This window comes from Spiroplasma endosymbiont of Anurida maritima (assembly GCF_042465095.1).
Taxonomy (GTDB): domain Bacteria; phylum Bacillota_I; class Bacilli_A; order Mycoplasmatales; family Mycoplasmataceae.
In genome coordinates, this window is record NZ_CP102059.1 from 466,371 (window position 1) to 697,056 (window position 230,686).

The 230,686-nt window shown below is 26.3% G+C and carries 197 protein-coding genes, 2 tRNA genes, 1 other RNA gene and 3 pseudogenes (1 of these 203 running past the window's edge); 185 read left to right on the forward strand and 18 right to left on the reverse strand.

What is annotated here, in order from left to right:
* From NPX79_RS02290 to rpiB, 17 genes and pseudogenes are all read left to right on the forward strand, one after another.
* Window positions 1-1,689: the 3' portion of a lipoprotein gene (locus tag NPX79_RS02290; protein WP_381414825.1), read on the forward strand. The gene continues 477 nt to the left of window position 1, outside the view; 1,689 of the gene's 2,166 nt are visible here — the last part of the coding sequence; its start codon lies beyond the left edge, outside the window; the stop codon is at window positions 1,687-1,689.
* 125 nt (window positions 1,690-1,814) lie between these two features.
* Window positions 1,815-4,004, forward strand: coding sequence for a lipoprotein (locus NPX79_RS02295; protein ID WP_381414826.1), 2,190 nt, complete (start codon window positions 1,815-1,817; stop codon window positions 4,002-4,004).
* 93 nt (window positions 4,005-4,097) lie between these two features.
* Window positions 4,098-4,724, forward strand: a complete 627-nt coding sequence (gene upp, locus NPX79_RS02300; RefSeq protein ID WP_381414827.1) for a uracil phosphoribosyltransferase — start codon at window positions 4,098-4,100, stop codon at window positions 4,722-4,724.
* On the forward strand, window positions 4,711-5,121 hold the full coding sequence (locus tag NPX79_RS02305) for an MG406 family protein (protein ID WP_381414828.1): 411 nt from the start codon (window positions 4,711-4,713) through the stop codon (window positions 5,119-5,121). Before upp ends, NPX79_RS02305 begins: the two co-directional genes overlap by 14 nt.
* Window positions 5,122-5,141: 20 nt before the next feature.
* Window positions 5,142-5,966 (forward strand): F0F1 ATP synthase subunit A, encoded by an 825-nt coding sequence (locus tag NPX79_RS02310; RefSeq protein ID WP_381415483.1) that lies wholly within the window; start codon window positions 5,142-5,144, stop codon window positions 5,964-5,966.
* Window position 5,967: 1 nt separating this feature from the next.
* Window positions 5,968-6,492, forward strand: a complete 525-nt coding sequence (gene atpF / locus NPX79_RS02315; protein ID WP_381414829.1) for a F0F1 ATP synthase subunit B — start codon at window positions 5,968-5,970, stop codon at window positions 6,490-6,492.
* Window positions 6,492-7,031 carry an ATP synthase F1 subunit delta gene (gene atpH / locus NPX79_RS02320; protein WP_381414830.1) on the forward strand — a complete coding sequence of 180 codons (540 nt, stop codon included), beginning with the start codon at window positions 6,492-6,494 and terminating at the stop codon, window positions 7,029-7,031. Before atpF ends, atpH begins: the two co-directional genes overlap by 1 nt.
* A gap of 10 nt (window positions 7,032-7,041) precedes the next feature.
* Complete coding sequence (gene atpA, locus NPX79_RS02325; RefSeq protein ID WP_381414831.1) at window positions 7,042-8,625, forward strand: F0F1 ATP synthase subunit alpha; 1,584 nt, start codon at window positions 7,042-7,044, stop codon at window positions 8,623-8,625.
* Between the two features lie 30 nt (window positions 8,626-8,655).
* Window positions 8,656-9,504 carry an ATP synthase F1 subunit gamma gene (gene atpG / locus NPX79_RS02330; RefSeq protein ID WP_381414832.1) on the forward strand — a complete coding sequence of 283 codons (849 nt, stop codon included), beginning with the start codon at window positions 8,656-8,658 and terminating at the stop codon, window positions 9,502-9,504.
* 39 nt (window positions 9,505-9,543) lie between these two features.
* A pseudogene (gene atpD, locus NPX79_RS02335) lies at window positions 9,544-10,920 on the forward strand (F0F1 ATP synthase subunit beta); the annotation flags it as partial.
* Window positions 10,921-10,932: 12 nt separating this feature from the next.
* The gene (locus tag NPX79_RS02340; RefSeq protein WP_381415484.1) at window positions 10,933-11,196 is read left to right on the forward strand and encodes a FoF1 ATP synthase subunit delta/epsilon; all 264 of its coding nucleotides are present in this window, start codon (window positions 10,933-10,935) and stop codon (window positions 11,194-11,196) included.
* A 90-nt stretch (window positions 11,197-11,286) separates the two neighbouring features.
* A complete protein-coding gene (locus NPX79_RS02345) occupies window positions 11,287-12,126 on the forward strand; it encodes a Cof-type HAD-IIB family hydrolase (protein ID WP_381414833.1) in 840 nt (279 codons plus the stop codon).
* Entirely contained in the window at window positions 12,119-12,964 is an 846-nt protein-coding gene (locus NPX79_RS02350) for an HAD family hydrolase (protein ID WP_381414834.1), read from the forward strand. The genes NPX79_RS02345 and NPX79_RS02350 overlap by 8 nt, the downstream gene beginning before the upstream one ends.
* Before the next feature lie 54 nt (window positions 12,965-13,018).
* The gene (secG, locus tag NPX79_RS02355; protein ID WP_381414835.1) at window positions 13,019-13,285 is read left to right on the forward strand and encodes a preprotein translocase subunit SecG; all 267 of its coding nucleotides are present in this window, start codon (window positions 13,019-13,021) and stop codon (window positions 13,283-13,285) included.
* Between the two features lie 71 nt (window positions 13,286-13,356).
* On the forward strand, window positions 13,357-15,564 hold the full coding sequence (gene rnr / locus NPX79_RS02360) for a ribonuclease R (protein WP_381414836.1): 2,208 nt from the start codon (window positions 13,357-13,359) through the stop codon (window positions 15,562-15,564).
* Window positions 15,503-15,961 (forward strand): SsrA-binding protein SmpB, encoded by a 459-nt coding sequence (gene smpB / locus NPX79_RS02365; protein WP_381414837.1) that lies wholly within the window; start codon window positions 15,503-15,505, stop codon window positions 15,959-15,961. Before rnr ends, smpB begins: the two co-directional genes overlap by 62 nt.
* Before the next feature lie 3 nt (window positions 15,962-15,964).
* A complete protein-coding gene (rpiB, locus tag NPX79_RS02370) occupies window positions 15,965-16,396 on the forward strand; it encodes a ribose 5-phosphate isomerase B (protein WP_381414838.1) in 432 nt (143 codons plus the stop codon).
* 25 nt (window positions 16,397-16,421) lie between these two features.
* On the opposite strand, the gene NPX79_RS02375 is transcribed toward rpiB, so the two are convergent.
* A complete protein-coding gene (locus NPX79_RS02375; protein ID WP_381414839.1) occupies window positions 16,422-16,649 on the reverse strand; it encodes a NifU family protein in 228 nt (75 codons plus the stop codon).
* Window positions 16,650-16,791: 142 nt separating this feature from the next.
* Here NPX79_RS02375 and NPX79_RS02380 point away from each other — a divergent pair, with 142 nt between their 5' ends.
* From NPX79_RS02380 to NPX79_RS02390, 3 genes are read left to right on the forward strand one after another with little or no spacing between them, the layout of a single operon-like run.
* Window positions 16,792-17,832, forward strand: a complete 1,041-nt coding sequence (locus NPX79_RS02380; protein ID WP_381414840.1) for a ribose-phosphate diphosphokinase — start codon at window positions 16,792-16,794, stop codon at window positions 17,830-17,832.
* A 50-nt stretch (window positions 17,833-17,882) separates the two neighbouring features.
* Window positions 17,883-18,818, forward strand: coding sequence for a 1-phosphofructokinase (pfkB, locus tag NPX79_RS02385; protein ID WP_381414841.1), 936 nt, complete (start codon window positions 17,883-17,885; stop codon window positions 18,816-18,818).
* Window positions 18,819-18,825: 7 nt separating this feature from the next.
* Window positions 18,826-19,530 (forward strand): glycerophosphodiester phosphodiesterase, encoded by a 705-nt coding sequence (locus tag NPX79_RS02390; protein WP_381414842.1) that lies wholly within the window; start codon window positions 18,826-18,828, stop codon window positions 19,528-19,530.
* A gap of 17 nt (window positions 19,531-19,547) precedes the next feature.
* On the opposite strand, the gene NPX79_RS02395 is transcribed toward NPX79_RS02390, so the two are convergent.
* On the reverse strand, window positions 19,548-20,339 hold the full coding sequence (locus NPX79_RS02395) for a hypothetical protein (RefSeq protein ID WP_381414843.1): 792 nt from the start codon (window positions 20,337-20,339) through the stop codon (window positions 19,548-19,550).
* A 125-nt stretch (window positions 20,340-20,464) separates the two neighbouring features.
* Here NPX79_RS02395 and uvrB point away from each other — a divergent pair, with 125 nt between their 5' ends.
* From uvrB to NPX79_RS02650, 51 genes are all read left to right on the forward strand, one after another.
* On the forward strand, window positions 20,465-22,429 hold the full coding sequence (uvrB, locus tag NPX79_RS02400) for an excinuclease ABC subunit UvrB (RefSeq protein ID WP_381414844.1): 1,965 nt from the start codon (window positions 20,465-20,467) through the stop codon (window positions 22,427-22,429).
* Between the two features lie 8 nt (window positions 22,430-22,437).
* Window positions 22,438-23,364 carry an HPr(Ser) kinase/phosphatase gene (hprK, locus tag NPX79_RS02405; RefSeq protein WP_381414845.1) on the forward strand — a complete coding sequence of 309 codons (927 nt, stop codon included), beginning with the start codon at window positions 22,438-22,440 and terminating at the stop codon, window positions 23,362-23,364.
* Window positions 23,365-23,429: 65 nt separating this feature from the next.
* Complete coding sequence (locus NPX79_RS02410) at window positions 23,430-24,572, forward strand: prolipoprotein diacylglyceryl transferase family protein (protein ID WP_381414846.1); 1,143 nt, start codon at window positions 23,430-23,432, stop codon at window positions 24,570-24,572.
* An 83-nt stretch (window positions 24,573-24,655) separates the two neighbouring features.
* Complete coding sequence (trxB, locus tag NPX79_RS02415) at window positions 24,656-25,588, forward strand: thioredoxin-disulfide reductase (protein ID WP_381414847.1); 933 nt, start codon at window positions 24,656-24,658, stop codon at window positions 25,586-25,588.
* Between the two features lie 50 nt (window positions 25,589-25,638).
* Window positions 25,639-26,874: a phosphoglycerate kinase gene (locus tag NPX79_RS02420; RefSeq protein WP_381414848.1), complete on the forward strand. Its 1,236-nt coding sequence runs from the start codon at window positions 25,639-25,641 to the stop codon at window positions 26,872-26,874.
* A 96-nt stretch (window positions 26,875-26,970) separates the two neighbouring features.
* A complete protein-coding gene (locus NPX79_RS02425) occupies window positions 26,971-27,300 on the forward strand; it encodes a hypothetical protein (RefSeq protein ID WP_381414849.1) in 330 nt (109 codons plus the stop codon).
* Window positions 27,301-27,427: 127 nt separating this feature from the next.
* Window positions 27,428-29,266, forward strand: a complete 1,839-nt coding sequence (locus NPX79_RS02430) for an AIPR family protein (RefSeq protein WP_381414850.1) — start codon at window positions 27,428-27,430, stop codon at window positions 29,264-29,266.
* Between the two features lie 22 nt (window positions 29,267-29,288).
* On the forward strand, window positions 29,289-32,129 hold the full coding sequence (uvrA, locus tag NPX79_RS02435) for an excinuclease ABC subunit UvrA (protein WP_381414851.1): 2,841 nt from the start codon (window positions 29,289-29,291) through the stop codon (window positions 32,127-32,129).
* 4 nt (window positions 32,130-32,133) lie between these two features.
* A complete protein-coding gene (locus NPX79_RS02440; RefSeq protein ID WP_381414852.1) occupies window positions 32,134-33,243 on the forward strand; it encodes a Mur ligase family protein in 1,110 nt (369 codons plus the stop codon).
* On the forward strand, window positions 33,244-33,942 hold the full coding sequence (locus NPX79_RS02445; protein WP_381414853.1) for a folate family ECF transporter S component: 699 nt from the start codon (window positions 33,244-33,246) through the stop codon (window positions 33,940-33,942). It abuts the gene before it with no gap.
* A 247-nt stretch (window positions 33,943-34,189) separates the two neighbouring features.
* Window positions 34,190-34,681, forward strand: a complete 492-nt coding sequence (locus NPX79_RS02450) for a hypothetical protein (protein WP_381414854.1) — start codon at window positions 34,190-34,192, stop codon at window positions 34,679-34,681.
* Window positions 34,662-35,441: a DnaD domain protein gene (locus NPX79_RS02455; RefSeq protein ID WP_381414855.1), complete on the forward strand. Its 780-nt coding sequence runs from the start codon at window positions 34,662-34,664 to the stop codon at window positions 35,439-35,441. Before NPX79_RS02450 ends, NPX79_RS02455 begins: the two co-directional genes overlap by 20 nt.
* Window positions 35,442-35,458: 17 nt before the next feature.
* Window positions 35,459-36,367 carry an ATP-binding protein gene (locus NPX79_RS02460; protein WP_381414856.1) on the forward strand — a complete coding sequence of 303 codons (909 nt, stop codon included), beginning with the start codon at window positions 35,459-35,461 and terminating at the stop codon, window positions 36,365-36,367.
* Window positions 36,368-36,369: 2 nt separating this feature from the next.
* Window positions 36,370-36,552 carry a hypothetical protein gene (locus tag NPX79_RS02465; RefSeq protein WP_381414857.1) on the forward strand — a complete coding sequence of 61 codons (183 nt, stop codon included), beginning with the start codon at window positions 36,370-36,372 and terminating at the stop codon, window positions 36,550-36,552.
* A 350-nt stretch (window positions 36,553-36,902) separates the two neighbouring features.
* Window positions 36,903-37,175: a hypothetical protein gene (locus tag NPX79_RS02470; protein ID WP_381414858.1), complete on the forward strand. Its 273-nt coding sequence runs from the start codon at window positions 36,903-36,905 to the stop codon at window positions 37,173-37,175.
* Window positions 37,150-39,114, forward strand: coding sequence for a hypothetical protein (locus NPX79_RS02475; RefSeq protein WP_381414859.1), 1,965 nt, complete (start codon window positions 37,150-37,152; stop codon window positions 39,112-39,114). The genes NPX79_RS02470 and NPX79_RS02475 overlap by 26 nt, the downstream gene beginning before the upstream one ends.
* Before the next feature lie 41 nt (window positions 39,115-39,155).
* Complete coding sequence (locus NPX79_RS02480; protein ID WP_381414860.1) at window positions 39,156-40,448, forward strand: glycosyl hydrolase family 18 protein; 1,293 nt, start codon at window positions 39,156-39,158, stop codon at window positions 40,446-40,448.
* A gap of 112 nt (window positions 40,449-40,560) precedes the next feature.
* Window positions 40,561-41,637 (forward strand): glycosyl hydrolase family 18 protein, encoded by a 1,077-nt coding sequence (locus NPX79_RS02485; protein WP_381414861.1) that lies wholly within the window; start codon window positions 40,561-40,563, stop codon window positions 41,635-41,637.
* 84 nt (window positions 41,638-41,721) lie between these two features.
* On the forward strand, window positions 41,722-42,486 hold the full coding sequence (locus NPX79_RS02490) for a lipoprotein (RefSeq protein ID WP_381414862.1): 765 nt from the start codon (window positions 41,722-41,724) through the stop codon (window positions 42,484-42,486).
* Window positions 42,487-42,589: 103 nt separating this feature from the next.
* On the forward strand, window positions 42,590-43,909 hold the full coding sequence (locus NPX79_RS02495; protein ID WP_381414863.1) for a hypothetical protein: 1,320 nt from the start codon (window positions 42,590-42,592) through the stop codon (window positions 43,907-43,909).
* A 179-nt stretch (window positions 43,910-44,088) separates the two neighbouring features.
* Complete coding sequence (locus NPX79_RS02500) at window positions 44,089-46,284, forward strand: lipoprotein (protein ID WP_381414864.1); 2,196 nt, start codon at window positions 44,089-44,091, stop codon at window positions 46,282-46,284.
* A 224-nt stretch (window positions 46,285-46,508) separates the two neighbouring features.
* Window positions 46,509-47,000, forward strand: coding sequence for a 50S ribosomal protein L10 (gene rplJ / locus NPX79_RS02505; protein ID WP_381414865.1), 492 nt, complete (start codon window positions 46,509-46,511; stop codon window positions 46,998-47,000).
* A 26-nt stretch (window positions 47,001-47,026) separates the two neighbouring features.
* On the forward strand, window positions 47,027-47,395 hold the full coding sequence (gene rplL / locus NPX79_RS02510; RefSeq protein ID WP_381414866.1) for a 50S ribosomal protein L7/L12: 369 nt from the start codon (window positions 47,027-47,029) through the stop codon (window positions 47,393-47,395).
* A gap of 78 nt (window positions 47,396-47,473) precedes the next feature.
* A complete protein-coding gene (locus tag NPX79_RS02515; RefSeq protein ID WP_381414867.1) occupies window positions 47,474-50,107 on the forward strand; it encodes a glycoside hydrolase domain-containing protein in 2,634 nt (877 codons plus the stop codon).
* A gap of 58 nt (window positions 50,108-50,165) precedes the next feature.
* On the forward strand, window positions 50,166-50,924 hold the full coding sequence (locus NPX79_RS02520) for a MurR/RpiR family transcriptional regulator (protein WP_381414868.1): 759 nt from the start codon (window positions 50,166-50,168) through the stop codon (window positions 50,922-50,924).
* A gap of 136 nt (window positions 50,925-51,060) precedes the next feature.
* Window positions 51,061-53,679: a PTS glucose transporter subunit IIA gene (locus NPX79_RS02525; RefSeq protein WP_381414869.1), complete on the forward strand. Its 2,619-nt coding sequence runs from the start codon at window positions 51,061-51,063 to the stop codon at window positions 53,677-53,679.
* Window positions 53,680-53,696: 17 nt separating this feature from the next.
* Window positions 53,697-55,115: a glycoside hydrolase family 1 protein gene (locus tag NPX79_RS02530; RefSeq protein WP_381415485.1), complete on the forward strand. Its 1,419-nt coding sequence runs from the start codon at window positions 53,697-53,699 to the stop codon at window positions 55,113-55,115.
* Window positions 55,116-55,294: 179 nt separating this feature from the next.
* Window positions 55,295-56,050, forward strand: a complete 756-nt coding sequence (locus NPX79_RS02535; RefSeq protein ID WP_381414870.1) for a MurR/RpiR family transcriptional regulator — start codon at window positions 55,295-55,297, stop codon at window positions 56,048-56,050.
* 120 nt (window positions 56,051-56,170) lie between these two features.
* Window positions 56,171-58,819: a glucose PTS transporter subunit IIA gene (locus NPX79_RS02540; protein WP_381414871.1), complete on the forward strand. Its 2,649-nt coding sequence runs from the start codon at window positions 56,171-56,173 to the stop codon at window positions 58,817-58,819.
* Window positions 58,803-60,212 (forward strand): glycoside hydrolase family 1 protein, encoded by a 1,410-nt coding sequence (locus tag NPX79_RS02545; RefSeq protein WP_381414872.1) that lies wholly within the window; start codon window positions 58,803-58,805, stop codon window positions 60,210-60,212. The genes NPX79_RS02540 and NPX79_RS02545 overlap by 17 nt, the downstream gene beginning before the upstream one ends.
* An 851-nt stretch (window positions 60,213-61,063) precedes the next feature.
* Window positions 61,064-61,741 carry a DUF2130 domain-containing protein gene (locus tag NPX79_RS02550; RefSeq protein ID WP_381414873.1) on the forward strand — a complete coding sequence of 226 codons (678 nt, stop codon included), beginning with the start codon at window positions 61,064-61,066 and terminating at the stop codon, window positions 61,739-61,741.
* 119 nt (window positions 61,742-61,860) lie between these two features.
* Complete coding sequence (locus NPX79_RS02555) at window positions 61,861-62,739, forward strand: formate/nitrite transporter family protein (RefSeq protein WP_381414874.1); 879 nt, start codon at window positions 61,861-61,863, stop codon at window positions 62,737-62,739.
* Window positions 62,740-62,758: 19 nt separating this feature from the next.
* Complete coding sequence (locus NPX79_RS02560) at window positions 62,759-63,364, forward strand: LemA family protein (protein WP_381414875.1); 606 nt, start codon at window positions 62,759-62,761, stop codon at window positions 63,362-63,364.
* A gap of 10 nt (window positions 63,365-63,374) precedes the next feature.
* Window positions 63,375-64,307, forward strand: coding sequence for a hypothetical protein (locus NPX79_RS02565; RefSeq protein WP_381414876.1), 933 nt, complete (start codon window positions 63,375-63,377; stop codon window positions 64,305-64,307).
* A gap of 106 nt (window positions 64,308-64,413) precedes the next feature.
* Window positions 64,414-66,048 (forward strand): ABC transporter ATP-binding protein, encoded by a 1,635-nt coding sequence (locus NPX79_RS02570; protein ID WP_381414877.1) that lies wholly within the window; start codon window positions 64,414-64,416, stop codon window positions 66,046-66,048.
* Window positions 66,035-67,987, forward strand: coding sequence for a hypothetical protein (locus tag NPX79_RS02575; RefSeq protein WP_381414878.1), 1,953 nt, complete (start codon window positions 66,035-66,037; stop codon window positions 67,985-67,987). Before NPX79_RS02570 ends, NPX79_RS02575 begins: the two co-directional genes overlap by 14 nt.
* Window position 67,988: 1 nt before the next feature.
* The gene (locus tag NPX79_RS02580) at window positions 67,989-68,891 is read left to right on the forward strand and encodes an ABC transporter permease (RefSeq protein ID WP_381414879.1); all 903 of its coding nucleotides are present in this window, start codon (window positions 67,989-67,991) and stop codon (window positions 68,889-68,891) included.
* Between the two features lie 258 nt (window positions 68,892-69,149).
* Entirely contained in the window at window positions 69,150-70,445 is a 1,296-nt protein-coding gene (locus NPX79_RS02585) for a BMP family ABC transporter substrate-binding protein (RefSeq protein ID WP_381414880.1), read from the forward strand.
* 158 nt (window positions 70,446-70,603) lie between these two features.
* Window positions 70,604-71,905 carry a BMP family ABC transporter substrate-binding protein gene (locus NPX79_RS02590; protein WP_381414881.1) on the forward strand — a complete coding sequence of 434 codons (1,302 nt, stop codon included), beginning with the start codon at window positions 70,604-70,606 and terminating at the stop codon, window positions 71,903-71,905.
* 151 nt (window positions 71,906-72,056) lie between these two features.
* Window positions 72,057-73,376 (forward strand): lipoprotein, encoded by a 1,320-nt coding sequence (locus tag NPX79_RS02595; RefSeq protein ID WP_381414882.1) that lies wholly within the window; start codon window positions 72,057-72,059, stop codon window positions 73,374-73,376.
* Between the two features lie 114 nt (window positions 73,377-73,490).
* Window positions 73,491-74,792, forward strand: a complete 1,302-nt coding sequence (locus tag NPX79_RS02600; RefSeq protein WP_381414883.1) for a BMP family ABC transporter substrate-binding protein — start codon at window positions 73,491-73,493, stop codon at window positions 74,790-74,792.
* A gap of 283 nt (window positions 74,793-75,075) precedes the next feature.
* Complete coding sequence (locus NPX79_RS02605; protein WP_381414884.1) at window positions 75,076-75,741, forward strand: phospho-sugar glycosidase domain-containing protein; 666 nt, start codon at window positions 75,076-75,078, stop codon at window positions 75,739-75,741.
* 107 nt (window positions 75,742-75,848) lie between these two features.
* Window positions 75,849-77,141, forward strand: coding sequence for a BMP family ABC transporter substrate-binding protein (locus NPX79_RS02610; protein ID WP_381414885.1), 1,293 nt, complete (start codon window positions 75,849-75,851; stop codon window positions 77,139-77,141).
* A 127-nt stretch (window positions 77,142-77,268) separates the two neighbouring features.
* The gene (locus tag NPX79_RS02615) at window positions 77,269-78,222 is read left to right on the forward strand and encodes a hypothetical protein (RefSeq protein WP_381414886.1); all 954 of its coding nucleotides are present in this window, start codon (window positions 77,269-77,271) and stop codon (window positions 78,220-78,222) included.
* Window positions 78,223-78,226: 4 nt separating this feature from the next.
* Window positions 78,227-79,540, forward strand: coding sequence for a hypothetical protein (locus NPX79_RS02620; protein WP_381414887.1), 1,314 nt, complete (start codon window positions 78,227-78,229; stop codon window positions 79,538-79,540).
* A gap of 69 nt (window positions 79,541-79,609) precedes the next feature.
* Complete coding sequence (locus NPX79_RS02625) at window positions 79,610-80,269, forward strand: hypothetical protein (protein ID WP_381414888.1); 660 nt, start codon at window positions 79,610-79,612, stop codon at window positions 80,267-80,269.
* Between the two features lie 73 nt (window positions 80,270-80,342).
* Entirely contained in the window at window positions 80,343-81,254 is a 912-nt protein-coding gene (locus NPX79_RS02630) for a hypothetical protein (RefSeq protein WP_381414889.1), read from the forward strand.
* A gap of 59 nt (window positions 81,255-81,313) precedes the next feature.
* Complete coding sequence (locus NPX79_RS02635; RefSeq protein ID WP_381414890.1) at window positions 81,314-83,407, forward strand: lipoprotein; 2,094 nt, start codon at window positions 81,314-81,316, stop codon at window positions 83,405-83,407.
* A 32-nt stretch (window positions 83,408-83,439) separates the two neighbouring features.
* Complete coding sequence (locus tag NPX79_RS02640) at window positions 83,440-85,551, forward strand: hypothetical protein (RefSeq protein ID WP_381414891.1); 2,112 nt, start codon at window positions 83,440-83,442, stop codon at window positions 85,549-85,551.
* A 182-nt stretch (window positions 85,552-85,733) separates the two neighbouring features.
* Complete coding sequence (locus NPX79_RS02645) at window positions 85,734-87,848, forward strand: lipoprotein (protein WP_381414892.1); 2,115 nt, start codon at window positions 85,734-85,736, stop codon at window positions 87,846-87,848.
* 48 nt (window positions 87,849-87,896) lie between these two features.
* On the forward strand, window positions 87,897-88,076 hold the full coding sequence (locus tag NPX79_RS02650) for a hypothetical protein (RefSeq protein ID WP_381414893.1): 180 nt from the start codon (window positions 87,897-87,899) through the stop codon (window positions 88,074-88,076).
* A gap of 186 nt (window positions 88,077-88,262) precedes the next feature.
* On the opposite strand, the gene NPX79_RS02655 is transcribed toward NPX79_RS02650, so the two are convergent.
* Window positions 88,263-88,661, reverse strand: a complete 399-nt coding sequence (locus NPX79_RS02655) for a hypothetical protein (protein ID WP_381414894.1) — start codon at window positions 88,659-88,661, stop codon at window positions 88,263-88,265.
* 180 nt (window positions 88,662-88,841) lie between these two features.
* Here NPX79_RS02655 and NPX79_RS02660 point away from each other — a divergent pair, with 180 nt between their 5' ends.
* Complete coding sequence (locus tag NPX79_RS02660) at window positions 88,842-90,983, forward strand: lipoprotein (RefSeq protein ID WP_381414895.1); 2,142 nt, start codon at window positions 88,842-88,844, stop codon at window positions 90,981-90,983.
* 151 nt (window positions 90,984-91,134) lie between these two features.
* Window positions 91,135-93,780: a glucose PTS transporter subunit IIA gene (locus NPX79_RS02665; RefSeq protein ID WP_381414896.1), complete on the forward strand. Its 2,646-nt coding sequence runs from the start codon at window positions 91,135-91,137 to the stop codon at window positions 93,778-93,780.
* 8 nt (window positions 93,781-93,788) lie between these two features.
* On the opposite strand, the gene NPX79_RS02670 is transcribed toward NPX79_RS02665, so the two are convergent.
* On the reverse strand, window positions 93,789-94,538 hold the full coding sequence (locus tag NPX79_RS02670) for a hypothetical protein (RefSeq protein WP_381414897.1): 750 nt from the start codon (window positions 94,536-94,538) through the stop codon (window positions 93,789-93,791).
* 154 nt (window positions 94,539-94,692) lie between these two features.
* On the opposite strand from NPX79_RS02670, the gene NPX79_RS02675 reads away from it, so the two are divergent.
* The 19 genes and pseudogenes from NPX79_RS02675 to NPX79_RS02765 all read left to right on the forward strand — a co-directional run bounded on the left by NPX79_RS02675 (window position 94,693) and on the right by NPX79_RS02765 (window position 118,508).
* Window positions 94,693-96,102: a glycoside hydrolase family 1 protein gene (locus NPX79_RS02675; protein WP_381414898.1), complete on the forward strand. Its 1,410-nt coding sequence runs from the start codon at window positions 94,693-94,695 to the stop codon at window positions 96,100-96,102.
* 119 nt (window positions 96,103-96,221) lie between these two features.
* A complete protein-coding gene (locus NPX79_RS02680; protein WP_381414899.1) occupies window positions 96,222-96,911 on the forward strand; it encodes a DNA alkylation repair protein in 690 nt (229 codons plus the stop codon).
* Between the two features lie 39 nt (window positions 96,912-96,950).
* Window positions 96,951-97,356, forward strand: a transfer-messenger RNA (tmRNA) gene (gene ssrA, locus NPX79_RS02685).
* A 226-nt stretch (window positions 97,357-97,582) separates the two neighbouring features.
* Window positions 97,583-100,123 (forward strand): vitamin B12-dependent ribonucleotide reductase, encoded by a 2,541-nt coding sequence (locus NPX79_RS02690; RefSeq protein ID WP_381414900.1) that lies wholly within the window; start codon window positions 97,583-97,585, stop codon window positions 100,121-100,123.
* Between the two features lie 159 nt (window positions 100,124-100,282).
* A complete protein-coding gene (secA, locus tag NPX79_RS02695) occupies window positions 100,283-102,661 on the forward strand; it encodes a preprotein translocase subunit SecA (protein WP_381414901.1) in 2,379 nt (792 codons plus the stop codon).
* Window positions 102,662-102,664: 3 nt separating this feature from the next.
* Window positions 102,665-103,474 carry a DNA-binding protein WhiA gene (gene whiA / locus NPX79_RS02700; RefSeq protein ID WP_381414902.1) on the forward strand — a complete coding sequence of 270 codons (810 nt, stop codon included), beginning with the start codon at window positions 102,665-102,667 and terminating at the stop codon, window positions 103,472-103,474.
* Window position 103,475: 1 nt separating this feature from the next.
* A pseudogene (locus NPX79_RS02705) lies at window positions 103,476-103,532 on the forward strand (hypothetical protein); the annotation flags it as partial.
* A gap of 132 nt (window positions 103,533-103,664) precedes the next feature.
* Window positions 103,665-104,399: a triose-phosphate isomerase gene (gene tpiA / locus NPX79_RS02710; RefSeq protein WP_381415486.1), complete on the forward strand. Its 735-nt coding sequence runs from the start codon at window positions 103,665-103,667 to the stop codon at window positions 104,397-104,399.
* Between the two features lie 13 nt (window positions 104,400-104,412).
* Entirely contained in the window at window positions 104,413-105,072 is a 660-nt protein-coding gene (gene trmB, locus NPX79_RS02715) for a tRNA (guanosine(46)-N7)-methyltransferase TrmB (RefSeq protein WP_381414903.1), read from the forward strand.
* Window positions 105,073-105,077: 5 nt separating this feature from the next.
* Window positions 105,078-105,734 carry a uracil-DNA glycosylase gene (locus tag NPX79_RS02720; protein ID WP_381414904.1) on the forward strand — a complete coding sequence of 219 codons (657 nt, stop codon included), beginning with the start codon at window positions 105,078-105,080 and terminating at the stop codon, window positions 105,732-105,734.
* A 36-nt stretch (window positions 105,735-105,770) separates the two neighbouring features.
* A complete protein-coding gene (locus tag NPX79_RS02725) occupies window positions 105,771-106,730 on the forward strand; it encodes an ECF transporter S component (protein WP_381414905.1) in 960 nt (319 codons plus the stop codon).
* A 76-nt stretch (window positions 106,731-106,806) separates the two neighbouring features.
* Window positions 106,807-107,967, forward strand: coding sequence for a hypothetical protein (locus NPX79_RS02730; protein WP_381414906.1), 1,161 nt, complete (start codon window positions 106,807-106,809; stop codon window positions 107,965-107,967).
* A gap of 85 nt (window positions 107,968-108,052) precedes the next feature.
* The gene (rplM, locus tag NPX79_RS02735) at window positions 108,053-108,508 is read left to right on the forward strand and encodes a 50S ribosomal protein L13 (protein ID WP_381414907.1); all 456 of its coding nucleotides are present in this window, start codon (window positions 108,053-108,055) and stop codon (window positions 108,506-108,508) included.
* Between the two features lie 5 nt (window positions 108,509-108,513).
* A complete protein-coding gene (rpsI, locus tag NPX79_RS02740; protein WP_381414908.1) occupies window positions 108,514-108,912 on the forward strand; it encodes a 30S ribosomal protein S9 in 399 nt (132 codons plus the stop codon).
* Window positions 108,913-108,999: 87 nt separating this feature from the next.
* A complete protein-coding gene (locus NPX79_RS02745) occupies window positions 109,000-111,264 on the forward strand; it encodes an AAA domain-containing protein (RefSeq protein WP_381414909.1) in 2,265 nt (754 codons plus the stop codon).
* Between the two features lie 96 nt (window positions 111,265-111,360).
* Window positions 111,361-112,488 (forward strand): DEAD/DEAH box helicase, encoded by a 1,128-nt coding sequence (locus tag NPX79_RS02750; protein WP_381414910.1) that lies wholly within the window; start codon window positions 111,361-111,363, stop codon window positions 112,486-112,488.
* A gap of 2,668 nt (window positions 112,489-115,156) precedes the next feature.
* Window positions 115,157-116,008 carry a hypothetical protein gene (locus NPX79_RS02755; RefSeq protein ID WP_381414911.1) on the forward strand — a complete coding sequence of 284 codons (852 nt, stop codon included), beginning with the start codon at window positions 115,157-115,159 and terminating at the stop codon, window positions 116,006-116,008.
* Between the two features lie 11 nt (window positions 116,009-116,019).
* On the forward strand, window positions 116,020-117,870 hold the full coding sequence (locus tag NPX79_RS02760) for an AAA family ATPase (RefSeq protein WP_381414912.1): 1,851 nt from the start codon (window positions 116,020-116,022) through the stop codon (window positions 117,868-117,870).
* A gap of 11 nt (window positions 117,871-117,881) precedes the next feature.
* Entirely contained in the window at window positions 117,882-118,508 is a 627-nt protein-coding gene (locus NPX79_RS02765) for a 4Fe-4S single cluster domain-containing protein (RefSeq protein ID WP_381414913.1), read from the forward strand.
* Window positions 118,509-118,532: 24 nt separating this feature from the next.
* On the opposite strand, the gene NPX79_RS02770 is transcribed toward NPX79_RS02765, so the two are convergent.
* The 3 genes from NPX79_RS02770 to NPX79_RS02780 form a co-directional block, all read right to left on the reverse strand.
* Window positions 118,533-118,931 carry an HIT family protein gene (locus NPX79_RS02770; RefSeq protein ID WP_381414914.1) on the reverse strand — a complete coding sequence of 133 codons (399 nt, stop codon included), beginning with the start codon at window positions 118,929-118,931 and terminating at the stop codon, window positions 118,533-118,535.
* A gap of 231 nt (window positions 118,932-119,162) precedes the next feature.
* Window positions 119,163-120,878, reverse strand: coding sequence for a lipoprotein (locus tag NPX79_RS02775; RefSeq protein WP_381414915.1), 1,716 nt, complete (start codon window positions 120,876-120,878; stop codon window positions 119,163-119,165).
* Between the two features lie 11 nt (window positions 120,879-120,889).
* Window positions 120,890-123,091 (reverse strand): lipoprotein, encoded by a 2,202-nt coding sequence (locus tag NPX79_RS02780; RefSeq protein WP_381414916.1) that lies wholly within the window; start codon window positions 123,089-123,091, stop codon window positions 120,890-120,892.
* A gap of 167 nt (window positions 123,092-123,258) precedes the next feature.
* Between NPX79_RS02780 and sufC the strand changes: the two genes are divergently transcribed.
* The 12 genes from sufC (at window position 123,259) to gatB (ending at window position 136,789) form a co-directional block, all read left to right on the forward strand.
* Window positions 123,259-124,020: a Fe-S cluster assembly ATPase SufC gene (gene sufC, locus NPX79_RS02785; protein WP_381414917.1), complete on the forward strand. Its 762-nt coding sequence runs from the start codon at window positions 123,259-123,261 to the stop codon at window positions 124,018-124,020.
* Between the two features lie 2 nt (window positions 124,021-124,022).
* Window positions 124,023-124,805: a SufD family Fe-S cluster assembly protein gene (locus NPX79_RS02790; RefSeq protein WP_381414918.1), complete on the forward strand. Its 783-nt coding sequence runs from the start codon at window positions 124,023-124,025 to the stop codon at window positions 124,803-124,805.
* 2 nt (window positions 124,806-124,807) lie between these two features.
* Complete coding sequence (locus NPX79_RS02795) at window positions 124,808-126,031, forward strand: aminotransferase class V-fold PLP-dependent enzyme (protein ID WP_381414919.1); 1,224 nt, start codon at window positions 124,808-124,810, stop codon at window positions 126,029-126,031.
* The gene (sufU, locus tag NPX79_RS02800; protein ID WP_381414920.1) at window positions 126,031-126,471 is read left to right on the forward strand and encodes a Fe-S cluster assembly sulfur transfer protein SufU; all 441 of its coding nucleotides are present in this window, start codon (window positions 126,031-126,033) and stop codon (window positions 126,469-126,471) included. The genes NPX79_RS02795 and sufU overlap by 1 nt, the downstream gene beginning before the upstream one ends.
* The gene (gene sufB / locus NPX79_RS02805; protein ID WP_381414921.1) at window positions 126,464-127,876 is read left to right on the forward strand and encodes a Fe-S cluster assembly protein SufB; all 1,413 of its coding nucleotides are present in this window, start codon (window positions 126,464-126,466) and stop codon (window positions 127,874-127,876) included. The genes sufU and sufB overlap by 8 nt, the downstream gene beginning before the upstream one ends.
* Window positions 127,877-127,994: 118 nt before the next feature.
* Entirely contained in the window at window positions 127,995-128,417 is a 423-nt protein-coding gene (gene rplK, locus NPX79_RS02810) for a 50S ribosomal protein L11 (RefSeq protein ID WP_381414922.1), read from the forward strand.
* Window positions 128,417-129,103: a 50S ribosomal protein L1 gene (gene rplA, locus NPX79_RS02815; protein WP_381414923.1), complete on the forward strand. Its 687-nt coding sequence runs from the start codon at window positions 128,417-128,419 to the stop codon at window positions 129,101-129,103. Before rplK ends, rplA begins: the two co-directional genes overlap by 1 nt.
* Before the next feature lie 115 nt (window positions 129,104-129,218).
* Window positions 129,219-130,952 carry a phosphoenolpyruvate--protein phosphotransferase gene (gene ptsP / locus NPX79_RS02820; protein WP_381414924.1) on the forward strand — a complete coding sequence of 578 codons (1,734 nt, stop codon included), beginning with the start codon at window positions 129,219-129,221 and terminating at the stop codon, window positions 130,950-130,952.
* Window positions 130,953-130,986: 34 nt separating this feature from the next.
* Window positions 130,987-131,472, forward strand: coding sequence for a PTS glucose transporter subunit IIA (locus NPX79_RS02825; RefSeq protein WP_381414925.1), 486 nt, complete (start codon window positions 130,987-130,989; stop codon window positions 131,470-131,472).
* 90 nt (window positions 131,473-131,562) lie between these two features.
* On the forward strand, window positions 131,563-133,575 hold the full coding sequence (ligA, locus tag NPX79_RS02830; RefSeq protein ID WP_381414926.1) for an NAD-dependent DNA ligase LigA: 2,013 nt from the start codon (window positions 131,563-131,565) through the stop codon (window positions 133,573-133,575).
* Window positions 133,568-135,298, forward strand: a complete 1,731-nt coding sequence (locus NPX79_RS02835) for an amidase family protein (RefSeq protein WP_381414927.1) — start codon at window positions 133,568-133,570, stop codon at window positions 135,296-135,298. Before ligA ends, NPX79_RS02835 begins: the two co-directional genes overlap by 8 nt.
* Window positions 135,299-135,349: 51 nt before the next feature.
* Window positions 135,350-136,789, forward strand: a complete 1,440-nt coding sequence (gene gatB, locus NPX79_RS02840; protein WP_381414928.1) for an Asp-tRNA(Asn)/Glu-tRNA(Gln) amidotransferase subunit GatB — start codon at window positions 135,350-135,352, stop codon at window positions 136,787-136,789.
* Between the two features lie 36 nt (window positions 136,790-136,825).
* Here gatB and NPX79_RS02845 read toward each other — a convergent pair whose 3' ends face one another.
* Both NPX79_RS02845 and NPX79_RS02850 read right to left on the reverse strand, forming a co-directional pair.
* Window positions 136,826-137,116: a hypothetical protein gene (locus NPX79_RS02845; protein ID WP_381414929.1), complete on the reverse strand. Its 291-nt coding sequence runs from the start codon at window positions 137,114-137,116 to the stop codon at window positions 136,826-136,828.
* A gap of 216 nt (window positions 137,117-137,332) precedes the next feature.
* A complete protein-coding gene (locus NPX79_RS02850; protein WP_381414930.1) occupies window positions 137,333-138,010 on the reverse strand; it encodes a potassium channel family protein in 678 nt (225 codons plus the stop codon).
* A gap of 158 nt (window positions 138,011-138,168) precedes the next feature.
* Between NPX79_RS02850 and NPX79_RS02855 the strand changes: the two genes are divergently transcribed.
* The 11 genes from NPX79_RS02855 to NPX79_RS02905 all read left to right on the forward strand — a co-directional run bounded on the left by NPX79_RS02855 (window position 138,169) and on the right by NPX79_RS02905 (window position 146,237).
* Window positions 138,169-139,755: a TrkH family potassium uptake protein gene (locus NPX79_RS02855; RefSeq protein WP_381414931.1), complete on the forward strand. Its 1,587-nt coding sequence runs from the start codon at window positions 138,169-138,171 to the stop codon at window positions 139,753-139,755.
* Between the two features lie 73 nt (window positions 139,756-139,828).
* Window positions 139,829-139,918: transfer RNA gene (locus NPX79_RS02860), tRNA-Ser, on the forward strand.
* A 33-nt stretch (window positions 139,919-139,951) separates the two neighbouring features.
* On the forward strand, window positions 139,952-141,517 hold the full coding sequence (cls, locus tag NPX79_RS02865) for a cardiolipin synthase (RefSeq protein WP_381414932.1): 1,566 nt from the start codon (window positions 139,952-139,954) through the stop codon (window positions 141,515-141,517).
* A gap of 34 nt (window positions 141,518-141,551) precedes the next feature.
* Window positions 141,552-142,232: an acetyltransferase gene (locus NPX79_RS02870; RefSeq protein ID WP_381414933.1), complete on the forward strand. Its 681-nt coding sequence runs from the start codon at window positions 141,552-141,554 to the stop codon at window positions 142,230-142,232.
* A gap of 6 nt (window positions 142,233-142,238) precedes the next feature.
* Window positions 142,239-143,678: a proline--tRNA ligase gene (gene proS / locus NPX79_RS02875; RefSeq protein ID WP_381414934.1), complete on the forward strand. Its 1,440-nt coding sequence runs from the start codon at window positions 142,239-142,241 to the stop codon at window positions 143,676-143,678.
* A 54-nt stretch (window positions 143,679-143,732) separates the two neighbouring features.
* Window positions 143,733-144,164 carry a hypothetical protein gene (locus NPX79_RS02880; protein WP_381414935.1) on the forward strand — a complete coding sequence of 144 codons (432 nt, stop codon included), beginning with the start codon at window positions 143,733-143,735 and terminating at the stop codon, window positions 144,162-144,164.
* Window positions 144,133-144,627 carry a hypothetical protein gene (locus tag NPX79_RS02885; protein ID WP_381414936.1) on the forward strand — a complete coding sequence of 165 codons (495 nt, stop codon included), beginning with the start codon at window positions 144,133-144,135 and terminating at the stop codon, window positions 144,625-144,627. Before NPX79_RS02880 ends, NPX79_RS02885 begins: the two co-directional genes overlap by 32 nt.
* Before the next feature lie 501 nt (window positions 144,628-145,128).
* A complete protein-coding gene (locus NPX79_RS02890) occupies window positions 145,129-145,392 on the forward strand; it encodes a hypothetical protein (protein WP_381414937.1) in 264 nt (87 codons plus the stop codon).
* A 30-nt stretch (window positions 145,393-145,422) separates the two neighbouring features.
* Window positions 145,423-145,659, forward strand: coding sequence for an acyl carrier protein (locus NPX79_RS02895; protein WP_381414938.1), 237 nt, complete (start codon window positions 145,423-145,425; stop codon window positions 145,657-145,659).
* Window positions 145,646-146,104: a Fur family transcriptional regulator gene (locus tag NPX79_RS02900; RefSeq protein ID WP_381414939.1), complete on the forward strand. Its 459-nt coding sequence runs from the start codon at window positions 145,646-145,648 to the stop codon at window positions 146,102-146,104. Before NPX79_RS02895 ends, NPX79_RS02900 begins: the two co-directional genes overlap by 14 nt.
* A gap of 56 nt (window positions 146,105-146,160) precedes the next feature.
* Window positions 146,161-146,237: transfer RNA gene (locus tag NPX79_RS02905), tRNA-Trp, on the forward strand.
* Window positions 146,238-146,298: 61 nt separating this feature from the next.
* On the opposite strand, the gene NPX79_RS02910 is transcribed toward NPX79_RS02905, so the two are convergent.
* Both NPX79_RS02910 and NPX79_RS02915 read right to left on the reverse strand, forming a co-directional pair.
* Complete coding sequence (locus NPX79_RS02910) at window positions 146,299-147,168, reverse strand: DegV family protein (protein ID WP_381414940.1); 870 nt, start codon at window positions 147,166-147,168, stop codon at window positions 146,299-146,301.
* A gap of 5 nt (window positions 147,169-147,173) precedes the next feature.
* Entirely contained in the window at window positions 147,174-148,022 is an 849-nt protein-coding gene (locus NPX79_RS02915) for a DegV family protein (protein ID WP_381414941.1), read from the reverse strand.
* 127 nt (window positions 148,023-148,149) lie between these two features.
* Between NPX79_RS02915 and ytpR the strand changes: the two genes are divergently transcribed.
* From ytpR to NPX79_RS02945, 6 genes are all read left to right on the forward strand, one after another.
* Entirely contained in the window at window positions 148,150-148,779 is a 630-nt protein-coding gene (gene ytpR, locus NPX79_RS02920; protein ID WP_381414942.1) for a YtpR family tRNA-binding protein, read from the forward strand.
* Window positions 148,780-148,834: 55 nt separating this feature from the next.
* Window positions 148,835-149,860: a nicotinate phosphoribosyltransferase gene (locus tag NPX79_RS02925; protein ID WP_381414943.1), complete on the forward strand. Its 1,026-nt coding sequence runs from the start codon at window positions 148,835-148,837 to the stop codon at window positions 149,858-149,860.
* 9 nt (window positions 149,861-149,869) lie between these two features.
* Window positions 149,870-150,304: a hypothetical protein gene (locus NPX79_RS02930; RefSeq protein WP_381414944.1), complete on the forward strand. Its 435-nt coding sequence runs from the start codon at window positions 149,870-149,872 to the stop codon at window positions 150,302-150,304.
* Between the two features lie 88 nt (window positions 150,305-150,392).
* Window positions 150,393-150,641, forward strand: coding sequence for a hypothetical protein (locus NPX79_RS02935; protein ID WP_381414945.1), 249 nt, complete (start codon window positions 150,393-150,395; stop codon window positions 150,639-150,641).
* Between the two features lie 19 nt (window positions 150,642-150,660).
* A complete protein-coding gene (gene tyrS, locus NPX79_RS02940; protein WP_381414946.1) occupies window positions 150,661-151,923 on the forward strand; it encodes a tyrosine--tRNA ligase in 1,263 nt (420 codons plus the stop codon).
* A gap of 2 nt (window positions 151,924-151,925) precedes the next feature.
* A complete protein-coding gene (locus tag NPX79_RS02945; RefSeq protein ID WP_381414947.1) occupies window positions 151,926-152,210 on the forward strand; it encodes a hypothetical protein in 285 nt (94 codons plus the stop codon).
* Here the strand turns inward: NPX79_RS02945 and NPX79_RS02950 are convergent.
* Complete coding sequence (locus tag NPX79_RS02950) at window positions 152,149-153,018, reverse strand: SDR family NAD(P)-dependent oxidoreductase (RefSeq protein WP_381414948.1); 870 nt, start codon at window positions 153,016-153,018, stop codon at window positions 152,149-152,151. The two genes, NPX79_RS02945 and NPX79_RS02950, sit on opposite strands and share 62 nt — an antisense overlap.
* A complete protein-coding gene (gene pgsA, locus NPX79_RS02955) occupies window positions 153,018-153,662 on the reverse strand; it encodes a CDP-diacylglycerol--glycerol-3-phosphate 3-phosphatidyltransferase (protein WP_381414949.1) in 645 nt (214 codons plus the stop codon). The genes NPX79_RS02950 and pgsA overlap by 1 nt, the downstream gene beginning before the upstream one ends.
* Window positions 153,663-153,815: 153 nt before the next feature.
* On the opposite strand from pgsA, the gene recA reads away from it, so the two are divergent.
* The 27 genes from recA to NPX79_RS03090 all read left to right on the forward strand — a co-directional run bounded on the left by recA (window position 153,816) and on the right by NPX79_RS03090 (window position 183,225).
* A complete protein-coding gene (gene recA / locus NPX79_RS02960) occupies window positions 153,816-154,811 on the forward strand; it encodes a recombinase RecA (protein ID WP_381414950.1) in 996 nt (331 codons plus the stop codon).
* A 57-nt stretch (window positions 154,812-154,868) separates the two neighbouring features.
* The gene (locus NPX79_RS02965) at window positions 154,869-155,759 is read left to right on the forward strand and encodes a hypothetical protein (RefSeq protein ID WP_381414951.1); all 891 of its coding nucleotides are present in this window, start codon (window positions 154,869-154,871) and stop codon (window positions 155,757-155,759) included.
* 213 nt (window positions 155,760-155,972) lie between these two features.
* Window positions 155,973-157,424, forward strand: a complete 1,452-nt coding sequence (locus tag NPX79_RS02970; protein ID WP_381414952.1) for a hypothetical protein — start codon at window positions 155,973-155,975, stop codon at window positions 157,422-157,424.
* Window positions 157,425-157,586: 162 nt separating this feature from the next.
* Window positions 157,587-158,438: a signal recognition particle-docking protein FtsY gene (gene ftsY, locus NPX79_RS02975; protein ID WP_381415487.1), complete on the forward strand. Its 852-nt coding sequence runs from the start codon at window positions 157,587-157,589 to the stop codon at window positions 158,436-158,438.
* Complete coding sequence (gene ylxM, locus NPX79_RS02980; RefSeq protein WP_381414953.1) at window positions 158,425-158,766, forward strand: YlxM family DNA-binding protein; 342 nt, start codon at window positions 158,425-158,427, stop codon at window positions 158,764-158,766. Before ftsY ends, ylxM begins: the two co-directional genes overlap by 14 nt.
* Window positions 158,767-158,779: 13 nt before the next feature.
* Window positions 158,780-159,589: a TIGR00282 family metallophosphoesterase gene (locus NPX79_RS02985; protein ID WP_381414954.1), complete on the forward strand. Its 810-nt coding sequence runs from the start codon at window positions 158,780-158,782 to the stop codon at window positions 159,587-159,589.
* Window positions 159,589-160,260, forward strand: coding sequence for a hypothetical protein (locus tag NPX79_RS02990; protein ID WP_381414955.1), 672 nt, complete (start codon window positions 159,589-159,591; stop codon window positions 160,258-160,260). Before NPX79_RS02985 ends, NPX79_RS02990 begins: the two co-directional genes overlap by 1 nt.
* A 200-nt stretch (window positions 160,261-160,460) precedes the next feature.
* Window positions 160,461-161,636, forward strand: coding sequence for a methionine adenosyltransferase (metK, locus tag NPX79_RS02995; RefSeq protein ID WP_381414956.1), 1,176 nt, complete (start codon window positions 160,461-160,463; stop codon window positions 161,634-161,636).
* Between the two features lie 10 nt (window positions 161,637-161,646).
* Window positions 161,647-162,462: an HAD family hydrolase gene (locus tag NPX79_RS03000; protein ID WP_381414957.1), complete on the forward strand. Its 816-nt coding sequence runs from the start codon at window positions 161,647-161,649 to the stop codon at window positions 162,460-162,462.
* Window positions 162,463-162,614: 152 nt separating this feature from the next.
* A complete protein-coding gene (locus NPX79_RS03005) occupies window positions 162,615-164,096 on the forward strand; it encodes an APC family permease (protein ID WP_381414958.1) in 1,482 nt (493 codons plus the stop codon).
* 194 nt (window positions 164,097-164,290) lie between these two features.
* Window positions 164,291-165,223 carry a tRNA (adenosine(37)-N6)-dimethylallyltransferase MiaA gene (miaA, locus tag NPX79_RS03010; protein WP_381414959.1) on the forward strand — a complete coding sequence of 311 codons (933 nt, stop codon included), beginning with the start codon at window positions 164,291-164,293 and terminating at the stop codon, window positions 165,221-165,223.
* 73 nt (window positions 165,224-165,296) lie between these two features.
* On the forward strand, window positions 165,297-166,271 hold the full coding sequence (gene pfkA, locus NPX79_RS03015; RefSeq protein ID WP_381414960.1) for a 6-phosphofructokinase: 975 nt from the start codon (window positions 165,297-165,299) through the stop codon (window positions 166,269-166,271).
* A 9-nt stretch (window positions 166,272-166,280) separates the two neighbouring features.
* Complete coding sequence (gene pyk, locus NPX79_RS03020) at window positions 166,281-167,699, forward strand: pyruvate kinase (protein ID WP_381414961.1); 1,419 nt, start codon at window positions 166,281-166,283, stop codon at window positions 167,697-167,699.
* A 134-nt stretch (window positions 167,700-167,833) separates the two neighbouring features.
* Entirely contained in the window at window positions 167,834-168,484 is a 651-nt protein-coding gene (locus NPX79_RS03025) for a hypothetical protein (RefSeq protein WP_381414962.1), read from the forward strand.
* A gap of 84 nt (window positions 168,485-168,568) precedes the next feature.
* Window positions 168,569-170,482: a threonine--tRNA ligase gene (thrS, locus tag NPX79_RS03030; protein ID WP_381414963.1), complete on the forward strand. Its 1,914-nt coding sequence runs from the start codon at window positions 168,569-168,571 to the stop codon at window positions 170,480-170,482.
* A gap of 109 nt (window positions 170,483-170,591) precedes the next feature.
* Entirely contained in the window at window positions 170,592-171,125 is a 534-nt protein-coding gene (locus NPX79_RS03035; protein WP_381414964.1) for a helix-turn-helix domain-containing protein, read from the forward strand.
* A gap of 18 nt (window positions 171,126-171,143) precedes the next feature.
* Window positions 171,144-172,196, forward strand: coding sequence for a spermidine/putrescine ABC transporter ATP-binding protein (potA, locus tag NPX79_RS03040; RefSeq protein WP_381414965.1), 1,053 nt, complete (start codon window positions 171,144-171,146; stop codon window positions 172,194-172,196).
* The gene (potB, locus tag NPX79_RS03045; protein ID WP_381414966.1) at window positions 172,196-173,125 is read left to right on the forward strand and encodes a spermidine/putrescine ABC transporter permease; all 930 of its coding nucleotides are present in this window, start codon (window positions 172,196-172,198) and stop codon (window positions 173,123-173,125) included. The genes potA and potB overlap by 1 nt, the downstream gene beginning before the upstream one ends.
* Entirely contained in the window at window positions 173,125-175,740 is a 2,616-nt protein-coding gene (locus tag NPX79_RS03050; RefSeq protein ID WP_381414967.1) for an extracellular solute-binding protein, read from the forward strand. The genes potB and NPX79_RS03050 overlap by 1 nt, the downstream gene beginning before the upstream one ends.
* Window positions 175,741-175,780: 40 nt before the next feature.
* A complete protein-coding gene (locus NPX79_RS03055) occupies window positions 175,781-176,287 on the forward strand; it encodes a hypothetical protein (RefSeq protein WP_381414968.1) in 507 nt (168 codons plus the stop codon).
* A 1,250-nt stretch (window positions 176,288-177,537) separates the two neighbouring features.
* Window positions 177,538-178,179, forward strand: a complete 642-nt coding sequence (locus tag NPX79_RS03060; protein WP_381414969.1) for an MBL fold metallo-hydrolase — start codon at window positions 177,538-177,540, stop codon at window positions 178,177-178,179.
* 27 nt (window positions 178,180-178,206) lie between these two features.
* On the forward strand, window positions 178,207-179,184 hold the full coding sequence (gene holA, locus NPX79_RS03065) for a DNA polymerase III subunit delta (protein WP_381414970.1): 978 nt from the start codon (window positions 178,207-178,209) through the stop codon (window positions 179,182-179,184).
* The gene (locus NPX79_RS03070) at window positions 179,177-180,676 is read left to right on the forward strand and encodes a hypothetical protein (RefSeq protein ID WP_381414971.1); all 1,500 of its coding nucleotides are present in this window, start codon (window positions 179,177-179,179) and stop codon (window positions 180,674-180,676) included. Before holA ends, NPX79_RS03070 begins: the two co-directional genes overlap by 8 nt.
* 96 nt (window positions 180,677-180,772) lie before the next feature.
* The gene (locus NPX79_RS03075; protein ID WP_381414972.1) at window positions 180,773-181,411 is read left to right on the forward strand and encodes a lipoprotein; all 639 of its coding nucleotides are present in this window, start codon (window positions 180,773-180,775) and stop codon (window positions 181,409-181,411) included.
* 5 nt (window positions 181,412-181,416) lie between these two features.
* Window positions 181,417-181,662: a hypothetical protein gene (locus tag NPX79_RS03080; protein ID WP_381414973.1), complete on the forward strand. Its 246-nt coding sequence runs from the start codon at window positions 181,417-181,419 to the stop codon at window positions 181,660-181,662.
* Between the two features lie 478 nt (window positions 181,663-182,140).
* Window positions 182,141-182,860 (forward strand): lipoprotein, encoded by a 720-nt coding sequence (locus tag NPX79_RS03085; RefSeq protein WP_381414974.1) that lies wholly within the window; start codon window positions 182,141-182,143, stop codon window positions 182,858-182,860.
* 182 nt (window positions 182,861-183,042) lie between these two features.
* Window positions 183,043-183,225, forward strand: a complete 183-nt coding sequence (locus tag NPX79_RS03090) for a lipoprotein (RefSeq protein ID WP_381414975.1) — start codon at window positions 183,043-183,045, stop codon at window positions 183,223-183,225.
* A 2,891-nt stretch (window positions 183,226-186,116) separates the two neighbouring features.
* On the opposite strand, the gene rpsT is transcribed toward NPX79_RS03090, so the two are convergent.
* Window positions 186,117-186,368 carry a 30S ribosomal protein S20 gene (rpsT, locus tag NPX79_RS03095; protein ID WP_381414976.1) on the reverse strand — a complete coding sequence of 84 codons (252 nt, stop codon included), beginning with the start codon at window positions 186,366-186,368 and terminating at the stop codon, window positions 186,117-186,119.
* A 168-nt stretch (window positions 186,369-186,536) separates the two neighbouring features.
* Here rpsT and NPX79_RS03100 point away from each other — a divergent pair, with 168 nt between their 5' ends.
* The 24 genes and pseudogenes from NPX79_RS03100 (at window position 186,537) to NPX79_RS03215 (ending at window position 215,100) form a co-directional block, all read left to right on the forward strand.
* Window positions 186,537-186,815, forward strand: a complete 279-nt coding sequence (locus NPX79_RS03100; RefSeq protein ID WP_381414977.1) for a hypothetical protein — start codon at window positions 186,537-186,539, stop codon at window positions 186,813-186,815.
* Window positions 186,816-186,882: 67 nt separating this feature from the next.
* Window positions 186,883-190,560 (forward strand): AAA domain-containing protein, encoded by a 3,678-nt coding sequence (locus tag NPX79_RS03105; protein WP_381414978.1) that lies wholly within the window; start codon window positions 186,883-186,885, stop codon window positions 190,558-190,560.
* 1,631 nt (window positions 190,561-192,191) lie between these two features.
* A complete protein-coding gene (locus tag NPX79_RS03110) occupies window positions 192,192-194,816 on the forward strand; it encodes a valine--tRNA ligase (protein ID WP_381414979.1) in 2,625 nt (874 codons plus the stop codon).
* Entirely contained in the window at window positions 194,809-196,131 is a 1,323-nt protein-coding gene (gene trmFO, locus NPX79_RS03115; protein ID WP_381414980.1) for a methylenetetrahydrofolate--tRNA-(uracil(54)-C(5))-methyltransferase (FADH(2)-oxidizing) TrmFO, read from the forward strand. The genes NPX79_RS03110 and trmFO overlap by 8 nt, the downstream gene beginning before the upstream one ends.
* Before the next feature lie 83 nt (window positions 196,132-196,214).
* Window positions 196,215-197,627 (forward strand): NADP-dependent glyceraldehyde-3-phosphate dehydrogenase, encoded by a 1,413-nt coding sequence (locus tag NPX79_RS03120; protein ID WP_381415488.1) that lies wholly within the window; start codon window positions 196,215-196,217, stop codon window positions 197,625-197,627.
* A 17-nt stretch (window positions 197,628-197,644) separates the two neighbouring features.
* Window positions 197,645-198,010 (forward strand): hypothetical protein, encoded by a 366-nt coding sequence (locus NPX79_RS03125; RefSeq protein ID WP_381414981.1) that lies wholly within the window; start codon window positions 197,645-197,647, stop codon window positions 198,008-198,010.
* 195 nt (window positions 198,011-198,205) lie between these two features.
* Window positions 198,206-200,065: an AbgT family transporter gene (locus tag NPX79_RS03130; protein WP_381414982.1), complete on the forward strand. Its 1,860-nt coding sequence runs from the start codon at window positions 198,206-198,208 to the stop codon at window positions 200,063-200,065.
* Window positions 200,066-200,195: 130 nt separating this feature from the next.
* Complete coding sequence (locus NPX79_RS03135) at window positions 200,196-201,560, forward strand: Sapep family Mn(2+)-dependent dipeptidase (RefSeq protein WP_381414983.1); 1,365 nt, start codon at window positions 200,196-200,198, stop codon at window positions 201,558-201,560.
* Window positions 201,561-201,663: 103 nt separating this feature from the next.
* A complete protein-coding gene (locus NPX79_RS03140) occupies window positions 201,664-202,440 on the forward strand; it encodes an NYN domain-containing protein (RefSeq protein WP_381414984.1) in 777 nt (258 codons plus the stop codon).
* 236 nt (window positions 202,441-202,676) lie between these two features.
* Entirely contained in the window at window positions 202,677-203,921 is a 1,245-nt protein-coding gene (locus NPX79_RS03145; RefSeq protein ID WP_381414985.1) for a hypothetical protein, read from the forward strand.
* Window positions 203,922-204,033: 112 nt separating this feature from the next.
* A pseudogene (gene rplU, locus NPX79_RS03150) lies at window positions 204,034-204,330 on the forward strand (50S ribosomal protein L21); the annotation flags it as partial.
* A gap of 359 nt (window positions 204,331-204,689) precedes the next feature.
* Window positions 204,690-205,013: a ribosomal-processing cysteine protease Prp gene (locus NPX79_RS03155; RefSeq protein WP_381414986.1), complete on the forward strand. Its 324-nt coding sequence runs from the start codon at window positions 204,690-204,692 to the stop codon at window positions 205,011-205,013.
* Window positions 205,006-205,293 carry a 50S ribosomal protein L27 gene (gene rpmA / locus NPX79_RS03160; protein WP_381414987.1) on the forward strand — a complete coding sequence of 96 codons (288 nt, stop codon included), beginning with the start codon at window positions 205,006-205,008 and terminating at the stop codon, window positions 205,291-205,293. The genes NPX79_RS03155 and rpmA overlap by 8 nt, the downstream gene beginning before the upstream one ends.
* Before the next feature lie 76 nt (window positions 205,294-205,369).
* Window positions 205,370-207,319, forward strand: coding sequence for a DUF2779 domain-containing protein (locus tag NPX79_RS03165; RefSeq protein ID WP_381414988.1), 1,950 nt, complete (start codon window positions 205,370-205,372; stop codon window positions 207,317-207,319).
* A gap of 5 nt (window positions 207,320-207,324) precedes the next feature.
* The gene (gene fmt, locus NPX79_RS03170; RefSeq protein WP_381414989.1) at window positions 207,325-208,260 is read left to right on the forward strand and encodes a methionyl-tRNA formyltransferase; all 936 of its coding nucleotides are present in this window, start codon (window positions 207,325-207,327) and stop codon (window positions 208,258-208,260) included.
* Between the two features lie 15 nt (window positions 208,261-208,275).
* Window positions 208,276-209,145, forward strand: coding sequence for a thymidylate synthase (gene thyA, locus NPX79_RS03175; RefSeq protein ID WP_381414990.1), 870 nt, complete (start codon window positions 208,276-208,278; stop codon window positions 209,143-209,145).
* Window positions 209,145-209,630, forward strand: a complete 486-nt coding sequence (locus NPX79_RS03180) for a dihydrofolate reductase (protein ID WP_381414991.1) — start codon at window positions 209,145-209,147, stop codon at window positions 209,628-209,630. The genes thyA and NPX79_RS03180 overlap by 1 nt, the downstream gene beginning before the upstream one ends.
* Complete coding sequence (locus NPX79_RS03185) at window positions 209,631-210,431, forward strand: lysophospholipid acyltransferase family protein (RefSeq protein ID WP_381414992.1); 801 nt, start codon at window positions 209,631-209,633, stop codon at window positions 210,429-210,431.
* Window positions 210,432-210,450: 19 nt separating this feature from the next.
* On the forward strand, window positions 210,451-211,761 hold the full coding sequence (locus tag NPX79_RS03190) for a thymidine phosphorylase (RefSeq protein WP_381414993.1): 1,311 nt from the start codon (window positions 210,451-210,453) through the stop codon (window positions 211,759-211,761).
* On the forward strand, window positions 211,761-212,495 hold the full coding sequence (locus NPX79_RS03195; protein WP_381414994.1) for a segregation and condensation protein A: 735 nt from the start codon (window positions 211,761-211,763) through the stop codon (window positions 212,493-212,495). The genes NPX79_RS03190 and NPX79_RS03195 overlap by 1 nt, the downstream gene beginning before the upstream one ends.
* A gap of 63 nt (window positions 212,496-212,558) precedes the next feature.
* Window positions 212,559-213,086 carry an SMC-Scp complex subunit ScpB gene (gene scpB / locus NPX79_RS03200; protein WP_381414995.1) on the forward strand — a complete coding sequence of 176 codons (528 nt, stop codon included), beginning with the start codon at window positions 212,559-212,561 and terminating at the stop codon, window positions 213,084-213,086.
* Window positions 213,079-213,840 carry a pseudouridine synthase gene (locus tag NPX79_RS03205; RefSeq protein ID WP_381414996.1) on the forward strand — a complete coding sequence of 254 codons (762 nt, stop codon included), beginning with the start codon at window positions 213,079-213,081 and terminating at the stop codon, window positions 213,838-213,840. Before scpB ends, NPX79_RS03205 begins: the two co-directional genes overlap by 8 nt.
* 29 nt (window positions 213,841-213,869) lie before the next feature.
* The gene (locus tag NPX79_RS03210) at window positions 213,870-214,493 is read left to right on the forward strand and encodes a deoxynucleoside kinase (protein WP_381414997.1); all 624 of its coding nucleotides are present in this window, start codon (window positions 213,870-213,872) and stop codon (window positions 214,491-214,493) included.
* Complete coding sequence (locus tag NPX79_RS03215; protein WP_381414998.1) at window positions 214,483-215,100, forward strand: deoxynucleoside kinase; 618 nt, start codon at window positions 214,483-214,485, stop codon at window positions 215,098-215,100. The genes NPX79_RS03210 and NPX79_RS03215 overlap by 11 nt, the downstream gene beginning before the upstream one ends.
* 37 nt (window positions 215,101-215,137) lie before the next feature.
* On the opposite strand, the gene NPX79_RS03220 is transcribed toward NPX79_RS03215, so the two are convergent.
* Genes NPX79_RS03220 through NPX79_RS03235 form a run of 4 tightly spaced genes read right to left on the reverse strand, consistent with a single transcriptional unit; the run spans window position 215,138 to window position 217,073 of the window.
* Window positions 215,138-215,695 carry an inorganic diphosphatase gene (locus NPX79_RS03220; RefSeq protein ID WP_381414999.1) on the reverse strand — a complete coding sequence of 186 codons (558 nt, stop codon included), beginning with the start codon at window positions 215,693-215,695 and terminating at the stop codon, window positions 215,138-215,140.
* A gap of 11 nt (window positions 215,696-215,706) precedes the next feature.
* Complete coding sequence (locus tag NPX79_RS03225; protein WP_381415000.1) at window positions 215,707-216,456, reverse strand: hypothetical protein; 750 nt, start codon at window positions 216,454-216,456, stop codon at window positions 215,707-215,709.
* On the reverse strand, window positions 216,377-216,913 hold the full coding sequence (locus NPX79_RS03230) for a hypothetical protein (RefSeq protein ID WP_381415001.1): 537 nt from the start codon (window positions 216,911-216,913) through the stop codon (window positions 216,377-216,379). The genes NPX79_RS03225 and NPX79_RS03230 overlap by 80 nt, the downstream gene beginning before the upstream one ends.
* The gene (locus NPX79_RS03235) at window positions 216,864-217,073 is read right to left on the reverse strand and encodes a hypothetical protein (protein WP_381415002.1); all 210 of its coding nucleotides are present in this window, start codon (window positions 217,071-217,073) and stop codon (window positions 216,864-216,866) included. The genes NPX79_RS03230 and NPX79_RS03235 overlap by 50 nt, the downstream gene beginning before the upstream one ends.
* Before the next feature lie 111 nt (window positions 217,074-217,184).
* Here NPX79_RS03235 and NPX79_RS03240 point away from each other — a divergent pair, with 111 nt between their 5' ends.
* From NPX79_RS03240 to NPX79_RS03300, 13 genes are all read left to right on the forward strand, one after another.
* Window positions 217,185-217,508: a hypothetical protein gene (locus NPX79_RS03240; protein WP_381415003.1), complete on the forward strand. Its 324-nt coding sequence runs from the start codon at window positions 217,185-217,187 to the stop codon at window positions 217,506-217,508.
* Between the two features lie 61 nt (window positions 217,509-217,569).
* On the forward strand, window positions 217,570-218,349 hold the full coding sequence (locus NPX79_RS03245) for a hypothetical protein (protein WP_381415004.1): 780 nt from the start codon (window positions 217,570-217,572) through the stop codon (window positions 218,347-218,349).
* Window positions 218,350-218,364: 15 nt separating this feature from the next.
* Complete coding sequence (locus NPX79_RS03250) at window positions 218,365-219,054, forward strand: M48 family metallopeptidase (protein WP_381415005.1); 690 nt, start codon at window positions 218,365-218,367, stop codon at window positions 219,052-219,054.
* Window positions 219,055-219,056: 2 nt separating this feature from the next.
* Window positions 219,057-220,112: a phenylalanine--tRNA ligase subunit alpha gene (pheS, locus tag NPX79_RS03255; protein ID WP_381415006.1), complete on the forward strand. Its 1,056-nt coding sequence runs from the start codon at window positions 219,057-219,059 to the stop codon at window positions 220,110-220,112.
* An 8-nt stretch (window positions 220,113-220,120) separates the two neighbouring features.
* Window positions 220,121-222,496, forward strand: coding sequence for a phenylalanine--tRNA ligase subunit beta (pheT, locus tag NPX79_RS03260; protein WP_381415007.1), 2,376 nt, complete (start codon window positions 220,121-220,123; stop codon window positions 222,494-222,496).
* Between the two features lie 81 nt (window positions 222,497-222,577).
* The gene (rpmF, locus tag NPX79_RS03265) at window positions 222,578-222,754 is read left to right on the forward strand and encodes a 50S ribosomal protein L32 (RefSeq protein ID WP_381415008.1); all 177 of its coding nucleotides are present in this window, start codon (window positions 222,578-222,580) and stop codon (window positions 222,752-222,754) included.
* A 66-nt stretch (window positions 222,755-222,820) separates the two neighbouring features.
* On the forward strand, window positions 222,821-224,164 hold the full coding sequence (locus tag NPX79_RS03270) for a hypothetical protein (RefSeq protein WP_381415009.1): 1,344 nt from the start codon (window positions 222,821-222,823) through the stop codon (window positions 224,162-224,164).
* A gap of 11 nt (window positions 224,165-224,175) precedes the next feature.
* Complete coding sequence (locus NPX79_RS03275; RefSeq protein ID WP_381415010.1) at window positions 224,176-224,499, forward strand: type III pantothenate kinase; 324 nt, start codon at window positions 224,176-224,178, stop codon at window positions 224,497-224,499.
* Window positions 224,500-224,519: 20 nt separating this feature from the next.
* Complete coding sequence (locus NPX79_RS03280; RefSeq protein ID WP_381415489.1) at window positions 224,520-224,951, forward strand: type III pantothenate kinase; 432 nt, start codon at window positions 224,520-224,522, stop codon at window positions 224,949-224,951.
* A gap of 187 nt (window positions 224,952-225,138) precedes the next feature.
* Complete coding sequence (gene truB, locus NPX79_RS03285) at window positions 225,139-226,011, forward strand: tRNA pseudouridine(55) synthase TruB (RefSeq protein WP_381415011.1); 873 nt, start codon at window positions 225,139-225,141, stop codon at window positions 226,009-226,011.
* The gene (gene ribF, locus NPX79_RS03290; RefSeq protein ID WP_381415012.1) at window positions 226,011-226,895 is read left to right on the forward strand and encodes a riboflavin biosynthesis protein RibF; all 885 of its coding nucleotides are present in this window, start codon (window positions 226,011-226,013) and stop codon (window positions 226,893-226,895) included. The genes truB and ribF overlap by 1 nt, the downstream gene beginning before the upstream one ends.
* Window positions 226,896-226,984: 89 nt before the next feature.
* Window positions 226,985-227,245 carry a 30S ribosomal protein S15 gene (gene rpsO, locus NPX79_RS03295; RefSeq protein ID WP_381415013.1) on the forward strand — a complete coding sequence of 87 codons (261 nt, stop codon included), beginning with the start codon at window positions 226,985-226,987 and terminating at the stop codon, window positions 227,243-227,245.
* 1,138 nt (window positions 227,246-228,383) lie between these two features.
* Window positions 228,384-229,778, forward strand: a complete 1,395-nt coding sequence (locus NPX79_RS03300; protein ID WP_381415014.1) for an APC family permease — start codon at window positions 228,384-228,386, stop codon at window positions 229,776-229,778.
* The last annotated feature ends 908 nt before the right edge of the window (window positions 229,779-230,686 follow it).

The window sequence follows — 230,686 nt, forward strand, 5'->3', positions numbered from 1 at the left end:
GAAGCACCTGGTTATAAGGACATGGCTGCTAAGGCTGAAACTATAGCTAATACTTTTCAAATTTCAGGTACTTTTAAAGTAAATTTTAATTTTGTTGTTGGTGATCAAAAAAGTTTATATACAACACCTTCAAACTTTTTTAATACTTATTTAACAAAAGATATTGATATACTATATGAAATTTTTACTTGACTTAAACTAGAAATCCCAAACATTGAAGAAATGTTAAATAGTCATGTTCTAACTTATAAGGGTTATGACGCAGTAAATCATTTTAATAGAGTGGAGGAGCTTTATCAAGACGGTGGAGATATTTTAAAAATTTTAGAAAAAGATCCAAGTTTTGATCCTGCAAAATTGGACATTAAATTTTTAGAATATAATAATAAAGATTGATATGGTATTGGTACAGCGACAACTTACAATGATGTCACGTTGGAAAAGCGCGACACCCCAGAAGCTGATTGAAGACAAAATCCGTTTAATTGAACAATTTCAGGAAGTGTTGTTCCCTTTTTAGCTGGTTTTAATGGTATGGCATCAGAAAAAGAAGTTTGAGGTTCTTCATCAGTTAATTTTAGTCACCTTTTAGAAAAAAAAGAAAATTTTATTGAAACAATATTATATGGTTCATTAGATGATATTCCAGAAGCTCTAGATCCAATTTTTTCAAGTGACATGACGGGAATTTTATCTTTTGATAAACAATATAGCCAAACATTTTTAGGTAAAGATCTATCTAGGGACGGCAAAACAATTACTTATAAAACTAAGTTAGATGAACATTACTTATCACCTCTAAAAGAATTTATGAATGATATTGATAAGTATTCATTTTCAGGTAATGTACCAAAAGAAGATATTGATGTGCAAGAAAATATTGTTATTCCAGAGGAGGGTGTGTTAACACAAACAAATGTATCATCTTTTGGTTATGTCAATTTTGTACAATATTTTTATGATGGATTACCATTAAATTTAGTTGAAAACGTTCCTTTGATAGCGGTTCCAACAAATAATAAATCTTTAGAAGCGTTATACAGAGATATTTTAGATTATGCATATGATTTATTTTTAGAAGAAATAGATGAAAATGGTAAAGCAACAAGTTTATTAAATAATATGTGAGCGCCTGCAAACAATAGTTATGAAAGTGAATCATATTCATTTTCACCTTTGGGAGATAGAAGAGATGGTACAAATATTTTTATATTGGACCCAGAAGATTTTGAAAAATTTATAAATGATAAAAATAAAAGAACAAATTTTGTAGAAATTATAGATCATGTTATAAGAGAACAACATGAAAAAATTTATAATGCACGTCCTTTAGAAATAGATTTATCAACTTCAGTTGATAGTAAACTTCCCCCAATTAATGAAGCTAATGGCTTAGTCACTTCTACTAAACTTGTAGACAAAGATGAGTCATACGAAATTTGAGTTGAGACTTTGGAAGATTTAGAAGAAAAAAACAAGTCATGAAGTACACAACTAACTAATATTTCTAATAATATTATCTTAGATATCAATGGATTAAAATTTGCTATTAATAATTATAATTTATGAAAACCTAATTTTATGGATCTTCAAGGTATACCTCGTTGAAATCTAGGGACCTCAACTTTAGCTGCAATGAAAGCCACAGATTCAATACCTAAAAAATATTCAGGCACAATATGAAGTTAAAGGTAATTATTCAAAGGTAATACATCCTTTTTTAACTATTTCCACAAAAGGAAATAGTTTTTTATGTGTGTTATAATAAATTAACTACATAAACAATTGTAAGAACAAATATATAAGAGGTTAGAATGAAAAAATTATTAAGTTTGTTGGGGTCGATGGTAATAACTGGTGTGACTGTAGGAACAGTTATTGCTTGTGCATCTTTAGTTACTAAAGCTGAAGCTCCAGAAAATTTAAATGAATTGTTAGAAGAAATATCTACTAAAATTAAAAATGACATGGAATATTGGTTCAAAGAAGAAGCTGAATATTTTATAGGCGATAAAGAAAATTTAAAATATTTAACGTCAAAAGTAGAAAAAGCGGACGGTAAATTTCCAATTTCTATTCCTGATACATCTTTAAATGAAACAATTACAGAATTGAATATTGCTGCTAGGGATATAATGAACAAAATTGGGAAAGAATTATTATTTTCTTCAACTTACGCTCATTTATTTACAGGTTTAGAAGAAGATCAAATAATTGAAACAATTGAATTAACTGATTTAGCAATTCAAGACTTTGATATTGTAAAAAAAGTAGAAGATTATGCAGGGCCAGGGTATGAAGATATTTTGGATGATGCTAACGCTATAAAAGACACTTTCCAAATTTCTGGTAATTTTAAAATTCATTTTAATTTTGTAATAGGGGACTCAAAAAATACTCATATAACTTCAAATGGTTTTTATAACACTTACTTAACAAGCAATCTTGTAAAATTAACAAGGGTTATGGAATGACTAAAAACTTCATTTCCAAATATTGAAGAAGAACTTAATAAACATGTATTAACATATAAAGGGCATAATTCAATTGAAGCTTTTGATAGTATAGAAAAACTTTATGCTGAAGATGGTGATATACTGAAAATCCTTAATAAACTTACTGATTTTGAACCTGAAAAACTTGAAATAAAAAGTATGATATACGAAACTGAATCAAATGAAATTGGAACAGCAACATCTTATAAAGATAACTTAAGTAGAAAAGCATTTGATCCAAAAGCTGATATTAGAGGTAATCCAATGCCAACAACGGGTAGTATAATACCATATGTTGCTGGTTATAATGGTTTAGTGGCGGAATCAAAGTTCCCGTTCTTTTCGGATCATGAAGATTCAACACTTATAGATGACTTAAAAGATAGAACATCATTTGTTGATACTTTATTATATGGTTCAATTGATGATGTACAAACATGAAGTGGTAAAAATGATAGAAATAATGATCCTATTTTAACAGCAGCTATTCCGGGAATTTTGTCTTTTGATAAAAAATTTAGTCAAAGCTTTATAGCTAAAAGTTTAGAGGATGAATCACCATTTATTTTACAAACAAATTTAGAAACTAATGTTTTAAAACCAATTCAAGAATTTTATGATTCAATTAAAGATTATAGTTTTTCTGACAATATTCCAAAAGACCAAATTATGGTTCAAGAAGATTTAGTAATTTTAGGTGGAGCAGACGCCGGGGTATTAACAAAAACAAATATATCAGATTTTGGTAAAGCTAATATATTTCAATGATTCTATGATGGTGTGCCATTATCAATGATGGAAAATCTAAATTTTTTAGCAACACCAACTAATAATATAAGTCTTGAAAAATTATATGGAGAAATTTTAGATTATGCTTATGACATGTTTATTCAAAAGATTGATGAAGAAGGCATGGCTACAAGTTTATTAAACAATATGTTTACGCCTGGTAATTATGCTCATTCATCATTACCACACACATTTTACATTGGTGGTGGTGGTTCAAACTATTCAGGAGCTAATGTTTTTATTCTAAATCCTGAAGACTTTGATAATTTACGTGAAAATCGAGATAGTAAAAGTATTATGGACGCAGTAAATTATGTTTTAAAACAACAAAATGAAGCAGTTAAAGAAAACCATGAAATAGTTGCAGACCTTTCTTTATCTATATCATCTGAATTATATGTTAAAAATGATTATTCATATAATACCGCTAAACTTTATGATGGGACTGGGGACCAAGAAGTTTTACACACCGAAGAAGATACCTTGCTAAAATTTAATCGTGATTGAATAGAGGGAATAAGTAATATTGAAAATAATATTATTTTAAACTTTAATGGTATTAAATTTGCAATTAATAATTATAACTTATGACAAACGGGGGATGCAGTTACAAAGAGAGTACCTCGTTGAAATTTAGGAACAACAAATTTTATGTTTATGAAAAGTGATGATGAAACATTTGCAAAAGCAAAATACACAGGAAATATATGAGAAGAATAAAAAATGACTAGTGATTAGTCATTTTTTATATTTATAATAGGCCTGATAATTTTTTATTTATGATAAAATTAATATGGTATATAAAGGAGTTATATGGGATTTAAAGAAATTAAACATCCGTTAATTAAAGATAAATTAACAAGGATGCGTAAAAATGAAAGTAATACAAAGGTATTTAAAGAAAATTTAGATGAAATTACTCATTTAATGGCCTATGAAGTTTTTAAAGATGTGGAATTAAAAGAATTTGAAATAGAAACACCTGTTGGTAAAACTACAGGTTATAAATTAGAAAAACAAATTGTTTTAGTTCCGATCTTAAGAGCGGGCCTAGGAATGGTTGATGGTTTTTGAAAACTTATTCCTAATGCTAAAATTGGTCATGTTGGTTTATATCGTGATGAAGAAACAATGCAGCCACATGAATATTTTGCTAAAAAACCTAAAGGATCTTTAAAAGATAAATGTGTTATCATACTTGATCCAATGTTAGCTACTGGAGGAAGTGCTGTTTTAACAATTAACATTGTTAAAAATTGGGGGGCCAACAACATTAAGTTAGTGTCTATTGTAGCTGCTCCTGAAGGAAGAGATCGTGTATTAGAAGAACATCCTGATGTAGACATTTTCGTAGCATCACTTGATGATAAATTAAATGATGATGGTTACATTGTTCCAGGCCTAGGTGATGCTGGGGATAGAATTTTTGGAACAAAATAATTTTGTTAAAAAAGTTAATAAAAAACAACCTTTAAAAATAGAGTGAAGAATATTATTATGTAGTTTAACAATATTTTTTATAACAATCCCAATAACAATTATTATTCCGTTTTTTACAAAGTTAAGTCATTTAACACTACCTCTTGGGTATGTGTTAGGTTATGCAGGGTCTGTAACTGCTTTCTTTGTACTATTATTTAGTACAAATTATACAACACTTACGTTAAATAAATATGCACCAATAACATTCTTTATTTTAAGAATATTAATTTATACATTATTTATTATTATAAGTGTTTTGTTTGAAAACGTATTTAACATTTTTGCTACACTTTTAGGTTTAATCTTAAATGCAATAGCAACATATCTTATAACGATAATTAATAAAAAAACATAAAGGAGATAAAGTAGTTGAAAATGAGTATTCTTGAAACAAAAACTACATTTTTTGGTTTAGTCCCAGATCCAAGCGCTGAGGGTATCGGTTCTTGGTCTTTTACGATGCTTATGCCTCAATTGATAACCTTATTATTAACTACTTTTATCATTATGATGTTATCAATTTGTTATTACAAAAGAGTAACTAAGTTAAAACCGCATGAAGCTCCAACAGGATTAGTTTTAATGGCAGAATTAATAATTAAATGGGTGGAACAACAAGTTATTGATTTAATGGGTGTTAAATACAAAAAGTTAACAATTTACTTTTTATACATTCTTTTATATTTTGGAATTAGTAATTTAATGGGAATTATTGGTTTTCCACCAATTGCAACATCATATACAGTTCCATTATCAATGGCAATTGTTACTTTTTTTGGAATTTATTATTTCGGTTTTAAATATCAAAAAATTGGTTATTTAAAAAGATATATTAATCCTTTAGAGTTACTTACACAGTTTGTTCCGGTTATTTCATTATCATTTCGTATATTCGGAAATATTTTGGGTGGTTCAATTATTTTAGCTTTATTAGGTTCTTTACTTGGTTCAATTTGAGCTAATGTTCCTTATATTGGTTCTGTTGATTTACTATCAGCAATGATTTTCCCATTTTTAAACTTATATTTTGATATTTTTAGTGGACTAATTCAAGCATATATTTTTGCAATTTTAACCATTGCTTATTGAAGTTTAGAATTAAGGCCAACAAAAAACGATGATGAGCGGATTTTAAAAGTAACAAAACATCAAAAAACAGAGGACATATCAAAAATAAGTATTGAAAGCGAGGTAATCTAATATGTTAATGTTATTAAACAAAGGTGTAGAATCATCAGAAATAATTAATCAATTATTTCCCAATTTATGAATGTTTATTTCGCATATAATTGCGACGGTTATTTTGCTACTATTATTAGCAAAACTTGTTTATCGTCCATTTAGAAAATCAATGCATGATCGAAGAGAGTATATTCGTTCATTAATAGAAAGCGCAGTTGAAAAACAAGCAACAGCTAATATTAATGAGAAAAAATCAAAAGATAAAATTGTTGATGCAAAATCACAAGCAAGTCAAATTGTCTTAGATGCACAAAGTAAAGCTTTAAAAACAGAAGAAGAAATTTTAAAAGAAGCTAAAAATAAATATCAACAAATGCTTGATGATGCAAAGTTTAATATTGAAAAAGAACAAAAGCAATTAGAAACAAAAATTAAACAAGAAATTGTTGATGTAGCATTTTCAACAGCTGAAAAAATCTTAGAAAAAGAAATAAGCGCCGATAAACATAAAAAATTAATTGATGAAAGTATTAATGAAATTTAATGTTTTATTCTAAAAAGTTTATTAATAATTTCGGCACAGCAATTAAAAATATCGCAATTGAAACTAACAAAACAAATGAATATTTAAAAGAAAGTAATGAATTAATTGCTTTATTTTCAGATAATCCTAGTTTGATAAAAGTTTTATCAAATAGATTAGTTTTAAAAGAAGAACGAAAAGTCTTATTAGAAAATATTTTTAAAAAAGAAAAAGACTTTACTTACTGGATAAACTCATTTAAGTTACTAGTTGATCGCGAATCATTTAACAAGGTTTTACCAATCCTAAAAGATGCAAGATACAAACTAAACTTAGTAAATGATCGAGTATTTGGAGAAGTGTTTTCTGTTGTGAAACTTTCACCATCCCAAATAAGTAATTTAGAGAAAAAGTTAAGTAAAAGGTTTAATTTTAAAATTACATTAGTTAACAAAATAGATTTAGAACTTGTGGGTGGATTACTCATAAAAGTAAAAAACGAAATTATTGACACATCAATTAAAGGCAAATTACAAAACATGAAAGAGAAAGTAATCTAAAGGAGAAATTATGGCATTAAATATAAATGAATTATCAGAAATTATTAAAAAGCAAATTAAAAATTATGAGCAAGTAATTGATTCGCATGAAGAGGGTGTTGTTATTTCTGTTGGGGATGGAATTGCCTTAATTGATGGGTTAGAACAAGCTCATGTTGCTGAATTGTTAAAATTCTCTAACGATGTTTATGGAATGGTTTTAAACTTAGAAGAAGGTTCTGTTGGGGCTGTTATTATGGGGGATGATACAAATATCGGTGAAGGTGACAAAGTTACACTAACTGGTAAAATTGTTGAAACTAAAGTTGGAGACGCTCTTTTAGGTCGTGTTGTAAATGCTTTAGGACAACCAATTGATGGTATGGGACCAATTAATAGTAATAAAACACGTCAAGTGGAAAGAATTGCTCCTGGTGTTATGACAAGACAATCAGTTGACCAACCTTTACAAACAGGGATTACAACAATTGATGCAATGATTCCAATTGGTAAAGGTCAAAGAGAACTTATAATTGGTGATCGTCAAACCGGAAAAACAACTTTAACATTAGATGCAATTATTAACCAAAAAGGAAAAAATGTTAACTGTGTTTATGTTGCGATTGGACAAAAAGCATCAACCGTAGCAAAAGTTGTTGAAAAGTTACGTCAAACTGGAGCAATTGAATATACAACAATTGTTTCTGCAAGTGCTAGTGATGCTGCACCATTACAATATTTAGCTCCATATACTGGAATTACAATTGCTGAAGAGTGAATGGAAGATAATAAAGATGTTTTAATTGTTTACGATGATTTATCAAAACACGCTGTAGCATATCGTACAATGGCATTACTTCTAAGAAGACCACCAGGTAGAGAAGCTTATCCTGGGGATGTATTTTACTTACATAGTCGTTTATTAGAAAGAGCTGCTAAATTAAATAAAGAGTCTGGTGGAGGAAGTATTACTGCTTTACCAATTGTTGAAACACAAGCTGGAGATATTTCAGCTTATATTCCAACAAACGTTATTTCTATTACAGATGGACAGCTATTTTTAAATACAGATAGTTTTTATGCTGGTGTTCGTCCAGCCGTTGATGCTGGGTTTTCAGTATCGCGTGTAGGATCAGCGGCCCAAACAAAAGCTATGAAACAAGTTGGTTCAAAATTAAAATTAGAATTAGCGCAGTTTAGAAGTTTACAATCATTTGCTAAATTTGGATCAGACTTAGATGAAGCTACAAAAAGTGTTTTAGAACATGGAAAAAGAGTAGTTCAAGTTTTGATTCAACCGCAATATTCACCAATTAATCAAACAAATCAAGTTATTATTTTATATATGGTAAGAGAAAAATTAGTTAAGTGAATTCCTTTAAAACAAATTCAAGAATTCAAAAAGAAATTATTCGAGTATTTTGCAAATGATAAACAAGCAAATAAAGTTTGAAATGAAATTGAAAAAAACCAAGCAATTTCAAAAGAAATAGAAGAATCACTTTCAGTATATTGTCGTAAGTTTTTAAAACAATTTATTAGTNNGAAATTGAGAATTACAATATTAAAGAGTTTGGATCAGAAGCTGATTTCAAAAAAATATAATTTTTTATAAAAAATATTTATAACACACAAAGGAGTTCAAATGGCTGTTGGAATTAAATTAAAAAAAGAGCTAGAGTCAATTAAGGGCATTGGTAAAATTACTAATGCAATGCAATTGGTGGCAATGGCAAAACTAAAAAAATCTAGTGGTTTGATTTTAAATTCAAAAAACTATTTTACAGAAGTTTATAAAGTTTTTAATGACATTATTCAATCAGCTGAACGCTCTAAATATCAAGCACAAAATAATTTTGAGCCTAAAAAAACTGCTTGATTAATTATTAACTCAAGTATCGGTCTTTGTGGAGCTTATAATATCAATATTAATAAACTAGTTTCAAAAGATATTAAAGAACATGACTTGGTAATTCCGGTTGGTCAAAAAGCTGTTAAAAAGTATAAAAAATTTACTCATTTAACATCATTGGAAAATGTTCCACATGATTTTAATTACACTATGGCTTCAAGTATAAGTTTACAATTGTTAGAAGCTTATAATGATAACAAAATTGATTGTATTAAAGTTGCATATACTAAATTTATCAATAATGCGACATTTGAACCAACGGTTTTACAATTATTGCCAATTGTAAAATTACCAAAAGCAAAAAATCAAAACCCATCAAGCGCTGTTATGGAGTTTGAACCATCAGCTGAAGAAGTGTTAACAAATACAGTACCAATGTATTTAAATTCATTAGTGTTATCAACAATATTAGAATCACAAGTTTCAGAGCATGCATCTAGGCGGATGGCAATGGATAATGCGACAAAAAATGCTGATGATTTAACAGAAAAATTATCATTAGAATATAACAGAAAACGCCAAGCAGCAATTACACAAGAAATATCAGAAATTATTGCTGGTTCAAGTGGGCAAGATAAATAACGGAGGAAAATATGGAAAAAACAGTAAAGAATATTAAAAATAATCAAGGANAAAGTAATTCAAATCCTAGGGCCAGTTATTGATTTAGCTTTTAGTCCAGAATTTCTTCCGAAATTATATAACGCAATTGAAGTTAAAGATGGTGAAAAAGTTATTATTTGTGAAGTTTTACATCATATTGGCGATGATGTTGTAAGAACAATTGCTATGGGGCCAACTGAAGGGTTAATGCGTGGTCTAATTGGAACTGATTTAGGAAGACCAATTTCAATTCCGGTTGGAGAAGAAGTTTTAGGGCGTATGCTAAACGTTCTAGGAGAACCAATTGATAACAAACCGGCTCCTAAAACAAAACAAATTATGTCAATTCATCGTCAAGCACCAACATATGAAGAGCAAAAAACATCTGCAGAAATTTTAGAAACAGGGATAAAAGTTATTGATTTATTAGTGCCTTTTTCAAAAGGTGGTAAGATTGGATTATTTGGAGGAGCTGGTGTTGGTAAAACAGTTATTGTTCAAGAATTAATTAATAATGTTGCAACATCTCATGGAGGGATTTCTGTATTTGCGGGAGTTGGTGAGAGAACTCGTGAAGGAAACGATTTATACTATGAAATGATTGAAGCTGGTGTTTTAAGTAAAACAGCTTTAGTGTTTGGGCAAATGAATGAAACGCCAGGTGCTAGAATGCGTGTTGCTTTAACTGGTTTAACAATTGCGGAATATTTTAGAGATCAAAAAAATCAAGATGTTTTACTATTTGTAGATAATATCTTTAGATTTACTCAAGCTGGATCAGAAGTTTCAGCTTTATTAGGAAGAATGCCTTCTGCTGTAGGATATCAACCAACTTTAGCAACAGAGATGGGAGCTTTACAAGAAAGAATTACATCAACAAAAAAAGGTTCAATTACATCAGTGCAAGCAGTATTTATTCCAGCCGATGATTTAACTGACCCAGCGCCAGCAACAACTTTTACACACTTAGATGCTAAGGTTGTTTTAGACCGTGAAATCGCAGCTTTAGGAATTTATCCGGCTGTTGATCCGCTTGGTTCAACTTCAAGAATGATGGACGCACTAGTTATTGGAGAAGAGCACGCAACAACAGCGTTAGAAGTACAACAAGTTTTACAAAAATACCGTGAATTGCAATCAATTATTGCTATTTTAGGATTAGATGAACTTTCAGAAGAGGATAAAACAATCATTTATCGTGCGCGTAAAATTCAAGCTTTCTTATCTCAACCATTCCACGTAGCTGAAAAATTTGTAGGAATTAAAGGAACTTATGTTTCGTTAGCTGAAACAATTCGTGGATTTAAAGAAATTTTAGCTGGAAAGCACGATGATTTACCAGAACAAGCATTTATGTTTGTAGGAACAATTGATGAAGCTATTAAAAAAGCTAAGGAAATNGAAATAATGAATAAGCTAAAGTTAAAAATAGTTTCACCAGACAAAGTAGAGTTTGATGGGGAAGTTGATATTTTAACTGTTAAGTTAACAACAGGATATGTTGGGATTTTACACAATCATATTCCTTTAGTTGGAACAATTGTTTCTTCAATTTTAAAATTAAAAATTGATAATAAAGAAACAAGTTATAAAATTGATGGAGGAATTTTAAAAGTCCAAAAAAGTTCAACAATTATTTTAACTAATGGAATCAAAGAAGAAAAAAATTAAGACTTTTTTAACTAATATGTGATATTAGTTTTTTTTTATCTTATTAAAATATATAATTAAAGTAACATTGTATATAAAAGGTAGGTAAATATGGCTATAAAAATGATTATTACAGATATTGATGGAACGTTAATTAACTCAGATAGAAAAATTCCACAAATCAATATTGAAGCGATTAAAAAAGCGCAAGATTTAGGAATAATAGTAACGGTAGCAACAGGGAGAGTTGCTGCAAGTTTAAATTACTTTGCAAATGAAATAAATATTAATTGTAAATATGTAATCGGTGGTAACGGAGGTTCTGTTTTAAACTTTAAAACAAATGAATATTTACTAAATGAAATTTCAACACTTGAAGACACAAGAAAGGTTGTAAAGTTTTTAAAAGAATATAAAAGACCATTCTACTTTGCACCAGAAGAGGAAAATATTGCTTATTTATCAAGTCAACAACAAATCGATAGAGACACTTTCATGTTTAAAGATTTTAAAGGTGAAGTTAAAGTTTTTGATTATACAAAAGATATATTAATGCGCAAAGTTGTAATTGACTGTGAAAGTGAAGAAGAACACAATGATGTGAGAAGATTTGTTTCAACAATACCAACTTTAAGAGCTGAAGTTTCAGGTTATGGATATATTGAAATATTGCCTAAAAACGTTAATAAATGAAATGGAATTATGCATACCCTTACTGCATTAAAATTAAACGACAATATTCATATTGATCCAGAAGAAGTTTTATGTTTTGGAGATCAAATGAATGATTATGAAATGATTAAAGAATCATCTCATGGGTATGCTATGAAAAACGGAAATAAAGATTTATTAAAAGTGGCTAATGGAGTTACAAAGTATACAAATGATGAAGGTGGTGTTGGGCGACATATTCTAGAAATGATTGAAAAGGGAGAACTTAAAAATGTTTAAAATCAATAATGATGAAATTAAATTAATAGTTTGTGATGTTGATGGAACATTGATTACTGATAATCAAGATTTACAAGATGAAGTAAAAGAAATTTTACAAAAAGCGACTAAAAACAATATTTATGTTTCAATAGCTTCTGGAAGAATGCCTAAAGGTTTCGCTAAATTTTCAGAAATTCTTGATATTAAAAATCATGCTAAATACGTTATTGGAGCAAATGGAGCTATTGTAGATAACTTAATTGAACCTTCAAAACAATACAAGCATTTAATCCCGAAAGATGATGCGATAAAAGTATTCCAACTATTAGACGCGCAAAATTTTGATTATTCAGCAATTTTCTATAATGATCCATATTTTTATGCAAAAGGTCATGATTTATTTTTAAGAAAAATTGAAGAAGATGCCTATATTGATGGACAAATAGATGTTCGGGCTTTTGATTACAGCAAAATTAATGATACTTATAAAATTATTGCCAGAGCAAAAGATCAAGAAACATACGATATTGTTGGTAAAGCACTAAAAGATATTTGAGGTGTGCATGTTGAAGTTATCACAAATCGCGCATATGATATTGTAGCTGGAGGAGTTAATAAAGGAACAGGAGTTATTCACTTGATTCATAATTTAAACAAAGAGTTCAATGCGGATATTAAACTAGAAAATGTTTTATATTTTGGTGATGGTCACAATGATATTTCAGCACTTAAACTTCTTAAATATGGAGTTGCTATGGGTAATGCTTATGATGAAGTAAAAAAACATGCTTTTGAAGTTACAACATCTAACAATGATTATGGGATTAGAAGATTTATCGATAAATATTGAAAATAATCTATTTATTATTTTTTCCAAATATAGTAATATAATATGGTAAGAGGTTTTATTATGGACGCAACTTTAGCGAATCAAATTATATATGGTTTTGAAATAGTTATTTTAATTGTGACTTTAATAATGTTAACTGTTGGATTATTGCAAAACAAAAAGTCGCAAAGTGGATTAAGCTCATTAAGTGGTGGTAATGATGAATTATTTGCTGTCTTAAAAGAAAGAGGTCTAGACCGCTTTTTATCAATTGTGATGTTGGTATTGGGAATATTGTTATTTTCGTTAGCAATTCTTGTAGCGATATTAAACAACACTTTATTTTAATAATTAATTAAAAGAGGTAAATAAATCTCTTTTTTATTTATTTATTAAAAAAAATTGTCTTAGGGAGAAAAATGAAAAAAGAAATATTTAAAATAATTGAAAATAAAGATTTCATTAACAAAAAAAATATTGCATTAAAATTAGGGTGTGAATTAAAAGAATGTGACAAAATAGACACTGCATTAGAAGAATTGTTAATAAGTAAAGAAGTAGCCACAAATTTTGCGGGTGATTTTTTCATTAATAACGATAAAGATTTCGTAGAAGGTGTTATTAGTTTAAATAAAAAGGGATTTGGATTTGTTTCAATAGAAGATGAAGAAGAAGATATTTTTGTTGATCGATATAATATCAACACAGCATTGCATAATGATGTTGTATTAATTAAAAGATTAAAACCTAAAGACAAAGAAAAAAGTGAAGCATTAGATAAAAAAGCTGAAGGGGTTGTTGTTAAAGTTATAAAACGTAAAACAGAATTTGTATTAGCTGTTGTTAAGCAAAATCGTTTTAAAAAATCTTATTTAGCTAATTTAAATAATAAATTACAAAATTACTTTTTAGAAAGTAAAACAATAAATGAGTTTACTCAAAATCATTTAGTTAAATGTAAAATTGAAACAATTGATCCAAAAAAACAAATTATTTGAGTGTCTTTACTTGAAGATTTTGGTGATTACAGTAAGCCTGGAAACGATGTTTACGCTGTTTTAACTGAAGCCAATGTTCCATTAAATTTTAGTGACGAAACATTAGCGCAAGTTGAAGCGATAACAAAAGATGATGTTACTGGATTTGACCCAAGTAAATCAACAAGAAAAGATTATCGCGATCATAATTTTGTAACAATTGATGGAGATGACTCAAAAGATTTTGACGATGCAATTTGTGTTGAAAAATTAAAAAATAACAACTATAAACTTTATGTGGCAATTGCAGATGTGGCGCACTATGTAAAAGAAGATAGTCCATTAGATGTTGATGCTATTAAAAGAGGAACTTCGATATATTTGATTAATAAAGTTGTTCCAATGTTACCAGAAAAAATTAGTAATGATGTTTGTTCGCTTGTACCACATGAAAATAGATTTGTTATGTGTTGTGAAATGGAAATTAATCGAAAGGGTGAAACAGTTAATTATGAAATTTTTGAAGGAGTTATAAATTCAAAAGCTAGATTAACTTATAATCAAGTTAATACTTATTTCAAAAAAAATGAACTAAATCAAGACAATAACATTAAAAGTTTATTAGATGAAGCAAAAGTGTTACACAAGATTTTATTTGATTATAAACAAAAAGAAGGATCAATTGATTTTGATTTACCAGAACCAAAATTTGTACTTGATGAAAGAGGGAAGATTTCTGAAATTTTAATTCGTGAAAGAGGAGTTTCAGAGCAGCTGATTGAAGCTTTCATGGTTAGAGCAAATGAAACGGTCGCTCATTTTGCTACAAAAAATAAGTTACCATTTTTATATCGTGTTCACGAACAACCAAAAACAGAAAAGCTGCAAGCTTTATATCAAACATTAAGTTTAATGGGATTGAATATTCAAGGACAAGTTAATGATGTTACTTCAAGAGATATTCAGCAATCATTATATAAACTAAAAGAAAATCCTAATTTTAATATATTAGCACCATTATTTTTAAGAAGTATGGAAAAAGCAATTTATTCTGATGAAAATTTAGGACATTTTGGATTAGCATCAAAACATTATAGTCACTTTACATCTCCAATTAGGCGTTATCCAGATTTAGCGATTCATCGTTGATTAAAAACATATGTANNATTGAAAAAAAATACATCACCAAAAGTAATTGAAAAGTATAAAAAATTAGCGATAGCTTATGGAGAAAATTCATCAAAAACAGAACAAAGAGCTGTGGAATGTGAACGTGATGTAATAAAAATGAAACAAACAGAATATATGGAAAAAAATGTTCACAAACATTTTAATGGAGTAATTTCTGGTGTAACATCATTTGGAATGTTTGTATCACTAAGCAACTTAATTGAAGGGTTAATTCGTTTAACCGATATTCCAGGAGATTATTATATTTTTGATTCTAAAAGCTTTGAACTAAGGGGCGAAAACACTAATAATCGTTACCGTTTAGGACAAAAAGTTAGAATTAAAGTAAAAGCCGCGAGCAAAATATTGAAACAAATTGATTTCTTAATTGCAACAAAGCGTAACGTTGAGGATAATTATGGCGACAGTAAAAAACAGTTCAATAAAAATAATCGCTACAAACCGAAAAGCAAGATATAATTACGAAATTATATCAACTTATGAAGCAGGAATGGTTCTAAAGGGTAGTGAAATTAAATCTATTTTGTTTAACAATGTAAACATTAAAGATTCTTTTGTGTTAATCCGTAAACAAGAAGCGTTTATTATTAACATGAATATTCCAAAATATAAATTTTCAACAATGTTTGAAGAAGACCCTTTACGTCAAAGAAAACTTTTATTGCACAAAGCAGAAATAAAAAAAATAACTCATAAACTAAAAACTGATAGTTTGACATTGGTTCCTTTGAAGATTTATTTTAAAAACGGTTATGTTAAATTAGAGTTTGGTTTAGGAAAAGGTAAAAAAGTTCATGATAAAAGACAAGCGATCAAAGAACGTGATGAAAAACGTTACGCTTTAAGAAGGAGATAACTTATGAAAATATTATTTGGAAACGATCATACAGCTGTAGAGTTAAAGACTTTTTTAGCTGAAAATATTAAAAACCACTTTAATTTTGAAATATCAGATATTGGAGCTCAAAATAACAACAGTGTTGATTATTCTAGTTTTGGTAAAAAAGTTGCAAAAGCTGTAGCAAATAATGAATATGACTTTGGAATAATTATTTGTGGATCTGGAATTGGTATTTCTATTGCTGCTAATAGAGTAAAAAAAGCTAGAGCAAGTTTATGTTATGAACCATATACAGCAAAATTAGCTCGTGAGCACAACAATGCAAACATTTTAGCTTTGGGAGCAAGAATTACTGCCAAAGAACATGCATGAGAAATTGTTAAAACCTTTTTATCAACAAAATTTGAAGGTGGAAGACACCAAGAACGTATTGATAATTTAGATAAATAAAAAAACCCGCAAGGGTTTTTTTATTTTACATAATTACTTCAACACTATCAATTTCGGGAACTTCTGATTTTACAATTTGTTCAACTCCCATTTTAATTGTGTTATCAACAAGGCCACATGAAATACAAGCTCCACCTAAACGAACATATACAATGTTATCTTTTAACTCTACAAATTCTATATCTCCACCATCTTGATTAATAAAAGGGCGTAAATCTGTAATAATTTTTTTTGCTTTAGCTTCTAAACTCATTATTTACCTCTATTTTATTTATAATATCAAATAATATGTTATTTATTTACTATTTTAAGTTTTAATTTTTAAGTTTTAATTGAATAATGAAAATTATTTATTTAAAATAATATTATAAGTTAATAGAAAAAAGGGAAAGAACATGTCTAGTTATAACAAAAATTTAGTAAGTATTTATGGATTATCAGCAAGTGAAAAATTAACAAATGATATCTGTCGTTTATTAAACGTAGATAGAGATCCGATGAAAATTATTCGTTTTGCGGATGGAGAAATTTTAGCAAGAGCAATGCGTTCTGTTAGGGGTAAGGATGTTTATTTAATTCAATCAACATCAAATCCGGTTAATGAAATGTTAATGGAATTACTAATCGCTATTGATGCTTTAAAAAGAGGAAGTGCAAGAAGCATAAATGTTGTTGTACCATATTTTGGGTATGCAAGACAAGATAGAAAAGCAAAAGGGCGCCAACCAATAACATGTAAATTAGTGGCAAATATGCTAACTGGAGCTGGAGCTACAAGAATTATGACAATTGATTTACACTCACCTCAATCAATGGGATTTTTTGATGTACCGGTTGATGATTTACATACATCACAACAAATGTCTAAATGTATTTTAAATATTATTAAAAATGAAAAAATTAATGAAGAAGTAACTGTTGTTTCACCAGACCATGGTGGATTGATAAGAGCAAGAGAAATTTCAGATCAATTAGGTCATGCAGCACCGAATATTGCTGTTATCGATAAAAGAAGACCAAAACCAAATGTAGCTGAAATTGAATTTGTTTTGGGAGATGTTAAAGATAAAATTTGTTTTATAGTTGATGATATGATTGATACTGGTGGAACAATTACACAAGCTGCTAAAGCTTTAAAAAAACATGGAGCAAAAAAAGTTTATATTATTGCAACACACGGAGTTCTTTCAGATCCTGCATGTTCTAGATTATCAGAAGTTATTGAAGCTGGTGTTGTGGAAAGGGTTATTCTTACAAACACAATTGATATTCCAAAAGAAAAAATATTTAAAGGTTTAGAAATTATTAACATAGCACCAATGGTTGTTGATATGATAAAAGCAATCGTGGAAAGCAGAAGTTTATCTGACGTTTATACAGCTTATAATGATGAATTAAGTTTAGCTGTTAAAAAGGACTTTAAAAAAATCAAATAATTTTAGAAGGCAAGTTAACTTGCTTTTTCTTTTATAAGTGAGGTGTACACATGATATATACAATAACAATGAATCCAGCTATTGATTATATAATTGAAACTAATAATTTTGAAATTAATAAAACAAATTATTTTGAAAATGGTTATGAAAATATTGGTGGAAAAGGAATAAATGTAGCTTTTGTATTAAAAGAGTTAAACTGCGATGTTACTGCTATGGGATTTTTAGGAAAAGTGAATTCTAAAATTTTTTATAGAGAATTTGCAAAGCAAGAATTATTGTCAGATTTTATTGAACATAAATCACTTACAAGAATAAATTTTAAAATAAAAAATCTATCTCTAAAACAAGAGACAGAATTAAATAATACAGGAACAAAAATAGATCCAAATTTAGTTGATAAATTTCTCTTAAAATTAGATAATATTTTAAAACCTAATGATATTGTTGTTTTATCAGGTAGTACACCACCACAAATGCAAAATAATATATATGAAGTTATTGGTAACATATGTAATAAAAAACAAGCGCTTTTTATAATGGATGCTAGTAAAATAAATTTATTATCCGGAATAAAAGCAAAACCGTTTTTAATTAAACCAAATATTAACGAGTTATGTGAGATATTAAATGTTAAAGTTCAAGATTTTTCTTTTGCAGAAATTTCTAGCATGGTTGATAAATTAAAAACCTATGGAGCTCAAAATGTTTTGTTAAGCATGGGTGAAAAAGGTGGATATTATTTTGGAAATAATAATTCTGTTTATAAAATAAATGCAGCAACAGGCAATTTAATAAACTCTGTTGGGGCTGGGGACAGTATGTTAGGTGGATTTATTTTTGGTTTAGTTAATAATTTACCATTAGATGAAACATTAAAATACTGTTCTGCTTGTGGAGCTGCTACAGCTTTTTCAAAAGGTTTAGCAAAAATAGATAAAATTGATTATTATATAAACAAAATTAACGTAGAAAGAATTAAGTAGGTATAAAATGTTAATCGCACACAGAGGTTTTAAAACACAATTAAGTGAAAATACTTTAAAAGATTTTGAAAAAGCACTAGCTAAAACAGTTGGAGTAGAATTTGATATAAGGTTAACTAAAGATAAAAAAGTTATTATTTTTCATGATAAAAATTTTAAAAGAATTGCTGGGCAAAATATTCTTGTTAGTGCTTTGACATATGATGAAATACTTGAACTTAATTATTTTAAAAACAACATTTCAAAAAATCCCCCACTACTAGTTGAGGATTTTGGAAAAACATTGGCAAAAGAGTTTAAAGTTATTAATGTGGAAATCAAAGAAGACTATTATTCAAATGAAGACTTTGAAGTTATTCATAAAAGTTTAAAAGATCTTAAAACATTAACAACGGCTGAAATAATAGTTTCTTCTTTTGGGAAGGCCGAGTTAAATTTTATTAGTAAACTTGAAAATGAATTTAGTAAGGGGTTTTTANNGTTAAAAAAAATTAAAAATATAAATACAAATATTTTGGATGATTTTGATTATCTTCATATGGATTTCAAATTAATATTAAACAAAAAAATTAGTAGATTGTTAAGAATTATAAACAAAAAAATTAATGTTTGGACTGTAAATAGCCAACAAAGTGTAGAAAAAATAAAGCAAGCATCTTGTGCATTTTTAGTAAAACATTATATTAGTGATAATGAAAAATTAATTGTATAAAAAAAATAGTTTTTCAACTATTTTTTTATTGGATGAATTTTTGCTCTTCTTAATTGATAAAAATTACGACCTGTACTTGGGTCGAATGATGGTTCAAATCCGTCTTCTGTTAAACCATATTTTTTATCATTAACAATTTCAATAACACTTGAAGTATCTGAATTTTTAGGAGTAAATTGAACTCTTTGTTCTGCAGATTTAACCTCAATAGTTGTATTTACTTCATCATCATTGTTTAATAAATTTGGTTTTGCATTCACATTAGGTTTTACATTCATGTTAGACGCAACAACTCTTTCTGATTGAATATTTCTTTTAATTTGAGCTTTTTCAGCTTCACGTTCTTTTTCATCTCTTGCAAATGTGTCATAAATATCAATTACACCAGCTTTAGATGTTTCTAAAGCTGTTTCTTCATAATTTGCATTTTCTTCCGATAAATCAAGTTCTTGACCATCTAAAATTGCATCATAGTTAGTACCTTCAATATTTTTGTTGGTACGCACAACATTTGATAATTTACTTAAATTTTTGTTTTCCTCTTTACTGTTAAATGCACTACTATCAATATCTAATTCAAGTTCTGAATCTTCACTAGCCATCGCTTGACTATAAGCCTGACTAATTTTTAAAATAACATCTTTTTGTGCGATAGTAAGATCAGTTTTGAATCTAATTAATTTTTCAATTGTTCCATATGATAACTTTAATTGAACCAATTCTTTTAAAATAGCTTCAGCCTTAGGATTATCCAATGACTTTGCTAATTCTAAAATCTTTTGGTCAACAGAGCTTTGAGTATTTTTCATTTTTTTATGCCCCTTTATATATATTTTTATATCATGTTAATTATATAGATAATATAAGTTATTATCAAACTATTATTTTGTTATGTTCATATATTTAGGTTAAAATTAATTTAAGTGAGGTGTATATGTTTAAATTAAATACTGAGTTTACACCCTCAGGTGATCAACCAAAAGCAATTAAAAAAATAATTAAAAACTTAGAGAACAACGTAAAGGATCAAGTTCTTTTAGGGGCGACAGGAACTGGTAAAACATTTACTATTGCAAATGTAATTGAAAAACTAAATCAACCAACATTAGTGATGGCCCACAATAAGACATTAGCTATGCAACTATATTCAGAATTAAAAGAGTTATTTCCTGAAAACAGAGTAGAATATTTTGTTTCTAACTTTGACTTTTATCAACCAGAAGCATATTTACCAGGAAAAGATATGTATATTGATAAAGATGCTAAACAAAACATGGAATTAGATATGATGCGCCTAAGTGCTTATAATGCACTTTCAACAAGAAAAGATGTCATTGTTGTGGCTTCAGTTGCAGCAATTTATGGTTCACAAGATCCTAGCGAATATCAAAAATCATTTTTTGAGGTGAAGGTTGGAGAAAGCTTTAAAGTTAAAGACTTTAATCGTTATTTAGTTAAATCAGGATATGTTTATAATGATATTGAAATGAAACCAGGAACTTTTAGTTTTAAAGGGGATGTGATAAATGTAGTACCATCATGAAGTACAAAAAGTCATATTAGAATCGATTTATTTGATGAAGAAGTTTCGGGGATTGCCTTTGTAGAAACCGTTTCTCAAAATGTAAAAGAAAGATTATCTCAAACAACAATTTATCCAGCTCAAGACTATATCACTTCTCCCGAAAGACTAAAAGAAGGTATAAAAAGAATTAAAGAAGAATTAATTCAAAGATTAGATTTTTATGAAAAAGAAAATCGCACATTAGAATTTCAAAGATTAAAACAAAGAACAGAATATGATTTAGAAATGTTAGAGGAACATGGTCATTGTTCAGGAATTGAAAACTATTCACGTCATATGGATTTAAGAAAAGAGGGAGAACCACCATTTACTGTTATTGATTTTTTTAAAGGGGATTTTATAACTGTAGTTGATGAATCTCATATGACAATGCCTCAGATTAGAGCAATGTATAAAACAGATCGCAGTCGAAAAGAATCATTAGTTGAATATGGGTTTAGGTTACCTAGTGCAAAAGATAATCGCCCCTTAACGTTTGAAGAATTTAAAGCCAAAATTAAAAGAACAATTTATGTTTCTGCAACACCAGGGGACTATGAGTCAGAACTGGTTAATAATAATTTTGTCCAACAAGTTATTAGACCAACTGGATTGATTGATCCAACGGTTGAAGTAAAACCAAAAGAAGGACAAGTAGAAACAATAATTTCAGAAATTAATATACGTAAAGAAAAAAATGAACGTGTTTTTATAACAACATTAACAATTAAAATGTCGGAAGATTTAACAGACTATTTACAAAATCATGACATTAAGGTCGCTTATTTACACAGCGAGTTAAAAACACTTGAAAGGTCACAAATTTTATTAGATCTTCGTCGAGGAGTGTATGACTGTGTTGTGGGAGTTAACTTAATTAGAGAAGGAATAGATATCCCGGAAGTTTCATTAATTTGTATTTTAGACGCTGATAAACAAGGATTTTTACGTAATGCTAGATCATTAATTCAAACTATTGGGAGAGCTGCTCGTAATCAAAACGGGCATGTTATTTTATTTGCTGATAAAATATCACCGGCCATGGAAGAAGCTATGGGTGAAACAGAAAGACGTAGAAATATTCAAATTGCTCATAATGAAAAAAATAATATTACACCAACAACTATTAAAAAAGCCATAAGAGACTTCTCAAACATTAAAATCTCTTATGAAAGACTTATTAAATCAAAAGCAAAAAAATCAGTCGAGTATAAAGCTAACAAAGAACATATAATAGATGATTTAAGAAAAATGATGGAAGCTGCAAGTAAAGAATTAGATTTTGAAAAAGCAGCAGAAATTAGAGATATCATTCTTGAAATACAAGCAGATTAGAGGTAACTATGGAAAAATTAACAGCTAGAAACATTATTAAACGTTTTGAAAGCATTGAAATTTTATGTGGAGAAAAAAATTTAGATAATGAAATTAATGTCTATGGATTAAATCGCGCAGGATTAGAGTTAGCAGGTTTTTTTGAAAATCATGATTTAGAAAGAAGGGTTGTGCTTTTTTCTAGAAAAGAAAATAATTATGTTAAAACATTAGAGCGAGATGTTAAACTTAAAAGATATGAATCGTTAATTAAAAGAAACATTCCTTTAATTTTAATTACTTCAAGATTTAAAGATGACGATTTAATAACGGTTGCTAACAAGTTAAAATGTCCTGTTGTTAAAATAAATAATTTAACAACAGGAAAAATATTACAATTTTCACTTGATGTGTTTGATGAGTATTTTTCACCAACTGAAGAAGTTCATGCTTCACTTGTTAATATTTTTGGTAAAGGAGTATTAATAAAAGGTAAAAGTGGAATTGGTAAATCAGAAACAACTTTAGAGTTAGTTAAAAAAAATCATTTATTTGTTGGAGATGATCGTATCATTTTAAAATCTAAAAACAATAAATTATTTGGATGTTCTCACCCCACATTAAAAAATTTAATTGAAGTAAGAGGATTGGGAATAATAAACTTAACTAAAATTTATGGAGTTCAACTAACATTAAATGAAACGGTAATTGATTTAGTTATAGAATTGATTTTATTATCAGATGAAGAATATAAAACTATTGATCGTTTAGGAGCACAAGCTAAATATAAAGATTATTTAGGTACTAAAGTTCCTATTATAAAGCTACCAGTAACTTTTGGGAGAAACATTAGTGAGCTTATTGAAGCTTCTGTTTCAAAACTAAAACTAGAGTTATCGGGATATTCATCTTTTCAAGAATTTGAACAAAGGTGATTTAAAACATTTAAAAAATAAAGGAAAATAGCATGTGAATTGCAAGAGATACTTATTGAAATTGGTTTAGGCCTTACTGACTTTTTATGTTCGTGGCCTTTTTGGCTGTTATTGCTATTGCTTATTTCATGTTTAAAAAACGTAACATCCCAACCCAAAGTTTATATATTGCATCTTTTATTATAATTCCAGTAGGATTAGTGGGTGCAAGTATTTTAGGAAAAGCTGACGCTGTTGTGCCTATTTTATGATGACAGTATTTTGCTTTTTGACTTCCGGGAATGAGCATTCATGGAGGATTACTTTTTGGATTTGGAATAGGTTGAATTTGGTTCCACTATGAAAGTAAAAAGTATAGCATTTCTTTATGAGTATATGCAGAAATGCTCGTCCCCCAACTCTTGTTAGCGCAAGCAATTGGAAGATGAGGTAATTTTTTCAATCATGAACTTTTAGGAAGTGAAACAACATATGAAGCTTTAAGTTGACTTCCGGGATTTATTAAAAATAATTTATTTAAATGATATATTCCAGATCCAATACCCGATGGATATTACCCAGTTTTAGCATTAGCTATGAATGGAGGATATATTGATCCTTCAAATCATGAAATGGTACAGTACTTTCAACCATTATTTTTATATGAGTCTTTTGCTAATGTAGTTGGTTACTTAATAATATCAATTTTAATTCCTAAAACATGATACTTATCTTATTCAAGTCATTTATCTAAAAGATTTGGAAAAGACCCAAGTTTAACACGTAAGGGTTGATGAGATAAATATTATTTTGACATTAAACCTCATTTGGGAGACTTAGATAAAATTCAAAACAATACAGATCATAAAAAGATTTACTTTAAAGATATTAAAAAAACCACTCAAAAAAGTGAAAGATTTAAACATTATATAAAGTATCAAAAAAATCGTTTTAATTCATTTTTAAAAAGAGATGTTACTAAGCTTGAAAGTTTACACAACCCACATAAAATCTTACCAATAAGAGTTGGGTTACAAACTAGTTTATACTTAATTTGATACAATGTTTTTAGACTTATTTTGGAAATACAAAGAGCGCCAGAAGATTTACTTATTTCGAATGGTCGAGCAATAAGTTACACCATTATTGCTATTTCTATTGGGATAGGAGTTCTAATGTTAATTTTTTCTCAATTTTTATGTGTAATCAAATATCGTAAAAAAGGTTGGTTATACGAAAAGCAATATTAGGAGTAAAGAGGTTTGAATAAATAAAACCTCTTTTTATTTGTTATAATAATCTTATGAAATATTAAATAGCATAAAGGATAAATATGAATAAAACAGAAAAAATATATGAAATAGCCATTATTGGTGCTGGTCCGGGAGGACTAACTGCAGCATTGTATGCTGCAAGAGCTGAGGCTGATACAGTTATTATTGAAAAAGGAGCACCTGGAGGAAAAGTTGTTAAAACTAGTATTATTGAAAACTATCCAGGGGTTGAAGCTGTTGATGGTTTTGATTTAGCTTCTAAAATGTTTAATCAAGTTATGACCTTAAATGTTCCGTTTGTTGGAGGGGGCGTTGAAAAAGTTTCGAAAAATAATGACATTTTTACAGTGCAACTTGATAACGGAACAGAAATAAAATCTAAATTAGTTATTGTAGCTACGGGAACTTTAGAAAGAAAAATCGGAGTCGATGGAGAAGATCGTCTTTATGGTAAGGGCGTTTCTTACTGTGCTGTTTGTGATGGCGCTTTATATAAAGACCAAGAAATAATGGTTGTTGGTGGTGGATTATCTGCTTTAGAAGAAGCTTTGTATTTAACAAAGTTTGCTAAAAAAGTTTATCTTGTGCACCGTCGTCAAGGATTTAGAGCAGATGATAAAACTATTAATAAAGTAAAAGCTAATTCAAAAATTGAATTAATTTTAGATGCTGTTGTTGATAAAATAAATGGAAAAGATTTAGTTGAAGAAGTTATTGTTAAAAACATTAAAAATCATAAAACAACAAATTTTGCAGTAAAAGCAATTTTCCCATATATTGGTGCTATTCCAATAACAGACTTTGTAGAACACTTTAATGTTTTAGACAAAGAAGGATATATTGAAGTTGATTTAAAAAAACAAACTAAAGTTGATGGATTATTAGCAATTGGAGATGTTACAAACACTCAACTTAGACAAATCACTACAGCTGTTGGTGATGGAGCAGTTGCGGCTCAAAGAGCAATTAATATTTTAGACTCAATTGACTAATATTTGTTATAAAATATAAATAAGATATTAAAAAATGGAAGGTTTTAAAAATGACAAAAAAAACACTTAAAGATATTAATGTAAAAGGTAAAAAAGTTTTAGTAAGAGTGGATTTCAATGTTCCAATGAAAAATGGAAAAATTACTGACAATAATAGAATTGTTGGAGCTTGAGATACAATAAAGTATTTACAAGATAATGACGCTAAGATAATTTTATTTTCACATTTAGGAAAAATAAAAGTTGAAAGTGACATGGAAAAAAACTGTTTAATGCCAGTTAGTGAAGAGTTGCAAAAGTTTTCAAAAGCACCAGTACATTTCTCACATTACATGCAAGGCCCTGTTTTAGAGCAACAAATTGCAGATTTAAAAGAAAAAGAAATTTTAGTTGTACAAAATACAAGGTTTGCTGATATCTTTGATAAAGATAGTAAAGTTATTGTAGATGCAAAGGGTAATGCTGCTGCTAAAAGAGAAAGTAAAAACGATCCAGAACTTGGTAAATACTGAGCATCATTTGGAGATGTTTTTGTAAATGACGCATTTGGAACAGCTCATAGAGCACATGCTTCAAACGTTGGAATAGCTTCAAACATTAAAGAATCATGTGTTGGTTTTTTAGTGGAAAAAGAGTTAAACATGTTATCAAAAGCCATGAATAATCCTAAAAGACCACTTGTAGCTATTGTTGGTGGAGCAAAAGTTTCTGATAAAATTAATGTTATTGAAAACTTATTAAAGATAGCGGACAAAGTTATTATTGGTGGGGGAATGGCCTTTACTTTCTATAAAGCAATGGGATTTGAAATTGGTAAATCTTTATTAGAAGAAGATAAAGTTGATGTTGCAAAAGATTTAATTAAAAAAGGTCAAGACAAACTTGTTTTACCAATAGATGCTGTTGAAACAACAGACTTTAAAGATGTTAAAGGTGATAACACAAAAGATCGTAATGTTAGTCCTAATAAAATGGGATTAGATATTGGGCAAAAATCAATTGAATTATTTAATAATGTTATAAAAAATGCAAAAACAGTTGTTTGAAACGGACCAATGGGTGTGTTTGAATTCGAAAACTATAATAAAGGGACAATTGCTGTTTGTGAAACAATTGCAAACTTAAAAGATGCCTTTACTGTAATTGGTGGTGGAGATTCAGCTGCTGCTGCAATTAAATTTGGATTTAAAGATAAATTTACACACATTTCAACTGGTGGTGGAGCTAGTTTAACATTTATTGAAGGCAAAGCTTTACCGGGAGTTGATGCTATTTCTAACAAGTAATTATTTTAACTATGTATCTCAACGTTTTTTTGTTAAAATAAATGTATTATCAATAAACTTTATTTTATAAAAAATAAAGTTTAACTTAGGAGTTATATGGAACAACAATTAAAAGATTTATTGCTAGAAATTAAAGAAGAAATTAAAGAACAAGAAGCGTTTGATGATTTTTTAGGAGATATCATTAGCGAATCTGCATATAATAATCATTATCAACAAAACCTAGTAGATATTGAAGTGGCAAGAGACTTATTTAGTTGACACTTTGAAGAATATGAATTAGCAGAAGATAGAACAAAAACTAATCATTTAGTAACAGTTATTATGGAAATTTTACACTTTTTTGAAGATGAAGAAAAAATTGTTAAACCATTTAAAGAAATAATTGATACTAACGTTAGTTCTATTAATAAACTTTTAAAATAATATAATTAAAAATATTCACCCAATTTTAAGGAGAATATTTTTTTTATTTTATTCATGTTTTGCTTATAGAAATAGTTTAGGGTATTATTATAATATTATTATTGTGATTTAAGAGTTAAGGTAAAATATGAAAAACAAAATAAAGAATTTTTTTGATATAAATGAAAAATTTACATTTGAAGTTAAACGTTTAATAACTGAAAATGTTTTAAATTCAAATTTAATAAAAGATATAGAAAAAGAAACAATTATTAATAGCGGAATCAATAGTGATTTTATTTTTGTCGACAAAGAGGAAATGTTTTTTGTGGCAACTAATGAGCAAGCAGGAGAAGAACGTGGTTCCACTCAAGAAAATGCATTAAGTTTATTACAAGAAAAAAGTAAAGCATTAAATAATTATGTAGAAGTATTTGTAAATGTTTTAAAAAAATATTTTGTAAGTAAGGAAAAAAATCAACAAGAGTACACAAACTTTTTTACAGATGTTTTAGGAATTGATCAAGAATACGTTGATTTTATTTATTCATGATTAGATTCTTTACAAAAAAAATTAGATAGTGCTGATTTTGACGAAATTATTAATAATAGATTGAAACAAATTATTGTTATTGATGAAAAAAATGAAGCAGCTATTTTAGAAGTTAAAAAACCAAGTCATATTAATGATGTTTTAACTTTTAATAAATTTAAAATAAAATATGCATTTTTATTAAAGTTTTATACACAAAGATTAAAAAATGTAACACATGAAATTTCATTACCTAAATTATCAAAAAGTGAACAAGGTGATTTATTTTTACGTGAAATTAAAAATGACAAAGAACATTACAAGATAATCAATACATGATTTTCTTTCAAGAACTTTATTGATGTTTTTAATAATGAAATAAAAGGCGGAAACAGTGTCGATGCTATTTTTGATAAAAACATTCGTTTAAGTTTAGGGAACAGTGTTTTATCAAAAGATAGAGTTGAAGAAACATTTTTCCCTGTGTTTAACAATGGGGTTAAAATTATTGCCGGAAAAGTTGAAGTTAATAACAGTAATTTATCATTCAATAATATGAGTGTTTTAAATGGACAACAATCAGTACGTTTTATTATTAATAATGAAAAAGATTTAAATCTTGAAACACGTATTCCTGTCACTATAATTGCGCCAGCTAAAGAGAAAGATTTTTATTCTGAAACTTGAGAGACATTTACAAATAAAATTACTATTGCCTCAAATACACAAAGAAAAGTTGAGTCATATGAACTTATCTCTAACGATAGTGTTTTTAATATTTTAAATAAACATTTAAACAATCAAGGTAAATTTATTAAAACTAAAAAAGGTTATGCTAAAGTCGATAAAAACATTAAAAATGTTTTTGGGAATAGTGTTTATAATTTAGATGATTTTTTAAAGAACATTATTTTAATCTTTGATGATAAATTCTTGATAACAGATCGTAAAAAAGTTGTTAATGATTTAATTAACTGTTTTTCACAGCATTGTAACCATAACTGAGTTTGTGAAAACTCAGCGCTTGCTTTAAATTACATTAAAGCAAATAACGATGCAAAAACTAAAAAATATATTAACAACATAAGTAAATTTTTAGACATTAAATCATTTGTCGATAGTTGATTAAAGTCAAAGAAACTATATTACTGTTTTTATGACAATTTAGTTCCTTTAATGGCAGAAGATGAACTAAACAATATGCCGTTTAACGAAATTGAAGCTATTAATAAATATGAATATCAAAAAGAATTTTGTCATCATGTAGAAGACATGCTGAGTTGTAATAATGATGTTATTTATAAATACATGTATAAAAACAATATAGAACCAAATCACGAAAACTTATTGTTGGCAATATTTAAAATTTATAAATTTATATATAATAACAACACAAAAAGAGTTTCTTTTTCAACGTTTTTCAGCGAACCTTTAAATTTCAAAGGTTTGAAATAATAAATAAACAAGGGGACATAATATGAGCAAAAACACAATTAAAATTAAAGGTGCTAGAGAACATAATTTAAAAAATGTTAATTTAGAATTTCCTAAAGATAAGTTAATTGTCTTCACAGGTTTATCAGGTTCTGGTAAATCTTCTTTAGCGTTTGCAACAATATATGCTGAAGGTAGAAGACGATATGTAGAAAGTTTAAGCGCTTATGCGAGACAGTTTTTGGGAGGTAATGAAAAACCGGATGTAGATTTAATTGAAGGATTATCACCGGCAATTTCAATTGAACAAAAAACAACTAGTCATAACCCGCGTTCAACAGTTGCAACTGTTACAGAAATTTATGACTACTTACGATTATTGTACGCAAGAGTTGGAACGCCACATTGTGTTAATGGTCATGGACCAATCAAATCATCAAGTATTAAAGAAATTGTAAATCAAATTTGTGCTAATTTTAAAAATGAAGATCGTTTAATTATTTCTTCACCAGTTGTAAGAGATCGTAAAGGTTCATTTGTGGATTTAATTGCTCGTTTAAGAAAAGATAAATTTTTACGTGTAAAAATTGATGGACAAATTATGTCATTAGATACACCAATTGATTTAGATAAAAATAAACGCCACAATATCGATATAGTTGTTAAAGCTTTAACATTTTTTGATAATGAAGAAACAATTTTAGATATTCAGGGAAACATTGAACAAGCCTTAAAATACGGTGAAGGTATGGTTAAAATTCATGACCGTGAAAAAAATCAAGATACATTATTTTCATCAACTTATGGTTGTAAAGAATGTGGGTTTAATGTTCCTAGTTTAGAACCGAGACTTTTTTCTTTTAACTCTCCACAAGGAGCTTGTAAAGATTGCAAGGGTCTTGGTGTAAAATTAGAAATTGATGAAGACTTATTAATTCCTGATAAAAATATATCCGTTTTAGAAGGGGGAATTGTTTATTTAAAAAATATTGTTTTATCAAGCAACATTGAATGACTTAAATTTGAAACTTTAGCGAAACATTATAAAATTCCTTTAGATATTCCAATAAAAGATTTAACAATATCACAACTAGACTACTTGTTATATGGAAGTGATGAAGAAGTTCAATTAAACATTAAAACAAGTGGAGGATTAACATTAAATAGTTTTGATATTATTGAAGGAATTGGAAGTGTTATTGAAAGACGTTATGAACAAACTCAAAGTGAAACACAAAGAAATTATTATAAAGGATTTATGTCAGATAAATCATGTAATACTTGTAATGGTAAAAGATTAAACGAAGTCCCTTTATCTGTTTTAATAAATAATATCAACATAACTGACTTAACTAATATGTCAGTTGAAGATGAACTAGAATTTATTTTAAAACTAAATTTAACAGAATCACAAACTAAAATTGCTAAGTTAGTTTTAAATGAAATAATTAATCGTTTGGAATTTTTAAATCAAGTTGGTTTGGGTTATTTAACTTTAGCTCGAAGTGCTTCAACTTTATCCGGGGGAGAATCTCAAAGAATTCGTTTAGCGACACAAATTGGTAGTCAATTAACTGGTGTGTTGTATGTTTTAGATGAGCCTTCAATTGGTTTACACCAAAAAGATAATGATCGTTTAATTAAGACTTTAAAACATTTACGTGATATTGGTAACACAGTTATTGTTGTTGAACATGATGATGATACAATTCAAAACGCAGATTATATTGTTGACATTGGTCCCAAAGCTGGAGATAAAGGTGGAGAGATTGTTTGTGCTGGAACATTTGAAGAAATTAAAAATCACAAAACATCTATTACAGCACAATACTTACGTAAAGAAAAAATAATTGCTGTTCCCAAAAAACGCCGCGGAGGAAATGGAAAAGTTTTAGAAATTAAAGGTGCAAAAGCAAATAACTTAAAAAATGTTAATGTAAAAATTCCTTTAAATAAATTTGTCTGTCTTACAGGTGTTTCTGGTTCTGGTAAATCAACTTTAATGAATCAAATTTTATTAAAAGGATTAAAGAAAAGTTTACACTTAACAACTGATCGCCCAGGAAAACACGATAAAATTTTAGGAACAGAACACATTGATAAGGTAATTAGTATTTCTCAAGATCCAATTGGAAAAACACCAAGAAGTAATCCAGCAACTTATACATCACTTTTTGATAATATTCGTGATTTATTTGCAGATACTGTTGAAGCTAAACTTAATGGTTTTTCTAAAAGTCGTTTTTCATTTAATGTTCCAGGGGGAAGATGTGAAAATTGTCAAGGAGATGGAGTTTTAAAAATTTCAATGCATTTTTTACCAACAGTTTTTGTTAAATGTGAAGTTTGTGAAGGTCGTCGTTACAAAGATAAAACTCTTGAAGTTAAATTTAAAGATAAAAATATTTATGATGTTTTAGAAATGACAGTTGATCAAGCGATGGAATTTTTTGTAAAACAACCTAAAATATTAAAAAAATTAGAAACACTTCATGATGTTGGTTTAGGTTATATTAAACTAGGGCAATCAGCAACTGAATTATCAGGTGGAGAAGCCCAAAGAGTTAAGTTATCAACTTTTTTACAAAAAAAGGGTACAGGAAAAACAATCTTTTTATTAGATGAACCAACAACAGGGTTACACATCGATGATGTTAATCGTTTATTAAATGTTCTAAATCGTATCGTTGATAATGGAGATACAGTGTTAACAATTGAGCATAACTTAGATGTAATAAAAATGGCTGATTATATTATTGATTTAGGACCTGATGGTGGTAAAAATGGAGGAAGTGTTATTGCGACAGGAACTCCCGAACAATTAATGAGTTCAAAAGACGTTAGTTATACTGCAAATTATTTAGAAAAATATTTAGAAGAATAATTTAATGAAAGTATCTAAAAAATTTTTTAAGGCACCATTATTTTCTAAAAATTATAATTTAAAAAAAATGTTAGTAAATGAATTTGATAATATTGAAAATTCATTTGAAACAATTAATATTGTGGGGACTAATGGAAAAGGCAGTGTTGCTTATAATATATCTCAACAATTAAAAGCTAATAATAAAAAAGTTGGGTTATTTTTATCACCAGCTTTTTTAGAGCATAATGACAGAATTTCCATAAGCGGAGAAAATATATCTGATAAAGATCTTTTAAACATATATAGTCGCTTTAAAAAATTGTTTAAAAAATATCAGTTAACATTTTTTGAAATATGAACATTTATTTCAATATGGTATTTTACTCAAAATAAAATTGATATAGCTGTTTATGAAGCTGGTATTGGTGGTGAAAAAGATTCAACAAATGTTTTTGATAAGCAGATTTTAACAATCTTAACTTCAATTGGTCATGACCACATGTCAGTTTTGGGCAATACATTAGAAAATATTTTGTTATCTAAAATAAAAATTTATAAAAAAAATAATATTGTTTTAGGAAATGTAACCAAAAAATTTCAAAAACAAGTTGAAAACTATATTAAACTAGATAATTTATTTATAGCTGATTTATATGATGATACTGCAATTGAATATCAGAAAAATAATTTTGGAATTGTTAAAAAAGCAATCGAAGTTTTAAATTTAAAGTTTAACCAAAAATTACTTTCAGAAGATTTTTTAGGTAGGTTTACTATATTGCAACAAAATCCTTTAAGAATAATTGACGGCGCTCACAATATTGAAGGAATTAAAAATTTAATTCAAACTTGTGTAAATTATAAGATTTCAAATGAAACACAAATAATTTGTACTTTTAGTAAGAATGCTTCTTATAATGAATGTATTTTAGAACTTAAAAAATATTTTAAAAATATTCAAGTTGTTAGTTTTAGTCATTTAAAAAGTTTAGATAAAAATTTACTAAAAAAATATAATGTTAAACCATGAAAAAGAGTTTATAAGTATAATAAAAATAAAGATATAATTTTTTGTGGTTCATTATACTTCTTGCCTTTAGTATTTAATTATCTTAAAAAAAAGGAGCATTAAATGTTATATATTATTACAAATATTCTTAGCGCCTTAACCATCATTACCTTATTAGGGGTTTTTAGCCTTATATATCGCCAAGAAATAAAAAAAATATCTATTTTATCAATTACGATTTGTTCTGTTTTGATTGCTTTATCAGTAATCTTAACAAATTTTGTTGGTTATTCTTTTATATTTTTTGGCGCAACAATTACCATTGCTTTGGGAAATTTTATTTTATTCATAATAGGGATGCTGTTTGGACCTGTTTTGGGAATTATTTCAGCTATTGCTACAGATTCATTAGGATCTTTAATTTTTATTAATGGACCGTATCATAACGGATTTATGTTTAATTTAGTGTTATATGCAATTTTAGGTGCTTTAACTTTTTGTTATAAAACTCAAAAATATTGAGCTTTAAAAGCGTCAATTCATTACATAGTTTCGTTTGTGTTAATTTCATTTTTCTTCAATACAATTTGAATATACTCAATTTATGAAAATGTGGGATTTACAGCAGCGACATTTATTATCAAATTAATAAAATTTCCAATTTCGATTTCAATATATATTCCAATAACTTTATCGTCATTTTCATTAATGTATTTTTTAATTAACAACAATACTAGTTTAGATTTTTGAAGCAAGAGAAAGTATTTAATAAATATTGTTAGAATAAAAAAAGTTAAAAAGTCACAAAAAACACCAGAGTAAAAATGTTTATTTGTGGAAAAGGTTTATAAACCCTTATCTTATATAGGGTTTTTAAACATTAAAAAGTTTATAAGTAATGTATAAAAAATTTTTAGTGAGTTTTGGTTTTTATTTATTTGCGGGTAGGTTATTATCTTTATGTAGGTTATTTTAACAAAAGGGGTTGTTGAAATATCGGTAGCAATCATACGGGTTATTTAAGTATTTATATTTTTTGAATAAAATATATTTTTTTATGGAGTTAGACATGAACAATAACCTTGTGTGAGTTTTAAAGAAAAGTGATATAAGTAAAGATGATTTGAATATCATTGTAAATCTTTATCGTCCATTGTTGGGTGCTAGAGGACAAGATCTTTATTTATTGATGAATAATATTGATGAAGAAGAATGTTTTGATGAATATGGGCTAGATTATTTTTTAAATAATTTAGAAATGACAGAAGAAAGTTTTATTGAAGCTAAAGATAATCTAATTGCATACGGGTTATTGAAGGTTTGAAAAAACAGTAAAGAAAGCAAAGTTTCTTTAATCTTAAAAAAACCACTATCTCCAGCTGGATTTTTTGCAAATAAAGAATGAATTGACTTTTTATCATTAAAAGTCGGAGAAGCTCAAGTTAAAAAACTTAAAAATAAATTTATCAAAAAAGTTAAACAACAAAAACTTCTTGATGAAATTTCAGAAGTAATTAATTACTATGATTTAGAAAAAAAGATTGCTAACAAAAAAATATAATGTAAGTATTTTAAAAGATAATTTAGAAATGCTTAGTGGAATTTTACGTTTTTATAAAGATATTGAAATAAAACAATTAGTTAAAAATATTATTGATGCTACAAATGATAACCACATTGATTGACAAGTATTGCAATACAATATTGAAAATGATTATCACCTTAATAAGTTGCAAGCAAATAAAACTGGTGAACAAGTTAGTTTTGGTTTAGATGAAAAAAACGAAATTAAACCCAAAACATTATTAGATGTAAAGATTTCTGAAATGGGTTCAATTAGACCAACAATATACTTTCAATTACTAAAAGGCGGTAAAGTTTTATCAACAACTGATAAAGAAATTCTAAAAAATTTATTAAGTGTTATTCGTTTAAATAATGGTGTTATTAATTGTTTATTAGAATATGTTTATTTTAAAAATAACAAAAGAATGGAATTAAAATATATTAATTCAATTGCTGAAACATTAAAAAAATTAGCAATTACTAAAATTGCTGATGCAATGGAATATTTAAAAACATCATTCAAAAAATCGCAAGAAGTTAAAAACTTTAAAAATGCGATTAACTTTAATAAAACTAATAGTAAACCACAATTTAACAATTATTATGGAAAAAAAGCCTCATGAGCAGAGGAAATGCATAAAAAAGTGCAAAAAGTTATTAAGGAAGAATACAATCCAGATTTAATGAAAAAACGTCTTTACAAAGATGAAGAATTAGACATTGATGAAATATTAAAAGAGTGAGATTCTATTTAAGTATTAAGAGAGGTTTTATGTTAACAGTTAAAAAAGCAATCAATTTTTTTGAAAATAATTTTTCTGTTAAAGAAAACTTAGAAAAAATTAACTTTAAAGAAAAATACATTGAAAAAAATTTAAATATTTTAAACGATTTTATTCAATATTTCTTGGTGTGTGAAAAAAAAGAACCAATATCTAAATGCCAACAAAGATATCCCGGGTACACACAATGGTTATCATTAGAAGGCAATCAACTATATATTGATTGAGTTGAATGTGCTCATTCAATTTATAATAAAAAAGAACTTAACTTAAAAAGAAACTATATCTATCGTGATTTCCACCAAGATTTTTTAACAATAGATATAAAAAGTTGAGCAAAAGATACACCAAACACTAGTCATAAAGAATTAAATAAACACATGGTAGCTTTTGCGAAAAATTCTAAAAACACAAAAGGGCTTTATTTATATGGAAATCCAGGTGTTGGTAAAACATATAGTTCAATTGCTTTAGCAAATAAATTAGCGGAATCAGGGCATAAAGTAGCTTTCATTAATACAAACCACTTATTTAAAAAAGTAAAAAGTGAGTTTGGCGATCAAACAAATCAAGAAAAAATTATTAATAAAATTTTAAGAGCAGACTTTATCTTTTTAGATGATATTGGTAGCAATGACATTTCAGCCTTTGATCGCGAAGAAGTTTTATTTTATCTTTTGGACAAAGCTTTAGTTTTAAAGAAAAAAATATGATTCACTTCTAACTTTAATTTAGAGCAATTATTATCAATTTTAGCAACAAGTAAAAAAGGTGATCAAAATCTTCAAGAAGTGGAAATAATGCGAGCTAAACGAATTAAAGATCGTATTATGGCATTAGCGGAACCGCTAGAACTTTTAGGTATTAATCGATTTAATCGTAGTTTAAAGGAACAATAAATATGGGAAAAATTAAACATGGTAGTATTGTAGAAATTGGCGATAATTTGTTTATTGTTTTATCAATATTGGACAAAACATCACTGCTAGCAAAATTAACAAGAACAAATACAAATGACACTAATAAATATTTTAGTGCTCATGATATAAAAAAACACTTCAAAAGATGCTTATGAAAAAATTAAAGAAGGCGATTATCGTATTGATAGTGTTATTCGTGTTTTTAAACACCAAGGAGTAAAACAAGACAGCGATATTTCGCTACAAAACTTAAGTATTGAAGACAACCAAAACTTAAATGTCGTAAACAGAATTAATTTTGATGCTTTTTATTATATTTTGTGAATATTTAAAGCTTCAAATTTACATGAAAATTATGCTTCATACTTTGCAAATATTAAACTTGATAAGATAAATCAAAAATCATATTTAAACGAATAAAATCCAAAATGGCCAATCAGCTATTTTGGATTTTTTATAAATAACATGATAAAATGTTAAAAGTTATTTATAAAAAAGTGTTAAGGAAAAAAATATGAAAAAATTATTAAGTATTTTAGCTTCGGCAAAAATATCGGCTCTTTCTGTTATAACTGTTGTTGCTTGTGCTCCTAGTTTTGGCGGAGATGCACCTGTTAAAGAATTTGATAAAGAGAAATTTGGTGAAGCTGTTAAGTGAATTACAAATGAAATAAAGTTATTTTTAGCAAATGAATTACAATACTCATTAAGTAATAATTATGATTTAAATTTATTGCAAGAAAAATTAGATGCAGCTGTGGATGTTCCCGTGAGCTATTGAAAGTAATGAAATTAGTGAAACTTATAAAAATCTAAATACAAAAACAAGTGATTTTTTAAATCAACTTGGAAATAAAATTTTAAGTGGTGAATACGGATTTTTATTTAATGGTTTGTCATCAGATCAAATTTTTAGTGCATTTTCATTGAAGAACTTACAGTTATACAAATTTGATATTGTAGAACAAGTAAATAATCAATCTGAATATGTTGGTTATAATGAAATTATTGTAAAAGCTGAACAAATACCAAACACAAAAAAATTATCTGCTGACTTTGGTTTTGAATTGAATTATGTTAAAGATAAAGAAATTTTAAAATTTACATCAAACGGACTTTCTAACCAAACAATTTATGTTGCTGAAAAGGAAGAACTTTTAAAAGATGTTATAGAGTGATTGAAAAAAAACCTTACATCTATTTCAGATTTATTAAAAGAACACACCTTAACCTTTGAAGGCCAAGATAAAGTGCAAGAATTTAATGACATTGATAAACTTTTTGGAAAAAATAATGATGTAGAAAAAATATTATCAGAATTACCAGGGTTTGATATTAGTAAACTAAAGGTGGAAAGTTGAAATTATGACTCAAGTGTTAAATCATTTACAAGTAGAACAATTGTTGATAATATGACGGGAGTAAAAAGTACTCAACCTATATATGATGGTAGAGGAGAACCGAACGTTAGAGAAAGTAGTATTGTTCCTTATGTAGCTGGATTAGGTGGTATAAAAAAATCTATCGAAGAATACGAAAACCATTTTACACCTTCTGAATATGAAGACACTGCTAGTGACACAATGTACAGGGTGAGAGATGCTTTAATGGATAAGGAAAATTTTATTGAAAGTGTTTTATATGGAACTATAAATTCAATTCAAAATTTTGTTGACCTTAGAAAAGGTGATGCTGTATTATATGGTGAAATACCAGGATTATTATCGTTTGATAAAGCTGGCTCTCAATCTTTTGTAGGAAAGTATGAAGACAAAGAAACAAGTTATGAAACAGGAATTAAAGAAAATTATTTTGATTTAATTACTAATTTTTATAATAAAAATATGAAAGGCAATTTTAGTAGTGAATCAACAAAAGATAAAATAAAATTACAATCAGATTTAATTATTGAAAAAGAGGGTAAAAACAAATTGTTTACTGAATCTACTTTAGTTGACACTGGTTATTTAGATATAACAAGCTGATCGTATGATGGTATGCCATTAGAAGCTTTAAGTGATTTAACTCTTTTTTCAATCACACCAGACCAAATATCTGTAGAACAAGTTTATAGAAATGTTTTAGATTACTCTTTTGAATTATTGCTTAATTCAAAAATTGAAGCATCGACAATGTTTGGATTTTTAAATAGAAATCACCACAATATTTATGGACAAGGAAATATTCATTTTAGATATTGGTTTTCTTCACCATTTATGACTCAAAATTTAGAAGGCACACAAGCCATTGTTTTGAAATCGGAAGACTTTAAAACAGCTAAATATTCTAAAACTGCTAATGCCAACGATGCAATGAACTACATTATGAAACAAAATGAAGATCATATTAAAGATAAAGTAAAAAACATTGTACCATTTGAGATAAGTATTAGTGATAATTTACAAATAACAAATATAAACCAAGTGTATTCGAATGTGGAAGCATATAGGGGAACTGTAGATATGTTATTTAGAGATACTTTAACAAGATATGAAAGTGCTGAAGTGCCAAATAATCTTTCTAACATTGAAAGTAATATTTTGATAAATATTGGAGGAGTTGACTTTGCTTTAAATCAATTTAATTTATGAAGAGATAATTATTATGATAACTTGCAAATGTCAAGATGAAATTTAGGGACAGCACAAATAGCATATATTCCATCAACAGGGGAATCTGATGGTAGAAGTGCTGGTTACGACGGACTTATATTTCCGGAAGAATAAAAATTAATGTTAAAATATACGTTATTTAAAGGAGAAAAATTATGAAAAAATTATTAAGTATTTTAGGGTCGTTCATCATTGTTGGTGGAGCGGCTATTACTGTTGTGGCTTGTGACCCTGGTTCTCAAGATAACGAAAAACCAGATTTACCAATTCCAGAACCAGAACCAGAACCAGAACCAGAACCAGAACCAGAACCAGAACCAGAACCAGAACCAGAACCAGAACCAGAACCAGAACCAGAACCAGAACCAGAACCAGAACCAGAACCAGAACCAGAACCAGAACCAGAACCAGAACCAGAACCAGAACCAGAACCAGAACCAGAACCAGAACCAGAACCAGAACCAGAACCAGAACCAGAACCTATTGATGATCAAATTTTAGTAGGATATTGATATGGTTGAAGTGGTGCAGGGCAAAAATTAACAAAAATTGAAGAAATAGACAAATCATATGATTATGTTAATTTGTCATTCTTGTTTTCACCAACAGCCTATCAAATGCCTAAGTTTGATCCAGTAAACTTTCATGATTATGAAGTGAAGCAAGGAATTGAATTTTTACATAGTAGAGGACAAAAAGCTTTAATATCTCTTGGGGGAGCTACTGGTAGTCCTATGCGTTTTAGAATGGGGCAAAAAGATGAGTTAAAACGTACAATCTTAGATGTAGTTAATTACTATAATTTAGATGGCTTAGATATTGATTTTGAAGGTGAAGTTTTAGCGGATAATGAATCTTTAATGACAACAGCCACAGCTTTAAAAGAAATTCATGATGAATGGGAAGCCGAAGGAAAAGATTTTACAATTTCTATGGCGCCAGAATGACCATATTTAAGAAAAAATACTAATAACCCAAATCAAAAAACATATATTAATTTATTAGAAACACTAGAAGGTTATTATGACTATGTTCACCCTCAATTTTATAATGGTTATGGAGATGGAATTAGTGTACAACCAGAAGATGTAAGTTATGTTGGTTATAATGGATATTTAGCAAATAATAATAAAACTTATCGTGCAGAATTTTTATATTTAATGTATAAATATATGATTGAACCAACAAATAACTTAGGTAACAATGATTTTTATCATTTTGAAGATGATAAACTAGCGCTTGGTGTTATAACAGCTGACATTGGCCAAGATGGAGCTGTAACTGAAGCAAATATTAAGCAATTAGTAAGTCTTTTAAATGGTAAATCATATCGTCCAAAAGGTCTTATGACTTGGTCTATATTATTTGATCATGAGTTAGGGTGAAGTTTTGCTCGTTGATATGAAAACCATTGAAAAAATGGTTTAACAGAACCTGAAATTAAATAATTATTTTATATAACAAAAAAACAAAAACACTAAAATGTTTTTGTTTTTTTGTTTATTGGAATATATGGAAAATAGTATGTTAAAATAAGTAAAATTTAATTAAGGAAATATTATGAAAAAATTGTTAAGTATTTTAGGATCATTTATTATTATTGGTGGGGCTGCTATTACAGTTGTAGCTTGTGATCCTGGTTCACAAGATAAAGAAAAACCACTTCCTAAACCTATTGATGGAGAAATTTTAGTTGGTTATTGATATGGTTGAAGTGGAGCCGGACAAAAATTAACAAAAATTGAAGAAATAGACAAAGCATATGATTATGTTAATTTATCATTCTTATTTTCTCCAAGTTCTTATACAATGCCAAAATTTGATCCAGTTAACTTTCAGGAATATGAAGTAAAACAAGGGATAGAATTTTTACATAGCAGAGGTCAAAAAGCATTAATTTCTTTAGGTGGAGCTACTGGAAGTTCAATGCGTTTTAGAATGTCTCAAAAAGATGAATTAAAAAGAACTATTTTAGATGTTGTTGATTATTATAATTTAGATGGATTAGATATAGATTTTGAAGGGGAAGTTTTAGCAGATAATGAATCTTTAATGACAACAGCTGCAGCTTTAAAAGAAATTCATGATGAATGATTAGCTGAAGGAAAAGATTTTACAATTTCTATGGCACCTGAGTGACCTTATTTAAGAAAAAATACTAATAACCCTAATCAAAAAACATACATTAATTTATTGGAAACAATGGAAGGCTATTATGATTATGTTCATCCCCAGTTCTACAATGGATATGGTGATGGGATAACTGTTCAACCAGAAGATGTTAGTTATGTTGGGTATAGTGGATATTTAGCAAATAACAATAAACAATATCGTGCAGAATTTTTGTACTTAATGTATAAGTACATGATTGAACCAACAGGAACTATGGCGGATAATGATTTTTATCATTTTGAAGATGATAAATTAGGATTAGGTGTTATTACAGCTGATATTGGTCAAGATGGAGCAGTTACTGAAGAAAATATTATTCAATTAGTTAAGCTTTTAAATGGTAAATCATTTACTCCAAAAGGATTAATGACTTGATCTATATTATTTGATCATGAACAAGGCTGAAGATTTGCTTATTGATATGAAAAATATTGAAATAATAATTTATATACACCTAAAATATAAATATTATATTTTTATAATGTTTTTTTAAATATAAAAATGATAAAATTAATAATAAAGTTATTTTAATATTATAAGGAAAAAGCTATGAAAAAATTATTAAGTATTTTAGGTTCTTTAGGGATTGTAACATTAGCAGTAGCAACTGTTGTTGCTTGTTCACCATCAAACAATGAGATAATAACTGATCCACCTTCAAGAGATGATACAGAATCTTTATTGCGTGAAATTTCAAATAAAATAGACAAAGAAGTAAGTTCTTTTATAAAACAAAATTTTGAATATTTTCAAGGAAACTTAGGAGAATTAACTGCATTAGAGTTTTTATTTGGCGAGGCTGATGAAGAAGAATTCCCGTTGGTGGTAAATTCAACTTCTTTATTTGAAACATTAAGCGAAATTAATAAAGAAGCTCAAACTTTTTTATATGAATTATCATGAGAAATTTCTACAACTGAAAAATTTAGTCATTTATTTATTGGTTTAGCACCAGAAGAAATCATTCCAGAAATCAATTTTGGAGATTTTGCTATGCAAAATTTTAACTTATCAGATATGGTTTTACAAAGAACTGAAAGACCAGATTGAAAAGAAATGGAAGCTAAAGCAAGTTCTATAAATAAATCATTTAATTTACAAGGTAATTTTAATATTAGTTTTTCTTATATTGATAATGATTATGAAGCTGTACACAATGTTTTAGGTTCTGATATTAACTTATATTTAACTGAAGAACTTAGTGTATTTTATGATGTTATGGAATGGTTGCAAAAAGATTTACCAAATATAGCAGAACTTATAAATGAACATGCTTTAACATATGAAGGCCACAAAGGTATAAAAAAGATTTAACAATGCAGAAGCGTTATATGCACCTGACGGGGATATTATAAAAATAGCAAAAAATTCTCAATTACAAGATGGTAGTTTTGCTGATATTGAAAAATTTAACATTATGAATGTGGCATATACAAGTAATTTATTTACAGACGAAAAACCAAAAACAAATACAATGTTGTACGATAAAAGCTTTAAGTCTCATGTATCTGTTCCAGAGAATCCTGAAAATGATACTAGACTTAAACCCAGTTTAGCAACAGAAACATTGATGTCAAATTTAGTAAATTATAATAGTATTTCCAAATATAATGATTATTTATTAGAAGGATCTGACGGAGATATTACTTTTGATTTTGGAGAAAAAGAAAGTTTTATTGAAATTGGACTATATGGTAACATTATGGACGTTCAAAATTTGGTTAATTCAAGAAGTGGCGATGGAGTTTTATGAGGTAAAATTCCTGGAGTCTTATCATATGATCGAGAATATAATACAACATACAATTACAATTTTGATGGAGTTGAATATTCGACAGGAACTGGTTTACAAGGAAGTTACTTTGAACCATTAAAATCATTTTATGAACAAAAACAGGATTATAAGTTTATTGATAGTAACGTTGAAGATCGTTTAAAAGTCCAAGATAATTATCGTATAGATTCTGGTTCTAAAGAAGGAGTTTTTACGGATACAACATTAGTTGATGGAGGAAAAACATCAATTAATTTTTGAACTTATGATAATATACCACTTCCATTAGTTGATAATTTGCAAACATATATAATGGTTGAAGAAAATAAGTCATTAAATGATAGTTATCGCGAAATTTTAAGTTATGCTTATGATCTTTTAATTGAAAGCAAGGAAAATGATCAAGCAACAAGTATTCTTTCTAACATGTTTGGTATTTCTTCGTTTTTTGATGAATTATGAAGGGTTTGAAGACAAGGAATTAAATTAGATAGAGTTCCTAGAAGGGGAACAAGCACTATTATTCTTAATAAAACAGATTTTAAAAGAGTTTCTCTTTTAAATAAAAAACCATCAGAAGTTATTGGAGCTCTTGTAAATAAACAAGAGGAGAAAATAAAAAGTAAACATTCTTGAATACCGGAAACAAATTTATACAAATCATTATTAGACACTCTTAACAGTGAAACCGATAATACAAGTGTATTAACAACAGAAACCAATGTAATGTATACTTCATGAGATAATTTTTCAGCAATACCAGATTTAAATCTAAAGAGGTCAGATCCTTTTATTAGTTCAATACTTTACATTGGAGGTATAGGTTTTCCTATCAATCAATATAATGTTGTTTCAAAACAAAATCCGCAATTTGCTCGTTGACAATACGGGGCTAACAATTATGTTTTTGCTGAAGAAAATGGCCCTGATTTTAAAGCGGGATATTCAGGAAATATTACATAAATAAAATGATTAAACCTTTTTAATATATATATTTAATACTTGTACAAAGAAATATATATAATTTAATTAAAATGACTGTTTATATTGCTAAATAATTATATTTTTGATAATATGATTTTTATTTAGAAAATGATAATATTATAGTAATAAAATTATTTATAAAATATAAGGAAAATTAAATGAAAAAATTGTTAAGTATTTTAGGTTCATTAGGAATCGTAACTTTAGCAACAGCAACAGTTGTTGCTTGTGCTCCAACAAGTGATAATGTAGTAACAGATCCTCCATCAAGAGAGGACACAGAACTTTTATTAAATGAAATTTCAAGTAGAATTGATCAAGAAGTTAGTCTTTTTATAAAGAAAAATATTGAGTATTTTCAAGGAGATTTATCTGAGTTAGCATCATTAAAATTTTTATTTGAGGATGCTTCAGACAATAATAGTTTCCCAGTGTTAATTGAAGCAACTTCTTTACCTAAAACAGTAAATGAAATTAACCAAAAGGCTGCAACTTTTTTATATAAATTATCATTAGAACTTTCAACCACTGAAAAATATAGTCATTTATTTATTGGGTTAATGCCAGAAGAAATTATTTCAGAAATTTCTTTTGGTGATTTTAGTTTGCAAAATTTTAACTTATCAGACATGGTTTTACAAAGAACTGAAAGACCAGATTGAAAAGAAATGGATGCTAAAGCTAAAACTATAGATAAATCATTTAACTTGCGAGGTAATTTTAATGTTAATTTCTCATATTTAGACAATAGTCAAGAAGCATCACATAATGCTGCTGGTTCTGATATTAACTTATATTTAACTGAAGGACTTAATGAATTTTATGATGTTATGGAATGGTTGCAAGAAGACTTACCTAATACACCTGAGCTTTTAAGAGAACACGCTTTAACATATGAAGGTCATAAAGGTATAGAAAGTTTTAAAGACACAAGTGCATTGTATGCAACCGATGGGGATATTACAAAAATAGCAAAAAAATCTCAACTAAGTGATGGTAGTTTTGCTGAAATTGAAAAGTTTAATTTCATGAATTTAGGTTATAAAAGTAATTTATTTGAAGGTGGAACTTTAGACAGAAAAACAAATTCAATGTTATATGATGAAAAATTTATATCACCTGTAAGTTTTGATGAAAGACCCGAAGATGATACAAGAGTTAAACCTGTTATGGCAGAAGAAACACTAATGTCAAACTTAATAAATCATAATACTTTTAAATCTTTTAATGAACATTTCCTAGAAGGATCAGATGGAGACATTAGTTTTGATTTTAGTAATAAAGAGAGTTTTATTGAAATTGGACTATATGGTAACATTATGAACGTTCAAAATTTAGTTAATTCAAGAAGTGGCGATGGAGTTTTATGAGGTAAAATTCCTGGAGTCTTATCATATGATCGAGAATATAATACAACATACAATTACAATTTTGATGGAGTTGAATATTCAACAGGGACTGGATTAAACGGAAAGTACTTTCAACCTTTAAAAGATTTTTATTCAACCAAAGGCGACTATAAATTTATTGACAGCGAAGTTCAAAATCGTTTAAAAGTTCAGGATAATTATCGAATAGATTCTGGTTCTAAAGAAGGAGTTTTTACAGACACAACATTAGTTGATGGTGGAAAAACATCAATTAATTTTTGAACATATGATAACATCCCGTTACCATTAGTTGATAATTTGCAAACATATATAATGGTTGAAGAAAATAAGTCATTAAATGATAATTATCGCGAAATTTTAAGTTATGCTTATGATCTTTTAATCGAAAGTAAAAAGGGTGTTAAAGTAACAAGTATTCTTTCAAACTTGTTTGGACACAGTGTCTACCTTAGTGACTTTGGTGGTTATAGGCAAGGAATGGTTCTGGAAGACTTATCTAGATCTGGTACAAATCCAATTATTCTTAATGAAGTTGATTTTGAAAGAGCAACTCTTTTAAATAGAAAACCATCATATATTATAGAACGTCTTATTGATAAACAAAAACAAGTAATAAGTAGTACAAGATCTTGAACACCTGAAACAAATTTATACAAACCATTATTAGATACTGTTAATTCTGAAATTACCCAATCAGAACTATTTGAAGGTTCAACGGATGTATTATATACATCATGAGAACATTTGTTTGCAATACCTGAATTATTTGGAAGAAGATCTGATCCATTTATTAGTTCAATACTTTACATTGGGGGGATAGGTTTTCCATTGAATAATTATAATGTTGTAACTAAAAATTCGGACCCAGAATATGCTCGTTGACAATATGGGGCTACAAACTATGTTTTTGTTAAATCAAACGGAGAATTTATAAAACCTGGATATTCAGGAGATATTTTATAAATATATTAATAAATAAATAACTTTATAAAATTTTTATAACATTAAAACAATCTTGACATTTGTCTTTAATATTGTAAAATAATAAATGGTACTTTATTAAACCACAGACTACAACCGGGACGCCTTAATTTGTTGTATAGGAAATAAAATATATAGAACATATATCTTATAATCTGTGGTAATTAATTTTTAATTACCATTTTATATTTACGGAGGGTATAACTTTGAAACCATCATTAATTAAAAAAGAAAAAGTGGTTTCAGAAATACATGATACCATTGTTAATTCAACATGTACTGTTGCTGTTGAATACCACAATATATCTGTAGCAGAAATCACAGAGTTAAGACACATTCTAAGAAAATGTGACTCAAAAATTAAAATATATAAAAACAATTTAGTAAACATCGCAGTGGAAAAAGCTGGCAAAAAAGAATTTAGTGACTTTTTAACAGGTCCAAATGCGTTTGCTTTTACAAGTGGAGATAGCAATACTTTAATTAAAGAACTAGCTAACTTTGCTAAAAAGCACAAAGCATTAAAATTAAAAGCTGCTATTCAAGAAGGGGTTGTGTTAAATACAGCGGCCTTAAATGAAGTGGCATCTTTACCTACAAAAAATGAATTACTTTCAATGTTTGCATCAAGCTTACTGTACCCATTACGTATGACAGCAATTGCTATTAAAGAAGTTGCAAGTACAAAAACAGAATAAATTTAAACAAATAGGAGATTATTATTATGGATAAAAAATTTGACGAAATCATCAAAACTTTAGAAGAGATGAAAATTGCTGATTTAAATGAATTAGTTAAAAGAATAGAAGATCACTTTGGTGTTGTTGCAGCTGCAGCAGTTGCAGCACCAGCTGGTGGAGCTGCAGAAGCTGCTGAAAAAACAGCATTTACTGTAGTTGTTACAGCTATGGACGCATCTAAAAAAGTTGCATTAATTAAAGAAGTAAAAGAAATTACTGGAGCACAATTAATGGAAGCTAAAAAAATGGTTGAAGCATTACCAGCAACAATTAAAGAAAATGTTGCAACAGCTGATGCTGAAGCATTAAAAGAAAAATTAACAGCAGCTGGAGCAACAGTTGAATTAAAATAATTAATTTTTAAAACGCTGCCTTTGGGTTTAAAGCGTTTTTTTTTGTTAAAATGTAAGTAATAAAAAAGGAAACAAATTATGAAGATATTTTCTCTTAAGAAAACAGCCATATCCATAATAGTTTTAATTTCATTATCAGCTACACTTTTATTGGTATTTTTATTATTAGACTTTAAATCACCAAACACATTTGTAAATGAGTGAGAAAACAATTATCAGTATGGACCCACAAAAAAATTTAAAAAAGAAAGTGAATCAAAAGATAAAAATATTGATTATTTTTTCGGAGCATCGGAATTCAATTTTGCAACTTATAAAGATAGATCAAATAGTTTAGAAGCTGCAAATGAGCAAATTTATTTTAATGGTAATTTAAAAAATGTTAAAAGAACACCAATCAACAATAAGCCATTAAAAGTTTGAAAAGATGACACACAAAATGAACAAATAATTTTATTTAAAGAAAAAACAAATTCAAAAATTACAAATTTAGAAGTTAATTTTATTGAATCAGAATACGATAATTTAGAATTAAATGCCAACTTTATTAAACCTATTAAAGCTAAAAATTCTAATAAAAGTCAGTTCAACCCAGCAAGTTATAAAGGAGTTTTTTACAATTTTGATGAAATAGGTACAAACAATATTGAATATATGAAATTCGATTTTCAACCAATTTTATTTTCTGTAACAACAAATAAACTTACAATGCCGGGTTTATATGATGCTAAGTTAAATGTTAAATATTTTGATGAAGAACATAAAATCGAAAAAAACTTTAATGTCTCTAAAAAAATTGAAGTAAAAAATAAAGTTATTAGTCAAGAAGATTTAAATATAAAAGAGTTTGGATCAGATTCTATGAGTTTTCCAGGAACTTCACAAAAATTTATTTTAAAACAATTTGATAAAGTAATTACTAATAGAACAATTAATTTAAAAAATCAGGATCCTAATGAGGTTACAGAAGATTTTTTATTAAAAGAACTAAAAGCCAATAATAAATCAATGCCAAGTGATACATATGTTGCAGATGTACAAGCATTAGGGCACCACGGTTTAATTAAAGAAGATGAACAAGGTTACTTTTTTGTTGTGGGCTCAAATGAATATATGGTTTCTAACAAAAATAGTGCTTATTATAATGAAACCATTCCAAAAGAAGAAAGCAATTATTTAAGAATTAACGTCATTACAAGCAAAATCAAGGAAAGAATATCAAAGTTATCAGATAATGTTTATGATAAACCTATATTTAATAAAGGTTCAGCAACAAATGTTGTCACTAAACCAGAAAATAATTACAGTAGAATAACTAATTATCGAAACACATTGCCAGAATTTTTAAATTACGATGAAGAACAATTGCCTGGAGAAAACAGATCTCTTGATAATAAGTATGGTAAATTATTTGAAGATTTACACAAAGAAAATAACGCAAAATATGGTTATGTGCCAAATTTTGGTCTTCCATATATTAAATATATTGGCACAAATAACACAGCAACAAATGTAAAAGATTTTTGAGGTGATGTTGATCAAGCAAATTTAACATCAATTTTTAACACAGAAAAAATATCTTGAGAATTAAATTTTGATATTTTAGATCAATACATTGAATTTTTAGCAGATCATAATTATGAAAAAGTATTTATTCCAGTTGTAGCTAGAAATACTAATCCATTTAATTTTTTATATAAAACAAATAATGAAAAAATTAATAGCAGCGGTGGTGATCCTAAACAAAAAGTTTTAGCAAGAGTAATGATAAAAGATGCTTTTATTGAAAGCAATACGGGTTATGCTTCAACATTGTTTAACCAATTTATAGAACATATGATGCCAAAAATTGCTGAATCATTAACAAACCATATTGATTCTGAAAGAAAAAGTGGAAATGCTTCATATAATAAAATTGAATTTTTTTACTCTTTTGATGAAACTAAAAAAGAAATTAATTCAAGAATAATAAATAAATTTGAAGCAATTGATCCGGAGAGAAAATTAATTAAAAACCATGCATATGTGGGATGACAATTTAAAGCTAATGATCCTATGGATGTTAATGAACTTGAAACTATATTTGATGATTATGATGAAATAACATTACAACAACGAGAGTATTTGAAAAACTATGAAGATGCTNNAGCAAACAAAAACAAGAAGAATTTAAAGAAATGGTCGAAAGAAGAAAACAAAAANAATCAACACTTAAGGTTTTACTCTTCTTGAAATAATTTTCCAGGAGGATATTTATCATCTGTACCTAGCGATTTAGTGTTTGCAACATTTTTATCTTATAAATACGGAGCAAATGGATTTGACCGCTTTGGGCTAGATTCTTTTGATGAAAACGATATATCTCTTGATGGGGTAATAAAAGGTAATAAACATGAACCCGGGGACAACTTTATTATTTATCCTGGAGATAAAAAAAATGTTCATAAAAGTTTAAGGTTAGTTAATATTCAAAATGCTAATAAATATATTTGAAAATTATACTCACTAAATAAAAGCAAAGAAATTACCGATAATGAAGTCAAAATAATTAAAGATTATATTAATTGAAATTTAGACTTAAACTCTAACACAAATAATAAATGAAGTGAAATTCCAAATTATAGTGTTAGTATTAATGATTTTATATCATCAAAAAATCATACAATGTATCAACAAGTTGAAAATTTAAAAACTTATATTAATTCATTTTAAAACATCTTTATGTTTTGATTATTGCTATACAATATATTTATAAGTTAGTGGAGTTAATATGAAATCATTATTAGATAATTTAAACTATTTATCATCAAGTGAAGAAAAAACAACAACTCAAATTATTGCAAAAGAATTATATGATTGCTTTTTAAACCGTAAGTTCTTAGAAATTGGAGAGCTGGCTGAAAAGTGCTTTGTTTCAAAATCAACAATTACAGGTTTTTGTAAGAAGCTAGGTTATTCTGGTTATCGAGAATTTTTATTACGATTAAAAATTATTACAGAACATTACACTTCAAAAACACGAACAAATTTAACTAATAAACTTGAAAGATTGTTAGATCAACAAGATCGAACAGTTAATATTATTAAAGATTTTGCAAAATATAATGATGATTTTATTAAAATTTCTAAAATCTTAAATCAAACAAAAAAGCTTTATATTTTTTCTGCTTTTCAATTAGATGGAGTTGCCGATAGTTTTTCTGATATTATTTCTCCAAGAATAGAAAATGTAATTTTTAATCGCATAAAACTATATTCATTAACACATTTGAATAATGTTAAAAAAGATGATGTAATTTTTTTCTTTGTTAGTGGGCAAGATACCAAATCTTTAGATTATTTATATGAAAATGCGATAGAAAAAACAAATAATATTATAGTTTTAGCTAGCGATTCACATTTTCCGAAATTTCATAAATATTTAAGCAAAATTAACATCGATACTAATAAGTTGCCCAGAACACCAAACATAAGAATTATGATTTTGAATTACATTATTATGCAAATTATGTTAAATCTAGATGATTAAATAATTTTATAAACCAGTTCACAAATATTGAATTGGTTTTTTTATTAGCATTTTTATTATCTTATATTATTAGAAAATATTATTATATAGATATACAAAAACAAAATATTTTTTTATTAATATTAGAAAGGAACAAATGAAAAGAGTAAAAATATATGCTCCAACATCTGGAATAATAAAAGACATTAAATCATTAAATGATGGTGTTTTTTCTAAAGGGATGTTGGGAGTTGGGTGTTATATTATTCCCGAAAATAATGATTTTTTCTCTCCCTTTGAAAGCGGAGAATTAAAAATGATTTTTCCAACAAAGCATGCTTACTATGTTAAATCAAGTGATGGACCAACAATGTTGATTCATATTGGGATTGATACAGTTACATTAGAAGGTAAACCCTTTGAAGAAAAAGCAGCTTTAAATGATATGTTAAATTTACAATCTGTTATAACATCAGCTGATTTAGATTTAATTAAGGAAAACAACTTAAAAACAAATACTCCATTAGTAATTGATACAAAAGATTATCCAAATGCAACTTTTAATTTATTAGTAAATGATCAAAGAGTTGAACAAGGTCAATTAATTGGTGAGTTTGTTTTTGAAGAAGCAAAACCTGAAAAATTAACTGTAGAAAACTTAGATCTTTCAAATCAAAAATCTATTTATGAAAAGGTGGCTGAAGAAATTTATCATCTTGTGGGTGAAAAAGGTAATTATACTAATGTGTATAATTGTATGACAAGGTTAAGATTTGAAATTAAATCTAAAGATAAAGTAAATGTAGAAAAAATTAAAAATATTAAAATGGTTAAAGGTATTAATTGAGCCGGAAATCAAATTCAAATTATTATTGGTGGAGAAGTTTATAAAGTAAAAGATTCTCTAATAACTTATGTTGATAACTTAAATAAACAACCCGGTGATAATAATAAAGTTGTAAAAAAATCATTTGGTAAAAGAATGATTTCAGCGTTAGGTGGTATTATGCTACCATCTTTACCGGTTATATTAACAGCTGGTATGTTAATGGGGATAAAATCTTTATTAGTTTTATCTGGTGCAATGCAAGATATTGGAACCTCAGCTGGACAAATCCCGTTGGATGACGCTAATGTATTTAGTGCCATATTTTATATAATTGCTGAAATTGCTTTAAAATTTTTAGGAGTTTTTATTGGTTATAATACCGCTAAATACTTAGGTGCAAATTCAGTTATGCAACTATTTATTTCCTTGGCTATTGCAAACCCAATTGCAGGTATTGGTGCTAGTTGATTAATATTTGAAGTTGGTGATTTAGAAATAAATGCACAAATTTATACATCATCAATATTGCCACATATTGCATCAGCTATTATGTTGTATCATTTTGAAAAATGAGTAAAAACATGAATGCCAACTTCAATTGATGTTATTTTTAGACCATTAGTTGTATTTTCTTTTGTAACATTAATGACATTTTTCTTAGTTGGACCAATGTTATATCTAGTAGAACAAGGTGTAACTTTTGTTGTTGCTAACTTAGGAAAAATTCCATTTGGATTTGGAGTTGCGGTATACGCTTTCTTCTGACAACCTTTAGTTATGACAGGAATGCATATAGCGGTTGTTTTACCAATTTCTTTAGGTGTTGCACAAGGAATTCCAAACACATTAATGGCCGGAATATCTATTGCTACATTTGGGCAAGTTGGTGCAGTATTAGCTGTTGCTATTAGAACAAAAAATGCTCAACTAAAACAAACGGCTTATGGATCAATTCCGGCTGGTATAGTTGGTATTACAGAACCAATTATTTATGGTATTAACTTTCCAAAAATTAGACCATTTATTGCTGCTGTAACAGGTTCAGCTGTTGGAGGTTTATTTTCAGGGTTAATGGGAGCGGAAGCTAGNAAACCCGGGGGATTAGGAATATTTTCCTTAGCCGCTTATATTTCTGATCCAATTATAAATCAAGATGTTAATGGGGTAATTGCTAATAGTGCTAACAACGCATTTACCGGTGAACCATTAAGTTTAGTAATGAATATTATATGATATGTAACAGCTATTTTAATAACTTTAGGAACAGCTTTTGGGATGACGGTATTAATGTATCGTGAGCGTCCTTTAGAAAAACAAGTTATTAAACATGTAAATAAAAATATTATTAAATATTATGCATTAGCAAATAATATTTCTATAAAAGAAGCTACTGTTATTTTAAGTAAATATATTAATGCTTTATCAGCCTTCATAACAAAAGAGGATTTAGATAAAATTGCCTTGGCAGAAAAAGGTATTATAAAAGTTTCAAATTCTCAAACTAAACTTGATAATTTATTTGCAAAAGAAGAAGCAAAAAAACAAGCATTGTTTAAAAAAATTAAAGCAGAAGAAAAAAAAGATATTAATAAACAAAATAAAGAAAAAATATTAAAACTAAAACAAAGGTATGTTGATATTGTTAATAATTCTAAAACAAATGAACTTGAAGAAAATATTTTGAAATTAAAAAATGAAAACCTTGATAACATGAAATGGTTAACAAACTTTCAAACAAAATTTATGGAACAAGTAAATCAGTTATTTGAATTTTTAAATACTTCAAACTTAAAAAAATATATTGAAATTAATGAGTTGAAAACAAATTATAAGAATGGCATTAAATCATTGAATATTAATTATGAACTTGAAAACAAAGAAGATACAAAATTTTCTAAAAAAATCTTTATTAAACATATTAAAAACAATAAACAAACAAGTGTTTAAAAATACTTTGAAAGGATATATTTATGAAAAATTTAAAAAACTTTCCTAAAAACTTTTTGTGAGGAGCATCAACTTCAGCTTACCAATGTGAAGGAGCAACAGCTGAAGGTGGTAAAGGAAAAACAATTATGGATATTGCAAACCATGGAGATGAATATTGTGATTTCTCGGTAGCTTCAGATTTTTACCACCACTACAAAGAAGATATTGCTTTAATGAAAGAAATGGGATTTAAATCATTTAGATTTTCAATTTCTTGAGCAAGAGTTTTTCCTAATGGAGATGGAAAAGTAAATCAAGAAGGATTAGATTTTTACAAAAATGTTATTAAAGAGCTAAGAGCTAGTAACATTGAACCAATTGTAACTATTTTCCACTTTGACACACCACTTGCTTTAGAAGAAAAGGGTGGATGATCTAATCGCGAACTAATTGTTCCTGCATTTGAAAAGTATGCAGACACTTTATTTCAAGAATTAGGAGATCAAGTTAAATATTGATTAACAATAAATGAACAAAATGTTATAACACTATCAAACTTAAAATTTGGAATGTTTTCAAAAGGTAAAAGATTTACAGCTACAGAAGCATTTAACAAAAATCATGTAATGTTTATTGCTAATGCTTTAGTTATGGCTAACTATCATAAAAACTATCAAAAAAAACAAAAAGGATTAATCGGGCCAGCTCCGAATGTAGCTCCAGCTTATGCTAATACAAATAAACCAGAGGACCAAATTGCAGCAATGAATGCTGGAGTTATGCGTAACTGATTATATTTAGACGCTTATGTTCGTGGAGAGTACAACCCAATAGCTTTAAAATATTTTGAAGATAAAGGAGTGGAGCTTGATTTAAGAAAAGGTGATTTAGAAATTTTAAAAGCAGCTAAACCAGATTATATTGCTTTTAACTATTACACATCAATGACAGTTGAACATTCTGATGCAGAAGAAATGAATAAAGTTATGGACCAACAAGTCGGATTTGATATTCCGGGAATGTTTAGAAGTGTAAAAAACCAAAACCTTGATAAAACAGAATATGGTTGAGAAATTGATCCAATGGGATTAAGATATGCTTTTAGAGAAGTTCACGAAAGATACAGATTGCCATTATTAATAACTGAAAATGGTATTGGTGTTAGAGAGACTCTAAATAAGGATAATACAGTAAATGATGATTATCGTATTGATTACTATCAAAAACACATTGCAGCTATGCGTGAAGCTATTTCTGAAGGAATAGATGTTATTGGTTACAACCCATGAACAGCTATTGATTTAGTTTCAACACACCAAGGATTTTCAAAACGTTATGGATTTATTTATATTGACCGCGATGAAAAGGATTTAAAAGAAATGAAAAGATATCGTAAAAAATCATTCTTTTGATATCAAGAAATGATAAAAAACAACGGTGATAATATAATGTAAATTATCACCAATATTAAAACGCCCCATAAAAATAAAACCCCTATGTAAAAACCCCTTAAAATTATTAATGTAATTATTAAAGTGAAAAACAAAGAAATAAAAGAGATAATAAATAAAAAACTCCCTTGGAGTTTTTTATTGTTTATAAAGATATAATATGTATATAGAAAGAGGTAGATATGAGTTCATTAATTGATAATTTAAATGACTTAAAATCAAGTCCTAAAAAATCGGCAAAACAAGTAATTGCTACAGAATTATATGAGTCTTTTTTAACCAGAAAATTTTTAACTATAAATGAGTTGGCTAAAAAGTGTTTTGTATCAGAATCAACAATTACGGGTTTTTGTAAAAGGCAAGGTTTTTCTGGATACCGTGAATTACTTTTTAGACTTAAGTTAACAAGAGAAGAATATTCATCTAGTAAGCTTAATCAAACATCTAATGGTCTTTCTTCTTTTGCTAATCTTGAAGAGTCTGTAATTAGTGTTTTGCAAAAAACAGATGTTTATTATAAAGATCTATTAAATATAGCTGAAACTCTGAAAAAAGCTACAAAAGTCTACATTTTTTCTTCATTTCAGTTAGATAAAGGAGCATCTATGATGCATGATGTTTTATCTAGTAAATTAGATAATGTAACTTATAATAGTATTAAAATTTACTCTTTAGATCATTTGTTAAAAATGAAGTCTACTGATGCCGCAATATTTTTTATAGCAGGGCAAGATACAAAGTCGTTAGACTATTTGTATCTTAACGCTATTAAAAAAACAAATAATATAGTGATTTTTAGTAGTTTCTCACAATCACATAAATATAAAACGTTTATGAATAAAATAGTTATTGATTTAGAACCTCTACCGAGAATACCTACAATGAGGCTTATGATGATCAATTACTTTATTGCATTAATATCACTAAAAGTTAAATAAAAGTAAAGCACTTCACAAAAAATGAAGTGCTTTACTTTTTAATGTAAAGTAAAGTAAAAAATAAGAAAAAATATTATTATTATATTGTATTGTTAAAAATTTAACTAAAGAAAGGAACACATGAAAAGTTTAAAAGTATATGCACCAGCCTCTGGTGTTGTTAAAAACTTAAAAGAATTAAATGATGGTGTTTTTTCAAAAGGAATGTTGGGAGAAGGGTTTTATATAGAACCTGAAACTAATATTTTTAATTCTCCATTTGAAAAAGCAAAGCTGAAAATGATTTTTCCGACAAAACATGCTTATTATGTTGAATCTGAGGATGGTTTAAACATGTTAATTCATATAGGTTTAGATACAGTGTCTTTAGAGGGAAAACCCTTTAATCCACTAGCGAAAATAGAAGATGAATTGTCTTTAAATTCATCTTTTGTGGACGTCAATTTAGAAGAAATACAAAAAAATAAATTAAGAAAAAGTACACCAATGGTAATTGAGGGTAAAAATTATAAAAATTTAAAATTTAATTTTACAAAAGAAAACCAGTGATTTAAGCAAGGAGAACTTATTGGGGAATTCACTTGAGAAGAAAAAAGTGTTGTTCAAAAACAAAGTTCTGAATTAGAAATTGAAGACATTATTTTTCAAAAATCAAATCATGAAATAATTGCAGAAGAAATTTACAAAAACGTAGGATCAAACTCAAATTATAGCCAAGTGTATAATTGTATGACTAGATTAAGGTTTGACGTTAAATCAAAAGATAAAGTTGATGTGGAGAAAATTAAAAAAATAGAAATGGTTAAGGGGATTAATTGAGCCGGAAATCAATTACAAATAATAATTGGGGGAGAAGTTTATAAAGTAAAAGATGCTTTAGTCAATTATGTAGAAACCTTAAATTCTAAAAATATTAAAAAGCCAGTCAAGACAAGAATTCCTTTCAGAAAAAGATTCATGTCAGCTATTGGTGGAATTATGTTACCAACATTACCGGTTTTATTAGCTGCTGGTATGCTGATGGGGATAAAGTCTATTTTAATTCTTATAGGATTAATGCAAGATGTTGTTTTAGCTTTTCCTGGAGAAGATCAAACTTTATTAAAAGAGGCGAATGTATTTAGTGCAGTTTTTTATATTATAGCTGAAGTATCGCTAAAGTTTTTAGGAATATTTATTGGGTATAACACCGCCAAATATTTGGGTGGAAATCTAATTTTACAACTATTTGTTTCTCTAGCTATTGCAAACCCAATTGCTGGAGAAGGTGCTAAATGATTTTTATTTGAGGTTGGAGGATTAGATGTTAACTCACAAGTTTATACATCTTCAATCCTGCCTCATATTGCTTCTGCATTTATGTTATTTCATTTTGAAAAATGAGTAAAAACTTGAATGCCAACAGCAGTGGATGTAATATTTCGACCTCTAGTAGTTGTCGCGGTAGTAACTTTGGGAACATTTTTCTTAGTTGGACCAATATTATTTCTGCTCGAACAAGGAGTATCAATTGTAATTTCTACGCTAGGTAAAATACCTTATGGTGTAGGTGTTGGGATATATGCTCTTTCATGACAACCATTAGTATTAACTGGAATGCACATTGCGGTTGCAATGCCTATTAGTATGTCTGTTGTTCAAGGGATTCCAAATCCATTAGCAGCGGGAGTTGCAATTGGAGTTTTTGGACAAATTGGAGCATTAATTGGTGTTGCAATTAGAACAAAAAATGCTAAAACAAGACAAACTGCCTTTGGATCATTGCCCGCTGGTTTAGTTGGAATAACAGAACCAATTATTTTTGGAATCAACTTACCTAAAATCAGACCATTTATTGCTGGTATGATTGGAGCTGGAATTGCGGGATTATTTTCTGGATTTGTCGGTGTTGAAACTAGAATACCTGGAGGTATGGGAGTATTTTCTATTTTAGCTTATATTGCTGGCCCAGTCTTTAATGAAGAGGTAAATGGGGTAGTTGTTAATAGTATAAGTAGTCCTTTCACTGGGGAACCCTTATCTCTTGTTATGAACGCCTTGCTATATTGTGTAACCATACTAATAGCTATTGGAGTTGGTTTAGGAGTAAATCTACTTATATATAAAGAAAGACCATCTGAAAAAAATCAAATATTAAAAACAAATAAAATATTGCTTAAGAATTTTGCAAAAGCAAATAACATTACTAAAAAAGAAGCTCAAAATTTATTAAATAAAAACTTTATTAAACTAAGTGATCATTTAACAAAAGAAAATTTATTGAAAATAAATTCAATTGAAAAAGAAATATTGAGCATTATCAATTTGCAAACAAAAATGAATACCATCCTTATTAAGGAAGAAAATAAAAAACAGAATATAAAAAAAGCTCTTGTTAAAGAAATGGCCAAAGACCAAAATAAACAAAATTCAGAAAATTTATTAAAATTAAAAAATAAATATAATGAAATAATTAAAAATACAAAAGTAACTGATTTAAAACATGCCATTGAGCAAAAAAAATTAAAAAATGAAACTAATATGAATTGATTAAAAGATTATCAAAATAATTTCATGCTAGATGTAAAAGATTTATTTGCAATAATTAATAATGAATTAGTAAAAAAAGAAGAAGTAAACAAATTAAAAAATAATTATGAAAATGGAATACATTCATTAGATATAAATTATAAATATTATGACAAAAAAGAAAATACTTTTTCTAAAAAAAGATTTAACTTAGAATTAAATCCAAGTAAAAAGGGGATTAAAAATGAAAAACTTATCTAATTTTCCTAAAGGTTTTCTGTGAGGAGCATCAATTTCAGCATATCAAGCTGAAGGAGCAACTGCAAAAGATGGTAAAGGTAAAACTATTATGGATATTGCCAATTTTGGGGAAGAATATTGTGATTTCTCGGTAGCATCAGATTTTTATCATCATTATAAAGAAGATATTGCTTTAATGAAAGAAATGGGATTTAAATCATTTAGATTTTCTATATCTTGAGCAAGAATATTTCCAGACGGAGAAGGTGCTATTAATAAAAAAGGAATAGAATTTTACAATAATGTAATAAATGAATTGGTTAGAAATAACATTAAGCCAATTGTAACTATTTTTCACTTTGATACACCGCTTGCATTAGAAGAAAAAGGTGGATGATCTAACCGTGACGTTATTTTACCGGCTTTCGATAAATATGCAGATACTTTGTTCAAAGAGTATGGGGATCGTGTAAAACATTGAATTACAATAAATGAACAAAATGTTATTACTATTTCTAACTTAAATTTTGGAATGTTTTCAAAGGGTAAAAGATTTACCCCAACAGAAACATTTCAAAAAAATCATGTACTTTTTATGGCAAATGCTGTAGCAATAAATAATTATAAAAAAAACTACTCTCATCAAAAAGGAATTATAGGACCAGCGCCTAATCATTCTCCAACATATCCAAAAACAACAAAACCAGAAGATCAAATTGCAGCAATGAATGCTGGAGTTATGCGTAACTGAATGTATTTTGACGCTTATGTTAGAGGAGAATATAACCCAATTGCTTTAAAGTATTTTAAGGATTTGGGCATTAAATTAGACATCAAAAAAGATGACTTAGATATCATGAAACAAGCTAAACCAGACTTTTTAGGTTTTAACTACTATACATCAATGACTGTCGAATATTCAGATACTTCTGAACTTACAAAAATTATGGATCAACAAGTGGGATTTGATATTCCAGGAATGTTTAAGGCTGTAAAAAATGATAAATTAGTGGAAAGTCCATATGGTTGAGCAATCGATCCCTTAGGTTTAAGATATTCATTTAGAGAAATATATGAAAGATATCGTTTACCATTGCTGATTACTGAAAATGGTATTGGTGTTAAAGAAACTTTAAACAAAGATAATACAGTAAATGATGATTATCGAATTGACTATTATCACAAACACATTGTTGCTATGCGAGAAGCTATTTCTGAGGGAATTGAAGTTATTGGTTACAACCCGTGAACAGCCATTGATTTAGTTTCAACACACCAAGGATTTTCAAAACGTTATGGATTTATTTATATTGACCGTGATGAAAAAGATTTAAAAGAAATGAAAAGATATCGTAAAAAATCATTCTTTTGATATCAAGAAATGATAAAAAATAACGGTGATAATATAATGTAAATTATCACCAATAATAAAAACACCCCATAAAAAATAAAACCCCTGTATAAAAGACCCCTTAAAATTATTAATGTAATTATTAAAAGTGAAAAACAAAGAAAATAATATAATATAATGTAAACTCCAATTGGAGTTTTTTTTGTCTAAAAAAGAAGCATATATTTTAAATATCATTTAAAATAAGCGTGGAGGTATTTATGGAACTTCAATTTACGTGTCCAAAATGTAGTTACAAAATTACAGAAAAGGATTTTAAAGAAAATGAAACAATATTAAAAGATTTAAAAATGTTGTTTGATACACATGAACACAATTATAAACAAGAACTTAAAAAAGATATTTTAAAGCAATATAGAGAAGAGTTTAATAAAGAAAAAGATAACGCCTTATTGCAAGCTAAACTTAATAGTGATAAGGAATTAAAAGATATTGAAAAAAAATATGACAGCATAATAAATGATCAAAAATCTCAATTAGAAAATNNAGTGAAGCTATTTTAGCAAAAAAAATTAATTGAAAAAGAAAGTGAAATAACAAAATTAAAACAAAAAGATTTAGATTCAAAAAACAAAGAAATTTTAGAATTAAGTAAAAGTTATGAAGATTTAAAATCTAAACTTAAAAATAGTGAAACTGTCTTANNGAAAAAAAATTAATTGAAAAAGAAAGTGAAATAACAAAATTAAAACAAAAAGATTTAGATTCAAAAAACAAAGAAATATCCGAATTAAAAGAAAAAATTGGTAAATTGCAAAGTATTGTTAATAATAACAAAGCATTGTTAGATGCTGAGTTGTTAAAAAAAGAACAAGATGTTACCAGAGAAAAACAAAATAAAATAGATATTTTAAATGAACAAATTNAAAGCGTTAGAAATTGCTAACACTAGAAACAAAGTTATTCAAAACAAAACTAAGGGTGAAAATTTTGAGCAAGATGTTTATGGTGAGTTAGAAAAAGCTTTTGGCCCAGAAGATCAAATCGAAAAAATAACAGCGAAAGATAAAAAAGCAGATTATTTACAGCTTGTTAAAGAAAACAACACTATTATAGGTAAAATTGTTTATGAAGTAAAAAACGCTGAATGAAGTACTACCTGAGAAAAAAAATTAATAGAAGATACTGCCAAACAAGATGCAAAATACGGTATTTTAATTGCTACTTCTTTTAATGAAAAATATCCAAATATACCATTTAAAAGATCTAATGAAAATGAAAATATTTACTTATGTGATAGTGAAAGTTTTATTTTTGTAGCTAAGATAATAAAAACTTTAATTAAAGTGGAAAATAAACTAAATAAATCTAGAAATGAAAGTAAGCATGATAATACTATTAAAGACTTTAATCGTTGAAAAGAAACACAATTGCCACGTTTAACAAAATCTATGGAAGATAGTTTTAAACGTATAGCAACGGCTGAAAAAAGTATAACAAAACAGGTTGAGGAAATAAGAATTGGTCGTGAAAAAGCATACAAAGAATGAAGTGAAAATTTAATGGCTTATATTAATTCAATTACTTTTTAATTATTAAGTCATTGTTGTTTGTATTATGGTAAAAAAAAGAGTAATATTTTAGTGTTGAAAATAAGGAGTAAAATTTATGAAAAGTAAGGATTCAAATAAAAACAGTGAACTTACGTTAAATGAAAAAAGAGCCTCTTACAGAATCAGAAGAAAATTTAGAAGAGGCAAAATTATTGCTAGCTTCAAAAGATGATGAAATGATTGCTCACAGTACTTTCACAAATGAAAGTACATTCATTCGTAACTATGTATTTGCTATTAAAAAATTAAATGAAACATTATTAAAAATATTTATGCTAGCAATTGCTGCTGGTATGTTTATCGGTTTAGCTTATGTTGCTATTGGAATGGCAACTAAAGGAATTGAAAGCTCTGGGATAGCATCTTTAATCTCAGGATTAATATTTCCGTTAGCCATTATTATGATTGTATTTATTGGGGGACAATTATTTACATCTAATGTTATGGGGTTATGACCAACAATTAGAAGAAAAGTAAAAGTACAAAAATATTTACAAAACCTAATTATTGTATTAATAGGAAATTGAATAGGAATTTTATTCTTATGTTTAATTGTTTGAGGTGCTGGATTATTTAAGCATGATGCAGAATATGCAGCAATTACAATGAAGTATTTTGATGGTAAAATGAAGTATACATGAATCGAGATCTTTTTTAGTGGGATTTTATGTAATCTTTTGGTAGCCGGTTCTGTATGAATTTCATTTTCTACAAATAATACATCAGCTAAAATTATGTTATTTATTTTACTAATCGGAGCTTTTGTAATATCTGGTTATTCACACGTTGTGGCGAATGCTTTTCCATGATTTTCATCAATGATGATTAAAGGAAGTTCAAGTGAAAATTGATCACAATTTGCAGAATTTGGTTATAAAGTACAACTACCAACATTATTTGGTAATTATTTAGGTGGGGCTGTGATTCTACCTGGTATTTTCTATATTGTTTGAAATAAAAAATTAGGAAATCAATAATTACAGACAGGAGGCCATTATGGCAATTAATGATTTTAATGAAGAAAAAGTAATAAAAGCAAACGGATTTGGAAAGTTTATCTTCTTTCTAAGTTTTTTACTTATTATCCCGATATTTATATATATCGCAATGAGAAATAATTTAATCCGTTTAGAAACAAAAGTTAAAGAAGCGGACAGTGGGATTGATGTTCAATTAGCTAAAAGACGCGATATGTTAACTAAGTTAATAGAAGCTGTTAAAAAAGCTTTAAAGTTTGAAAAAGAAACATTAGAAGCAGTAACACAATTAAGAAATACAAATCTTAATAATTTAAATCCAAAAGAAAAATCAGTGATTAACTCAAAAATGGATGATATTCAAAAAGCAATCAATGTGCAATTAGAAGCATATCCTGATTTAACTGCTACAAAAAATATTTCAGATTTACAAGATGCAATTCAAGAAGTAGAGAATGATATATCAGCTTCTAGAAGAATTTATAATTCTAATGTTAATTATTACAATACTAAAATTCAACAATATCCAACAACAGTTGCTGCTCAAAGTTTAAATAGTGTAACAAAATTATTTTTTGAAGCAACAGATCGTCAAAAAGAAGATGTTGTTATTAATTTAGATTAGTGGTATATAAATGGATAACCAAAAAATAGAACTCGCCGTAACTGAATACGTCGATAATAATGTAGATTTTTCAGTTTTTAAAAAATTCAATATAGTTTTTTGATTACTATCTTTGCCGATATTGGCTAGCATTATATTTTTATCTGTATACTTTGTTATGGGATTTGATAACATTCAAATGTGGCTTGTAATTTTAGTATTTGTGGTGTTTCTTGGAATACCAGTGATAATTTTAGGAATTGTTTCTGTTTATTGAAGTAAAAAGAAAAAGCAAGCAACAACAAAATTACAAGAAAAAGTTTTGGAATTATATAACCCATATTTAAATGTAAATCATAGTGATTTAGGGCTTAAAATTGTTGAAATTCGTCAATTTATGACACCTGATGGTAGATTTTACGGGTTTGTTTTAGAGACAAATGAAGGTTCAAAAATTGAGTTTTTACCAAGAGAGGTTGAACACCGATCAGGAACAGGCTCAAATAAACACAAATATTATATTACAACAATAGAAATGTGAGCATATGCTGAAAACATCAAAAACATCAAGTTATTAAGATTTTTTGGGGGTAAAAAAACCAGAGAAGGCAGCGATAATAATTTTGTAAGTGAATCAATTGATTTTAACAATAACTTTCGTGTTGTAACAGAAGATAAATTTGAAGCTGCTAAGTTTTTTGACCCGAGCAGAATTGAAAATATTATAAATAATAAACAACTACTTAAAAACAACAATTTTATAATTGAAAGTGGTTGTTGTTATTATAAGGATGTAAAAAGAACTAACAGTTATAAAGGTAATTCTATTGCGGATGTTGGAAAATTATTTTCAATTAATAGAAATAAATTTATTAAAAAAATTATGAAAGATTTACAAAGGGATACAAAAAACTTAAAAGATACTTTTGAAACTGTATCAGCAATTCAAATATATGAAAAATAAAACTTTGGTTTTATTTTTTTTTGTGTTAAATTATATTGTTTATATTTGTGGTTGTGTTTTAATAAAAATGAGTATTTTGTGTGCTTAAAATATAGAAAGGAAAATAATGAAAAAAGAAAATATTTATGCTATAGAAATGTTAAATATAACAAAAACATTTTTACAAGGCAAGATAATTGCTAATAGCGATATTAATTTAAGAGTTAAAAAAGGTGAAATTCACGCTTTAATCGGTGAGAATGGTGCTGGTAAGTCTACATTAATGTCTATTTTGTTTGGATTGTACGAGCAAGATTTTGGAATTATCAAACTAAATGAACAAGAAGTTGTTATTAAAGATCCTATTTCAGCCAACAAACATGGTATTGGAATGGTTCATCAACACTTTAAACTTGTTGAAACTTATAATGTTGTTCAAAATATAATTTTGGGGTCAGAACCCACATTGGCTAAACAAGTTTTAAACTTTAAAAAAGCTAAAAGAAAAATTTTAGAAATTAGTGAAAAATATAATTTACATGTTCCGTTAAACAAAAAAATAGCTAATTTAAGTGTTGGGGAACAACAAAGAGTTGAAATTCTTAAAACTTTATATCGTGACCCTAGTGTTATTGTGTTCGATGAACCAACAGCTGTTTTAACACCACAAGAAATTGATGGCTTGTTAAAAGTTATGCAAGAATTAAGAAACAATGGTAAAACAATTATTTTTATTACTCATAAGCTATGAGAGGTAAAAAAAGTTGCTGACTATGCAACTGTTATAAGATACGGAAAAGTTGTAGAAACTTTTAATGTTAAAGATAAAGATACAAAAGAAATGGCTGAATCAATGGTAGGGCATGCGATTGTTGATATTAAAAACAATCATGTGCCAGCTAAAGAAAAAGTTATTTTAAAAGTTAATAATTTATCTGTTGGTGGAACTGTTCAAAATAGTTATATTCAAAAATTTATGAAATGAAGAAAAAAGAAGTGTTTATTTACAAATAAAAATAAAATAAATAATTCAAAAAATTCAAAACTTAAATTAAATGACTTTAACTTAGAAATAAAAGCGGGAGAAATTGTAGCAATTGCTGGAGTTGAAGGTAACGGGCAATCTCAGTTGGTTGAAGCAATTACAGGTCTTAAAAAAGCATCAAACGGAAGCATTATTTTAGATGGTGCTGACATTACAAGAAAATCAATTAAGCAAAGATACAAACATGGTATAAGTCATATTCCTGAGGATCGTCATAAATACGGAATGATTTTAGATTTTACAGTGATTCAAAATATGGTTTTACAAACAATAAATAATAAAGAATTTTCAAGATATGGTTTTATAAAATCAAGAAATATTCAAAAATATGCCCAAGAAATAATTAGGTCATATGATGTTCGTGGAAGTCGCGGTGGATTTGCAGTTTCTAGAAACTTATCTGGGGGTAATCAACAAAAAGCGGTTGTGGGAAGAGAAATTAGTAATGAACATAAGTTATTAGTAGTATTTCAACCAACAAGAGGGTTAGATGTTGGAGCAATCGATTTTATTCACAAACAAATATTAATAGAAAAAGAAAAAAACAATGCTGTTTTATTAGTTTCATATGAATTAGATGAAATTATGTCACTAGCAGATAAAATTGTTGTTTTAAGTGGTGGTAACACTACCGGAGTAATAAATGCAAAAGATGCCAAGCGTGATGAAATCGGGTTAATGATGGCAGGAAAGGTGAAGTCAAATGAACAACAGTAAAATAAAATTTTGGAAATTTAGACGCAGAAGTTATTTATATCTTCGTTCAGATGAATTAAAGAAAAGTGGAAAAACATTTTCAAATTCATTATGATCTGTCTTAATTGGTTTATTGATTGGGATTGTAATTATGGCGGGAATTGGAGCTAATCCAATGAAATACTTTGCTGATATTTTTAAAACAATTTCATTACCATCAACTTTTGACCGTGTATTATCATGATGATCAATATATGCCCTGGGAGGAATCTCAATGGCTATAGCTTTTAGGTCAGGATTATTTAATATTGGAGCCGCTGGACAAATGTTATCAGTAGCTACAATAATTGTTCTAGTTGGGCAAAATACAAATTATAGTCAAGGTTTAAATATTATTATTATATTTGCGACAGCTATTTTTGTGGGAGCGTTAGTTGCAGCTATTCCCGGAATTTTAAAAGCTTTATTTAATGTTCACGAAGTTGTTACAACAATTTTAATGAACTGAAGTATATGATTTTTAATGAAATATTTATTTAAGATATTTAATGCTATTGGAACAGATCATGCAACATTACCATTAAACGAAAATATGTCATTAGATTATAATGCTATGGGAAGAATGGCTATTATCCCTATAATAACTGTAGTAATAGTAGCTATTATTGCGATTATTCTTCTTAATAAAACAACTTTGGGTTACAAACTAAAGGCTGTCGGGGAAAATCCGGACGCTTCTAAATATGCAGGAATAAATTATAAAACTAAAATTATTACTGCAATGATGATCTCAGGAGCAATCGCTGGACTAATGGGAGCTTTTTGGGTATTAACTCCTGGTTCTAAAAATATTAGTGTCGCGATAGATAATTTACCACTTGCTGGTTTTGATGGGATAGCGGTTGCTCTGGTTGGGGCAAACAATCCAATTGGAATATTACTTACTGGGTTTATTTGAGCTGTTTTAACAATTGGTTCAGCTGCTGGGGCAAGTGATTTAAATAACATTCCAGACACAATTGCTTCTCTTATATTTGCAATCATAATTTATTTCTCAGCGATTTCAGTTTTATTTACAAAACTTAAACCAATTGATTATATATCCGCTACTTTAAAAAGAAATAAACTTAAATATATAAATAAAAAGTATAAATTAGAAACTAGATTGATATGAAATTATCGTTGAGAAAAAACAATTCTAAGTTTTAAATTATTTATTTTAAAACTTAGAATGTTAATGGAATACTTAACAATAATATTTGTTTCAAGTAAAAAAGCACACAATCTTTTAGATAATTATCAAACAAAAATTAATGATTTAAAACATTCACATTTTGTTAATTTAGAAGAATTTAAAAATGATAAAGAAAAACTAAAACATTTATTCTTCACATACCGTGATGCTGCGATTAATGTTTTACAAAGTGAAAAAGATTTATTTACATCAAAAATAAATGAATCACAAAATATTAAAAGAACTTATAAACAAAAATCGGTTATGGCTTTTAAGCAAAAACCACATAATGCTGTTAAAGAAAAAATTCATAATTTAATGTTTGCAACATACGCTCAAAGCTTAGATGCTGTTGCATTGCATGATTCAAACTTTGAAAAACAAAAGAAAGAATTAAAATTACAACAAAAAAATAAAGAGGTTGAAAATTATAAGTTAGCTTTAAAAGAATTAAAAAAATCTCATTTAAATTGATATAAGAATTTAATTAATGATGAAAAAGAAACAATTTTAAAAGCAAAACAACAAGAAAATATTTCTAATACAAGTTCTTACAAAGTGGAAGATCAAAAATATTTAGAAACATTGATACAAACAGATAAAGAAAAATATATTATTTATCTAGAAAAATACATATCAAAAATTAAAAGTGAAAAAATACAAACAAGATTAACAAACAAAATAAATAATGAGTTAACGAAAGTTAACAATGAAGGAGGAAAATAAGATGTTACAAATTACATTAGAATCAATTTTCTTCTTCTCAGCTGTATTTATTTTTGGAGCCTTATCTGGTTATATGGCTGAAAGAGCGGGTGTTGTAAATATTGGTATTGAAGGGATGATGATTATTGGAGCAATAACATTTTCAATATTTGGACTATACACTCGCGAAACAACAAGTAATAACATGCAATTCTTTGCTGTCTTAATTTCAGGGTTTGCCGCAATGGTGTTCTCAGTATTATATGCATGAGCTGCAATCAAGTTTAAATCACAACAAATAGTTTCTGGGGTTGCTATCAACATGGTAGCGACAGCCATTGGATTATTTTTAGTAAAATTACCATCATTAACACCAAACGGTTCTGGAGCTGGAATTCCTTCGAATTATCGTGCCATTACTTTTGGTGGGGATGCAGCATTGAACTGATACTTCTTAATTGGGGTAATATTAGTTTTAGTAATTTATTTATGAATTAAATTTACAAAATCAGGGTTAAGATATTCATCTGTTGGTGATAATCCAAATGCTTCTGATTCAGCTGGAATAAACGTTATAAAAACTCGTTATGTTGCTGTATTAATTTCAGGGTTTTTAGCAGGAATAGCTGGAGCTATATATGTAAATGCAACATCATACAGCTTTAATGGGGGAGTTCAAGGATTTGGATTTATTTCAATTGCAATTCTGATTTTTGGACAATGAAAACCGCTATTTGTCGGAGCTGCAAGTATTATTTTTGGAACACTACGTGGATTAGCCTTTACAAGAGCTATTGCTGGTGTACCTTCAGAAATATTAAACATGACACCATTCTTAATTTCGTTAGGAATATTAGTGGCAACAAGTAAGTTCTCGAAAGTGCCAAAAGCTTCCGGAATTCCGTTTAATAAGTCGCAAAGATAGCAACATTTTTAAAATCTTTACCTTGTGTAAAGATTTTTTTATTTGGAAATTATTTTATTTAAAAAAAAATATAAAAAACATGCCATGTTATTTTTTTTCAAATTGTCTTATGTTATCATATTTATAGATTTATAAACGAAATTATTAAATCTTCTATTTAAATGTACATTTATCACTTATAATTACCAAACTATACAAATTATTAGAATATTTATCAAAATTATTTTAAAAAAGTATTTAAATTATGAGAGGAAAAATATGAAAAAAATTTTAAACATTTTATCTGTAGTTGCACTTGTTGGATCAACAGCAGCAACTGTAGTTGCTTGTGCAACTGTAGAGGTAAGTAGTAAAAACATCGCATTAGTAACTGACGCTGGGAGTATAAATGATAAATCATTTAACCAAAGTGCGTGAGAAGCTGTAGAAGAATTTATGAAACTAGAAGAAGAAGAAGGTTATACAAGACAATCATTTGAACCAATTGATCCAAATGATATCTTGAACAAATATACATCAGCTGCAAACTCTGGTAATGGAACTGTTGTTGCTCCAGGATTTGCACACGCTAACCCAATTAAAGAATATTCTAAACAAAATAATGATATTTTCAAACAACAACACTACATTTGATTGGATGGAAATGATAGAGATTTAGCTTCAATTGATAATACAAACGTAGCTAAAATTGTATTCTACGCAGCAATTTCAGGATTCTACGCAGGAATTTCATCAGCATTATTCTTAAATAAAGAAGTGCCAGAAGGTGATTTAAAAACATCTGGATGATTAGGTGGAGATAGCCAAGGAGTTACTGACTTTATCGCTGGATATTACTCAGCAATTCGTTTCTTTAATGCTAATAAAGATGATGAATCAATGACTGGATTATACAACGAAGCATTCGGAGAAGCACCAGTAGCAGCATTAAGAGAAGTTCAATTTGTTAACCCAGATAGCGGAGCAAGAATTGATAATCACGCAGCCGGAGAAGTACCAACAGGTTTAGGTAAATCTATAGAATGAGTTACTAGTTTCCATGCTGGAGATGGTAAAGCTCTTGCTAAAAAAGGTGTAGAAAATGGAGTTAATGCTATGATGCCAGTTGCTGGACCTCAATCACAAGATTGATTAACTGAAATTGAAGATAAAGAAGGATTCTATGCAGTTGGAGTTGACACAGATATGTCTCAACAATATGAAGGTGAAGAATCAACATTCATTACTTCAGCTTTAAAAGATTTAAAAGGCGCAACAGTTGATACATTGAACGCAATTCACAACAAAGATAAAGATGAAGAATCAAAAGCAGAATACAACAAATACTTTACAAACAACAAAACTATTGAAGATGCAAGTTGATCTGACATAGCTGCAAATGCAGATTACGCAAACTTAGATGTTGCTGTAAAAGATTTCTTTACTAAAGAAGGATCACCTGTTCAACCACAAGCAATCCAAGATTGATTTGAAGAAGCTTTAGCAAAAGTTGAAGCGGGAGCTGGAGTTTGATTAAGTGGTGAAATCATGAAAACAACACCAGTTTGAGAATAATAAATCACAACTTTACAAAAGAAAATAATATTTATAAATAAAAAAAATATAGAGACGTCTATATTTTTTTTATTTGGCAAATTTTTTTAAAGTACTATAATAAAAAGATAAGTAGCATATTATTAGTTATTTTTAGCAATATTTAATGTGGGGTATTTATGAAAAAGATATTAACTATTTTATCTGTAGCAACATTGGTAGGTTCAACAGCAGCAACTGTTGTTGCTTGTGCCACACCAGAAATTAGTAGTAAAAATATAGCTTTAATAACTGATGATGGAAATATAAATGATAAATCATTTAACCAAAGCGCATGAGAAGCTATTGATGGATTTATGAACCAAAGCAAAATAGATGGTTATTCAAGACAATCATTTGAACCAGTTAACCCAAAAGATATTTTGAACAAATATAAAACAGCTGCAGATTCTGGCTATGGAACTATTGTTGCTCCAGGATTTGGTCATGACAATCCAATTTTAGAATTTTCTAAACAAAATAATGACATTTTCAAACAACAACATTATATTTGATTGGATGGAAATGATAAAGATTTAGCTTCAATTGATAATACAAACGTAGCTAAAGTTGTGTTCTACTCAGCAATTTCAGGATTCTATGCTGGAATTTCATCAGCATTATTTTTAAATAAAGAAGTGCCGGAAGGTGATTTAAAAACATCTGGATGATTAGGTCGAGATACTAAAGGAGTTGCTGGCTTTATCGCTGGATATTACTCAGCTATTCGTTTTTTTAACGCTAATAAAGATGATGAATCAATGACTGGATTATACAATGAAGCATTTGGAGAAGTACCAGCAGAAACATTAAGAGAAGTTCAATTTGTTAACCCAGATACTGGGAATAGAATTGATAATCATAAAATGGGAGAAGTACCAATAAGTTTAGGAGCAAGTGTACACTGAGTTACTAGTTTTCATGTTGGAGATGGTAGAGCTCTTGCCCAANNAAAAAGTGTAGCACATAAAGTTAATGTCATGATGCCAGTTGCTGGCCCTCAAACTCAAGATTGATTAACTGCAATCGAAGGAAAAGAAGGATTATATGCAGTTGGAGTTGATACAGATATGTCTCAACAATATGAAGGTAAAGAATCAACATTTATTACTTCAGCTTTAAAAGGTTTAAAAGCTGCAACAGTTGATGCATTGAATGCAATTTACAACAAAGATAAAGATGAAGAATCAAAAGCAGAATATAATAAATACTTTGCAAACGACAAAACTATTGAAGATGCAAGCTGATCTAACATAGCTGCAAATGCAAATTACGCAAACTTAGATGTTGCTGTAAGAGAGTTCTTTACTAAAGAAGGATCACCTGTTAAACCACAAGCAATTCAAGATTGATTCGAAGAAGCTACAGCAAAAGTTGAAGCAGGAGCTGGAGTTTGATTAAGTGGTGAAATCATGAAAACAACACCAGCTTGAGAAAAATAAAGCAAATTTTATTACTAAAGATAATATTTATAAAAAAATATAGGAACATCTATATTTTTTTTATTTGGCAAATTTTTTTTAAAGTACTATAATGTATGCATAAGTGTAAATACTATTAATTATTTATTAACAATATTTAATGGAGGTATTTATGAAAAAAATTTTAAATATTTTATCTATTATCACCTTAGTTGGAGCAACCTCTGCAACTGTTGTTGCTTGTACAACAGAGGCTAATTCATCTATGAANTGAAAAAAAATAGCATTTATAAAAGATTATAATACAACAGAAGGAAGTTTCTATAACGATAAAGCTTGAAGTGGGGTACAAAACTTTTTAAAACAAGAAGATGCAAAAACCTATGAAGCTAAATCTTATGACTCTGAAGTTTCAGATGATGTTATAAAACAATACAGTGAAGCTGCCAAAGATAATAATAAAATAGTGATAGGGGCTGGGTTTAATCACTATAAATATATTCAAGATTTTGCAAAACAAGATCCAGAAGTTTTTAAACAGCAACTTTATATTTGGTTAGATGCCAATAATAAAGATTTGGCGGAAACAAGAAATGATAATGTTGCAAATGTTATTTTTTCTTCAGTGTTATCTGGGTTCTATGCTGGGATTGCAACTAGTTTATTTTTAAATGAAAAATTAGCACAAACAGATACAACCTTAAAAACCTCAGCTTGAATCGGAGAAGATGTACAAGGGGTTTCTGATTTTTTAGTTGGATATTATTCTTCAATTAGATTTTTTAATAGATGAAAATCAGACCTTTATATTAAAGATATTTACAACGCAGCATTTGGTGTTTTAGAATATGAACTTGAAGAAGTCCAATTTGTTAACCCTAAAACAGGTGCCAGAATTGATAATCATGTTAAAGGAGTTGTTCCAAAAGATGAATTGGGAGAAGCTAGTGATTGAATAACAAATTTTGAAGAAGATAAAGCAAAAGCATTAGCTAAATCAGCTTTTGATAATAACATACAAGCTTTAATGCCAGTTGCCGGAGCACAAACAGAACATTGATTGAACGAAGTCAAAGACCAACCTGATTATTACGCTGTAGGTGTGAATGTTGATATGTCAAAAGAATATACTGATTACAAAGATAAATTTATAACATCAGCCTTAAAAGACTTAAGTTCTTCTACAGAAAGTATTTTAAATGTTATAAAAAATAGACCATTCGACGTAGAAGCCAATCTACAATATGAACAATACTTTTTCAATAATGAACCAGTAGAAAATTTAGATTGATCAACTATTGCTGAAAATGATTCATATAGTAAACTTGCTTCATCAGTAATGAATGGTGTAAATAATGATATTGATATCCTTAATAGACAAATAATAGATCTTTGATATAAAGAAATTGTAGCGAATACACCAGATGCTAAAAATATATGAATGAGTGAAAAAGTTTTTACAACAGTTGCTTCATGAGAGTCAGTGTATTAACTGTTTAAATAAAATTAATTATTTATTTTAGCAAATATTTGCAGTGCAATATAAATAAATTTATAAGTGTAAATACCATTAGTTATGTTTATCAAAATTTAATGTGAGGTATTTATGAAAAAGATATTAAATATTTTATCAGTAGTAGCATTGGTGGGTTCAACAGCAGCAACAGTTGTTGCTTGTGCCACACCAGAAATTAGTAGTAAAAAAATAGCGTTAGTAACTGATGCTGGAAGTATAAATGATAAATCATTTAACCAAAGTTCATGAGAAGCTATTGATCAATTTATGAAACAAGATGAAATAAAAGGTTACTCAAGACAATCATTTGAACCAATTGATCCAAATGATATCTTGAACAAATATACATCAGCTGCAAACTCTGGTAGCGGAACAATTGTAGCTCCAGGGTTTGCACACGCTAATCCAATTAGAGAATACTCTAAACAAAATAATGAGATATTCAAACAACAACATTACGTTTGATTGGATGCCAATAACAAGGATTTATTTGGTATCGATAATTCTAACGTAGCAAAAATTGTCTTTTACGCAGCAATTTCTGGATTTTATGCCGGTATTTCAACAGCTTTATTTTTAAACAAAGAAGTACCTGAAGGAACCTTAAAAACATCAGCATGGTTAGGTGGAGATAGCCAAGGGGTAACAGATTTTATGGCTGGTTTTTATTCGGCCATACGTTTCTTTAATTTATTTGGTAAAAGTTACATGCCTGATTTATATAATGAAATTTTTAGCGCTGATATTGAAGTTGCAGATTTAAGAGAAGTTCAATTTGTTAACCCTAAAACAGGTGCTAGAGTTGACAATCACGCTTTCTATGAAGCTCCAAATCTTGGCACAAAAGAAGATTGAGTTACTAATTTTCACGCAGGAGATGGGAAAGCATTAGCGGCATCTGGTATAGCAAATAATATTAATGTTATGATGCCGGTTGCTGGTCCTCAAACTCAGGATTGATTAACAGCGATTGAAGGTAAAGATAAATTTTATGCAGTTGGAGTTGATACAGATATGGCTACACAATACGAAGCCCAAAAAGAACAGTTTGTAACATCTGCTCTAAAAGATTTAAAAGGATCAACAGTCGATACTTTAAATGCTATTCATAACAAAGATAAAAATCTAGAATCACAAAAAGAATATGAAAAATATTTCAAAAATAATGAAACAGTAGAAGATGTAAGTTGATCTGATATTGCGAAAAACACTACTTATGAAAAATTAGATGTAGTTGTGAGAGATTACTTTACACAAGAAGGATCACACGTTAAACCACAAGATATTCAAGACTGATTTGAAGAAGCTTTAGCAAAAATAGAAGCTGGTTCAGGAGTATGAATGAGCGGTGAAATTATGAAAACAAAACCTTATTGAGAAGAGGTAGCTTAAATTTCAATATATATATAAAAAAACACCAAAAGGTGTTTTTTTAAAAAATTATAATTATTTTATATTATTATAACTATAACAAAATTTTACAATTGCAAAGTTATTAAATAATTTTATCTTTTTGTGTTTTATCTTTAAAAAAGATATAAAAATTCTATAAGTGTAATACTATTAATTATTTATTTAACAATATTTAGTGAGGTATTTGTGAAAAAATATTAAGTATTTTATCAATTATTACATAGGTAGGAGCCACGGCAGCTGTTCTACACAAATACCAAAAATGCCAGTAAAACCAATAATACCAGAACCTATCAGTAAAAACATAGAGTTAGCACAAGCGAGAATAGAAAATAATATTAATGTTAAGATGTCTGTTGCTAAAGTTCAAACTCAAGATTGATTAACAGCGATTGAAGGCAAAGATAAATTTTATGCAATATGAGTGGATACTGACATGTCTATGCAATACAAGTCACAGAAAGACCAATTTATAACTTCTGCTCTAAAAGATTTAAAAGATCCCACAATGCATGCATCTGATGAAAAGTTAAAAAGTCTATCTCTTGTTAATAAAAACACAATAGAATTTAAAATAAATTTAAATAAAAATATTTCTAAATTAGAAAAAGAAATAATCTTTGATGTCAAGCATTTTTTAAGAGGAGACATAAATGAGTATTATTTGAGATCTACAATGTCTCGTGTAATTTATAAAACAAGAGAAAATATTATTCCTAATAATAATGAAAAAACATTTAGCAAAGGTGATGTTTTAATTATAAATTCATTAGATAAAAATTATCAAAAAGAACTTGTTGTTATTTTAAAAGATGACTTTAAAGGATTTGATAAAAGAGCTAATTTAATTGGAAAAATAGATATAGAAGAACATAATTTATTAATGATGGTACAACCTTGATTTAAATTTAATTTTAAAGAAATTTAATATATTAAGATTAAACAAACTCATATAGTATAAAGCATAATTTGTAGCTATATGAGTTTTTTGTGTTATTTTTTAATTGCAATTACATTTGCATAAAGAGGTTATACATGAAAAACAGTATTAAAATTTTATTTACAATAATAATTGTTGCACCTTTAGTTTTTTCCACAATTGCTTGTGGGAAAATAAAATTAATAAAAGAAAACATTGCTTTAATAACTGATGCTGGCAGCATCAATGATAAATCTTTTAATGAGCTAAGTTGAAATGCAATCAACGCTTTTATAAAAAAATACCCAAATAAACATTTTCAAAAAAAGTACTTTACCCCCCAAAACAATAACGATATTTTAAATAAATATGTTGCAGCAGCTAATAATTATTATGGAACAATTGTTGTTCCAGGATTTTTACATGCTAAAAATTTACAAGAATTTTGTAAAACAAATAAAGATATCTTTAAAAAACAACACTATATTTGATTAGATGCAAATAAATTTGATTTAGCCAACATAGACAATCAAAATGTAGCTAAAATTGTTTTTGATTCTGTTGTTTCAGGATTTTATGCTGGTGTAAGTTCTGGTATATTTTTAAATTATAAAATGTTTGATCAAAATGAAATAAAAGTGTCAACATGAGGTGGTGGTGACAAACAAGGAGTTGTTGATTTTATGGCAGGATTTTATGCAGGTATTCGTTACTTTAATAATGATAAAAATACATTAGAATTACAAAAACTTTTTTCATCTATTTTTAATAATGATTCTCAAAATCTAAAACCAACTTTTAAAAAAATTAAGTTTATAAATCCGTTTACAGGTACAAGAATTGATAATCATAATGTTGGTGAAGTTCCAAATATAGGAAGTGCTGATGATTGATTTACAAATTTCAACTCCCAAGGTGGTATGCATTTAGCTAAAAAAGCATATAAGTTAGGTGTAAATGCAATGATGCCTGTTGCTGGTATTCAAACAATGGATTGATTAAATGTAATAAAAGACAATAATGATGTTAATAGATTTACAATTGGAGTTGATATTGATATGAGTAAAGTATATGACAGCAAAACTTTTATAACATCAGCTTTAAAAGACTTAAAAACACCAATCATTGATAGTTTAACCGCCATTAAAAATAAGCACAAAGATTTAGAAACATACAAAAAGTATTTTTCAAATAATGTTTTGGCTTCAAGTTTAGAATGATCGGGGATTGCTAATAATCAAGATTTTCCAAAATTATCTGCTAATATTATGAAACACTTTACAGATAATAGTACTACAAACACAAAAGCAATTGATGTAAAAGAGTGATATAAAAAAGTAGTTTCTAAAAACTTTAACAATATTTGAATGGGAAAAGAAATTTTTAAAACCAAACTTCCTTGAGAATAATATGCGCAATTTGCATAATTCAGAATTATATAAATAAACCAATGATAAACTTGTTTAAAGATTTTAAATAATAATCTTTAAAATGTGTTTATCATTTTTATTATTAAACACAAAAGGAGAAATGCCTATGAAAAAGTTATTAATGATTATACCCACGTTAGCACTAACAGTTAGTGCAAGTTCTTATGCTGTTTCTTGTGGAAAACCCTTAACGGATAAAGCACAATTAAAAAACAGTTACACCTATGGTGATTCAGAACTTAATAATGTTATCGATAAAAGTTTAATTAGAGATTTAAAGGCTTCATCAATCTTGGCCAAAATTTTTATAGCTGGTCGTCATGAAAATGCCAACTATGCAGCACCTTCAGTTTTAAATAATTTAGTAACAATGACAACAAACCCTGTTTTAAAATTAAAAAATGGAGATTATAATATTGAAAAAGAATTAAATAGAATTAAAACATACAATGACGCATTAGGTTATGGGTCTCCAGTATCTGGTTATGCCCAAACTGCTACAAGTGTTTTTTATATGGATAAAAACTACCATAAGAAAAATTCTGATTATGATATAAATAATGTAGCTTGAGCACATTATGATACAGGACCAATGGTTAATTCTATTATTAAGAATTTTCCAGAAATCAAAGAAATTATAACTGCCAATGGATTTAGTGATGATTTTTTTGGTGCTATTAACACACATAATACTTTATTTAAAAAAAATAAATACAACGAAAAAACAAAAACATTTAATATTTATTCTGATTTTGATTTTGGAAAAGAAACCGCTGATTTAAACTGAGCTGTCTATAATAAATGAAGTAATGCCATTATTTCATTGTTTAATGCCGGTATTTCTTTTTTTGGAAGAGGTACTGAAAATTTAGGATTATTAGCTTTTGGTTTAATTTTTCCTTTTGTAGAACAGCATTCAAATTCTAATTCAAATTTTTCAAACTTAATTCCGTTTATTTGATCGGTTGGTAAAACAATGGTTAATTGATTCGAAAAAGAAAATTTAGGAAAACTAACTTTATTAAAAGATAACTATAAAGTTTCTATAAAAAAAAGATAGTGTATTGGATAAGTTAAAAATAAATATACCACCAGAAAATCAAAATGAATTTGATAATGTAATTGAAAAATTATATGACAGTTTAAACAGAATGATAAATGCCTATAGCTATACAGAGTTTATTGGAAATAAAATATTTTCTTCAAGCAACAAAGATAAAAGTTTTTCTTTAGATGGAAAATCTGAAAATATTAACAATTTAATTCTAGAAATTGTCAAAAGTGCTGATTATTTTGGAAAAATGGTCGATTTAACAACAAATTTTGATACTAAAGAATATGATATTCTAGCTGGTAAAGATTTTGCTAAAGCAATATCTGAACAAATGGGAGTTTTTAGTTCATTTTTATGACCGCAAACAGAAGCTTTTTTAGCAATTATTGATAAAATAATTCAAAATGGAGCATTTCCTATTAAAGAATTTGGGGCCGGAACTTCAGAATTATTTTCAATTTTTACAGAAAAAAACACTGATGGAGATATAGTTTTAAATTATGATATGTTTAATAAAATTAAAGAAATCGTAAATTATCAAAAAAATCACCCAAATGACAAGTCATTTACTAAAAGCTTAACCGAAATAGACATGACTGGGAAATATTACAAAAAAATTCTAAAAAATTATGGTTTAGATGAAAAAACTGATATGTATAAAGACGGTTCCTTATTTAATATTTTTTATAAATGATCACATGACCCTAATTCATCTATGTACAAAGCATTTAAAAAACTCTTTAATACTAAAGGTAACTTTTTATCAGATTTAATAATGGAAAGTGAAAGAATTATAAATGAAAAGAGTTTTGAATTATTATTTAGAGATGATTTTTGAAACATTAAAGCCATGGGAGAAGGTGTTGATGGGTCAAAACTTGGATGAAATAAAGATAAAACAGAACTAAAATATCAATTAGATTATTTTGGTCCAAAAGATGCCAGTGTAGATTTAAATTTACACCAAGAAAAGTTGTTATATTATGACACAGATGAAAATACGCATAAAGATGATGGATTTGAAAGTTTTGGTGAAGATGATGGATTTGAAAGTTTTGGTGAAGATGATTCTTTTTCTGACCCATTTTTCCAATCTGAACCTACAAAAAACATGAAAGATATACCTAAAATACTTAAAAATATGTCAGAAACAAGTTTAATGAAATATGATGGTAAAGCAAATGAGTATTTAAAAGAAAGTAAAGATATTAAATATTCATATGTTGTAACATTTACTAACCTGAATGGTAAAACAAAAACAAAAGAACAAAATTGAAAATTTATTGATTTTAAATGATTTTATAATAACAAAAGATATTATTAATGTACTTATAAAATAGAGATTTCTCTATTTTTTTTGTATAATTATTCTAATGAAAAAGAAGGTTATAAAATGATTAATTTTAATAGCTCAAAAGCTACAGGATATAAAAATAAGGTTTTTAAAAAATATGCAATAAAAATTGCAAAAGAAAATAAAATATTTATTGTTTCACGTTCTAAGTGATACTATAACTTATGAATAATTGGATGAAACAATTTAAAGGTGTTTAGTGAATTACTAAAAGACATTTTAAGAACAAAACAAATTGATAGTGATAATTTAATTAACAGTTACTATTCATCTCAAAATTTAGCAGCGGATATTTTAAAAATATGCCTTAATATTGAAAGTTGTTTTAAAGGTTTTCTTGAATATAAAGGTCATAATGCAGAATATCAAAAATATACAATCGGTGATTTAATTAATAAAACAACATTTGACCTAAAAAAAGAATATATTGAAGAACAAAAAACAATTTTTGGCCTTTTTGTTAAAAAAATAACACAAAAAGAAGTTGATGCACAAGAAGCGTTTCAAAATTGATTACATTTAAGAAACAATATAGCACATAATAATTTTACAAATGTATTAAAAGATAAAAAACTAACAACATATTTTTATAATATTTTATGTTTGTTGCCTTTAAAATCTAGGTTAAAACATAAAAAAAGATTTCTTAAACATCTTAAAAAAATAGAGTTTTTGCAAGATAAATTAAATAATAATTAAAGAGTTTTTAATATTTATTTATTTGTAGTATAATTTATGAATAAAAATTAAGAACTTTTTATTTGGAGAAAATATGAAAAATATACAAGCTTTTGAAAATTTAAATATCTTTTTAGGTTTTGAAATAACTATATTTTTTGTTATGCTTTCTCTGGTAATTTTTTCAATTGCGTTTTCTGTTTTAAATTTAATGAGCCATAGGTGTTTATCAAAAAAATCAATTATAAAGAATTTACAAACATTTTCTTTTGTGGTTTTCTTGGTTTTATCAATGGGACTATACAATGTACTATTTATAGGAAATTTTTATGGACAAATTAATCAAAATAAATTAATCTTAATAATTACCTTTACATCAGTGCCTTTACTGTTTATTTCTTACTTTATTAAATTAAGTATCTTTAAAAACGAAAATCAAAAATCTTTTAAAACTAATTCATTATTTTTATTTTTATTTTTAACATTTTTTATAAACTATTTAATGTTCTTGTCTAATGTAAATATGTTTACATTAATAATAAAAAATATTTTTAACATTTTGTTTTCTTTAGTGGTTTTTAATGCATTAATTAGTGTTTTAAAATTTGTTTTAAAGTATTCTCACAATAAAGATTTATATTTTTCTAAACTAAAAGTTTTAATTAATTTTAATAATAATTTAATTGCCTTTTTGTTTAATCTTTATTTCACAGTAACTCTAATTTCTATTTTTCATAGTTTTTACAATAATAACCCTGCATCATTTTTATTATTATTAAAAGCAATTTTTAGTAATATAGTAAACTTTATTTTGTTTACAATAAGTGTTGTTTTTTACTTAATAAATAAAAAAAGTAAGCAAAGCTTGGATAATGTTTATGGAACAAAATTAATAAAAACAAATAATTTAATAAATTTTTTAAATCAAAACAACAAGAATTTTGATGCGGAAAATTTATTTAAAAACTATATCGATATCAAACAAGTAGACGTGCAAATTTGTTAATTTTTCTTATTTATTAATTCAAATTAAATTAATTATTAATAAATAAGGAGAAATTAAATATGAAAAAATTATTGAATATTTTAGGTTCGCTAACTTTTACTGTTTCAACAGTTGCAACTGTTGTTGCTTGTGGTACAGAAGTAAGTTCCAGCCCATATAAAGATAGCGAAATAAATGATATTAAAAATAAAAATATTGTGTCACAAGTTAGATCAACTTCACAATTAGCAAAAATTATGATTGGTGGAAGACACGAAAATGGTAACTACAATAGTGTTCCAATGTATGGTTTTTTTAACTCATCATCACCACACTTTAAATTAAATAATGGTGAAGAAGTAGACTTTTCATTAGAAAAAGCGGATTTATTAAAACTTCAACCAGAGTTGAGAGATAAAAATCCAATTGATGGTCAAATGAGACGTCCACAATCTTCATATTATTACGAAAAAGGAGCTCATAATAAAGGGCTTGTTCGAGAAGGTAAGTCTTATAACTATAACGATAATATTTGAAGTTATTATGACACTGGTGCTTTAACAAATTATACAATGTTAAATAACGAAAAAATGAAAAAAAACTTTGTAGATGATGGTAATTACTTTTGAGATGTAAAAAAAGGTGCAGGATTTTTAACAGAGGAATTATTTAACAGTAACTTATATAACTCTGAGAAATCTATGTTTGAATATGAAGTTCAAGATAAACTTATTTCATACGGAAAGCAAAGTACATCGCCAGTTTACGGTTCTTATAAAAAAAGTGGTGTAGGAGTTATTGATTTATTAATAAGTACATTACAATCTTTTGGTCAAGGTTCAGAATTTATATCTTTAAGTGGTTTAAACCAGATATTACCTATTTTGAAATCTAACGATCCAAACGGAGAGAAAAACAACTTTTCATTAGTTTTAGCGGTAGCAGGAATTTTATACTATAATTTTTCAAATAATTGATTGAGTGACAGTGATAATTTAACCTACGTGGGTGTTAATTTTTTTGAAGATGAAACACAAGAACTTTTAAAAAAAGTCAAAGAAGTGGCTGACGCAAGCTTAACAATTAGTGCAATTACATTAATGTCAAATTCTGGTGGATTATTTGGTAATTCAAATGTAGATACTATTATGGAAAAAATCATGACTTTAGGAAATTTATATAAAGAAATTTTTGCAACAGCTAAAGAAAATTTAGATCTTGAAAAATTAAATAGTTCAATCGGTAATTACTTAGGAGATAGCATTAAAGCGATTATAGGAGATGTTGGTGGAGTTGTTAATCCTCAACCAAAAGCATTTTTACTTTTCTTTGCAGATGCATTTAAAAGCAAGGATTTTCCTACAACTAAAATTATTTCATTGTTAGGAAACTTATATAAACCATTTTTAAGTTTAAAAGAAGGTTCAACTTATGAGTACACTAAAAATAAAGATTTTGAATTAGAAGTAAAAAATTTATATGAATATAGTGAAAGCGACTATAATCCCAATATTGCTGAAATTGATCCAACATCTAATTACGCAAAAAAAATTAAAGAAGTTCATGGAGTAATTATCAATGAAGATGAAACAGAATCATATAAAGAAAATTCAATTTTTGGTTCTTTAAATTCAATGGCAAATGATCCAAACAATGAATTTTATCAAGGAATTCAAGAAGCTGTTTATTCAGAAAATGGTTTCTTTAAACAATTGTTTGGAGATATTTCTAACAATATTGAAAAATCATGATTTGATTTAGTTTTTATGGATAAAAATTGAGATATCAAAGCTGATGGAATTGGTGTTAATAATACAAAATTAGGTCTTTATAGTAATGCTAAAATACCAGCAAAAGATGGAAAATTAATTGAAACAAGTTCAATTACATATCAATTAGACTATTATGGACCAAAGGATAAAAGTACAGATTTATCTCTACATGAAAAAGAAATTAATCATGTAGATGCAAAAAACATTCCAGATTATATAAAAAACCTTTCACCAGAAGAACAAATGAAATATGATGGATTAGGAAATGAATATATGAATAATAGTGATGAAGTTAAATATTCATATATTGTAACAATTGCTAACACAAGTTCTGATGAAGATAATGCAAATTGAAAGTTTGTTGACTTTGAATGATATTATAATAATCAAAGATTTTATTAAAATATATTAATAAGTAATTTAAGGAGAAATTTATGAAAAAATTATTAAATGTTTTAGGTTGTTTAACTTTTACAACAGCAACAGTTGCGACTGTTGTTGCTTGTGGTACTGAATTAACATCAAACCCTTATAAGGATAGCGAATTAAACGATATTAAAAATAAAAACATTGTGTCACAAGTTAGAGCAACTTCACAATTAGCAAAAATTATGATTGGGGGAAGACATGAAAATGGTAACTACAACAGTGTTCCAATGTATGGATTTTTTAATAGCTCATCACCAAATTATAAATTAAATAATGGTTTAGAAGTTGACTTTTCTTTAGAAAAAAACGAATTACAAAATTTACAACCTGAATTAAAAGATAACAACCCAATTGATGGACCAATGAGACGTCCACAATCATCGTATGTTTATGAAAAAGGTCAACACAATCAAGGGTTAGTTAGAGAAGGTAAAGCATACAATTACAATGATAATATTTGAAGTTATTATGATACAGGTGCTTTAACAAACTATACTATATTAAATAATGAAGCAATGAAAGAAACATTTATTGGAAAAGAAAATCATTTTTGAAATGATAAAAGAGGAGCTGGTTTCTTATCAGAGGAATTAGTTAATTCTAATTTATATGATAAAGAAGAACAAATGTTTGAATATAAAGTAGGGGACGAAACTATTTCTTATGGTAAAGAAAGTGCAAGTGCTCTTTATGGTTCATACCAAAAAAGTGCTTTAGGTGTAATTGACTTAGTTGTTAGCTCACTACAATCATTTGGTCAAGGTAATGAATTTATTGCATTAGCCGGATTAAACAAAATAATACCAATGTTAAAAACAACACAAACATGAGATGCTCACAACCTCGCTTTAATTGTTGGAGCTACTGGAGTTGCACATGATTCTTTAATTCAAACTTGATTTTTAGAAGAAGATTCTCCATTAGAAGCAGCTGGTGTAAACTTAGATTTACCAGAAATTAAACCTTTAGTTGATAGACTTATTTCAATTCAAGAAAATGCAGGATTAATGATGCGTGGTATAACATTAATTGAAAAACCAGGAGAAGCAAACCTTTTTGGAAACGAAAATGTAGATGTTATTATGTCAAAAACTTTAGAAATATCATCTATTATTAGAGAAATATTAACACTAAATAAAGACACGTTTAAAGAAGACGTATTTAATAGTTTGTTAGGACAAAATATTAGTTCAGCTATTGATACAATATTTAGATTAATACCAATGTTTGGATTCCAAATATATCCTCAAGCAAAATCATTTTTACTATATTTTGCAGAAGCTTTTAAAAGCGAAAATTTCCCAACATGACAGCTTACATCATTAATTGGAGAAGTATTCAAACCGTTTTTACAATTAAAAGATGGAACAAAATTTGAATATGAAAAAAATAAAGAATTTGAAGCAATTGCAAAAGATCTTTACAATTATTCAGGGCCTGATTATAATCCTAATATCCACGAAATTGATCCAACATCTGATTATGGTAAAAAGATTAAAGAAGTTCACGGAGTTATTATTAACGAAGATGGTTCTGAATCTTATAGAGAAAACTCAATTTTTGGTGGTCTAGATAACATTTCTAATAACCCAAATAACCCATTTAATCAAGCAATGCAAGAAACAGTATACAGTGGCGATGGTTTTTATAATTCATTATACTCTGAAATTAACAATGATATTCAACAATCATGATTTGACTTAGTGTTTATGGATAAAAACTGAGATATTAAAGCTGATGGAATAGGTGTCAATAATACTAAATTAGGATTATTTACAGAAGCACAAGTTCCAACAACTGGTGGAAAATTGGTTGAAACAAGTTCAATAACATACCAATTAGACTATTATGGACCAAAAGATGAAAGTACAGATTTATCATTACACGAAAATGAAATTGATCATGTGGGAGCAAAAAACATTCCAGATTATATAAAAAATCTGTCGCAAGAAGATCAAATGAAATACGATGGTTTAGGAAATAAATATATGGAAAATAGCGATGAAGTAAAATATTCATATATTGTTACAATTGCCAATGTTGGTAAAAGCAAATCAAACCAGAATTGAAAATTTGTAGATTTTGAATGATATTATAACAATCAAAGACATTATTAATAAAATTAAATAAATATAAAAAAAGGACTTTATTTCCTTTTTTATTTTGTAAAATATTATAATTTTTTGTAAAACAATGTTTAGATTAAATTACAATTAATCTTTGCTTGTTTTATATTTTGTTTCTATATGTTATTATAAAAATTGGCAAATAAATTTTTTGAATTAGATAAAGGAACAAAATGAAAAAGTTATTAAATATTTTAGGTTCGTTGGTTTTTACAACTTCAACAGTGGCAACTGTTGTTGCTTGTAGTTCAGAACTATCATCATCAAACACTTACAAAGATAGTGAAATTGAAAATATTAAAAATAAAAATATTGTATCGCAAGTTAGAGCAACTTCACAATTAGCAAAAATTATGATTGGTGGAAGGCATGAAAATGGTAATTATAATTCAGTACCAATGTACAGTTTTTTTAATGGTTCTGCACCGCTTTATAAATTAGACAATGGGCATGAAGTTGATTTTTCTGTAGAAAAAAACGATCTACAAGCACTTCAACCAGAATTAAAAGATAATTCTCCAATTGATGGTCCAACTCGTAGACCTGAATCTTCTTATCATTATGTGAAAGATTTCCATAATAAAGGTTTAGTTAGAGAAGGTAAAACTTATAACTATAATGATAATTATTGATCTTTTTATGACACAGGAGCTTTAACAAACTATACAATGTTGAATAATGAAGCTATGAATGAAATGTTTTTAGTTGATAGTGGAGATTTTAATCACAAGAAAAAAGGGGCAAGTTATTTAACAGAAGCTTTATTCAATAATGGTTCTTTTGACTATGATACAAATAAATTTGAATATTTATCAACTGAAGGAGAACTTATTTCTTATGGTAAAGAAAGCTCATCAGCTTTATTTAGTTCATATCAAAAGAGTGCATTAGGTATTGTTGATCTATTAATATCATCAATTCAATCATTCGGTCAAGGTAATGAATTTATTACTTTAAGTGGACTAAATAACATTTTACCTATTTTAAAAACAAGTGATGTGGGTATTAGAAATAATTTTGGATTAATTCTGTCAATTGTGGGGTTAGCGCATGGAACATTTAAAGTTGATTGATTTCCAAGAAAAATAGAAGAATCTCCTCTAACAGAATTAGGGGTAGATCTTGAAAGTGAAAAAGCAAAAGAATTAATTGCAGAGATTAAAAAATTTAGCGGACTAACACTAGCTGTTACTAGATTAGCCTCAGATCCTTCAAAAACTTCTCTTTATGATAATAATGATGTTGATATCATTATGAAAGAAACAATTAGATTATCAGAAATTTATCGTGATTTATTTGAGTTAAGTAAAGATACATTTAATGAACAAGGCTTTAATGAACTTATTGGAAATATGATTAGTAACACAATTAATTTAGTTTTAAGTGGAACAGAGATTATTAATGTAGAAATTTATCCGCAAACAAAAGCATTTTTAACTTATTTTGCACAAGCATTTAAAAGTGAAAATTTTCCAACATGAAAAATTTTATCTTTTTTAGGTAATATGTTTAACCCGCTATTTATAAAAGATGAAGATGAAAATTATAATTATATTAAAAATGTAGATCTTGAAAAAGACCTAAAGTATATTTATGAATATAGTGAAAGTGATTATAATCCAAATATTCAAGAAATTGATCCAACTTCTAATTATGGTAAAGAAATCAAAAGGGTTCTTGGTTTAGTTATAAACGAAGATGGATCTGAAAGTTATAAGCCAGATTCTGTTTTTGATTCAATTGATGATATTGCAAATAATCCAGACAATTTCTTTTATCAAGCAATTCAAGAAGCAGTTTATTCAAATGATGGATATTATGGAAAATTATTTGCAAGCATAAATGAAGGAATTGAAAAATCATGATTTGATTTAGTTTTTATGGACAAAAATTGAGACATCAAAGCTGATGGAATTGGTGTTAATAATACAAAACTTGGTTTATTTAATGAAGCTGAATTAAAAATGCAAAATGGCAAGGTTGAAAAAACTAGTTCAATAACATATCAATTAGATTATTATGGACCAAAAGATGAAAGTACAGATTTATCATTACACGAAAATGAAATAAATTATAATTCTGCTAAAAACATTCCTGACTTCATTAAAAATTTATCACAAGAAGAACAAATGAAATATGATGGAACGGGAGATAAATATATGGAAAATAGTGATCAAATTAAATATTCATATATTGTAACTATTGCTAATGTAAGTAGCAACACATCAGAACAAAATTGAAAATTTGTAGATTTTGAATGATACTATAATAACCAAAGATATTATTAATAAAAATAAAAAGGTATAATAAAAGAATAATATAAGTAAGGTTGATTTATGAATAATAGTGTTATGTGAAATAGAATAGAGCTACAAGCACAAAATTATTTTCATGTTGAAACAATAGTATTGTTTGTTGTTTCTTATATATTCTTGTTTTTTGCAGCGATTATTTTTAACAAAGTAATTATGAATAAAAGATTAAAAATATTTTCGCCAAAATTTTTTTATTTTTAACGTTGTAATTTTAAATATTTTTATCTTAATAACATCTTTTTTATTAGATTTTCAACTTTATTTAAAAGGTAATATTTTTACAAAAATTTGATTAATCGCAAATTTAATAGCGATGATTTGTGCTGTATATTTTTTCTTTAAAAAATCTTTTAAAAAAAATAGTTTATTTTTACAAAACCATTTTAACTACGATAAACTTTTAGTTTTTCCTTTAATGGCAATTATTTTTATGATTATTTTTAATACTAATATATTTATTTTCATTTTTTTAATCTTTCCATTTATACTATCTTTATTCATATTGGCAAATATTTTTGCATATATTTTAAGTAAAATTACCAAAAAGTTTATTTTAAATAACGCAGTATTTTTTATTAACTTACACTTTATTACTTTATTTTTAAACTTGTATATTAATTCTATTTTAATATTAAATGGCAGAATTGTTACAAATGATTTTATTTTATTAGTATTGTATAATCATTTATTTTTAATAGGGTTATCACTGTTATCTTTTTCTAAGTTAGTATCTTTATTACTTTCTAATCATGTTTTTACTCGCAATAAAGAAAATAATAATAACAATTTTTCAAACTTTGTTATTAATAAAATATTTTTAAAACTAATAATGTTTTTTAAATTAATAAAAAAAAGTTTTATAGATCAAAAAAAAGTGGTGGTTTTATTGTGTTAAAATAAATTATCATTTTTATAAAAATATTAAGTTTGAATATAAAAATAGCAAATATTTAAAGGAGTAAGTATATGAAAAAGTTATTAAATATTTTAGCAAGTTTTACACTATCCGCAGCCACTGTTGCGACTGTTGTTGCTTGTGGAACAGAAATGGGTCAAACAAATGCCTATAAAGATAGTGAATTAAATAATATAAAAGATAAAAATATTGTGTCACAAATTAGAGCAACTTCACAATTAGCAAAAATTATGATTGGTGGAAGACATGAAAACGGGAACTATAACAGTGTTCCGATGTTTGGGTTTTTTAACAGTTCATCACCAACATTTAATTTAAATAATGGTCAAGTTGTTGATTTTACAAAAGAAAAAAATGATTTAGAAAAATATCAACCAGAATTACAAGATAAAAATCCAATTGATGGTCAAAAAAGAAGAGCAGAATCTTCATATCATTTTGTGGAAAATAAACATAATCAAGGAATTGTAAGGGAAGGTCAATCTTATAATTTTAACACTAACATTTGATCAACATATGATACTGGAGCTTTAACAAATTATACAATCATGAATAATGAAGCTATGAATGATAAGTTTATTGAGACAGAATATGGTTTTTGAGATGATGAAAAAGGTGCAGGATTTTTAACGGAAGAATTAATAAATTCTAATATGTTTGATAAAGAAAAATCTGTTTTTTCTTATGAAAATATTGATGGAGAAAAAATTGAGTACGGTAAACAAGTATTTGATGGAAGCTATGGTTCTTATAGAAAATCTTCTATGGGAGTTATTGATTTAATGTTATCTGCATTGCAAGTTTTTGGTAATGGGAGTGAGTTTGTTTCTTTAAGTGGTTTAAATAAAATTTTACCAGTTTTAAAAACACGTTTTGAAACAGGGGACAAACAAAACTTTGCACTAATTTTAGCGGCAACAGGAATTGTTTATGGTGGATTACTACCTAAATGGTTTGAAGACACAGAAGCTAGTGAACTAAAAGAAGCGGGGATAGATTTTACTTTACCTGGAGTTTCAGAATTAGTTAAAAAACTTACAGATATTATGAATGGTGCTGGTGGTGCTCAAGATCTAATGGGTACAGCTATGGAATTGATTGCGGAACCTACAGAAGCTGCCTTATATGGAAATACAAATGTAGATTTTTTGATGACAGCTTCAATGGAAATATCATCAATAATTAAAAAAATATTAACAATAAACAAAGAAACATTTAATGAAAATAAGTTCAATAGTTTACTGGGAAACAACATTAGTGATGGTATTAATAATATTTTTAATTTAATCGCTTCACCATTTTTAGATGTAGACATATACCCACAAGCTAAGGCATTTTTACTTTATTTTGCAGATGCATTTCAAACAGAAAATTTTCCTACTTGACAAATAACATCAATTCTTGGAAACATGTTTAAACCATTTTTAAATAAAGTTGAAGGCGACGATCATAAATATGAAAAAAATAAAGAATTTGAAGCCAAAGTAAAAGAATTATATGAATATTCAGGTGATGATTACAATCAAAAAATTGAATTAATTGATCCAACATCAGAATATGGTAAAAAAATTAGAGATACACTAGGAGCTATAGATAATGAAGATGGTTCAGTAGACTATGCACAAAATTCTTTATTCGGTTCTTTAGACAACATGGCTAATGATCCAAACAATTCATTCTATAATGGATTACAACAAACCGTTTATAGTAATGATGGTTACTTCCAAAATAGTTTTGATGAAATTAATGAAAGAACACAAAAATCTTGATTTGATTTAGTTTTTATGGATAAAAATTGAGATATTAAAGCTGATGGTATTGGAGTTAACAATACAAAGCTTGGTTTATTTGAAGGAGCAGAAATTCCTATAGAAGATGGACCATCTGTAAAAACAAATTCAATTACATATCAATTAGATTACTATGGACCAAAAGATGAAAGTACAGATTTATCAATGCATAAAAATGAAATTAATGCTGTGGGAGAAGCAAATATGCCACAAGCAATCAAAGATATGACACCAGAAGAACAAATGAAATATGATGGGTTAGGTAATAAATACATGGAAAATAGCAAAAATGTTAAGTATTCATATATTGTTACAATTTCAAACATTACAGGAGATAATGCAAATCCTAATTGAAAATTTGTAGATTTTGAGTGATACTACAACGACCAAAGATATTACTAATAGTACAAAATAAAAAAAGACTTTGAACAGAAGTCTTTTTTTTATTTTTTATTTAAACTAATTTGAATTTATTAAATTGGTATTGTTTTTAGAAAAATAAGTATCTAATTTATGCATAAAAAAATACTATTAATATTGAAGGGGATAAACTATGAAAAAACAAAATGTTATATTATATGCTCCATGTGATGGGGTTGTAAAACCTATTTCTGAATTAAATGATGAAGTTTTTTCANNAAAAAAAATGCTTGGTGACGGTGTTTTTATAGAACCAACTAGTGGGAATTTTGGTTCTCCATTTGAAAAAGCGTCAATTGAAATGGTTTTTAAAACAAAACACGCCATTTATTTTAAAAGTGAAGATGGTCCAAGTGTATTAATGCACATTGGATTAGATACTGTTACTTTAAATGGAGAACCATTTAAAGTTAATTTTAAAAAAGATGATATTGTTAATAAAAACGACGACGTCGTAATTGTTGATTATAGTAAAATGATTAATTTTTCTAAATCAACACCATTAGTATTTGATTCCACACAAAATAAAGGTTGAAAGTTTAAGTTAAGGGAAAATATACTAAATGTTAAAAAAGGTGATCCAATTGGTGAACTAATTTTTACAAAAGCATTACAAGAAGAAAAGCAAGAAAGATTATCTTTTGTAAATCAAAAAGGAAGATATGAAAAAATAGCTGAAGAGTTATTAGTTCTTGTTGGTGGTGAAGAAAATTATAAACAAGTGTTTAATTGTATGACAAGATTAAGATTTGAAATAAAAGATAAGTCAAAAGTCGATGTTAACTCTATAAAAAAATTGCCTTTAGTTAAAGGGGTAAATTGAGCAGGCACACAAATGCAAATCATTGTGGGTGGTGAAGTGTACAAAGTCAAAGATGCTTTTCTTAAATATATAAGTGATTTAAAAAAACCTCAAGATGTTAGAACAAATATTGTTAAGAAAAGTTTTGGTAGCAGATTATTATCTGCGATGGGTGGTATTATGTTACCCTCAATCCCAATACTTTTAGCATCAGGAATATTGTTGGGATTAAGATCTATATTTATAATATCTGGAATTATGCAGGATATAGTTATGACAAATCCTGGAGAAGGACAAGTGTTAATATCTGATGCTAATGTTTTTGGGGCTATTTTCTATATTGCAGCTGAAGTGGGGCTAAGATTTGTAGGAATTGTTATTGGTTATAACACCGCTAAATATTTAGGAGCAAATTCAATAATGCAACTATTTATTTCCTTGGCAATTGCTAACCCTATGGTGGGTACTGGAATGAGTTGAGTATTTATTTCGTTTGGTTCTTCTGATAACTTTACTGAAATAATGGTTCAAACATATACAAATTCTATATTACCTCATATTGCTTCGGCGTTTATGTTGTTCTATTTAGATCGATGAATAAAAACTTGAATGCCAACAACGGTTGACATTGTTTTTAGACCCTTGATAACATTTTCTATTATAATAACTGCAATCTTCTTTGCATTAGGCCCAGTTTTATACTTGCTGGAGCAAGGGATTTCAGTAGTATTTAGTAGTTTAGGTAAAATCCCATATGGAATTGGGGCAGGAATTTTTGCTTTAATATGGCAACCGTTAGTTTTAACCGGAATGCATATTGCAGTAATTATGCCCGTTTCATTAGATAGAGCATCAGAAATTCCGACAACACTAATGGTATCAACTCAAATTGGAGCATTTGCACAAGTTGGAGCAGTAATTGGTGTTGCTATAAGAACAAATAATGCACAAGTTAGAAGAGCGGCATTTGGGGCAATCCCTGCGGGTATTGCGGGTATTACAGAACCAAGTATTTATGCTGTTAACTTACCAAAATTTAGACCCTTTATTGCGGGTGTGGTAGCTGCCGGTATAATTGGAACTATATCTGGCTTTTTAGGGACAGAAAGTAGAGTACCGGGTGGTGATGGTGTTTTTTCAATAATATCAGCTATTGCTGAACCTACCGTGAATGAAACCATTAAAGGTATGACAATAAACAGTATTAATAATACATTTACAGGTTCACCTCTATCAATTTTAGGTAACATAATTGCTACTTGTTCAGTATATGCATTAGCAATAGGAACAGGAAGTATTCTTTCTTTCCTTACATATTCTGAAAGAAAAGATGAAAAAAAAGAAATCATGTCAATCAACAAAAAACTTATTGGTATTTTATCTAGTCATAATGATTTGCCAAAAAAAGAAGTTTTAACTAAAATTAAAAAAGAAATTTTAGAAATTGAAAATATTGTTTCTAAGAATGATACTGAGCAGATTAAAAAAATTGAAAAAGAAATTGTTAAACAAACACGTGCCAATGTGCTTCTAGAGTCCGTTGTTAATGTAATGGAAATGAAAAAGTCTTCAATAGTTAAGAAAGCCCAAAAAGAATTATTAAAACCAGATAACAAACAAAATAATAAAAAATTAGATTTGTTAGATAAAAAATATTGAAAACTTGTAAACGGAAATAAACTAAAACCTCTTGAAGAAAAAGCTGATAAGATAACTAAGCAAAATGAAATATTTATTGCTTCATTAAAAAATATACAAGAAGAAAAACTAAAAAACATTCATTTAGTTCTGAATAAAATTATTAAAAAATTAAATTTTGATAAAATAGAAGGTCTTGAAAATGATTATTATAATGCTGTACATTCTTTAGATATTAATTATCGAATAAGTGAACCAAAAATTATAACAATTAAAAAAGAAAAGAATAAATTATTTAAATTATTTAATAAAAAAACAATATCAAATAAAACAGCTTAGCTGTTTTTTTATTTTACATTGTGGAAAATATTTAAAAATATTAATTCAATTAAAATATGCCTAAAAGCAGAGTTGAAAAAAGCGCTTTCTGCTGGTATTAACATTTTGTTTTCTACATCTTTAAATTTAAAAGACTGCGCTTCTGTTGTAATAACAAATATTTTGCTTTTATCTTTTACAAGATCATAAGCACGTGACAATGTTTCGTTATCTCTTCCTGTACAAATAAATAATATAGAATTATAATTATTTAATTTTCTTGAAATTGTTTCAAACGTTCAAGAAAGATTAACATTTGTTATATTAATGTTTTTTTCATTAAAAAGTGGTATCAAAAAATCATTTAATCTAGATAAGTTATATGACAACACTAAATTTATTTCTTTGTTTTTATCAACTTGGTTTATTTGATTCTTAATGAAGTAAGAATTCTTTTCAAAAATTTCTTTAACACCTTTGTAATATGGATCTAAGTAGCTAACTCCACTTACTGTTGGGAAACTTTGTTTGCTTATTTCAATTTTTTCTAATTCTCCCTTTAGTAAAAAAATTAACTCTCGATAACCATTTACCCCTAACTTTTTGCAAAAATATGTTATTGATGATATGGATAAAAAACATTGATTTGCAAGTTCTCTTTGTTGCAAAAACTTTCCTTTTATAAAACACTCTAATATTTTTTTNNTTGCTATTAACACATAGTTGCTATTATTATCTCCTTTTGCAATATTTTCAATAATTGTAAAATAACTTTTCATTACTTACCTCGCTTATAATTATTATATATTAAGTTTATTATATTAAATTAGTTCTACTTTTTTAAAACAGTTCTAATATAAAGTTATTTGATAGATGTATAAAAACAAATTGATATTATAAAAGTATAAATTATGTATATAAAAAAGGAGTAAAATGAAAAAATTAAAATTTCCAAAAGGATTCTTGTGAGGTGGTTCTACTAGCGCCTATCAATTTGAAGGCGGTGTTAACCAAGGTGGAAAAGGTTTATCTGTTCAAGATAAAAACAAAGATAACTGAATGCCTGGTGTTACTGGTTTTGAAGTTTGTTCTGATCACTACAATAATTGAAAAACAGATGTAAAAATGTTAGCGGAACTAGGATTTAAGTCATACAGATTTTCTATAGCTTGAAGTAGAATTATTCCTGATGGAGACGGAAATATAAATAAAGAAGGAATTAATTTTTACAAAAATTTAATTTTAGAACTTAAAAAGTATAATATAGAACCGGTTGTTACAATGTATCATTTTGATTTACCTTTAGCGTTAGAAAAAAAAGGAGGTTGATTAAGTAGAAATACGGTAGATGCCTTTGAAAAATTTGCGCGAGCTATTTTTAATGAGTATAAAGATTTGGTAAAATACTGATTAACAATAAATGAGCAAAATATTGTAGTTTTAATGAGTGATGTTATTGGAATGGCTAACACTCACAGCACAGGAAACAAAATAAAAGATAAGTGGCAAATAAATCACAATTTATTATTAGCTCAAGCTAAAGCCGTTATCGCTTGTAAAGAAATTTGTAAAAATGCCTTAATAGGACCAGCTCCAAATATTTCTGTAACATATCCAAACTCAAACAAACCATTAGACTTTTTAGCAAAACTTGATTTTGATATGGAAAGAAACTGAGTTTATTTAGATGTTGGTGTAAAAGGAGTATATCCTAATGTATTTTTAAGAAAACTTGAAAAATTGAACTCTATGTTTGATTATGAAAAAAATGACATGAAAATTCTTAAAAAAGGAACAGCAGATTTTATTGCCTTTAACTACTACAACTCAGCAACAATAAAATACAAACAAGCACACACAAACAATTTAGAAATTAAAAAAGATCAACAATCAGGGTTGGTTGGTGATACATACGAAAAAGTAAGAAACAAAAATTTACCACTTACAGAATTTAACTGAGAAATTGATCCTGAAGGGCTTAGAAACACATTAAGAGACATTCATGAAAGATATGGGTTACCATTAATGATTACCGAAAATGGTATTGGGGGATATGACACTTTAACTGAACAAGGTACAATCAATGACGATTATCGTATTAAATATTATCAAGCGCATATCACTCAAATGGCTCTAGCTATTGATGATGGTGTAGAACTTATCGGTTACATGCCTTGAAGTGCAATTGATTTAGTTTCAACTCATGAAGGTGTTAAAAAAAGATATGGGTTTATATTTGTAAATCGTGATGAATTTGATTTAAAAGACATGAAAAGATACAAGAAAAAATCTTTCTTTTGGTATCAAAATGTTATTAAAACCAATGGTGAAAACTTATCTTAAAAACAATAATTGAAAAATTGCTTAGCAATTTTTTTTTACTTTAAATTGATAAATTATATGCCTTACATTTAATGTTATAATAATAAAAATATGAAATGTTTAATTGTGGGGTAATATTTATGACTTTTAAAAATATAATAGAAACTTTACAAAAGAACGGTTCTAAACAATACAAAAAAATTTATGAGAATCATGGAACAACCGGTTTAATATTTGGAGTTAAAACACCTATAATTTTAGATTTAGCAAAAAAAGTTCAAAAAGTTAAAGATAACTTAATGTTGTGCAAAGAACTTTATGAGTCAAAATATTATGAGGCAAGAATTATAGCTTTTTTATCAATTGATCCTAATGATTTATCTGATGAAGAATTTTTAAGTTGAACTATGTGTGATCAAAGTTCTTCTTTAACAGAAAACTATGTAGTAGAAATGGCAATAAAGCATGATAATGCTCACCAATATACTATGGACTTTATGAATTCTAATAATCCAGTTTTAGAAAGTTTAGCTTATAATTTATATGCAAAAGCCATTAAGAAGGGGTTATTTGAGCAAAACATAGTAGAATTGAATAAAATTATTGCTCACATTGAAAACAGGCTACAAATATCGTCTAACAGAGTAAAATATACAATGAATAATTTTTTAATAGCTGTGGCTTGTTATGTTAAAAAACTGAGAAAAAACGTTTACGAAACTCATAGAGTTATTGGTAAATTTACAGTTGATATGGGAAAGACAGCATGTAAAATTCCAGATGTTATAAAATTTACAAAAAAATATATTGCTAAGCATGAAAAAAAATAGTGTTTCTTTTATGTTGTTAAAGTTATATAATTAGTTCATGGGGGTGTAATGGGTTCGACAGATAAAGCAGATAGAGAGTTGCAGTGGTTTTGCAGACCATAATGCTAGGATTAATAAAATGCAAAAAATGATAAAAAAGTAGAAGTACCAGCATTCATGTTAAATAACAACAATGCAAGTGCTACTATGTTAGCTGTTTAATAATCCGCAGTTAGGATTTGGCTAAACTTTGTGCTTATTTCAAAACTATGGTACAAAGATTAAATACAGTTTTGATCGATAGCTATTATTTTCTTTAGTAATAGTTATTTAAAAAGATAAAGATAGTTTAATTGCAATTTTTCTTGTTTTTGCAATAAATGAAATAAATTAACAAGGATAAACTGTAGACGCTTTCTAGCAAACTTTTTTTTGGAAGCGAGTTCAATTCTCGCCACCTCCACCATTTTTTATTTAGATATGTTAATTCTTGGGGATTAATTTATGTAAATAAAAAATGTTTTTTTACTAAAAATATTTTTATTATTTCTTCTATTTTCATTTATTTATTCTCTAATTTGTGTATAAATATATATACATAGAAAAATAAAAAAAATATCAAAAAAATAATAATAACAACAAAATAATAATAAATATAACAATTAATAAAACTATTAAACTTGGGGGATAAAATGTATAATCAAAAACTTATCGATAATTTAAATAATGATATTAACAAACACTTCCCACATCTAAAAACAATTGAACCAGATTATAAAGTTGTTTTTGATGGGGTTTCAAGAATGGTTGTTTTAGACCGTTATGCACAGAAAGACATTAATCATAAAACATTAAAAGTAGGAGATTTAGTAATAACTGTTGTAAAAGATGATGGAGTTTTTCCGTCACGCGGAATTGGTTACATAACCAAAATTGACAAAAAAAATAATATTTGTCATATTGAAATTGAAGAACAATATGTGGGTGCAATTGATCCATATTTATTAGTTGAAGGTGAAACAAACATTATTTCAAAAACAATTACATCGGTTGATAAGCCGTTAGAATTGTTTTACGAACAAATAGCATATCGTGTAGCTAAAGCTTTAAGTTTTAACGAAACTGATACAACACATTTTAATAATTTTTATAACGAATTAAAAGATCATAACATAGTGCCAGCAGGTAGAGTTTTATATGGTAGTGGTAGTGGAAATAGTGTAACTTTTTTTAATTGTTTTGTAATGCCTTTTATTCCAGATTCTCGTGAAGGTATTTCAAATCACCGTAAAGAAGTTATGGAAATTATGTCGCGAGGTGGAGGAGTTGGATCAAATGGATCTACTTTAAGGCCAAGAGGAACTGTAGCTAAAGGAGTTGGGGGACGTTCAAGTGGGACTGTATCTTGATTGAACGATTTATCAACATTAACACATTTAGTAGAGCAAGGTGGTAGTCGACGCGGGGCGCAAATGATTATGTTAGCTGATTGACACCCAGATATAGTTGAATTTATCATTTCTAAAATGCAAAATGCTAAAATTTTAAGATGATTAGCACAAAATTCAAGTGATGAAACTGTTAGAGCTGAAGCTAATAATAAATTAAAATTTGTTCCATTAACAAATGAAGAACAAAACTTTTGTGATGTTGTTTTAAGTAACCCGGATAATTTTGATAAAAATACATTAGAATATGTTAACAAAAAAATAAAAGACGGCGGAACTTGAGAAGTAAATAATCCAGATTATTTAACTGGGGCAAATATTTCTGTTACTTTAACGCATGATTTTATGAAAGCTGTAGAAAATAATGCTGATTGAGATTTAAAATTTCCAGATTTAGATTCTTATAATAAAACTNNGCAAAAAAAATTCTATGATAAAAAATGAAAAGAAATTGGTGATGTTCGTGAATGAGAACAAATGGGTTATAAAGTTAAAACTTACCGTACAATGAAAGCTCGTGATCTTTGAGATTTAATTAATTTTTGTTCTAACTATTCAGCAGAACCTGGAATCTTCTTCATTGATCAAGCAAATGACAAAACAAATGCAAAAGCATATGGAATGAAAATTGTAGCAACAAATCCTTGTGGAGAACAACCGCTAGCACCATATTCTGTATGTAATTTAGCTGCAATTAACTTGGCTAACTTTGTTGATAAAAATACAAAAGAAATTTTATATGATAAATTAAAACAATCAGTAACAACTTGTGTTCGTTTACAAGATAATGTTATTGATGCTACACCTTACTTTTTAAAAGCTAATGAATTACAAGCAAAAGGCGAAAGAAGACTTGGGCTTGGTGTTATGGGTCTGCATGATATTTTAATTTATGCAGGATTAAGATATGGAAGTGATGAAGGAAACGCCGTTGTTGATAAAATATTTGAAACAATTTCAACAACTGCATATCGTGCATCAATTGAGTTAGCGAAAGAAAAAGGAAGTTTCCCTTTCTTAACTTCTAGAGAGAAGTTTACTGAAACTGGTTATATGAAAGATATGCCAAGTGATATTTTAGAAAACATCAAAAAATATGGGATTAGAAATTCTCACTTATTAACAATTGCTCCAACTGGATCAACTGGAACAATGGTTGGTGTTTCAACAGGACTAGAACCTTATTTTGCATTTGAATTTTATCGTTCAGGACGTTTAGGAAAATTTGTAAAAGTAGAAGCAGCCATTGTTAAAGAATGATTAGAACATAATCCAGAATATAAAGGTAAAGAATTACCAAATATATTTGTAACAGCAATGGAATTAAAACCAGAAGAACACGCTGATGTTCAGTGTATTATTCAAAAATGAGTTGATTCATCAATTTCTAAGACAGTTAATGCTCCAAAAGGGTATTCTGTAAAAGATGTTGAAAAAATATACATTAGATTATACAAAAACGGAGCCAAAGGTGGAACTGTTTACGTTGATGGCTCACGTGATACTCAAGTATTATCATTATCAAATGATGAAAACAACTTAGATAGCATTGAACAAGTAAATATTCAAAATTTTGGTATTGAAACTGATGGAGTACAACAATTAACGGATGATAAAAAAGCTGAGTTAAAAAACTTAGCAAACTTACGTGGAATTAAACAAGATCGAAAAATTGGAACAGATTTAGGTGATTTATGTCCAACATGTAAAGAAGGAACAATGATCGATGCTGGGGGATGCGTAACTTGCAACAATTGTGGAATGCAATTTAAATGTGGTTTATAATTCCTAATATTATAATAGAAAAGGTAAATAAAGAATAAATCACCCAAAGTAACGAGTGATTTATTTTTTATATGATACTTTAATTATAAAATATTTAATTTTTTATATGATAAAATAAAAAAGATGATTTAAAATAGCAAATAGAAAAGGGGTCTCAAAATGGCGATCAGCGATAAAAAATTAGTTCAAAAACATAGAATAACAGCTCAAGAAATAATAAAACTAAGTGAAGAATACAAAGGTTTATCCGATGAAGATTTATCAAATAAGACAGATTTATTTGTAAAACAATTACAAAATAATGAAGTTAGTTTAAGTGATTTAATTGTACCGGCTTTTGCAACAGCAAGAGAAGCTGCAAGAAGAGTTTTAGGGCTAGAAGCATACGAAGTTCAACTAGTTGGAGCGCTTGTTTTATTTGAAGGGGATGTTGCTGAAATGAAAACAGGAGAAGGTAAAACTTTGACTGGTTTAATGGCGGCTTATATTTGTGCTTTAGAGAAAAAAGGTGTACACATTGTTACTGTTAATGAATATTTATCAAAAAGAGACTCTGAAATAAATGGGAAGGTTTTTAATTTCTTAAAATTAAGCGTTGGTTTAAATGCAAGAAAATTAACAAAACAACAAAAAAGAGAAGCTTATAGTGCTGATATTACTTATACAACAAACTCTGAATTAGGTTTTGATTATTTACGTGATAATATGGCTAAAACAATGGGTGATAAAGTTCAAAGAGGATTGAATTTTACTATTATTGATGAGGCAGATTCAATTTTAATTGATGAATCAAGAACACCGCTTATTATTGCTGGAGGGCGCCAAAATAGAAATCCACAATATAAAGCAGCTGATGCTTTTGTAAAAACTTTAAAAAGAACAAACGACGTTGATATTGATATTGAAACTAAACAAGTTTCACTAACAAGTGAAGGTGTGATCAAAGCTGAAAAAATGTTTAGTGTAGGTTCGTTGTTTGATATTAAAAACACAGAACTTTATCATATAATTTTAAATGCTTTAAAAGCAAGATTTGTTTTTAAAAATGGGATTGAATATGTTGTTAAAAATGGAGAAATCGTTTTAGTTGACTCATTTACAGGTCGTTTAATGGAAGGTCGTTCTTATAGTGATGGATTGCAACAAGCACTTCAAGCTAAAGAAAATTTAGAAATTGAAAATGAAACTTCAACAATGGCAACAATTACATATCAAAATTTATTTAGACTTTATAATAAGTTAAGTGGGATGACTGGTACTGCTAAAACTGAAGAAGAAGAGTTTGTAAAAATTTACAACATGCGTGTTGTAAAAATTCCTACAAATAAACCAATTATTAGAAATGATCAACCTGACTACATGTTTAGTAATAAAAATGCTAAGTTAAAAGCTTTAATTAAAGAAATTAAAGTTTTACATGAACTTGGTCAACCAATTTTAATTGGGACAACTTCAGTTGAGTCATCAGAAGTTGTTGCTAATCATTTACGTAGTAATAATTTAAAATTTGAAATGTTAAATGCTAAAAATCATGAGCGTGAAGCTGATATTATAGAAAAAGCTGGACATCAAAAATCTATTACTGTTGCTACAAACATGGCTGGTCGTGGGACTGATATTAAGTTAGGATCAGGTGTAAAAGAACTTGGTGGGCTTGCAGTTTTTGGTGTGGAGCGAAATGAATCACGAAGAATTGATAATCAGTTAAGAGGGCGTGCCGGAAGACAAGGTGATCCTGGATTTAGTCGTTTTTATGTTTCAATGGAAGATGAATTAATGATGCGTTTTGGAGCTGATCGTATTAAAAAAATGTTTAATAAATTAGGTGATGATTATATTAAATCAAAAATGCTAACACGAGCTGTTACTAATGCTCAAAAAAAAGTTGAGGGTTCTAACTTTGATCAACGTAAAAATATTTTAGATTACGATAACGTTTTAGCACAACATCGTGAAGCTATGTATTCACGTCGTGATTTAATTCTAACTACAAATAACATTGAAGATATTATTAAAAAAATGCAATATACTGCAGCTTTTGATATTACAAATATATTTTCAGAAAAAGTTCAAGATGAAATGTATGTAAATTATGAAAGATTAATTAAAGGGATTAACGGTAAAGTTGTTATTCCAAACTCTGTAAAAATAGAAGATATTAATGAAAAAGAACGTAATGAAATTGCTAAAATTGTTTCAGAGAAAATGTTTGAGTTTTACAAAGTTAAAAATAGTGATTTAAAACCAGAAGTTCAAAACGATATTGCACGAAAAATAATTTTACAATCTTTTGATAACTTTTGAACTAAACATATTGATGAAGCTTCAAAGTTAAGAAGTGGTATTTATCTACGAAGTTATGCTCAAACAAATCCGTTACATGCATATGTAGAAGAAGCAGCAGCATTATACAAAAACATGCAAGTAAATATTGCACATGATGTTGTTATAAAGTTAGCTACAGTTACAATCAAACAAGTTACAAAGCCACAAAATGATTCTGAACAAGATTTAATGATATACAAACAAAAAGGGTAATATATGAGTTTTTCTTTTGACGTAAAAGATGAAATAAGCAAAAAAATTATAAATGATTGTTGTAAAAAGAGTTTTATGCAATCATTTTTGCTCTTGGTCAAAAAAAAACAACCATTAAACTCAAAAGAACCTTTAATATTTGTTATTAAATCCTTACCAATAGCTAGAACCATTATAAAGTTGTTTAAAGAAGTTTTTCCGAACATTGAAATAGAATTTTCACTTTATAAATCTAAAACAAAAAATTTATCTTTTGTAAAATGTAGAGTTTATAAAGGAATTGATATTTTACTTAATCAAATTTCTATAAATAATAGGGTGGATGTTGTGGAATTCCCAAAACATGATCAAGCACTAGAGGAAGACTTTAATGAGTGTGATCGTGCATTTTACAGTGGCGCTTTTGTTGCTTGTGGAAGTGTTAATTCACCTAAAACATCAAACTATCATATTGAATTTTCTTTTGATAATGAAACTACAACTGATAACTTTATTAAAGCTATTGCAACTTTTAATATAGATTTTATATTCAAAAAACTAATTAGAAAAAATAGATATGGTGCTTATTTAAAAACATCAGCACATATTACAGATTTTTTAGTATTTATGAGTGCAACGGATAATATGTTGTTATTTGAAAGTGATCGTATGGATCGCAGCTTTAAAAATGCTTTAAATCGTTATAATAACTTAGATATTTCAAACCAAATGAAAATTAATGCATCTTCTTTGAAACAAATTAATATGATTAATTTTTTAGAAAAAAAACGACCTTTTAGCTGGTTTAAGTGAAAATGCTCAAAAAGTAGCTAGATTGAGATTAGATAATGATGCAGCTTCACTTTTGGAACTTTGTGACTTATTTTTTGAAAAATATAATAGATATATAAGTAAATCAGGGATAAATCACTTATTTAGAGAAATTAAAAAAAAATTATGAAGCAAACAATTAAAACAAATCATTATATTGTATAATGACATTAATGAATGAAAAGAGGTAATTATGCGTAATACAGTAATTTTTGGAAATTGAAAAATGAACAAAAACAAAAAGGAAACTTTAGATTTTATAAAAGAAGTGGATAAATTAGTTGCAAAAACTAACACGGTTGCAGGAATCGGTGTGCCATTTATATATTTAGATGAAGCTAGAAAACAAGCAAAAAACGTTAACATCATCGCTCAAAATTGTCATTTTGAAGCAAGTGGAGCTTATACAGGGGAAATATCAATTGATATGTTAAAAGATATTAATATTGATACTGTAATAATTGGGCATTCTGAAAGAAGAGAATACTTTAATGATACAGATGCAGATATTGCTAAAAAAGTGAAAAAATTAATTGATAATAATTTAACACCAGTTTTATGTTGTGGAGAAACATTATCACAATATGAAAACAAAGAAACAATAGCTGTTGTTAAAAAACAACTTTTAGAAAACTTATCTTTAATTGAAAAAAATAATGTAGAAAAAGTGATTATTGCTTATGAACCAATATGAGCAATCGGAACTGGAAAAACAGCAACAGCTGAAATTGCACAAAATGTGTGTAAAGAAATTAGAAATATAATTAGTGAAAACTTTGGAGCAAAAATTGCTGATAAAGTAATAATCCAATATGGTGGAAGTGTTAAACCAAACAACATAGCTGAATTAATTTCACAACCAGATATCGATGGAGCCCTAGTTGGGGGAGCATCATTAGATCCTAAATCATTTTTAGAATTACTATAATTTTTGGATTATTATGCGATTAAAATATAATAAGAACGCTTTATCTAGTTTACTAGATGATAAAGTTTATTTTGTCGACCATAATAAACTAGATGGCAAAAAAGATAACAATTTGTTTCCAAAAAAACAAAAAACCTTTTTGGAAATTGGTTGTGGTAAAGGGGATTTTATTATTAATTTAGCCCAACAAAATCCTCAAAACAACTATATAGCTGTGGAAAAATATCCAACAGTGCTTTTTTACGTATTAAAAAAAGTTAAAGATATGAATTTATCTAATTTAAAGTTAATGAGTTTTGATGCTAAAGATCTTTTAGAAATTTTTGCACCCGACACATTTGATGGTATTTATTTAAATTTTTCAGATCCGTGACCAAAATTTCGTCATGAAAAACGCCGATTAACATATAAAAGTTTTTTAGAAATTTATAAAACAATTTTAAAATCATCTGGTTTCATTCAACAAAAAACAGATAACGATAATTTATATTTATATAGCATTACAAGTTTTGTTGATAATAAATGAAATATTGTTAAAGAATCACGTGATTTATATAAAAATTTAGAGTTATTAAAAAATAATGTTCCAACAGAATATGAAAAAAAATGACATAATCTTGGAAAAAACATCAATTATTTACTAGCAACTTTTCCTAATAATGAAAAAGGCTAAAACTAATGATAAAATATGACAATTCTTGAAATGAATTTTTTGAAAATGAATATAAAAAATCTTATTTTAATAATTTATTAAAAAATATCGAAAAAGAATATAAAGATAACTTATGTTTTCCAAAACAAGAAAATATTTTTAAGATTTTTAGTTTAATCAAGTTAAATGATATAAAAGTTGTTATTCTTGGGCAAGATCCTTATCATAATGAAGGACAAGCGTTAGGGTATGCTTTTGGTGTTGATAATAATTTTAAAACTCCACCATCTTTAAAAAATATCTATAAAGAAATTAATAAAGAATATGGGAGTTTTCCCAAAACAAATGATTTAGTTTCGTGAATTAAGCAAGGGGTTTTTTTATATAACATAGTAAATACCGTAAGAAAAAATACGCCTACCAGTCATTATAATTTAGGTTGAGAACAATTTAGTGAAAACCTTTTAAACTATATTATAGAAAAAAATTCAGATATTATCTTTGTTTTATGAGGTAATAAAGCAAAAAGTTTTAAGAAAAACTTATTAAAAATTAATAACTTGGTTGAAGGGGCGCATCCTTCACCGTTTAGTTATCATTTATTTAAAGATCAAAACTTTTTTATTAAAATAAATAGTCTTTTAGCAAAACAAGGAAAAAATGGAATTAAATGGCATAAATAATGTATAATTATCTTATATGTTTAGTTGGGAGAGTAAATGAATCTATTAAGTTTTGCAGAATTCTCAAAATATTTTTATAGCGACCTTACAGCTAAGGTCATTAGTGGTATTTTGGGGGTCATGTTTGTAGTTTATTGCCTATATCAAGGTTATATTTACAAATTTAAGCGCAGCCGTTATCGTGGAATAATATTTAACACTCGTAACATTGCTTACATTACATTGTTGTCAGCGGCTTCAGCTTCAATTACAATTTTAATATCAATTACTGTGCCAATAACAGTTTTCCCACCAATTAGAATTGCCTTTGAGGGCGTCATGGTTAAAATTTCTGGGTTTATATTTGGGCCAATTGTCGGTGTTATTTCAGCGATTGTTACAGATTTTATTGTTATGTTATTTGTGCCTTCGTTTGTGCATATTGCCTTTATTTTAGTAATAATATTTTTTGGTCTTGTGTCAGGATTTGTGGGTGATTTATATCGTTTATCAAATTCTAATGAAAAAGGTTCAAGTAAATGATTTTTATTTATCTTTACTAATATTTTTATTATTGGATTTGTAACTTTAACATCATTAATGACTTGATATTCTGACTTCCCTGATGGAATTCCTTTATTTGGGGGATTGGTTGCTAGTAAAGAAGTTTTAGTATTTTTATTAATTTTAGGTGGGGGATTGTCCATTGTTGTCGTATGATCCATAACCTTTATTTATCGAAAATATGACAAAACAAAAAGTAAGTATCAAGATGTAATTGCAGTAATTTTACTCTGTGTATTATGTGAATATTTAATAACATCCTTAATTTCTCCGTGAGGAGATATTGCCTTTCTGACAGTTTCTAAAGGAGACTCAGCAGAAACCTCAGGATATGGGGTAACCTTAGTCGCGCGGTTAGCAATGGCGCCTATGAAAATATTCTTTAATGTAGCTGTTATATATTTAGTTTATATTGCGGTTTCGCCATTAGTGCATCGAACAAACAATAATTAAATGCTTCAAAAGCATTTTTTTTGTTTTTTAAAGCATTTTTGTGTTCTAATTAAATTAATATTTTTTTTGGAGGCTCATGAGTAAATTTCACTTAAATCGCGATTATTTAAATAATAAAACAATTTTTGGTGGTTTTTTAGGCATAACATCAGCCATATGTTATTCAATAATTCCATTCTTGCTTTTTTTTATTAAAAAAAACTCATCTATTAGTGCAAGTGAACTAATTTTAGTTTTAATATTTAGTAATTATTTAAATGAATTAATATCTTGAATATGTTTATCTTATATTTGTAACTTTAGTAATATAAGGAAAAAAACATTAAATATTTCTAAAACATCCTTTATTATTGGTTTATGATTTCATTGAGCATTTTTTTCCGTTTTTACTGGTTTGTCTTATACGCTAAAATCTATTCTTAAAAAAGACATATTATTAATGATGGTTATTGGAATATTATCAGGGCCAGTAGCTATGATCTTAATAATGTTTTCTTCCAGCTACTTATTACCTAACAGCAACACATTGCCTAATGTTTTATTGAACATTTCTCCATTATTTGCATATATTGGTACAAAAGTTATTTTTAAAGATAAAATTTCTCTTGTAAGTAAGATTGGTATTTTTATTACAATAGGGTCTGTTTTTATAATGAGTATTACATATATTTTTTTAAGTAATTTTATTTTATGAAAATTAATTTTAGCAATTATTTTATCCACTTTTGCTGGGCTAACTTATGGATTAACAGCGCTAATTAATGATTATTTACTACATAAAGAAAAACAAACAATAAATAGCAATGATATTATTTTGCTAAAAACAGGATTTAGCTTCATTGTTGGGTTGGTTATATTCTTACCAGCAGCCTCTAGTGTTATGGGTAAAAATATAACATATTTATGAAATGGTCATTATAATTTTTTAATTAAAAACTTTGGCACTTATTATTACTTGTTAATTTCAGGGTTAGTCATTGTTGGTGCCAGGTTATTTTGATTTAATTGTAGCCAAGTTTTAGATTCTAACTTATCAGCGGCTGTTTTATTGTCTTCATTATTATGAACACCACTCTTACAAATAATATTAAGTAAAATTTTCCCTAGTTTAAATTTAGGTGAAGTTAAATGATTTTATTGAATATTCGCAGTAATGATTATGGCAGGACTTACTATTCAAATATTTCATAAAAAAATTACTAAATTTTTAAAAATATATTATTTAAAAAGTAGATAAAGTTGTTTTTAAAAAATGTTATTGATATAATAATATTGCTTTATACATTAACCCTGGTACGGTAATTGTAAGGAGAGCATAAATTATGAGACAAACTACTATGATCAATGCAACTAATGTTGAAAAAAAATGATACATTATTGATGCAAATGATTTAATTTTAGGTAGAATGGCTACTAAGATAGCATTGATATTAAAAGGTAAAACAAAACCGAACTACACACCACACGTTGATTGTGGTGATAATGTAATTGTTATTAACGCAGAAAAAATTGCATTTTCTGGAAACAAATTAAACAAAAAAAATTACTATAAACACTCACTATATATTGGTGGTTTAACTACAACTAAAGCTAAAGATATGTTGGTAAAAAAACCAGTTTATCCAGTTGAAAGAGCAGTTAGATTAATGTTGCCAAAAAATAGATTGGGATCAAAACTTTATAGAAATTTATTTGTTTATGCTGGAGAAAAGCACCCACATGAGGCACAACAACCAATTATGATGGATGTTTCTGATATGAAGAAAGGTGGTAACTAAGATTTATGGCTAAAAAAGACGTAATTTATCGTGGTACTGGAAGAAGAAAAACTTCTATTGCACAAGTTATTTTAACACCTGGAAAAGGAAACATTTTTGTAAATGGGCAACCTGCATTGGAATTTTTCCCTTATGCAACATTAGTACAAGATTTAGAGCAACCATTAAAAATTACTGGTACTGGAAGTGACTTTGACATTTCTATTAAAGTTACTGGTGGTGGATTCACTGGTCAATCTGGAGCTTGTCGTTTAGGTATTGCAAGAGCATTATTGGAAGCTTCAAAGGACTATCGTCCTTTATTAAAGCATTCAAAAATGTTAACTCGTGATGCTAGAATTAAGGAAAGAAAAAAATATGGATTGAAAGCTGCACGTCGTGCACCACAATTTTCAAAACGTTAATATCAATTTTGAAAGCCGCAAGGCTTTTTTTGTTTATTTAAAGTAATTTATGTTCTTATTTTGTATAATATGTAAAAGGAAAAGTTTATGCATAATAAAATACATTTTAATTTTTACAAAATAATTAATCATAATGATTTTGGAGAAGAAGATTTTTTAAAACTTCAAGTAAAAAATATTTGAAAAAAAGATGAATTTGTTAATACTTTAGTTTTGTCAGATTTTTTTACAGACGTTAATATTGTTTTTTTATCTAAAACTGCAACTATTAAAACCTTAAAAAATAATAAAGAAATTGAAGAATATGATGTTATTGTTCGTGTTGATGACTTGCCTGTTGGGGTTGAGTTAGAAGATAAAAATAGTTCTTTGGCTTTTGTAGGTAAAATAGATTTTAAAAAGTCATATATTGATGTAACAAATATTATTAAAACTAATTTAATCAACAACAATTTTGAAACAAAATTTAAAGGGATAGAAGTTAAGTGTGAAAAAAACATTCAAGTATCTCGCACAAATTTAGACAATTTTTTAACAGAAACTTTATTTACAGCAGAAAACATAAAAAAAATTAATGTATTACATTCTAACTTTGAAAACTTTATTCAACAATGAGAAAGGTATTTCGATTTTTCCGAAAAGTTAACAAGTTATCGTAAAAATAATTCATTTGTTTATGACTTAATTAGTAAACAACAATTTATTAAGTTAAATAAAGATCAATGAAATAGAATTCCAGAACCAATCCAAATAAATATTAAAAACCAGAAAATTCAAAAAATGATCACTAACAATAATTTTATTTTTGTTCCAATTTCTTGAAAAAACGAAATCTCTAAATTAAAAATAGAATTCTCAATAATTTGAGTAGCTTCAATGTATTTAAATTATAATTTAGAAAATATAAATTATTTTATTAAATCTGATGAAGTTATTTTGGCGCCGTTAGATATTAATATTAGCAAGAATAAAAGCTTCTTCAATGTTGATGGCTTTGTTTTTAGTGATGAATTTTTTGAAAAAAATAAATCTTTAATTACTAGAAGTGAGGGGGCAATTAAATTAATTACTAAACTAGATAATTTTAATGTTAATAGTTATCAACAAAGTTTTATGGAAAAACTAAAGTTACCTGTGACAACAAATTTACCAAAATTTAAAACAGCTGTTTTTTATACAGAAATAAATGAAGAGGACTTTAATAAAGTAATTCCAGAAATTGGTTACTTAGCTTTTCCTTCAACTGGAGAAAGCGCTTTAATTAATAGAGGGAAAACTGTTATTTCAAGAGTTAAATCAAACAAAGTAACAAATCCGTTTTTAATTAATTTTTTATTCAATTCAGCAAATATTGAATGTTTATCGCAAAAAACAATTGACCCAAATGATTTAGATTTTTATTCTAATCTAAGTGTTACACAAAAAGAAAATATCATTAAAGCTTTAAAAAATAATGATATTTTTGTGTTGCAAGGACCACCAGGAACAGGTAAAACACAATTTATAACAGAACTAGTTCATAAGTTCAATAAACAAGGGAAAAAAGTATTAATTTCATCTCAAAATCACACAGCAATTGATAATGTTTTAGAAAGATTACCTATAATACCGTCTATTTCTCCTGTTAAGCTATCAAAAAAATTTGGAAAAGATAAACAAGCTTCGCAGTTTTTTTCAGCTTCAAATGTAGTATTAAATTTTTACAAAGCAATTGACAATATGTTAGATATTAAAATTGAGAAAAAAAATGTGTTTATTAATGAGAAAGCTGAAAACTTAAAAAGTATGACATCTTTAAAAAAAGACTCTAATATTGCTGCAGTTATATTTAAAGATATTAAAACTTTAGAAAAAAGCGATGCTAAAGAATTATTGTTAAAAAATAATATTGAAAAATCATTACAAGCCTTAAAGGGATATTTTAATGATTCTAACAAAATAATTGATAAAGGTTTATTCTCCCTAGAAGTAATAAAAGTTTTATCACTAGCTAATGAAAAAACATTTAAAGGCGTACAATTAAAAACTTTTGAAGATGTTCTTACGGAATTAACGTTAGAAAAAGTTTTACAATTATTTACCAATGTCTATGTTTTGTCATATATTAATCGCCTTGATGAAAATAGAAAACAAATAAAAAATTTTATTAACCAAAAAAAAAGATTTACAAAAAAATATCACAAGCAAAATNNTAATCACAATATTTTGGAATATTTAACTAAAAACAATTTATTAAAAGAGGTAAGTGTTAAAAATTTAAAAGATTTAAACATATTTATTGATAAAGAAATTACTCGCTTAACCGCAAAAGATAAAAATGTGGAAAACACAACTCAAAANTATTGATTATAAAAAATTAAAAATTATTTAAACAATAATTATGATTTAGATTTTAATGTTATTAAAGGAGAAGTTGTAGACAATAAACAACAGAGTAGTGCAAAAGATGTGTTGGAGTATAGTAATAGTTTTATAAAAGATTATACAAATGTATACGCCATTACAGCTACATCAAATAATTTATTTAAACAAGAAAAAAATAAAGAACTACTGGCGGCAAATATTGATTCAATCGATATTGCTAAAATGTATTTTGATGTTGTTATTATTGATGAAGCATCAAAATTAACTCCAATTGAAATTTTAATGCCAATTATTTTTGGTAAAACAACAATATTGGTTGGAGATTATCGTCAATTACCACCAATTCTGCCAATTCGCCAAGAAGATGTGGAATTAATTAATGAAATTCACGGAGAAGATTTTAATTATAGTGAATTTAAAAAAATGTTTGAAGAATCAATGTTTAAAAATATAATTTCATCTGCAAATAGCACAATTAGTGGTATTTTATTAGAGCAATATCGTTCAAATGAAGACATAATGAAGATCGTGAATAACTTTTATAATAATAAGCTTAAACTTGGTACAAAAAATCAAAACTTTGATTTAAGACATACAATAAGTGTGAAAAATCAAAAAGGGTTAACAATTTTTGAACCTAATAAATCAATATATTGATTAGATTCTTCAACCGATTTACATGGAAAAATTGTTATAGAAGATAGAGCTTATAATTCTACAAGTTTATCTAATGTTTTTGAAATAAATTTAATAAAGAACTCTTTGTTAAAAATACAAGAATCTTTAAAACCGACAGAAAAAATTACAATTGCTATAATTAGTTTTTATAAAAAACAAATTACGGCTTTAAAACATGAATTAAACAAAATTAATTTAAAAAACATTAAATTGAACATTTCAACTGTTGATGATTTTCAAGGTAAAGAAGCCGATCATGTTTTTGTAAGTCTTGTTCGTCGACCAAGAGACACAAGTAAAATGGATGCATCATTTATTGAAAAGTATGAAAGAATAAATGTGGCATTTTCAAGAGCTAAAAAAATGCTTGTAATTGTGGGAGCCTTAGATTTTTATAAAAACTTAGAAATTCCAATGCCTGATTTTAATGATCCTATGAAACAAACTAAAGTTGATGTTTATAAAAGAATTGCAAAGATAATTAATACTTATGGCATAATTCATGAAGCACATAATATATTAGAGGAGAATTAAAATGTTAGGAAGTATATTAGTTTGATATTTTTTACACAAAAACGAGTTTGTTGTAAAGTTTAAAAAGCCACGTAAACCAAACTTTTTTGAATATTTTTTAATTTATATTTCGGCAAATTATAAAGATCGAAATAAAAGTTTAGAAGATATATTGCATGAAGAGTTTGATATAAAAAATTACAAAATATTTTTCAGTGTTTTTTTAGATCTTGTAGAAGCAAATATTATTGATTTTAAAAACATAACAGCTATTGAAAAAAATACTGATTATTTTAAGTTGCCTTTAACAAATATTTTTGTAAATAAAGATTTTTTGGAAGTTTTTAATACTAAAGAAATAATTAATAGTAACAAAACAGAAGAAGTATTGTCATATTTATACTATGATGAGCTTTTTCAAACATTTACAAATGATAAAACATTGATTGGTAAAACAACCAATTACAAAAATAATTTAGCAGAAATTAAGTTGCCAATATCTCAAACAACAGACTTTATTATTGAACAAAAAAATTGATTTAATTTCATTAAAAAATATTCTCTACAAAAAAATATGAAAAACAATTTTACAGATGAAACAATAGTTGTTAATTTTTCAAAGTCAGGAATTCCATATACAAATTTAGATTTAACAACTTTTATCAAACAAGCTGAAAAAAATAAAGTGTATGAACAACTAGATTTATATTTAGATGACAACAAAAATATGTTTTGAAAAGCAAACAATTCACTACTAGCTCAAAAAATAAACATGGACCAAACACTAAAAAATAATTTAATTGAAGACTTTTTTAATAAGAACAGTTATGATATTTTAAATTATTTTAACTTGTCTAGCGTNGCAATTTATAGATTATCAAAAAACAAAAAACGTACAATATCTATTAACAAACTTTTCTGANNAGATGTTTTAGCAAAGTCAGATATTATTTTTATTAATTTAAAAAAACTTAACTTGTTGGATGATGATAAATTAAATTATTTTTTAGGAAAATATATATCTAAAAACATTCCAATAATAGTTTTTAATAATAAAGATAAAATTAAATTTATTAATAAAAATATTTTAGATTTTAAAATAAACTTACCTGATGATGCAAATTGATTTGTGGGATCTTATTCTAAAAATAATTTTCAAGCATTTGATGTAGCAAATTTAGTTATAAATGAGGAGCATAATTTATTTGCTATAAACAAAATAAACACTTTAACTTTAAAAGACTTTTATGAAGAAATTGTTGATAGTTTTAATGAAAATAAAAATAAATTTTTAGAAAAAATAAATACTAATGATAAGAATACATATAATGAATTTGCAAAAACATTTATCTTAGATTTTATAGATAACAACAACAATAATTACTTGCGTCAAGTTTTTATGCTTTTAGATCAAGAAGGTTTTCAAACAGACAACAAAGTTTTATATGAGTGAGAAAAGTATATTGAAACATTTTATTTAAAAAATGAAGATTATAAATATATTATTAAAACTAAAGTTAATGAGTATTATGTTAAAACATATTCAAAAGAAACCAAAATATATAAAACAATTAATATTTTAAGAACAGACAACACACTAGAATTAAATGATTTTTTAAGAATCATTGAAAATACATATGAAAATAATTTTCAATCAACAAAAGATATTTTACAGTTTACTAAAGCCTTAGCTTTAATGGATGGGGAACTTCCTAAAGAAATTTTAGTTAGATGCTGAAGGTCACCTAAATTAAATTTTGCAAAAACTATTTTAAGTGACTTGGCACAAAATCATTTTGTTTATAATAAAATATTAGATATTAATAGTAATGAACAATTTTATATTATGACAAATGTTGCTGATAAAAAAATAAGTCATTTAGGGCACTTTTTATTAGATATCTTTACAGCTTTTAAAGATTTTGAAATAAATAATGTGATAAATAATGTAAAAAATAAAGTTTTTGAAAAAATATATTCAATTTACGATGAACTTCTTAATGATTTTAAATCTAAAGGTTTGCCGGAAAACATTATTTTGTTAAATAAAGTTTTGTTTAAATATGAAAATAACTATATTTCTATTTTTAAAATTAAAAACCTGAATATTACAGAACAATTTGATTTAATTTTTAAGAAAGAACTTGATGCTTGTCTTTTTGACAATGCAGCATCAATGTTAAGAAATTACATCATAAATAAAATTAAGACAACATATGCAATATCTGAATATGAAGATATATATAATTTAGTTGGCGAATTGGGCAATAAAAAGGTAAAATCATATAAAATATATAAGAATGCTTTAAATTTTATAAATGAAAATTTATTTTTAAAGACACATAAAAATAACAGTAACAATAATACTAAAGAAATAGCTATTAGCTATAAATCAGAGTATGAAAAAATTACTAAGATTTAATTAAAGATAGAGGTATTTATTATGAGTATGAGTATTGAAACAGTTTTAGAAAATTACCGTGCCAAAATGTCACGTTTATCTTCTATTGTTAAAAGATCAATTGAAGAAATAAAAAAAATGTTAGAAGATGCATTGAAAATAAACGGTGGTAAAGACGATTGTGTAGCTCAAATTCAAAAATTATTAGAACCAATTTTACAAATGGATCAAGATATTGAAAACAATGTGCTTTTAAAGNNGATATTTTAGAAAAAAAAACATATTCCAGTGGAAGAGGCAAAAATTATTAATGGTCGTTTAAATAAATATGCTAGAGAAATTGCAGAAATTAACATTAAGGCTCTTAATTTAAAAGAAGAAGTAATTAAAAATGCTTTTGAAGATAAAATAAAAGCTATGGATGAAAAAAGTTTTGATATTAACAAAGTAGAAGACGATTTAATTGCTAACTTTAGTGAAAACAAAACTAAAAATATTGTAAAAGATTTTTTCAATAAAAATAGACATAATTTGTTAAATAAAGAAAAGGCAGAAATCAAAAACCTTGTTTTTGATTTATTCAAAAAAGAAAATAATAATACAAATATATACTTATCAAGTTCTCTAGAAGAAATTAGTGAAGAAAAAGAAGTTTATAATAATGTAATTGATAATTTCAAAAAATTACAAATTTCAAAAAATACACTTTCAAAAGAACAATTTAATGAAAAACAAATTGAATTTGAAACAAAAAAAATATTTACTCAAGTCGATGAAGCTGCTCGAAGAGATTCTATTCGTAAGATCATTGCGTCAATTAAAGAAAGAGGGTTTATTGTTAATCCAAATAATATTCGTCATATTAAAGAAAATGGTGAAGATAAAGTAATTCTATTTTCTCAAAAAGTTACAGGAGAAGAAGCAATATTTACTGTATATTTAGATGGAAGATTTAATTATAAGTTTGAAGGTTATGAAGGGCATGATCATGATATTGATTCAGAACCTTTTTTAGAAAGATTAACAATGTATGATGTTTCTTTGTCAACAGAGCAAAAGAAAGTCTACTTTAATCCTGATCGAATTAAAAAGGCTGCAAAAATGGGTCATAAACCTAATTCTAATAAAAATAATCAATAAAGAGGTGTGATATGAGTTCAAAATCAAACATAAATAAAATTAGTAACAATATTGGAATCAAAAGATGTATTATTATCGATGGTAATATTGCTGATAATTTTCAAGCTAAAACAGGAGAATATACTTTTTTAAAAGAAGTTATTCGAGAAGAATTTGTTCAGAAAAACTATGATGATGTTTTTTATTGAAATAATATTGATGGTTTAACTGGGGGCGAAGTTGATAATTTAGTTTTATTAAAAGAAGATGAAAAAAACACAACTCAAAAACAAGGTGAAACTTATGACTTAGGTGACTTTGGAATAGAAAAAGAGAAAAAAACAGAAGAAAAAATATTTAAAAGTTTAGCCGAATTTTTAGCTGTAGTTAATATGAATATGTTAGAAAATAAAGATAAAAAAATTGGTTTTATAATAGATGTTTCGGATTATTTATTTTCAAATGAACAAAGTTTAGCTGAAGATGAAAGAGTTAATTTATTAGCTTTAACAAAAACTTTACGTGATTTTAAATTTGATGAAACAAGAACGCGTAACTTGGAATCTACAATAATTTTAATTACTAAAAATATTAGTAAACTACCAACAAGTTTATATGTTGGTAATCCAGATGTTACTTCAGTTACACTTACAAATCCTGATCGTGATGAACGAAAAGCCTTTTTACTAAAGAATGGTCATTATTTAAACGTGACAGATGATTTTAAAAATAATCCTTTTATATTTCAAGAAATAAACGATCGTTTTGAAGGTTGAAGTTTAAAAGAAATGTATCATTTTATCAAATTCACACAAATTCAATCTAATATTGACATTAAAAATCGCACATTTAATTCATTAATAAATTTATATTTACATGGAGATAATATATCACCTTGAGAAATACTAGATAAAAATCGCTTGTCAAAACTTGAAGAAGAATTAAAATCACGTGTTATAGGCCAAGATAATGCTATTAAAAAAGTTAAAAATGTTATTTATAAAGCTTTTACTGGTTTATCAGGTATTCATCACTCAAAAAATAAATCAAAACCAAAAGGTAGTTTATTTTTTGTAGGTCCAACCGGTGTTGGTAAAACAGAACTTGCAAAAGCTCTTGCTAAATTTTTATTTGGTGATGAAAAAAATTGCATTAGATTTGATATGTCTGAATACAGCCAAGAGGCAAGTGATCAAAAATTAATTGGAGCTCCTCCTGGTTATGTAGGTTTTGAAGAGGGTGGACAGTTAACGAATGCTGTTAAAGAAAAGCCATTTTCAGTATTGTTATTTGATGAAATTGAAAAAGCTCATCCAAGAATTTTAGATAAATTTTTACAAATATTAGAAGATGGACGTTTAACTGATAATAAAGGTCAAACTGTTAACTTTTCTGAAACTTTTATCATTTTTACATCAAACATTGGGGCTGGTCAGGTAAGTGAAAAACTTTCTTCAGACCAAATATACAATGAATTCATTTATGCTGTGGAAGATCACTTTCGTAATCAATTAAATCGACCTGAATTACTTGGTAGAATTGGTAACAACATTGTTCCTTTTAATTTTATTGCAGATGATAATTTAAAAGTAAAATTAATAGCTTTAAAATTAAAACCAATAATTGAAGTTATTGAAGAAAAATATGATGTTAAATTAAACTTAAATTTATCAAATAAAGAAAAAACTAAAAACTTATTCATAACTATTTTAAAATCGGTTGATATTAAAAAAGGTGGACGAGATATTTTAAACTCAATTGAACAACATATTATGGATCCTTTAAGTTTATTTGTTTTTGAAAATTCAGAAAAATTTACAAAAGGAGGGGTTATTAATTTTGAAATGCAAGCAAATGGTCAAGCGATTATTTCATATAATTAATAATATACACTATGGAAAATAATTTAATAAATTACAATAAGTTTGTTTCATCAACAAATATTGAAGGGCCCGGAAATCGTTTTGCTATATGATTACAAGGGTGTGTAATCAATTGTTTTGGTTGTAGTAATCAAGAAATGATTCCTTTAATTAAAAAGACTGTTAGACCGGTTTCAGAGCTTTTTAAGGCTATAGTTGATGCTAAGGAACGTTTTAATATTGAAGGAATAACAGTTTTAGGGGGAGAACCATTAATTCAACCTAAAGCACTAGAAGAATTATTGTTTTTATGCAAATCAATTGGACTAACAACAATCGTTTTTTCAGGATATTTATATGAAAATATTAAAGAGAAATATCCTAAAATAATTGAAAGTTTAGATATCTTAATTGATGGGCCATTTATGATCAATAAACTAGATAAATCGCGTCGACTAGTAGGGTCTACTAACCAGCGTATTTGAAAACTATCTGATGTTTATGAGAATAACCCTTATTTTGAACAAAGCACAATTGAAGGGGAGTTTAGTATAGAAGATAATGTTGTTAGCATTAATGGAGATGGGGCGCACCTTTATCCAGAAAATAACAATTTAATAAAAATGTGAGAAGAACATAAAAAAAACAATAAAAAGTAATTTATTGTTTTTTTTATTTAATTTTTAAGAAATTAGTGTTTTATGAATTGCTTCTAAGTCTTGGTTTTCTTCAACTTTTTTACCTAAAATAAAACCACCTTTATCAAGATATTTTGGAATAATATGCAAATGCAAGTGAAAGACAACTTGACCTGCTGGAGCTTTTTCATTAATTAAAAAGTTAATTCCATCAGCTTTAAACTTATCATAAATCTTGTTACTTACTTTTTTAGCAGCTCTCAACATTTTACTTATATCATTGTCATTTCCATCACTTAAAGCACTAGAATGTGTTTTTGGGATTATTAATGTATGTCCGGTTGAAACAGGGCTAATATCTAAAAAACCTAAAACATTATCATCTTCATACACTACTTTACTTGGAATTTCTTTATTAATTATTTTACAAAATAAACAATCCATATTTTCTCCTTTATTTGATATATATTAATACTATTATAACTTATATTTAAAGCTTAAAACAAATAAAAAAAGGGAAATTGTTCCCTTTAAATAATTCATTTTATTATTTAATAACGCTAATATATAAACTTTAGCTATCTAATAATATTTTTTAACATACAATTCGGAATAGTATTATCTACTTCCACCCTTATTATACCAAAATTGTTAATATTTTCAAAATGCTAATTATTATTCATCGTCTGATTTAATGTAAGAAACTAAATCATCGTATAAAGATTGTGCAAATAAGTTTTCTAAGTTGTTTCCAAAGGCACTTGAATATAATCTACTTTTAGCTGACATAACTAAATCTTCATGACCTGATGAGAAAGTTTTTTCAATTCATTTTAATAAATTATTTTTCATGTGTTTTTCAACACCACCAACTTGGTTTCCGTTTTCATCATATAAGACGTTACCATCTTTATCATAAACACCCATGTTTCCTTCTTTTTGTCTCAATCATTGAAGAGAATCATCTGAACGAGCGTCTGTTCATTGTTGGCCTAAATCTTCGGTAATTCCACCAGAACCCATGTATTTTAATGATAATTTATTAGAATCTGTTACTGGTTCTTGTTCATAGTTATAAAAGACATTACTCATTAAGTCAATCATGTAAATAGGTAATACGAATACTGATTTTCCACGACTACCAGATTGATCAGAGAAGATATATGCATCTTCGTTACTGTTTTCAGTAGCTTTTAATAATCCGGCTTTTTCAACACCAGCTAATTTATCTTTGTATTGTTCTCCACCTTCAAAGTTTGTAAAAATAGATTGATCTGATTTTTTAAATCCAACAAATCCTTTAAATCCACCAAGGTTAAAGATTGGATCTTTTCCTCCACCTGATTTATTAGGATTTGGTTCAGTACTGTTATAAACTTTAAAGATATCGTCTAAAGCATCATAAACAGCACTAGTAGGGTTAGTTAAATCTCCGTCAGTTGCGTGTGTTGCTTTTGCATTAATATCTTTGTAAACTGGAGCTAATTTATCTTTTAGTTCAGTTTTTGGTAAATCAACTTCTCAAACCATTTTAACGTTAGTTTTTCATAAATCAGCACTTGTTGTTTCTCAAGACTGAGCATTATTAAAGAAAATACCAGTTTTATTAATTGCTAATTGTTGTTTATCTTCAAGTTTAATTCTTTTAACTTGGTTCATTCTTAGGTTTGTTGTAACAATTAGGTTATCTAAAACCTCAGTCATAACTTCATGTTTGTAAAACTCATCAAATCTTGTTCTTAAAGCTATTTTTTGTTGTTCACTTGTTAAAAGTTCATAATCTTTATAAACAGATGATGTTTGATTAGATTTAATTTCAAATACACTTCCAGTTTCTTTTAGTTCTTTTTTAGATTTATTGTAAATATCTTCAAAGTTATAAGAATCTTTTAAATAATCTGATGTAACACCTGTAACATATCATCCTTCAGTTTGATAGTTTGGTGCATATCCAATTTTAGCAATTTCATTTTCTAATGATTGGTTTTTAGCTCTGCTTGCTTCATAACTTGTATATAAGTTATCACTTGCAATTGTATAAGCGTAGTTTTGCATTTGATTTTTAATTGCCTTTAAAAAGTCTTCGTTATTTATATCAGCACCAGTTAAACGGGCACGGTTAATTTCTTCTCTTGAATAATAATTGTCAGAAATTGCTGTATCGATTAACCTTAAAGCTAATGTTTTTAAATCTTCATTTGTAAAAATGTCATTAAAAGTATAGTTTACATAATCTGCATTTCCGTTAATTTCAGCAATAATTCATTTTTTAATTTCATCCGCGATACTAGGGGAAGTAAAACGTGAAAATTCTGCTGTACAAGCAACAACTGTAACAGCCGTTGAAGTTATAAAGGTTAAAGAACCTAAAATACTTAATAATTTTTTCATTTTAAATCTCCTTATAAATTATAGTCTGTAATTACATTTCAGAATCAAACTGAATTCTTTACATCACTTGTATCTGTTATTTGTTCTAATACTGCGTCAATATCAATTAATAATGGCATGTTTCATGCTTCTTCATATGCTGCGATTGTATCGTTTTCACTACTCATATTTTGTTGAAAGTTTGTAACACCATTGTTAGTAATGTAACTTTCAGCCGCTGATAATGTTTGAATGAATCATGTTGGTTCAGTCAATTCACCATCTTGGTTTTTAAATCCTAAAAATTGCTTAATTCAATCATCTTTTTGCAACATGTTTCCATAAAAGTTATCAAAGAACTTATATGTTCAGAATCACATTTCGTTATTTGTTCCAGAAGAACTATTGTTTAACACAGCATAATTATTAACAGCATCCATTACTTCTCACTTAGTTCTACTTGTACTTTGTGTATTTGCTTTTGATCTGTTAACTAAATATTGTAGATAACCAGTATTTTTGAACTGGGAATTAAGTTGTGAATCAGCTTTTACTTGATTTTCTTTATTTTTAGAATCTTTATAAAAGTTTTGGTGGAAACCTGTTGTATCAAATTGTCATTGATTGTTGTAATCTTTGATTTTATTTTGACTTGTTCCATCAATTTTTGATAATAAACCAGTTTCAGATCCATCAATGTGTAATACGTGTAAACCGTCAGTATCTACATAAACAATAACGCTATCTTTTCCACCACCAGGGATGTCTGAACCAAATTGATATTTTTTATAAAAGTTACTTCCAGTTGATCTATTAATTTCTGGGATAATTTTTTCAATTGATTGATCGCCTGGCATTGCTTCGCCAGTTTTACTTAAAGAATCATAAACATTCGCTTTTAAGATATTTGTATATCCACCAGATTCTTCTCCTTCACCACCACCAGAAGTTGAGTTAAGAGTTAACAACTCAGATTCAGTTGTTTTTGTTCCGTCAGCTTCATAGTAAATAGTTTCTCAGTTATTTGTACTGTTAAACTTTTTAATATCTTTATTAAACTTTGTTTGCATTGATTCTTCAAAATCATCCAAAGTAATTCCACCATCAAATGCTGTTGATGAATCTTTAAAGTTATAACTAATTTTAGAAATAGCTAATGGTTTTTCGTTTTTAAATCATGTTTCTAATGAATATTTTTGAAACATAGATAATTGATATTGTTGTTTATCAATTGAAGAATATTTAACTTTTTTTGTTTTTGCATCAATTTCAGGAGCTGCATAAAATTTATTAGAAGTTAAGAAAGCTTCAGCTGTTTCATAACCTTCAAGTTTTGTTGCTAAATTTTCTATACTCTTATCAATATCTAATGATGATAAATTATCAAAACCATTACCTCATTTATTTGCTTCTTCATAACTAAAAGCAAATCCACTAGCTAATTTTATACGACTATCTTGATTTCCTTTTCTTCATTCACTTGCTTCATTACCACTTTTAATGTGAGCAAAAAATTCACGTAAATAACCAGTAATTAATGAATTAGATGAAGAATCATAAGATCTCATGTTATCTCTAAGTAAAACATTTGTTAACAATGAAGTAGCGCTTGTTCCACCTTCATCTCCTGAAACCATAATGGCTGCTCTAAAATTATTTTCTTCAATTTTATATTTAGCATCTCCAGAAGCTCCAGTAACGTCTCCATAATTATTTTCTAATCATTCTTTATATTCGTCTTCTCATTTTTTACCATGAGCATCTTTAAATTCTTCTTTTTTACTATCAATTTTAGTATCAGTAATTCTTTTTAAATTATTTCATTCATTACTTAGTAAACTTTTTAAATCACGATAATCTGCAACATTTAGCAATGATGCTAATTTAGCTTCATCAACTTCTTCTAACATTTTGTCGCTGTTTGCTAAAATAGCAACGTTAAAAATTTGCAATATTTGAATTGCCATTTTTCTTCTAATTGGACCACTTCAATCTTCTGGGTTATTTGAAAACTCCCCAGAACCAATATCTACAAATGGCGTTGCTATTTGATTTCAAACGTCTGCAGAATCAATTTCTAATCCTTCACCAATTCCTGGCAGAAATGCTCAAACACTATTTCCTAGTGCATTTTCATGTTTATCTTCTTCAGTATCTTTAGCACAAGCTACAACTGTTGCAGCTGTTGTTCCAGTTATGATGATACTTCCTAAAATAGATAGAAGTTTTTTCATATTTTTTTGCTCCTTTTAATTATTAATTTAACCATATTTCATTTAGCAATACGGGACTATAATAACATTGTACAACAATTTATTTTATATTTATAACAATTTATATTGTTTTATTTATTATTTATATCTATTATTAAATGTTAAAATATTTATATTATGGAGGATATATGAAGAATAAAATAGAGATTATTAATTTACATGCTAGTGTTGAGGACGTGGAAATTTTAAAAGGAGTTAATCTTACAGTTAATGAAGGTGAAATTCATGCTTTAATGGGGCCAAATGGAAATGGAAAGTCAACATTGCTTTCTGTGATTATGGGACACCCAGATTACACAATTACAAAAGGGGATATAAAAGTAAATAATGAATCTATTTTAGAGTTGCCAACCGATGAAAGAAGTAAATTGGGAATCTTCTTTGCTATGCAAAACCCAGTTCAAATTCCAGGTGTTCAAAACCTTGATTTTTTAAGAGCTATAATAAATGCACATAGAGAAGAACCTGTTAAATTAGTTGAACTATATAATAGTGTTAATGTAGAAACAAGTAAATTAAAAATTGATTCAACAATGATTAAAAGGTATTTAAATACAGGTTTTTCTGGTGGAGAAAAAAAGAAAAATGAAATACTTCAAATGAATTTGTTAAATCCATGAATATCTTTAATTGATGAAATAGACTCAGGGTTAGATGTTGATGCTCTAAATATAGTTAGTAACGAAATAAACAATAAAATTAAAGATAATAAATTTTCAGCAATTATTGTTTCTCACTACGATCGACTTTTTAAAACTATTAAACCAACACATGCTCATGTAATAGTAGATGGTAAAATTGTTCATTCTGGTGGAATTGAAATTGTTACAAAAATTAATGACCAAGGATACGAGTGAATTTATCAAGGAATTGATAAAAAAGGTAAATAGTTATGAAAATATATGTAAAACAAGAAGACATAAAAAAAGTTAACTATTTAAATGGTAAGGAAAGCATTGATGTTATTTTTGAAGACATTAGCGATAACGAAACTGTTGTAAATTTTATCGATTTTAGTGAAGCTAATAAAATTAATTTTAATTTTAAAGAAAATCAAAATTTTAATTTAGTTAATATATTAACATCTAAAACAGAACAAAATTTAACTTTAAATTTTAACTTACAAACAAAAACAAATATTAATGCTTTTTTCCTAAATTTAAATGAGTCATCATCAACAATAAATCATAATTTAAATTTACTTGGTGCATTATCAAAAATTAATTATGTTGGTTCTTCTTTGTCTTTTGGCAAACAACTAAAAAAAGATATTATTTTATCTAGTCATAAAAATAAACGAACATTTAGTAATGTAAAAACATTTTCAATTGCCAAAGATTATTCTGTGCAAGAACTTTCTTGTACAAGTGCAATTGAACAAGGAATGAAAAAATCACAAGCGCATCAAGAGTTGCGATTATTAGTTTTTGACAAAACCGCAAAAGCTTATTCAGATCCAATTTTATTGATAAATGAAAACGATATTGAAGCTAGCCACGCTAATGCTGTTGGTAATATTGATAAAAATGAACTATTTTATTTAAATGCTAGAGGTTTAAATGATAATGAGGCTAAAAAACTTATTTGTATGGGTTATTTTAATGAAGTTCTAAACAGTATAAAGTTTAAAAACATTAAAGAAGAAATAATAAAAAATATTGAGAGGAAGTTATAACTATGAGTGTTAATTATAAAAAGGACTTTCCGTTTTTTAATAAAAACAAAAATTGAGTTTATTTAGATAGTGCAGCAACTTGTTTAAAGCCCAATGTTGTTATTGAAGCTGTATTAGATTACTACACCAATTATTCTACAAACCCTCATAATTTTGATAGTAAAATTGGTTATAAAACAAACTCTATTATTGAGGAAACTAGAACATTGACGCAAAAATTAATAAATGCTAAAAATGTCAAAGAAATAATATTTACTCCAGGTACAACTTTTTCTATTAATCAAATGGCGTTAGGTCTTGTTGATTTATTATCAGCAGATGATGAGATTGTTTTAACATATCATGAGCATGCTGCAAACATTCTACCTTGATATGAAATGGTAAAACAAAAAAAAGCTAACATAAAATACTTGGAATATAAAGACAATGAAATTGATATAAATAGCATTGAAAATGTTGTAAATAAAAACACTAAATTTGTATCAATTGCACATATTACTAATGTGTTTGGGTACCAAAATAATATTAAAAAGATAGTCAAAAAAATTAGGTCCATTTCTAAAGATATCATTATTGGAATTGATGCAGCTCAATCAGCTGGGCATGCAATTATTGATGTACAAGATTGAGATATTGATTTTTTAGTGTTTTCTGGTCATAAAATATATGGCCCAACAGGGATTGGTGTTTTGTGAGTAAAAGAAAACTTAATAACAAAAATAAAACCAATATTATTAGGTGGTAGCATGGGAAACAATGTTTGTGTAAATTCATTGTCATATGAAGCAAAGAATTTTCCTCACAACCTTGAAGGTGGAACACCAAATGTTGCTGGTATTTTCGGTTTAAATGCTGCTTTAAAATACATGATGAAAATTGGTGTGGAAAATATATATAAACATGAAAGTGAAATTAGAAACTATGCCATCAAAAAATTTGAAACAGTTTTAAAAGAAAAAGTAATAATTCACAATAAAAATGCTCATGGAACAACTTTGGTTTTTAGCATAAAAGGTGTAAACTCACATGATGCAACATCGCATTTAGGCCACATTAACAATATTGTAATGAGAAGTGGAGAGCATTGTGCTAAAATCTTGAAAAATCGTATTGGGGATGAAAAAATGATACGAGCTAGTTTTGCTTTATATTCTTCAAAAGAAGATGTAGATATATTGGTTGATGCAATTAAAAATGAGAACGACTATTTAGGAGACATTTTTTAATGAATTTTCAAGATCCGTTTTTTCAAAGGCAAATAATTATTGAACACTATGCAACACCAAACAATCAAGGATTGAAAAATGATAAAGATTACCAATTGGTTTATCAAAAATCAGATACTTGCATGGATAACTTTCAAATTGAACTAAAAGCTAAAGATAATATTATTCTAGATATTAACTTTGAAGGTCAAGGTTGTTCTATTTCAACAGCTTCATTAGACATTATGATAAATAGCATTGAAAACAAAAGTTTTGAAGAAGCTAACAAAATTATTGATGAGTATAAAAATATGTTGACCGAGAAGGAATATAATATTGACTTATTAAAAGAATTGTTGGTATTTCAAAATGTGTATAAACAACCACAAAGACTTAATTGTGCACAAATTGGAATTAATGGATTATTAAAATTAATAAATGGAGGAAATCTAAATGGATAAATTAAAACAAGATAAACAAATTAAAGAAATTTCTAAATACAAATACGGATTTACTGATGGTGATATTTCATTTTATAACTCTGGTAAAGGTATTTCTGAAAACGTTATAAAAGAAATTTCAAAATATAAAAAAGAACCTAAATGAATGTTAGATTTTCGTTTAGATTCTTTTAAAAATTTTAAAAAAATTCCAAATCCAAAATGAGGTCCAGACTTAAATTTTATAAATTTTGACGAATATACATATTTTGTAAAAGCAACAGACAAACAAGCAAAAACTTGAGATGACGTGCCAGATAAAATTAAAAACACTTTTGAAAGATTGGGTATCCCTCAAGCTGAAAGAGATTTTTTAGCAGGAATAAAAGCACAATATGATAGCATGCCAGTATACGGAAGTATGTTAGAAGAAGCAAAAAAACAAGGGGTTATATTTTTAGATTGTGATGAAGCTTTAAAACAATATCCTGAATTATTTAAAAAATATTTTGGGCAATTAGTTGAAAATAATGATAACAAATATGCAGCCCTTAATAGTGCTGTGTGATCTGGTGGTTCATTTATTTACGTACCTAAGGGTGTTAAATTAGATAAACCATTACAAGCTTATTTTAGAATGAACTTTAAAAATTCAGGCCAATTCGAAAGAACTTTAATCATTGTAGATGATGATGCTGACTTACACTACATTGAAGGTTGTACAGCTCCAGAATACAGTGAAGATTCTTTGCATGCAGCTGTTGTAGAAATATTTGTAGGTAAAAACGCTAAAATGAAGTACACAACTGTTCAAAATTGAAGTGATAATGTTTTAAACTTAGTTACAAAAAGAGCTATTGTTGAAGAAAATGGTTCTATGGAATGAATTGATGGAAATATTGGATCACGCGTTAACATGAAATATCCTTCTTGTATCTTGAAGGGTGATAGAAGTAAAGGGCAATGTATTTCAATTGCTGTAGCTAAAGAAAATGTATATCAAGATGCAGGTGCTAAAATGATTCATCTTGGTAAAGAAACATCTTCAAAAATAATTTCAAAATCTATGACATTTAATGGAGGAACTGTTAATTATCGAGGATTAGTTTATATTGGAGAAAACGCTGTTAATTCTAAAGCTAGAGTAGAGTGTGATACTTTAATTCTTGATGGTCAATCGCACTCTGATACAATACCTAAAAATAAAGTTTTAAATAATCAATCAAAAATTGAACATGAAGCAACTGTTTCAAAGGTTTCAGATGAACAAATGTTTTATTTAATGTCTCGTGGTTTATCAGAAGAACAAGCTATGGAAATAATTGTTATGGGATTTTTAGAACCATTTACAAGAGAATTACCAATGGAATATGCTATTGAACTAAATCAACTTATTAAATTAGACATGGAAGGTAGTGTTGGTTAAAAAAAATAAAACAATATAATGTTTTATTTTTTATTTATGTTAAAATAAGTGAGGCAATTTATTGCTTAAATGTGGTAGAAGAAATTCGTTTGACCACAGCGAGAAGGAGGATATACTCGTGGCTAAAATTACAAGAATAGCAAAATTAGAGTTTATGGCTGGAAAAGCTAAACCTGGTGCTGAATTAGCATCTTTAGGAATTAACATGCCGCAATTTTGTGTGCAATTTAACGATGCAACAAAAGAACGTGCAGGTGATGTAGTACCTGTTGTTATTACAGCTTTTGATGACAAAAGCTTTAAATTTGAATTAAAAACAACACCAGCAGCAATCATGCTTAAAAAAGCAGCTGGAATTGAAAAAGGTTCACAAAATGCTAAATTAGAAAAAGCAGGAAAAGTGACTGAAAAACAATTAAGAGAAATAGCAGAATATAAAATGCAAGACTTAAACGCAATTACAGTTGAAGGTGCAATGAAAATTATTGCAGGAACAGCTAAAAATATGGGAATAGAAGTTGAAAAAGGAGATAAGCAATAATGGCTAAATTTGGAAAAAAATATCAAGAAGTTGCAAAACTATTTGATAAAAATAAAACATATCAAATTACAGAAGCGCTTGACCTTGTTAAAAAAACTTCTACAACTAAATTTGATTCAACAGTGGAACTTTCATTTAATTTAAATGTAGATCCAAGACATGCAGACCAACAAATTCGTGGGGCTGTTGTTTTACCAAACGGAACTGGAAGAACTCAAAAAGTTTTAGTTTTAACTAACTCAAAAGATGCTGATGCAAAAGCTGCAAAAGCAGATTTCGTTGGTGGAAAAGACTTAATTGAAAAAATAAAAAAAGATAATTGATTTGACTTTGATGTTATTGTTGCAACACCAGATATCATGGGAGAATTAGGTAAAATTGGTAAAATTTTAGGACCAAAAGGTTTAATGCCTAACCCAAAAACTGGAACTGTTACAATGGACGTTAAAAAAGCAGTTGAAGATATTAAAAAAGGTAAAGTTGAATACCGTGTAGATAAAAATGGTAACATCCATGCTATTATTGGTAAATCATCATTTACTTCTAAAAAATTAGAAGAAAATTATAATGTAATTTTTGATGTTATTAGAAAAGCTAAACCAGCAGCTGTAAAAGGTCGTTATATGAAAAATGTTTCATTATCAACAACTATGGGTCCTGGTATTAAGGTTGAAATTGATATTTAAGAATTTTATAAAAAAAATAGATTAATGAATAGTTAATCTTTTTTTGTTTGATTATAAAATGATATAACGTTGTTAATAAAAATAAATGTTATAATCCAAATAAAGGGGAATAATAATGATTAATGAATTAAAAGGAATTGGGGCTAGTAAAGGGATTGCAATCGCTAAAGTTTTTCTTTTAAAAGAAGAAAAACTAGTTATTAATGAAGATAAAATAACTGATACAAAAGCAGAATTAGCACTCTTAGAAACTTCAATTGAAAAATCTNNAAAAAAAGATATAAATCAATTAAAAGAAATTGCTTTGGAAAAGTTAGGACCAGACAAAGCCGAAATTTTTGTAGCGCACGGACAAATATTGACAGATCCTGCTATGAAAACAGAAATTGTTAACTTAATAAATACAAAAAATATTAACGTAGCTAAAGCTGTCTTTGATGTTTTTGAAAAATATGCAATTATGTTTAGTCAAATGGATGATGAGTACTTTAAAGAACGTTCAGCTGATGTTCGCGATGTTTGTAATCGTTTAATTCACCATATTCAAGGATTAGATATTATTGATTTAGCAACAATTAACGAAGAAGTTGTGATTGTGGCTGAAGATTTAACACCATCACAAACTGCACAATTAAATCCAAAATTTGTTAAAGGATTTGCTTGTGATATGGGTGGAAGAACATCTCATGCTGCAATTATGGCTCGTAGTTTAGAAATTCCAGCAGTACTAGGTTTAAAAAATATTACTAAAAAAGTAAAACATAAAGATGATGTTATTATTGACGGAATTTCTGGAGAAATAATTATTAATCCAAATAAAAATTTAAAAACTTCTTGAGCAAAAAAACAAAAAGATTTTTATGAAAAACAAATTAAATTACGTGAATTTAAAAACAAACCAACAATTTCAAAAGATGGTTATGATAAATTTGTTTTAGAAGCTAACATTGGTTCTCCAAATGATGTGGAAAATGCATTAGAAAATGGAGCTGAGGGAATTGGTCTATTTAGAAGTGAATTCTTATACATGGATAACGATAACTTCCCAACAGAAAATGAACAATATGATGCTTATAGCAAAGTTATAAAAGCTATGGATAATAAAATGGTTGTTATTAGAACTTTGGATATTGGGGGAGATAAAAAACTATCTTATTTCAAATTCCCAGAAGAAATGAATCCATTTTTAGGATTTAGAGCGATTAGATTTTGTTTAGAACGTGAAGATATTTTTAGAACACAACTTAGAGCTTTATTAAGAGCATCTGTTCATGGTAAATTAGCAATCATGTTTCCAATGATTGCAACAATTGAAGAATTTTTACAAGCTAAGAAAATTTTAATGGAAGAAAAAGCAAACCTTATTGCAAAAAACATTAAAGTTAGTGATGACATTCAAGTTGGAATGATGATTGAAATTCCCTCAGCTGCAATTATGGCAAAACAATTTGCAAAACATGCTGATTTCTTTTCAATCGGAACAAATGATTTAATTCAATATACTTTCGCAGCAGATCGTATGAATGAACATGTAGCTTATTTATATCAACCATATAACCCAGCAATACTAAACTTAATCCAAAATGTTGTTGAGAGTGCTCACAGCGAAGGTAAATGAGTTGGTATGTGTGGAGAAATGGCTGGAGAAGAATTAGCAATTCCTTTATTAATGGGAATGAAGCTTGATTACTTTTCAATGTCAGCAACTAGTGTTTTAGAAGCTAGAAGTTTAATTAGTAATATTGATACTAAAGAAGCTGAAAAATTAGTAAAAACAGCTTTAACTTGTGCAACAAGCGATGAAGTTGTTAACCATGTTAAAGAATTAATTAACAAAATAAAAAAATAACAAACTAACAAACAACTAATAGGGGGAACAGAAAATGGGTTTATTTTCAAAAAAAGTAAAAAAAATTAATATTTATGCACCAGTAGATGGAAAAGTAATAAAATTAAGTGAAATTCCTGATGAAGTATTTTCAGAAGGAATGTTAGGTGATGGATTTGGTATTTTACCAGCTAAAGGTAATTTTGTAACACCAGTTGAAGGAAAATTAGTTACAGTTTTCCCAACAGGGCACGCTTATGGAATAAAACATCAAACAGGAGTTGAAATTTTATTACATGTTGGAATTGATACTGTTTCTTTAGAAGGTAAAGGATTTGAAATATTAACAAAAATTGATGATGTTGTTAGTGAAAGTGATAAACTTTGTGATGTAGATTTAGATTACATTGAAAAAACTGGAACAAAAACAGCTTCAGCTATTATTTTCTTAAAAAAANNTTCAATGGAAAACCGTTCATTTGAGTTATTAAAAACAGGAGATGTAAAACAAGGGGAAATCGTCGCTGTTATTAATGCTTAATAAATAAATTATTTTACTAAATTAAAGCCTTTTGGGCTTTTTTTATTTTTTTTTAGAAAAAAGATTACAATTATACTAGAGGTTATTTTCATGAGTAAAGAAATAAGAATAAAAATTGAAAATTTATGTAAACAAATTAATTATTATAGTGATCTTTACTATAAGGAAAATACATCAGAAGTGTCTGATGCATTTTTTGATAGTTTATTAAAAGAACTTATTCTTTTAGAAAATAAATATCCAGAATATAGAACAATTGATTCACCAACAAATAGAGTTGGGGGAAGTGCTGTGGAAAAGTTTTCAAAAGAACAACACAGTTTTCCAATGTTGAGCTTAGCAAACGCTTTTAATAAAGAAGATTTATTAACGTTTAATTCACAAATATTAAAAGCAACAGATTTAAAAGAAGTTGAATATATTTGTGAATTAAAAATTGATGGTGTTTCAATTTCGCTTGTTTATGAAAATAATATTTTAACCAAGGCAATTACTCGTGGTAATGGTACTGAAGGTGAACTTGTAACAAATAATATAAAAACAATTAGAGATATTCCTCTCAAAGCTAATGTGGGTGACAACATAATAAGGGGAGAATTATTTATTGATAAAAATACTTTTAATTCTTTAAATAAAACAAGAGAAGAACAAGGTTTAGATTTATTTTTAAATCCGCGTAATACTGCTTCTGGAGCAATTAGGCAATTAGATTCTAAAATTACAAAATCTCGTAATTTAAAAGCATTTATTTATTATTCACCATCAATATTAGAATCTAAAACACTTACTAAGCAATCGGATTTGCTTGATTTTTTAGGTAAAAATAATTTTAGTGTAAATCCTGAATCAAAAGTTTGTAAAAATATTGATAAAGTTATTGAGTATGTCGAGTATTTACTTGATAAACGTAATAGTTTTCCATACGAAATAGATGGAATTGTCATAAAAGTAAATGATTATAATTTATATGAAACAATTGGAAAAACATCCAAACATCCTAAGTGAGCCATCGCATATAAATTTCCAGCAGAATTAAAAGAAGCTAAAATTTTGGACATTTTTCCAACAGTGGGAAGAACCGGTAAGATAACTTATAATGCTAAGTTAGAACCAACAAACATAATGGGGAGTGTTGTGCGTGCATCAACTTTACATAATTTAGAGTTAATTAAACTAAAGGATATTAGAATAAATGATACAGTTTTTATTCATAAAGCTGGAGATATTATTCCAGAAGTTTTAAATGTAAATTTAGACAAAAGACCACTTAAAAGTGTGGAATATTCAGGTATTGATAAATGTCCATCTTGTGAAACTGTGTTAAACAAATTAACAGAGGTAGATCAATTTTGTTTAAATGAACTTTGCCCAATAAAACAATTGCGCTTATTTGAACACTTTGTGTCGAGAAATGCTATGAATATTGAAGGTTTAAGTGAAAAAACATTAGAAAAGTTTATTGAAAATAAAATTATTAGTTCTTTATTAGATATTTTTACGCTTGAAGCAAAAAAGGATATTATAATTGAATTAGATAATTTTGGTGAAAAGTCTTTTGCTAACTTAATTTTTTCAATAAATAATGCTAAACAAAATAGTGCTGATAAGTTGTTATTTGCTTTAGGAATAAAAAATGTTGGNAAAAAAACTGCACAAATTTTAATGGAAAAGTTTGAAAGCATTGAAGAGTTATTTTATATTAAAAAAGATGATCTAACTGGAATTTATGACATCGGTAATGTTGTGGCTCAATCTATTGTAGATTACTTTAACAATGAACTTAATTTAAATTTAATTAAAAGTTTAAAAGAACAAAAGATTAATATGTTATATAATAAAAGAAAGTTAACTGGAGTTTTAAATAATAAAATAAATAATAAGAAATTTGTTATTACTGGTAAGTTAGCAAACTCTCGAAAACACTATGAAGATTTAATTCTCCAAAACAATGGAGATATTTCTAGTTCCATTTCTAAAAACACAGACTATTTACTTGCTGGAAATGATGCTGGAAGCAAATTGACAAAAGCCAAAAAATTAAATATTAAAATAATTAATGAAGAAGAATTTATTAAATTAATGGAGGATAACAACAATGAGTAAATTATTGCAGAATCATTTAAAAAACCTAATGGACGATATATTATTAGAATTTAACAATAAAGAATCACTAACAAAATTAAGTGAAGATTTTGATGTAATTTTGTCTCAAATGGATATTATTTCAGAAATAAATACAAAAGATGTAGAGCCTATGCATTTTCCTTTTGAATATACACAAAATTATTTAAGAGATGACAACTTTGTGGATAGTGCAACTGTTGAAGAAATATTTAGTAATGTTCCAGAAGAGGAAAACAATTTTATAATAATAAATAANGGTGGTGGGTTAATGATTGAAAAATATTCGATAAGAGAGTTGCATCAAAAAATTATAAATGGTGAATTAAAAATTTATGATATCGTTAAAGATGCTTTTGCTCGTTATAAAGAGTTTACCGTTTTAAATGCGACGGTTACTAATTTGGAAAAAGAAGCTTTAGATTTAGCTAAGAAATTAGATTTAAAAAAACCTGGTGTAGGGGATTATTTATATGGAATTCCTTATTATGCGAAAGATAATTTTTGTACAAAAAACATTTTAACTACAGCCAGCTCTAATATTTTAAAAGATTTTGTTCCAACATATGAATCAACAGCAACTGAGTTGTTAAAAAACAAAGACACTATTTTAATGGGTAAAACAACATTAGATGAATTGGGAATGGGGGGTTCTGGTCTATTTGCTAATACAGGCCATGTATTAAATCCTTGAGACAACACAAGAATAACTGGGGGATCATCATCAGGGTCAGCGGCATTAGTTGCAGCTGGTGTTGTTCCGTTTGCTTTAGGGTCTGATACTGGTGATTCAATTAGAAAACCTGCTAGTTTAACGGGTATTGTTGGGATTAAACCTACATATGGAATTATTTCACGTTATGGTTGTATTCCTTATGCGCCATCTTTAGATACTGTTGGTTTTTTTACAAGATCAATTGTTGACGCTGCAATTGTTTTGGATAAATTGGTAAAAGTGGATAATAAAGATGCAACAAGTGTTTCAACAAATGAAAAAAACTTTTTTGCAAATTTAGATAAAGATAAAGCTAAAGAATATAAATTTGCTTTTATTAAAGAAGTTTATGACAAGTTAGATGATAATGCAAAAAGATTATATGATGATTTATTTGCAAAAATGCATCAACAAAATTTAGAAGTAAAGTTTGTAAATTTTCCAACAGAATTATTAAAAGCAATCACACCTGTTTATATGATTATTTCATTTGCAGAAGCTGTGAGTATGCACTCTAATTTAAATGGTATTGCCTTTGGTGATCGTAAAACAGGGGACAATTATCAAATGGTTATGAAAAACACGCGTAGTGCTGGTTTTGGTGATACTGTTAAAAGACGTTATACAATTGGTGCTTATTCATTGGCTCGCGATAATCAAAATTTATTGTTTTTAAAGGCCAAAAAGGTAAGAAAATTAATTGTAAATCACTTAGAAAATATTTTTAAAGAGTATGATGTTTTATTATTACCACCAAACAATACTGTGGCTCCAAAAATTCAAGATGTTTTAGAGCGACAAATGTCTAAAGAGGTTTTAGAACAAATCCACAATGATATTTTAATTATTTCGAATTTTGCTGGTAATCCATCTTTAACATTGCCGTTAGGTTTTATTAATAAATTACCTTTAGGGATAAATGTTAATACACCAAAATTACAAGATCAAAAATTATTAAATGCTAGNTTTTTTACTAGAATCAATAATTAATTTAGAACCAGAAAAAAAATATGTTAAAAAAAATATAGAAGAGGTTGCGTAATGAATTTTGAAGTTATTATTGGAATTGAAAACCATATTGAATTAAAAACTAAAACAAAAATGTTTTCTCCGGGAAAAGTTAATTTTAATGACCCGCAAAACACAAATGTTCATTATACAGATATAGGGTGACCTGGCACAATGCCGACTGTAAATAAAAAAGGGGTAGAGCTGGCTATAAAAGCTAGTGCAGCTTTAGGGATGAAAATAGATAATAAGTTAATTTTTGACCGTAAAAATTATTTTTACCCTGACTTACCCAAAGGTTTTCAAATAACTCAATTTTATCATCCGATTGGTAGAGATGGTAAATTAGAAATTATGGATCTGAAAAAAGAATTAAAAACAATTACGATTGAAAGAATTCATATTGAAGAAGATACTGCAAAACAAATTCACGCCAATAACAAAACATATTTAGATTATAACCGCGCTGGTGTTGGTTTAATTGAAGTTGTAACAGATCCTGTTTTTAGAAATGCTCACGAAGTAAAAGAATACATTAAGTTATTGCGAGAAATTTTGCTGTATACAGATGTAAGTGATGCAAAAATGAATGAAGGTTCTTTAAGGTGTGATGTAAATATATCTTTAAGACCAATTGGTTCTAACTTGTTGTTTAATAGAATTGAGGTTAAAAATTTAAACTCATTAAATAACATTGAAAAAGCAATTGAATTTGAAATTAAACGTCAATCTGAAATATTATTAAAGGGTCAGTTCATTCAAATGGAAACAAGAAGATTTGATGAAAAAACTCAAAAAACAATTTTGATGCGTAAAAAAAGCGATGCAACAGATTATAAGTATTTTACAGAGTCAAATATTGCCCCAATTAAATTAGAGCAAAAGTTTATTAACAATATTGTTGATAATTTACCTGAACTCCCTCAAGAGAAAAAGTTAAGATTTATGAAAGATTATGGTTTAAAAATCGAGGAAGTTAATTTAATATTAGCTTCTAAAAGTTTAGCGGAGTTTTTTGAAGAAACAACAAAAACAACACTTAAGCATGACTTAATTGTAAATTATATTTTAGGAGATATTTTAGTTGTTTTAAACAAAAAAAATATTGATATCAATTCAACATTTTTAACTCCAAAAAAACTAGGTAAATTAATTGTCTTCCAAACAGAAGGAATTATTTCATCAAAACAAGCAAAATCAGTCATTAAGTATATGTTTGAAGAGGATTTAACTCCAAGCGATATTATTGATAAGTATAATTTAAAACAAATTTCTGATGCTACTGAAATTCAAAAATTACTTGAACCAATTTTTAATAATAATTTAAAAATTTTGAATGATTTTGAAACAAGACCAGAACGTGTTCAAAAATTCTTTATGGGTGAATTAATGAAATTAACAAAAGGGCAAGTTAACCCAGTTGTTGGTAATAAAGTTATTAATGAATTAATAGAGAAAAACATAAATAAATAAAAAAACAAAGATAAATCTTTGTTTTTTTATTTATTTTTAAAGACAATTTTCACAAACAATTATATTATTTCCATCACTATCTTTTGCAATATAGTTTTTACATTTAATAACTGAATTATCATTATCACAACAACTACAAACACTTTTATTAACATTTTTTTCCTGTAAAGTTTGTTTTAAATAAGCCGCGTACATTTGAGATCTATTTGGTTTTTGATTAAATTTTTCTTTATACATTTCCTCTAACACAAGTATTTCTTCGTTAATGTAAATATTAACAGCTTTTTTCTTTAACAATTTTATATCTTTAAAATTTTCTTTTTCCATTTAACTGGTTACCTCTTATTTATTATAGCAAAAAAGATTAATAAAACATAATATATATACATATAATATGTACATATATATAAATTTATTGTATAATGTTAGTGAAAAAGGAGGGTTTAACTTATGTCAAAATGTAATTGTAACTGTGCTTGTACTTCTTGTTCATGCAAATAAAATAATAAAATAAAAAAAACCTTTGTTAAACAAAGGTTTTTTTTATTTTTCAATTGTTAAAAGATTTATTAATTTTGTTATTTGATCAATTTGTGAAATGAATAATACTTCATCATCAAATTCAAGCTTATCTAAATCTGCTGGTAAAATAGTTTTACCTTTTCTTGTAACTTTTATAATGTTGTACATTTTATTATTTATTAATCCAATATCTGTTAAGTTTTTTCCGTTGATTGATGGTTCAGATACCTTTATAATAATTGACGCATATTTATCATCCATAGATTGGATATCAGCTTCCAAACCATACATAGCTTTTGTAGCAGTCATTTTTCCAGAAAAAGCATCTGGTTGAACAATGTTTGTAATCCCTATGGCGTTAAGTATTTTTACATGTCTATCGTCTTTTCCTTTTGCAATAATATTTTTTACACCAATATCTTGCAAACCAATAATTGTTAAAATACCAGCCTCAATATTTGATGACATTGTAACTATTACGGTATCAAATTCTTTGAACCCGTGCTCAATTAAGTTATTTTTAAATGTCGTATCAATTGCAGCACCTTCAAGGTTTTCAAATGTATCAATAGTGTTTGTTAGTGTTGTTTTGTCTTTATCATAAACATAAACATCTTGTTTTTTAGATATCAATGTTTTGATGACAGCTGTTCCAAAATTACCAATTCCGATAACAGCAAATGTTTTCTTGCGTGGCATAAAATCTCCTTGTTTTATGTAGTAATTATACTATATTTAAACCAAATTTTTTTTATATCCTTTTTTTTATTAACATAAAACTCTTTTATAATTTGATTTATCAATTTAATATTATTTTTTTTCTTTATAAGTAGTATAATTAATTATGGTAGGTATTTATGAAATTTTTAGAAATTTTTCAAAAGAAAAGTAAAACAAAACCTGAAAAAGACCCTTTTGGTAAAAAAGGTTTTTTTAAGTTTTCAAAAATTTCAGGTAAAATACTAATTATTTATTTAGTAATTATTGCTATTGGGACTTTTTTATTATCAATTCCTGGCGTTGTTCTAAAAGATGGTAGGCAAATATATGATGGCCAAGGAAATGATTTGGGGTACTTTGATTTTTCTTGAAATATTCTTATAGCACTTTTTACAGCTTCGTCAGCTTTTTCTGATACGGGATTGTCAATTGCAACAGCTAGCTCTGATTATACAATTTTTGGGCAAATAATAATTTTATTACTTATCCAACTTGGTGGGTTTGGAGTTCTAACATTTAAAATTATGATTTTAATGCTGGTTAATAAGAAAATCAAAATTAGCGATCAAAAGTTAATTCAAGGAGAACGTGGGGGAACGAACTTTGGAAACACTGTAGAACTTGTTAAAAGTGGAATTATTTTTCTTTTGTTAATTGAAGCTATTAGCGCGATTTTGTTGGCTTTCACATTTTATTTTAGTGCCACAAGTGCAGAGACAGCATCAGCAGGTTCTGTTGACAACGCAGATATTAGTATGCAAACATACCACAATTTTTGAAATAGTGTTTGAGCCGGTATTTTTCATTCTGTGTCTGCAGTAAACAATGCTGGTTTTGATATAATTGGGAACTCTTCTTTGATGCCGTACAACACAAACTATATTATTCAATTTATTTTCTTGTTTGAATTTATAGCTGGTGGAATAGGTTTTGTTACTTTTTATGATTTTCGTAGAAAATTTAGAGCTTGAAAAAGGAATGAAGTTGTAAGGTTTAGTTTATTTACTAAAATTAATTTAGTTACATATTTTACCATTTCTTTTATTGGTGTATTTTCTGTTTGATCTATGCAAATGGGTCATTTAAATACAACAACAATTAATGAAAATGGAGAAGTTGAATATATAGAACAAATATTGAATAATTCTGTTTCAGATTGAAATGGGTTTATGAATATTTTCTTTAACACTATGTCTAATCGTAACGCTGGTTTTTCAACAGTAGATATGAATAAATTTTTGCCTGGTTCAAAAATGATTATGTCAATGTTAATGTTTATTGGTTCATCACCTTCATCAACTGCCGGTGGTATTAGAACAACAACTTTATTTATTATTGTTATGACAATAATTTCTATTACAAGAAATAGGTCCTCGGTTAATGCTTTTAAAAAAGAAATTCCAGCAGAAACGGTTAGAAGAGCTATGGGTGTGGGTATCATATCCTTTACTTTAGTTTCTTTTGCAAGTTTAATTATAATTTCAGAAAATTCTCATATAGATTATGTAGACATATTCTTTTTGGCAACTAGTGCTTTTGGAACAACAGGATTAAACACCTTGGGGTTTTTAGATATGGTTAATTTAGGTGTGGCTTCCACAATTATTTTATGTATTTTAATGTTCGTGGGACAGCTAGGTGTATCTGCGACACTTCTTGTTGCTGTTAAAACAAACAATAAAAAAACTTCAGCATTTCCAGAAGAAGATATAAATATAGGTTAAAAATAACAACACAAAAGATCAATATTTATTGATTTTTTGTGTTGTTTTTAATATAATATTTAGGTGTGGATATGGAGCAATACTCAAGTGGTGAAGAGGGCACCCTGCTAAGGTGTTAGGTCGGGTAACTGGCGCGAGAGTTCGAATCTCTCTTGCTCCGCCATTTTTTTATTTCTAATTTATTTAGGAGAATTTTATGAAAAATGCTTTAAAATTATTTTTTTCAACTTTTTTATTATTTTTGATAACATTCTTAATTATTTTAATAACATATATTTATTTAAATCAATTTGTAACTGAAATTGTGGGATTGGTGTGATTATCTTCATACGCATTTTTTGTAGCTTTATCTTTACGAATTTTAATTTCTAAAAGACGTAAAGAAGTCAAAGTAACCTGAATATTGGCAGTTCTTTCAATTCCGTTTTTTGGCNNTTTTTTTGCATATATTTATTATGGGCGTTTAAAATTTTATAAGAAGTTTAAAGTAAATCACTTTAAAAATATTAATNNAAAAAAAGAATATATGGAAAAATATATTGATTCAATCAATGAAGTAAAAAACTTAGAAAATAATAACAATAATTTTTATGAAGTTTTTAAAAATAATTTATTAAAAAATGAGAAGGTTGTTTATACAAATAATGATTTTGAAATCATAAATTCTCCAGCCCAATCATATATTGAAATTTTTAACGAAATAGAAAAAGCTAAAAATTATATTTTTGTTAATTATTATATTATTGGTAAAAAACAATTATTTGATTATATATCTAAAATACTAATTAAAAAAGCCAAAGAAGGTGTAAAGGTTTATTTAATTTATGACCATGTTGGTAGTTTTTTTTCTAGCAGTGATAGAAAATTAAATTTTTTAAAAAAAATGGGCATCAATATTAAAAAATTTATGCCAGTAAAGCCGCCTTATATTTCTGGGAATAATAATTTTAGAGGCCACAGAAAAGATATTATAATTGATGGTAAAGTAGCTTTTACCGGAGGAATAAATTTAGATGAAGCATATATAAATTTATCATTAAAATTTGGGGCTTTCCGAGATATGCAATTTAAAATTAAGGGAAGTGCTGTAAAAGCAATTGAAAATATTTTTATAGATAATTGATATATGTCTACAAAATATAAAGAAAACCTTCAAACAATCATTGAAGAAGTCAATATTGAAAAAGAACATAAGATAAACAAAAATTATAAAAACTCAATTCAGGTTATAAATAATTATCCAACTTATATTGATTCAATTAATTTAAACACTTTTGTGGATGCTATTAATTCTGCTAAAAAAACAATTTTATTAGAAACTCCATATTTCATTCCACCTCAGGAATTAAGTGATGCATTGATTAAGGCCGCGGTAGAAAGAAATGTAAAAATTAAACTTTTAGTTCCTGGTATTACAGATAAAATGTTTGTGTTAGATGTAACTAGAGTAAAATATGAAAAGCTAAGAAAACATGGAATTGAAGTTTATGAAACAAATAATATTTTCAATCATACCAAACTTGCTATTTTTGATTCGCAGTTAACAATAGTTGGTACTTGTAATCTAGATTACAGAAGTTTCTTTCCGGATCAACAAACAACTGTTGTTTTAAGCGATAAAATTGCTGCTAAAAAACTAACAAAAATTTTTGAAAGAGATTTATTGGTTTCTCATAAAATAGTTAAAAATCCAATAAAATATAAAGGAATTATTCAAAGGGTTGTGATAAAAATAATGGTATTGTTTAGTCCTTTATTATAATATAAATATAATAAGAAAAAATAAGGAACAACTAATGATATTTGATAAAATTAAAAAAGCTAAAGATAAAAATAAAGAAAATACTAAAAATTTAAATAAAAAAGATTTATTATTGGCAGAAGAAAATAGCACGATTGAAATACTTACAGAAAATTCAGAAAATATTTATTCTGAAGATGAAAAACATGAAAGTATAAAAGTTAATTTTTCTTTTAAAAAACGTAAATCACAAAAAATATTGAAAAACTTATACATGCAAGGTGTTCATAAAATGTTGTTTTATACAGATGTGGCAAACGTTATGCACCAATTAGAGTTTGGAATTCAACCTATTTCAAAAATAACTTTAGATAAAGGGGATGAATACAGAGTTTGAACATACTTAGAAAAAAATGATAGCTTGGAATTTGAGTTAGAAAATTCAAACAGACAAAACTTTTGAAAGTGGGTCACTAAAAATAAAGTAGATCCTTTAAAAATTGCTATTATTTCATTAGATATTAAAAAAGTTTATGACTCATTATCACAAGATTTAGAGTTCGATGAAACACAAAGACGTGTTAAAGTTTTTGAAACAGTTTCACCAAAAGCATTTGATTGAATTTTGATAAAAAATAATATAGAAGTATCACGCATAAAACAATATATTAGAGCTAATAAATTAAAAATAAAATTATATGAAGGCGAAAAAGGAATTGTTAAACAAAGGGGTTAAATTAAAATGAGTAAGAAATTAGAAAGAATTACATTAAGAAGCGAAGATTTTGCAAAATGATACACGGATGTTGTTAGAAATGGAGAGCTTTTTGCTTATGGACCTGTAAAGGGGACGATAATTTTTAAACCTTATGGTTTTGCTATATGAGAAAATATGAGAAAAATTTTAGATGAAAAATTTGCTCAACTTGGTGTTCAAAATGCTTTATTTCCATTATTGATCCCAAAATCTTTATTTCAAAAGGAAAAAGATCATATTGAAGGTTTTTCGCCAGAAATTGCAACTGTGACAAAAGTTGGCGATAAAATCTTATCAGAAGAATTATACATAAGACCTACATCGGAAGTTTTGTTTGGTCAATATTTTGCTAATGAGTTACAAGGGTATCGAGATTTACCTATGTTATATAATCAATGAGTAAATATTTTACGATGAGAAAAAACAACAAGACCATTTTTAAGAACAAGTGAGTTTTTATGACAAGAAGGACACACAATTCATGCTGAAAGTGAAGAGGCAAAAAACTTTACAAGAACTATTTTAGATATTTATGAAGGTTTTGCAAAAAGTAACCTTTGTTTACCTGTTATTGCTGGTCAAAAAACTACTTTTGAAAAATTTGCAGGAGCAAAAGAAACTTATACAATTGAAAGTTTAATGCAAGATGGACAGGTTTTACAGTGTGGAACAAGTCACTATTTTGAAGATAACTTTTCAAAAGTGTTCAATATTAAATTTACAGATAAGGATAATAAAGTTAAATTTGCTAATTCTACATCATGAGGAGTTTCTACAAGGTTAATTGGAGCAATTATAATGACTCACAGTGATGATAGGGGATTACTATTGCCGCCAGATGTTGCTCCATACCAAGTTGCAATTTTGCCATTAAATAATAAAGAAGTCACAGAAAAATATACAAATGATGTTAAAAACTTACTTTCTAAAAATTATCGTGTTTACGTTGATAATTCAGATAAATCTTTAGGATTTAAAAGTGCTAACGCAGAAATTAAGGGATTTCCAATTAGAATAGAAGTTGGACCAAAAGATATTGAAAATAAACAAGTTGTTATAGTGAGAAGAGACACAAGTGAAAAGCAATTTGTGAAATTTGATGATATTGAAAAAACAATTAATAATTTATTAAAACTATATAAAGAAAATATTTATAAAATAGCTCTTGAAAAACGTGTAGATAAAAGTGTTGTTATTAATTCTTTTGTTGATTATAAAAAAGCTATTGAAAATAAAAATATTTTAGTTTACACAATGTTTTGTGGAGATGTAGATTGTGAAAAAACAATCAAAGAAGAAACACAAACGGTTTCTAGGTGTTTGCCGTTTACAATAACTGATGATATTAAAAAACAATTAAAAAACAATTGTTTTAAATGTAATAAGAAAGATGCCAAAGTTACAATTTTTGGAAGAGCTTATTAATATTTTTAAAGGAATTTTTAAAATCACTCCTATATAATTAGGGGTGATTTTTTAATGTTAATAAATAATCTAAATAATATTAAACATGTTCTAACAGTTCCTCATGAAGAAAAACCCGCTTTTGGTGTTGATATCATTTTCACAACATCACCAGTAAAGGTTGATGGTAAAGAAGAATATCATTTATGAATAAAACCAAGTTTAGTACATTTAAAAAAATATGAAGATTTTAACCACCATGTTCATGTTGGTAATTTCTTTAAAAATTATATAAAAAGTCAAAATAAATCATTGTGATGAAATTCATTGCATGTTAAAAAGCTTAGTGTCAGCATTAATATTAATAACAAAATATATAAGAATGCTGTGTTTGATACTACCAACCCTAGATTCAGTCCACTAATTGACTTAAATAAAAACTACAAAAATAACAGTTTTAAAAGGTATTCATTTGATGCTAAAAATTTTTACAAAAAAAGATATTAACACAATTAGATTACAAACAAAATTAGAATCATGAAATTATTACGATTATAATTTGTTTTCTAATCAATCGCTTTCTTTTGTGAATAATGATTTTAATGTTATTGATAAAAAAGTGGAATATATTCATATGATAAAAATTATTATGTTTCAAGATTATCGAAGTAAAAATTATCTTATTTCACCCAAGAAAATGAATGTTATGTCATCGATATTATCAACAGCAATTAAATTTAAAGATAAATTACAAATAAAAAATAATAAAGTAATTAAGTTATTTGAAGCTAACTATTTTATATTTGAAAATTTAAAAAACTACATAGAAGAAAAAAATTTAGATTTTTATAAAAGTTCTTTTATAAATTTTAAAGGTGATATATCAAAAATGAACGGGGAAAACATAATTAATCACGACAATATTCAAAGAAATATAAAAATAATTTTTAAAAAAAAATTATTTCGCTAAATCATCAAGTTATTTTGTTGAAAGTTATGATGGTGTTTTCGATAGCGATATTTTTTTAACGACTAATACAAAAACATATAATGATAAAAAGTTTTATGGTTTAGTTTTTGAACCTAAACGATCTGAAAAATTATTTTACTATACATTAAAAAATAGCAAAAAAAATATCAATTTTATATTTAAGTTTAATATTCAAAATTTTGATTTGAATATTAAACTAATGGAAAACTTGAAAATAGAGGATTTAAATAATAAAAACTTATATTATTGCAAATATATTATTAATGCCGAAATTAAAACCTACATTGTTTATAATAGACATAATTTTACACTAAACACATTTGAAAAAGACTTTTTACATGAAACTAATATGTAAATGCTTATTTATGTTGTTATGCATAATTTTTTCATTATTTACATATAATGTTTTGATTACTAAAAAAGTTTTTCACAAAAATATACATATTGATATTAAAACAATTGCTGAACCAAAAATAGATTATGAAAATCATGCTAATTATGTTAAAAAAAAACTTTAGAAATGTTAATTTAAATCCTGCCATTATATATTTAGGTGATCACTATTTTGAAAACTTAAAAGCAAAACATATTATATTACAGCATTGATATAAAATTACATCTGTTGCAATTTTAGAAGATGCAAAAATTAATTTTTATTTTGATCAAATAAAATTTAGTAAATATTTTTATGTCTATTGTGAATTTCACAATAATGATTCCTTTATTTGAAAAATTACTATTTAAATATATAATATAAATATAAAGGTGGTCATAATGAATATTTTTGAAGAAGTTAAAAAACGTTTAGCAAAAAAAACAAGTGTTAAAAAAATTGAAATGGATACTGTTTTAAAAGATTTAGGGATTGATTCATTAGACATAATGGATATTTTAATAAAAGCGGAAGAACAATTTTCGATTCAAATACCAGATGATAAATTAATGGATATAAAGTCTGTTAAAGATATTGTAGAAGCTTTTGAAGTGGAGTTAAATAATGGAAACAATTAAATGAACCGAAGATAAAATTATTGATTTTTTAAAAGAAAAAGGTTATAGAATAACTGAAATTAGAACATCAATTATTAGGTTGATTTGCAAATACAAACATCTGGCTTTGACAGAGTTAGTTACATTATTAAAAGATGAATATGATAATGTAAATCTTACATCTGTTTATAATTCTTTAGACATGCTTCTAAAAGAACATTTAGTGTTTACAAATAGTTTTGATGGAAAGCAAATATGGTATGACATAATCGAAAACCCATCAGTCCATGCTGTTTGTGAAAAATGTAAAAAAATATTGCACACAAGTTTAAATAATAGTGAAGCAGATCAATTAATAAAAGAATTTAATGCTCTTATGAAAGAACACAAATGAAAACCAATACATGCTAAATTTGAAGCGCATGGAATTTGTGATAACTGCTTAGAATTAGAAAAAAATTCATAAAAAAATTACTAATATATTATTTTTCTTATAATTTTTGTTATAATATATTAGTTAATAGGGATGTAGTTCAATTTGGTAGAACAGTGGACTTCAAATCCATTGGTTGCGGGTTCGAGTCCTGTCATCCCTGCCATTATTTAATTAAATAAAATAAAAACACTTATGCATCATAAGTGTTTTTATTTTGTAAATATTTATTTAGTTTCAGGCAATATAATAAAACCAAAAGTATCTAAACCAGCATGTGCCACAACAACATTCGGCATTTGTGATTCTTCAAAATTAGTTTTATTTTCTTCTAAAAATGCGTATATTATATTTAATGTTTTTTCTGAACAATGCTTATTATATACAAAATAAATTTTAGCTTTTTCAAAGTTATGTTTTAGCTTTTTCATATCTTCTTTTAGTTTAGAAAATATATCTTCTAAAATGTTTCTAATTTTTCGGCTACTTGATGCCTTTTTAGGTTCAGAGCCTCATTTAATAGCAAGTTTTATTTTTAAAAAACTTATAATATTTACCATTAATTTTTTACCTCGACCACCCTTGGCAAATCTTTGCAAATCACCAGGAACCAAGTACATTAATGTATCTTCGCTATATTTTTTTAATTTTTCTAAAATAACTTCTATGTCTAATCCTTGTTTTATAAGTTCATTCCCATATAAAGCCAATTCTTTTTGAGCTGTAGAAGCTGACATAAATGTTTCTAAAACATATATTTTATCTTTAAATTCGTCTTTTGCAGCAATAGATAAAGCCGTTTGTGCTTGACTACTTAAATTACTTGCTACAGGAATAAAAATAACTTTTTCAGCTTTAGTTAAAGATTCTCTAAAAAATTCTTCTATTTCTCCCAAAGAACTTTGTGAAGTTTTAGTTTCTTGCTTTGTTATTTCTTCGTATAAATTATGTTTTATAACATTTTCTTCTGTATCTAAAACATCTGTTCCATCTTGATAAATAATATGTAAAGGAATTATTCCAATATTATTATCTTTAGCTTCTTGTGCTGTAAACATAGAACAGCTATCTGTTAAAATAATTATATTCTTTTTCATGTTAATTACTCCTTATCTCATCCAATAATAACTATAGTGTTGGCCCCTGTGTGTGCTGTAATAACCTTTGTCAGTGGGTGTTCTTCTATAATTTGTAATTCACTATCTTTTATTAATGATTTAACTAAATCCATATCTTCTTCATTAGTCCTTGAATAAACCAAGTGAATTCCTTCTAAGTCAATATGATCTTTTTTTACTTGTTCCAAAACATTTATAATAGCTTTTTTAAAAGTTCTTGTTTTGTCAAACTTATCAATAATACCATTATAAGATAGAATAGGAGTGATTTTTAATAACTTACCAAGAGCAGCTGCTGCTGGAGTAATTCTTCCTCCTCTTCTTAATGTATCTAAATTTTTAGGAACTATATAAACAGAAAATTTAGTTTTAAGCTCATCAACCTTATCTTGTAATTTATCAATTGCTACTTTATCTTTTGTTACTCAATGATAAACTTTTTCAAAAACAGCTTTCAAGATTTGGCTCACACCATCTGTATCAATGATAAATACTTTATTTAAATATTTTTCCTCTAATGATAACTGTACTGCGGTTGAATGCTGTCCAGATAGCCCTTTACCTAAACCAACAAAAATAATTTTGTCGTATGTTTTTAAAAGTTCATCTCACTTTGTAATGAATTTACCCATTGAAATCTGACTAGTTTTAATAGATTCTTTAGATAGTATTTCATAAAATTTATCATCAGATATTTCACTTGTAGTATCTTCCACTTCAATCGCGTTAGGCAATAACAATGAAATTGGTATTAAATATGTATCTTCAAATTTTTCCAATTGTTCTTTCGAATAACCAGCGCTTGAGTCAACAATAAATGCTATTTTTTCCATTTTTCTCCTTGTACTTTTATATAATAATTATTTTAATTATAAACTTTGTTATAATTAATACAAGTTTAGCAAAAACCAATGCATAAACAGGTATATTATAAAACTATATATAAAAAAAAGGAGTATTGTGGATAATAATAAAAATATAGGAATATTTTTTAATAAACATTTAAACTATTTAATTGGGACTGTAGGAAATATTGAAGAAAATTTTAGTGAACGAAAAATTAGCGATAGTGTTTTTTTATTTTTCAATAAAGATAAAAAATTATCTGGATTCAATATTTACAACCCAATCCACAGATTTAGTTCGAAAATATTTAATGGTATTAATAGTGATAACGATGATCTTGTAAATGAAATTAAAGAATATTTGATAACAATAGGAATAAATATAAGTGATTTTAATCAAAACCCTCAATTTGAAGTAGGGGAAATTTTATCTGTTGAAAAACATAAACAAGCAGATACATTAAATGTTTGTAAGGTTAAAATAAAAAATGAAACCTTACAAATAGTTTGTGGAGGAGTTAATGTCAAAAAAGGTATAAATGTTGTTGTAGCCAAAAATGGAACTATTATGCCAAATTTAAACATTATTAAACCTGCAAATTTAAGGGGTGTAGACTCTAACGGAATGATTTGTTCGGCGAGTGAATTAGGATTAGTTGATAATTTACCTGAAAAAAATATAATGGTACTAAATAAAAAAATATTTAAAACAGGAGAATGTTTTTGAAAAATTTATTATAAGTAATTATAGGTTTATTAATTAATAAAAAGAAAAGTAGTTATTAACGGAGAAGTTATAAGTGAATAAAATAGATTTAGATAAGTATTGTTCAAAATACTTTAATAAAACAGTAGAAATTTTAGAAAAGTTTAACCAAAACAATCAAATTGTTATGCAGTTTTTTCAAAGAGAAGACAACGTTGTATTATCGGGAATAGATTATTGTGTTGATTTATTGAAATCAAACATTAGCGATTTTTCTGACATAGAAATATGAGCTCTTAAAGAAGGGGCAATTATTAATGCTGGAGAGCCTGTTTTAAAAATTTGTGGACCATATCATAAGTTTGCAAAGTTAGAAAATGTTATTGATGGTGTATTATCAAGAAAATCAAGTGTTGCCACAAACAGCAAAAGAGTTTTAGATGCTGCAAATGGTAAATCTGTGATTTATATGAATGATCGAAATGATTATTATTTTGACCAAGCAGAAGACGCTCATGCAGCATATATTGGTGGATTCAGAAGTTTTGTAACAAATGACCAAGTTTCTAAATTACCAGAAAAATTAGTTCCAATTGGAACTATTCCTCATGCTTTAATTCAAAATTTTGGAGGGGATTTAATAAAATGTCTATCAGCTTATAAAGCGACATTTCCAAAAGAAAATTTAATAGCTTTAGTTGATTATCATAATAATGTTATAAGAGAGGCACTATCAGCTGCTAAAAATTTCCCAGAACTATTTGCGGTAAGAGTTGATACTTCAATATCTTTGATAGACGCTTATTTTATGGGTAAAGAGTATGAATACAATGGTAAAAATATTCACGGAGTCAATGAACATTTAATAAGAGCACTAAGAAAAGAATTGGATAATAACGGTTATAAAAATGTTAAAATAATAGCATCATCTGGTTTTGATGCAAGTAAAATTGATTATTTTGAAAAATCTAATGTCCCAGTAGATATTTATGGTGTTGGTCAGTGATTAACAAATAAAGTTGTTAATTTTACTGGAGATGCTGTTATATTAAACGGTAAAGATGAAGCAAAGCTTGGTCGTCAAAATGTAATAAACAATAATCTGGTTAAAGTAATATAGAGGTAATTTATGGCAAAAAATAATTATAATGAAAAAAACAAAGTTAAATCATTTTTTGTTCATGATGATTCTTATGTTCCCGGAACTTTTTATAACAAAAATAATAAAAATATTTTGCAAGAGAGTAAACAAGAAGATTTTAATAAAATAAGTTCTAAAAAAAATTTAAAAGATAATAGTTATCAAAATCTTCAAATTTCTCCAATGTTTAAAACCGATAATATTGATAGTTATAATTATGATAGTAGTTTTCCAACAGATAACTTTTTAAATACAAGTTTTAGTAATTCTTTAGATAATTATGTGGAACAAGAAGTTAATAAAAGAATTACTATGCTTAAAGAAAAAAGAAATAATATAAGTGATGAACCAGAAAGTAAGCAGTACTTACAACCAGAAAAAAAGATTTTCTTCACTTTCAAATATAAACTACACTGCAAATAAAGAAGTACCTGTCCCACATAACTTTGTAAAAAAAGAAGGTGAGTTTAATCCAAAGGAATTTGTTAATAGTCACCCTTATTACAGAAGTATGACAGGAAAAATTAATGAGTTAAAAAATAAAATGTATAAAAACACACACCCAGAAAATGTAACTGTGACTTATACGCAAGATTTTAATGTTGAAGAGGAAAGACATAAAAAAATGCATGATAAGTTAACTGGAAGAAGAAGATTAAATACATCTTTAATAGACGATTTTGCTGATGAAACAATAATTTCTAAAAGAGATGAATTAAGTTCAAAAAAGAAAAGAAAATGAAAGCTATTCAATAAATAGTTATTAAAAAAAGGAGTTTATGGCTAACAATATAATTGAAGAATTAGAGTGAAGAGGTATTTTGAAACAAGTTACAAATGTAGATAAAGTTTTATTTGCTCAAAAAAATAAAAAAGCAATATATTGTGGAATTGATCCAACAGCTGATTCGCTTCACATAGGGCATTTTTTACAATTGGTTATTTTAAAACATTTTGAAAACTATAACTTTAAACCAATTGTTTTAATTGGAGGTGCAACTGGTTCAATTGGAGATCCTAGTGGTAAAAGCGAAGAAAGAAAGTTACAAAGTTTAAATATTATTGATGAAAATGCAAAAGCAATTAAGTCTCAATTAAATAGTCTAATACCCGGAGTAAATGTTTTGAATAATAAAGATTGACTTGGTAAATATTTATTTGTTGATTTTCTACGTGATGTTGGTAAATATTTTAATATTAGTTATTTATTAAACAAAGATATTATTTCAAGTAGAATTGAAAGTGGTTTATCGTACACAGAATTTTCTTACAACATAATGCAAGCATATGATTTTTATTATTTATATAAAAATAACGATTGCTTTGTGCAATTAGGTGGAAGTGATCAGTGAGGAAATATTGTTTCTGGAACCGATTATATTAGAAAGCAGGTTGGTGAAGAAGAAAATAATTCATGTGGTGTTACTGCCAACTTACTTTTAAAAAAAGATGGAACTAAATTTGGTAAAACAGAAACAGGAACTATTTGACTAGATAAAAATAAAACAACTGTTTATCAAATGTATCAGTTTTTATTAAATGAAGATGATGAAAATACTTTTAAACTATTATATTTTTTAACTTTTTTATCAAAAAAAGAAATTGAAAACACAATTGAAAAACATAAAAAAGATCCTAAAAATAGACATGCACAAAAGATTTTAGCTAAAAGTATCATTTCTTTTATTCATTCTGAAGATGATTTCAACAGTGCTGTTAAAATATCTGAAGCTATTTTTAATAATAATTTTAATGATTTTTCTGAAAAAGATTTTAAAGTTTTAGAAAGTGTAATACCTGTTTTAACAATAGAAGATAATGAAACATTATTATCATTGAATGACAAACACAATATTGCAAAATCAAGAAAACAGCTAAGAGAATTTCTAGCTCAAAAAGCTATATCTGTTAACAATAATAATGGATTTGATGAAAATTATATATTTTCAAAAAAAGAAGGAATATTTAACAAATATTTTATTATAAAAAAAGGTAAAAAAAATTATTTCATGGCTAAATTTAGCGATAAGGGAGAAAAGTAATTATGAAAAAGATCGTGGGGATAATGTGTTCGGCTGGAATAAGTGCAAGCATAATAATTCAAAAATTAAATAAGTATTGTGAAGATAATAACCTTGATACAGTATTTGAATCTATATATTTTAATGATATTTTAAATAAAGAATATAAATATATTTTACTAGCGCCACAATCATCATATTTATTTGAAAAAGTATTGTCAGTGGCAAAAACATCTAAGGTAATTCCTATTTCTTCAAAAGCATATATGGAAAATAATGTTGCAGAAATTTACAGTTTAATAGAATAAAAAAATGAAACATTAAGTTTCATTTTTTTTTGAATTTATTCATTTGAAATTTCATAATTCTTTTTAATATAAATTTTTTAGGTAATATTTTTACAAAAAATACAGACAACTTATTTTTTATTCCAATAACTAAGTAATCCTTATTTGTTTTATAAACTTTTTTCAATACTTTCTTAACGTATTTATCAACCTTAATATTAACTTGTTCTTCTTCTACAATTTCTAACTTGTTGTTAAGGTTTTTGGCAAAATGTGTTTCTAATATCCCGGTGTTTAGAGCAATAACTTTCACATTTTTTTTATTAAACTTTAGTTCCTGATTTAAACCAACACTATAATTTCAAACAAAAGATTTTGTAGCGTAATACGTTGCAAAACCTGGCCCAGCCATAAACGGGGCTATTACACTACTAACATTTACAATTAATCCTTTGTTTGCTTTAGTGAAAATCTTCAAAAATTCTTCAGTAATTAAGTGTAAGGCATTTACATTTAATTTAATCATGTTTTGGCTAGTATCAGTTTTTATATTTCACGCGAAATCTGATTGACCAAAACCAGCATTATTTATAACCGCTTTAATGTTGTACTGTTTTAAAATTATTAGTAGTTTTTTAACTTCTTCTAAGTTTGTTAAATCACAATCATAAGCAATTACTTTTGTTTTTTTTAAATCATCGTTTAATTTATTTAGTGAACTACAATTTCTAGCGACTCCAATGACATTTACATCTTGATTAATTAAATTTTTTACAAAAGCATAACCTAAGCCCTTGCTAGCTCCGGTTACTAAAACATATTCTTCCATTATTCCTCTTTTTCAAACACAAATAAAGCTTTTCTATTTATTTTCATATAATTATAAGCTGAATATACAGATAGAAATGCTGAAATGTATAAAGGGATAAGTACGATCTGGTTAATAAAACCATACATACCCATAGAACCATTAATATCTATATTAACGATAATACCGTTACCGACAAAAAATAGTATTGTTAATCCTAGCATTTCAGTTGCAGCTCTATACTTTCCTGCTTTATTAGCAGCCATTACAACTTTTTTAGTTGCTAAAACTTGTCTTACAGCGTCTATTAAAAAATCTCTAAGTACAAAAATTAATGTTAATCATATTGGAACCATATTTGCTACTGTAAAAATTATTAAAACACTATTTGTAAGCAATTTATCAGCAATTGCATCAAAAAATTTCCCAAATGTTGTTATTTGTTTTCGACTTCTAGCTACATACCCATCAATTGCGTCTGTTATACTTGCTAAAACAAAAAGTACACCACCAATTAAATATGATATAGGTAGTTGGTAGTGTTCTGTACCAATTGTTGTATCTCAAACATTAAATAGCAAACCAAAAGGAAAAATAATCATTAAAACAATTATAAATGGTATAAGAATCATTCTTATCATTGTTATTTTATTAGCTAAATTCATTTATTTTCTCCATTCATTTATATTAATAATAATACTATTTTTATATAACAATATAAATGTTTTATTTGTTATTTATTAATAGGGTTTTTTGCTATAAAATTAAATAAAAGAAAAGGAATTTTTAATTGTTTTTCAAAATAATAAAAGGGTTTTATGGACGATAAAAATAATAAAATTGATAATTTAAATAGAATAATAAAAGATTTAGAGAAAACTTTTGGAAAAGGAAGTGCAATGCGATTATTAGATGATGATAATCTGAATATTGAGAGCATTTCAAGTGGAAGTATTGTAATTGATAATCTTATTGGTGTGGGTGGATATCCTAAAGGGCGCATAATTGAAATATATGGACCAGAGTCTTCAGGTAAAACAACAATTTCTTTGCATGCAATTAAAGAAGCACAAAAGTTAAACAAACTAACGGCTTTTATTGATGTAGAACATGCATTAGATGCTGGATATGCAAAAAATATTGGAATTAAATTAGAAGAATTAATAATTTCTCAACCAGATTCTGGGGAACAAGCTTTAAATATTTTAGAAACACTCGTTAAAAGTGAAGATATGGGTCTTGTTGTATTAGATAGTGTGGCCGCTTTAGTGCCGGAAGCAGAATTAGAAGGAGAAATGGGAGCTGTAAATGTTGGGGGGCAAGCCCGTTTAATGAGTAAAGCTTTAAGAAAGTTAAATGGGATCATTTCCAAAACTAATTGTATAGTTATTTTTATAAACCAAATTAGAGAAAAAATTGGGGTTATGTTTGGTAGTCCTGAAACAACACCAGGGGGTAGAGCACTAAGGTTTTATTCATCAGTTAGGTTAGACATTCGCAAAGTAGAAGTTTTAACCAAAAATGGTCAAGCTTATGGTAATAGAGTAAAAATAAAAACTGTTAAAAACAAGGTATCATCACCTTTTAAAATTGGAATGACAAATATCACCTATAATAAAGGAATTGATAATTTGCAAGAAGTTATTGAAATGGCAGTAGATTTAAAAATAATTGAAAAAGCTGGTGCTTGATATTCTTATGAAAATGTTAAAATTGGCCAGGGTAGAGATAAGGTTAAAAATTATTTGATAGAAAATTTTGAAGTATATAATGCTATTTTAAATAAGTTAAATATCTTGTTTTTCAAAAATTAAAAATTTATCATGTTATAATAATTTTGTTAATTTATAAAATATTTTAAGGGGGAGTAAATGAATACTTTTGTTAATAAAAAGGAAAAGTTTAATTTAGATTTAAGATTTTTAGTTAAACTTTTTGGTTTTTTAATTCCATTTATAGCAACAGTGATGCTATACATTAATGGTTTATTAGATTTAAAAAATATTAAAGAATTAGGTCCAGATACTGTTGGTGGTTGAAATACAACACCGGAGACTTGAAATGCATACAGTAGAGATTTGGGAGACTTTTCTTTTAACTTTTTTAGTTACTTTACAATTATCACAAATATGTTTGTAATGTTTTGATTTTTAATTTCAATGATCGGCTGAAAAAATGAAGGATTATGTAACCATAATAAAAAATGCTACGCAATTTCATGTCGTATTTTAGGGTTTAACTCTACAACTTTTGTAACAACATACATAACAATAACAATGATTATTTATATGTTAATGTTATTACCACTTGAGCCACCAGTAGGTGCTATTAATTGAGCTGGTTCAATGATGCATCATTTAGTTACTCCAATAATAATGATTATTTATTATGTTTGTTTTTATATCAAACCAAAATTTTTAGCAAGTAAAAATATTGAAGTAAAAAGCACTAAAGAATTTTTCAAAAAAGATATCTTTTTAGTAATTATCTTCCCAATTTTATGAGGAGTAATTATGATGGTTCGTGGAGAATTTAGACATTATTCACAAAAACCTTTCCAATATCAATACTTCTTCATGTATATTAGAAGATCTGGAGCTGATATGCCAGCAAATTTACCGGGTTGAGCATGATTTATTATTGCCTTTTCTGCGGTTGTAGCTATTATTGTTGCAGGAACAGCTGTTTACATTACTCTAACAAATAAAGGATTAAAAAAATATAATAAAAACCCTATAATAACAAAACAAGCAAAAGGTTAAAAAATTATCAAAAATATAACAGCAAAAAAAACAAAACAGAATTAGATTCTGTTTTTTTATTTATGTTTATTTGATTATGTTATTATAATAATAAATTATACAAATAAGATTTTAGAAAGATACCAATATGAAAAAGCTAATAATTAATAAACAAAAATATATTTTTTCTTTTTTATTTTTTTCTTTGCAATTTTAATTTTAATTTCTTCAACTTTGTTTTCAATAAGTAAGGCAAACAGACAAGCTTTTGACTGAGAGCAATCAACCAAAAGTTTTCAAACAGAAAATCACATTAATGATGAAATTAATGAATCATTAAAAGATCCAGAAAGAATTAATAATAATTATATCTTTTTTATGTTAAGCGATAATAAAGAAGAAATTGAAATTTTTCTATCAACAATTTTTCATTTCAGTAACGAAATAAATAAAGCAGAATCTGAAAAAGAAATATTAATAATTACTAATGATTTTTCAGAAGGTATTATTAATTTCTCAAATAAAAAATTTCAAGATATTAATAATATCCAAACATTTAAAATTAATTCAAATAAAAATCAATTGGTAGACTTAGACTTTATAGAGTTTGAAACATTCGCTTATAATTACGATGTATTTTTATCTAACAAAATTTTATTAGATAAAAATAATTTTGATTTTATAACAACTAATTTTTTATTTAAAATTAGTCAGTTTACATTTGTTGGTAATGGAATAAACAAAATAACGCAAGATGATTTAGCGTTAGGTAAAATTTTAAAAGCTGAGGAAAATAACTTAGATCAACAAAAAGATTTATGAAAAAGATTTTATAATGGTGAAAATGATTTATATAAAAATTTAAATTTTCAATTATTACCCTTGCTTAAAATTGAGGCTATAAGTGTTAATTCATGATATAGCTTTAATAATATTTATACAGAAAACAATAAACACATTAATTATTGAGAATCTTTAAACATAAATCATATTGAAGTGTTAAAGGCTTTAAAGATTAATAATGTAGAATTTTTTAATTTGTTTTTTACACTTTATAGAATAAATGAAGAACAAGGGCCACAAGATTTTGAAAATATATATGTAACAAATTATTGATCTCCAATAGCGGAAGAAAACATTAAGTATGATGCACAATTTGTAGAAAATTTATTAAAAGATAATCAAAAAAGTGTTTTTATAAAAATAAATGTAAGTCCTGATTTTTATGATGAAGGAACAAAAATATTTAAAGAACAATTTTCTAAGTTTGCAAATAGTGCAAAGGAATTTGATAAAAGAATTATTTTAAGTAAAAACATATCTAATATTTCTTTGCCAACTTTTTATTTACAAGAACATTTAAAACCAACAAACAAACAAAATGTTTATATTTACGGATTTCAAGATAGCGTTATGTTAGATTCTAAATTGTCAGAAACATTAAGTGTTTTTGTTTTTAAAAATAATTTAGAAGTAGAAAAAGCGACTGAATTTTTTGGGAATGACTCAACTTTAATAAATTTTGATAAAGTGCAATTAATAATTGAAGAAGAAGTTAAACAAAATAATACAACTACCACAATTTTATTGCTTGTTTTTGCAATTATTTTACCAATATCAATTATAATTGGGATAGCAACATATTTTATTGTGAAAATGTATAAAAATAAATATGTCTTAAAGTAAGGGTTAAAATGAAATATTTTGAAAAGTTAAAAGAACGAAGAAAATTAAAAAAAAGAACTAAAAAAAGAAAAAATTGAAAAAAGTTTAGTTAAAGCAAAAATTTCTTTTTCCAATAACATTAAAAAGTTATCTAATAAATATAAAGAGTTTAATAGTGAATATTTACAAGAATTAGAAGATATTTTAATACAAAGTGACATGGGGATGAATATTGTTTTAAAAATTAGTAACAACATAGAAAAAAAGTTTTCAAAAGGTTGGCCAACAGAAAAAATAAATGATTTTTTAGTAGAACAACTTATGAGTTTTTATGATGATCCAAAAAGTAAAGAAAACAAAATTAACTTATATAAGAAAAAATTAAGTCCAATTTTAGTTGTGGGTGTTAATGGTGTTGGTAAAACTACATCTATTGCAAAAATAGCAAATTTTTACAAAGAAAAAAACTACAAAGTGCTATTGGTTGCTGGAGATACTTTCAGAGCGGGAGCTGTTGAACAACTATCATTATGAGCAGAAAGACTAGAAATAGAAATTATTAAACCAGATAAGGAACAGCAAGATCCGGCAAGTGTTGTTTACAAAGGGTTAGAATATGGTAAAAATAATAACTTTGACATAGTTTTAATTGATACAGCCGGTAGATTACAAAATAAAGTTAACTTAATGAAAGAATTAGAAAAAATTAACAACATTATCGTCAAAGTTACAAATGATAAACCAGCAGAAACCTTATTAGTAATTGATGCAATAACAGGTCAAAATGGAGTAATTCAAGCAGAAACATTTTCTGAAATTTCAAAAATATCAGGCATTGTATTAACTAAAATGGATGGTACCGCTAAAGGTGGTGTTGTATTGGCTATCAGAGATAAATTAAATATTCCGGTAAAATTTATTGGAACAGGGGAAAAATTAAGTGATATATCTATTTTTGATATTGAAGAATATGTATATAATTTAACTAAGGACTTATTTGAGCCAGATATTCAAGGTGAAAATGATGGAAATTAATAAAGAAAAATTAAATGACTATGATTTTATGCTTAAAATTATTGCGTTATATGACATTTATAAAGAGTTGCTAACAGATAAGCAGAAAAATTATTTTGAAACATATTATTTTGATAATTTATCTTTAGCAGAAATTAGTGAAGACTTAGGTGTTTCAAGAAATGCTGTGTATGATGCTTTAAAAACTATTGTTAAAACATTGAACACATATGAAAGTAAATTAAAAATAAAAGAAAAAAATATGGAAATAGAAAAACTTGTTAATGCTTTAGAAGATTCAAATTTAATAGAAACTAAAAGCAATTTACTAAAAATTATTAACGAGTAGTGGGGAATTAAAATTGAAAATATTAATGATTGGCGATGTTTACGGAAGCGTCGGTAGAAATGTAATTAAAAATGCTTTGTCACAAATTGTGAATAACTATAACATTGATATTGTCATTTTAAATGGAGAAAATACAACTCATGGTAAATCTATTTCAAAAGAACATTATACATTTTATAAAAAATTAGGAGTAGATGTTATTACATCTGGTAATCATATTTTTAGACTTAACGAAGTTGTGGGTTATATTTCATCAACTCCTGATTTACTAAGACCTTTAAATTTTTATACAAGTGCACCTGGAAACGGAACTTATTGTTTAGAATATAAAAATAAAGTTATTAGAGTTACAAATCTAATGGGAAGAAGTTTTATGGATAATGTAAATAATCCATATGAAGACTTTGATAATTTATTAGAAAATGATGACTCAGATATTCATGTAGTTGATTTTCATGCTGAAGCCACAGCGGAAAAAATTGCATTTGCTTGAAATTATGACGGTAAAATAAATGGTTTGGTTGGAACTCACACGCATGTTCAAACAGCCGATAACCGTGTTTTACCAAAAGGAACAGCGTTTATTAGTGATTTGGGAATGTGCGGATCTTTAAATTCTATTATAGGAGGTAATCCTACAGAAATAATTCAAAAAGAAAAAAGTGGTTTGCCTGCAAGATTTAAACCTTCAAATGACAATTCTTTGAATGTTTTTTCAGCTGTAATTATTGATGTTGATAACAAAAATAACAAGACACAGTCAATTGAGCGTTTATATATTACTAGTGATAATTTACCGAATTGATTTAAAGGTAATTTATAATGACAATACTTAATCAAAGCCTTTTATATGTCGCAATTGTTTTAGCGGGTATTTTTACTTGTTATTTATTAGTATATAAAATATTTTTATTTAATAAAAAAAGCAAAAAGCAAGAAAAAAAACAACTTGCAGAAATTATTAATAAAAAACATTTAATATTATCAGATTCGCAAAAAATGGAAATAAGTTTAGAAAGTAAAAACGGTAAGGAATTAATTTTAGTTATAAAAGATGTTTTTTATGATTACAAAACAAATAAGGATAATTACTTTTCTTTAAACAAAAGTGATGATAAATATGATGTAATAAATTTTTCTTTTCACCAAAAAAGTATAAAAAATAAAAATGTCGGAAACTATAAAAATATTATTATAGATTTAATGAATGCAATTAACAAATTTGAATATTTAAACACAACAATAATTTTGGAAGGTTTATCTTCGTTTGTTTATGAATTTATAAAAGAAAAAGATAAATATAATTTTATTTTTGTTAACCCTGTTTCAAAAAGAAAATATTTAAAATTTTCTAAACCAGCGCAAATATCATATTTTTTAGGTGTTATTTTAAATCATAACAAACCCTTACATTTAAAATTTGATAGTAGCATTTTTTCAAAAAAAAACAAATATAAGTTTAGGATTTGCAAAATTTCATTTAAATGAATTTAGACAAATAAATAAAATTAATAAAAAATTTGTTAAAAATACCGGTATTTTTAACAATAATAATTGTAAAATTATTCAAAGTGAAAATTCACCATTTTACAACTCAGATATTGAAAACAAGACAAATATAATATTTATTGAATCTGATGAACAATATATTGTGTTAAATAGTATTAAAAATTATATTTTAGAAAGGATATAAAATGGAAAAGTTACATAATTATAATAATATATATTTTACATCAGAAAGCGTGTCAGAAGGTCACCCTGATAAACTTTGTGATCAAATTTCTGATTTAGTTCTTGATGAATGTTTAAAACAAGATAAAAATTCTCGAGTAGCTTGCGAAGTTTTTATTACGAATAACAATGTATTTATTGGTGGAGAAATTACATCTAAAGCTGTTATTGATTATAAAAAAATTGTAAGTGATTTATTGAAAAATGTAGGTTACAACAATAATGAATGAGGAATAGATTACAACAATTTTAATTTACATTTACACATAAATAAGCAATCGCATGATATTGCAATGGGTGTTAATAATGAAGGTGCCGGGGATCAAGGAATTATGTTTGGTTACGCATGTAATGAAACAGAAAATAAAATGCCATTAGCTATTTCTATGGCGCATGATTTAGTGAGATTGGCAACAAAAAAAAGAAAAACTGGGGAGTTTAAATATGCTCGTCCAGATATGAAGTCACAAGTAACTGTTGAAATATTACCAACCGGAGAACAAAAATTAGACACAATCTTAATGTCAATTCAACATGAAGAAAATTATGATGAAAAAGCATTTAAGTTATATATTTATGAAAATATTATGAAAAAAATTGCTGTTGAGTATGATATGAATACAGATTTTAAATTTTTAATAAATCCTACTGGTAGATTTGTAACTGGTGGACCAAAAAGTGACGCTGGTTTAACTGGAAGAAAAATTATTGTTGATACTTACGGTGGTTATGCTCGTCATGGTGGGGGAGCTTTTTCTGGAAAAGATGGTACAAAAGTTGATAGATCAGCATCATACATGGCAAGATATATTGCTAAAAATATTGTTGGAGCCGATATTGCTGATAAATGTGAAATTCAACTAGCTTATGCAATTGGTGTTAAGCAACCAGTTTCAGTTAATGTTAATACTTTTAACACAATAAAAGATAGTAGATTTAATGATTTACTTTTAACTAAAATGATTTATGAAACATTTGATCTTTCTCCTTTTGGAATTATTGATCAACTTTCTTTAAGGTATCCGAATTTCTTTAAGACTTCTAAATATGGTCATTTTGGAAGAAGTGAAGGTCACTTTTCGTGAGAAGAAATTAATAAAACATCTGAAATTAAGAAATTTTTAGAAAACAATTGTTAGGGGTATAATAATGGAATTTAATACATTAATAATTGATTTAGATGGAACATTAGCTTACAAAAGAGATAAAGTAGCAAAAGAAAACATAAAAACAATAAACAATCTTTTAGAAAAAGGGATTAAAGTTATTATTGCAACCGGAAGAAGTCCTGAGAAAATTAAACCAATTTTAAATTTAATTGACATCGAAAAATATAATTACCCAATTATTTCATTTAATGGTGGATTAGTTTATGAATCTCAAACCAAAAAAGTTATTCTAAGAAAAACATTTTCAACAGAACATGCTTTGAATTTTTTTGATAACTTAAATCAAAAAAAACTTTATGGATGAGGGTATTCAGCAAATCATAATTATGGATACACTAATAAAAATAAATTTATAATTAAAATCATTTCAATAATTACAAAAAGAAAAAAAACTAATTATAAAATGATTAATAAAAACAATGATGAAGTTTTTAAATTTATTGTCGGTGGTAAAACAAAAAACATAGATATTTTTAAAAATGAATTATTAAAAGCTGAGGATTTAAGCTTTTTTCAATGATCATATTTTTCTGGAAAAATAAATAACTTAGAAATTAACCCCAAGAACACAGATAAGTGATATGCATTAAAACATATTGCAGTTGATTATGATATTGATTTAGAAAAAACAGTAGCAATTGGCGATGGTGGAAACGATAAACTTTTAATTGAAAATTGTAAAATTGGTGCCGCTATGAAAAACGCAAATGCAAAAATAAAAAATGTTGCTGATTATGTTACGAAAAATAATAATAAAAAAGCAGGTGTTTCAGAAGTTGTTAATAAGTTTTTTTAAAACTTATTTTTTTATTACATATAATGTTTTTTATCTATAATTTTTATATATAATAATATTATTATATTTTAAATCACAATAGATTTATTTTTAATATATAAATGTAAAAACGAAGTAATTTATAATTATTAAAATTTTATAGGAGAATAAAAATGAACAACGAAAAAAAAATTAAAATTTTTGAGTTTATGTCTGTTTTTGCAACCTTTGTTGGAATAGTTGTTGGTGTAGGTATATATGCTAAGAACTCTAACCAACCAGGGTCTGTTTTAGGTATTGCTCAAAATCCAATTATTGCAATAATTTTGTGAGTTGTTATAGGAATCTTGGGGATGACAATGATTGTTGTTTTCATGGAAGTTTCATCAACCACAAAAGCAAAAAACCAAAATGGTAACTTAGCTAATTGATTAGGAAAGTTACATGGAAGAAAATTAGGGGCTTTTTCAGCAATATTTAATATTGTTGGATATATTCCAATAATTTACTCTATATTATCATTTCTAGTAATTGATTTTATATTTACAACAATTGGGACACCAATTAATAGTCTTTCAAGTTTAGATAAATTATTATTTTATTTATTTGGAGGAATGGGAATAATGGCTATTTTTTCAATGGCCAATGCCTTCACTAGAAAGCCGGGAAAAATAATACAAATTATCGGATTAGCAATAAAACTTATACCCTTACTGATAGGTTTAGTGTTAGGTTTAACTCAATTAGGAAGTGATAATACATTTTCAGATCCAAAGTTACAATCTTGAAGTGCAGGAGCCTTTTTCATGGCAATTGCGCCAATTATGTTTTCATTAGATGGATTCGTATACGCTACTAATTTACAAAAAGAAGTAAAATATAAAAAACAACTACCAAAAGCACTTTTTGCTTCAATGTTTTTTGTTATTGTATTTTATGTATTAATTTCAATATCAATTTTTGCCGGATCAACAGACGGTAACTTATTTACAGTATTTGACAATACACTTCCAGGGTGAATGATTAAAATTGTTTATGTTTTAATAGTTATGTCGGCAATTGTTAGTCTAAACGGAATGACATTAGCTGCCACAAATTATATTTCTGCTGGTGTTGAAGATGGCTTTTTCTTTTTCAATAAAAAAGTATCAATTAAAACATCTGGTATTATTCAATATATTATTTCAGCAACAGTTTATTTAATTTGTTTATTGGTAGGTTATGCTGTTTATAATGATAACCCTATTTATATAATCGATGGTTTTTCAACCGTAATTACAGTTTTTAACTTTTTATTTTATGGAATTGTTATTGTATTAGCTATGATAAACCGTAAAACTAATAAAGTTAAAACCGATAGAGTTAGGTTCTTCTGACCTTGCGCAATAATTTCAGCATCTTTAATATTTGCCTTTATTTCAGTTATTATTGTTGGATATTTTGCTGCCTTGGCAGTAGATCCAAGAGGTGTTGTAAGGTGATTTATCATTGGATTTGCCTTATTTATGGTATTAATTTGAGGAATTAATGAATTGTTATATAAAAAATTCAATCCCAAAAATCCCGATAAAAAAGAAAAAACTGTAGTAGAAAATATTAATATAAACAAAGAAAACCTTGCTAAAAACACAAAAACAGTAAGTTCTAATGTTTAAAAATCTATTTAAAATAGATTTTTTTTTATTTAAACTAACATTATGTTAAAATATTTATGTCCGCAAGGACATTCAATTCTAACGTTTTATGCGTTATTTGTGTTTAGGTAATTTCCGCTATAAAAGTTAATGACTCTTCGCCTAAGCACTAAAAGCGGACTGAGTTATTTTTTTTTGTCAAAAAAAGGAGTTTTATGAATTTTTCCGTAATTTTAATCGTTGGACCCACTGGTAGTGGTAAAACAGATCTTTCAATTAAAATTGCAAAAAAGTTCAACGGAGAAATTATTAATAGTGATTCTACACAAATTTTCAATGGGTTAGATATTGCAACCAATAAAATAACTAAAAAAGAACAAGAAAATATTCCACACCATTTATTGTCAAAAGTTTCCTTAAACGAAACATATTCCATAATGGATTATCAACGAGACGGGCGTAAAGCTATAAACAATATNTTTAGAAAAAATAAAATCCCAATTATAATTGGTGGAAGTGGATTATATATAAACGCTCTTTTAAAAGACTACAATTTTAATAAAGAACAAAATGATTTTAATCATTACGAAGATAGGTTTTTAAAATATAATAATTTACAACTGTGAAATATATTACTAAATATAGACTTTAAATCTGCCCTAGAAATTCATGAAAACAACCGCAAAAGAGTTATCAGAGCCATAAGTTATTTTTATGAAAATAAACAAAAATTTAGTGATAAAAAAGTTGCAGAAAATTATATTTTTAAACCATTAATTATTGGCCTTTCACCAAAAAAAGAAGTTTTAAAACCTTATCTAGAAAAGAGGGTATATAAATTAATAGAAAAAGGCCTTTATGATGAAGTTATTAATGAGTATAAAAATTTAGGAAAATCTACAAATTATCAATCAATGAAATTTATTGGTTGCAAAGAAATTATTCAATATTATAATGATGAATTAACACATGAAGAATCAATAGCAAGAATGCAGATCGCAAATTGACAATATGCAAGAAAACAATATACATGATTTAAGTACAAATTAGATAATATAAATTGATTTACACACAATTACCAGGATTTTGATTTAATTGTTAACAAAGTAATTGATTTTATAAAAATAAAAATGCCTTTGGTGATATAAAATAGCTGTTTTGCTAACATTAGAAGGTTTTTTATAGTAAAATAAAAAAAGAAAATATAATAGTGAGGATTCTATGATAAAAAAAATTGGTATTTTAACATCTGGTGGTGATTCGCAAGGTATGAATTCAGCAGTTAGTGGTGTTATAAAGTATGCTCAAGCTCAGGGTTTAGAAACATATATCATTAAAGATGGTTATTTGGGCTTATATAATAACTGAATTGAAAAAGTTGATTCTTTCTTTGCTGATGGCATAATTTCACGAGGGGGAACTGCTGCTGGGAGTGCAAGATTTCCTGAGTTTCAAGAAGAAGAAATCAGAGAAAAAGCAATTAAAAATTTAAAAGATAAAAAAATTGAAGCATTGGTGGTGATTGGTGGAGATGGTTCATACAAAGGTGCGCAAAGACTTTCAGAAATGGGAATAAATTGTATTGCCTTACCAGGAACAATTGATAATGATATTTCTTCATCTGAACAAACAATTGGTTTTGATACAGCTTTAAATATAATAGTTGATTCAATCGATCGCATAAGAGACACATCTCAATCTCACAGTAGATGTACAATTATTGAAGTTATGGGTAGACATTGTGGAGATTTAGCCTTATATGGTGGAATTGCTGGTGGAGCTGATATCGTTTCTATTGGGGGTAACCCATTAAGTGAAGAAGATATAATAGAAAAAGTAACAAAATTAAAAGGCATTGTTAGAAGTGTTGTTGTTGTAGTTTCAGAACACCTATATGACAGTGTTCATGAACTTGCTAAAAAAGTTCAAGAAGCTAGTGGATTTGAAACAAGAGCATCAGTTCTTGGCCACATTCAACGTGGTGGTAAACCAACGGCAATGGATCGTTTTAGAGCATTTACAATGGGGATTCGAGCTGTTGAACTAATCTTAGATGGAAAGTCTGGGTTAGCACTAGGAAACGTTGGAGAAGAAATAGTTGATTATCCAATATTGGAAGCTTTAGAAATTCCAAGAAAATCACGTAAAAAATTATGAACACAGTTTAACAATTTAAACATTAGAAGAATAAAATAAGGGGACAAAATGAACAGAGACAAAAGAACAAAAATTATTACAACTATTGGACCAAGTACACATTCACTTGAGGCAATTCGCGATTTATATGAAGCGGGTATGAATACTATTAGATTAAACTTTTCACATGGTGATTATAAAGAGCATGGAGCTCGTATAAAATGAGCAAAAGAACTAACGGAAAAAATGGGTAAACCAATTTCAATTATGTTAGATACAAAAGGACCTGAAATAAGAGTTGGAGCTATGCAAGATGGTAAACAACAAATTAAATCAGGAACAATTGTAGAAGTTTTAACAGATGCTAAGTCTTATAAATCAGTTGAAGGAACTGCTAATTTAATAACAGTTTCATATGATATGGCTGGGGATTTAAAAGAAAGAGACACTATTTTAATTGATGATGGTAAATTATTACTTCACGTTGAAAAAGTTGAAAAACATAAAATTATTACCAAAGCTTTTAATACTCATTGAGTAAAAAACAACAAAAGAATTAATCTTCCAGGAATTGATTTCTCTTTACCATTTTTATCAACAAAGGATAAAAAAGATATACTATTTGGGATCGAAGAAAACTTAGATTACATTGCTGCTTCATTTGTTAATTCAGCTGCTAATGTTAAAGAAATTCGTGATATTTTAATTAAAAATAAAGCTGAAAACATTCAAATAATTGCTAAAATTGAATCACAAATTGGATTAGACAATATTGATGAAATTATCGAAGCTGCAGATGGAATTATGGTTGCACGTGGTGATTTAGGATTAGAAATTCCTTATTACGATGTCCCTTATTGAGAAAAAGTTTTAATTAGAAAAGCTCGTTCAAAAGGTAAGATTGTTATTGTTGCAACACAAATGCTTGAATCAATGACAGATAACCCATCTCCAACAAGAGCTGAAGTAACTGACGTTTACTTTGCAACTGAATTAGGGGCTGACTGTACAATGCTAAGTGGAGAATCTGCAAACGGATTATATCCAACGATTGCTGTTCAAACTATGTCAACAATTAATTCTCGTGCTGAAAAAGAATTTTATTCAAAACTATACTACCAAAAACAATTGGATGATGCTGAAGCTTCAACTAGTGGCCCGAGAGCTGTTATTGCTAAAAAATTAGCAATGAAAGCTTTCAATGGTGATTACAAGTTTGCTGTTGTATTATCAAATACAGGGGAATTATTAAAAACAATTTCAAAATTTAGACCAAACGTTTCTATTCTAGGTGTTACACCAGAAGAAAATCTATATACATCTTTTGGAGCTTGAAGTTCAATTTTCATGAATAAAGTTTCAGACTATGATGAATTTAAACAAAACAAACAGGCTGTTATTAGAATCGCCAAAAAATGAGGAGCAGTTAAAGGAACAAAAGTTTTATTTGCTCATCGTGAAGATATTCAAGAAATTATTATTACATAATTTTATAAATAAAATATAATCTTTAAAGCAACAAGTATAATATGTAATATATAACATATTAATTAATAAGTTGCTTTTTTTTATTATAAAATAAGTTAATCATTCTTAATAAATAATGATTTCAAGGAGATAAAATGAAAATTACTTTAAAGAACAATCTTGTAAAAGAGTTCCAAGAACCACTAACAATATATCAAATAGGACAAAAAGCTTTTAACATTAAAGAAGATGATTGTTGAGCTGGAGTTATTGATGGAACAGTTTGACCATTTGATTTAATGGTAGATTTTGATGCTAATTTAGAATTCGCTGGCAAAGATTCAAAATATGCATTTTCAATTATTAATTATAGTGCGGCTTTATTAACATCATTTGTCATTTACAACATAGATAATAAAATGAATTTAATAACAGCTGACTACACAAAAGAAGGGTTTACAGTTACTTTTGAAAGTAATAAAAAAATCTCTGACTTTAATATAGAAGCAATTAAGAACAGTGTTTTAGATAAAATTAAAGATAAAGTTTTAATTAAAAGAGTATGTTTTGACAAAGAAATTATTAAAAATGTTTTTAAAGATAACGTGTCAGCTACAAATAAAATAAACGCTTTACCAAAAGAACAAGGCAAAAAATGTGCATACTTAATTGGAGATTACTTTTTATACAATGATTATGCAGCTGTGAATGCTGAAAAAATTAATAAATATGAAATTATTAACATAGAAGAAATAATTGATAACAAAAAAACTATTTACAAAGTAACTGGTTTAGCGCAAGTATAAAAAAAACATAAGATAAAACAAATTTTGAAAAATTTTGTTTTTTTTATTGTAAAATTATTTTATAAGTAAAATATTAGGAGTATTATGAAAATTATATTAAAAGATGGAACAGTTAAAGAGTTTAATGAATCAAAGACTCTTTTTGATATCGCAAAATCCTTATCAACTTCTTTGGCAAAAAAAAGTTGAGCTGGAGTTGTTGATGGAGTAATTAAACCTTTAGATAAAATAATAGATTTTGATGCAAATGTAGAATTTATTGATAAAGATGCAAAAGAAGCATTTAATATTATCAACTATACAACAAGTGTTGCTTTATCTTATGTTATGCACAAATACAATAACAGTGTGAAAATTGTTGATACTAATTATGATGAAGATGGTTTTTATGTAGATTTTGTGAGTGATGTTAATTTTAAAAAAAGTGATTTAATTATTCTTAAAAAGAANTTACAAAAATTGATCAAAGCCAACTTACCTATAAGTAGAACTTGTTTTTCTATTAAAGAAGCCAAAAATATTTTCAAAGATAATCAGTTTGCTCTAGATAAGATAAATAACTTACCAAGTGGGAAAAAAGATAAATGTACATATTTAGTAAACAATAGTTTTTATGTGTACAATTCTTTTGTCGCTATAAACCCAAGCAACATTAAAGCTTTTGATATTTTTAATGTTTCTGGTGTTTTTGTAAATGATGAATACAAAGACTATACAGTTCAAAGAATCAGGGGTCTTAGTGGAGTTAGTGAAAAACAGTTTAATACTAAGTTAGAAGAAATTGAAGAGCGAAAAGAACGTGATCACCGAAAAATTGGTCAAGATTTAGAGATTTTTACTTTTGATAATTTAATTGGAGCTGGTCTACCAATTTGACTTCCAAATGGAACAATTATTAAGCGTCAAATTCAAAATTATTTACGTAAAAAGGAATTTGAATATGATTTTGTTGAAGTTGAAACACCAATATTAGGATCAGTTGATCTTTATAAAAAATCAGGTCACTGACAACATTATAAAGATTCAATGTTTGCACCAATTATTCAAGAACATGATAGTTTTATTTTAAGACCAATGGCATGTCCGCACCACATTCAAATTTTTAATAGTAGTTTAAGAAGTTATCGTGAATTACCGTTAAGAATTAGTGAACATGCAGTATTGCACCGTTATGAATCATCTGGTAGTTTAACTGGTTTAGAAAGAGTAAGGATGATGGAATTAACAGATTCACATATTTTTGCTCGTGAAGATCAAGTAGAATCAGAGTTTACAAGAGCTTACAATTTAATAAAAGAAGTTTTAGATAAATTTAACATTAAAATTGATTATTTTTCTCTTTCATTACGTGATAAAACTAATAAAGAAAAATATTATGATAATGATGCTATGTGAGATAAAGCAGAAAAAATGTTAGAAAATGTTTTAATTAAATTAAATGTTCCATACAAAAAATGTGTTGGAGAAGCAGCATTTTATGGACCAAAACTTGATGTGCAAATTAAAACTGCTCTAAATCATGAAATAACTGTTTCAACACTTCAATTTGACTTATTGTTACCAGATAAATTTGATTTATTATATGTTGATGAAAATAACGAAAAGGTTCGTCCAATTATGATCCATCGTGGATTAATCGGAACTTATGAAAGATTCATTTCAATTTATTTAGAACAAACAAAAGGAGTTTTTCCGTTTTGAATTTCACCAACTCAAATTAAGATTATTCCCGTTTCAATAAATTCAGATATTCAAATGAAGGCTGTAAATGAACTACAAAAAATATTGAAAAAAAACATGTATCGCACAAGCTTAGATGTTAGAGATCAAAGATTAGCCTATAAAATTCGTGAAGCACAAACAAAAAAAATTCCAATTCAAATAATAATTGGAGATGATGAAAGTGATTTAAAAAACGTTACTTTTAGAGAATACGGAAAAGAACAAGACCAAAAAATGTCTTTAGCTAAATTTTTANNGATTTTATTGAAAAAATAAATAAATAAAATAATAAATGCAAACTATTGCATTTTTTTTATTTTATTTTATAATTTTCTTGTTTACTAAAAAGAAACAAAAAGTTTACTAATAATAAACAAAGGTATATATGGAAATAGGATTAAAAATAAGAAATTTAAGGCACAAGAATGATTTAACAGTTGAAGAACTGGCAAATAGATGTGAATTAACAAAAGGATATATTAGTCAATTAGAACGAGATTTAACCTCGCCAAGTATTGAAACCCTAAGTACAATATTGGAAGTTTTAGGTTCTGATATGAGTAGTTTTTTTGCAACATTTAAGGAAGAAAAAATTGTTTATGAAACAGAATCTTATTATGAAAATGATAATGAAGATTTTACACTAAAATGATTAATTACAAATGCACAAAAAAATAAAATGGAACCAATCATTATTGAAATAAATCCTAACAAAAAATCTGAATTAGTTTACCCATATAATGGTGAAATATTTGGATATGTTTTAGACGGAGAAGTTGAAATATTTTATGGGGATAAAAATTATTTAGCTAAAAAAGGATATAGTTTTTATGTTAAGGCTAATGAAATACATTATTTAAATAATAATTCAAATAAAAAAGTGAAAGTATTGTGAGTATCTAACCCACCAATTTTTTAAAGAAAGGATATAAAGTTTATGGATAAAAATTTAATTGAAATAAGAAACGTCTCAAAAGAGTTTAGTGGAGATGTTGTATTAAAAGGGATATCTTTTAATGTTAAAGAAGGGGAATTTATTACTTTATTAGGACCTTCTGGTTGTGGAAAAACAACTACATTAAGAATTATTGCTGGATTAGAAAAAACTAGTGGAGGTGAAGTTTTATATAAAAATGAAAACCTTCTAAAAATCCCAACAAATAAAAGAGAAATTAATACTGTTTTTCAAAACTATGCTTTATTCCCACATTTATCTGTTTTTGAAAATGTGGCATATGGTTTAAGAATTAAAAAAAAGAAACGTGAAGAAATTGAAAGAGAAGTTAAAAAGTTTTTAAAGTTAGTAGATTTAAAAGGTTTCGAAGATAAAGAAATAGATCAATTATCAGGTGGTCAAAAACAAAGGGTTGCTCTAGCTAGAGCTTTAATAAATAAACCAAAAATTTTGTTATTAGATGAACCAATGGCAGCTTTAGATGTAAAACTGAGAGAATCTATGAGAATGGAACTGAAAGCTTTACAAGAAGAAATTGGAATTACTTTTATTTTAGTTACACATGATCAAGAAGAAGCTTTAACAATGTCTGACAGAATTGTTGTAATGAATCAAGGGATAGTACAACAAGTTGGTACACCAGAAGAAATTTATAATGAACCTGAAAACCTTTGAGTGGCAAAATTTATTGGTAATTCTAATGTGATTAATGATGCAATTTTTGTAAACGATAATTTAGTAAAAATTGATAATAAAGAGTTTAAATGTGTGGATATTGGTTTTGGAGAAAACGAACACCAAATAGACATTATCATTAGGCCAGAAGACATTGATATTGTTGAAAAAAATATAGGATATTTTGAAGGTGTTGTTGAATCTGTAGTGTTTAAAGGTGTTCACTGAGAAATTATTGTTTGCGTAGGTGACAGAGAATGAGTTATTCATACAACTGATTTTGTAGAACTTGATTCTAAAGTTGGAATTAAATGAAACGAAGAAGACATCCATGTTATGTGAAAGGAAATAGAGGACTAATGAAAAAGTTTTTTAAAGCTTGTAAAAAAAATCTTGCCACTTTTAAAAAAAATGTTGTAAACTTTTTTACTAATTCTACATTCATTAATAAAGCAAAAAAAACAAAACCAGTACTATTGTTTAAAAAGACTAACAAAATGTTATTACCATATACAATTTTGATGATTTTATTAATTGTTATTCCATTAGTAATTATTTTATTTTATTCATTAATTGGCGCAACTGGAAACAGTCTAATTTTTGAAATAAATTTTAAAAACTTTTTAGATTTTTTTAGAGAAGGAAGTTTTATGATTTCCTTATTATTAAGCTTGGGATTTGCCTTAGCGGCAGCACTTATTGCAATTGTGATTGGTTATCCTGTAGCTTACATTATGGCTTTTAGTAATTCAAAATTTTTAACAAAAAACATTTGAATATTAGTTACATTACCAATATGAATTAACATGATTTTAAAAGTAATTGGTTTACAAACTTTATTTCAAATTATTTCACCCACACTAATAGGGACTCCAATTTCAATTATTTTAGGAATGGTATATGCTTTTATTCCGTTTGTTATTTTGCCAATATATAATAGTTTGGAAAAAACAGATCGTACATTAATTGAAGCTTCAAGAGATTTAGGTGCTGGTCATATAAAAACATTTTGAAAAGTTACTTTTAGACAATCTTTACCAGGGGTTATTACTGGGGGAATATTGTTGTTAGTTCAAGCCTCAACTTCTTTAATAATTTTTAAATTTTTAGGAGGGGGACAAATATCATCAATTGTTCAAGTTATTGAATCTTACTTCTTTAAAGGGGGTAACTTTGGATTAGGTGCTGCCATTTCTGTTGTAATGGCTCTAATAATTTTTATAATAATTATTGTTTCAAAATATGCAGCACACTATTTTGAAAATAATAAAAGGAAGGTAAAAAACTAATGTTTAAATTTTTAAAATCTACATACTTAAGTGTTGTGTTGTTGTTAATTTATATTCCTTTATCTGTTTTAATTATTTTTTCATTTAATTCAGGAGAAAGTTTAACAATTTTTCAAGGGTTTTCTTTTAAATGATACGAAGAGTTAGCAAAAGAATCTAGTTTTATTCAAAGTATTGTGGTTTCTATTTTGGTGGCTGTAATTTCCACAATTATTTCCACAATTATTGGATTATTTGCTGCCTTAGGTTTATCAAAATCACGTCGCATAACACAAAAAATGACCTTATCTGTATCTAACATACCAATTATTAATGCTGATATTATTACAGCGGTTTCTTTAATGCTATTATTTATGGCTTTTGGAATTAATTTTGGATTAACAAGTTTAGTTTTTGCCCATATTTCATTTAGTATTCCATATGTAATAATAACTATTATGCCTAGAATGAAAAAAATTGATGCTAAGCTAATTGAAGCTTCAATTGATTTAGGGGCATCATCAGCTCAAACTTTAAGAAAAATAATTTTACCTATTTTAAAACCAGCTATAGCTTCAGGGGCTGCAATTGCTTTTGCAATGAGCTTTGATGATTTTATTATTTCTTATTTTACTGGGGGAGATGAAGTAAACGTTTCAACCTTTATTTATACAATGAAAAGATTAAAGCCATTTGTAAATGCTTTCGGAACAATTTGTATCGCAATTGTTGGACTGTTTATATTTGGGTTTAATATTTACAATTTTACAAAATCANNGCAAAAAAATCTTTTGAAAAAAAAAGTTTTAAAAAATAAATATCAAGATAAACAAAATATTAAAATTGAAAAAGAATTATGAAGTTTATATTATCAAGCTAACTTTTCTAATGAGCTTGTCGAAAATGATAAACAAGAACTATGAAATAAAATAGATTATCTAGAAGAAAAGTTAAAAAGTAATATTGATTGAGTGAAACAAAAAAAATCAAAGTATCTTGATCGACTATTACAAAAAGAAGAACAACGTAAAGTTATTCGTAAAAAATTCTATTGACTATCAAGAAGTTGAAGATCAATTTTATTATTATTAGTAATTGCATCTTCTTCAAGTGCATTAGTGGCATTTTATATTATAAATAATTCTTATGATATTGTTTTTGCTAACTGGGGTAGTTTTATGGATCCAGATATCATAAAAGAATTTGAAGAAAAACACGATGTTAAAATTAGATACACAGTTTACGATAGTAACGAAACTTTATACAACAAACTTTATACAACAAATTATGATGTAATGGTCCCAAGTGATTACATGGCTAATAAATTAGCGCAAGAAGAAGTCATTGAGGAAATTGACTATGTAAAATTAAATCAAGTTGATAATGACTTTTTAATTCTAAAACCTAATAAAGACTTTGATGGAAAAATTTTCAACAATGATGGTAGTCCAAAATATACGGAAGGAAATGAAAATTTTAATAATTTAAATATTGATAATGATTTTATTGATTATTTAAAATCTATTAACCATGATTTTATTGAAGATCATTATCAAAGTGATAAAGAAGTAAGTACTAAAGCTGTTGATGCAAATAGCATAGCTCTTGTGAACAATTCTTTACAAGCAATTCAAAATGCTAACAATTGAAAAAGTAATACAGAATCAATTGCTAGTTACTCATTGCCATTATTTTGAGGGGAAATGTCGATTGTTATTAATCCAACACCTTCAAATATTAATTTAATAAACGATTATTTAAATGATAAAAATAGCCACTTACCATCATCAATTACAGATCAATTTGGGATTGAACACAAAGATTGAATAGAGGGTCGTGGACAATATATTTTCAATGAAGTTGTTACTGGTGAAAATGAAATTTCAAGTGGGTTGTCATGAGATATTTTAGAATACGCTGCTAAAAGAGATAAAAAAGTATTGTTAAACGATGATCCTAAAAACTTATTTTTAATTAGTTCACAAATTCTTTCGGGAAAAGCACAACCAAGAGATGAAGGGGAAGCACAAAAAAGTTTTAATTACTTAAATGAATTATTTAAATCTCCAAATATATCTTTAATGAATGATGAAATTATAAATGCGGCAAGTGATGGTAACTTTGATTTTGCCTTTATGTATAATGGGGATGCAATTTATGCTGATAGTTTATTTGCAGAAACTAAAAAACCAGAAAGTATTAATAAGTTAATAATTGAAAACCCAGCAAACAGACGTTATGTTGAAGGTGTTGATCAAAATATTTTTGAAGGAACAAATATTTACAGTGATAATTTAGTAATTAATAAAAACTCTCGAAATAGAGATTTGTCTTATAAATTAATTAACTTTTTAACACAAAAAAGTAGTGATTTATCAGCATATGTTGGTTATACATCACCATATGATCAAAACATTAAAACAATGTTAGGGTATGAAGGGGCAGATGAAACTAATGAGTATTTTAAATACTATAGTGATTATCAAAGCGAATATGTTCCTGTCGGAAGATATAACAAAACAACATCTGAATACAATTCATTCTTACAAAGTGGAGATGAACCATTTATCTTTAATGAAGAACTAGATAAATTTGTTGTTAATTTATATAATATTTTAATTTCAAGATTAACATAAAAGAAATTAACTAAATAACTCTACAAAATATAGGGACAATATGCTAAAAGTAATATTAGTATTAGTTACTATATTTTTTGTGTTTACAATGAAAACATTTTTTTTAGATAAAAATGATAAAAATGACTATAAAACTTTAAATAAAATTGTTTTTTCTAATAAAAGTGATTTCTTAGAAATTAAAAAACCACAACCTATAAATATAAATAATAAAGTAACTATATATCAAAACTTATTAAACAACAATTTTAATTTTCAACTTTATAAAATACATAATAAAAATAATTTGAATAAGATTGCAAATAATTTTCATGTATTTTACACACCATCAATTATTAATATTTTAATGTGAGACTTACGCACAATAAATTTAGGAAAAAGTTTACTACCAAAATATATTGAAGAAGAATTATTTCATAGTTTTGTGGAAACAATGTTTACAACAAATAGTAAAGAAGAAACTTTAAATATAATGACAAAAAAACTTATAAATCACAACAAAAGAGAAAATATAATTGTTTGATTTACCTACACGTTCAAAGGATAAATATTTATTTAACTATTTAATTTTTGTTTTTATTATTCTAAATTTGTCTCAAAACAAATTTTTATTTATTTCTTTTTTTCTATATATTTTAATTATTTTTATAATGTTTTGAAAGCATCAGTTTAAATTAACTTATAAGCAACTTTTTTTATGTTCATTAACATTATTATTTTTTTTATTTAAATTTTACATAGCTTATTTTAATGACATGGTTTTTATTTTTGGTTTTGATAATAAAACAAATTTCTATAAAGGCAGAAATATTTTAGGAGAAGATTTTTTAGTTCAATCCAAACATCTTCTAATTAATAAAACAATTATAATAAATAAAAATAGTGTTTTTTCTGTAATTAATAGTTCTGAAAAAATGTTATTTTTTATTAAAATAAAATCTTATAAAATAATTTATAATGTCTTATCTATAAAAAATAATTATTTACTAAAATTATTAAATTTAAAATATTTATTTTTTAACAATACTAATTTTTGCAAAACCGTAATTTTTTTTCCAGCACAACTTTCATATGACTTATTTACAAAGTTATTAAGCAACAATGTTTTACATCTTTACTTTTTTTCAGGTACACATTTATTTTTTTTAAAAAAATTATTTAAAAAAAACACACAGTGCATTTTACAAATACATTTATTTTTTTTATATATTTTTTTTATATAAGTATAAATGTATATAATTATCTTTTTATTAGGGCTTTAGTTTCAAATAAATTTTCTAATAATAAAAATTATGCAAATATTTTAATGTTGATATTTTATTTCAAAGCTAGTCGATCCCTTTATTGATTTTTTTATTTTTGAAATACATTTTTTAAAAATTATAGTAAAAATTATTTAACTATGTACGTAAATAACATATTAGCTTGTTGGTGTATTGAATTTTTTAACAAATATCATATAAGTTACTTCAAAATATATTTAACATTATATACAAACGCCATATTTACTATTTTATTTTTATTCTTATTTTTTAATCCCTGAATAGTTTTCATTAATGAATGTTCTATAAACTATTCCAAAATTTTTTTTGACAATTAATGATTTTTTTTATGTTAATAAAAAATCTATTTTGTTTATATCTTTTATATTATTTTTATGAACAATAATAATATTTATTTATTTTTGGTGAGGTAAAAAAAATAAAAACAAATAAAATTAACAAATTTTTTAAAAAAAATATTTTAACTATTATTTGTTTATTATTTTTAATTTTTCAAGCAACTAATTTATTCAAAATGACATCTTTTAACACTAATAATGTTTTTACTAACTTTGTTAAGTTTTATAAAACCGGGGTAGGGCAAACAACACTAATAAAAGATCAATCATTATTCTACTTTGTTGATGCGGGTACAGAAAATAAATCTTACAATAAAATAACTAAAAACATTTTGTTGCAAGATTTTGCCAAATACAATATTACAAAAATTGAAGCGATTTTTATTTCTCACCCCCATTACGATCATAACTCTTTAGTAAAATTTATAAGTAAAACATTAAAAGTAAATAAAGTTATTGTTAACATTAAACCTAATAAATTTTTTACATTAAATAATTTTAAATTTATGAGATTTATAAATAATACAAAAGACGTTAATAATGACTCTATTATTATTCAATTTAAAAATAACCTATTATTTTTAGGTGATATAAACTTAAATATTTATGAAAATCAAATTTTATCTCATTTTATAACCGGAAACAATATAGTTGTTTCTCATCATGGATCATTAGCTTCTTTTTCTCTCAATTTTTACAAAAAGTTTTCACCAAAAAAGTGTATAATAAGTTCAAGAAAAAAAAATTATTTGAAAAATACCACATTACAAAGTTTTGCAAGGGTTGCAAAGTTTATCTTGTGAAGTTGTTATGACTAAAAAAAAATATATTTTTAAGGATTTAAGATGTTTTGTATATACGGTGAAGATGAATATTTATTAAAACTCAATAAAAAAAATATAATCAATAAACTAAACATTGATAAAAATAAATTAGTTATTAAGGAATACGATTTAGAAGAAAATTACGATGCAATAAAAATGGATTTATTAACAAATGATTTATTTGCTAGCCAGAATACCACTGTAAGAGTATTTAAAGGAATAAACTTTTTTAATGAAAAAAAAGGAGAAACAAAAAAGTTTGAACATTTTGAAGACTTTTATAAAATAATTATTTCTTTAAAAAAAGAACCAATAATTTTTATTTCTTCAAATGGAACTATTAGCAAAAGGTTAAAAACATATCAAAAATTTGAAAAAATAATGNNAAATTTATTGAAGTGCCAAAACTTAATGATATTAATAAAAAAAAAGATGATTTTAAATTTTGGTTCTGAAAACAAAATTAATTTTGATTCAAAACTTATAGAATATCTCCAAGAAAGTTTACCAAATAATGCAAACATTTTGATGAATGAGTTATATAAAATAAAATCTTTAAAAATTACAGAAGCTAATTTAGAAAATACAAAAATTTTCACAAGTATTTATAATACAAAAAATAATTTCGAGTTAGTAGATTTATTATTAGATAAAAAGTATAACGAGTTTTTTAAAACATATTATGTTTTGAAATTAAATAATATGAACTTAAATTTGATTGTTTCTCTTATATTAAGCAGCATTACAATAATTAGAGATATAAAAATCTTGCTTAATCAAAAGGTAAGTTTTAGTAAAATTTCGCAAATTTTAGCTGTTCACCCATATAGGGTACAAGTTTTATCAAAAAAAATTAATAGTTATACAATAGATAATTTAAATAAAATTATAGTACAATTACATTATGTAGATAAAATGTTAAAGAGTAATTACGGTCAATCTGATTTAGTTCTTGAATTAACATTAATTAAGATATTATTAGGAGAAAATCATGAATAGTAAAATTAATTTATATAAATTAATTTCTAATGTTTTATTAAATATTTTTTTGAAAGATGAAAATAAAGTTATTTTTTTAAAGAATAAAGATTATTTTAAAGATGTTGAACAACAAATAAATATATTGTTAACTCTTGAAAAAGATAAAGAAGCAAATATAAAAGAAGAAGATAAAGTAGCTGCTAAAATAGCACAATCTTTAGCTGAATTATTAAATCAACAAGGGGTTTATGAAGTTTTATCTAATAAATCTTTTGATAACTTAGATAGTTTATATGTAGATTTTTTAAATAAGTATGCTAAAAACTTAGAAGAAGAAAAAGATAATTTAACAAAAAGTGTTGACAATATATCTGAAAAATTAGAATTTATTGAAAAGTATCCCGCAAAAGAATTATTTGAAAAATATGATAGTTCTTTAAAAGAAAAAAAAGATCTAGAAAATATTACACCAGAAGCTGGAAACAGTCCGTTGAATAATAAAGGGGCACAATCAACTGGAAATAATAACAATCAAGCAAATCCGTTTGATCCAAAAAATTTCAACATGGGTAATATGAACAAAATGATGGACAATTTAGCTCATATGCCAGTTCACCCAAAGTTAGATCCTACTTTTTTCCCATATAAAGGAAAAGTAAAAAAAATGCCACTTTATAAAAAATATTTGGCTTTTGCAATAATGTTAATTTCATTAGGCTTAACAATTTTTTGATTATTAGCATCTTTTTTAACTTTAACAATTGATACGGAAGTTGTTTTTTACACTTTTGCAGATGGTAAAACTTACTTAATTGGAGGGGCTGAATCAAGCTTTTTAACTCAATTATCAAAAAATATTAAGTTTGGGCGATTTTCTGATAACTTCTCTTACACATTAGCAGCTGTTTCCAATCTTGGAACATTGGGGTGAGTGATTGCACTTGTTCCTGGGGTGATTTTGTATTTAGAGGGTGTTAAAAAGAAAAGGTTTGTAAGAGACCATTATATTTTTAAAGGATCTAATGTTATTATCGCAATTTTTGCGATATTATATTCATCATTTTCAATTTTACCAATCGTATTACCAAATGGATTAATTAACTCATTTTCAAAAGTTTTTGTCCCTGATTCTGGGTTAAATGCTAGCGCTTCTGAATTTATTGGGGGTTTAATTTTACCAGGATTAGACAAAGCGGATACTATAAGTAGTATGAGTGATTCAGCAAGTTCTTCATCTGTATATCAAGCTATTACTGGGGTTGGTTATGCATTATTGGTGCTATCAATTTTATCTGTTGTTGCTTGTGGCGTTTTATGATTTATTTCACCAAAATTAGACAGAAATAAATTAATTAAAGCTGAAGAAGAATATCGAAAAGCTGTTACAGCAGCTATGAATGGGCAAAAATATGAAATGGATGCTTCGTTATTTGATAAAAACTTATTAAAAGATTTAAATGACTTAAATAATAATAACAAAGACAAAAATAATCAAAAAAATAGTGATTAAACCATTATTTATAAAATATATATATAACCGTTTTAAATACACAACAAATATTATATAATTGTTGTGTATTTTATATTTGAGGAGAAGTATTTAAACATGAAAAAATTATTAAGTATTTTAAGTTCGTTTTTAATTGTGTCTTCAACAATTTTAACTGTTGTGGCTTGTGGAACAATTATTGAAACAAAAGACCCTGAACCTGAACTTCCAATTATTAAAACAATTGATAGTGAAAATTATACTGTTTATGGAGAAACATATGAAGAGTGACAAGAAATAATTACAGCATATAAAGATGCAAAAGAGGAAGCTGAAAAAATATATGAACCAATTGGCGATCCTCCAAAAAATCCATCACTAGAATATTATAATCAACAACAAGCTGGAATTCATGAAGCTTGATATATATTAATTGGAGAAACTGCTCTTATTTATAGTTATATGTATGAAAATGATTTAGATATTAATTTATATGAAAACAATAAGTTTGATTTGGAGAACTTTTCAAAAGATGATTTACAATATATAGCTAACAATCTTAATATTTCAAATATTATATCAAAGCAATTTGATTTGATTTTAATGCGAGAGCTAAATCCTTTATTTGCCGAGTATGGAGATGCAAACGATGAATATAACTATAATGAAAGATTTTTTAAAAATTTTATTACCCCTATAAGAAATAGTTACGAAAAAAAATTAAACATAATAGAAAAATATTTGTATTTTTTATAAACAATATGAAATTACAAAACATTCTATCTTTCACAATTTTATCTGTTGTGGCTTGTGGAACAATTATTGAAACAAAAGACCCTGAACCTGAACTTCCAATTATTAAAACAATTGATAGTGAAAATTATACTGTTTATGGAGAAACATATGAAGAGCGACAAAGAATATTTACAGCATATGAGGCTGCAAAAAATGAAGCTGAAAAAATAGCTAAACCGATTGGTGATCCTCCAAAAAAAATCCATCACTAGAGTATTATAATCAAAAACAAGCTGCAGTTTATTCTGCTTGATATCTATTAGTTGAAAAAGTTGCTCGTCTTTATAGTTATATGTATAAAAATGATTTAGATATTAGTCTATATGAAGGTGGTAGCTTTGATTTAGTAAATTTTCAAAAGATGACTTAAATTTTATTAGTGCCAGTTTATCTGTGATAAATATAATATCGACTGAAGTTGATAATGTTTTAAACATAATTTAAATGATTTATTTGCTGAGTATGGAGATGAAAACAATGAATATAACTATAATGAAAGATTTTTGAAAATTTTATTATGCCTTTAAGAAATAGTCACAAGAAAAAAATAAATATAATAAGCACATTATCAGTATAATTATTTACAAAACAATATTAAATTACAAAAGTATTATAAAAAAATAACATTTAAATAATATTTTAGTAAGAAGTATTTATATTAATTTAAAGTTAATTTTAAAAGGAAATTATATGAAAAAATTATTAAGTATTTTAAGTTCGTTTTTAATTGTATCTTCCACAATTTTAACTGTTGTCGCTTGTGAAAATATGATTAGTCTACCAGACCCTGAAAAACCAGATCCTGAAAAACCAGATCCTGAAAAACCAGATCCTGAAAAACCAGATCCTGAAAAACCAGATCCTGAAAAACCAGATCCTGAACTTCCGATTGTTAGAACAATAGATCATGAAGAATATAAAGTGTTTGGAGAAACATATGAAGAATGACAAGAAATATCTGAAGCATATAGTAATGCAAAAGATGAAATGGAAAATATATATAAACCAATAGGTGATCCTCCAAAAAATCCTTCATTAGAATATTATGATCAACAACAAGCTGGTGTTCATTTTCATTGATACAATTGAGTCTGAAAAGATTCGTTAATTTATATTTATTTGTATGAAAATGATTTAGATGTTGATTTATATGAAAATAACAAGTTTGATTTAGTTAATTTTTCAAAACAAGATTTACAACATATTTATGACATTTTATTTCCAAATTATTTAATGCCTTTGATGAAAATAACTGGTTTAATAAACAATGAACTAGGCGATTTATTTGCTGAGTATGGAGATGAAAACGATGAATATAACTATAATGAAAGATTTTTAAATAACTATATCAATCCTTTCCAAATTAGTTATTATGACAAATTAACAATAATAGAAAAGATACTCAGATAAAAATAATTATTTCAAAATATAAAAAGTAATATTTAATATTAGTTTAGTAAAATGATTTTATTTTTAGTATAATATTAATATAAAAATAATATTAATATATAGATAATATTAAATAATTATTTAAGTAGAATGTATTTTATAACAATTATAGTTTATTTTAAAAACCCAAAGGGTGTGTCAAAATGAAAAAAATGTTAAGTATTTTAAGTTCGTTTTTAATTGTTTCTTCAACAACTTTAACTATTGTTGCTTGTGAAAACATGGTTAATACACCAGGCCCTGATAAACCATATCCTGAAAAACCAGACCCCGAACTTCCAATTATTAGAACAATAGATCATGAAGATTATAAGGTTTATGAATAAACGTATGAAGAATGACAAGACATTGCTGGATCCTATCGTACTGTAAAAGATGAAATGCTAAATATATATAGACCGATTGGTGATCCTCCAAAAAATCCTTCATTAGAATATTATGATCAACAACAAGCTGGTGTCCATTTTCATTGATACAATTAAGTTTGACAAGATTCGTTAATTTATATTTATTTGTATGAAAATGATTTAGACATTGATTTATATGAAAATAATGAGTTTGATTGGGTTAGTTTTTCTAAAGGAGAATTACAATATATTTATGATATTTTATCTGAAATTATAGAACGACGTTTGTAGAAATAAATAAAATAATAACAAATGAACTAGATGGTTTATTTACTGTCTATGGTGATGAGAAAGATGAGTTTAATTATAAAAAACGATTTTGAAATAATTATATTACACCGTTCCACAATAGTTATTCTGAAAAAACTGCAATAATACAAGATTTACTTAAATAACAATATTAAAATTAATAAATTATATAAAATCATAGCAAAAATAACATTTAAAATAGTTTTAATACAATTTTATATTACGTTATATTAAATATTGAGGAGATATCAAAATGAAAAAACTATTATCAATTTTAATATCAGGTGTTTTTGTTGTGTCAACAGCAGCAACAGTTATAGCTTGCGCCAAAGAAGAAATTTCTTTTACAACTTCTTTTACATATATGGATGGACCAGATAAAGAAAATATTACTGAAAATCCAAATTCAAATAATGAAAACTTGGATTATTTTTTTGGTGATTCGCTGCATAATTACGGTGATTATTTTGAAAAAAATAACAAAATTGTGTTTAATGGAAATTTAAGTAATNNATTAAAAAAAACATTAGCTATAAATAAAGACATAGAAATATGAAGAAACGAAATTGAAACAAAACAACTTGTATTAACACGACAAAAGAACCATATTTCTAATTTAGAAATTAACATTACACCGGAAACAAAATCAGATGATGTTGTATTGTCTGCCAATTTTTTAAATTATATAAAAGTAAACAACAAAAAAACTCATAGCAACACTATAAGAGAAGGTGTTTCGTACATTCCAGACCAAGTTGGTACAAATAATTTAACAAATATGAGTTTTGACATTCAACCTGTATTATTGACTGCTAAAACAAAAGCAACTGCTAAATCTGGGGATTATAAATTTAATATTAATGTTAAATTTTTTGTTGAAGGTGAAGAACAATCTTTTAATATTAAACAAAATGTTACGGTCTTAGACGAAACAGTTTTAAGTTCGTCAGAAGACTCTAAAGAAAAAAATAGTGATAAATTTACTTTTAACGCTATGTTAAGTCCAACTAATGCTTATAATTATATAAAAGAAATGTCTACTCCTTTTTATCAAGAAACTTTAAATTCTGCTGCAGGTTTTGAAAAACCTGATTTACCAGATAACCTTCCACCAGATCAGTATTTTTCTTGAGGGGAAGTAACCGATGATTATCTTACTAACTTTTTAAGACAAAAAACAGATGAAGAAAAAAGAATTTATAATTTAATGTTAAACAACTATGATATTAGTGATGATTTAAACCAACAATATGCTTATGCTAGTATTTTTGGAAATTCATACATTCAAACAAGAGCAAAAGATAATGGTAACAGAGGAACAGATGAAGAATTCTTTGATTATGTTTTTAATACAAAACCAAGTGAAGTTTTAAGTTCACAAGATATTGATTGAAGTTTTAACTTTAATTCATTAAAAGAGTATATGAAATTTTCTGCAAAAGCTGGATTTCAACAAATGATGTTAACATCTGTTGCAAGAGGAATGAGTGAATTTAAATTTTCTTATATGTTTAATGATTTTCAACAACCAAAACCGGGAGAACCAAGAAAATTTATTCCTTATATAGGGGCAAAAGATAAGATGGTAGCTTCTAATGGAAAACCAACAGAATTCTTTTATGCATTTGTTGATAATGTCTGAATTAAATTAATGGAAAGTTTAATAGTTTTTTATAATGATGAAATTAAGGGGAACCCAGAATTTCAAACACAAGATGGTAAAGATTTAGAACTTGTAATTTCTTTTGACGAAACAAAAGCTGAAATTAATGATTATATGATTAATAAGTTAGCAGAAATACCTGGAAGCGATTTTATTAAAACACACGCTTATATTGGTTGACAATATGATGTGGATTTAACAAGTTCAGAGGAAATTGACAGATTATTAGTACAACCATATGATCAAATAACATTACAACAAAGAGAGTACATAGAAGCTTTAGAAGAAAGTGTATTGGTAGATATTATAGATAGAAGATATGAATTAGATAAAACTACTTGAGTATATTCATCTTGAAATAACTATCCAGCATCTTATATTGGTTCTGGTGTAAATGAAAGTACATGAGGGCAAATATTTGCTAANAAAATAGGTTCAAATGGTTATACTAGATTTGGTCTTGAGGGTTACAGAAACAACATTTCGAAAGACCGCGAAGAAACAGACAGTAGAAATAAAGAACCAGGAGATGCTTACCTTATATATCCGGGAAACGGATTTGGTTCAATGCTATCTCATAGAATTATAGCTTTACAAGAAGGTTATGAAGCAACATTTAAATTAGAACAATTAAATTTATTAGATAAATTAACTGAAAAAATTACTTTCCCTCAATATTCAGAAGATGGTTTAAGAGAAACACCATACAAATGAAATCTGAATTATTATGATGAAATAGTTAAAAATGAAACAATAAATTTCAAAACTGTTTCACAACAAATAGAGTTTATCCAACAACTAATATTAAAAAACCAATAATTTATATATTTTAAAATTATAATAAAAATAATAAATAAAAAATCGCCATTAGGCGATTTTTTATTTATTATTTTTAATACTAAGCAGCTTTTTTCATTAACTTACTTTTTAATCTTGCTGATTTATTAGCGTGGAAAATACCTTTTACTGTTGATTTATCAATTAAAGAAATTGCAGTATTTACTAAATCTGTTGAATTTTNTTCTTTGTTATCAATAGCGTTAGATGCTAATTTAATAGCTGTACGTACTTCTGATTTAAAAGATTTATTTCTTGCTCTTTCTTTTTCATTTTGTTTATTTCTTTTAATTTTTGATTGAATATTTGCCATTACATGTCTCCTTATGTTATTTTCTATCTAAACACTAAATAATATTATCAAATTAATTTAAATGTGTAAAGTGCATATATATGATTATATTAAAAATAATTAAATATCAATTACAATATTATTATTTTTAATTATAATTAATATATTAGATAACATATTGAGGTGTAGATGAGTTATTATGAGCAACCAAATTTTATTATTACTAACCACTGTCTGCAAAGAGCGAAGCAAAGAGTTAAAGTTTTTAAGGATAAAAGTGATTTACAAATAAAGCACATGTTATTGCAAGAATTAAAAAAAGGGTTTGAAGAAACACGTGGAAATAATGAGATATATTGAAATTTAAATCATTTAGAAAAAGATTTATTTGCAATTATAGCGATTGATAATAAAACCGTAACCACGGTTGTTGCTAAAAATAAAAAACAAATTTTTAGTGTCGGTTAAATATTTTTAAAGTATCAATTGTGTTATTATATAAATGTTATATTATGTCATTTTCCGAGGAGATTTTATGAAAAAAGATACATTATTTGTATTGGGAGAATATAAAAAAAGATTATTAAATGATAAAGCAGTGGGTGATATATTTCATACTAGATTTCATAATTTAAGTAAAAATTTAGTAAATTTATACGATCTTATAACTTTATCAAATAATAATATTACAGAAATTTTTTCAACAATAAAAAACAGAGACAAGATAATTATAGAAAAACCAAAAGCAAGTCTTTTAAAAGAATCTATTATTAAATTAGAGCAATCAATTACTAAAGCTAAAACAATTTCAGCATTAGAAAAAAATTTAGAAATAATTTTTAAAGATTATCCTATTTATAAATACAGTAAGTATTTAAGGGTAATTTTTGACATATTTATAAAAAATGAAAAAATAGATGAAAGAATAGCGAAATTATCTAAAACAATTTCTTCTGATATCGATTCAATATTTTTAAAGTTTTTTAGAATTGTGCAAGATGGAAAGACTTTTGAATTTGAAAAAAATGCAAACCCTTTATATGTTGGTTGACCACATTTTGAAGGTTCTTTAAGTGATGGTAAAAAATTTAGAGCACCGTTATTGTTGTGACAATTTAGTGTTAGGGAAAAAAGCACAGATTTTTTTAGTTTAAATTTTAAGAACGAAAATATTATGCTGAACCCAGCGATTAGACTTTCACAAATTAAAGCTAAAAATTTAAGTTTAAATAATTATAATTTTGAACCAATAGAATACACTGATTCAATATTTGTTGATGCTTTTAACGAATATGTAGGATTAGGTTTAAGTTGAAAAAATTCTTTAAATGAATATTTAGAAAAAATAAATCAAGAATATTTTTATTTAAAAAACAAAGAAACTTATAAAGATCAAAAAGATGACATTGATGCTTATTTTAGAAAACTTTATAAACAAAGTGATGCTAGAATTGTTTTTGAAGCATGCATCGGTATGTATAATGTATCTTCTACATCTTTATACCAAGATTATAGTGAGTTAGAAAAAGTGACAGATGATAGCGTTGATAAAATATTTGCTAACAATTTTTCTGTTGATGAAGATTGAGAAGAATCAAGGATAGAATATCAAAAAAACTTTAGTGAAAAAGATGTAATCACAATTAGTGGTTCTGATATTTCACAAAAAATAGCTATTAAAAAAGCATTAAACAAACATACAATTATTCAAGGGCCTCCAGGTACTGGTAAATCATCAACTATTACTAATTTAATAACTAATAACTTAGTTAATAATGAGCGAGTATTATTTTGTGCTGAAAAACAAGATGCTATTAAAGTTGTTTATGATAATTTACAAATTTTACAAAAATATTCTTTGGTTATAACAAATGTAGATAACATGGATTATTTTTATAACCAAATTGCTCAAGCAATTAAAAATTTACATTTTATTAGGAAAGAACCTAAAGTAATAGCTTTTAACGAAGAAATTGATNNGGCTTTTTTTGAAGATATTCAAAACTATAAGACTTTTGCTACAACTCCTGTTTTTGAAATCTATGCAAAGTTTAGTAATGATGTTATGGGTAGCAACTTATTAAACTATATGAATGAGATAGATTTTAATTTAATTAAAAGAATTCCATATTTTACATATAATGCAGATGTATTTGAAACTTTTGTTGGAAAAATATTTCACAATATTCAAGTAATTCAAAAAGGTAATAATTTGAAGAAAATGTTTAACCTTTTATCAGAAATTTATCTTGATTATAATAAAAAACAATTGCAAAAAATTATTAAACTTGAAAAAACATTATCAGATGAAACTTTTACTGTGCTATTATTTAATTTAATTGATAATAAAAAAGTAGAAACAACAATAAAACCTTTTGAACAAAAAGACTTTGAAGAATTTATTTTAAAAAATAAAGACTTTATTTTAGAAGCAAGAAGACAGTTTTATAAAAGTCATCAATTTTTTGAGTACTCAGATATTTACGATGAATATTTAGAGTTACAAACAGAACAATTATTTAGTTCTTATAAATACATTGCAGATATTGTTAATTCAGAAGAAGATTTAATAGTTTTACATAAGTTATTATTTATAGAAAAATTTGAAAAAGAAAACAATAAAAATTTAAAATTAGGACAAGCATATTGAATTAAAGAACTTGATGAACTATATAGTAAAAACTCACGAAATGTTCTAAAGTATTTAGACTATGTTATCCACAAAATAGTTAGAGAAAAAGCTAAAGCAGAATATGATTCAGAAATATCTATTCTTTTAGATCAATGTACTAGAAAGAACAGAAAAAGAATTGTAACATTCTTTAAGAGCAATTATAATTTATTACAAAAAATGTTTCCAGTAATTATGACGACACCAGATATTGCATCACAATTACTACCATTACAACAAAATGAATTTGACCAACTAATATTTGATGAAGCATCACAAATATTTGTGGAAAAAGCTATACCAATTATATATCGTGCAAAAAGACTACTTGTGGCGGGTGATGACAAACAGTTACCTCCGACAAACTTTTTTGGTGCTAAATTTGATTATGAGAATGATGAAAATTTCGCAGCAGTTAAAGAAGCTGTTAGTTCAACTTTAATAGATAAAAGTTTATTAGATTTTGTTAATAAGTTATATAACGTAACAATGTTGAGATTCCATTATCGTTCAAAATATAGTGAATTAATAAACTTCTCTAATGCAGCATTCTACAATAATAAGTTAACGGTTGTTTCTAATAAAACTAATTTTGATTTACCATTAGAGGTGATTAATGTTGAAACTGGTATTTATGAAAACAGAGGTAACATTGAAGAAGCTAAAGAAGTTGTAAAATTATTAGATAAAATTATTAAAAGTAGAAAACATAAAGAAACTATTGGAGTTGTTACTTTTAACGAAACACAAAAGAATTTAATTTTAGATGAAATTTACAACTCAAGTGATAAGTATCCTGCAATTGATCAAGAATTTTTTAGAGAAGAAAATGGTAAAAACATAGGTCTTTTTGTAAAAAATATTGAAAATGTGCAAGGGGATGAAAGAGACATAATTATTTTTTCAATTGGTTTTGCTAAAAATAATAAAGGAAAATTTTCACAATTTTTTGGACCAATAAATCTAGAGGGTGGAGAAAATAGATTAAATGTGGCAATCACAAGAGCAAAATCAAAAATATATGTTATTAAATCTATTAGTTCTTCACTGATAAGTGAAAATTCAAAAAATGCTGGTCCTAAATTATTTAAATATTATTTAGAGTATGCTGAACAATTAAATATGGAAGAGGGTAAACCAGAAAACATATTAGATAAAATAAACAGTGAGGAAAAAGAAGAATTATCAACAACCAGAAAAATAAAATCACCAAATCAAGTAAAATTTATCAATCAAGTTTATGAAGAAATCTTAGAAAAGATTGATCTTAAAAAATACGATGTTGTGTTAAATCTTGAACAAGGTTCTTATATTATAGATGTGGCAATTTTTGATAAAAAAAGAAAACAATATATTGTGGGAATTGATTGTGATAACTTAAAATATCAACCGTGAGAAGAAACAAAAGAAATTGATTACTATCGTCAAAAATATTTAATTATTAGAGGCTGAAAAATTGTAAAAGTTTTAAGAAGTGAATGAAGTATTTTAAACAGACGTGAAAACATTGTTAATAATATTTTAGAATTAATTAAGAGGTAAAAATGGAATTAGATATAAGTAAAATTGAAAGGTGTAAAAAGTTTGAAGAACTTCATCAATATATAGTAAATGATTACTTAAAAAAAACTAATAATCATATTGTAAAATTTGAGTTAGAAAAAGTAATTAATAGGTTCTTTTTTCGTATTCCAAAAATGTATATTTTGAATCTTGAAAAAGATTTTAAGAAACTTAAAGTAAAATATGTTTCTAGAAAAGAAATGGATAATCTTTTTATTGAAAAAGATACAGAAAATAAAAATTCAGATTTAAAAGATGAAAACAATATTACTTTAAAAGAAGTTAAAAAACCAGTTTTTAATTTTTCACCATCCCAAGATCTTTTTGCAAATAAAAAAGAAAAAGAAAGTATTGTTAAAAGCACCAAACAATTAGATTCGGTTATTAAAGAAGTTAAATTAGAAGAAACAAATATATCTGAAAAAGCAGAAGTTAAGAAAGATGGTGTTGTAACTAAAAAAACAACTTCAAAAACTACTCAACCAAAGAAACCAAAAGCAAAAACTATTGATTATAAAAGTATAAACGATGATGAGTTAGAAAATATTTATGATAAATTTATAAAAAATCTATTTAATGTAACTGATGATTATAAAGTGTTTGACAATGAAAGTGGAGATGAATTTTTTGATGGTGTTAATGAAAACATTATTTCTACAAAATTTCCTAATTTAGTTCCTAATTTTATTTCTAAAGAAGTTGCTATTTCTGCATCTAACAATATGCCAGAAATTGAAGAAGAAAAGTTTGAGCTAGATCAAATTATCGATGACAACATAGAAAATATAAATATTGTTAAAAATATTTCTAGTGAAGATGATTTATGAAGTAAGATGTCTAAAGCGGAACTTAAAAAATATTTTTTCCAATCATCATATTTAGGACCACAACAATGATTAGCTATTAAAAAGTTTTTTGTTAACTATATTATTGATTCACCTTTAAATGAAGTAAATTTTTTAAATTTACTTAAACAAGGAATTGAAAATGCCGATAAAAAATTATATAGAATTGTTTATGAAAACTTCTTAATGAATAGAATGAAATATAAATTCATTTTAGATTATAATTTATTTTATGATGCAATAATTAAAAATAAATCACAAAACAAATTTTATGACAACTTACCAAAAGTTATTCAAAGCGTGATGTTAAATGTTTTAGGTGTTTTTATTGAAAACAACTTTTATATTAAAAAGAANAATATTCGTTGAGAATCAACTAATTTAAAGGAAATTGTAAATTTCTATTGAGAAATAAATCAAAAAATGCATATTTTTGAATTTAAGGATTATGTTTATTCTCCAAATCCAAATTGAAAACTTGAATATGTAACAGAATTAAGAAACTTTTTTAATTCTTTTGAAATAACTTCTAAAACATTATTTAACAAAATTATTATTTCTAATTTAGATTCTTTTGAAATAAAAACTTTATTACTACGTAATGTGGACAAAATTAACTTTTTAAATAGAACATTTACAGATAATCATTTATGAGATGATGTTAGAAATAGCTGTCACTTATCATTAAATGAATTAAATTATATTAAAGGTAATGCTTTAAATAATTTACAAATAATTTATGAAGAAAAATTTAAGTAGGTAAAGATGGAAAAAAAATATAATCACAAAATTATAGAAAAAAATAAATATGATATTTGATTAGAAAATCAAATTTTTTCTGCTTCTAATAAAAAAAACACAAATAAAAATAAAAAATATACAATAGTGATTCCTCCACCAAATGTTACTGGTAAACTTCACTTGGGTCATGCATGAGATGGTTATTTACAAGATGTTTTAATAAGAAACAAAAAACTTGAAGGTTATGATGTTTCATTTATTCCTGGAATGGACCACGCCGGTATTGCTACACAAGCTAAAGTGGAAGAAAGATTGCGTAAAGACGGGATCAGCAGATTTGATTTAGGTCGCAAAAATTTTGTTGATAAAGTTTGAGAATGAAAAAATGAATATGGACAAGTGATAAAAGAACAATGAGCTAAGCTAGGTTTATCATTAGATTATAAAAATGAACATTTTACTTTGAATGATAATTTTTCAGAAGCTGTTAATAAAGTATTTATTTCTTTATATAATAAAGGAATTATTTATAAGGGTAAAAGAGTAATTTCTTGGGACCCTTTACAAGAAACAGCTTTATCAAACATAGAAGTAAATCACCAAGATGTAAATGGTAAAATGTATTACTTTAAATATAATATAGTTGGTTCAAATGACTATTTAACAGTTGCAACTACAAGACCAGAAACTATGTTTGGTGATCAATGTTTAGTTGTTAATCCAGATGATGATCGTTATCAATATTTGTTAAATTCTAAAGTTATAAATCCAGCAAACGGTAAAGAAATACCAATAATATCTGATCGCTATGTGGATGTTAATTTTGGGACTGGTGTTATGAAATGTACGCCAGCTCATGATTTTAATGATTTTGAAATTGGTAAAAGGCACAATCTTGAAATGCCAATTTGCATGGATAAAAAAGGAATCATGAATAATTTGGCTCAACAATATCAGGGACAAGATCGTTTGGATTGTAGAAAAAACTTAGTTAAGGATTTAAAAGATAAAGATTTAGTTGTGAAAATAGATGAGATAGTTCACCAAGTAGGTTTTTCTGAAAGAAGTAACGCTATTGTTGAACCAATGTTATCTGATCAATGATTTGTAAAAATGGATGTTTTAGCAAATGAAGTTATTAAAATTCAAAAAAATGATGATAATGTAAATTTTTTCCCTAACAGATTTGATACAAAGCTATTAGAGTGAATGGAAAATATTCAGGATTGATGTATATCAAGACAGTTATGATGGGGTCACCAAATTCCAGCTTTTTATAATTCAAAAACAGGAGAAATTTATGTTGGAGAAAATAAACCAAAAAGTGATGATTGAGTTCAAGATGAAGATGTATTAGATACATGATTTTCTTCTGCCTTATGACCATTAGTGACAACAGATTTTGATTTTACTAAAAACAAAATAACTTCAAAAAGATTTCCTGTAGATGTTTTGGTAACTGGTTATGATATCTTATTTTTTTGAGTATCGCGTATGATGTTTCAATCATTAGAGTTTGCAGATCAAAAACCATTTAAAGATGTTCTTATTCATGGGCTTATTCGAGACAAAGATAATCAAAAAATGAGCAAATCAAAAGGTAATGGAATAGATCCAATGGATGTTATAGAAGAATTCGGTTCTGATGCTTTAAGATGATTTTTAGTAACAAGTAGTTCTCCAGGTCAAGATTTAAGATTTTCAGATGACAAAATGAAACAATCTTGAAACTTTATTAATAAAATATGAAATGCGACAAGATATATTGTAGAAACATTAGATAATGAAACCGTTAATTTAGAAAATGATATTTTTAAAATGAAAAATGATTTATCGGATTTATCAAAATGAATTTTAAATAAAATTCAAACTTTAAAAAATGAAATAAAAGCTCTTTATACAAAATATGAGTTCGCTATTTTAGGAGCAAAACTTTATAAATTTGTTTGAGATGATTTTTGTTCATTGTACATTGAGTTAACAAAAGTTAATTTACAAAAATGTGAAAATAAAAACTTGGAATTATCTGTGTTAAAATTTTCACTAAAGGAATTATTAAAACTAATGCATCCATTTATGCCCTTTGTTACAGAAGAGTTATTTTTATTTGTTAATAAAAATAAAAAAGATTTCTTGTGAAATCAAACTTATAATTTTGAAAAAACCACTATTAGTTTGAATAACAATAGTATTGAAACAATATGAAAAATAATTTCAAAAATTAGAGATTTTAGAAACAAAGAAGAAATAAAGTTTACAACACCGTTAACATTAACAATTAAAGTTAAGCAAGCAAGTAAACTTAACAAAGACTTGTTTAGTAATTATTTAAAGCATTTAACTAATGTTGATTTAGTGGATATAACAAAGGATTTTAATAAACAAGCTAATTCATTAGAATTACCTTTCGAAGAAATGATATTAGAGTTTGCAAATATTGGGTCTAATATAGACGCAAAAAACATGGAAATTTTAAAAAAACAAATTAAGTATTTAGAACAAGAAATAAATCGTTCAAAAAATATTTTAAATAATGAAAACTTTATGAAAAAAGCTAATGAAGCTAAAAAGGCGCAAGAACTTGAAAAATATAATAAATATCAAGAAGAACATAAAATAGCTTTAAAGAAATTAAAAAGTTATGAATAAAAAAGAGGTAATAGTTGTTGGGGCTGGTTTATCGGGTGTAGAAATAGCTTATAAATTAGCTCAAAACAATATTAAAGTTTTTTTGTATGAAAAAAAACGAATTAATAGAAATGAAGTACAAAGGCATGATGGATTTGCAGAATTAGTTTGTTCAAATTCTTTACGTTCTAATAGTTTAACTAATGGGGTCGGCCTATTAAAATACGAAATGGAGTTGCAAAATTCTTTAGTTATAAAAGCTGCAAAAAAAACTCAAGTTCCGGCAGGAGGTGCTCTAGCTGTAGATCGCGAACAATTTTCAAATTTTATTACAAAAGAAATTATTAATCACAAAAACATAACTTTAATTGAAGAAGATTTTGTATATGATAAAAATATTCATAATAATAAAATTGTTGTAATCGCTACAGGGCCATTAACTTCTGATAAATTATCAAATTCATTGCAAAATATTTTAGGTAAAGAATATTTTTACTTTTTTGATGCTGCAGCACCAATTATTACAAAAGAAAGTATTAATTTTGAAAAAGCTTATTATAAATCAAGATATGATAAAGGCGATAGTGCAGATTATATAAATTGCCCTATGACTAAAGAAGAGTATAACCTATGATATAAAGAAGTTGTTAATGCGAAAACAGTAGCTCTAAAAGATTTTGAAAAGGCAATTTATTTTGAAGGTTGTATGCCTTTTGAAGTAATGGCTAAAAAAGGAGAAAAGTCATTATTATTCGGACCTATGAAACCTGTAGGATTAGCCCAAGATGTTAATAATAAACCATTTGCAGTTGTTCAGTTAAGGCAAGACAATGTTATGGCTAGTTTATATAATATAGTGGGCTTTCAAACAAATTTAAAATTTCCAGAACAAAAAAGGATCATTCAAATGATTCCGGGATTAGAAAATGCTAACATTGTTCGTTATGGTGTTATTCATAAAAACAATTTTATCAACACACCAATTTTATTAAATGATTTTTTGCAACTAAATTCTAATGATAATATTTATTTTGCAGGCCAAATAACTGGAGTTGAAGGTTATGTGGAATCGGCTGCTACAGGTTTATATGTAGCTCAAAATATAATCAATAGATTTAATGAAAAAGAANNTCAAAAAAAAATGCCAATAAATACAATGACAGGTTCATTAATTCATTATATAAGAAATGCCAATCCTGATAACTTTCAACCAATGAAAGCTAATTTTGGAATAATTCCATCAGCTAATTTTAGATTTAAATCAAAAGAAGAAAAATATATTTTTTATAGCGAAAGAGCAATAAAAGATATTAAAAATTTTCTAAATCTAGTATAAATTAACTAATATTTTTCCTTTAAATTAACATGTAAGGTTCTATATGGGTGTATAATAAAACCAAAGAAAGATGAGGTATTAAAATGTTTAACTATGAATGTGTAATTAATGGTAAATCTATTAATAGTAAAAATAAAATACAAATTACTTCACCGGTTGACCTGAAGGTTTGTGGAGAAGTACCTGAATTAGGTGTTAAAGAAATTAGTATGGCATTTAAAAGTGCTCGTGATTCACAAAAGAACTGAGAAGATTTAACATTATTTGATCGTATAAAATATATGAACAAATGAAAAGAATTAATAATAAAAAACAGAGAACATATTGCAAACATTATGATAAAAGAAATTGCAAAACCGCTAAAAGATTCATTAACAGAAGTTGATCGTACAATTGAGTATATTGATTACACAATTGAAGAAGCAAAAAGAATGTACCCTGAAATTTATACTGGTGATGGTATGAATGTAAAAAATAAATATGGAATTTTTGACCGTATAGCAAAAGGTGTTATTTTAGCAATTTCACCATTTAATTATCCTATTAATCTATCAATGGCAAAAATAGCTCCAAGTTTAATTGCTGGGAATACTGTTGTTTTTAAACCAGCTACAAGTGGAAGTATTGTTGGAACATTTATGTCACAACTTAGCTTAGAAGCAGGTTTACCTGCTGGTGTATTTAATTGTGTTACTGGTAGGGGAAGTGTTATCGGTGATGAATTAATTAAAAATCCAGAAATTAATTTAATTTCTTTTACTGGTTCAGTACCTGTTGGAAATAGAATTAAAGAATTAGCTAAAGGAAAAGATTTAATATTAGAGTTGGGTGGAAAAGACCCGGCAATTATTATTGATGGAGACTTAGAAAAAATTTCATCAGAAATCATTGGTGGAGCATTCTCTTATTCTGGGCAAAGATGTACTGGTATTAAAAGAGTTTTAGTTTTAGAAAAAGATTATGACAAAATTATAAAATTATTAAAAGATAAAGTTAATAAATTATCTGTAGGATCACCTGTCGATGGGTCAGTAATTATTCCTGTAATTGATATTAAAACAGCTGAATATTTAGATGAATTAGTAAGTGATGCTAAAGCTAAAGGCGCAACAATTGAAACTGGGAAAGCACGTAAAGGTAATTTATTTTACCCAACACTTATTTCAAATGTAAGTTTAGATATGAAAATTGCATGAGAAGAACCATTTGGTCCAATATTACCAATTATTAAATGTAAATCTGTCGAAGAAATGATTGAAATTACTAATAAATCTAACTTTGGATTACAAGCAAGTTTATTTTCAAATAACATAAGCCAAGCGATTAAAGTTGCCAAACAACTAAATGTAGGAACAGTTAATCTTAATGGAAAACCACAAAGAGGTCCTGATAACTTTCCATTCTTAGGGGTTAAAGATTCTGGTCTTGGTGTACAAGGGATTGGCGAAACTTTAAAATCAGTTACAAGGTTAAAAGGAATTGTAATTAATTATTAATTACAAAGCGAAAAAATATGTCTAAATTAAGCAACAAAGAAAGTAACAACATAAAACAAATTCAAATTAGTAAAATTGAAGATAAACAAAATATTTTATTAGCAAAAATTAAAAATGCTTTTCTGGATTTAAGTGATTTAAGAGAAAGAGCACAAGCAAATGTAAGAGCTGTTTTTGAAGATCATGAAGATATTAGCGAACAAATTAAACTTATTCAAAAAGAAGTTGACGAACTAAAATATAAGTTTAAAATTGAAGAACTAAACCTTTATTTAGTTTTATTAGAGATTAAGGGTTTGTTGAATCAATTAATTTCAGAACTTAATTTAACAAAACATATAATAGTTTTATATAAAGAAAAAAAGATAAATAAAAAGCGTTAATACGCTTTTTTTTATGAATTTGTTTAATTATTTATTAATATTATAAAATAATGTGTTATTATAATAGTATATTTTTTAAATATATTAAATGTATTTTATTCATTTAAGTAAGAGCAAATCATAAAAAATTTAATTGAGGTAATTTCTGAGAAGAAATTATTTTGTGTTTATATTGATTTAGAAGGGAGAATATTTATGAAAAATAAATCTGTAAAAGATTCTTCTCACGTTTCATTTGGTAAAAAAATTGGTTCAGCTTTCGGAAAAGCTGGAAACAAAACACTAAATGGAATTGAAAAAGTGGGAAATAAACTGCCTCATCCATTTTATATGTTCATTATTTTAACATTAATAGTGATGGTAGTTTCAACAATTTTATCTTTTGCAATTCCTAATGGTGTTAAACTATACGACGTTTATGCTGATGGGGAAAAGCAAGATGAATATGTAGCTAAATTTACAAATATGTTTAGCGGAGAGTCAATAATTTGATGATTATCAAACTTTATAACTAACTTTACAGGTCTTTCAACTGTTGGAGTTGTGCTAATAACTGTGTTATGTACAACAACAGCTGAAAAATCAGGATTAATCGATGTATCTTTGAAAAAAATGGTATCATCTGTTTCAAGTAAAATATTAACACCAACAGTAATTGCGATGGGGACTATATCTTCTGTTGCTTCAGATGCTGGTTATATTATATTAATTCCATTAGCGGGGGTATTATTTCAAAAAGCTGGAAGACACCCATTAACAGGAATGGTAGCAATGTTTGCGGGGGTTTCAGCTGGTTTTGCAGCTAACATTATTCCTGCCTCAAGTGAAGCTTTATTAGCAAGTTCAGGTAATGATTTTTTAGGAAAAGAAGTCTTTACAGTTCTTTCTAACTGATACTTTACAATGTTTTTAATTTTAGTTTATACATCAGCTGGTTGATTCGTTACTGAAAAGATTGTTGATAAAAGAATTAATGCAAGATGAAAAATTGACGCAGATGCTGATATTGCAATTGAATCTGAAGGTAAGTCAAAAAAATATAAATTAACAAAATTAGAACGTAAAGGAATGTGATTTGTTTTAGGATTTGTCACAATTTATTTAACAGGAATAGTTTTAATGATGGCAATTCCTGGAGGACCATTCAGTGCTCCTTTCTATTCAAATATTGAAGATGGACTACTAGCTAAATTTTTAGCAGCTGGTAAAGAACATGAAGAAGCAGTTAAGCTAGCAGCTGCTGCAGCTTCAAAATACGATATTTTAAGTCACTTAGTATTAATTATCGCCTTTTTATTCTTAGGGTTAGGAATATCATTTGGATTTGCTTCTAAGAATTTTAAATCAGGTAAAGACGTTATTAATGCTTTAACTTTTGCAATTAAAAGATCAGCAATTACATTAATTATTTTTGTTGTATTAGCGCAATTTGTTAATGCATTATCAATGAGTAAAATGGATATGGTACTAGCTTACTTTATTGGAGCTGGAGCTGCTAATTTAGATCCAGTAGCATCATTATTCTTATTCGTTGTGGTTGTAGCAATTATTAACATGTTCATGGGATCATTGTCAGCTAAATGATTTATTATTGGACCAATTTTCTTAGCTGCTTTAGAGCAAGCTGGAATTGCACCATCAGCAATTATGATGGCATATCGTGTGGGGGATAGTTCTACAAACATTATTTCTCCGGTTATGACATACTTCCCATTAGTGTTGGTATATTGTCAGGAATGATTAAAAAAAGAAGATAAAAAACAATTCGGAATTGGGTCATTAATGTCAACAATGGCTCCTTACTCACTATTCTTCTTTGTAACAAGTACATCTGCATTCTTAATTTGATTTGCATTAGGTATTCCATTTGGGATTGATGCACCAGGTGCAACTGAAACAGCTCAAGCAAATGCAGCAACAATGTTACATGCATTTTCATACATTGGAAATTCATTAAACAAAACAGCGATAAACGAACAGTTTTCAATTGTTCCAGAGTATCAAAGTATGTTACAGTTACCGCAACTAAATACTATGAATATTAATTCTATATAAGTTAAAATCTATATTACTTAAACAACTATTTTATATAATAGTTGTTTTTCTTATAAAAAAATTATAAAATTTATGATAATATCAAAATAAATAATACAAATTTAAAATAAATTTAAAAGAGGTATATATTATGAAAAAAGTAACAATAAATACAAAAGAATTAATCGAAAAGTATTTTGACCAAGCAATTAGTTCAATTACAGATATAGTAAAAATTCCATCAGTAAGAGGAGAAAAAGACGGAGAATTTCCTTATGGAAAAAATGTTAATGATGCTTTACACTATGCAATTAATTTAGCTAAAAGTTTAGGGTTTGACACTTACATTGATAAAGAAAATAAATATGGTTTTGTAGAATATGGAAGTGGGGATGAAATTTTTGCAATTTTAGGTCACTTAGATGTTGTTCCGGTTGGAGATATTACAAAATGAAAAACTAAACCATTTGAACCACAAATAATGGATGGAAAATTAATTGGTAGAGGAACATTCGATGATAAAGGACCAACAATTTTGAATCTTTATGCTTTAAAATATTTAAAAGACTTAAAGTTTACACCAGATTATAAAATAAGACTTATTTTTGGTTTAACTGAAGAAACAGATTGAGATTCTATTAGAACATATATGAAAAAAGAAGGGCATCCAGCTTTAGGTTATACACCAGATGGAGAATTTCCGGTTGTTTATGCTGAAAAAGGTATTTTGGATATGGACTTCTTTTTAGAAGGGCAAAAATTTACTTTAATTGGTGGAGAAGCTTATAATAATATTGCAGATGTTGTTGAATATACAGGAACAGATGTTAAGTTAATTGCTAAAAAATTAGATGAAATGAAAATTGAAAACATCATCAACAGCGACACATCATTAACAGTAAAAGGGATAGCTGCTCATGGTAGTATGCCTCACAAAGGTGTTAATGCTGGGTTAGCTGCACTATATGCAATTGAAGAAGCATCAGCTGCTAATCGTTCTAAGTTAACAAAATTTGTTAAAGATCACTTATGACAAGATTTTAGTTTTTCTAAAATATTCCCAAATATTTCTGATGTTTCTGGAGATTTATCTGTAAACAACGGAATTATGGAAATTGATAGCAAGGGTTCAAGACTTTGCATGAATTTAAGAGTGCCCGTTAAAGCTGATAAAAATAAAACATTAAAAACAATGGAAAAAGCCTTTGCAGAATATGGGTTAACAATTAAAGAAATGGATTGAGAACCACCAATATTTATGGATAAAGAATCACCATTGATTACAAACATTATGGATGTATATCGTGAAGTAACTGGAGATATGAAAGCAGAACCATTAGCGATTGGTGGGGGAACATATGCTAGATCTATGCCAAACTGTGTAGCTTTTGGAGCAGAATTTGATTGAGAAAATACAACAATGCACGCTTACAATGAACATATTTCATTAGATAACTTAAAAAGAATGTTTGAAATCTACGCTAAAGCAATTCCGTTATTAACTATTAAAAAATAATTTATTATATAATCTTAAAAATATAACATTTAGTTATATTTTTTTTATTTTATTAAGTTAAACTTTGTATATACACTTAACTTATTCAAGTTGAAAGGGATTTATGGAAATAAAAAATAAAACAATTGCTTTGTTAATTGACTTTGATAATTTTAATAATGATAAATATTTAAATATTTTATTTGAAGAACTAGAAGAAATGGGTAATGTCATTTATAAAGGGGCATTTTATGCAAATGCAAAAGACACTAACATTGCTAATAAAGGAAAAAAATATGGGATAAATGATTTTATTGTTGAGCCTTCATTAACATCTAGTAAGAATGCTGTTGATATTAGAATTGCTTTAGATACAATGGAACTTTTAAACCGTGACTATATTGATTGTTTTTGTATAGCATCAAGTGATTCTGATTTTGCTCCAATAATTAAAAAAATTAAACAAAGAAATAAAGTAGTAATTGGTGCTGGATTAGGTAAAAAAACTAATGAAGATTATAAAAAACTTTGTCACAGATATATTAGTGTGGATATAATTGCAGAAGCTGTTGAAGAACAAACTAATGGTATTGAAGAACAAAACCCTAAAAAAGCACAAGAAGAAACTATTAAAAAACAAAAAGCTAACACTGAAAAACAACGTTTAAGACAACAGTTATTAAATATTATTAAAGAAATATTTAATAACAATGAAAAAAACGATAAGGGTTTTATTCAGTTTTCATTATTAATTGAAAATATTTATTCAAAAGTGCCTGATTTTAACCCTAAAAATTATGGTGCTTCAAATAGTAAGCCATCTTTATTTTTTAAAAACAATTTAAAGGCAAATTATGAATTTTATGAAGAAGGACAGACTTTATATATTAAGCAAAAGTAAATTATAATATTAATTATAAATTTTATAATTTATTTTTATAAACCTTTTAATTAAAGCTAATTTATAGTAATATATTTATGTGTAGTTGTTATATACAACTTTCTTTTCAAATAAACATATGTTTATTTATTATTTAAATAATTACTATTTACAAATTTATAATTAAATTTTTTGATGCTATCAATTATTTTTTTATTTTTTTTATATTTTTTATAGTTTTTATTAGAAGGGTTATTATGGAAAACACAGCAACTTTTCAATTAAACAGATCATATAAATCAAAAGATATTATTTTTGGAAATTTCTTTGGAATATCAGCCGGATTCTTTTATTCTTTATCGCCATTATTTATTTTCTTTTTTACTGTGGATCCAAGTACGGCATTTATTTTTGCATTTATTATTGCAATATTTCAAGAATTTATGTCTTGAATTTTAACGGTATTTTTATATGGTTTTGAAAAAGGTATTAAAAGGTTTAAAGAGAAAGACAAGTTATTTGTTATATTAATTTTTTCGGGAATAGGAATTCTTATTTTCGCTTTTATTTATGGGATTATAAAATCTATTAAAGATTTAGTGGGCAATATGCGTTATAAATCTAGTTGAATTATGATGTTTGTTGGATTGTTATCGGGGCCAATCTCGATGGCTTTCTTAATGGTGGCAATACCTTTTTTAAACAATAGTAGTGAGTTATCAAATTCAATCTTAAATACAGCACCAATATACTGTTTATTAGCAGCAAGAATATTGTTTAAAGATAAATTAACAAATGTATCACTTGTAGCCATTTTATTTACAACATTATTTACAGTGGGAATGATTTTAAATTATATTTTTGTTAGTGATATTAATATAACAAATCTATTTATCGGAATGGCATTAGGATTAGCGGGAGCTTTATTGTATGCTCTTGAAGGTGTTGTTGGTGATTATTTAATAAATACTAAAAAGGTTCATGCTTTAACAACAAAAGAACTTATTACATTAAAAGGGTTTACAGGAACTATCTTAATGTTGGTAATTGTGACACCGCTAGCATCATTGATTGATGGCCAAAACATTACTTTTGGTTGAAATGTTTTAGGGAAAACATTTGGTTCAAAACCAGTTGAAGTTATAATGTTGTTTTTAGCAGGAATGGCTAACGCTGTGGCTAGGGTCTTTTTCTATAAATCTGTTAAAAAGACAAATGGTACTTTTACATTATCAGCATTACTAACAATGCTTTTATGGACACCAATTTTACAAATGATAGGTAACGCCTTTTTAAGTGATATTAATATTTCAGCAATTCCATGGTTTTATTGAATATGAGCAACTTTAATATTTGCTGGATTAACTGTATTAACTTTTAGTAGTTATATTCAAAAATATTTAGACTCAAAGTTTAAAAAACCCATACCTGATATAGAAAAAAAGAAGAATAAAGCTGTTAAATATAACAACTTTATTCTTTATTTATGTACAATTTATTAAAAAAAGATGTATAATTAATTATGGTTGAACGATTCAACCGCTCTTTTTTAAAAGTTTCTAAAGGATATGGAACACTTATCTACTTTTAAGGCGAGTATAATCGGAGGAAAAAATGTTTGCAATTATAAAAACAGGAGGGAAACAACTTAAAGTTTCTCTTGGACAAGAAATATATGTCGAAAAATTAAATGCTCAAGAAGGGGATGTTGTAACTTTCGAAGAAGTTTTAATGGCTGATGGTAAATTTGGAACACCTTTTATTAAAGGTGTTAAAGTTACTGGAAAAGTTTTAAAACAAGGTAAAGAAAAGAAAATAGTTGTTTATAAATATAAACCAAAGAAAAACTATCATAAAAAATATGGTCATCGTCAACCATATACAAAAATTATGATTGAACAAATTGGTTCAAATAAATTAGCAGCAAAAGATGTTGAAAAAGCAACAACAGCTAAAGCAACAACAGCTAAAGCAACAACAGCTAAAACAACAACAGCTAAAACAACAACAGCTAAAACAACAACAGCTAAAACAACAACAGCTAAAGCAACAACAGCTAAAGCAACAACAGCTAAAGCAACAACAGCTAAAGCAACAACAGCTAAAGCAACAACAGCTAAAGCAACAACAGCTAAAGCAACAACAGCTAAAGCAACAACAGCTAAAGCAACAACAGCAACTAAAACTACAGCTGCTAAAAAAACTACAGCAACTAAAACTACAGCTGCTAAAAAAACTACAGCAAAATCTGATTCTTCAGCAAAATAATCATGATAAATATTAATTTTAAAAAAGAAAAAGATTCTTATACAAAACTTATAGTAAAAGGGCATGCTGAATTTGATGTTGCTGGAAAAGATCTTGTTTGCGCCGGTGTAACTGCCATTGTAACTGGGGGATTAACCGCATTAGATAATGCTTTTAACAATAGGTTTTCTTATAAAGTGTCTGACGCTTTAATTGAAATCAATATTAATAATATCAAACTTGATAATAAGGCTTTAATTATAATGGAAACCATTTATTATCAATTAAAAAATATTTACATACAATATAAAAAATATGTAAATTTTCAGGAGGAACAAAATGTTTAATTTTCAATTAGGATTACAATTATTTGCTTCAAAAAAAGGAGTGGGTTCTACTAGAAATGGTCGTGATTCACATTCAAAAAGACTTGGAGCAAAACTAGGTGATGGTCAAGTTGCAAAAGCGGGAGCTATAATTTTTAGACAAAGAGGTACTAAAATACATCCAGGAACTAATGTTGGAAGAGGTGGAGATGACACTTTATTCTCATTAATTGATGGATTTGTAAAATATGAATCTTTTGACAAAAATAGAAAAAGAGTTTCAGTATACAAAGAACGCTAAAAAGCGTTTTTTTTATTTTTATTAACATTTTTGTTAATATAATTTAAAATTATTAAAAGATGTAATTGGGGATAATATGATAATTAGAAAAGAAGATTATAAAAGGTTTAAAATTTGTAGTAAAAATGCTTTTGCTATGTTTAATAAAGAAAATTTTTTACAAGTTAATGACTTAATTCAACAAAAAGAAGTTCAATTACAAAAGTTAGAATTACAAAACTTTGATTCAGATTCTGATATTTCAATCAATTTTTCACCTCAAAATATTGAAGAAAATAAAAAGTTATTTAATAATTCTATTGAAACAACTTTTAAAGATGATGAAAGTGCTTTTGAAATATCAAACAAAACTGAAAATACTCTTCCTGATTATCCGGGAGAACAAATTCAAGATGGAAATGAAGTTGGTCAATTAGCTCGTGAATATTTTATGAGATATGGTAACTATATTGATTTAGATGTTTATTCACAAAAAGAAGCGATTAAAAAAACAAAAACTTTAATTGAAAATAAAGCATATAATTATTTCTTTGAGCCTGCATTTGTTTATGAAAATTTTATTACTAAATGTGATATTCTTGAAAGACAAAAAGATGGAACATTTCATTTAATTGAAGTTAAAGCTTCAACACACACTAAAATGAAAAATAAAACAGAAAGAGTTCCCAAAACTTATACAAGTGAGAAAGATAAAAAGCAAGCATATGATATAGCGTACCAATATTTTGTTTTGACAAAGTTGGGTTATAAAATAAGTAAAATTTCTTTAATGCTACTGGATTCAAGTTATCTTCGAATGGGTGACATTGATTTTAATGTTCTTTTTGCATTTAATACTTATCAAAAAGAAAATGTTACATTATTAGATTTTGCTAAAGCTCTTTATGATGGAAGTTTTAATGACAAAAATATTGTTGGTGAAAATTCTATAGAAGATGATTTAAATAATTTAATGAAAATTTTAGAAATAAAAGATACAAAAAAAGTAGTTAGTTTTCTAACAAACAAATCATGTTTAAATAACGCACCATTAACTAGATTTAATTACGGTTATTGCAAACATTTTACAAAATATTTAGGAGAACACTTTCATGTATTTGAATTGTATCGTGGTATGGGTAAACAAATGCTTTTGTTACATGAAGAAAATGTGGAGTCATTAGTAGGATTAAATTCAAATATTAAATTTAATCAAGCGAAATCTAATAAACAACCAATTGAGCTTTCAGATGATCAAAAAAGGCAAGTAAATGTTATTAATAAACTTGAAAAGGTTCTGGAACACAAAAATGTTCCAATTATTAAAGAAATATATCATTCTTATAAACATCCAATTTATATGTTAGATTTTGAAACAATGAAATCAGCTGTTCCTAAATTTGATTTTTCATATTCATATCAACAAGTTCCATTCCAGTACTCAGTACACATTATTTTAGATGATAATTATGATTACAAAAATGAAGAAACTTTAAAACATTTTGCTTATCTAGCTTCTGGTAATGAAGATCCACGATATTATTTAATTTTAAAATTATATAAAGATTTAAATGCATATGGTGTTGGAAGTTATATTGCTTATAACAGTAGTTTTGAAAAAAATGTATTGTGNGAAATGATAGACTATATTGACAACATTATTAAATTTAAAAAATATCTTTCTGAAAAAGATAAAGCAACATTTTTAAAAGCAAAAGAATTCTTTGCTTTAATAGTTGATGATGTTGAAGATTTGATGGACTTTTTTAAAAATTTTCTAATATATAAACCAGAATTTTATGGATCAAAATCTATAAAAAAAACTCAACCAGCTTTTGACGCTAATTTTTCTTATAATGATTTAACTATTCGTAAAGGTGATATGGCTTCTGAAATTTTTAGAAGAAGAGTTGAAAATAATATAACAATTAAAATGTGAGATAATTTTTTATATAAAGAAATGTTAAAATATTGTAATAGAGACACATTAGCTATGATTGTAATATATCAAGCTGTTAGAGAAATAATAAAAGAAAGCAAAAGGTAAGTAGAATGTATAATGTTGTATTTTTGGGAACACCCATTTTTGCTAAAAAAGTATTAAATTATTTAAAAGAAAGAAATGATATAAATATTGTTTGTGTAATAACTCAACCTGATAAACAAGTAGGGCGTAAAAAAGAAATTATTTTTTCTCCAGTTAAAAAATATTCTGTCGAAAATAACTTGAAAATTTTTCAACCTAATAAGATCAAAGATATTTATGAAGAATTGGATCAACTAAACTTTGATTTATTAATAACGTGTGCTTACGGACAATTTATCCCAGAAAGTATCTTAAAGCTTCCAAAAATAGTGGCTTTAAATATTCATGCATCTTTACTTCCGAAATTAAGAGGTGGTGCACCTATTCATAAGTCAATTGTTTATGGAGAAAAAACAACAGGGATCTCGTTAATGGAAATGGTTAAAAAAATGGATGCTGGAGATGTGTTTGTGCAAGAAGCAATTAATATTGAAATTAATGACAATTTTGAAACTTTAAGAGATAAATTAATTACTCTATCAATAAATATGCTAGACAAACACTTAATAGAAATATTAAAAGATCCAAATAACAAATCAAAGCAAGACGAAACAAAAGTTAGTTTTGCATTAAATATTACAAAAGAAGAGAGGCAAATTAATTGAAATAATTCTTCTTTAGATGTTTATAATCAAATTAGAGGTTATATTCCAGAACCAATTTCATTTTCATTTTATGAAAATAAAACATGACAAATATTAGGTGCTGAAATTAACGAAGATGATTTTAATGAATATAATGAACCTGGAATAATATTAAATATATCAAAAAATGGCGTACAAATTGCTTGTAAACAAGGAAGCGTTCTTTTGACAGACGTTAAAAAAGAAGGACAAAAGTTACAAAATATTAAACAATTTTATAAAAATAATATTTTTGAAATAGGTAAAAAATTTACATAAAGAAAGGGAAAAGTTGTGAAAGAATATCATAAATTGATTAAAAAAATCTTAAAAAATGGAGAATTAAAAGATAACCGTACAAACATTAAAACTATATCAATCTTTGGACACCAAGCTAAATATAATTTAAAAGATGAATTTCCATTATTAACAACAAAAAAATTACATTTAAAATCTGTTTTACATGAATTGTTATGATTTTTAAAAGGAGATACAAATATTAAATATCTTGTTGATAATAATGTGCGTATTTGAAATGAATGAGCCTACGAGAATTTTACAAAAACTAATGAATATAATAATGAAACAATTAAGGAATTTGTTGATAAAGTTAAAACTGATACATCTTTTGCTAAAAAATTTGGTAATTTAGGTCCAATTTATGGAAAACAATGACGAGATTTTAATGGGGTCGATCAAGTAAAAAATTTAATTGAAGATATTAAAAAAAATCCCTTTTCTAGAAGATTAATAATATCAGCTTGAAATCCAAAAGAAGTTAAAGATATGGCCTTACCACCATGTCATACATTTATTCAATTTTATGTAACAAAAGATGGTTTTTTAGATTGCCAATTATATCAAAGAAGTGGGGATGTATTTTTAGGAATACCTTTTAATATTGCTAGTTACGCTTTATTAACATATATAATTGCAAAATTAACTAATTTAAAACCAGGGACTTTTGTTCACACCATTGGTGATGCTCATATTTATGAAAATCATATACCACAAGTTAAACTACAAATTAAACGTAAACCAAGAAAACTACCAAAGCTTGTAATTAGGGGTGAGTGAAGTTCGATTGAAGATATTAATTATGATGACTTTGTTATTGAAAATTATAACCCACACCCGCACATCAAAGGAGATGTAGCAGTTTAATGATTTATTTTATATTGGCTGTTGGAGAAAATAATGAACTGGGTTTAAATAACAATTTACCCTGACACATTAAAGAGGAATTAGCTTTTTTTAAAAAAATGACTTTAAATCAAAATATACTATTTGGTAGAAAAACATATGAATCAATTCCTAAACATTTAGAAGATAGAAAAATCTTTGTTTTAACTAAACAAAAAAATAACTACGATTTTAACAATAAAAATGTTGTGATTATTAATAATATTGATAAAATTATAAGTGATTACTATAAAAACGTGGATAATGATATTTATATTTGTGGTGGATTAAATATATACAAATTGTTTTATGATTTTGTAGATGTTATTTATTTGTCAAAGATAAAAGGGAAGTTTGAAGCAGATACTTTTATGTTTGAAATAGATGAAAATATTTTTACAAAGGATATTTTTGAAAAACACGATAGTTTTGACGTTTTTATATATAAACGAAAGGTAAAAAAGTAAATGAACTTATTTAAAATATTAATAACATTACCTAGATTTGTTAGATTGTTTTTAAAATCTAGAAGTATGACNAAAAAAATAGCAAAAGATCCAAACTATATTACAGAAGAGTTTAGATATATTTGATTGCAAAAAAGAGCAAGATATATTTTGTGATTAATGAATATTAAGTTAATTGTGCACGATGAAAAAAATTGATTGGACAAAGGTTGTTTAGTTATTGCTAATCATCAATCAAATGTTGATCCACTTATTATTTTTGCACTTAATAACTTTGAAAAAACATCACCTTGTGCCTTTATTGCNAAAAAAGAATTAAATGATAGTAGATTATATCGACGTTTTATTCATTTGATTGATGTTTTATTATTAGATCGTAAAAATCCTCGTCAAGCAATGGAAGTTATCCAACAAGCTAACGAATTAATTAGAGTGCCAAGATCAATGGTTGTGTTTCCAGAAGGAACAAGAAGTCACACACAAGAAATGGGTGAGTTTCATTCTGGAACTTTTAAGATTGCTCAAAAAGCACATTGTCCGATTATTCCTGTAAGTATTATTGATTCTTATAAAATTAAAAACAAAAACTTTAAAAAAAGTGGTAAAAAATATATTACTGTTGTGTTTAATGAACCACTAAAACCATCTAAATTTATTGAAAAAGATACAAAATTTATAGCTAATATTGTAAAATCTTCAATTCAAAAAGGGATTGATAGATATCAAGATAAAAACAATGGTAAAGAATACAAAAAATATAAAGTAAACGTTAAAGATAAAACAAAAGAAAATGTAATATAGTTTTAATTAAGGAATATATATGAGAATTTTAGATATTATTGAAAAGAANAAAAATAATATTCAGTTATCGCAAAATGAAATAAAGTTTGTGATTGATGGTTATACTAAAAATTTAATTCCAGATTATCAAATGTCTGCTTTTTTAATGGCTGTATATTTTAATAGTATGGATAAAGATGAAATTAACTATATTGTAGATGCCATGATAAATTCTGGTGAAACATATGATCTTTCTAAAATCAAAGGATTTAAAGTTGATAAACATTCTTCTGGTGGAATTGGTGATAAAGTAAGTTTAATATATGCACCATTAGCTGCTAGTTTTGGTTTAAAGGTTGCTAAAATGTCAGGAAGAGGTTTAGGGCAAACTGGGGGAACTGTTGATAAATTAGAAAGTTTTCCTAATTTTAAAGTAGAGTTGCCATTTAATGAATTTGTAAGAATCGTTAATGAAACTAATATTTCAATTATTGCACAAAGCGACAACATTGTACCCGCTGATAAAAAATTATATGCTTTAAGAGATGTTACCGGAACTGTTAACTCAATTCCTTTAATTGCTGCAAGTATCATGTGTAAAAAAATTGCGACAGGTTCTGATGGAATTATTTTAGATATTAAATGTGGCCAAGGGGCTTTTATTAAAACAATTGAAGAAGCAGAAGTTTTAGCAAATTATATGATAAATATTGGTAAAAAATTTAATAAAGTTATTGCAGCAGAAATTACAAATATGTCCCAACCGCTTGGAAGAGCTATTGGAAATAAAATAGAAATTTATGAAGTTATTAGTTGTTTAACAAATAATGGTGATGAAGACCTATTAGATATTGTTTGTGAATCTGTTGCTTTAAGCTTATTGCAAGCAAAAGTTTTCGATGATTTTGATAAAGCTTATGAAGCTTGTGTAAATAAATTAAAAACAAATGAACCATTACATTTTTTTAAGAAATGAATTAAGGCTCAAGGTGGCGATATTTCTATTCTAAATTATAAAGATTTAGATGATATGTTGAATACAACATACAAACACGAAATCAAAGCTGAAACTAATGGTTATATGAATATTATTGACGCGAATAATTTAGGGCTAGCTGCTGTAAAAATTGGTGCTGGTCGAAACACAAAAGAAGAAAAAATTGATCATGATAGTGGGATTTATTTAAATAAAAAAAATGGAGAGTCAGTTAAAGCTGGGGAAACATTAATAACAATTTATTCGAATAAAAAAATAACAGATGAAATAGTTAATTTTATTACAAATACTCATAAGATTGTTNNTCAAAAAAAACCCATAAAAGAACCGCTTATTTATAAGGTGATTAAGTAATGGCTTATAATATTAATTTAGATAATTTTTCCGGACCTTTAGATTTACTTTTAAATTTAATTAAAGAAAAAAAGATCAACATTTTTGATGTTGATCTTTTAGAGTTAACAACACAATATTTAGAAATTGTTTCAAATCAACAAAAATTAAACATGGATATAGCTGTTGAGTATTTATATATGGCGTCATATTTATTAGAAGTTAAATCAAAACTTTTAATTCCAAAAGAAAAAGTTGAAATGGATGAAAAAACTGAAGATGAAATTAGAAATGATTTAATTCAAAAATTATTAGAATATAAAAAAATAAAAAAAGTTGCAGTTAAGTTAAAAGAAAAATATACCGCAAGTAGCTTATTTCTAGGAAAACCAGAAACAAATGTTAAAGTTAAAAAAAATATTTTATTAGAAAAAGATAACATTGATAATTTGATATCAGCAATGATGCAAGTTTTTGAAAGACTAGAGTATAAAGAGCCAAAAGAAACAAATGTTGTAATTAAAGAATATTCATTAGAAGAAACTTCGGGTAAAATTATTAATTTTTTAATAAGTAGAACTAAAAAGAAAACCTCTTTAATATCAATTGTTGAAAATTTTGGTTATAATAAAAAAATGTTAATAACTTGCTTTGTAGCAATTTTGGATTTAGTTAAAAAAGCGCAAGTTACATTGCAACAAGATAATGTTAAAGATGATATTAAAATAACTTTCATAGATAATAAGGAAAATTAAAATGTTAAAAGTATTAAAACAACAAGAAGAACANNAGAAATAAACGATAAAATAAAGTCAATTGTGGACTCGTTATTATTTATTAAAGGCGATGAAGGAATCACTGTTGAAAAAATAATGACTGTTACTAATTTAGAACGAGATAAAATTGAATTAGTTTTAAATGAAATTAAAAGTGATTTAGATAAAAATGAAGCTAAAGGGATTACAATTCAAAAATTTTTAAATAAATATCGCTATGTTACAAAAAAACAAAATTATGATTTTATAATTAAAGAAGAATCGGTAGTGGAAAAAGTTAAACTATCATATTCAGCTTTAGAAGTTCTAGCAATTATCGCTTATAATGAACCTATTACCAAACCGGAAATTAACGATTTGCGAGGTGTTGCAAGTGATCATTTATTAAATAAATTACGTTCATACGATTTAATAAAAACTGCTGGTAAAAGTGATTTACCAGGAAAACCGTTTTTCTATAAAATAACTGAAAACTTTTACAAACATTTTGATTTAAAATCAAAAGAAGATTTACCAAAAATATCAGATTTAAAACAGAAAGAAATAAAAGGATTATTTAACAATGGATAGATTACAAAAATATATTGCTAGCATGGGATACTGTTCTCGTCGTAAAGCAGAAGAATTAATAAATAGAGGGCATGTTAAAGTTAATGGATTAGTTGTTAAAGAGCATGGTAAAAAAGTTTCTGGAAATGAAGAAATTTTAATTTTTGACAAGCCACTTGTGAATAAAAATACACAAAAAGTTTATTACGCTTTGAATAAACCAAGAGCAGTTATTTGCACAGTTAGGGACCCAAAACAAAGAAAAACTGTTTTAGACTTTTTCCCAAGAACACAAGAACGTTTATACCCTGTTGGTCGTTTAGATTATGATACTTCAGGTTTAGTTTTTATTACAAATGATGGAGATTTTGCTAATATAATTACTCACCCAAGTTACATTATTGATAAAAAATATCATGCTCAAGTAAGGGGAAACTTTACAAAACATGATTTACAAACTATTACAAAAGGTGTTGTTATTGATAACAATGGGCTTGATTTTAAAACTTCAAGATGCCAAGGAAGAATTGTTAAAAATTTATTTGATGAAAATAAAACAATTGTTGAATTAATAATTCATGAAGGAAAAAATCACCAAGTTAAAAAAATGTTTGATGCTTTAGGGTTTGATGTTTTAAGGCTAAAAAGATTATCAATCGGACATTTTGAAATGCCCCAAGATTTAAGAGTTGGACAATATATGGCATTAAAACCAAAAGATGTTAAAAAATTCTTTGGAGATTATCAACAAAATATTAATGATAATTCATTTTAATTATATAAATCAATAAATTAAGGAGTTTTATGAAAATAGTTATTTCGGGTGTTGTGGGAGTAGGAAAATCAACTATTAGTAATTTATTAGCTAATAAATATAATTTTCATTTATTTGAAGAACCAGTTGAAAAAAACCCATTTTTAGATGAGTTTTATAAAAACCCTAAAAAAATTGCGTTTCAAATGGAACTATTTATGACTTTGATGCGCAGTCAACAATTAAATCAAAGCAAAAACTTTAACAACGTTATTTTTGATCGCTCTATTTTAGAGGATCCAATTTTTGTTGATGTTTTATATGAAATGAAACATTTAAATGATACTGATTATAAGATATATATGGAATTTTATAATGAAGTAATTTTAAATACACTTAAGTTAGATAAAAAAGTAAAAATAGATAAAGTTATTTATTTGACAGCTTCAGCGAAAACCGCAATTGACCGAATAGAAAAAAGGGGTAGAGAAGTTGAAAAGAACGTCGATAATGAGTATTGAGAGGTGTTAAATAAACATTATGATTTATGATACAAAAAATTTAAAAATCACTTTGAAATTATTGTTATTGACACTGAAAACAAAGAACCTGATATGATTGCAAATGAAATAGCAAGTGTTATTAAGTTAGGAGATTTAGATAATGAAAATTAGTTTAGCTGGAGTAGTGGGTGTTGGTAAATCTACAATAAGTGAAATATTAAAGCAAACAGATAACGATATAGTAATATTTTCAGAACCAGTCAAAAAAAATCCTTATTTAAATGATTTTTATAATAACCCTAAAGATTTTGCTTTTAGAATGCAAATTTTCATGATTATGGAACGTAGTAAACAACTTTTAAATATCCCAAAAGATAAAGATGTTATTTTTGACAGGTCGATATATGAAGATAAAATATTTGTCGAAGTTTTAAAAAAAATGGGAAACATGAATATTACTGATTATAAGTTATACATGGATTTTTATGGAATGTTAGTTCAAGAAAATTTATATTTAAAAAACGACATTGTTCCAGATTTATTTGTTTATTTAAAAATATCTGTTCATAATGCTATTAAAAGAATAAAGCAACGCGCCAGAGCTTCAGAATTAATTGTTGATAAAGCTTATTGAAAATTGCTTAATAAACAATATTATATTTGATATAAAAACATTAAAAAAACTAATAATGTTATTAAAATAAACATGAATAGAATTTCTTCTAAAAGAGCTGCTGAAAAAATATATAAAATAATTCAAAATAATAAAAAAAAGTAACGTAAGTTACTTTTTTTTATTATGTATTTTTATATTATTAAATAATTCCTTTATCTTTTCAAATTTTCTTAACAGCATCAGAACCTTTTGAAAGTAAAACATCTTTATATTCTACAAATCTTTCTTTACATTCCTGTAGTTCTTTAATTGCTTGATCTGTACCACTTCAACCATTTATAACAACAGATTTCTTTTGTAAAGCTTTATATTGCAAGAAAAAGTTTTCAATTTCATCTCTTAAATGTTTTGGAACATCATTTAATTGCTTATATTCGTTAAATCTCGGATCATCTACAGGTACTCCGAATAGTTTTGTATCAACTTCTCCTGCATCAATCATGTTAATAGTTCCTAAAATTCTAACATTTACTCTGCAGCCCGGGAATGTTGGTTCTGTTATTAAAGATATAACATCTAATGGATCTCCATCTAAATCAAGTGTATTTTCAATAAAACCATATTCTCCTGGATAAAAATTTGCCCCATATAAAACTCTATCTAGTTCAATTTTTCCAGTAAGTGCATCTACTTCATATTTATTTCTACTACCTTTTGGTATTTCAACTACAAATTGTGTTTCTAATGTTTTGCTCATAATTTTCTCCTTTATTTATCTCCTAATAATTCTACAATAAACTTTTTAAATTTTGGCACATCTGTTTGATAATCATAATATTTTAATTGCAGTTGAAAGGGTGAACCACCACCAGTAATATAATCAACTTTTCTTTCTTTAAATACTTTACCAATATTTATTTCTTTATTTTTATTGTTAACAATTATTGAATTAGTTTTAGTGTTTACAAATATTTGATATAAATTACTATCATTTTCAGACATCATAATTAATTTTTTTGATACATTTTTATTATCAATATCTAGATCATCTTCATAAAATATTATATTCTTGCTTAAAGAAATACCAGAATATTCCTTGTTAAAAAATTTATCTTCATTTTCTTTTTTTAAAATTAATTTAATTTCTTTGACTTTTTGTTCTACTGATTTTTTATTTTCTTCAATTTTTTTAAGAGTAGCATAACTATAATTAACATTTTTTTCAAGATTAAACATTTTTTTATCTTCTTTTGTTAATAATGTTGTTTCTTCCAAAAAATTATTATAATCTGTTATTTTTTCATCAATATGTTTTTTATAAAAAACCATATTTGTTGTTGCTCTTATAACAAATTCTTTTTTACTTTTATATTGTTCGTATATTTCTAAACCTGAAATTTCATTTAAATTGTTTACATGAGTTCCACTGCAAAGAGCGCTAGTTATATTTTCAAATGAAACATGTCTTAAAAGTGAATCATCTTTTGTTAATGCTTTTTCAAATTTTTCTTCCACCAAATTTTTTTTCTAAAGCTTCTTCAAAAGATAATCAAACTTCTTTTTGATTGTGGTCTTCTTTTAAATAGCTTTGGGCCTTAGCTAATGATTTTTTTAAAAACTCATCTGTAAACATTTCGTTATATATATATCTAATAACAAAATAATCTTCATTTAGATTGGCAGATTTTTCTACTAAAACATTATTTGATTCAGTTAATAAAACATCCGCAAATAAATGCAAAGCAGTATGATTTTGTGATGCTTTATTTCTTTTATCTTCATCAATATTTTGTATTACATTGTCATTTACAGAGATAACATTATTATCAACAAGTTGTATTTTGTAATACATTTGGTTATAAGCTATTTTAAAACCATCAACTACTAATGCTAATAAATTATTATTTAAGTCAAATATTTTTCCACTATCCGGTACTTGGCCTCCGCCACCAGAAAAAAAATGGAGTCTTGTCAAAACATACAAAATAGTTATCATTTGTACCAGTTTTCTTTAAATTATTAAAATTTTCATCAAATATTTTAATGATTTTTCCATCATTTATTTTACTATTTTTATAACCTTCAAATTTTGAAGTAATATTTTTTAATATTTCTATTGTTGCTTCTTTTTCCATATATAATTTCCTTTTTTACAAATAAATGCTATTTCTATTATGAATTATTTTTAAAATAATGTAAAATAATATAGATAATCATAGTTATAATTTAAAGTTTAAAGGGGTATTATGAAAAACATAAGAATATTATCTGTCATTTTTATATGAGTGGGGACAATAATACTGGCAAGCTTTCAAGGTATATTTTTGATGACTTATAAAACAATGCCGCTTGACAATACATTTTTTATTTTTGCCCAATCTGTTGTTGCTAAAATAAGTTTGTTATTAAATAGTACAATTTTATCATCACAAGAAAATATTGAAACATTAAATTTTGTTGTAAAACACAGTGAGCTTATAGGAGCTGTATTGTTTTTAATCATTTTTGGACTTTCATTATTTTTTATTGTTCCTTTATTTTCTTGAAGTAATATTAAAAAAAGAAGTTAAAAATACTGGTTACAATAAGTTTGCAAGTTATTGAACATTAATTTTGCCAATAATTTTTATAATGATCGAGGCTAGTTTCATTGTTTGATTTGTTTTAACTCCGGTTGATAATTTTTATTATATTGGAGGATTAAATCCAATATTTTTCATTAATTTTATTGGTCCTTTATTTTTACTTACTGGTTCAATATTTTGATTAGTATTTTTAACAGATATTTTAAAATTAAATAATAGAATTCAAAATAGTTTAAACTCTAAAACTTCTCCACATATTGTTAGGGATGATTATGGAGTTGGAGAAATTAACCATAGAGAACAAACAAGAACATCAATTAATTTTGATGATAATAGTAACATTGATTTAAAACAAAAAGTTGCAAAATTAAAAGCTATGATGGGTAACGCGCCAGATGATAACTATCTTAGAACCGTTGATAAAGATACAAGAGAAGTTGTGCATGAAAATCCATCTGCAGCTTTTATAGAAAAAACAAACGATATTAAAGAACCAGTACCAACTCAACCAGTTACATATAAAGACAAGATTGATTCTGTTAAAGTTTTAGATAAAGAACATAAAATTTTTATTCCTTCATCTAGAAAAGATACAGATTTTGATACTAGTTCAATTGCTAAAAAATTAAATCAAAACCCATTATATGGTGGTTCATATAATTCTCAAACAAAGCAATCTAATTACAAAAACAAAACAAATAATAATAATTCTTCATTTGTAGGTGATGGTGATAAAATTTGAGAAGCAAATCAACAATATCGTAACCAATATGTTTCAAAAGAAAAAGTATATAAAAACAATGATGATGAAAACAGAAATAATTAAGGTTGTTTTTTAGTTATGAAAGATAATATAAAGTATTTCGAATATAAAGATATCGTTTTAAAGTATGAGTTATTATATAAAAAAAATCAAAAAAACATTATTTTAAAAGCCAACGGAGATAATATAAAAATATCAGCACCAAATCATGCAACGCAACATGATATTGATTTATTATTTTATAAGAATATTAAAAAAATACTTCAGGTACGAGATTTATATAAAAAAAATATTAAATTAAATTTAAATAAAAAAAATCCTTACATTAAAATTTATGATAATAATCATCAAATTCTGTTATTCCAAGGAAATGAAAGATCAAAAATTTCTAATGGAGTATTTTATTTTAAAGATTACGAAGATCAAGAAGTAACTGTTAAAAAAATATATAATGTATTAAGGAATAAATTTCATAATGATTTTTTAAATATTGTTAATAAATGAAAAAATATTATGGGCTTGGAATTAAAAAATGTTAGCTTAAAAAACATGAAAACAAAATGAGGTGTGTGTTACCCGAAAGAATCTAAAATTGTGTTAAACATAAAGTTAGTTCATTATAAAATTAATATCATTGAATATGTTGTTATTCATGAATTAGCACATTTAGTCCATCATAATCATTCAAAATTGTTTTGAAAACTTGTTGAAGACTATTGTCCAAATTTTAGAGAACATAAAATGTCTTTAAATGAACCAGGAGCTTAATTATGCAAAAATTTAATAAAGAAGAATTTATAATTAAATATAATGAAATAAAAAACATGATTTTAAATGCTAACACTTCTTTTGAAATAACAGAGTTAATTAAAGAAGAGATTACATCAAAAAAATCAATATTTTTAGCTTTTTTNAGTAACATTAAGTCTTTACCAAAAGAAGAAATAAAAGAAATGGGCGCTTTTCTAAATAGTTCTAAAAAAGAACTTTTGGAACTAGCAAATAACAAAATAAATGATTTAGCAGACCAAGAATTAAATGATAAATTANNAAAAAAAGAAGTTATTGATGTTGGAATATCATCAATTTCACCTGAAATAGGTTATAAAAATCCTTTAGAAATAGTTTTAAACGAAGTTGATGCAATNTTTTCTGAATTAGGATATGACATAGTTTATGGAACAGAAGTTGAAAGCGATGAATATAATTTTCAAAAGNNGTTAAACTTGCCCCAAAATCATCCGGCTAGAGATATGCAAGATACATTTTATATTTCGGATAAAACACTTTTAAGGACACACTGTACAAACGTAACAGCTAGAGAAATATCTAAAATGAATGAAGGTGATACTGTAGCAATTATTTCTACAGGTAATGTTTATCGAAGAGATGATGATGATGCAACACACTCGCATCAGTTTATGCAAATTGATGGTTTTTTAATTGCTCCAAATATTTCTTTTGCTAATTTAAAATGAACAATAAAATACTTTTGTGAAAGAATATTTGGTAAAGATACAAAGATCAGATTACGACCAAGTTTTTTCCCGTTTACAGAACCATCAGTTGAAGTTGATGTATCATGTACAAATTGTGAAAATCAAGGTTGTAAAATATGTAAAATGTCTGGTTGAATCGAAGTTTTAGGTGCAGGAATGATCGATCCAAATGTTTATGAGTTATGCGGTAAAAGTAAAGATTTAACAGGATTTGCTTTCGGAATTGGTGTTGAGCGTATTGCTATGCTTAAATATGGAATAGACGACATTAGACATTTTTATACAAATGATATAAATTTTTTAAAGCAGTTTAGGAATTTTAGGTAGGAGAATTTATGATAATTTCAAGAAATCATATTAATAGTTTCATTAATATTAATAAAATTAAAGATGAAAAAATTGCTTTGGCCTTTAATAGGTTAGGTTTTGAAGTTGAAAATATTTTTAACATACCGGTTTTTAACAATCTTGTTTTAGGTCGTATTGGTTCTATTGTTAAAATAGAAAATACTAAATTATCTTATTGTATGGTTGATATTGGAGAAGATTTAGTTGTACCAATTGTTTGTGGGGCAAAAAATATTAAAGAAGATGATTTTGTTATTGTGGCAAAAATAGGTGCAAAGCTATTAAATGACTTTGAAATTAAAGAAGCAAAAATACAAAACAAAATTTCACATGGAATGATTTGTTCTTTATCAGAAATAGGTGTACCAAAAGATATTATTGGAAAAAATAGTGTTGATGGTGTTGAAATCTTAAATGGTTTTGAAAATATTAATACTAGTAATTTAGGAGAAAGCATTTATAACATTTTAAATCTTGCAGATACTTTTTTTGAACTTGATATAACTGTTAATAGAAGTGATGCTTTAGGTACTATTTCTTTGATTAAAGAGTTAGCTTTATTTTTTAAAAAAGAAATGGCAATTGATGAAAGTAAAATTATTTCATCATATTTTTCTAAAGAAAATTATGAAATAGAAATTGATGAAAATGTTACAGAAAATATTAATTATTTTTCATACTTAACATTAGAAATACCAAAGGAAATTAATTATCAATTTAAATATAGTGATTATTTGTTACTTTCAGCTAATGGTTATACAAAAAAAGATAGTGATATTGAAAACTTAATTTCATATACTAAAATAATTACCGGGACTTATTTATACTTAATGGTAGGGGACGTTGAATTTGAAAAGGGGACTTTAAAATTAACGGAAGAAAACAAGTTAGAGCTTAGTTTTGCAAATAATGAAAATGTTATTAGTGTAGGTTCTTTGAATTCCAATAAAATTTTAAGTAGTATTACTGAAAAAACAAAAAAACTTGTTTTATTTGCTATAAATGTAAAACCAAACTTAATGAGAAAAATTGATAAAATAATTAATATAGATTCATTTATCAAATCGTCATTTATTAAACCAATTTCAAATTTTAGAACAAAGTTATCTCTTAGTTTATTTTCAGCTTTTGTTAAAGAAGAGCAAGAAATAATTGATAATAATGAACCAATTCAAGAAATTGTAGATAACAGTGTTTTAAAAAACAACATTATATTTTCTTTAAGCAATGTTAATAAATATCTTGGAATTAGATTAACAAATAAATTTATCTTACAAACACTAAATAATTTAGATTTTGAAATTCTTAATAATGAAAAAAATAATTATGTTGTATTTCCACCATCTTATAGATTAGATATAGTTAATAAACAAGATGTTTATGAAGAATTAGCTAGAATATATGGATATGACAATATAAAAGAAAAACCTGTCATATTACCAGCTATTAAAAAAACTTACAATGTGGAAAAAAATATTACTAAATATACAAGTGATTTTTTAATAAACAACGGTTTTTCACAAGTTAAAACTTATTCATTAACAAGTGATGTTACAGCTAATGAATACAATTTATTTAACTATAGTGATCGTGTAAAAGTTCTTTTACCATTATCAAAAGATAGAGAAGTTATGAGAACTTCATTAGTTAATAATTTATTAACGATTGGTAAATATAATATAAACCGTCAAAATAATAATTTAAAATTATTCACAATTGATAAAATTTATCAAAAAAATCATGACTTTAAACACTTATCATTACTTGTGGAAGGAAATTTTTATCAAGATAAATTTACAAAAGAAAAAGTGGAATGAAATTTTTATAATTTCAAAGCTGTAGTTTTAAAATTATTAGAAAAAAATAATATTAATCAAGCTGATTTAAGTTTTATTAAAATAGAAGATACGAAAATTAGTGTATTGCACCCATATCAAAGTGCAAACATCTTTTATAAAAATGAATTAATTGGTGTTATCGGTAAAATTCACCCTAAAGTTGGTTCATCATTTAACTTAAATAATGTATTTATTTGTGAAATTTCTTTAGATTTTTTATTAAATATTGATATAAACACTTCTTTTGTTAAATTAGATAAGTTTCAATCTTCAAAAAAAGCATTAACAGTAGTAATGCAAAATAACTATTCTGTTAAAGATTTAGAACATCATTTTAATTCTTATAGTGAAACATTAGAAAAAAACATTAAAATTAAATATGTTTTCCAAGATAAATATGTACTTGATAAAAATGAATATTCTTTAAATTATGATGTAGAAATTTATAAAAGTGATCAGCAAATTACTGATGCTGAATCAAATGANAATTTTACAAAATTTAATAACAATTTTACTAAAAAATAACTTTACAATTAAATAACAATGTTATAAAATAATTAATGTTATTTAATGTTATAAAATAATTAATATAGAAGGAGCAAAAATATGGCTGTACCGTTTCGTAAGACGTCCAAACAACAAAAAAGAAAAAGACGTACACACTTTAAATTAGGTTCTTTAACTTTAATTTCTTGTACTAACTGTGGGACAACAATTAAACCTCACAGAGTTTGCAAAGAATGTGGTTATTACAAAAATAAAGAAGTTATAAAAGTTGACTAATACCATTAAATAAATGGTATTTTTTTATATATAATAGTAAAAAGTAATAATATTGTAAGAGGTTTTATGAAAAAAAATGTGGACTTGTTAAACTTAAATTCAATTGTTGCTAAAAAATTAGATACTTCTAAAATCGTTACAAAAAAAATGCGTGATCTTACAAATGAATTTGTCGCTTCTTTTAATAAGCATAACTTAGCTGTTAAAGTTTTAGGAAGCATGGGAACGAAAACATTAATAAGTGCAGAAGAGCAAATTTTAGAAATAGCTATAATAAAATTTAGACCCAAAAATGCTGATAATGTTAGAAAATATATTATTGAAAAAGTATATGAAGTTTTAGGGGAAAGATACAATAATACTGTTAATATTGACCACAATATTGATGGGGGTTATTTAGAGTATTTGCATAAAGATACTGTTAATTTTAAAGTTAGAATCATTCCTTTTTGTTATAAAAAAAATGCTAAAGGTTTATATAGTTATAATTATTATCGTAAAAATAAAGAAAGAATTGATAACGCAATAGTTGTAGTTGATAGTTTTAATAAAGCAAATAAAATATCTAATAACTTATTGCGAACAATTATGAAATTATTAAAATTCATGGTTCATAACGATTTTACATATTATTATTCAATATATTCACTAGTTTTAAGGTGGTTCTATGAATATTTTGTTAAGAAATATAATGAATATATTTATAATTTAATTACTAAAAATGATTTTAATAAATATGATCTAGAAAAAATAAAAAGCATTAACTTTCAAAAGTTATGATTTTTTCACAACATTGACTCAAATGAAATCATTACATATATTATGGAAAGATTATGAAAAGAAGAAACATATTTTTTCCGTCAATTTTCATTTGCAGAAGAAGACATTTTTGATTCAATTTCTCGCTATAGTTGATACACTAATAAAAGTTTTTTAATTCCGTACGACTATTATACTGATTTAAAAATATATAATTTAGAAGTTTTTACAGATTTAGAGTATGTGCAAAACACACTAAATAGCGATACTATTTCAAGAATTCACTATCATGCTTGTAGAAATTTTGATAATAAAATTTATATAACACCAATAAAAACTTTTGGTTCAATTGGGTTTTGAGACTATGCAAATAAGTTTCCAAAAAAAGCTGAGTCTTTATTTAAAAAATTACCACCAGACAAAAGGGTAACAGCTTCTGAAATATATGCGCGAGAAAATATGGATCAATTAAATTTAATTGCTCACAAATGATTAACGAGTTATCAAAATAAATTATCATATTTGAAAGTTTATTTTGATAGAAAGTATCCAATAATTTCTAATGTGGATCCTAAAATTAAATTAAACAATTTAATTAAAACAGTAGAAAAATTAAAAAATAACGATTATATTATCGGGTTTGATAACTAGAAAGAAGATTTATGAATTTATTAGTTGATGTAGGTAATACGTTTACCAAAATTTCTTTATATGATAAAAAGGCAAACAAAATTATTAGAGTTTATAATTTTAAAACAGATGCAACAATTTTAGAGCATGTCTTTTATGAAGAATTAAAAGAAGCTTTAATTATAGAGGGTTACTCAATATATGATATTTCTAAGCTGTTACTTTCATCTGTAACGCCAAAGTGAAATAATTTTATTGAAAAGTTATGTAATTTCTTCAACATCATTTTTTATAATGTTGAAGATTTTTATAAAACTTTTTATCACATATTTCTTTCGATATTAATTCTGGTGTAGGTTCTGATATAGTTGCAGCTATTTTTGGTGCATATTATGTAGATCGAAGTCTATCAAATTTTTTAATAATCAATCTAGGAACAGCAAGTGTTATTACTTGTGTCATAAACAATAAGTTGAGTGGAGTTGTAATATCTCCGGGATATCATATTTCAAAACACGCTTTAATTTCTCACGCTCATTTACTAAAGAACTGTAAAATGGAACCAATTAATAAAGCTGTTGGAACAACAACACAAGAAGCAATATCTATTGGAGTTGCTAACGGTCACATCTTAATGATGAAATCACTTGTTGATAAAATAGAAAAGTTTAATAAGTTTGAATATAAAAAATTTATAACTGGGGGAAACCTTAAAGAATTGGAAAAAGGTTTTTTAAACTACACCCAAGAAAGTATGTTAATTGAAAAAGGGTTAGTATATATCTTAGAAAATTTTATCGCCAAATAAAAAATCATCTCACAGCCACGAGATGATTTTTATTTAGCACCAAAAACATTCATATATTATTTTTAAATAAAAGTTACAATTTAGAAAGACTTAACATACTTTTCATGCTTTCGATACAAAAAAATTATATACTTATTTGACATATTTTTCAAATAGTAGTTATAATTAGTTTTAGGTGGTGAAATTTGTGAATCAAGATGGAATAATGTTAATAAACAAATCAGCAAACATGACAAGTCATGATATTGTTTATAAAATNAAAAAGAAGTTTAATTTTAAAAAAGTGGGGCATGCTGGTACTTTAGATCCCTTTGCAACTGGTGTTTTGATAATTTTAATAAATAATGGAACAAAAATTAGTAATTTTTTATTAAATGAAGATAAAAAATATTTAGTAGAAATGAAGTTATTTGAAAAAACTAATACTAAAGATATTACAGGTGAAACTGTAGAGGAACAAGATTTTAAAGTTTTTACTGATGATGAAATATTAAATATATTTAAAGAGTTTCAAGATTATTCATACGATCAAGTTCCACCAATGTTTTCTGCTGTAAAGATTAAAGGTAAAAAATTATATGAGTATGCTAGAAATAATGAAAAAGTTGAAATTATTCCAAGAAAAGTAACTATTTATAGTACAAAATTCATTTCATATAATAAAGAAACAGGAATCATTAAATTTTCAATGCATTGTTCAAAGGGTACTTATGTAAGAACTNNTTTTGTAGAAGATATTGCTGAAAAATTAGGAACAATTGCTACAACTTTTTCTTTACAAAGGTTGGCTTCTGGTGTTTTTGGAATTGAAAAATGTGTAGAGTTAAACGAAGATTTATCTTTGGACAATATAGTTTCAATGTATGATGTTTTGTTTAAATTAAAAAAGCCGTTGTTAATAAATCATTATGAAGCTGAAATTAAACAAGGAAAACCATTAAATTTAAATATAAGCGAAGACCAAATTTTTATAATTAATAAAAATAAAAAAGTCTTGGCTTTATACGAAAGACAAAAAGATGACTTGTTCATATGCAAAAGAGGCTTGTGAGGAATATAATGAATATTATAAATTTTAGCAAAGGTAGTAAGCAGTTAAATGATATAAATGATAATGTGGCTATAATAGGCATGTTTGATGGTATTCATAAAGGTCATAAGAAAATTATTAAAAAACTTTTTAAACAATCAAGAAAAACTCGTTTTCAAAAAACGGTAATAACTTTCAAAGAAGAATTTGTTAAAAACAATAGTGTTTCTTTAAAATTGTTTGGAGATAAAGATAAGAAAAAATTTTTTGAAGGTTTAAATTTTAATAATTATATTTTATTAAATAATGATGACAGAAACATTGAAGCGCAAAAATTTATTAAAATCCTACAAGAACATTACAATGTCAAACAAATTATTGTTGGTGAAGATTTTAGATTTGGTGAAAATCGTCAAGGGGATATTGATCTTTTAAAAAAGTTTTTTGGCAAAAAAAATGTGTTTGTAATTAAAAGAAAAAATAGTGCAATCTCAACAACAAAAATTAAAGGTTTTTTACAAAATTCTCAAATTAAAAAAGCTAACAAATTCTTATTAACCCCATACTCTGTTGAAGGAGTAGTTGTTCAAGGTAAACAGTTAGCTCGAAAAATTGGCTATCCAACTGCTAATATAGATATTTTAAATAATTTATTAGTGCCTTTTGGGGTTTATTTAACAAAAATTATTATAGACAATCAAGAATATGATGGTTTAACCTGTTATTTAAAAAAAGGCGAAAATGTTGTTTTGGAAACTTATGCTCTAAAATATTCTGGAACAATATACGGCGAAATAATTACAGTAAAATTTATTGAATTTATTAGAAGTAATGTGTCTATTTCTTCTTTAGAAGAATTAAAAATGTTTCTAGATAATGATTATAAAAAAGCATTGAAAATGATAAAAAAATAGTATAAAATAAAAAAGTCGCAAATACAACATTGTTATATTTCCCAAATATTACTTTGTTTTATTATTTATATGCGTAACATGGGGGAAAAATGAATAAAAATACACAAGAAATCATAAATAAATATGGTAAAGATAAAAAAGATAGTGGTGCAACTGAAGTGCAAATAGCTTTATTAACTAATGACATTGCAATGTTAACAGGTCACTTAAAAACTCACAAAAAAGACATTACAGCTTTAAGAAGTTTACTTAAAAAAGTTGCTGGTCGTAAAAGATTACTTAAATATTTAAGTAAAACTAATTTTGAAAGTTTCAAAAGTATTAAAGAAGAATTAAATATTAGAAAATAATAAAAAAATCAAAATTAAATATTAATTTTGATTTTTTTTATTTAAAAAGGAATTATGAATAAATTTTTTAAAACACAACCATCAAAAGAAAACTTACTAAATGATAAATTTCTTAAATTTAAATTTAGGTATTTTTTTCTATGACTTTTATTTTGACCTATTTTAATCTTTTTCTCTCTATACGGAGCTATTAAATGAAATTTATTTTGTCAAAAATATCAAAAACAACTACTAAAGTTTAAAGTTGATTTAAATTCAATTGAAGGTTATTTGTGAGATGTTGATAATAAAAAAATGGATAAATCATATTTAGAATTTGGTGAGTTATTTAAAAAAGATCATCACAAAGATATTTTTATAAAAAATAAGTCAAAAAAAATTAGCACACTTATTTTAGAAAATAAAAAAAGCAATAAATGAGTAATTGGATTGCATGGTTGAACTGAAAATAAATGACTAGCTNNTTTAAGACAAGTTAAGCACTTGTATGATTTAGGATATAATATTTTAACTTTTACAGCAAAAGGGCATTGAGATTCTTATGGAAAGTATACAGATATTGGAGCATCCTCAATTAGTGATATTAAAGCTATAAAGCAATATATGTACAATAATTATGAGGTTGATGAAATAGGTTTGATTGGTAACAGCATGGGTGGTGCTGTAGCCGCTAATTACTACCTTATAGATGATAAAGTTGATTGAGCTATTGCTGATTGTGGTTTTTATAATATAAAACTTCAAATTAAGTTTTTTATTCATCATTTTGTAAAACTTCCTTGATGAATATCATATCCAATGACTATTTTTATATATCTGTTATTAACTTGTAAAAGTACAAAATTTAATAACTTTAAAAAGAATTATAAAAAATATAATAAAGAGGGTCGAGACAAACTTTTATTTGTTCATGGAAAAAATGATGATTTTGTACCGGTTTTTCATAGTTACAAAATGCATAAATTAGACAACAGTTTTTCTGTTTGGGACCCAAGTGATGCACCTCATTGCAAGGCACTTGTAAATTATAATTTAGAATATATTTTAAAAAATAAAATACTTATAGGTGTAGAATAAAGATAAAAAGGAGTTAAATGAAAACAAAAAAGCTAAGTATAAATTTTGAACTCTTTTTTCAATGGCGATTGGAGCTACTCTTGGATCATCAGTTTTAGTATCTTTCGGTCAAATAGGATTTCAAACTGAATTTTCTTTAGTATTTATTATAATGGCTTGATTAATTGGAGCAATTATTTTAATTCCAGATATATTATTAATGGCTGAAGGTAGTATTAACTGTCCCGGTAATGGAACAGCTTACTTTTGGTTAAAGAAACTAAAGTGAAATGGGTTATCTTTTTGATTTGGATGAATTATTATTTTAATGGTTTCATCAACATCAATAGCATCCGCTGGTTTAGCACTAGCATCCATTTCAACTAGTTTAATGGAAATTATTTTTTCTCTAGGAGAAAATTGAGCAATTAACAATAGTTGAGTTGGAAAACTAATTGCAATTGCAATTATAATTTCTTTAGTTATGGCGCAAATTTTTATTAGAAATGTGAATAAGTATTCACAAATAATTTTTTTAGTTTTAAAATTTGTTCCTATTATTTTTATAATCATTTTAGCTTTTATCTACGGATCAAAAGATAATTTAGAAAACTTTACAATTGGAAAATCTCTTAACAAAATATATGTTTCAACATTTTTCTTAATTCCGGCTATTTCATTTACACTTTTCGCATACTCAGGTGTAGAAGCTGTAACGTATATGTCAGAAGAAATAGAACAACCACGAAAAACAATTCCAAGAGTAATTATTTGATCAACTGTTGTTGTAATAATTGTGTTTATTGTTTTAGCGATTGCAATTTTATCTATTGCTACAAATAGTGAATTTGCTAATGGTAGTTCTGGTTTAGAAAATGGGTGATTTTTAGCAATAAAAAGTAATGAAAATATTCCCAATTCATTAGGTTATATTTTTTCTGGGTTAGCTATTTTAATCTTTATCGGTTCAATTAATAGCTTTATTTTTTATCAACCTAAACTTATTGCTCAAATGAGTAATTATGGAGATATTTTTAAAGTTTTTGGAAAAGAACATAAAAAAACAAAATCACCTTATAATGCGATTTTGTTAACTGTTGGTATTTCTTTTATCTATATTTCTTGAGATCAACTTTATTCAATAACATCTTATTTCATTTTTGCCACAGCTCTTTTAAAAATAGTAATGGCTATATCAGTTTTATTTTTACGTCGTAGAGANAAAAATTATAAACCATTATTCAAAAATTGATTATTTTATACAATTTTCTTTTTAGCGATTGGTGGTTCAATTTTCGCCTTAATAGGTTCAGTTTTAGGATTATATTATTATGGAACAGTAACAAATGATTACACTTCACTAATTAGGGGTGGTATTGTTCTAGCTATTGTTGTAGCAGCTTATCCAGCATATTATTTAGTAAAATATATAAATAAAAAAATAACTAAAAAAGTAAAAGAAAATAAAACAAATTAGATAAATAATATAGGGTCATTTGAACGATTGTGGATGAAATGTATGCAAACAAATTATTAACGAAGTATTATCTAAAAAAAATTTCAGTAACAAACTTAAAAAAAAATATTTAATTTTAGCAATTTATTAACTTTATACAATATTAGAGTTATTTTAAACTTTTTTAATTTAACAATTGAGTGTTTTAGTGTAGAAACAAATTATATAAAAATTATTAAAAGACAATTAAAACAAAATCTAAAAATTTTAGTTTACTCCAAAAAAGAAAAAGCTCAGATTGGCCATTTTGAATATTTATTTAATAATAAATTATATATAGATTTTATAAATCATTTAAAAAGTGATTTAAAGTATGAACAAATAATTTTTGTTTTTATTAAGCATAAAAAGAATAATGAATTTAACAATTCTAATTTGAAATTAGCTTTTATTTTTCAAAAACATATATTATACTTTTTAATCATTTCTAGTAGTTTTATTTATCAATGAATTTTTTACACATTTTTAAACTTAAATGGATTTGAAAGTATTATCAGCGGAGTTTTACTTTTTTTAATTTTTAATTTTTCTAAACTAATGTTAGAAAAAAAAAGAAATATTATTTAATTTAAAAGTACAAAAGCAAATTATAACTTTTGTAGAAAAGAAATACACTAAATCTTTTTATAATAAAACAAATATAGTTTACTTTATTCGAAAAACTTATTTAGGCAAACAGTATGAAAGTGTTTTAATATTTTTAATATTATTGTGATTATTTAAATTAATTTTAATATTTATTACTTGTGAAAAAATTTTAACAAGTTATTCCATATTATTTGTAGCTAATTTATTAATTTTAATTTTAAAAATGTTTTTTTTAAAAATCAATTATGAACTTTTATTAGTTATTAACAAAATAATAATTT